161 protein-coding genes, 4 tRNA genes and 1 rRNA gene are annotated in these 170,140 nt (G+C 55.5%); 81 read left to right on the top strand and 85 right to left on the bottom strand.

All coding sequences use genetic code 11. The annotated features are described in order from the left end of the window. The 4 genes from F8A88_RS14205 to F8A88_RS14190 all read right to left on the bottom strand — a co-directional run. Positions 1-259: ribosomal RNA gene (locus tag F8A88_RS14205) — 16S ribosomal RNA — on the bottom strand; the annotation flags it as partial. A 435-nt stretch (positions 260-694) separates the two neighbouring features. After that, positions 695-3,838, bottom strand: coding sequence for an efflux RND transporter permease subunit (locus tag F8A88_RS14200; protein ID WP_151151833.1), 3,144 nt, complete (start codon positions 3,836-3,838; stop codon positions 695-697). Continuing rightward, positions 3,835-5,232 (bottom strand): efflux RND transporter periplasmic adaptor subunit, encoded by a 1,398-nt coding sequence (locus tag F8A88_RS14195; protein ID WP_151151832.1) that lies wholly within the window; start codon positions 5,230-5,232, stop codon positions 3,835-3,837. The genes F8A88_RS14200 and F8A88_RS14195 overlap by 4 nt, the downstream gene beginning before the upstream one ends. After that, positions 5,217-5,918 carry a CerR family C-terminal domain-containing protein gene (locus tag F8A88_RS14190; protein ID WP_161598432.1) on the bottom strand — a complete coding sequence of 234 codons (702 nt, stop codon included), beginning with the start codon at positions 5,916-5,918 and terminating at the stop codon, positions 5,217-5,219. Before F8A88_RS14190 ends, F8A88_RS14195 begins: the two co-directional genes overlap by 16 nt. Positions 5,919-6,068: 150 nt before the next feature. On the opposite strand from F8A88_RS14190, the gene F8A88_RS14185 reads away from it, so the two are divergent. Further along, positions 6,069-6,956 carry an AraC family transcriptional regulator gene (locus F8A88_RS14185; protein ID WP_161598431.1) on the top strand — a complete coding sequence of 296 codons (888 nt, stop codon included), beginning with the start codon at positions 6,069-6,071 and terminating at the stop codon, positions 6,954-6,956. A 14-nt stretch (positions 6,957-6,970) separates the two neighbouring features. Next, on the top strand, positions 6,971-7,435 hold the full coding sequence (locus F8A88_RS14180; protein WP_151151829.1) for an AraC family transcriptional regulator: 465 nt from the start codon (positions 6,971-6,973) through the stop codon (positions 7,433-7,435). A gap of 123 nt (positions 7,436-7,558) precedes the next feature. Here F8A88_RS14180 and F8A88_RS14175 read toward each other — a convergent pair whose 3' ends face one another. Together F8A88_RS14175 and asnS are read right to left on the bottom strand one after the other, a co-directional pair. After that, a complete protein-coding gene (locus F8A88_RS14175) occupies positions 7,559-7,930 on the bottom strand; it encodes a hypothetical protein (protein ID WP_151151828.1) in 372 nt (123 codons plus the stop codon). Positions 7,931-8,090: 160 nt separating this feature from the next. Further along, entirely contained in the window at positions 8,091-9,458 is a 1,368-nt protein-coding gene (gene asnS, locus F8A88_RS14170; protein ID WP_151151827.1) for an asparagine--tRNA ligase, read from the bottom strand. 140 nt (positions 9,459-9,598) lie between these two features. On the opposite strand from asnS, the gene ftsY reads away from it, so the two are divergent. Then, the gene (gene ftsY, locus F8A88_RS14165) at positions 9,599-10,963 is read left to right on the top strand and encodes a signal recognition particle-docking protein FtsY (RefSeq protein WP_151151826.1); all 1,365 of its coding nucleotides are present in this window, start codon (positions 9,599-9,601) and stop codon (positions 10,961-10,963) included. Between the two features lie 22 nt (positions 10,964-10,985). Continuing rightward, complete coding sequence (locus F8A88_RS14160) at positions 10,986-12,455, top strand: 30S ribosomal protein S1 (protein ID WP_151151825.1); 1,470 nt, start codon at positions 10,986-10,988, stop codon at positions 12,453-12,455. A 66-nt stretch (positions 12,456-12,521) separates the two neighbouring features. On the opposite strand, the gene F8A88_RS14155 is transcribed toward F8A88_RS14160, so the two are convergent. Beyond that, entirely contained in the window at positions 12,522-13,331 is an 810-nt protein-coding gene (locus tag F8A88_RS14155) for an RluA family pseudouridine synthase (RefSeq protein ID WP_241667471.1), read from the bottom strand. A 175-nt stretch (positions 13,332-13,506) separates the two neighbouring features. On the opposite strand from F8A88_RS14155, the gene F8A88_RS14150 reads away from it, so the two are divergent. The 6 genes from F8A88_RS14150 to F8A88_RS14125 all read left to right on the top strand — a co-directional run bounded on the left by F8A88_RS14150 (position 13,507) and on the right by F8A88_RS14125 (position 23,352). Then, positions 13,507-14,400, top strand: coding sequence for a DMT family transporter (locus tag F8A88_RS14150; protein WP_151151824.1), 894 nt, complete (start codon positions 13,507-13,509; stop codon positions 14,398-14,400). Positions 14,401-14,403: 3 nt separating this feature from the next. Next, positions 14,404-17,583: a UvrD-helicase domain-containing protein gene (locus F8A88_RS14145; RefSeq protein WP_151151823.1), complete on the top strand. Its 3,180-nt coding sequence runs from the start codon at positions 14,404-14,406 to the stop codon at positions 17,581-17,583. Between the two features lie 3 nt (positions 17,584-17,586). Beyond that, complete coding sequence (locus tag F8A88_RS14140) at positions 17,587-20,490, top strand: PD-(D/E)XK nuclease family protein (RefSeq protein WP_151151822.1); 2,904 nt, start codon at positions 17,587-17,589, stop codon at positions 20,488-20,490. An 11-nt stretch (positions 20,491-20,501) separates the two neighbouring features. Further along, positions 20,502-20,951 (top strand): PPC domain-containing DNA-binding protein, encoded by a 450-nt coding sequence (locus F8A88_RS14135; RefSeq protein ID WP_151151821.1) that lies wholly within the window; start codon positions 20,502-20,504, stop codon positions 20,949-20,951. Beyond that, positions 20,948-22,135: an L-2-hydroxyglutarate oxidase gene (gene lhgO / locus F8A88_RS14130; protein WP_151151820.1), complete on the top strand. Its 1,188-nt coding sequence runs from the start codon at positions 20,948-20,950 to the stop codon at positions 22,133-22,135. The genes F8A88_RS14135 and lhgO overlap by 4 nt, the downstream gene beginning before the upstream one ends. Positions 22,136-22,230: 95 nt before the next feature. Then, a complete protein-coding gene (locus F8A88_RS14125; protein ID WP_151151819.1) occupies positions 22,231-23,352 on the top strand; it encodes an NAD(P)H-dependent flavin oxidoreductase in 1,122 nt (373 codons plus the stop codon). Positions 23,353-23,440: 88 nt separating this feature from the next. On the opposite strand, the gene F8A88_RS14120 is transcribed toward F8A88_RS14125, so the two are convergent. From F8A88_RS14120 to F8A88_RS14095, 6 genes are all read right to left on the bottom strand, one after another. After that, a complete protein-coding gene (locus F8A88_RS14120; protein WP_151151818.1) occupies positions 23,441-23,947 on the bottom strand; it encodes a peptidylprolyl isomerase in 507 nt (168 codons plus the stop codon). A 12-nt stretch (positions 23,948-23,959) separates the two neighbouring features. Then, on the bottom strand, positions 23,960-24,895 hold the full coding sequence (gene xerC / locus F8A88_RS14115) for a tyrosine recombinase XerC (RefSeq protein WP_151151817.1): 936 nt from the start codon (positions 24,893-24,895) through the stop codon (positions 23,960-23,962). Continuing rightward, positions 24,873-25,832 carry a GGDEF domain-containing protein gene (locus F8A88_RS14110; RefSeq protein ID WP_151151816.1) on the bottom strand — a complete coding sequence of 320 codons (960 nt, stop codon included), beginning with the start codon at positions 25,830-25,832 and terminating at the stop codon, positions 24,873-24,875. The genes xerC and F8A88_RS14110 overlap by 23 nt, the downstream gene beginning before the upstream one ends. A 50-nt stretch (positions 25,833-25,882) precedes the next feature. Then, a complete protein-coding gene (locus F8A88_RS14105) occupies positions 25,883-26,716 on the bottom strand; it encodes an HDOD domain-containing protein (protein ID WP_151151815.1) in 834 nt (277 codons plus the stop codon). Next, positions 26,717-27,139, bottom strand: a complete 423-nt coding sequence (locus F8A88_RS14100) for a hypothetical protein (RefSeq protein WP_194163290.1) — start codon at positions 27,137-27,139, stop codon at positions 26,717-26,719. It lies immediately after the preceding gene. A 76-nt stretch (positions 27,140-27,215) separates the two neighbouring features. Next, positions 27,216-27,488 (bottom strand): TMEM165/GDT1 family protein, encoded by a 273-nt coding sequence (locus F8A88_RS14095; RefSeq protein WP_151151814.1) that lies wholly within the window; start codon positions 27,486-27,488, stop codon positions 27,216-27,218. Positions 27,489-27,612: 124 nt separating this feature from the next. On the opposite strand from F8A88_RS14095, the gene F8A88_RS14090 reads away from it, so the two are divergent. Then, complete coding sequence (locus F8A88_RS14090) at positions 27,613-28,275, top strand: NAD(P)H-dependent oxidoreductase (protein ID WP_151151813.1); 663 nt, start codon at positions 27,613-27,615, stop codon at positions 28,273-28,275. Here F8A88_RS14090 and dprA read toward each other — a convergent pair. Genes dprA through F8A88_RS15885 form a run of 3 tightly spaced genes read right to left on the bottom strand, consistent with a single transcriptional unit; the run spans position 28,268 to position 30,577 of the window. Then, positions 28,268-29,545, bottom strand: a complete 1,278-nt coding sequence (dprA, locus tag F8A88_RS14085) for a DNA-processing protein DprA (protein ID WP_151151812.1) — start codon at positions 29,543-29,545, stop codon at positions 28,268-28,270. The two genes, F8A88_RS14090 and dprA, sit on opposite strands and share 8 nt — an antisense overlap. A 10-nt stretch (positions 29,546-29,555) precedes the next feature. Next, on the bottom strand, positions 29,556-30,308 hold the full coding sequence (gene ybgF / locus F8A88_RS14080) for a tol-pal system protein YbgF (protein WP_241667470.1): 753 nt from the start codon (positions 30,306-30,308) through the stop codon (positions 29,556-29,558). Further along, a complete protein-coding gene (locus F8A88_RS15885; RefSeq protein WP_170283798.1) occupies positions 30,305-30,577 on the bottom strand; it encodes a hypothetical protein in 273 nt (90 codons plus the stop codon). Before F8A88_RS15885 ends, ybgF begins: the two co-directional genes overlap by 4 nt. A gap of 38 nt (positions 30,578-30,615) precedes the next feature. Between F8A88_RS15885 and F8A88_RS14075 the strand changes: the two genes are divergently transcribed. Continuing rightward, positions 30,616-31,557 (top strand): hypothetical protein, encoded by a 942-nt coding sequence (locus tag F8A88_RS14075; RefSeq protein ID WP_151151810.1) that lies wholly within the window; start codon positions 30,616-30,618, stop codon positions 31,555-31,557. Between the two features lie 74 nt (positions 31,558-31,631). On the opposite strand, the gene F8A88_RS14070 is transcribed toward F8A88_RS14075, so the two are convergent. The 5 genes from F8A88_RS14070 to F8A88_RS14050 form a co-directional block, all read right to left on the bottom strand. Then, positions 31,632-34,661, bottom strand: a complete 3,030-nt coding sequence (locus tag F8A88_RS14070) for a chemotaxis protein CheA (RefSeq protein ID WP_151151809.1) — start codon at positions 34,659-34,661, stop codon at positions 31,632-31,634. 54 nt (positions 34,662-34,715) lie between these two features. After that, positions 34,716-35,084, bottom strand: a complete 369-nt coding sequence (locus F8A88_RS14065; protein WP_151151808.1) for a response regulator — start codon at positions 35,082-35,084, stop codon at positions 34,716-34,718. Between the two features lie 71 nt (positions 35,085-35,155). Further along, a complete protein-coding gene (locus F8A88_RS14060; RefSeq protein ID WP_151151807.1) occupies positions 35,156-36,034 on the bottom strand; it encodes a CheR family methyltransferase in 879 nt (292 codons plus the stop codon). Positions 36,035-36,040: 6 nt separating this feature from the next. After that, entirely contained in the window at positions 36,041-37,972 is a 1,932-nt protein-coding gene (locus tag F8A88_RS14055) for a HEAT repeat domain-containing protein (RefSeq protein ID WP_151151806.1), read from the bottom strand. Positions 37,973-38,009: 37 nt separating this feature from the next. Continuing rightward, entirely contained in the window at positions 38,010-39,062 is a 1,053-nt protein-coding gene (locus F8A88_RS14050; protein WP_151151805.1) for a protein-glutamate methylesterase/protein-glutamine glutaminase, read from the bottom strand. Between the two features lie 226 nt (positions 39,063-39,288). On the opposite strand from F8A88_RS14050, the gene F8A88_RS14045 reads away from it, so the two are divergent. Together F8A88_RS14045 and F8A88_RS14040 are read left to right on the top strand one after the other, a co-directional pair. After that, positions 39,289-39,365: transfer RNA gene (locus tag F8A88_RS14045), tRNA-Pro, on the top strand. A 138-nt stretch (positions 39,366-39,503) separates the two neighbouring features. After that, a complete protein-coding gene (locus F8A88_RS14040) occupies positions 39,504-39,983 on the top strand; it encodes a hypothetical protein (RefSeq protein WP_151151804.1) in 480 nt (159 codons plus the stop codon). A gap of 111 nt (positions 39,984-40,094) precedes the next feature. Here F8A88_RS14040 and F8A88_RS14035 read toward each other — a convergent pair whose 3' ends face one another. Next, positions 40,095-40,679: a hypothetical protein gene (locus F8A88_RS14035; RefSeq protein WP_151151803.1), complete on the bottom strand. Its 585-nt coding sequence runs from the start codon at positions 40,677-40,679 to the stop codon at positions 40,095-40,097. A gap of 360 nt (positions 40,680-41,039) precedes the next feature. Between F8A88_RS14035 and F8A88_RS14030 the strand changes: the two genes are divergently transcribed. Genes F8A88_RS14030 through traI form a run of 3 tightly spaced genes read left to right on the top strand, consistent with a single transcriptional unit; the run spans position 41,040 to position 43,631 of the window. Beyond that, on the top strand, positions 41,040-41,852 hold the full coding sequence (locus F8A88_RS14030) for a Rha family transcriptional regulator (protein WP_151151802.1): 813 nt from the start codon (positions 41,040-41,042) through the stop codon (positions 41,850-41,852). After that, positions 41,845-42,144 carry a plasmid mobilization protein gene (locus F8A88_RS14025; protein ID WP_241667469.1) on the top strand — a complete coding sequence of 100 codons (300 nt, stop codon included), beginning with the start codon at positions 41,845-41,847 and terminating at the stop codon, positions 42,142-42,144. The genes F8A88_RS14030 and F8A88_RS14025 overlap by 8 nt, the downstream gene beginning before the upstream one ends. Continuing rightward, complete coding sequence (gene traI / locus F8A88_RS14020) at positions 42,141-43,631, top strand: TraI/MobA(P) family conjugative relaxase (RefSeq protein WP_151151800.1); 1,491 nt, start codon at positions 42,141-42,143, stop codon at positions 43,629-43,631. The genes F8A88_RS14025 and traI overlap by 4 nt, the downstream gene beginning before the upstream one ends. Positions 43,632-43,795: 164 nt before the next feature. Here the strand turns inward: traI and F8A88_RS14015 are convergent, their stop codons facing one another. From F8A88_RS14015 to F8A88_RS14005, 3 genes are read right to left on the bottom strand one after another with little or no spacing between them, the layout of a single operon-like run. Next, positions 43,796-44,143 (bottom strand): Mor transcription activator family protein, encoded by a 348-nt coding sequence (locus F8A88_RS14015; protein WP_151151799.1) that lies wholly within the window; start codon positions 44,141-44,143, stop codon positions 43,796-43,798. Positions 44,144-44,158: 15 nt separating this feature from the next. After that, positions 44,159-44,611: a regulatory protein GemA gene (locus F8A88_RS14010; RefSeq protein ID WP_151151798.1), complete on the bottom strand. Its 453-nt coding sequence runs from the start codon at positions 44,609-44,611 to the stop codon at positions 44,159-44,161. A 28-nt stretch (positions 44,612-44,639) separates the two neighbouring features. Next, complete coding sequence (locus F8A88_RS14005; protein ID WP_151151797.1) at positions 44,640-44,984, bottom strand: FmdB family zinc ribbon protein; 345 nt, start codon at positions 44,982-44,984, stop codon at positions 44,640-44,642. Positions 44,985-45,067: 83 nt separating this feature from the next. On the opposite strand from F8A88_RS14005, the gene F8A88_RS14000 reads away from it, so the two are divergent. Beyond that, a complete protein-coding gene (locus F8A88_RS14000) occupies positions 45,068-45,577 on the top strand; it encodes a hypothetical protein (RefSeq protein ID WP_151151796.1) in 510 nt (169 codons plus the stop codon). Positions 45,578-45,800: 223 nt separating this feature from the next. Here the strand turns inward: F8A88_RS14000 and F8A88_RS13995 are convergent, their stop codons facing one another. After that, positions 45,801-46,058, bottom strand: coding sequence for a hypothetical protein (locus F8A88_RS13995; protein ID WP_151151795.1), 258 nt, complete (start codon positions 46,056-46,058; stop codon positions 45,801-45,803). A 33-nt stretch (positions 46,059-46,091) separates the two neighbouring features. After that, positions 46,092-46,550, bottom strand: a complete 459-nt coding sequence (locus F8A88_RS13990) for an HNH endonuclease signature motif containing protein (RefSeq protein ID WP_151151794.1) — start codon at positions 46,548-46,550, stop codon at positions 46,092-46,094. A 9-nt stretch (positions 46,551-46,559) separates the two neighbouring features. Here F8A88_RS13990 and F8A88_RS13985 point away from each other — a divergent pair, with 9 nt between their 5' ends. From F8A88_RS13985 to F8A88_RS13970, 4 genes are read left to right on the top strand one after another with little or no spacing between them, the layout of a single operon-like run. Then, entirely contained in the window at positions 46,560-47,033 is a 474-nt protein-coding gene (locus tag F8A88_RS13985) for a hypothetical protein (RefSeq protein WP_151151793.1), read from the top strand. Beyond that, on the top strand, positions 47,030-47,587 hold the full coding sequence (locus F8A88_RS13980) for a phage protein Gp37 (RefSeq protein WP_151151792.1): 558 nt from the start codon (positions 47,030-47,032) through the stop codon (positions 47,585-47,587). The genes F8A88_RS13985 and F8A88_RS13980 overlap by 4 nt, the downstream gene beginning before the upstream one ends. An 11-nt stretch (positions 47,588-47,598) precedes the next feature. Further along, positions 47,599-47,829 (top strand): DUF2635 domain-containing protein, encoded by a 231-nt coding sequence (locus tag F8A88_RS13975; protein WP_206666413.1) that lies wholly within the window; start codon positions 47,599-47,601, stop codon positions 47,827-47,829. Then, entirely contained in the window at positions 47,830-48,774 is a 945-nt protein-coding gene (locus F8A88_RS13970; RefSeq protein WP_241667468.1) for a Mom family adenine methylcarbamoylation protein, read from the top strand. It abuts the gene before it with no gap. Between the two features lie 137 nt (positions 48,775-48,911). Here F8A88_RS13970 and F8A88_RS13965 read toward each other — a convergent pair whose 3' ends face one another. The 4 genes from F8A88_RS13965 to F8A88_RS13950 are packed head-to-tail and all read right to left on the bottom strand — an operon-like array spanning position 48,912 to position 50,914. Beyond that, positions 48,912-49,466 (bottom strand): hypothetical protein, encoded by a 555-nt coding sequence (locus tag F8A88_RS13965; RefSeq protein WP_151151791.1) that lies wholly within the window; start codon positions 49,464-49,466, stop codon positions 48,912-48,914. Then, positions 49,441-49,671 (bottom strand): hypothetical protein, encoded by a 231-nt coding sequence (locus F8A88_RS13960; protein WP_151151790.1) that lies wholly within the window; start codon positions 49,669-49,671, stop codon positions 49,441-49,443. Before F8A88_RS13960 ends, F8A88_RS13965 begins: the two co-directional genes overlap by 26 nt. 5 nt (positions 49,672-49,676) lie before the next feature. Beyond that, the gene (locus F8A88_RS13955) at positions 49,677-50,276 is read right to left on the bottom strand and encodes a hypothetical protein (protein WP_151151789.1); all 600 of its coding nucleotides are present in this window, start codon (positions 50,274-50,276) and stop codon (positions 49,677-49,679) included. Between the two features lie 14 nt (positions 50,277-50,290). Then, on the bottom strand, positions 50,291-50,914 hold the full coding sequence (locus F8A88_RS13950) for a toprim domain-containing protein (protein WP_241667467.1): 624 nt from the start codon (positions 50,912-50,914) through the stop codon (positions 50,291-50,293). A 277-nt stretch (positions 50,915-51,191) separates the two neighbouring features. Between F8A88_RS13950 and F8A88_RS13945 the strand changes: the two genes are divergently transcribed. From F8A88_RS13945 to F8A88_RS13915, 6 genes are all read left to right on the top strand, one after another. Next, positions 51,192-51,623 carry a hypothetical protein gene (locus F8A88_RS13945; protein WP_151151787.1) on the top strand — a complete coding sequence of 144 codons (432 nt, stop codon included), beginning with the start codon at positions 51,192-51,194 and terminating at the stop codon, positions 51,621-51,623. Between the two features lie 45 nt (positions 51,624-51,668). Further along, complete coding sequence (locus F8A88_RS13940) at positions 51,669-51,929, top strand: XRE family transcriptional regulator (RefSeq protein WP_151151786.1); 261 nt, start codon at positions 51,669-51,671, stop codon at positions 51,927-51,929. A 201-nt stretch (positions 51,930-52,130) separates the two neighbouring features. After that, positions 52,131-52,760 (top strand): hypothetical protein, encoded by a 630-nt coding sequence (locus F8A88_RS13935; RefSeq protein ID WP_151151785.1) that lies wholly within the window; start codon positions 52,131-52,133, stop codon positions 52,758-52,760. 734 nt (positions 52,761-53,494) lie between these two features. Then, the gene (locus tag F8A88_RS13925) at positions 53,495-54,271 is read left to right on the top strand and encodes a SocA family protein (RefSeq protein WP_151151783.1); all 777 of its coding nucleotides are present in this window, start codon (positions 53,495-53,497) and stop codon (positions 54,269-54,271) included. Continuing rightward, on the top strand, positions 54,252-54,959 hold the full coding sequence (locus F8A88_RS13920) for a hypothetical protein (protein WP_151151782.1): 708 nt from the start codon (positions 54,252-54,254) through the stop codon (positions 54,957-54,959). The genes F8A88_RS13925 and F8A88_RS13920 overlap by 20 nt, the downstream gene beginning before the upstream one ends. Positions 54,960-55,043: 84 nt before the next feature. Continuing rightward, entirely contained in the window at positions 55,044-56,162 is a 1,119-nt protein-coding gene (locus F8A88_RS13915) for a tyrosine-type recombinase/integrase (protein ID WP_151151781.1), read from the top strand. Positions 56,163-56,538: 376 nt separating this feature from the next. Here F8A88_RS13915 and F8A88_RS13910 read toward each other — a convergent pair whose 3' ends face one another. Further along, on the bottom strand, positions 56,539-57,846 hold the full coding sequence (locus F8A88_RS13910; RefSeq protein WP_151151780.1) for a hypothetical protein: 1,308 nt from the start codon (positions 57,844-57,846) through the stop codon (positions 56,539-56,541). 279 nt (positions 57,847-58,125) lie between these two features. On the opposite strand from F8A88_RS13910, the gene F8A88_RS13905 reads away from it, so the two are divergent. The 6 genes from F8A88_RS13905 to F8A88_RS13880 all read left to right on the top strand — a co-directional run bounded on the left by F8A88_RS13905 (position 58,126) and on the right by F8A88_RS13880 (position 64,952). Further along, positions 58,126-58,881: a substrate-binding periplasmic protein gene (locus F8A88_RS13905; protein WP_151151779.1), complete on the top strand. Its 756-nt coding sequence runs from the start codon at positions 58,126-58,128 to the stop codon at positions 58,879-58,881. Between the two features lie 128 nt (positions 58,882-59,009). Continuing rightward, a complete protein-coding gene (locus F8A88_RS13900) occupies positions 59,010-60,374 on the top strand; it encodes an L-serine ammonia-lyase (RefSeq protein ID WP_151151778.1) in 1,365 nt (454 codons plus the stop codon). 300 nt (positions 60,375-60,674) lie between these two features. After that, on the top strand, positions 60,675-61,403 hold the full coding sequence (locus tag F8A88_RS13895; RefSeq protein ID WP_151151777.1) for an amino acid ABC transporter ATP-binding protein: 729 nt from the start codon (positions 60,675-60,677) through the stop codon (positions 61,401-61,403). A gap of 70 nt (positions 61,404-61,473) precedes the next feature. Further along, positions 61,474-62,301 (top strand): ABC transporter substrate-binding protein, encoded by an 828-nt coding sequence (locus F8A88_RS13890; RefSeq protein ID WP_151151776.1) that lies wholly within the window; start codon positions 61,474-61,476, stop codon positions 62,299-62,301. Between the two features lie 238 nt (positions 62,302-62,539). Beyond that, entirely contained in the window at positions 62,540-64,303 is a 1,764-nt protein-coding gene (locus tag F8A88_RS13885) for an amino acid ABC transporter permease (protein ID WP_151151775.1), read from the top strand. Positions 64,304-64,553: 250 nt separating this feature from the next. After that, positions 64,554-64,952 (top strand): cytochrome c3 family protein, encoded by a 399-nt coding sequence (locus F8A88_RS13880; protein WP_151151774.1) that lies wholly within the window; start codon positions 64,554-64,556, stop codon positions 64,950-64,952. A gap of 96 nt (positions 64,953-65,048) precedes the next feature. On the opposite strand, the gene F8A88_RS13875 is transcribed toward F8A88_RS13880, so the two are convergent. Both F8A88_RS13875 and F8A88_RS13870 read right to left on the bottom strand, forming a co-directional pair. Next, on the bottom strand, positions 65,049-67,211 hold the full coding sequence (locus F8A88_RS13875) for a RelA/SpoT family protein (protein WP_151151773.1): 2,163 nt from the start codon (positions 67,209-67,211) through the stop codon (positions 65,049-65,051). A 14-nt stretch (positions 67,212-67,225) separates the two neighbouring features. Next, complete coding sequence (locus tag F8A88_RS13870; protein WP_151151772.1) at positions 67,226-68,866, bottom strand: peptide-binding protein; 1,641 nt, start codon at positions 68,864-68,866, stop codon at positions 67,226-67,228. 189 nt (positions 68,867-69,055) lie between these two features. On the opposite strand from F8A88_RS13870, the gene F8A88_RS13865 reads away from it, so the two are divergent. The 3 genes from F8A88_RS13865 to F8A88_RS13855 all read left to right on the top strand — a co-directional run bounded on the left by F8A88_RS13865 (position 69,056) and on the right by F8A88_RS13855 (position 75,364). Next, a complete protein-coding gene (locus tag F8A88_RS13865) occupies positions 69,056-72,265 on the top strand; it encodes a DEAD/DEAH box helicase (protein ID WP_151151771.1) in 3,210 nt (1,069 codons plus the stop codon). Beyond that, positions 72,266-73,171, top strand: coding sequence for a hypothetical protein (locus tag F8A88_RS13860; protein ID WP_241667466.1), 906 nt, complete (start codon positions 72,266-72,268; stop codon positions 73,169-73,171). A gap of 69 nt (positions 73,172-73,240) precedes the next feature. Then, on the top strand, positions 73,241-75,364 hold the full coding sequence (locus F8A88_RS13855) for an ATP-binding protein (RefSeq protein ID WP_151151770.1): 2,124 nt from the start codon (positions 73,241-73,243) through the stop codon (positions 75,362-75,364). 163 nt (positions 75,365-75,527) lie between these two features. On the opposite strand, the gene F8A88_RS13850 is transcribed toward F8A88_RS13855, so the two are convergent. The 8 genes from F8A88_RS13850 to F8A88_RS13815 all read right to left on the bottom strand — a co-directional run bounded on the left by F8A88_RS13850 (position 75,528) and on the right by F8A88_RS13815 (position 82,790). Beyond that, positions 75,528-76,067, bottom strand: a complete 540-nt coding sequence (locus F8A88_RS13850) for a single-stranded DNA-binding protein (RefSeq protein WP_151151769.1) — start codon at positions 76,065-76,067, stop codon at positions 75,528-75,530. A gap of 39 nt (positions 76,068-76,106) precedes the next feature. Then, the gene (locus F8A88_RS13845) at positions 76,107-76,451 is read right to left on the bottom strand and encodes a hypothetical protein (RefSeq protein WP_151151768.1); all 345 of its coding nucleotides are present in this window, start codon (positions 76,449-76,451) and stop codon (positions 76,107-76,109) included. A gap of 5 nt (positions 76,452-76,456) precedes the next feature. Continuing rightward, entirely contained in the window at positions 76,457-77,107 is a 651-nt protein-coding gene (locus F8A88_RS13840; RefSeq protein WP_151151767.1) for a biotin attachment protein, read from the bottom strand. 43 nt (positions 77,108-77,150) lie between these two features. Continuing rightward, on the bottom strand, positions 77,151-79,427 hold the full coding sequence (locus F8A88_RS13835; protein WP_151151766.1) for an acetyl-CoA carboxylase carboxyl transferase subunit alpha/beta: 2,277 nt from the start codon (positions 79,425-79,427) through the stop codon (positions 77,151-77,153). Continuing rightward, entirely contained in the window at positions 79,427-80,842 is a 1,416-nt protein-coding gene (locus tag F8A88_RS13830) for a biotin carboxylase N-terminal domain-containing protein (protein WP_151151765.1), read from the bottom strand. Before F8A88_RS13830 ends, F8A88_RS13835 begins: the two co-directional genes overlap by 1 nt. Beyond that, complete coding sequence (locus F8A88_RS13825; protein WP_151151764.1) at positions 80,839-81,234, bottom strand: PilZ domain-containing protein; 396 nt, start codon at positions 81,232-81,234, stop codon at positions 80,839-80,841. Before F8A88_RS13825 ends, F8A88_RS13830 begins: the two co-directional genes overlap by 4 nt. A gap of 62 nt (positions 81,235-81,296) precedes the next feature. Continuing rightward, positions 81,297-82,037, bottom strand: a complete 741-nt coding sequence (locus F8A88_RS13820; RefSeq protein WP_151151763.1) for a flagellar motor protein MotB — start codon at positions 82,035-82,037, stop codon at positions 81,297-81,299. Between the two features lie 3 nt (positions 82,038-82,040). After that, positions 82,041-82,790: a motility protein A gene (locus F8A88_RS13815; protein WP_151151762.1), complete on the bottom strand. Its 750-nt coding sequence runs from the start codon at positions 82,788-82,790 to the stop codon at positions 82,041-82,043. 76 nt (positions 82,791-82,866) lie between these two features. Between F8A88_RS13815 and F8A88_RS13810 the strand changes: the two genes are divergently transcribed. The 3 genes from F8A88_RS13810 (at position 82,867) to F8A88_RS13800 (ending at position 84,826) form a co-directional block, all read left to right on the top strand. Continuing rightward, entirely contained in the window at positions 82,867-83,697 is an 831-nt protein-coding gene (locus F8A88_RS13810; protein ID WP_151151761.1) for a purine-nucleoside phosphorylase, read from the top strand. 70 nt (positions 83,698-83,767) lie between these two features. After that, positions 83,768-84,397, top strand: coding sequence for a hypothetical protein (locus F8A88_RS13805; RefSeq protein WP_151151760.1), 630 nt, complete (start codon positions 83,768-83,770; stop codon positions 84,395-84,397). A 144-nt stretch (positions 84,398-84,541) separates the two neighbouring features. Continuing rightward, positions 84,542-84,826, top strand: coding sequence for a tetratricopeptide repeat protein (locus F8A88_RS13800; protein WP_161598430.1), 285 nt, complete (start codon positions 84,542-84,544; stop codon positions 84,824-84,826). A gap of 192 nt (positions 84,827-85,018) precedes the next feature. Here the strand turns inward: F8A88_RS13800 and F8A88_RS13795 are convergent, their stop codons facing one another. The 13 genes from F8A88_RS13795 to F8A88_RS13735 all read right to left on the bottom strand — a co-directional run bounded on the left by F8A88_RS13795 (position 85,019) and on the right by F8A88_RS13735 (position 96,437). Beyond that, positions 85,019-85,666 (bottom strand): 2-oxoacid:acceptor oxidoreductase family protein, encoded by a 648-nt coding sequence (locus tag F8A88_RS13795; protein WP_151151758.1) that lies wholly within the window; start codon positions 85,664-85,666, stop codon positions 85,019-85,021. Further along, a complete protein-coding gene (locus tag F8A88_RS13790; RefSeq protein WP_151151757.1) occupies positions 85,667-86,506 on the bottom strand; it encodes a 2-oxoacid:ferredoxin oxidoreductase subunit beta in 840 nt (279 codons plus the stop codon). Between the two features lie 2 nt (positions 86,507-86,508). After that, entirely contained in the window at positions 86,509-87,654 is a 1,146-nt protein-coding gene (locus F8A88_RS13785; protein ID WP_151151756.1) for a 2-oxoacid:acceptor oxidoreductase subunit alpha, read from the bottom strand. 21 nt (positions 87,655-87,675) lie between these two features. Beyond that, positions 87,676-87,906 (bottom strand): 4Fe-4S dicluster domain-containing protein, encoded by a 231-nt coding sequence (locus F8A88_RS13780; RefSeq protein WP_151151755.1) that lies wholly within the window; start codon positions 87,904-87,906, stop codon positions 87,676-87,678. A 113-nt stretch (positions 87,907-88,019) separates the two neighbouring features. Beyond that, the gene (locus F8A88_RS13775) at positions 88,020-88,664 is read right to left on the bottom strand and encodes a precorrin-8X methylmutase (protein ID WP_151151754.1); all 645 of its coding nucleotides are present in this window, start codon (positions 88,662-88,664) and stop codon (positions 88,020-88,022) included. A 7-nt stretch (positions 88,665-88,671) separates the two neighbouring features. Beyond that, complete coding sequence (deoC, locus tag F8A88_RS13770) at positions 88,672-89,331, bottom strand: deoxyribose-phosphate aldolase (protein WP_151151753.1); 660 nt, start codon at positions 89,329-89,331, stop codon at positions 88,672-88,674. Beyond that, positions 89,332-90,027 (bottom strand): amino acid ABC transporter permease, encoded by a 696-nt coding sequence (locus tag F8A88_RS13765; protein ID WP_151151752.1) that lies wholly within the window; start codon positions 90,025-90,027, stop codon positions 89,332-89,334. It abuts the gene before it with no gap. Between the two features lie 12 nt (positions 90,028-90,039). Then, positions 90,040-90,741 carry an amino acid ABC transporter permease gene (locus F8A88_RS13760; RefSeq protein WP_151151751.1) on the bottom strand — a complete coding sequence of 234 codons (702 nt, stop codon included), beginning with the start codon at positions 90,739-90,741 and terminating at the stop codon, positions 90,040-90,042. Between the two features lie 79 nt (positions 90,742-90,820). After that, a complete protein-coding gene (locus F8A88_RS13755; protein ID WP_241667465.1) occupies positions 90,821-91,714 on the bottom strand; it encodes an ABC transporter substrate-binding protein in 894 nt (297 codons plus the stop codon). A 51-nt stretch (positions 91,715-91,765) separates the two neighbouring features. Continuing rightward, positions 91,766-92,494 (bottom strand): amino acid ABC transporter ATP-binding protein, encoded by a 729-nt coding sequence (locus F8A88_RS13750; RefSeq protein WP_151151750.1) that lies wholly within the window; start codon positions 92,492-92,494, stop codon positions 91,766-91,768. Positions 92,495-92,901: 407 nt separating this feature from the next. Beyond that, positions 92,902-95,079 (bottom strand): MFS transporter, encoded by a 2,178-nt coding sequence (locus F8A88_RS13745; protein ID WP_161598429.1) that lies wholly within the window; start codon positions 95,077-95,079, stop codon positions 92,902-92,904. 16 nt (positions 95,080-95,095) lie between these two features. Further along, entirely contained in the window at positions 95,096-95,668 is a 573-nt protein-coding gene (locus tag F8A88_RS13740; RefSeq protein ID WP_151151748.1) for a TetR/AcrR family transcriptional regulator, read from the bottom strand. 163 nt (positions 95,669-95,831) lie between these two features. After that, positions 95,832-96,437: a hypothetical protein gene (locus tag F8A88_RS13735; RefSeq protein ID WP_151151747.1), complete on the bottom strand. Its 606-nt coding sequence runs from the start codon at positions 96,435-96,437 to the stop codon at positions 95,832-95,834. 461 nt (positions 96,438-96,898) lie between these two features. Here F8A88_RS13735 and F8A88_RS13730 point away from each other — a divergent pair, with 461 nt between their 5' ends. From F8A88_RS13730 to nifJ, 17 genes are all read left to right on the top strand, one after another. Next, positions 96,899-97,546 carry a succinate dehydrogenase/fumarate reductase transmembrane subunit gene (locus F8A88_RS13730; protein WP_151151746.1) on the top strand — a complete coding sequence of 216 codons (648 nt, stop codon included), beginning with the start codon at positions 96,899-96,901 and terminating at the stop codon, positions 97,544-97,546. Between the two features lie 13 nt (positions 97,547-97,559). Further along, positions 97,560-99,419 (top strand): fumarate reductase flavoprotein subunit, encoded by a 1,860-nt coding sequence (locus tag F8A88_RS13725; protein ID WP_151151745.1) that lies wholly within the window; start codon positions 97,560-97,562, stop codon positions 99,417-99,419. A 13-nt stretch (positions 99,420-99,432) separates the two neighbouring features. Next, positions 99,433-100,170, top strand: a complete 738-nt coding sequence (locus F8A88_RS13720) for a fumarate reductase iron-sulfur subunit (RefSeq protein WP_151151744.1) — start codon at positions 99,433-99,435, stop codon at positions 100,168-100,170. Between the two features lie 2 nt (positions 100,171-100,172). Beyond that, positions 100,173-101,012 carry a fumarate hydratase gene (locus F8A88_RS13715; protein WP_151151743.1) on the top strand — a complete coding sequence of 280 codons (840 nt, stop codon included), beginning with the start codon at positions 100,173-100,175 and terminating at the stop codon, positions 101,010-101,012. Further along, on the top strand, positions 101,012-101,566 hold the full coding sequence (locus F8A88_RS13710) for a Fe-S-containing hydro-lyase (RefSeq protein WP_151151742.1): 555 nt from the start codon (positions 101,012-101,014) through the stop codon (positions 101,564-101,566). The genes F8A88_RS13715 and F8A88_RS13710 overlap by 1 nt, the downstream gene beginning before the upstream one ends. 33 nt (positions 101,567-101,599) lie before the next feature. Then, positions 101,600-102,919: a malic enzyme-like NAD(P)-binding protein gene (locus tag F8A88_RS13705; protein WP_151151741.1), complete on the top strand. Its 1,320-nt coding sequence runs from the start codon at positions 101,600-101,602 to the stop codon at positions 102,917-102,919. A 137-nt stretch (positions 102,920-103,056) separates the two neighbouring features. Then, positions 103,057-104,601: an SLC13 family permease gene (locus F8A88_RS13700; RefSeq protein WP_151151740.1), complete on the top strand. Its 1,545-nt coding sequence runs from the start codon at positions 103,057-103,059 to the stop codon at positions 104,599-104,601. 112 nt (positions 104,602-104,713) lie between these two features. Further along, positions 104,714-105,463: a cytochrome c3 family protein gene (locus tag F8A88_RS13695; protein ID WP_151151739.1), complete on the top strand. Its 750-nt coding sequence runs from the start codon at positions 104,714-104,716 to the stop codon at positions 105,461-105,463. A gap of 13 nt (positions 105,464-105,476) precedes the next feature. After that, the gene (locus tag F8A88_RS13690; protein ID WP_161598428.1) at positions 105,477-106,595 is read left to right on the top strand and encodes a 4Fe-4S dicluster domain-containing protein; all 1,119 of its coding nucleotides are present in this window, start codon (positions 105,477-105,479) and stop codon (positions 106,593-106,595) included. Position 106,596: 1 nt separating this feature from the next. After that, positions 106,597-107,544, top strand: a complete 948-nt coding sequence (locus tag F8A88_RS13685; protein ID WP_151151737.1) for an RnfABCDGE type electron transport complex subunit D — start codon at positions 106,597-106,599, stop codon at positions 107,542-107,544. 3 nt (positions 107,545-107,547) lie between these two features. After that, entirely contained in the window at positions 107,548-108,123 is a 576-nt protein-coding gene (gene rnfG, locus F8A88_RS13680; protein ID WP_151151736.1) for an RnfABCDGE type electron transport complex subunit G, read from the top strand. Positions 108,124-108,135: 12 nt separating this feature from the next. Continuing rightward, complete coding sequence (gene rsxE, locus F8A88_RS13675; protein WP_151151735.1) at positions 108,136-108,804, top strand: electron transport complex subunit RsxE; 669 nt, start codon at positions 108,136-108,138, stop codon at positions 108,802-108,804. Positions 108,805-108,818: 14 nt separating this feature from the next. Beyond that, positions 108,819-109,394: an electron transport complex protein RnfA gene (locus tag F8A88_RS13670; RefSeq protein WP_151151734.1), complete on the top strand. Its 576-nt coding sequence runs from the start codon at positions 108,819-108,821 to the stop codon at positions 109,392-109,394. Between the two features lie 14 nt (positions 109,395-109,408). Next, positions 109,409-111,508, top strand: coding sequence for an FAD-dependent oxidoreductase (locus F8A88_RS13665; RefSeq protein WP_151151733.1), 2,100 nt, complete (start codon positions 109,409-109,411; stop codon positions 111,506-111,508). A 206-nt stretch (positions 111,509-111,714) separates the two neighbouring features. After that, positions 111,715-113,826, top strand: a complete 2,112-nt coding sequence (gene pta / locus F8A88_RS13660; protein ID WP_151151732.1) for a phosphate acetyltransferase — start codon at positions 111,715-111,717, stop codon at positions 113,824-113,826. Beyond that, positions 113,826-115,022: an acetate/propionate family kinase gene (locus F8A88_RS13655; protein WP_151151837.1), complete on the top strand. Its 1,197-nt coding sequence runs from the start codon at positions 113,826-113,828 to the stop codon at positions 115,020-115,022. The genes pta and F8A88_RS13655 overlap by 1 nt, the downstream gene beginning before the upstream one ends. Before the next feature lie 93 nt (positions 115,023-115,115). After that, positions 115,116-118,652, top strand: a complete 3,537-nt coding sequence (gene nifJ, locus F8A88_RS13650; RefSeq protein ID WP_151151731.1) for a pyruvate:ferredoxin (flavodoxin) oxidoreductase — start codon at positions 115,116-115,118, stop codon at positions 118,650-118,652. Positions 118,653-119,103: 451 nt separating this feature from the next. On the opposite strand, the gene qrcD is transcribed toward nifJ, so the two are convergent. From qrcD to rfbC, 6 genes are all read right to left on the bottom strand, one after another. Continuing rightward, the gene (qrcD, locus tag F8A88_RS13645) at positions 119,104-120,336 is read right to left on the bottom strand and encodes a menaquinone reductase integral membrane subunit QrcD (RefSeq protein WP_151151730.1); all 1,233 of its coding nucleotides are present in this window, start codon (positions 120,334-120,336) and stop codon (positions 119,104-119,106) included. A gap of 12 nt (positions 120,337-120,348) precedes the next feature. After that, the gene (qrcC, locus tag F8A88_RS13640) at positions 120,349-121,155 is read right to left on the bottom strand and encodes a menaquinone reductase iron-sulfur cluster-binding subunit QrcC (protein WP_151151729.1); all 807 of its coding nucleotides are present in this window, start codon (positions 121,153-121,155) and stop codon (positions 120,349-120,351) included. 11 nt (positions 121,156-121,166) lie between these two features. Continuing rightward, positions 121,167-123,167: a menaquinone reductase molybdopterin-binding-like subunit QrcB gene (qrcB, locus tag F8A88_RS13635; protein WP_151151728.1), complete on the bottom strand. Its 2,001-nt coding sequence runs from the start codon at positions 123,165-123,167 to the stop codon at positions 121,167-121,169. Positions 123,168-123,180: 13 nt separating this feature from the next. Next, positions 123,181-123,942 (bottom strand): cytochrome c3 family protein, encoded by a 762-nt coding sequence (locus F8A88_RS13630; RefSeq protein WP_151151727.1) that lies wholly within the window; start codon positions 123,940-123,942, stop codon positions 123,181-123,183. 175 nt (positions 123,943-124,117) lie between these two features. Then, positions 124,118-125,557 carry a mannose-1-phosphate guanylyltransferase/mannose-6-phosphate isomerase gene (locus tag F8A88_RS13625; RefSeq protein ID WP_151151726.1) on the bottom strand — a complete coding sequence of 480 codons (1,440 nt, stop codon included), beginning with the start codon at positions 125,555-125,557 and terminating at the stop codon, positions 124,118-124,120. Positions 125,558-125,560: 3 nt separating this feature from the next. Further along, on the bottom strand, positions 125,561-126,133 hold the full coding sequence (gene rfbC, locus F8A88_RS13620) for a dTDP-4-dehydrorhamnose 3,5-epimerase (RefSeq protein WP_151151725.1): 573 nt from the start codon (positions 126,131-126,133) through the stop codon (positions 125,561-125,563). Positions 126,134-126,448: 315 nt separating this feature from the next. On the opposite strand from rfbC, the gene F8A88_RS13615 reads away from it, so the two are divergent. From F8A88_RS13615 to F8A88_RS13600, 4 genes are all read left to right on the top strand, one after another. Further along, the gene (locus tag F8A88_RS13615; protein ID WP_151151724.1) at positions 126,449-127,030 is read left to right on the top strand and encodes a CvpA family protein; all 582 of its coding nucleotides are present in this window, start codon (positions 126,449-126,451) and stop codon (positions 127,028-127,030) included. 40 nt (positions 127,031-127,070) lie between these two features. Continuing rightward, entirely contained in the window at positions 127,071-127,865 is a 795-nt protein-coding gene (gene mazG, locus F8A88_RS13610; RefSeq protein WP_151151723.1) for a nucleoside triphosphate pyrophosphohydrolase, read from the top strand. Positions 127,866-128,018: 153 nt separating this feature from the next. Beyond that, positions 128,019-128,306 (top strand): hypothetical protein, encoded by a 288-nt coding sequence (locus tag F8A88_RS13605; protein WP_151151722.1) that lies wholly within the window; start codon positions 128,019-128,021, stop codon positions 128,304-128,306. A gap of 196 nt (positions 128,307-128,502) precedes the next feature. After that, positions 128,503-128,820, top strand: a complete 318-nt coding sequence (locus tag F8A88_RS13600; RefSeq protein WP_151151721.1) for a hypothetical protein — start codon at positions 128,503-128,505, stop codon at positions 128,818-128,820. Between the two features lie 45 nt (positions 128,821-128,865). Here F8A88_RS13600 and F8A88_RS13595 read toward each other — a convergent pair. Beyond that, positions 128,866-128,957 (bottom strand) — tRNA-Ser (locus F8A88_RS13595). Between the two features lie 241 nt (positions 128,958-129,198). Between F8A88_RS13595 and F8A88_RS13590 the strand changes: the two genes are divergently transcribed. Beyond that, a complete protein-coding gene (locus F8A88_RS13590; RefSeq protein ID WP_151151720.1) occupies positions 129,199-129,636 on the top strand; it encodes a Fur family transcriptional regulator in 438 nt (145 codons plus the stop codon). Positions 129,637-129,667: 31 nt separating this feature from the next. On the opposite strand, the gene F8A88_RS13585 is transcribed toward F8A88_RS13590, so the two are convergent. The 3 genes from F8A88_RS13585 to thiM form a co-directional block, all read right to left on the bottom strand. After that, the gene (locus F8A88_RS13585; RefSeq protein ID WP_151151719.1) at positions 129,668-130,666 is read right to left on the bottom strand and encodes a hypothetical protein; all 999 of its coding nucleotides are present in this window, start codon (positions 130,664-130,666) and stop codon (positions 129,668-129,670) included. A 115-nt stretch (positions 130,667-130,781) separates the two neighbouring features. Then, entirely contained in the window at positions 130,782-131,411 is a 630-nt protein-coding gene (gene thiE, locus F8A88_RS13580; protein ID WP_151151718.1) for a thiamine phosphate synthase, read from the bottom strand. After that, positions 131,411-132,211: a hydroxyethylthiazole kinase gene (gene thiM, locus F8A88_RS13575; protein WP_151151717.1), complete on the bottom strand. Its 801-nt coding sequence runs from the start codon at positions 132,209-132,211 to the stop codon at positions 131,411-131,413. The genes thiE and thiM overlap by 1 nt, the downstream gene beginning before the upstream one ends. 189 nt (positions 132,212-132,400) lie before the next feature. Between thiM and F8A88_RS13570 the strand changes: the two genes are divergently transcribed. The 12 genes from F8A88_RS13570 (at position 132,401) to F8A88_RS13515 (ending at position 144,917) form a co-directional block, all read left to right on the top strand. Continuing rightward, positions 132,401-133,066 carry a CPBP family intramembrane glutamic endopeptidase gene (locus tag F8A88_RS13570; RefSeq protein ID WP_151151716.1) on the top strand — a complete coding sequence of 222 codons (666 nt, stop codon included), beginning with the start codon at positions 132,401-132,403 and terminating at the stop codon, positions 133,064-133,066. A gap of 192 nt (positions 133,067-133,258) precedes the next feature. Then, positions 133,259-134,539: a diguanylate cyclase gene (locus tag F8A88_RS13565; protein WP_151151715.1), complete on the top strand. Its 1,281-nt coding sequence runs from the start codon at positions 133,259-133,261 to the stop codon at positions 134,537-134,539. Positions 134,540-134,823: 284 nt separating this feature from the next. Continuing rightward, the gene (locus tag F8A88_RS13560; RefSeq protein ID WP_151151714.1) at positions 134,824-135,498 is read left to right on the top strand and encodes a FadR/GntR family transcriptional regulator; all 675 of its coding nucleotides are present in this window, start codon (positions 134,824-134,826) and stop codon (positions 135,496-135,498) included. Between the two features lie 25 nt (positions 135,499-135,523). Further along, positions 135,524-135,772, top strand: a complete 249-nt coding sequence (locus F8A88_RS13555) for a hypothetical protein (RefSeq protein WP_151151713.1) — start codon at positions 135,524-135,526, stop codon at positions 135,770-135,772. A gap of 40 nt (positions 135,773-135,812) precedes the next feature. Next, positions 135,813-137,216 carry a hypothetical protein gene (locus F8A88_RS13550; protein ID WP_151151712.1) on the top strand — a complete coding sequence of 468 codons (1,404 nt, stop codon included), beginning with the start codon at positions 135,813-135,815 and terminating at the stop codon, positions 137,214-137,216. Between the two features lie 24 nt (positions 137,217-137,240). Beyond that, entirely contained in the window at positions 137,241-138,410 is a 1,170-nt protein-coding gene (locus F8A88_RS13545) for a twin-arginine translocation signal domain-containing protein (RefSeq protein ID WP_151151711.1), read from the top strand. 70 nt (positions 138,411-138,480) lie between these two features. Further along, a complete protein-coding gene (locus F8A88_RS13540; RefSeq protein ID WP_151151710.1) occupies positions 138,481-140,310 on the top strand; it encodes a CobW family GTP-binding protein in 1,830 nt (609 codons plus the stop codon). Continuing rightward, complete coding sequence (locus F8A88_RS13535; RefSeq protein ID WP_151151709.1) at positions 140,307-140,912, top strand: MotA/TolQ/ExbB proton channel family protein; 606 nt, start codon at positions 140,307-140,309, stop codon at positions 140,910-140,912. The genes F8A88_RS13540 and F8A88_RS13535 overlap by 4 nt, the downstream gene beginning before the upstream one ends. Further along, a complete protein-coding gene (locus F8A88_RS13530) occupies positions 140,909-141,346 on the top strand; it encodes an ExbD/TolR family protein (protein ID WP_151151708.1) in 438 nt (145 codons plus the stop codon). The genes F8A88_RS13535 and F8A88_RS13530 overlap by 4 nt, the downstream gene beginning before the upstream one ends. 2 nt (positions 141,347-141,348) lie before the next feature. Continuing rightward, positions 141,349-141,870 carry an energy transducer TonB family protein gene (locus F8A88_RS13525; RefSeq protein WP_151151707.1) on the top strand — a complete coding sequence of 174 codons (522 nt, stop codon included), beginning with the start codon at positions 141,349-141,351 and terminating at the stop codon, positions 141,868-141,870. A 79-nt stretch (positions 141,871-141,949) separates the two neighbouring features. After that, on the top strand, positions 141,950-144,358 hold the full coding sequence (locus F8A88_RS13520) for a methyl-accepting chemotaxis protein (protein WP_151151706.1): 2,409 nt from the start codon (positions 141,950-141,952) through the stop codon (positions 144,356-144,358). Between the two features lie 268 nt (positions 144,359-144,626). After that, entirely contained in the window at positions 144,627-144,917 is a 291-nt protein-coding gene (locus F8A88_RS13515; RefSeq protein ID WP_151151705.1) for a ScoMcrA-related endonuclease, read from the top strand. Between the two features lie 259 nt (positions 144,918-145,176). Here F8A88_RS13515 and F8A88_RS13510 read toward each other — a convergent pair whose 3' ends face one another. The 9 genes from F8A88_RS13510 to F8A88_RS13470 all read right to left on the bottom strand — a co-directional run bounded on the left by F8A88_RS13510 (position 145,177) and on the right by F8A88_RS13470 (position 155,396). Next, complete coding sequence (locus tag F8A88_RS13510) at positions 145,177-146,058, bottom strand: LAPAL motif-containing putative phage structural protein (protein WP_151151704.1); 882 nt, start codon at positions 146,056-146,058, stop codon at positions 145,177-145,179. 240 nt (positions 146,059-146,298) lie between these two features. Beyond that, positions 146,299-146,389: transfer RNA gene (locus tag F8A88_RS13505), tRNA-Ser, on the bottom strand. Between the two features lie 82 nt (positions 146,390-146,471). Next, a complete protein-coding gene (der, locus tag F8A88_RS13500) occupies positions 146,472-147,974 on the bottom strand; it encodes a ribosome biogenesis GTPase Der (protein ID WP_151151703.1) in 1,503 nt (500 codons plus the stop codon). Positions 147,975-148,229: 255 nt separating this feature from the next. Continuing rightward, positions 148,230-149,267, bottom strand: a complete 1,038-nt coding sequence (mtnA, locus tag F8A88_RS13495; protein ID WP_151151702.1) for an S-methyl-5-thioribose-1-phosphate isomerase — start codon at positions 149,265-149,267, stop codon at positions 148,230-148,232. An 89-nt stretch (positions 149,268-149,356) separates the two neighbouring features. Then, positions 149,357-150,790 carry an Asp-tRNA(Asn)/Glu-tRNA(Gln) amidotransferase subunit GatB gene (gene gatB, locus F8A88_RS13490; protein ID WP_151151701.1) on the bottom strand — a complete coding sequence of 478 codons (1,434 nt, stop codon included), beginning with the start codon at positions 150,788-150,790 and terminating at the stop codon, positions 149,357-149,359. A 7-nt stretch (positions 150,791-150,797) separates the two neighbouring features. Next, the gene (locus F8A88_RS13485) at positions 150,798-151,400 is read right to left on the bottom strand and encodes a DUF4254 domain-containing protein (protein ID WP_241667464.1); all 603 of its coding nucleotides are present in this window, start codon (positions 151,398-151,400) and stop codon (positions 150,798-150,800) included. A 43-nt stretch (positions 151,401-151,443) separates the two neighbouring features. Next, positions 151,444-152,685, bottom strand: a complete 1,242-nt coding sequence (locus tag F8A88_RS13480) for an MltA domain-containing protein (protein ID WP_241667463.1) — start codon at positions 152,683-152,685, stop codon at positions 151,444-151,446. A gap of 93 nt (positions 152,686-152,778) precedes the next feature. Continuing rightward, positions 152,779-154,545, bottom strand: a complete 1,767-nt coding sequence (locus F8A88_RS13475; RefSeq protein ID WP_151151699.1) for an ARMT1-like domain-containing protein — start codon at positions 154,543-154,545, stop codon at positions 152,779-152,781. Positions 154,546-154,547: 2 nt separating this feature from the next. Continuing rightward, positions 154,548-155,396, bottom strand: coding sequence for an NAD(+)/NADH kinase (locus tag F8A88_RS13470; protein ID WP_151151698.1), 849 nt, complete (start codon positions 155,394-155,396; stop codon positions 154,548-154,550). A 161-nt stretch (positions 155,397-155,557) separates the two neighbouring features. On the opposite strand from F8A88_RS13470, the gene F8A88_RS13465 reads away from it, so the two are divergent. Continuing rightward, complete coding sequence (locus tag F8A88_RS13465; protein WP_338325294.1) at positions 155,558-155,971, top strand: DVU0524 family FlgM-associated protein; 414 nt, start codon at positions 155,558-155,560, stop codon at positions 155,969-155,971. 30 nt (positions 155,972-156,001) lie between these two features. Further along, entirely contained in the window at positions 156,002-156,313 is a 312-nt protein-coding gene (locus F8A88_RS13460; protein WP_241667462.1) for a flagellar biosynthesis anti-sigma factor FlgM, read from the top strand. 11 nt (positions 156,314-156,324) lie between these two features. Here the strand turns inward: F8A88_RS13460 and fliW are convergent, their stop codons facing one another. The 11 genes from fliW to flgF all read right to left on the bottom strand — a co-directional run bounded on the left by fliW (position 156,325) and on the right by flgF (position 166,713). Then, on the bottom strand, positions 156,325-156,774 hold the full coding sequence (gene fliW, locus F8A88_RS13455) for a flagellar assembly protein FliW (RefSeq protein WP_151151696.1): 450 nt from the start codon (positions 156,772-156,774) through the stop codon (positions 156,325-156,327). Next, complete coding sequence (gene csrA, locus F8A88_RS13450; RefSeq protein WP_151151695.1) at positions 156,750-156,989, bottom strand: carbon storage regulator CsrA; 240 nt, start codon at positions 156,987-156,989, stop codon at positions 156,750-156,752. Before csrA ends, fliW begins: the two co-directional genes overlap by 25 nt. Positions 156,990-157,084: 95 nt before the next feature. Continuing rightward, positions 157,085-158,749, bottom strand: coding sequence for a flagellar hook-associated protein FlgL (flgL, locus tag F8A88_RS13445; RefSeq protein ID WP_151151694.1), 1,665 nt, complete (start codon positions 158,747-158,749; stop codon positions 157,085-157,087). A 10-nt stretch (positions 158,750-158,759) separates the two neighbouring features. Then, positions 158,760-160,907 (bottom strand): flagellar hook-associated protein FlgK, encoded by a 2,148-nt coding sequence (gene flgK, locus F8A88_RS13440; RefSeq protein WP_151151693.1) that lies wholly within the window; start codon positions 160,905-160,907, stop codon positions 158,760-158,762. Positions 160,908-160,909: 2 nt separating this feature from the next. Then, entirely contained in the window at positions 160,910-161,344 is a 435-nt protein-coding gene (flgN, locus tag F8A88_RS13435) for a flagellar export chaperone FlgN (RefSeq protein WP_241667461.1), read from the bottom strand. A gap of 125 nt (positions 161,345-161,469) precedes the next feature. Further along, complete coding sequence (locus tag F8A88_RS13430) at positions 161,470-162,183, bottom strand: rod-binding protein (protein WP_151151691.1); 714 nt, start codon at positions 162,181-162,183, stop codon at positions 161,470-161,472. 1 nt (position 162,184) lies between these two features. Continuing rightward, entirely contained in the window at positions 162,185-163,327 is a 1,143-nt protein-coding gene (locus F8A88_RS13425; RefSeq protein ID WP_151151690.1) for a flagellar basal body P-ring protein FlgI, read from the bottom strand. Positions 163,328-163,365: 38 nt separating this feature from the next. Beyond that, positions 163,366-164,031, bottom strand: a complete 666-nt coding sequence (locus F8A88_RS13420; protein WP_241667460.1) for a flagellar basal body L-ring protein FlgH — start codon at positions 164,029-164,031, stop codon at positions 163,366-163,368. 57 nt (positions 164,032-164,088) lie between these two features. Next, positions 164,089-165,102: a flagellar basal body P-ring formation chaperone FlgA gene (flgA, locus tag F8A88_RS13415; protein ID WP_161598427.1), complete on the bottom strand. Its 1,014-nt coding sequence runs from the start codon at positions 165,100-165,102 to the stop codon at positions 164,089-164,091. 31 nt (positions 165,103-165,133) lie between these two features. Further along, on the bottom strand, positions 165,134-165,916 hold the full coding sequence (gene flgG / locus F8A88_RS13410; RefSeq protein ID WP_151151687.1) for a flagellar basal-body rod protein FlgG: 783 nt from the start codon (positions 165,914-165,916) through the stop codon (positions 165,134-165,136). Between the two features lie 17 nt (positions 165,917-165,933). Beyond that, a complete protein-coding gene (gene flgF / locus F8A88_RS13405) occupies positions 165,934-166,713 on the bottom strand; it encodes a flagellar basal-body rod protein FlgF (RefSeq protein ID WP_151151686.1) in 780 nt (259 codons plus the stop codon). A 130-nt stretch (positions 166,714-166,843) separates the two neighbouring features. Here flgF and F8A88_RS13400 point away from each other — a divergent pair. The 5 genes from F8A88_RS13400 to F8A88_RS13380 all read left to right on the top strand — a co-directional run. Beyond that, positions 166,844-166,919 (top strand) — tRNA-Gly (locus F8A88_RS13400). Positions 166,920-167,013: 94 nt separating this feature from the next. Continuing rightward, positions 167,014-167,475: a ribosome maturation factor RimP gene (locus F8A88_RS13395; RefSeq protein WP_151151685.1), complete on the top strand. Its 462-nt coding sequence runs from the start codon at positions 167,014-167,016 to the stop codon at positions 167,473-167,475. 54 nt (positions 167,476-167,529) lie between these two features. Beyond that, positions 167,530-168,858 (top strand): transcription termination factor NusA, encoded by a 1,329-nt coding sequence (gene nusA / locus F8A88_RS13390; RefSeq protein ID WP_151151684.1) that lies wholly within the window; start codon positions 167,530-167,532, stop codon positions 168,856-168,858. Between the two features lie 6 nt (positions 168,859-168,864). Then, complete coding sequence (locus F8A88_RS13385; protein ID WP_241667459.1) at positions 168,865-169,140, top strand: YlxR family protein; 276 nt, start codon at positions 168,865-168,867, stop codon at positions 169,138-169,140. Next, positions 169,137-170,140: translation initiation factor IF-2 N-terminal domain-containing protein (locus F8A88_RS13380; protein WP_194163289.1), on the top strand; the 1,004-nt coding region annotated here is incomplete at its 3' end. The genes F8A88_RS13385 and F8A88_RS13380, both read left to right, overlap by 4 nt.

The raw sequence follows: 170,140 nt of genomic DNA, 5'->3' as shown, positions 1-170,140 counted from the left end.
AGCTAATGAAACGCGGGCCCATCCAAAAGTGGTAGCTTATAAATAGAGGCCACCTTTCCTCCATAAAGTTAAATATGAAGCGTATCCGGTATTAGCAGACGTTTCCATCTGTTATCCCAGTCATTTGGGTAGGTTACCCACGCGTTACTCACCCGTGCGCCGCTCTACTCACTTCCCGAAGGAAGCTTTCTCGCTCGACTTGCATGTGTTAGGCACGCCGCCAGCGTTCAATCTGAGCCAGGATCAAACTCTCCAGTTAAAAACTTGGAGATGATGTTTGATCACTTAGTCACAAATCTGACCCGGGATGGGGTCATGTGATACTAGCGATCTTAATTTGCTCAACTCGCTATTTAATTGTCAAAGACCGAAGTCCTTCTGGAAAGAACGGCCCGGCTCGTCGCCGGGAAAGGGAAGCTACTGAATCAGCGTTTCCCTGTCAACACCTTTTTTCAACTTTTTTCAGCGGCCCGTTCGGGCCTCTTCAAAAAACTCTCGGTGCCAACCGTCCGATTTCGCTTAGAAAGATCAAGCCGCCGTTCCCGCGCCCCGAGGCGTTTTCCCGTGCGGCGAAGAGGAGTTCTACGGAAACACCCCCTACCCGTCAAGCACTTTTTCAAAAAAAAAGCAGGCATTTTTGCTCAAAAACGATAAGCTGTTGTTTTTGTTGTTTATCTTTCTGAAGACTTTTTCCTCATTTTTCATTCGGTTCAACAAAATTTCCATCCCGGCATGCGCGAGACGTCAAACCAAAGTCATCCAATATGGAATACAAGGCCGGCAAAACAACCAAAACCAACACGGTAGACGTCAACAGGCCGAACACGATGCTGGTACATAATGGTATTAACACCTGCGCCTGCAGGCTTCGTTCGCTCAAGAGCGGCACCAGCCCCACGATGGTCGTGAGAGACGTGAGCAACACAGCCCGAAACCGTTGGCGACTGGCCTTCATGGAAGCATCATGAGCGCTCATCCCCCGGCACATATGCCTTTTCACGAATTCCACCAAGAGGATGGAGTCATTGACCACGATACCAGCCAAGGAGGCAAATCCCATGATACTGACCATGGAAAGATCCAAACCCATGAGCAGGTGCCCCCAAACAACGCCGATGAAAGCCAGGGGGATGGCGCCGATAACCACCAACGGCTCGATGTAGCTGCGGAACTGGAAGCTGAGCAGCACAAAAATGCCAAGCACACCTAACAGAATTGCCTTACGCAACGATGCCCCCGTCCTGCCTCCCTGCTTGGCTTGCCCTTCCAGCGTATACTCGATGCCCGGATACTTTTGCAGCAACCGGGGCATGAATCGTTCAACAGTATCGGCTACGACCTCGTTGGCATTGGCAGTTGCCGTATCCACATCTCCCTGCACAGTGGCCGTACGAACGGAATTCACTCGCGAAATCGTCGCAAAACCTCGCCCCTGTTCCAAGAATGCCACAGAACTGAGCGGAACGTTCTTTCCTCCGGGTGTTCTTACGTAAAACAGCTCCACATCACCCAATGAATCACGGTCCTCACGGGCAAGACGCACATTGATTTCATAGGCCTCAGGACCATCCTGAACTTCAGTAGCATCCCGCCCATAAAACGCATTGCGCAACTGGGAGGCGATTTTCTGTGCGTCCAACCCCAAAGCCGTTGCACCGGGTTTGAGACGCAGTTGCAGCTCGGGCTTTCCCGGCCGAAGGTTATCGCTCACGTCATACACGCCTTCGTAGCGTCGCAACCACCGCACAAGTTCATTGGAAGCTTTTTCAAGGACATCCAGATCCTGCCCCTGCAAACGAATTTCGAGAGGAATCCCTGCCGGGCCGATGGCGGGTTCCTTATATGTTATGGACGAGACATCCGGCACATTGCCAACCAACTCTCGCCAGCGCTTGGTCAAATCATCGATACTGGTTGTCCGCGTTTCCGCATTGAGCAAATCAACGGAAATTGTGGCAACGTGCGGCCCGGCCTCTTCCGTGTCCTGATTCTGATTATATTGAATGGTCACATTCTGAACCAAGGGTTGGCCCTCCGGCTGTTGCGGAGCATATTCCTTGTTCACGGTCCCAAGCGCATCCACAAGGCGCCCGACAATGCTCTCGGTACGCTCCAACGGAGTCCCTTGCGGCAAAAGAATGCGCGCCTGAACAATATCACCCTCAATATCGGGAAAAGCCTTGGTCTTGAGTACCCCGCCGGCCAGCATGCCTACGGATATGAAAAGAAGAGCAAAAACACCGCCAACCACCAGATAACGCCATTGGACAGCCCAATCCACGGCTCTGCCGAGAACGGACTCCCGAACCTTTTCAAACCGCGCCTCGAAACTACGACGAAAACCGGACGCAACGGACGGCATCGAGCGCAAAGAGTGCTCCAGATGGTTGGGCAAAATGCAAAAAGCCTCCACCAGGCTCACGGCCAGGGTCATGATCAGCACAACGGGCATGACCCAAAGCACTTTCCCTATATTGCCCTCAATAAGGACAGCGATGGTGCCGAAAATCAGGACCGTTGTGGCAAAGGAAGACACAACACCGACAGCCACCTCGGATGTGCCATCAACGGCAGCCTGCAACGCCGACTTGCCCTTCTGCAGATGGGAACTGATGTTTTCCGCGATGACGATGGCGTCATCCATGATCAGGCCCAGTGCCAGCAACAATCCGACCATGGTCAGCATGTTCAGGGTCAGCCCGCCCATATCCATAAGGAAGAACGTGCCCATGAACGAAACGGGCAGCCCGAGAGAAACCCAGAATGAAAGACGGATATTGAAAAAAAGCCACATGACCGCAAAAACAAGAAGCAACCCCTGAATCCCGTTTTCCACCAGCATGTTCAAACGGTCGCGCACAATCTTGGTGGAGTTCTGAGTCAATACCAGAGATACCCCGGGAGAAGCCTTGGCGCTTTCCTGTTGAACAAAATCCCTGACCGCATCCAGAATGCGCAGGGAATCCTCGGAGCCGGTCTTTTCCACGACGATCTTTCCGGCCCGTTTGCCGTCGAAAATAAACTTGTCCTCATCAAGTTCAAAGGTATCCTGTACACTGGCAATGTCGCCCAGACGGACCTCGGCTCCGGTCCTGCCGGAAACAACAACCAGATCACGGTACCCCTCCACGCTCCGCCGCTGGTCTGCAAAACGGACAAGAATATCGGCATCACGAGTCAAAACCGTTCCGGCCGGAAGGTCCACATTCTGCCGACCGATAACATCAGTAATCTCGGACATGGACAGTCCGTACTGCATGAGCTTTTCGGCGGGCACTTCAATACGAATCTGGTGATCGGAAAATCCCTCGATACGAACCAGGGAAATGCGAGGATCGCGAAGCATGCGGTCCTTGAGTTGTTCGCAATACAATTTGAGGTGCGGCAACGACATGGGGCCGCTTACCGCCACGGCCACAACAGCATCCTTGCGCCCCAGTTGCCGGATAACCGGAATCTCGGCCTGGTCAGGGAAATCATCAATAGCCTCGACCTCGGTCTTCACGTCGTCCAGGAACTGGCGCATGTCGCCGCCTTCGACCATTTCGGCAACCACCCGCCCCCGGTTTTCCCGGGCCGTGCTGCGCACCTCTTCCAGATAGGTAACTCCGTCAATAGCATCCTCGATGCGCTGACATATGGATTCTTCCACATCCTCGGCGGTCGCACCGGGATAGGGAACGACGATCTCGACTTCAGTGGGGTCAAAATCCGGAAAGGTCTCGCGAACCAATTTGGGCAACGACAATACGCCAAGCACCAAAAAAATAAGCATGAGCAGGTTCGCGGCGGTGGGATGCCCGGCAAAAAACGCCAGGAAAGAACGCTTTCCCTTCATTGGACCGCTCCCCGGCCCAAGGCTTCGTCCACCAGTCGCTGCAAGGCTTCCTCATCGGCAACCGGCTTGAGCTTCATGCCCTTTATGGCCGGAATAACATCGCTGAGCACCACACGTTCGCCCGCGTCAAGCCCTTCGCTCACGGTCACGAAACCGGATTGGGGGGCGTAGGTCTTCACGGGACGAAACGCAAGGCGGTCTTCCTTGTCCGCCACATAGACGACGCCCTCGTGCACCGCAGACCGGGGCACCACCACGGCGGGCTTTCTCGGCCGCCCGCGCAGTTCCACCTCGGCGTACATATTCTTAAGCAATGGAGGACGAACCCCGCCCTCGACCTTCAGATACGGATCGTCCACCGCAACGTAAATGCCGATGGTCCGTGTATCCGGGTCCACGGACTCGCTGATTCGGGCCACGCGCCCGTCCCACTCCACGGTACCGTCCGGAAGCCGCAAACGGATGACTGCTGTCAATCCCAGCAGGTCCCTGACCTGCTGCATGTCCGGCACGCCACCGGAAAACGAAGGACGAAAGCCGCGCGGCAGGATATTCTTGAATGAATAAAGTGGCATCTGGGCAAAGGCCTCGGACACGCCGATGCTGTCCAGCGTGGCCAAAACGTCGCCAATCTTGACCGCCTGCCCCGGCTCCACGCTCTCTGCGGCCACACGGCAATCAAACGGAGCTTGAATGACTGTTTTCGCCTCGTCAAGACGGGCATCCGCCAGTTGCGAACGCGCGGAGGCCAGCCGCGCCATGAGTTGCTGGCGTTCTGCCGGAATGGTATTCAGCGTGGATTGAAAATTCTGCACAGCATTGCTCTGGGTCAGGTAATTCTGCTCGGCCCGATCCAGTTCAGACTTCGATATGACCTTCTCCGCATGAAGCTTCTTGTTGCGTTCGAACTCCTTTTGAGAAAGAGCCAACTTGCCCTTCTCTATTCTCAGCTGTCGTCTGGCGTTGTTTTCTGCCTGGTCCAGGCGCTGAATCTGGGCCAGGATATCCTGCACATCAGCCTCGGTCCGCTCCCGGGCGAGGCCCGGTTCGGCCGGATCAATGCCAATGATCTCTTCTCCCGCACCAATGACATTACCTTTCTTGAGGTTGCGATGAACGAATACGACCTTGCCCCCTACTTCCGCCACGGCATCCCACACCTGACCCGGCTGGACGTACCCGTATCCGACAACACGGGGAACAACGGCCAGCTCGGGCGCGGCCAACACGCGGACAGCAACCACCCGCTCAGTGGGTGTTTGCTGCTGCGGCCCGCCACGAAGCTTTACCATCACGACCAACACGAGAACGCCGAACGCAACGGCCGGGAACAGGACAAGCCGACGATGACTAGCGCAAAAGTCCACAATACGGGCAATCATCCTCTGCAACATGTTCCCTCCCCTGCCGGCAACCCAAGGGCCGACAATGCCATATCCGAAACAACCCGAACAACATCCCGCACCCGCTCAGGAGTATAGCCGTCCCACGGCATGCGGGCAAAAACAACCGGACGCCCCATGGCAAACCCGATGACCATGCCCACCAGCGTGTGCGCGCGCAGCTTGGCCTCGTCCGATTCCTCGGGAAGGCCCGATATCACGGCCACCATATGCGTTATCATCACATGCACCTCTCGCACCAGCCGTTCATATATGATATCAAAGCCTATCCCCGCTTCAGCGTATTCGCGCATGATGAACGCCGCACGCTCCCGCAGCGATTCCGAGCCCAGAATATTTCCGGCAAGAAATGAAATCATGGAACGCACGACAGCGGCCTGCCGCACAGGATTTCCGTTCGCCTCGGCCAGACGGGCGGGGAACTGCGACACATGGGCACGGTCTTCGCCCAAAATAGTCTCCACAACCCATTCGACCACGGCCCGATACAACCCTTCCTTGCCGCCAAAATGATACGGGATGGCCGCCTGATTCACTCCGGCATCTCTGGCGAGCGCGCGCGTGGTCGTTCCTTCGAAACCGTATTGCCCAAACAGCCGAAGCCCGGACCCAATCAACTGTTCCCGTGTTTTTTCCGGGCCATGCGCCCGGTTTTCCGAATTATTCTGTTGCGTCATGCGCTCTCCATTCATTTGATTTATTCAAATGAATAAACCATGCGCACGGCGCGGTCAACAACCTTCCGAAAAATCGAAAACGTGATAAAAACCGTCAGGCAAAAGCGCACGCCCGGGGCTAAAAAGGCGCACAAGCAAACAGGAGCAACCGTGCAACAGCAACTCACACTGCATCAACGCATGAGCGACGCGCTCTGCTATATTCAGGCCTCACTGGATCAGGCCATCGACCCGGAACAGGTTGCAGCGCGCGCCTGCTTTTCGCTCTCGCACTTTCACCGCATATTCAAAGGCATGGTCGGAGAAACACTGGGCGAGCACATCCGCCGCCTTCGTCTGGAGCGGGCCGCCGTGCAACTTGCCTATGGCGATGCGCAGGTGACGGGCATAGCCTTTGACGCAGGCTATGAAACGCTCGAATCATTCAGCCGCGCCTTCAGAAAGATGTTCGGTCAGGCTCCCTCGAAATTCAGGAAAACGAATCAACGCTTTCTTTTCCCGGAAACCCCGTCCGGCATCCACTACAGTCCCGGGACCCAACTTTCCATTGAGGATCCAGTCCGTAACGAAAAACCCCTGAAATTGGGCACGACGGATTTCGGTCCCCAACGGGTCGCCTACATACGGCACACCGGGCCCTACTTCGAATGCACGGCCGCGTGGGAACGACTCTGCGCATGGGCGCAGGGCAATAACGTTCTGCGAGAGGACACCTTGTTTCTGGGTATCTGCTACGATGATCCGACCATCACACCCGAAAACAAAATCCGCTATGACGCCTGCATCACCATACCGAAAGGCATTGGTCCGGAAAACGACGTGACCATAAAAGAACTGCCGGCCTGCGAATATCTGACGGCAACCCACTATGGCCCATACGAAAAGATGGAAGAAACCTACACCCAAATGATGTGGCAGTGGCTGCCCGCATCCGGGCGGGACGTGCCGGATCAACCGAGCCTTGAAATATACCGCAACACCCTAGAACAGGTAAGTGCGGAAGAACTTGTGACCGACATATACGTTCCCCTCGCTTAAACAAAGGAGATACCATGAATGTGGACATCAAAATGACCGGCACCCATTCAATCGCATACGTGCGCCACACCGGCCCGTACATGGACTGCAAAACGGCCTGGGATGAGTTGTGTGCATGGGCCATGCCCAAAGGGCTGCTGACCCCGGAAACGCTATTTTTCGGCATCGGCCACGACGACCCGGAACAGACACCGGAACAGGACCTGCGCTACGACGCCTGCATCACGCTGCGGGAAACACCCGAAACCGAAGGCAATGTGCAACTTGGAACAATACCGGCCGGGCAATGCGCGGTTGCGCTGCATGTCGGCCCATATGAAACCCTCGGGGATAGTTGGCGGGAAATCCTGAAGACATGGCTGCCGCACAGCGGACATCAGTACGACTGCGCGCGTGCCTCCTTCGAACAATACATGAATGACCCGGAAACCACGCCGCCGCAGGAGCTGCGGACCATGCTCTTCGTGCCCATCAAATAAAAAAGGCCCGGTTCTCTCCATAAGTGTTGACGAAAACGCCTAAAACAGAACAGAACCCCCTGTTTGCTATGCAGACAGGGGTTCTTCATTTTCCTAGGTTGTTTGATTGCGACTTGATCACATCTACTGTTTCCTGATCCACGCCATCGCACCCAGAATAGCTTTGTCGTCCCCAGCAATGAAGTCTTTGTGTTTCAGCATCCGGACGAAGTTCACAAAGGTCTCGTCAGCAAAGTGTGCGGGATTATTGTTGAGATAATCCATTAGCAGGTCTGCATAGGTACCGTAAGACAATTGAATATTATTGGGAATAACACCAAGCCGAATCACTGAATCGCACATCGCAGTTATGTAACCGACGGCTGCAGCCTGCTCCCAAACGACCGTTGACTTGTTCATACGGTACCATTCTTCAGAATTACTGATCTCTGCGGCAATGGATGTGCCGCACGTCATGCACAATAAGAACAGTGCCAAAACCAATTTCTTCTTCATCGATACTCCCTCCAAGGATACAGTTTGGGGACAACATGCCTATTAAACCACCCTTGGTCGATTATCAAAAAAAGTGGGTCCAACAAATAGTACCCACTTTTTTCAACATGTATAAAAAAGGCCCGGTTTGTCCGGGCCTTTCCTTTCTCTTTTCGGAAGACTAAAAATCCAGATTGTTGGGCGTCCTCGGAAACGGCATGGCGTCGCGGATGTTGCTCACCCCGGTCACCAGCATGAGCAGACGCTCGAACCCGAGCCCGAACCCGGAATGCGGCACCGAACCGAACCGCCGCGAATCCACATACCACCAGTAATGGTCTTCGGGCAGATCCATTTCCTTCATGCGCGCCAGCAGCACGTCCATGCGTTCCTCGCGCTGGGAACCGCCGATGATCTCGCCGATGCGCGGCACAAGGCAATCCATGGCGGCCACGGTCCTGTCGTCGTCATTGACCCGCATGTAGAACGGCTTGATGCTCTTGGGATAATCGTACACATACAGGGGCTGCTTGAATTTTTCCTCGCACAGGAACCGCTCGTGCTCGGTCTGCAAATCAATGCCCCATTCCACGGGATAATCGAACTTCTTGTTGCTCTTGATCAGGATGTCCACGGCCTCGGTATACGGCAGGCGCACGAACTCCCTGTTCAACACGGTTTCCAGCGTGGGCATGAGGGATTTGTCTACCCACTTGGCAAAAAGCTCCACGTCCGAGGCACAGGTATCCAGCACATGGGCCACCAGATACTTGATCATCTCCTCACCGAAATCCATGTCCCCGGCCAGATCAACGAAGGCCATTTCCGGCTCGATCATCCAGAACTCGGCCACGTGGCGCGGGGTATTGGAGTTCTCGGCCCGGAACGTGGGACCAAAGGTATATACGTCGCCGAGAGCCAACGAGAACATCTCGGCCTCAAGCTGGCCGGAAACGGTCAGATGCGCGGGGCGGCCGAAAAAATCCTGCTCAACGGGAGCCTGACTGCCGTGTTCAAGGCTGGTGACCCGGAACATTTCGCCCGCGCCTTCGCAGTCCGAGCCGGTCAGGATGGGTGTGTGCACATAGAAAAATCCGCGCTCGGCAAAAAACTTGTGCACGCCCTGCGCCAATGCGGAGCGGATGCGGAACATGGCTCCGTACTTGTTGGTGCGCGGGCGAAGGTGCGCGATGCCGCGCAAAAATTCATCAGTATGCCGCTTTTTCTGCAACGGAAAAGTTTCCTGATCCGCAGTGCCGATCAGTTCAATGGCAGTTCCGCGAACCTCCCACTTCTGTCCCTTGCCCGGCGACTCCACCAATGAGCCGGTAATACCCACGGCCGCGCCCGTGCCCACGTCGGCCAGGGTCGCCTCGATTTCCGGGGTATGATCCACGATCGCCTGAATATTCTGCAGGCAGGAGCCGTCATTGATCTCCACAAAGGAAAATCCCTTGGAATCCCTCTTGGTTCGGACCCATCCCTTGATGACAATCTCGTCCATGGCCTGTGTTGCGGCCAAGGCGTCCTTTATTTTGGTGCGTTGCATAAAAAGCCCCTTTAAGGTTTTTTTGGCTCTTCTAGCCACTTCGAAACAAAATGGCAACGCCGTCGCAACTGTTGCGTCGCGCGAGCGCGTGATATATACCCTCCGGGCGAGAGTTAAGCAGCAACGAGGTAAATACACCCATGGGATTCTTTTCCAAAGTCAAGAAATTCTGGCAAAGCCCGGAAGACGCGGCCCAGCAGGCCGTGGACCAATACCTGAAAGATACGGGCGCAACGCCGCCTCCTTCCGCAGAACCGGAACAGCGGGAACAACCGTCCGAAGCGCAACCTGCGACGCAACCAGGTCAGGACTGGCAAAAGGAACTGACTCTGGCCCTGCGTCAGGCGGAACCCAGGTTGTCCGAATGGCTGAACGCGGTTCTGGACGGCGTGGACACGGCCGGAGACCAACTCTGGGAACGCCTTGCCTTTCTCTTTTCCGCGCTTGACGCGCCCGAAACGGAATCCAAGGATTTCATCGACCGCTTTGCCAAATGGCTGGATGAAATGGGCTACGAAAACGTGCCCGAATTCCGCTCGGAACTGCAATACCGCCTCACGCTGGCTTTGGACCTCGAGGACGAAGAAGACGAGCGGGACCGCCTGTTCCTCAAGCTCTCCGAAGGCATATCCAAAACCAAGGAACAGATCACCAAACGCATCGACGGCCTTCTGGCCTCGCACAGTTCCATGGATGAGGATTTCTGGGAGGAATTCGAGGAAATCCTGATCATGGCGGACGTGGGCATGGAAGCGGCCTCGCGCCTGATGGACAACCTCAAGGAACGCGCGCGCAAGGCAGACACGGACAACCCTGAAGACTTCAAGGACATCCTGCGCGACGAACTGGAAGAAATCTTCAAGATCGGCCCGAGAATTCAGGCCGTCAACCCGCCGGAAGTGGTCATGATGGTGGGCGTGAACGGCGTGGGCAAGACCACGACCATCGCCAAGCTGGCGCACCGCGCACAGATGCAGGGCAAAAAAGTGCTCATTGCCGCGGGCGACACGTTTCGGGCCGCGGCCATCGACCAACTGGCCGTGTGGGCCAAACGTCTGGACTGCGGATTCTTTTCCAAGGACGAAGGCTCCGACCCGGCGGCCGTGGCCTACGAGGCCATGGAAAAATGCGTGGCCGAAGGCTACGACCTGCTGCTGCTCGACACGGCAGGCCGTCTGCACACCAAGGTCAATCTCATGGAAGAACTCAAAAAAATACGCCGGGTTCTGGGCAAGAAGCATGAGGGCGCACCGCACCGTTCCCTGCTGGTCATCGACGCCACCACCGGCCAGAACGCGCTTTCGCAAACCAAGCTCTTCCACGAAGCCGTGGGAGTGGATGAAATAGTGCTCACCAAGCTGGACGGAACCGCCAAGGGCGGAGTCGTCGTGGCCGTGAGCCTGCAATATCAGGTGCCCATCACCTATGTTGGGCTGGGAGAGAAAATGGAAGACCTTCGCCCGTTCAACGGCAAGGACTTTGCCAAGGCGCTGCTCGCCTCCTAACCATTTACCCGGAAACGAGATCATGTCCGAAGACATCAACAAGACCAACGGCCAGGGCGAAGGCGAAGAGAGCTTTGCAGAACTCTTCGAACAGTACAGCGAAGGCGGAAACGACAACCTTCAGGTTGGCGACAAAGTCTCCGGCGCGGTAATCTCCATAGGAGAAACATCCGTGTTCGTGGACGCAGGCTCCAAGCTGGACGGCATCGTGGAGCGCGCCGAACTGCTCGACGACGAAGGCAACATCACCGTGGCCGAAGGCGACACCGTCGAACTCTACGTCGTGGGCATCGATTCGAGCGGCATCAAGCTTTCCCGCGCCCTTTCGGGCATCGGCGGCCTCAAGATGCTGGAAGAAGCCAAGGCCAGCAGCCTGCCCGTGGAAGGCAAAGTCAGCGGCACCTGCAAGGGTGGCTTCAACGTCATGGTCATGCAGCGCCGGGCATTCTGTCCGGTCAGCCAGATCGACAACCGTTTCGTGGAAGATACCGAACCCTATGTCGGGCAGACCTTCGAATTTTTGATCACCAAACTGGAACAGAACGGCCGCAACATCGTTGTCTCGCGCCGGGCCATTATGGAGCGCGAAGCACAGGCCGCCACCGAGGAATTCCTCAAGGATGTCAACGTGGGCGACACCGTGGAAGGCACCATCTGCAAGCTGGCCCCGTTCGGCGCGTTCGTGGAGCTCCGTCCCGGCGTCGAAGGACTGGTGCATATCTCCGCTCTGGGCTATGCCCGCGTGCAGCACCCGGAAGAAGCCGTTTCCGTGGGCCAGAAGGTGCAGGCCAAGGTGCTGGGCATCGAAACCCATGAAAAATCCGGCAACCTCAAAATATCCCTGTCCATGAAGGAACTGGCTCAGGACCCGTGGGACACGGTGGCCGCCACCTTTGCCGAAGGCGACAAGGTCACCGGAAAAGTGGTCCGGCTCGCGGACTTCGGCGCCTTCGTGCAGATAGCCCCGGGTGTGGACGGTCTGGTCCATGTTTCGGAGATGAGCTACACCAAACGCGTGCACAAGCCGTCCGACATGGTGGCCGAAGGTGACACCGTATCCGTGCAGATCAAAGGCATTGATCTGGACAAGCGCCGCATTTCCCTGTCCATGAAGGATGCGGAAGGCGACCCGTGGATGGACGTTGAAGAAAAATACGCGACCGGACAGACGGTTCAGGGAACCGTGGAAAAACGCGAACAGTTCGGCATCTTCATCAATCTGGAGCCGGGCATCACCGGCCTGTTGCCCAAGTCCGTGCTGGCACGTTCGGAAAAAGCCAAGGAATTCGACAAGCTGAATCCCGGCGACACCGTGACCGTGACCATCGGACAGGTCAAGGCGGGCGAGCGCAAGATTTCCCTAAGCACCGGCGACGAACGCGACGGCGACGAGTGGAAGCAGTTCCAGCCCAAAAAGCAGGACACCGCCTCTTCCGGCGGATTCGGCCTGCTGGGTGACAAGATTCAGGAAGCGCTCAACAAAAAGAAATAGCGCGCCGCAACGACAAAAAATCCCCCGCCATCCACCGATGACGGGGGCTTTTGCATGGCAATCCATCTAGGAAAAATCGTCGTCGACCACAAAGGAAAACCCCGGTCCCTCCACAAAATAATGATGCAGAAACAGACGCGATGCCTCCGGCCCGCCATACAGGACATCCCCCACGATGGGGTGACCGGTCCCGGACAGATGCGCACGGATCTGATGGCGCGCACCCCGACGAATCAGACACCGCACCAAAGTACTGTCCGCCTCCATGCCGCATTCAATGGGCTCCACCTCAGTCCAGCGGGCACTGTCCGGATCAACGTCATCCGTCAGACGCGTCTTCTTGCGGTTGGCCATGTCCAGCCGGTCCCTGACCACGGTGGATTGCATCATGCGCCCCTGAACCCGGGCATAGTAATATTTACGCAACTCTCCTGCCTCTTGCGCCCGCTCGTATTGTAACCGCGCGTCCCGATTCAGGGCCACCAGCACAATACCCGACGTGGGACCGTCCAGACGATTCAGCAACACGGGGTTTTCCGCAGGAAACAGATCGGGAAGCATCGCTTCGACCGTGCCGTCTTCACGTCCGGCAATCACCGCAGAATGCATGCCGTGCGGTTTAAAGACTGCGGCGAATCCATCACAACGGCCAACAATGCGCACATCGTGGTTCTGCGCACCGGAATCATGATCCATAAGTTCCACATCCTGACCGGGACGCACCTTGAACGACGGACCACGCACGATTCCGTTCACGAGCACACGGCCATCCTCGCACAGCCTGCGACGGTGCCGCAGTCCGGCTTCCGGCAAAAGCACTCTCAGGAACCGATCCAGCCGCGCGGCATCGTATTCCGGCAAAACAGTTTGCGTCATGTCGCTCATGAGCAGACCATAACGAGCCACCAAGACCAACCGCAAGCACTTAATGGTTTTGACGCAGGAATGAAAAACTCCTACATCTACCGGACACAATTGAAACAACTATCCAGGAGCCCGCATGCCCTGTTCATTCTCCGTACCCACACTCTCCACGAAAAAGGACAACTAGATGGACGTTCGCGGTCTGTGCTACGTTCTGGCGGCAGCCTTCATGTGGGGCATCATCGGTATCTTCACGAAATACATTCTGAAAGACGGTGTCTCGGCTCTTGAAATAGCTTTCTGGCGAGCTGCATTCGCCTGGGTTCTTTTTCTCATTCACGCAACAGCCAAAAAACAGTTGAAAGTGAAAACCGTCGACCTGACCATCCTGGTCGGCTTCGGATTCATCTGCGTGACGCTGTTCTACGCATCCTACCAGCTGGCCATCCGCGATGTGGGCGTGGCCCTTGCCGCCGTGCTGCTGTACACGGCTCCGGCATGGGTGGCCTTCCTTTCCCGGCTTGTTCTGGGTGAAGCATTGACTCCATCCAAAATCGCCTGCGTGGCCATGACCATCGGCGGCGTGGCCTGCATCAGCCTCGGGCCAAGCCTGTTTGACGACGGCCCCGCCGTGCGACTCGACAAATTCGGCCTTGCCGCCGGCCTTGTCGCTGGTCTGACCTACGCACTCTACTACATCTTCGGCAAAAAAATTCTGCACCGCTATGCAACGCCCACCATCTTTGTATACGCCCTGCCTTTCGGTGCCCTCTTCCTGTTGCCCTTCGTACACTTCGCCCCCAAAACGCCACAAACATGGATGTTGCTTGCGAGTATGGCGGCCGTGACCTCCTACGGCGCATTTTCAGCCTATTACGCAGGGCTCAAACGCCTGGACGCCACACACGCGGCCGTAATCGCCACACTTGAACCCGTGGTGGCCTCAATCATGGCCTTCACGCTTTTCGGTGAAAGCTTCGGCGTCTGGGGATACGGCGGTAGCACGCTGATCATCGCGGCAGTGCTGATCGTGGTCATGGGCGGGGGCAGGCCCGCAACCCGAAAAACCCAAATGGATTGATCCATGTCCGAACTCAAGCAAGTCAAGGCCTCGGCAGGCTCGGGAAAAACCTACCAGCTCACACGACGTTTTCTCTCGCTGTTGGACGGCTCCGGTAGCGACCAACACAGCTTTTCCTGCGCAGGTCGCAGCCCGCAGGGCTATTCATGGCCGGAAATACTGGCCGCAACCTTCACCAACAAAGCCGCTGCGGAAATGAAGGAACGCGTGGTCGGCTCCCTGAAATCGGGCGCACTGGGCAAAGGGGACAGGGCCGGGATTCCGGGACACTCCATCCGCAACGACGAAAAGAAACTGCAGGCCATACTGCGCCGCTACCAACGCCTGAACATCCGCACCATCGATAGCCTGTTGAATATGCTCATGCGCCTGTTCGCCCTGGAGTTAGGGATCCGCCCGGACTTCGACATCGCTCTTGACGAACAGGAACTCTTCGATGCCGCCTATGACCGCTTCATTGCACTCTGCGAATCCGGAGGCCCGGAGCAAGACCAGCTCGCCACAGCAATCATCACGTTGCTCAGGGCCGAATCGAAAAAGGGATTTCAACTGGTGCTGCCCATCAGGGAACGGCTCAAGGCCATCATGACCTTTTTGCGCGGACTGCCCGAAGCCGAACAGCAACGGATTGAAACGGACCAGCAGAAACTGCTGGACATGCTCGCCGCTGCCAACGCAGCCATGAAGGTGCACGTCACGGCAATGCAAAAACACCTTGAAACAACAGGGCTTCCGGCCAGCAAGAATTTCATCAATGCGTTGGAAAAGCTTGCGGTCCTCGACCTGTTCGACACAATTCCCGAATCAAAACTCCTGTGCAAGGACTCCCTGTGCGACTGCATAAACAAAGCGGGCAAGGACAAGGTGGACGGCGCAGGCGAGGCTCTCTATGCCGCGCTCAAACAGGGAGTGCAAAACTACAGGCAGGAAGGAGCGCTCATCCGGGGAGCGCACAATCTGGCTCCGGCCGTGGTCATGGCCAAAACCGTGCTGGGCATGCTTGAAAAAATCGAGCGGCTAAAAGGCATCATCCCCAATTCGGCCCTGCCCGGCTACGTGAACAGGCTGCTGGACGGCCCCATGGTGCCGGAAGCATTCTGCCGTCTGGGCGGCCGCCTGCACCACCTGCTCATTGACGAATTTCAGGACACCAGCCGCGCCCAATGGCAGGCCATGCAACCACTTGCCGAGGAATGCCTGGCCAAGGGCGGCAGCCTCTTCTACGTGGGGGACGTCAAGCAGGCCATTTACGGCTGGCGCGGCGGGGACGCCGATCTTTTTGACGAACTGCCGAAAATCCCCGAACTTTCGGCCATTGCCAGCGACATCCGGCTCGAAACCCTGCCCGACAACTGGCGCAGCCACCGTGCCATCGTGGAATTCAACAACACTTTTTTCCGCAACTTCGAAGCGGATGAACCGCCCGTTGAATTGGCTAACAATCTCTTCCCCGAAGTCTCCGTGGACTTTACCGACTCGTTTGCGTCCCAGTTGCGCCGGGACTTCAGTTCCAGTGCGCAGGGCATTGCTCCGCCCCACGCCGAAACGCACGGTTATGTCCGCTTCGAACGAATCCACGGCGAAAAAAAAGACGAAATCGAAGAGGCAACCCTGAATGCCCTGAAAAAAACCATGCAGGAAATTTTGAGCCGAAGGTCATACGGCGACGTGGCCGTACTGGTTCGTTCCGGCAACCACGGCGCATTGGTCTGTGACCTGCTGGTAGACATGGGCGTGCCTGTCATCACTGAAAGCAGCTTGCGGCTGGACAGACATCCCATCATCCGGCAGGCAACCGCGCTGCTCGAATTTCTGGATTATCCCCGCAATGAACTTGCTCTGGCCGAATTCGTCATGGGCGAGGAACTGTTCCTTGCGGAAAGCGGTCTGGACCGCGACGAAATCCATGCATGGCTGGCGCGTCCGGACAAACGCCCGCTGGACGTGCGGCTGGCGCAGGACTACCCGCGCCAATGGGAACTGTGCATCAAGCCGTTCTACAACAAGGCCGGTGTCATGACGCCCTACGACCTCATGCAGGACATCAATGCCGCCTACCATGTTGAAGAGCGGCATCCCGGCGACCAGCTGTATCTGAAGCGTTTCCTTGAAGTCATTCATCTGGCCGAGGAAAACGGACATGGGTCCCTGTCCACGTTTCTTGATTTCTGGAACGAAAACTCGGAACAGGAAAAGGTCCCCCTGCCGGAAAACGTGGATGCCGTGCGCATCATGACCATCCACAAATCCAAGGGGCTGGAATTCCCGGTGGTGGTGGTTCCCTTCCATCACTGGGAGGTGCAGAAAAACGCAGACTACCTTGTACGCAACCACCACGGAACGCACATGCTCGCACCGCTGGTGAAGGACGTGGGCAAGCCTTACCACGCCAACATGGCCCAGGCCGTGCGCGAACAGCTCAACACCCTATACGTGGCCTGGACCCGCGCGGGCGAGGAACTTTACGGCATCTACCCGGAAGAAATGAGCAAAATGCGAGCGGCCCTTGAGGCCATGAACCTTTTCCTTTCCCCGGACAAGAACGGCATCACCGAATACGGACAGCGCCCCGGCACCAAAGTGCAGACAAAAAAAGACCAACCCGAAACAGGCCACACAACCATACCACCGCGCAAGAAGCCGCCCGAACTCATGAGCTGGCTGCCCAGACTGCGGGTCTATCGCCACACCATTGAAGAATGCCTGTTTTCCGAACGGTTGCGTGGCGAGGTGGCGCACCGGGCCATGGAACACCTGCGTGTGACCGGCAACGACGAAACGGACACGAACCGGGCGCTGAAAATGGCCATGCACGACTTTCCGGCCCTTGCCGGATTGCCACGGGAAACGCTCGACGACCTTGAACGAGACATCTCGACCATGCTGCGCTGGGCGTTGGATAATGCGCAATTGCGCACATGGCTGGCCCGAGGGAACAGCGAACCCGAAATAATGGACAACGACGGCAAATTCCACCGTGTGGACCACCTGTACATGGATGAAGACATGGCCGTGGTCGTGGAATTCAAGACCGGGCACAAATACCCCGAGCACCATGATCAGGTCATACGCTATCTGGACCTGCTGGCGAACATGGACAGCGTGCCGCAAAAACGGTCCGGGGTACTGGTCTATCTGGACCTGCACGAAGTCGAACCGGTCGCCGACGCAAGGGGGGAGTGATCGATGAACCCGATCCACATGATACCGTGGCAAAACGACTTCATCACCGCGCTTGGGGACTGGCTGGTCCAACGCGAAGACTTTCAGCAGGCGACGGTCATCTTCACGCACCGCCGCCCGCGCCAATATCTCAAGCGATACCTGAGCGAGCACCCGGACCTGCCGCGCCCCTGCTTCATGCCCACCATGACCTCGGTGGCGGACTTCATCGGCGGCCTGCGGTCAGAACTGGGCCATGCGCCGCTGATGCAGGCCAAGCGGCTGGACCAGGCCGAACTGCTGTACGGCATCGTCCGGGGACTGCGCCAACAAGGACACGGGCTTCTCGCCACCCTGCCGCAAATGGAACGCGAAACATTTCTGCCGTGGGGCCTTGAGCTGGCAAAACTCATGGAAGAATTGCTCCGCCACAACATGGAGCCTGCGGACCTTGCCTACATGGAGCACGAGGTGGCTGACTACGCCGCGGCCCTGCTCGAGCAACTGCGTTCCATATTCAACGCCTACGTCGAAGCCCTGCACGCACATGGCTGGACCACACCGGGGGTGGACTGCTGTTTCGCAGCCGAACATACCAATGATATTATCAGCGCACATCAGAACAAACCGCTGATCGCTGCGGGATTCTACGCTCTGAGTGGAGCCGAAGACGCACTTTTCAGAGCATTATGGCAACATAACATTCTCGACGTGTGTTGGCACACGGACCCGGACCTTGCCCACGGCGGCCATGGCCATTGGGCGGCCACCGAACACCGCCACTGGCTTCGCAACTGGCAGGCGCAGACGCGACTACTGGCAGAACCGGTTTCCCGTCCGCTCATCAAAGGCGTTCGCTTCCGAGAAGGTTTTGACCGCCACTCCCAGCTGGCTGCCCTCAAGGAAGAGCTCGTCTCGACAAAAGACGCCAACAAAACCCATGAAAATACGGCCATCGTCCTACCGGATGCCGGGGCGCTCATGCCTGTACTGCACCATCTGCCGGACGAGGACGTGAACATATCCATGGGCTATCCGCTGGAGCGAACCTCTCTGGCCCGTCTGGTGGAGACCATTGTCACCCTGCGAGAAAACCGGCTTGATGACGGCCGCTACCATTGGAAGGACATGGTCAACCTCATACGGCATCCATACATAAAAATGCTGGGGGACCAAACCAGCCCGGATTACCGTCGAGTGCTGTTCGTGTGGGAAGCCTCCATGCGGCAGGGAGAACCCTATGTTCGTCCTGAAGACTGGGTGCCAGCATACGGCATCAAGCCGCTGGAAAACATTGCCGAGGAACGCTGCGAACCGTTGCGCCGGGAAGTGATGCGCACCTGTCTGGAAAATTTCGAGAACATCTCGACACTTTCGGAACTTGCGGACGCTCTCAACGACCTTGTGACCATGCTGCACGCCAACGGTCCGAACATATGGAAGAATTTCCTCATCGATGCCGAATGTCTCTACCGCCTGGCAAGCTCCGTGATTCCCGAACTCAAGGCCCCGCTCAGCAGCAACGCCGAGTTTTCGCTGCCGGTGCTGACGTCCATATTGCGCAAACTCATGCAACAGGAACGGGTTTCCTTTGAACCGGACCCCATTACCGGCCTGCAAGTGCTCGGCGTGCTGGAAACACGCCTTCTGCATTTCAAGCGGCTGTTCCTGCTGGATGCCGTGGAGGAACGCCTGCCCGGAACCAATGCGGCGGACCCGCTGCTGCCCGACCCCATGCGCGGGCTGTTGGGTCTGCCCGACTCGCGCGAGCGGGACAATGTGGCCGCCTACAACTTCTACCGGCTGGTCATGGGCGCGGACCAGACCGTGATCTTCTACCAGAGCGGCATCCAACCCGGCCTGCTGGACGGCAAAAGCATCCGATCCCGGTTCGTGGAGCAACTGCTTTGGGAAATGGAGAAGGCCAAAGGTGACGTCATCAATACCGGCGACCCGGAAATCCTGCCGGTCAACATCAAATCCGGCCCGGTGCCACACAATCCCGGTGACATTGCCGTGACCGAAGACATCCGTGCTGCACTGCACGATCATCTTGAAAACAAGGGGCTGACCCCTTCCAAAATCGACACTTACCTGCACTGCCCCAAACGCTTCTTTCTGGGCACGCTTGCCCGGTTGCGCCCCATCACGGAAATCACGGAAGAAGCCGATCCGGCCGAACTCGGAACGCTGGTGCACGAGGTGCTCCGGGAATTCTTTTCCGGCCACATGAACCGCCGGATCATTCCTGCGGAACTGGACGCAACGTCCCTGCTTGCCCTGTATGAAAAACGGCTCAAGGAAAGCGAACTATACCAAACCCTGCCCTACGACGGCAAAACCGCACTTGCGCATACCGGACGTTATCGCCTGGAACGCCATCTGCAAGCCCAGCAGGAGCCAACCACCATCCTCGGGTTGGAAACCGAACTCACGGCCGAAATCACCGTGCAAAAAACCGTAATCCCCCTGCGGGGAACGGTAGACAGGGTCGACCAGCGCGACCTGGACATCCGCATTTTGGACTACAAGACCGGAAATCTCAAAAAGCCCGGAGAAAAGTTCTGGTCCGACGATGAGTTGTGGCAACGCATGAACGACAGTGACCCGGCTGACACCGCTCTTTTGCCCGATCTGGCAAAATCGATGCAAAGCGTACAGCTTCCTGCCTACCTCCACCTCTATGAACACGGGAAACAGGCCGACCGGGCTGTGAACGCCGCATTGGTGGACCTCAAGGACACGGGCAGGGAAAAAACGCTTTTCCCGGACAAATGGGAACGAGAGGAAATGCGGGAGATCATCGAAGACCAGATTCCCCAACTGATATATTTTCTGGTCACACACATCCATGACGCAACGGTCTTTCCCGCCACACCCAGCAGCCTGTGCGATTGGTGTGATTTCAAACGAATCTGCGGACGATAAGGAGCACGATCATGCAATACAGCGAAGGCCGGATGGGCCGCATTTTCACCCTGCGTCTTGAAGACGGCGACAGACTGCCCGAATGCGTGGAGGATTTCGCCAGCCAGCAGAACATCGAATCCGCATTCTGCCTGTTGCTTGGCGGCATCGGGAGCGGCTCCATTGTGGTTGGCCCCGAAGACCCGCACGGAAAAACCATCACCCCCGTCCTGCAAAAAATTACCGGAGCGCACGAAGCCGCCGCCGTGGGAACCCTTTTTCGCGACGAGAAGGGCGCCCCAGTCCTGCACATGCACGCCACAATGGGACGCGGACAGAAGTGCCGGACAGGCTGCATCCGCCCGGGCGTGGACACATGGCTTGTGGGTGAATTCGTGATCGTGGAAATCCTTGATTCCGGCATGATGCGCGCCACCGACCCCACAAGCGGATTCAAGCTGCTGACCCGGAGGCGGTCATGAGCAATGCGGATTTCGTCATCTGCGGCGCGGGCATCGTGGGGCTGAGCATTGCCCGCGAACTGGTTTCCCGCGGGCATAAAAACATCCTGATTTTCGACAAGGAGGCGGCCCCCGGCAAACACGCCTCGGGCCGTAACAGCGGTGTGTTGCACGCGGGCATCTATTATGACCCGGGCACGCTCAAGGCACGCATGTGCTTTGAGGGCAACCTACTCATGCGGGAATACTGCAGGCAACGCCAACTTCCCCTGCTGGAAACAGGTAAGGTCGTGGTGGCCCGGGACGAATCCGAAATCCCCACCCTGCTGGAACTGAAACGCCGTGCAACAGCCAACGGCGCACAGGTAAGCGTGGTGGACGAACAGACTCTGCGCGAGCTGGAACCGGAGGCAAAAACCGCCGGCAAGGCGCTGCATTCTCCACTAACCGCCGTGGTGGACCCCAAGGCAATTCTGCTGGCCCTGCGCAAAGAACTCGAAGACACGGGGGTGCGCTTCATGTTCGGCACCCGGTTCACCGATGCGGGTGACGGATTCGTGTTCACGGACAATGGCAGTCTGGAATACGGCCTGTTCATCAACGCTGCCGGGGCTTACAGCGACACTGTTGCCCATGCCTTCGGCATTGGCCGCAACTACCGTCTCATTCCATTCAAGGGCATTTACAAAACGCTCAAAAAACACGCGGCCGACCGTATTCGCGGCAGCATCTACCCGGTCCCCAACATCAAGAACCCGTTTTTGGGCATCCATTTCACGCGCAGCGTTCACGGCGACGTATACCTCGGCCCCACCGCCATCCCGGCGCTGGGGCGCGAGAACTACGGAATCCTCAAGGGAATGGACAAAGAACTCCCGGCCATCCTGATGCGTGATGCGCAAATGTTTTTGCGCAACCCAAAATTCCGGGGAGTGGCCCTGGAAGAACCACGCAAATACATGTTCAAATACTTTTTTGAAGATGCCCGGAAATTGGTGCGCCACCTTGACCCCGATGATATCGAAGCAAGCCCCAAATCCGGCATCCGTCCACAACTGGTGGACATGCGCAACCACGAACTGGTCATGGACTTTCTTGTGGAGCAAGGCCGAACCAGCCTGCATGTTCTCAACTCCATCTCCCCGGCCTTTACCAGCGCCATGAGCTTTGCCCGAATGGTCGTGAATGAACATATGAACATTTAAACGATCGTTTGACACGCTTTCCGGTCTGAGGGTATTGACTTTCGTTGCACCTGGAGTATCGTCCCTGCACATTTCTCAGGAGTGAGGTTATAATAATGAAATTACCCAGTTTGAAATTCGGTGACCTGGCTGCCCGGGTCCCCATAATCCAAGGCGGCATGGGCGTGGGTATTTCCCTGTCCGGTCTGGCTTCCGCCGTTGCCAACGAAGGCGGCGTGGGCGTCATCGCCACTTCCATGATCGGCATGCGCGACCCCAAGCGCGCCAAGGACCCCAATGGTGCCGACATCCGCGCACTGACCGAAGAAATCCGCAAGGCGCGCGAAAAAATGGTGGACGGCCTGCTGGGCGTCAACATCATGTGCGCCCTGACCAACTTCAAGGATCTCGTTTCCACCTCGGTCAAGGAAAAAGTGGACGTGATTTTCTCGGGCGCGGGCCTGCCGCTAGACCTGCCCAAGTACCTCAGGGAAGCATCCGAGGACCTCAAGCAGGACCTCAAGACCAAGCTCGTGCCTATCGTGTCTTCAGGCCGGGCCTCCAACATCCTTTGCCGCAAATGGCTCTCCCGGTTCGACTACCTTCCGGACGGATTCGTTGTGGAAGGTCCCAAGGCCGGCGGCCATCTCGGCTTCAAGCCCGAGGAAATAGAAGACCCGGACCACCAGCTCGAAAAGATCGTCGGCGACGTGATTGAAAGCGTGAAGCCCTTTGAGGACAAGCATGGAAGAAAAATTCCGGTCATTGCCGCTGGCGGCGTCTACACCGGAAGCGACATCGGACGTTTTCTGAACATGGGAGCCGCGGGTGTACAGATGGGAACCCGCTTTGTGGCCACCGAGGAATGCGATGCGGACATCGCCTTCAAGGAGGCTTACATCAACGCCAAGAAAGAAGACGTGACCATCATCAAAAGCCCTGTGGGCATGCCGGGCCGCGCCATCATGAACAGCTTCCTTGAAGCGGTTTCCGACGGCATGAAAAAACCCAAGAAGTGCATCCACAAATGCCTGCACAGTTGCGCCGAGGAAAACTCGCCCTACTGCATTGCGCAGGCGTTGGTGAACGCTTACAGAGGCAAGCTGAAACACGGCTTCGCCTTTGCCGGAGCCAATGCCTACCTTGTGGACAAGATCGTCACGGTCAAGGAGCTCATGAACTCCCTCAGGGAGGAATTTGACGCCTTCCGCGACTCGGAAGAAAAGCAAAACAAATAATCAGACCACGGAAAAGCCCCGGACTGCCAAAAACAGTCCGGGGCTTTTTGCTTGCCTTTACATGCGTTGCGGCAATGTTGCGAGAACTCTATTCAAAACGATAAGCCGCAATGATGGAAACGGGATCAACGGGCACATCGTCGAATCCCTGATAACTTCTGGTCTTGGACTTGGCGATCTTCTCAACCACGTCCATGCCGTCGCTGACTTCGCCGAAAACGCAATATCCCCACCCATCATCGGTCTTTTCCGTGTGGTCAAGGTCGGCATTGTCGGCCACGTTGATGAAAAACTGTGCGGCTCCGCTGTGCGGATCAGCCGTACGCGCAACAGCCAGAGTGCCCTTCAGGTTCTTCAGACCGTTGTCGGCCTCGTTCTCGATGGCGGGTCCGGTTTCCTTCTCGGCCATGGAAAACTCAAGGCCACCGCCTTGAATCATGAAGCCCTTGATGACCCGGTGAAACAAGGTTCCTTCATAAAATCCGTCATCAACGTAAGAAAGAAAATTCTCAACGGTCTTCGGTGCCTTGTCCGCATACAATTCCACGAGGATTTCGCCCATGGGGGTTTCCATGAGCACGAGGGGATTGTCCATTCCTGTCTCCATTTACCTGTTCTTATGATCCGCGTCCTCGGCACGAGGATGCGCCTTGTCGTAAATTTCCATTATCTTCTGCAAATCCAAGTGCGTATACCGCTGCGTAGTGGTAAGCCGCTCATGGCCGAGCAATTCCTGCACACTCCGCAAATCCGCTCCTGCTTCCAACATGTGGGTGGCAAAACTATGCCGCAACATGTGGGGATGCACGTCACGGGGAAGACCTGCTGCACTGGCCAGACGCGCCAATGCCCGATTGGCCTCCCGCCGGTTCAGGCGCTTGCCCCGCACGCCGATGAACAAGGCCTGTTCTTGCGGAGCCGGTTCAAACGCATGACGCTGGCCCAGCCACGCGCGCACCCGCGCCTCGCATTTGGAGCTGACCGGAACGATTCGTTCCTTGTTGCCCTTGCCCAATACGCGGACCATCCCCGAATCGATGTCGTACACGTTCACAGAAACGGCCTCGGATATACGCAGCCCCGAGCCATAAAGCAACTCGGCCAGGGCAAGGTCACGCAGCCCTTCCGGGTCCGGAGTGACCGCCGCCTCCATGAGTGAAAGAGCCTGGTCCACATTCAAAGCCTTGGGGTGATGCTTTTCCTGTTTGGGGTTGCGCACTCCGGTGGTGGGATCGGTTTGCAGCAGATCATTCTTGAGCAGAAAGCGAAAGAACGAACGCAGACTGGAGAGCTTGCGGGCCATGGTACTCTTGGCCACGCCCCGCCGATGCAGGTTCGCCAGAAAGGCGCGTATCAGGTCCTTGCTCACGCGATCAGGCCGCTCAAGTGAACGCCGTCGTGTTCTGAGAAAGGTATCGAACTGGTCGAGATCGGTCCCATAGGAACGAACCGTGGCCGCAGAATACCCCTTTTCAACATCCAGATAGGCCAGAAATGCCTGCACCAATTCCGGTATCCGCTCAGTTCCGACGGTCGAGGACATAGCAGCTCTCGGGGTTTTCCTTGGCTTTTTTCTTCAGACTCATGGCAATTGCGGACGCTTCACCAAAATGCTTCAGACGGCCATCAATATTGAAAACCACGGCAATGGAAACGGCCATGATCGGAAATTCGCGAACAAGCCCCTGCCGGTCCTTGGAAACGATCTTGCCCAGCTTGCGGTCCGAGGCATCGTAGAAATTGGGCACGATGGCATCGAACGTGGCAATGATGCGCTGACACGCCTGCTCCACCTCGTCGGGGGACATGATGAACACATAGTCGTCACCGCCCACATGCCCAACAAAATTCCCCGACCCGCCGAAGCTCTTGATGGTATTGACGATGACCCGGGCAGTCATCATCAGAATTTCATCGCCACGGGAAAAGCCATACTTGTCATTGAAAGACTTGAAATAGTCGAGGTCACAATATGCCAGAGCAAAATCCTGCTCCTTGTCGATGAGCGACTGGATGCGCTGGATAATGGACGTATTGCCCGGCAATTTGGTCAACGGATTGGCATCCATGGCACGGGTTGCCCGGCACAATGTCAGATTGATCCTGTCCCGGGCCTCGGAATCGGAAAAAGGACGAACAAGAAAGTCGTCCACTTCCACAGAAGCCCAATCCCACGGAGAGCCCATGTCGTCGTGGTCGAGCACCAGAACCACTGGCAACTGGCGATACACGTTTTCGCTCTTGACCAGATTGGCGATCTCCGCTCCCGAAATGTCCGACAGACGATTATCCACGACAAGCAAATCCGGAGGATCATTGAATAAATACTCAATCGCTCCGCGACCCCGTTCAAAAACAGTAAATTCGATCCAGTCGCTGCTCCACATGGACAACAGCATGTCACGAAGCGCGGAATCGTCTGAGAGAAGAAAGGCGCGCTGCTTGCGGACGAAACAGGGGGCCGGATCAGTGGTATTCATGCACGATTTCTATCACCGGGCATGCAATACGTCAAAGCAGGAAGGCGCTATCAAAAGCTCATGTCGGATACATCGAGAAGCTGATCGGCCAGCTCATCCATACATCGCTCAAGGTCGCTCATCTTGAACCCCAACTCTTTCATGGCCTCGGGCCGCAGATACGCGGTCTGATCGTCACCGGAGTTGCCGAACTCGAACAGCCGGACCATGAAATCTCCCAGATGCACGACACAGGCTGTAGATTTGTACAACTCGGCCATATGTGGACTGTGATGGCGGCTCATGGCCTCCCGGATATTGCCCGGCAGATGCCAATGGCGTGCGAGCCATGCATTGATTCTGTCGTGGGCAAATCCAAGGACGTGCTTTTCCGCCTTGTAATAACTGAGATTCTTTTCCTTGGCTGTGTTCAATATGCTTTCGTGCAGTTCAGGCAGCTGTACGGCGGTGACCACCTTGCCCAAATCGTGCAACAATCCGGCCACGGCATATTCCTCGGGATCATCAAATCCGGCACGCCGGGCAACGATGTTGGAAGCCGTTGCAACGCCGATGCTGTGTTCCCAAAGCCCCTGCATTGCCTGAACCATCATGTCGAAGACCGAAGTGGAAATGATGATGCCGCGAATAACATTGAACCCAAGCAGCACAAGACCGTGCTGGATGGAGCTGATCCGACCGGGAAAACCATAAATGGGTGAATTGACCATCTTGAGGACCTTGGCCGAAAGGACCTGATCCTTGCCGATGACGTTGGCGATTTCTTCGGTGGACGTCTCAGGGTTCTCCACGAGCTTGGTGACTTCGTCGAGCACCCCCGGCAATGTAGGCAAATCCTGAATAGCCAGCACCTGACCCTTGACACTGGTCTTGAGGTCTTCCATCTATGCCTCGTCTCCGTTTGGGTGGGCCGCGTCACCATTGACACTGGCTGCCTCGATCTCGTCATCGCTCTGGCCAGCCTTTGCAAGGGCCTTTTCACGAGCTGCCTGAGCTGCAGCCTTGATCCTGAAATAGCTCTGCAACCGGTTTAAAACCATCATCATCCACTTGTCATTGTCATAGACGCGAAAAAGATGCGGCAAACGATCAAGACGCTCGGAAAACTTGGTACCGCCCAAGGCCCCGCCCATGTCCACAGGATGCCCTTGCACGACAATCCTCTCGATCTTCATACTCTGCAAACGATCAATGAGAGCCTGAGACAGCTCCATGCCCTCGGCCATGACGGTAATGCCGTTTTCACGAGCCACCGGCTTGGCCAGCATCATGCCCGGACGGGCGAGATCAATAGGAATTTTTTGCATGAAACCGTATCCGGTTGTGGTTTGTACGGTGTGAAACCATACATGGTTGGGGCCCCGGATTCAAGACACGGCTTTGTCATATTTTATCAAAAAAGATTAATGCCCCCATGACCATGAAACCGGCCGCCGCAACCTTTTTGATGATGGCCGGAGAAATGTACTGACAAATAAAATTGGCCAGTACCACCCCGAGAAAACTGACTGTAACCAAGGCCAGAGACGACCCGAGAAAAACCGTCCATGGCTTACGGCTTTCAGCAGTCATGAGCATGCAGGCCAGTTGGGTCTTGTCCCCCAATTCGGCGACAAACAAAGTTGCAAACGTGGTAACGAACAACTTCCAGTCCACAATTCCTCCAAATCGAAAATATGTTCATACAGCGTCAGGCAGTATAAAAAACCACTGACAAAACTTGCCAAATCGCCCGACCCTGTTAAAATCGGCACACAACAATAAAGCAAAGGAGACAATAATGAATATGCAATCCATTATCAACGCCTATCAATTCCGCCATGCGTGCAAAGATTTCAATCCCGAAAAGAAAATACCCGAAGAACAATTCGAGGCAATAATCGAAATGGCCCGGCTTTCCCCCAGCTCGTTCGGATTCGAACAATGGGACATGCTGGTGATCATGAACCCCGAAATTCGTGAAGCTATCAGGGAAATCGCCCCGGGCGGACAACTGCAAATCCCCAACTGCAGCCACCTTGCCGTGCTCCTGGGCAAAAAAATGCCCATCATGCGCTTTGACTCTTCCTATATTGACTACATGCTCAAGGATGTCCAAAAGGTTCCCGACGAAGTATACACCTTCATGAAGGAATTCGTGGAACGCTTCCAACGCGAGACCTTCAGGCTTCTGGACAGTGACCGGGCCATGTTCGACTGGTCGTGCAAACAGGCATATATCGCGCTCGGCAACATGCTCACCGGCGCCGCACTCATGGGCATCGACTCCTGCCCCATGGAAGGGTTCGACCCAAAGGCCCTGAACAACATTCTGGAAACACGCTGCGGCATGGACCAGTCAACCCACGGCGCTGCTGTCCTGTGCGCGTTCGGCTACAGGGTCAAGGAACCGAGGGCAAAGACACGACGCCCGGTGGAGAAAGTTGTCCGCTGGATCAGATAGGCTCCGACTCCCGGGCCAAATACCACATGCCGGGCAATTGACGCACCGCCCCGCGCATTTCAAGCATCAGCAACATGCGGCTGGTCTTGCCGCTGGGCCACCCCAGGGAACGGCACAGGCTGTCGACCTGCTGTTTGCCGGATTCCTCAAGCACATCCATGAGTTCCTGCTCTTCGGCATCGAGAACCACGGCTGCGCGAATCGGCACTTGGCGCGATTTCCGGGGTACGGAGTCTATGGGCTCGGCCTTGGCAGTCTTCAAAGGCCTTGATGATTTCCTGCGATTTGCGGACGCAGTCCGGATCACGCCTCCGGGCAATGCATCCGGGTCTTCCGCGCCCCTTGGGGGAGCATCAGGAAGCATGTCCAGCTCCCCGGCGAACTCATATCGCAACACTTCCACGATGTCTGCAGCGCACTCCACAAGGGCTGCCCCCTGCTTGATGAGCCCGTGGCAGCCCGTGAAGGTAGGCTGACCCAACGGACCGGGCAGGGCAAACACCTCGCGCCCCTCTTCCGAGGCGAGCCGGGCCGTGATCAGGCTGCCGCTGCGATTGGCGGCTTCGGCCACCACCACACCAAGGGAAAGCCCGCTGATGATTCGATTCCGAAAAGGAAAATTGGCAGGGTCCGCACGCATTCCCGGCGGATATTCGGTGACCACGCAACCACGCCGTTCCAGCACCTCGCGCACGTCCGCGTTGTCCGAGGGGTAATCCTGATCCATCCCGGCGCCGAGCACGGCCACGGAACGCCCCAACCCACGCAGGCCAGCCAGATGCGCTTGCCTGTCTATACCCAAAGCAAGCCCGGATACCACGGTGATACCGAGCGAGGACAGTTCGTAACTGATTCGTTCTGCGGATTCCAAACCGAAATGCGTGCACTTGCGCGCCCCGACAACGGCGACCGAGGGATTCCGCAACAGGGAAACGTCTCCACGACAATACAGCAAGGCCGGAGGTTCCATGATGTTCCTGAGGCGATCCGGGTATGCGTTGTCATGCCAACAGACAACCTGCATGTCGGCATCGCGAACAGCAAGGTATTCGGCCCGGGCCTTTTCGCGCCAGCCTTCGTTCAGGACGGCGTTTGCCCTGCGTCGGTCGGCCAACCCTTTATCAGGCCAGGCATCGGCATCCAGCAAGGCTTCGTAGGCAGAATCATAGGCATTGAAAATGGTGCGCCAGGTTTTGTGCCCCACCCCCTTGGCATGTCGAAACGCCAGACACGCAAAAAATTCCTTGTCCGGATCCCGACGAGCGCTCATGACCGCCCCGTTAGCGTCCGAGGGCAGCGAGACGCTTGCGGGCCAAACCGGCCGGAGCGGATTTGGGATAATCCTCCACGAGCGCACGCAGGTAGAAGGCTGCGTTATCAACGTCGCCAGACATCTCGTACGCCATTCCGGTCTTCAGCATGGCTGCAGGCACCTTGGAATGTTTGGGGTACTTCTGGGCCACGTCCTTGAAGGTCATGATGGCTTGGGGGTAATTCTTTTGCGAATAATAGGTTTCACCCTTCCAATACAGGGCATTTGCCGCAAGATCGGTTTGAGGAAACCGCTTCAGGTAGGTGTCAAACGCCTTTCTCGCATCGACAAATCTTTCCGCACGGTACAGGGAAAGCGCATAATCGTATGCAGCCTTTGGCGTGACAGGTTGCGGCTTGGCCTTCTGGACTTTTTTCGCCGGCGCCTTTGGTTGGGGTTTCGGAGTGGGCAACTCCGCCCATGGTTTCGGCTCCTTGCTGCTGGCTACCTTGTGGCGGGGCTGTGCCGGTGTCGCCTTGGAAGGATCAACCTCCTGCCAGCCACTCTGTTCTTCCTTGAGATCGCTGACCCACCCCGAATCGTCCGGCTTGGCCTTGCGCGGCCCTTCGGTTACGGTTTCCATGGCCGGGTCGGCCAAAGCCACACGCTGCTCCAATGCCGCCAGACGCTTGTTCAACCGGGCATTCTCCGCAGCTTCGGCTTCCATCTGCGTTTTCTGCTGCTCACGAAAATTGAGGAAATTCTCCTCCAGGCTTTTCATGCGCCATTCCATGCTCGCATCATGGGTTTTGGACCCTGACCCGGTGCTGACACACCCAACAAGGCAAAAAGCAAAAAGGCCGAGGCTCGCCAATGCATACCGCATAAATAATCTCCGATTGACAAATCATTGCAATGTTCCCACAGGTAATAGGCGATACAGCGTTTTTTTTCAAGAAACCAATTTATGCGTTTCCGAAAACCAACCCCGCGCAACCTTGCCACGCTTGCTTTTTTCAGGCACAAAACCAACGAATTAATAATCTTCAAAACGCTTCCGTTCAATCACCCTTCGGAGACACGAAAAGATGGATATCACTGAAAGCCTGACACTGGTCGCCCAAATGGCAGCACCGGCATTTTTCGACCTGATGGGTCTTGCCGCACTTGGTGCCGCCTTTGTCGCCACCCTGAATCAACTTGCAGCACAAAACAGTTCCAAAGCCTTTTACGACAAATACGCGCAGCAGACAGCAATCATGGGCCTGGGTCTTCTCGGCATCAGCATGGCTGCCGTGGCAATAGCAGGGACCGTCGCCATCAACCGTATGCCGTGGCTCGGACAATGGCTTTCAGACACATCCTCTCCATTCATGCCATTTTATGCTTCCGTGGGTCTCGGAATTATCCTCTATATCCCTTACGCCCTGCTCTGGAAACGATTCCGCAAACACAAAATGCTCCACACCATGCTCGGAGCAATCACCAGCGGTTCCCTGCTGGCAGGGCTCGCATTGTTCGTGGCGGCACTGTATATTTTCGGTATTACCACCACCGGAGCCTCTTCCACATTCGAAGTTGCCGAACTCCCCCTGCACAGCGGCTCGTTTTTCTGGCCCCTGACCGTTCAGTACACGCTTTTTGCCATAAGCGCTGCGGCCGGTTTGAGTCTGGTATACCTTGTCTTGCGACGCAACAAGGACGATTTCGGACGGGACTACTACAAATTCTCACTGCCCCTCGCCGCCCGCTGGGCTCTTGGGGCCATGCTGCTGGAAATGGCTTCGCAGGCATGGCTCTTTGCTCTGCTTTCCCCGGAAGCCCGTACACTGGTACTGCAAACCGGTATGGGCGCACTCTGGGGAGGGCTGTTGGGGTTTTCCCTCATCTGTTGTCTGCTTTGGCTTCTGCTGGCCAGAAGCGCCCACCCCATGCGCATGAAATGGTTGGCCTTTGTCGGCGCACTGTTGCTGTGGACAATCCACAGCCTGAACTGTGCCGTATGTCTGGGCCTTGTTTCCATGATCTAGACTTTTCGCAGACACACAAAAAGGCCGGTCTCCCTCAGGAGGCCGGCCTTTATTATCGACTACAACGCCTTTTTCTATTGCGGCAGGGCAGCTTTCTGCTGTTGTTCCACAGCCGATTTCTTGCCCAACGACTTATGCGTAGGCTTCTGCAGGGTGGTAGACAGGCTGTATATTTCGTGCGGATCCAAAATCAGCACCACAGAACCGTCGCCCATGATGGTTGCGCCGGACAGGCCTTTCAGGCTGAAGTTGTTCAGGTACTGTCCAAGAGGCTTGATAACGATCTCCTGACGTTCCAACAACCTGTCCACAACCAATCCGAGCCTGCGGTCGTTGTCATGAATCACGACCACCGGCACAATTTCCCGCTCGTTCTCATTGGGCGGCAATTCCAGCAGTTCGGAAAGTTCGACAATGCCAAGGACCTCGCCGCGAAGCTTGACGGCCTTGCGGTTGTTCACGTCGGATAACTTGTCGACTTCGATTTTGGTGGTTTCGGAAACGGCATCCAGCGGAATGGCAAAGGTCTCGCCGGCGATCTGAACCATCAACGCATCGATGATGGCCAGTGTCAGCGGCAGGGTAAGCGTAAACTTGGTTCCCTTGCCCAATTCAGAGGTGGTATGCACACTGCCCTTGAGATTCTTGATGTTGTTCTTGACCACGTCCATGCCCACGCCGCGCCCGGATATGTCCGTGACCTTTTCGGCCGAGGAAAATCCCGGAGCGAAAATCAGCTCAAGAGCTTCGCGGTCATCCAACACGTTGGCTTCATCCTGAGAAATGACGCCCTTGCGCACGGCGATCTGGCGCATCTTTTCAGGATCGATGCCCTTGCCGTCGTCCTCGACTTCAATGGCTACGGAATTTCCCTTGTGATACGCGCGCAACCAGACGTGGCCCTTCGGGCTTTTGCCCTCGGCGACTCGCTCGTTTTCATCCTCAAGTCCGTGGTCCACGGCGTTGCGGACAAGGTGGACCAGCGGATCACCGATTTCCTCAACAACGCTCTTGTCGAGTTCGGTTTCTTCGCCTTCCATGATCAATTCGACCTGCTTGCCACTCTTCCGGCTCAGGTCGCGCACCAAACGCGGGAACCGTGAAAAAACCGTCTGGACCGGCACCATGCGGACCTTCATGATGGTATCCTGAAGATCGTCGGAAATACGCGCCATTGCATAGGTGGTTTCGGTCAGCTGCTGCGCCACGACATGAACCTCTTCCTGACCGTCCTCAAGGGCGCGGGCAAGCATGGAGTATCTATTGCGGTTAATGATCAACTCACCAATGAGGTTCATGAGATGATCCAGCTTGTGATGATCCACGCGAATGGTGGTAGAGGCCTTTTGTTTGGTGGAAGCGGCAGTATCGGGCTTTGCCATTTCCTTGGCCACGGCAGCCTTTGCCTTCTGCAAGGAACTCTTTCCGCCAGTCTTGGGGGCCGCAGGCTTGGGCTTTGCGGGAGTTGCTGGCTTGGGCGCTGCAGAATCAGCAGACTTGGCGGCAGCCTTGGGTGCCTCGGTTTCAGCCTTGGGTGCCGGCTTGGGGGCTGCAGGCTTGGGAGCTGCAGCAGCCGGTTTGGGCTGAGCCGGGGCAGCCGGCTTTTCGGGTGCGTCTTCAGGGGCTCCACCCTTGAGCCCTCCCATGGCCTTGGTAAGCATATCGTTCAAAATACCGAATTCCTGATCAAGCAAATCCACCATCAGCCCGAAATCCATATCGGTCTTGCGCCCTTGATCGACAAGGCCTGTAGTCCGTTCCGCATAGGTCTTGATCTCGTCAAATCCCATGTATCCGGCAGAATTCTGAATGGTCTGCAAGCTGCGGAACAACCCGTCCACAAGGTCGGACTTATTCGGATCTGCCCGTAACTCCTTGAGAGCAAAAAGGACATTATCAACCTGCTGGCTGATGGTCTGCTCAAACAAGGCCACATCTTCAGGATCAAAGTCTGCACCGTCCGCAACCGGAGTTTCGTCGGAATTTCCGCCACTGGCAGCAGGGGCGGCCTCTTTTGGAGTCGACGAGGCTTCATTGCTTCCCTTGCCCGGTCCGTCCGTCAACACACGGGCAAAATCGCTATTTTCCTCTTCGGTCACTTTCTGGAGAACCTGCGCAAAGACAGTGATATCCATAGGTTCGACCTTGCCGGATTCGACATCCACCTTGGCCACAAGCGCTTCGATCTGGTCCACAACGGTAAGCAGAAGGTCTACCAACCCCTGGCTGCAAGGCATGACCCCTTTCCGCACCTTGTTCAGCAAGGTCTCGGCTTCATGGGTCAACCCGTTGAGTTCCTTGAAACCGATGATGCCGCTGTTGCCCTTGAGGTTGTGAAAATACCGGAACGTATCGTTAATCAGTTCATCGTTGCCGCCAGCATCCCCTTCCAGGGCCAACAGGGAACGATTGAGATTATCGATGATCTCTTGGGCCTCTTCCAAAAAGTCGGAAAGATGGCCTTCGCCGACCGTCGTCAAGGCATAGGGCGTTCCGTCAAAATCAGGATCAGGTACAGGAGAAAAATCAGTCATGATGGTACTCCCCGTATCGACAGCCTGTCCGGCCGGCTCGGGTTCAATGATGGCTTCTTGTTCGGTCGTTGCCAATGCATCAGCATCTTCCGGTTCCAGCACTTCGGGCGTCAGTATATCTGCTTCCTGTTCCCCGACATCCTGAGTTTCAGCGTTTTCTTCCAAAACCACGTCTCCACTCTCGAGCACATGCTCTATCTGGGCGATGATGGGCGCCGTGTCCACATCGCCTTCAACGCCGTGCTCTTCCAGGTTGTCCACCATGGTCCGCAGGGCATCCGTGGCCGAAAGGATCAAATCCATAATCCCGGACGTGACCTGAATGGCCCCCTGCCTCAACTCGTCCAGGATATTCTCAGCCTTGTGGGCAAGACCATTGATCTTGTTGAGTCCCAGAAAGCCGGAAGCCCCCTTGAGTGAGTGCATCGGGCGAAATATTTCGTTGAGCAGGCCAAGGTTCTCGGGAGATTGCTCAAGTTCAAGAAGATTCGGCTCAATTGTTTCAAGGTGCTCTTTGGCCTCCATGAAAAAATCGGCTAATATTTCCGGATCAAGAAAGTCCTGACTCATGCAGGCACCTCGTGTTGTTGCAGTACAAATTCACCGTTGGGGGCATGCCAGCCCTCAGCCCAACAACATTTTGACATTGCGAACCAATTTTTCAGGTTGCGCCGGTTTGACCATGTAAAGATTGGCCCCCACAGTCAACCCGGTCTGAATATCCCTATCCTGTCCCTCGGTGGAAAGCACGACAATGGGAATATCGCGATACGTCTCTTGCTCGCGCAAGGTCTTGATAAATGTCAGTCCGTCCATACGCGGCATGTTGATGTCGGAAACGATAAGATCGACCTCTCCCGCTCCATAGAGCTTTTCGAGGCCGTCAAGACCGTCTTCCGCAGTGGTAACTTTGAAGCCTTCCTTCTTCATGATGAAGGCCACAAGGTTTCGCACTGTTTTGGAGTCGTCCACAATCAAAACATGCTTCGGCATTTGTTCCCCCTTGTACTCCACACCGATAGGCTATGATTATATGACAAACCAATGCAACGCAAACGCATACGTCAAGCTTCCTTCTGATAAATGATCGCGCCCGGATAATGTATGGGCTTGAAGGCCCGACTGATGTTGTGAAGCGACTCGGAATGTCCGATAACCAGATACCCTCCGGGAACGAGATTGTCATAATAAGCGTTGATGACCTGTTTTTTCATTTCGTCATCAAAATAAATGATCACGTTGCGGCAAAAAACGATCTCAGACCGTTCTACCGACTTGAGATGCTGCCGATCCTTGAGATTTAACGGGCCGAAGGAGACAAGTTTCTTGATTTCCGGACGCACAGCATAGGCCCCCCCTTCCGGCTCGAAATATCTTTCCACTATCTCTTTGGGAGTAGTTCGCAGACTGTACTCGGAATACACACCTTTTCTGGCCGAATCCAAAACCCGCGGCGAAAGATCGTTGGCCGTTATACGAATGTCCCAGGAACGGACCTCGGCACGCATCACCTCGCTGATGATCATGGCCAGCGTATACGGTTCCTCACCTGTGGAACAGCCGGCAGACCATATGCGCAGGGACTTGAGACCCTTCTTTCTTTGCGCGTCGATGACAGCCGGAAGAATGTTCTCCTGAAAAACCTTGAGTTGCGGCGGGTTGCGATAAAAACTCGTCTCATTGGTCGTAATGACTTCAAACAACCGCTTTTGTTCATGAACCCGGTTGCTGTCGTACTGAAGATAATAGTAGTACTCGCCGAAATCCTTGAGGCTCAACTTCTTGAGCCTGTTGGCCAGGCGATTCTCGAGCAAGTACTTCCTGTTGTCCGCAATATAGATACCGCACTGCTCGTATATGTAATCCCGCAGGCTGGCGAACTCGGAATCCGTGATCTTGAGTTCCTTGCCCAGGGATATGGTCTTGGAAAAAAGCGATGACATCTGAACCTAGTTCTCCTGTCCTTCCTGAATCATCGTGATGGCGTCTTCGGCTGCGCGAACCAGTTCATATTCATCACTGTCGGAGATTTCAAGTAAAGAACGGAAGGCTACCGTGCCGCCGATCCTTCCCAGAGCTTCGATCACCTTCATGACAACAAAGCGGTTGGAACTTTCCAGCAACTCCAAAAGCTCGGGAACAGCTTCTTCCTCTCGCTGTGTTCCAAGGGCATCAATCGCGCGAATTTGGACCCAGTCGTCATCGTCCTTCAAAGCCTTGAGCAAATGGGGCAAGTATTCCTTTTCATAACAATTGCCCAAAATTTCCACGGCAGTCAGACGCACGTCCTTGTTTTCATCTTCAAGGCGACCCAATACGTGGGGAGCCCAGCCGCAGGTCCCTTCACACAACTGGGCGATGGCCTCGACCGCCACCTTGCGAATGTCAGGCAATTCGTCTTCCAGCGCCATCTCAAGCTGCACGATGTTTTCGGGCTCACCGATCTTGCCCAACGCATACACCGCCATCAGGCGCTGTATGGGCTCCTGACTGGAAGCCATGGCCACGAAACGCTCACGAACTTCGGAACCGTTGATGGATATCAGCGCCTCAAGCGCGGCTTCCTTGACGTCGTCATACTGGTGATCGAGCAGCGGGAAAATTCTGTCAACGACATCGGCCTTGCGCATTTTGACACCGAGAAAACCGACCGCGCCCTTGAGCACGGTCCCGTCATCATGCCTTTCAAGCACGTCGACAAAAAAGTCCGTGGCGCCGTCCCCGGCCACATCAGCCAAAACACTGATCAGTTGCCGCTGCACATACAATCCCAGATCCCAGAAGACATCCATGAAAATCGAACAGACTTCATCTGCGCTGTCCTCGGCCACCAAAGCCAGGGCCTGTACGGCAACCTGCGCCAAGTCCTTGTCGTCGCTTGCCACGGCATCCTTGAGGGCTTCGGTCAGGCCAATCTTGGACAAATTTGCAATGATCTGGGCCAGCCTATCCTGATCGCGATCCTGATCCAGTTTCGCGGCAATGGACAGAATCCCCCTCGCGGCCTGCTCTCCGCCCACATAAGCAAGCCCCTGAATGGCCGCATCCTGAATTTCCTCGTCTTCATCCTTGAGAGCCACCAGAAGGTATTGCCGAAACTTCTCGCGTTCGTCGTTGGTCAGCAACGTCAGGGACTTGCCGCCAAGAATGTTCACCACGGCCTTGACGATCTTGTTGCGAAGCGCGGTAGGGGAATCCTCCATGCGTCGCAGCAGCATGGTCACGGCCTTCACATTGCCCATTTCGCCAAGGGCATCGATGATCATGGACGCAACAAGGTCAGAAGCCTTGTCCAAAGCCTTGACCAACGCATCAACAGAACTGGCATGCTTGATCTTGGTCAGGGCCTCGATTACCGCATATTGTACCCATTCGTCGTCTTCCATGGCCTTGTTCAGGCTTACAGCCGCCTCTTCCCTGCCGAGGTCGCCAAGGCTGACAGCAGCCTGATACCGGACATTGACCTCGGGGTCCTTGAGCAGGGCCTCGCACAAGGCTTCCACACCCATCAGGCTTTGGGAAGACCCCAGAATGTCGGAGGCAAAAATACGTATGTCGGCATCATCATCGTGCAACAACTCGATAAGAGAGTTTACATCCTGATGGCCGACCTCTCGAAGTATATCCATGGAAAGGTTGCGAACCGGAGCAGAGTCCGAACGCAGCATGGGGATGACCGCCTGCACCACAGCCTTGCCGCCGATTCGGCGCAAGGAACTCTCTGCAGCTTCCTGAATACCGAGGTGGTCTGCGGTCAGCAAACGGGCAAGTTCGGGAACGGCTTCAACGCATCCGGCCTCGCCGGCCTTGAAAGCGCCCTCCCGAACGATTTCCATGTCTTCACTTTTCAACAGAACCAGATATTCGTTGCATTCCGTCATAACCGCTTGCTCCCAAAGGTGACGATAATGGTCTAAATCACTTGTACAAATTGGACATGATGGCTTCTGCCATTCCGTCGATGTCCACAATCTCGTCATCAAGCCCGGCATCCACTATTGCCTTGGGCATTCCGTAAACAACACACGTTGCATCGCTTTGCGCCAAAGCGCGTCCGCCCTTTTCCTTGAGCTCGCGAATGCCTTCCATGCCGTCATTGCCCATGCCGGTAAGTATGACGCCGAGGCCCCGTCTCCCCACAGCCTGGGCAACCGAGCTGATGAGCACGTTGGCTGAGGGCTTGTACAAGGCCTCTTTCGGTTCCGGGGTAACGACCACATCGATGCGGCTCACCTTCTGGTCCAGAACAATATGTTTTCCTCCGGGCGCAACAAAGGCATGCCCCGGCTTGAGCACGTCTCCAGGCTCGGCTTCCTTCACGGAAATATTGCTCACATTGTCCAAACGCTTGGCAAAGGGGCCAGTAAAAGCTGCAGGCATGTGCTGGGCAATGACAATACTTGCGGGAAAATCGGCCGGAAGCGCGGAAAGAACTTTCTGAACGGCGGGCGGGCCGCCGGTGGAGACTCCGATGGCAACCACATCCCGCTTGACGCTGCCTTTGCGCACGGCTGGCCGCGCCGAAACCGGGGCAACCTTTGCCCGGGCAACGGACCGAGTCGGGGCATGACGCATCTTGCGCCTTGCAACGGTTTTCACACGGTCAATCAGATCCTGTTCGATCTTGATAATATCCAGCGACACCTTGGACAGCTGCTTGGGAATGAAATCCACAGCCCCGAGTTCCATGGCCTTGAGGGTGGCTTCCGCGCCTTCCGTGGTCAGGGAACTAACCATGAGAACGGGCCGGGGCATCTCCATCATGACGTGACGCAAGGCCGTAAGTCCGTCCATCACAGGCATCTCGATGTCCATGGTAACGACATCGGGATCGTGGGTACGGATGGCTTCAAGCCCCTCCTGCCCGTTACGGGCCGTGGCCACGACTTCAATATCAGAATCCTTGCCGAGCATCGTGCTGATGGCCTTGCGCATGAAAGCCGAATCATCCACGACAACAACTTTAATCACTCGCAGCTCCTTTTCAGGTCCAATTCGAGATTACCCAAGTATGTTCGCCTTTTTCAACAGCAAACACTGTACGGGAATTATTGGTATTGGGAAATGATTTCATGACAGTTCGTCCTCAGGAATTAAAAGTATGCTTATTTACTTAGATTGTCCAACTTGCAAGAAAAATGATTTTTTATCTTGCCATTCGAATCCAGGTCAGCTAAAAGCTCGATTCGCACCACGTCGGGATGTGGCTCAGTTTGGTAGAGCGCTGCGTTCGGGACGCAGAGATCGGAGGTTCAAATCCTCTCATCCCGACCAAGGAAATCAAGGGTTTACAGCATTAGCTGTAAACCCTTTTCTTTTCGGTAATACAAAATGGTAATACAGACCTCGTCTATTAATTACTTTTTGCAGTCATTTTTCAAAGTATTTGCTCATTTTTTGCGCAAATGCTAAATGACAAATAGCAAAACAACTTCAACAGGCAGTCAAAGCATGGCCGAATCCCGTCCCAAACTCGGAACCATCACTCTGAAGCTGGATAAAAAAACAGAACGAATCAACATCTTCAGCGCCGAAGAATGGGTAGACACGACCGGTGGCAAGGCTGGCCGCTTCAGGCTCCGGATCAATGGGAAATGGTATTCCCCTGAAGGCGAAAAGTATCATTTCCTCACATCAAACGGTCTCATACATTTTCTTGAAACCAAATTGCAGCAAGCGGAGATTGTCGCGGCTCAAGAAATCCCATCCTCTGCGCAACTCAATCTAAAGCAAGGCGATCCTGTCCGCTTTACGACCTACTATGACGGCTGGCCACAAATCCAACGAACACGTCTGGCAGGAAATCCATTCCAAGATGATTCCGAAGATTGGCGAGTATGTCTTGCAGGCATTACCCATCCAGTTCTTCTTATAGATGTAATCTTGGACTAAACACTTTTTTCTTTTCCACCTTATGTCATTCAATATTTTTCTCTCCTCCCATAATCAACACTTATTTACTGACCAGCAGCCTTTTCTCAATTTTATTATGATTAGAGGATACTACTTAATCGTCGCAGAAAGGACGACCATATTCCAATACAACAACTCCCATTGAGCCAATGAAAGACCATAAGCTTTAGCAACCCGTTTACAGCGTTCAATGACAGCAACATACGCATCAAGCGAGTCGTTTTTTGTCCAAGCATAATTTTCACCTACATTCTTAGCGACATAACTATCAATTGGCGCATGAAGAGGTTCAACGATCTCGCCTTTCACCCAAAGTAATTTTAGTGTGAGATTAAAAAGCTTCTGAGCTGATCCAAAACGAAAATGACCTTCTTTCAACGAATCTGAATGAACCGAAGTCATAAATTCCACCAATTCACTAAGGTTATTCAAATGTTCAGATTCAGAAATTGTCCCTACGACATAGTCCCCGATCTTCTTTTCAACGAAACTCCTATAATCTCTCCACATTTTCTCTTTTGCTTCCCCACCGATTTGCGAGTGGTAAACATAACCTCGTTGAGTGGTGGCGTTCCGAACACTCGAATAAACTTCATCAGTAGCAATAGCACCGCCCCAGTACTTCATATACATTTTTTTTGCATCCTCTACCTTGAAACCTGAAACTAAATTCATGTTATCTCTCCGGTATATTTTTCCAATGATATAATTGCTAGACTTTTCTTATCTCTTCTCATGTCATTAAATTTCTTTCAACGTCCTTTAATGTCTTTTTACGTCCTGAATCTCCCCTCTTTATGTCCTTTTGTGTCATTCAACGTCTTCTTATGTCTTTTAATGTCCGCCTATAGACGTAGGACGCTCACGGACGCATACTGTCATGGAGTCCGAAGGCAGGATAGGTAAGGTAGGCCCACTTCGTGGAGACTACCTTACGTCCTGCCACAGCCTTGCTGGCTGTGGTTGACTTATTCGCCTTCGGCTCAACGTATATGCTCCGCAGGGAGTGACACCATTTACGCAAAGGAGAACATCATGACTAAAAAGAAAAATAAAATTAGTGCATTAAAAGAGCTTATCGTTCAAAATAAAGCTAGCGGGCAGCCCATGGTTTCCTCACTCGTTGTAGCAGAACATTTTAAAAAGCAGCATAAAGATGTGCTCAAAGCCATAAATAATTTGGATTGTCCCAAGGAGTTTAACGGGCGCAATTTTGCGCCCGTTGAATACTTGGACTCCAAAGGAGAAGCGCGGCCCGCAGTCAACATGACTCGTGACGGCTTTTCGATCTTGGCCATGGGATTTACCGGCAAGAAGGCCATGGAATGGAAGGTGAAGTTTCTGGAAGCGTTTAACGCTATGGAGAAGCAGCTTACACCGCACATAGTTCCGACCAAATTCAGCTATGTGCCGCTAAAACCGGAGGAACTGAGGGGAATCAAAGGCCTCATGAAATATTGGTGCTATCTGGACGGTATCACTTTCAACGAAGCCGTTGCCCAAGTGCAAACGATTACCCGCTGTCCCAACATGGACGAAATGGATTACGGTGCTGCAAAGATGGCATGGGATTTCGTTTTGGCCTGCATAAGCAGGGTTCCCTCAAAGTCGGCTACCCCCAAATGCACTGAAGACGATCTGGCACCGGTTTATGGATTACTAGATTACTGGGAGCACTGGCAAAAAGGCGCTTACGCTCAACGTATGGAAGAGATGTGCAAATGCATGCGGATAGATAGCGTACAGCAGTTGCCCGAATCTTGCCTCCCTCATGCTGTCAGTGGGTTGTGGATGAAAATCAACATAGAGATTGGCCGAAACGATGCCCTCCAAGAAGCACGTGCTTAAATCATACGTATCCGACGAGGAATACGCGGCTATCATCGCCAAGGCCGACATGACAGGACTGTCCGTGTCTACATTCGTCAAGCGCGTATCTCTGGGACACCAAATTGTCAGCCGGGAAGACCGCCAAGCCCGGCGGGAACTGCTGCGGATCAATGCAGATATAGGCCGCCTAGGTGGACTGCTGAAAATGTGGCTGACCAACGAAGATGACTTTGAGGATGATGTACGAATCCTGCTGAAGGAAATCGAACAACGACAAGCCGAGCTCAAAAAAGCCGTGGGGCGCATATGATCAGCCGACATATCACCTGCAAGCAAGCCAACGACGATTACGGGCGTTTAGCCCGTTACGTGGCAGACGCCAGCCACGAGGGGGAGAAATGCCTAGCTGCATGGGCTGCTGGATGCTGGGCCGGTGATGACTATGAACTGGCCATAACGGAAGTTGAGGACACGCAAGCGCTCAACCTCCGCACCGGCAAGGAAAAGACCTACCATTTGATTGTCTCGTTTCGTCCGGAGGACGAAGCATTGCTCACGATTGAGAAGTACAAGGAGATCGAGAAGGAATTTGCCAAAACGCTGGGCTATGAGGAACACCAGCGCCATTGCGGTGTCCATAAGAACACGGCCAACGTCCACATGCACGTTGCCTACAATATGATTCATCCTGAAAAGTTGACCAGGCATGAGCCGTACCGGGATTTTCACAAACGAGACAAGCTATGCCGGCAGCTTGAACAAAAATACAGTCTGAAGGTCGACAATGGGAGGAATCCTGCCCGAAACAACACACGCGAGAATGAAAAGGCACGGACATATGAAGCACACTCCGGCCAGCAGTCCTTTGACGGCTATGTAAAGGACCAGAAAACACATTTGCTCAAAATGGCCGAGGTGGCCAAAAGTTGGCAGGAGCTACATACGATATTTGCCGAACAGGGGTTGGCCATCACTCCACGAGGCAACGGTTGTGTCATAAAAAATCGTTTCGGCAAACAACGAATCAAAGCCAGTTCACTGGACAGATCCTTTTCACTCCACAAGTTGGAAGCGCGTTTTGGGAAATTCCGGCCAGCTAAAAGCCTTGAACATGTGGTTGAACGAGACAGATACACAGGAAAGCCAGTCCACCGAAATCCGGAACGCGGCAACCTGTATCGGGAATACCAGAAGGCCATCAAGAACAAGAAGCACGGCTATGAGCAATGCAAAGAGCAAGAGAAAGAAGACCTTGAAGCCGTCCGAAAGAAATGGAAGCTCAAACAGCGGGAAATCCGCAACCGGACGGACTTGGTTTGGAAAGACAAGAAAGCTCTAATCTCCCTAGCCAAATTGCACGGCCTGAAGCACGAGGAAACAATTCGTGCAGACATGGCCAAGCGTAGAAGAATCTTACGAAAAGAAACACCATTTCACAACTGGTCCGGATTCCTAAAACTCAAGGCCGAACAGGGCAACCAGGTCGCATTGGCCATTTTGCGATCAAGAAAAGAAACGGCACAAGCTCAAGACGTTGCCATTCCAAAACGACTCATGACCAACATCAGCTATCGCGTCGATAATCAGGGCAACGTGCTCTACTCGCTCGCGGGTGGTGGCATGATCAAAGACACGGGCAGTCGCCTGTTCTTCAGCAAACACGACAAGGCTGCACAAAAGATCGCCAAGCAGCTGGCTTGGCGAAAATTCGGCAAACAATTCACGCTGGGCAACGGAGTAATCCGGAGAGTAGGAGAGAAACTTGAGGCTCAGATTCGAAACGAAATGAGCCGGTAGTAAGAACGACAAAATCCCCATGCCCATACAGCATGGGGATTTTGGTTGATGAGAACCCCCGTGATAACTAGATAGTGTGTGTAAGATTATCGGGATGTGCCGGGATCATCCGGGATTTATCGGGACGGAATTTTTGTAATTCCATTACACATACTGAAACCATCTCAAGAGAGCGGGAGACCATGTTGCTTAACGCTACGCTTCTCCCGCTCTTTTTTTATGATACGGTGGATGTGCTGGTAAGACAACCCGTACTTGCGGGCCAGCTCGTCGGCATTAGCGCCGTTGAAATCAGAATAGATGCGGGCGTCTCTGGAGCAAATTCTCCCGGCCATGTCTTTGGGGATGTAGACGTTCTGTCCTCCCCAATGATCGGCCAGGAATGCGGCCGCATCTTGGGCGAACTCTTTTGATTTGGAGGGAGAGAGGCCCAGCTGACCTGTTGCAAAACTTGCAAGGTTATCTATCAAATCCGTCAAAAGGGCGGCGGCTGGAATTCTGCTTTCGTTCATGCTGGGCCTCACCTGCTAGACTGCGGTCTTTTCCTTTATGATCCGTTTTTGCCAATTTTTCAATGATTCTATTATGGTGCTTGCCTGATGTCTGTTGAGCCAACGGTATGATCCCACGCCAGGTTTGCCTCCTTTTTTTGTCTGGCCTTTCACAAAGGCATTCAGCGCCTGTTCGTTAGGATCGCGGACCTCTCCCGCCTTGTGCAACTCCTGCCAGAGCGTCCAAATTTTACGCGCCTGGGCATCTGGCAATGCGGGGATTTTCGTTTGCCCTGCAAGTTTCTGGAGGTGTGCGCACAAATCTTTCAGGGCATCAATAGAGAGGTCTGCTGTTGAGCTCTTGTCGTAACGTACCAGCAGCATGGTTTCATAGTCCTCTGCCGACATATGGAGAACTTGGTTCTGGATGGTCTTGGCTTTTTTGATCAGACCGGTTCTCCATCGCTTACCTTTGGTTGTCATAGCCATGGTTCGCTCCTATCTCATGTAGTACGCGCTAAACAAACGCGACGATGTAAAGGTCGTGGGCAGCAACGTATTCCTCGACAAGAGCCGAGTAAAAACGGCCATTCCACATCACCTGTATTTTGTCGCCGGGATTCGGCTTCTTGGTGCAATTCGTTTCTCTGCTGGCCGTGCTGTGAGTACCGAGCTTCATGCGGAGCGAAAGCCCCTTTTTGGCTTTTAACTCTTGGCGCATCTGCCACCTATAAGCTGCTTGGGAATATGAGACTGCTTCTTTGCCGCACTGAGGACAACGCGTGAGAACGCCTTCGCCACGAGGCTCAATAAACTCTTTGCGGCATTTACATTTTTTACAATAGGGCCATTTCGGGGGCATTCTTCCATCCTTATGCTGAGTTCTTTGTTGATATTCTATGGATTTACTGCGACATTAAACAAAATCATAACGTAGGAGTTTTTATGAAAAATCGTATTGTTGTGTTTAGTATCCTGGCACTGCTGCTCTCTTTGTGCAGCGTTTCATCCGTAGCCGCCTTTGAAACTCGAGGAAGTGCATTTGTTCCCTGCATGAGTGCGTCCTATTCCAATTCTAGTGTGCTTGTCAGAAGCTACATCTACTTGACCAACATCACAGGAAGTGACGTAACTTGTCGGGTTACATTTCGTGATCATGCAGGGGATGACGTTACATCGTATAGCTCCGTCTACTCCGGCAACGCCTCAGGAAATAGTGCTGTCACAATAGCAACGGTAAACGGCACATTTACGCTTCCCGCTGGTGAAACTCGTTATCTACGTTTATCTATCTCAGATACAAGTCGGCTCATTATTGGCCAGGCTACAATCGAATGGGCTTCCGATGATCCCAATCTCAGAAAAGCGATTATTGCTTACGGAAAACGGCACGGAGTTCACAATGACAGAGGAACATTAGCCAGTATTCCGATCAATAACGGTCAGCCGTTCTAGCTTCAGCAGAGTTGCGGGAGAGAGGGAATACCTTTCTCCTGCTTTTCATTTTGTCGTTCATGGTAAATTCTCCTTGGTAAACGTATTGCGGATTAGTTGACCGCTCTTTCTCGTACAGATTCCAAAGCGTTGTTGAGTTCCTGTTCAAATTCGGACGGGTCGATTTCTTCCCAATCGTCTTCAAAGCGGTATCTGAATTGATCGAACTGAAATTCCACTTTGTTCAGGGCGCAGCTTTGGAACTGAAAGCACTGGAAATTTGGTTCATGGCTGCCATCGGTGAGAAATTCAATTGGTCAACGCTGGTAACTTTGGCGTACAGCCACCAATCGGGATAGCTTTCACCATATGAGTTCGGAGCCTTGAAGCATCTGCCTATCCACTCTTTGCGATATCCAGGGAGAAGTTCTTTCGCCAAATTTTCCCTTTCCTCGTTTCTCTTCCGGTTCAATTCTCGGATTTGTTCGTCGTAATTTTCCATGTCGTCTCCTTTGTGTCGTGTCACTGCTGATTCTCAGCGATTTGCTGTTTCCAGCTTTATGCACTTCGCTTGTAACCGGGCCGTGGCAATTGCAGTTGCCCGAAGATCGGGGTGCAACTCTTTCAAATTCAACTTGTTCAGAATTGCGTGCTCGGCCATAGAAACCATGACAAGGTTATCCAATGAGCAATTGGTCTTGTCGCCGTCGAGGAAGCGGATATACATACCATCCGGCACCGGCCCGTTTGCCTCTTCCCACACCACGAGGTGCTTGTAGCGATAGTTCCGCTTTGTCTTCATGTTAGGGGCTGGAGAATCAGTCTTGACGGTGATGTATCCAGTCGCAGGGCAAAGAGTTTCATCTCCGGTCTTGAGTGTGCGGCGATGGTATTTGACAAACCCACGCCTCTTGAGCTGCCCTTCAATGGCCCAAAAGGTTCGCTTGGGTTCAAACCGTTCATTGAAAGCATCCGTCAATTCTTGCGTTGTCATTGTCTAAAAATGATTCTTGAGGAATTGAACCTGCTCACTATTGTAAATGACAAACGACTTGTTCACTTTCTTCCGACCACTCCGAAATCCATAATTGTTCAATGTAGAACGAATTTGTTGGAAGGTTCTGTTTCTGCCGAAACGCTCATTGAAAGCAGGAACCAGTTCGTACAAATCCATGCATTTGGTGTTCTTTCGCTGCCAAGCCAGCTCTTCGTCGTTATATCGCCTCCAACGTGCTTCCATGCTTTACTCCCCGGTGGACAGCATTACCGGAGCCAGGCCAACACCGAACAGATCGCGCTCAACAGCAACTCTGGCCTTGAGCACCAGATTGCCAGTGGAAATGATCTCTTGAGATATACGGGCGATTGCCTTGGAGCGTTCAATCTCTTCCAGCAGGGCATCTCCATGGAGAACGAAGCCGACCTGGTCGCCCTGGTGGATGACTGGATGGACCGCCAACTGGAGGTGCTGCAATGAGTCTGGCCAGCTTGCGCGACGCCGTTGTTGCCAAGATCGATCAGGCCACCTCAAGGAAGGTGCATTGTGCGTCCCACGGCGGCCGGTTCGACCTGCACGAGCTCAAACGCATTTCAACTAAGGCTCCGGCCGTGTTCGTGGCCGTGCTGGGCTTTAGTGATCTGACAGAGTCCTGCGGCGACTATGAGGCCTGGGTGACCTGGGGCGCGTTCGTGGTGACCAGGGATCGTCCTGGCCAGCCGCGTGATCTGGCGGCCCTGTCCATTGTGGATATGTTGAGCCTGCTGATTCCCGGCAACACCTGGGACCTGAAGGAATCTATCAGCACGGCCGAGCGGACCCGCGCCGACAATCTTTTTTCTACCGTCATCGACAAGGCCGGTATGGCCATGTGGGCCATCTCCTGGCGGCAAAACATGACCCTCGGCCAGGCCATGACCGAGAGCGATCTGGCCTCCCTTGATCCATTTGCAACCTTAAGTGCCAAGTATCCCCTCGCGGGCGACGCTCCCGAGGCGGAAGACCTGGTGAACCTGCCCCAAGACGGGGAGTAGGAGGAACCGACGTGGCTAATTTGTATCTCAAACCCCGAGACGGCTTGATCGTGCGTGATCCGCGTACCAAGAAGCCGCTCCCCGAATACGGCAAGGAAGTTCCGGCAACCGGCTACTGGCGTCGCCGCCTCAAGGATGGCGACCTAAAAAAAACCACAGCCGAAGCCATCAAGAAAGGGGCTGAGGCGGCCGCCAAAGCCGAAGCCAAGGCCGCCAGCGCCGTAACCACCGAGGAGGGCTAAATGTCCATCAGCTTCAACGACATTCCCAGCAATATCAGGGTTCCCCTGTGTTATATTGAGTTTGACAACTCCAATGCGGTCCAGGGACTGGCCGAAGTGGAATACAAGGTGCTGGTGCTGGAGCAGATGCTCTCCACCGGCACGGCCACGGCTGCCGTACCTGTCCGTGTCCTGAGTGCCGACCACGCCAAGTCCCTGTTCGGACAGGGTTCCATGCTGGCCGAGATGTTCGACTACGAGAAGGACGCCAACAAATACATGGAGACCTGGGCCATTCCCCTGGAGGATGCCGAGGCCGGTGTTGCCGCGTCCGGCCAGCGTGATTTCTACGTCGCCTGGATACCGTCGCAATTCTCTCGGGAATTGGTGCTGAAACACCACTACTCCCACCGAATAGTAAACAACAGCTATTGTCACCTCGGCGTATTCTACCGCCAAAATCTGGCCGGTGTGCTCGTGTTTGGATATGCGCTCAATCCCCGTGCTGTGGGCAAAATCGTCCCGGACACCAGCGTCGGGGAATACATGGAACTAAACCGCATGTGGTTAAGCGACGTAGCCCCCCGGAATAGCGAGAGCCGGGCTATTTCATATAGTATAAAATACATCAAGCGGGCTTGTCCCACCGTGGCTTGGATACAATCCTTCGCAGACGAACGATGCGGCCGCCTGGGTGTGGTCTACCAAGCCTCCAACTTCCTGTATTGCGGGAGCCATTGGACAAGCTTCTACTATCTGGACGGGGAGTACTTTCATGAAATGCTGTTGACCACGAGCAAAAAAGGGCGAAGCAAAATCCTTATTGATAACAAGGACCGCGCTATTCCGCTCCGTTTCCGCCAATTTCGCTATGTATACTTCATTAAAAAGCACTGGCAAAAGCGGCTGGCCCTAAAAACACACCTTACCCCAAGCCGGAGAGCTTGGTCTAGAATGAAGGAATAAATAAAGGGCCGTGTCCAAACTGGACGCGACCCTTTATTTTTGCAACACTGTTGCCGTATTTGAAACAAAGGACAATAATGAATTATCGCGCATATCGCCGCGATTTTTCGCAGGCGGCTTTAGGTTGAGTTAAGAATCTATCTTTCCAGCCCTTGCCCCTGCTCCATCCCCAGCGCCTGGCGCTGCATGGCCATATACTTCTGGTTGGCAACCTTCAAATTATCCTTGCGCTGCCGCAGGATGTTCTTTTCCGGAACCGAAGACGTGGCTTTAAGACGGTTAGTAAGACGGGCGGTATGGGACTTGATGAATTCCCGAAAGGCATCCAGAGGAAGGCCGCCCTGTTTACGTTTGGAGGAGTATGTACGAGCAGCCTTTTCATACGCATCGTGATCCTGAACCAACTTCAACGTTTCGTTGGCATCAGACAACTGCTCCAGCGCTGGCTTGATACTGTTCACCATCTCCGGTGCGTTTGAATAATTGACTAGCTCATGATGCAAGGTCACTTCTTCGACCATCAAGATGGTATAAGGATTCCCAGATTGTCCAACCCCCTGAAAAAGAGAAACAGATTCTTTCAAGCTTTGACTAAAAAGTTCGGCTTCTGGAGTGCTTTCCTTGAGTTGATATGCGCCCCAATCTGCATTGAGCTTTGCTACCAGTTTATCCGTCAAGCCATTCCGATCCATACTCGGCCTCCGCTTCTGAAAGATCAAATCCACTTTCGATCAAAGCTTCCTTTCCAAGCGTGTCTTTGTAGGCCATGGCAAGATGCGGAGCCAAAGGAATTCTGAGTCTTATCCGGAAGGCTTCCTCATGGTCACCTCGTTTATCAGCTTCAAGAGCCAGCTTGATATTTTCAAACATCTCAGATCTGGACAGTTGTGCCATCATACCTCCTAAGTATTTATCCGGGGAGGATCATACCTCCCCGGTGCATCATTGTGAAGTCTTACAATCCCAACCCAGCGCTCAGGGCGTGCCCTTTCTCCAGTTCCTGAAAACGTTCCAGAAATTGTCCTTTGACCTGCTGCCATTCCATGGGCTTGATCACCATACCCGGCGGAGACGGCGGCAAATCCGGACGCTGGGCCAACCGGCCATTTGACGACCTGCTGCATTTCAGCAGCCATTACTGCCTGATCTGCCTTCTTGATAATCTGAGGTCGGGGAAACGTAATCTGGAAACGATTGCAAATCGCCCTCATGACCTGTCCCTCGATGCGTCGATATTCTGGCAGCATGGCCTTCAGCGGAGATACGACATCTCCCAGATAAGCCTCGGTAGCATCATGCAAAAGCCCTTGAAGCTTGTATTCCTTGGGCAAAGCATCAGCCACCAGCAGACTATGCTGGCCAACCGAGTACGAGTAATGGCCAGCACCGTTGTACCTATCCAGCTTGGCCAAATGGTGCGCGATGTCCTCAATGCATATTTCCTTGGAATTCGGATTGGCTAAATCCAGATTCTTACCCGTATGTGTCCTAACAATGCTCATTACAACCTCGTAAGTTAAAGGCTCATGGCCAATCCGTCTTCCTGCTGTTCAAGCCCTTTCCCTCGGACCTTTTGCAAAACCGGTTCAAGCTGCTTGCGAACGGCCTCCAGCCCTCGCGTAGCATGCAGATCATTGAAATCCGTCAATCCCTTGGCCTTTTCGGCATCGGAAAACAATGGAACAACAAACTGCCCGCCAACGGCCCGAGCTGCGGCTTGAGCTTTAGTCACTCCCGGATTACCTGACTGCTGGTGATCGTTGTCGGACAAAATAACAACACTCCGATCGGGATATTTGCCGTGCAAAGCTTCGGCCACATGCTTCAGATTGCCTGCATCAAACGCGGCATGGACCGGCTCACCGATGGCCATGTGTACGCTTGCCGCCGTAGCATATCCTTCAGCAATAAGAATGGGTGTCTGCGGGTTACCCATTGTTCGATCCGGATCAATAGTATGGAAGGTTCCCGTTTTTCTTGAACCAGCAACAAAGAATTTCCCATCTTGATTCACCGTTTGCAAAGTGTGAATGAACCCCTCCACGTCTCTGCCCGGAACCAAAAGTTCGTTGCGATCGTTGACCTTTACGCCATAACCGTAGACGCCCGGGTCAGCCAGAACCGTGCTGGAACGGCTCAAGGTGCGTCCTGTAAACCTCGGCCAAGGCCGAGGACTCGGACTGCGGTGGTATAAAAGCGAAATTCTGGAGGCTCTGGACAACTCCAGAAAGCCAAAAGGAAAGCGCCGGACAACTCCAAAACAAAAATCCTTTTTCGCCGGCAAGACTACTTCTGAGCTCGTGGCCGAACTCTCACGACCAAATCAAAAGCAATAAATCCGATACGAAAACCTTGGCTCAACCCCATGCCCTAACTCTGGAAGGTATAGGGGCGGTAGTCCAAAAGGAGGTAAATCTATGGCCAAAACGAAGATAACCTTTGAAATGAATGGGAAGGAAATATGCTCCTTCGATTGGCTCGACGAAAATTTGTACATCAAAGATGGTAAGATGGGCTTCATGTCAGAACTGGAGCCGCCAAGAAATTACCTGACCGATGATGAAAAACGAATCGTTTCTGTCGTTATCGAACATGCTGACGAAGAAGGCTACTATCTGGGAAGCAGGGAAGAGTTCAGGCGCTTGGTGAGCCCGCAGCCGGTTGACTACGATATTCTCGAAGCAATCTATAACGTAGAAATATCTTTTGAAAACATTGACGAACCCGTTCGGCCATTAACCGGTTTCCAGTGGTACAAAGTTTCCGAAGCTTCCGAAAAAGATCCAGAGGTTATTCTTTCCGTCGATGAAAGATTTGTGGGCCTTCTGAAGGGCTATTGCTCAAAATGAGATGAGGCCTGAACTGCAATCAAAGCACGAAACACGGAGATAACGATGGACCACAACACAATTCTTGGCAACCGGGCCGAGCAGGATGGAGATTGTAAAAAGACGGACTGCACACGTTGCAGCGAAGAATTGGTGTTCGCCATGCAGGACAAGCACCATGATTTTTCCATCGGCCTACGAACAATCCTACAATGCCTTCGCCTTGCAGAACAGGAGGGAAATGTGCCACCTTTGCCAACAGACTGGTGGAACAAGATCGCATGCAGACATGGGACGTATTTTACGACCGAATACGAAAGAGAATAGACAATGAACGTCTACAAGTTGACAACTGAAAACACACGTTGGCGAAAGATATCTAAGGAAGACTTTGCTGCCGCAACCCATAGAATGCCTCCCTACTACCAGACAAACAGGCTTGGCGAAAACATCGCCGACCTGCTCGACGATCTAGGAGTGCCGTACCACCATGTTGGAATGGTGATTAGGTAAACAGATAAAACCACTATGTCCCATCTCATCATTATCAGCTCCCTGTTTGTCGCGTTCATTATCATTTTCCACATAGCCATGTTCAAGCTAGGACCACGGCCATCACTATGGAAGTGTGTTGATTACATATGGCTTTCGGTTGCCTCCTTCGGGTTAATCGTTTCAGGCGCTAGCATCTACCTCACGGAAACGGAGCAGGAGTTGGAACGGGAGCGCGGCTCCCTGTCTTCAACCCCCTTTTGGGCTTCCCCCGCACTTGCTGTAACGATCGATCACTACAGCAACCCACCAGAATATCTTTCAAAAGAAATGCGCTGGGAGTATGAATTGGCAGTTGGATGGTTCAAACAGGCAAAAGCCCTGATTTTCGATGAAGAGCCTTGCTACAAGCTGTACTTCGATCAGACATTCAACCGCTCCAAGTCAAACCATAGAATTCCAGAAATTAGAAAAGATCAGGATATCATCCTAAACATCATCAATGGCCTAAGGGATAAATGTAGCCGAGTCGCTCAGCTGGAAGCGGATGCCATGTCCCTTTACAGCTTCAAACATTCTGCAAAGTACCTTGGCCCAATACTTCTTGCCTTTGCCATCGCCTTGAGGTTCACCAAAACGACCGCCTCGCTTAAAGGCTACACATAGACTCCCACTATCCACCATCTCAAAAGGTATATTCATGTTTTTTGAATGGCCCCTCATCGCATTTTTAGGCTTCTTCCTTCTTTTTCATTTGATGGACCGATGCAACATCTTCCCAGTCATCTGGAGATATGTGGATTACATTTGGCTTTACATTGCCTTTCTAGGATTATTAGGGGGGATTACCGTAGCAGATTCTCTCGTAAGGCAGCTTGCGGCATATCTGGAGGAATAAGCAGAGAAGAACGCCACAAAAAAAGGAAGGCTCACTGAAAAGCCTTCCTCAAATAACAAGCAAAAAAGATTTAATCATGAGGTATGACATTCTCGGCTGCAATAATAACAGCCATTTGACTGAGGATAAATCTTTTTCGCCTCACGAACAGCATCCTGACAATTGGTGAACGTTCCAAGATACGTACGATTCTCAGGAAGCGGCATATAACTGCAACCATCCTTGTGAACCTCGTGATCTCCATTGGATTGGGCGTTTTGATTGACATAGTATCTGGACATAAATCCTCCTTAAGATTTTTATCCTTAATACCACACACCTTGCGACAGTCAATGCATAAAATCCACCCTCCTCGATAACTGATATTGAATTAAACTAGCAAGAGATTCCTTTGCCCAAGAGCTTGCTTGTAGCCATGTGCCAGTTCGTGATAAGAATGTATAGCTTGCTTCTTTTGTTTTGAGTGAGTATTCGGCATGTCCATTCAAAATAATTAGTCATTATGAATACTGAACGCGTTGACACATTGCTTCAAATCGCACTGACGGCCGCCAAGGACAACGACGACTGGCAAGACCGTGAGTTGGGCGATATTCATTTGATCAAGTACCTATACTTGGCTGATCTTGAGTACGCGAAGCACAATAATGGCGAAACATACACAGGCATCCCTTGGAAATTTCACCACTTCGGCCCATGGGCAGTTCCTCTCTGGGAACGAATCGAGCCTGCCCTTTTGGCCATGGGTGCCGAGAAAAAAGAAATTTCTGCCGAACATGACTTTGTCCGCTGGCGAGACGCTGGACAAGGCCGCAGTGCTCTGTTGGATAAACAGGGGGTCATAGCCAAGATAGTTATTGAACAGGCTGTCAAAGAATACGGAAGCAACACTGAAGAGCTGTTGCATCATATCTACCTGACCAAGCCAATGCTGAGCGCGGCGCCGGGAGAGATGCTCGACTTCTCACTTGTAGTGGAACCCGATCTTCCCAAAATTTCTCCGCCAGAAAAAAAGACTTTAAGTCAAGGCCAGCTGAAACGCCAAAAGGAACGTCAAGCGAGAATGCAAAGCCGATTTAAAGAGCGTTTCAAAGCCGTTCGAGCCTCCAAGCAAAAGCAAAGGGTCAAGGTGGAACCCCGATATGACGAAGTCTTCTCAGAAGGGGTAGCCTTTCTCGATTCATTGAACGGCCAACAGATCGATAACCAAACACTGACTTGCTCCATTTCTCCTGAACTGTGGAAGTCAAAGGCTCGCCATGACCCAGATCTGCCCTGAAGACTGTATGCATTCACACGTCGATCCTTGGTGGGTCGAAGCCGACAGCAACGTTCCTGAACCGGGACGCCTGCTCTGGGTGTACGTACCACACGTTGGACAAGAACCGATGGCTTTAGTCCCAACAGGCAGAGCAGACGACGCCCGCCAGCACGCTTTAGCGGACTGCAAAATTATGCCCGCAAACCACGAAGAAGTTTTTCAACGGTCCAAACTCCCCGTTGCAGGGTTACCTTGCTATGATAGAGAGATGTTGTCCGTCTACAGAGCAAAACGTAGGCCAGCCTTGGTGCTGGCCGCCCCACATGTGCCGCTGGATCGTGAAGAATTCAAGGGCAAGCCTTCCTATATGACAGCCGCCACCTACATGATAGCTCCGTACTATGGTGTCGAAGAGGGAACTGGAAAGCGGGCGGGATACCCTGCGACCTTTATGGAAAGAGTTCGTCATGGCGAGTATCCTCAATTCTTTTGGGACTCTCTGCCGGTAGGAAACGAAGACGAGTCAATCCTTCGACTGGACCAAATTTATCCACTAAGCACCATGTTCAGGGCATTCGAACTGACCGACTTCAAGTTGAGTGAAGCGGCCCTTGCTGTCATACAGGAATGGATGGAATGGCACTTCTTCACAGAGGTGCGGGTGGATGGACTTGTCCAATATTTCCATGAGACCTTCGCGGAATAAAACCCGCTCTATTTCTCTTACCCAAAATCAGGGGTTCCCCCCAAAAAATTGACAACCTTCCCCTATCACCAGTAAACGCTAGGCATGGCCATCAAAGAACTGAAGGGCCGCGCCAAGCCGTTTCGTGTTTACTGGCGCAATCCCTACACAAAAAAAATACAAACCGCCCATTTTACGGAGTTGCGGGACGCCCGGGAACACGACAGCCAAATAAAGCATTGGCTGGAGTTCGAGCCGGAGCGCTTCGCTCCGGAAGAAGAGGTTCAAGCTTCTGGCCAAGACCTCACTGTGGAGGGCATTGTCTGGGCATACCTCAAAGACAGACAACTGAAGCCGAAGTCACTCCGTGACACCATCTACCACCTGAAAAAAGTGCTGCCTATCGTTGGCATGGTTCAGGTTTCGGATCTAAAAAAAGCCCACATGAGAACGCTCGTTTCTGAACTACGTGACCAAGGGCTGAAACAAAACGGCATCAACCGCAAAGTGAGCATAATAAAGGCTGCATTGAATTGGGCTGAAGCCCAAGAACTCATAGAACTGAACCCTGTCCGAAACTTCTCCTGTCCCAGAGGGGTTGACGAAAAAATCCCCCCACCTAGCCCAGAAGAACTACAAACAATGATTTCGGTAGCCTCCCCTCATATCCAACGTGTAATTGTTCTAGGCCTATCTTTTGGCTTAAGGATTGGCAGCTCCGAATTATTGCAGTTGACCTGGGAAGACGTCGATATGGTGCGGTGGCGATTGCGTGTCTGGTCTGCCGATAAAAACCTTGCAAAGCCGTGGCGAGATCTGGACATAAAAACAAACCTACAAACGGTCATATCAGAATGGCATGAGCAAGATAAAAAAATTGGAGCTCAACACGTAATTCATTGGAAAGGTAAACCTGTTTCAGCCATCAAATCGGCTTGGAAAGCCACCCTTCGCCGTGCGGGCATAACTCGCCGCATCCGTCCCTATGATTTGCGGCATGCTCATGCAACCGAGGTCCTTGCAGCTGGGGCTGATACCAAAGCCGTAGCGGAAAATATGGGGCATAACGATACAACCATGATCCTAAAACACTATCAGCATGTTTTGGTCAAACAGCGCAAGGAAGCCTTGGCCGTCACTCCGGATTTGGTAATACAACATGGTAATACTGGACAAGGGGTTTCAGGGTCTTTTTGTATTACTAACCAAAAAAAGATTCAATAAATTCGAGGTATAAAACATAAGGCGCTGCATTCGGGACGCAGAGATCGGAGGTTCAAATCCTCTCATCCCGACCAGAAAAATCAAGGGTTTACGGAAAAATTCCGTAAACCCTTTTTTGTTTTTAAATGGACCCTGTTATTACGCACGCTTTCTTGATTTGTGCCTCATTTTCTCTCTCCCCCGCTTCAGCTGCAACATTCCCGCTACAATCTTCCTGAAAAACAGTGAGCTTGTTGGCCCACTGCGCGGCATTTGTATACAGCCACATCAAAAACATGCGAAACGTATATTCTCAACGGCCAATCCACATTCTGCACACAGATATTGCCACCGCGCGAAGCTTCATATGCCAAGTTGAACCATCGCCTCCTCCCGCTTACTCTGCGGGGATGCCGAAAATTGTCACCCCCAAACAGGACAGGCCAAGGAAGCCGAAAAGAATAACACGCGACCAAAACGAGTAACTGGGCGCAACCCGGCGCAGGATCAAGACCGCAACCGCGCATTGCAACACGTAAAAAAGCGCGAATGCACGCGAAGCATAACTGATAATCTGATAAACGTCCGTAAGCCAGGTTATGACGATGGCGGCAACGGACACCACCAGATAGTTGAACTTCACAGGAATCAATCCCTTAAGAATTGCTTCAAGCAGACCGGAACACCCCGCGTCGTCCGCCGTTGCCGCGGAAAACTGGCTCCCTACTGCCGTCAGTGTCAGCAACAGGGGCAATATTGGAGCCACCACACCGGAATAATTAACAATGGCTGTAATGCCTGCACTATTGTCCAGCCCTGTACGTCCGATAACCAAAGCCATGAGCCCCACAAAGGCAACGTAGATGGCTGTGGACACGAGCTGCGCCGTACGCATGGTCCGGATGCGTTCCTCTGCCGAATGTTCGGCCCCCAGGAACCGGGAAGTCTCGAACCCCTGGACCACGATGAGCATTCCCATGACCATCCGGACGACATGCCCGGCGTCTCCGGAAGAGGCCAAAGCATGAAGCTGCCATGTACCGTCGATCAGGGCAGCGGTAGCGTTGTAATGGATAAGCCCGGCTACCAGAGCCGCGATCATGGCCAAATTAATACCCACCACCACGCGCTCCACCCGTTCAATGCCCTTGAGGCCGCGAACCGTGCCCACCGCGCCGACGCCAACCAAAATCAGAGTCACCAACCCCTTTCCGTACCAGCCCGACTCCAGAGAGAAATACTTCAGCCCGAACCCTGCCAACAGCTGCAGGTAGTAAGACACGGAAATACAATATGCCCCGGCCAGCACGATATGGGACACCTTTTCCAGCAAACCCGCAGCACCGGCTGGACCGCAACGCTGGGCCCCATGGCAGTGGCCCATATGCTGAGGGTGCTGGTCCGTGGCTCCCTTCCCGGCACTGCAGTGCTGGGCAAGGACGGGCTCACCATAACGAATATTGAAGCGGATGACCGCCCCCACGCCGTAAGCCAAAACAAGGAGCCCCCCCATTGCACAGACCGCATAGTTGCCCACGTTGGCGTACAGCAAGGGAGCACAAACAAGAAATCCGGACCCCATAATTGAGGCCAGAGGAGTGATGGTTGCCCGCCAAGCTGAAGATTGGGCCAAGGGACGGTAAAAAAGCAGAAAACCACCCACGAGGAGGGCGGTGACAATGACAACGAGATCTGATAGCGGCATGATTGAAATTTCCTAGTCCTTCTGTTGTGGGGGCAATAGTAATCACTATTCCGACAGGGGGCAAACCTGACAAGAAGGAAGCCAAACAAACGCATATGCGTATTGCCCTCCCCAACAGTTATCAAGTGATCCATATGCTTGGAATAATTTTTGGGATAACGGATAAAATGGCCTAGGATACTGACCATACGCTTACTCTATGAAGTTGATTAAAATAATACCGTCATATCCAGTAGTGTGCAATAAGGTTAATCTTTACCTGTATGGAGTAACACATCGATGACTCGCTGGCTCACGCTGCTGGTTGCAGCCCTTATTCTGACCTCGTCGCCCGCCATGGGCGAAACAGGCATCAAAAACGTCACAATAGCCGGACCATCGTGGGCGGATTTCACCAACCAGGACGGAACCGGCCTGTACCATGACATTTTCCATGCGGTGTTTTCTCCCCTGAACATCACGGTAACCCACCGTTACATGCCCTCGGCACGGGCTTACGAAATGATAAGGCTGGGCAAGGCGGACATGATGGCATGCTCCGCACATGAAGTTGCGGAACTACAGCTTGCCAACTGTCCCATGTTTGTAAACAACTACCATGCGTTTTTCTCTCCCAAACGAATTTCCCCATGGCTGGGCCGGGAATCACTGAACGGGCGTTCTCTTGTCTGGCGTCGCGGGTATTATCATCCCCGAGAATTCGAGGATCTGAAAAACGTCGAGTTCACGGAACACTCCAGCGGATCAACGGCATTGGGCATGGTTATACTCGGACGCAAGGATGCCTACATCGACGACATCAACCTGATACGCGAGAGCCTTGAACGCTGTTCCCTTGAATTCGCCCTGGAAGATTTTGCCATCCGCCCGGTCGGCAAAAGAAGCTACTATCCTCTTTTTGCCAAGACAGAACACGGCAACACACTCAAGGCCTTGTTTGAATCCCGCATGAACAAGCTCCACCAAGACGGAACGCTTAAGAAAATTTTCCGCAAGTGGAACTTCGACTATCCCGATTATAGCCAGTGCAAATAACCCTCCCTCTTGCAAAAACGAATTCCCCCCACCCTTCCTTCCGGTAATGCAAATTTTACCATTGCCTTATTACGCGTTGTGAATCATAAATGAATATCAACCGTTGTGCTGCAACCCGAGGGAAAACCATGGCATACATCACCACATCACTTTTTGAATTATTCAAGGTCGGACCGGGTCCGTCCAGTTCACATACCATCGGCCCCATGAAAGCTGCATGCCAATTCATGGAGACAACTCGTGAACTGGATACAAAAATCCTCAACAAAGCCGACATGGTAGAAGTAAGATTATTCGGATCACTCAGCGCCACAGGCATGGGGCATGGCACCCGACGGGCCGTTATATCCGGCTTGCTCGGCAACCATCCCGAATCGTGTCATCCCGACGTGCTGGACGAACTGGACCACGATCCGGACCAGGAATACCAGCTGGATTTGGGACCAAGGAAGCTGACCTTTATCGGCAACGAAGTGATCTTTGACGCGGTGCAACATGATTACCCATACAGCAACACCATGATTTTCCGTCTCATGGGCAACGGGGAAACACTTTTCGAACAGGAATACTATTCCATCGGCGGAGGATTCATCCGATGGAAAGGCTGGAAAGAGACGCAACGAGGCGAACCAGAATTCAAATACGCCAACATGGCCGAGCTGAAAAAACATCTGGTCATGTCCGGCCTGCGGCTGCATGAACTGATGCTCAGAAACGAAATGGCCATCACCGGACTCAGCGAAGAGGAAATCAACGAGAAACTCGACAATATCATAATGGTCATGGAGCGGTCCGTGGAAAAAGGCATTCAGACAGAAGGAGTTCTTCCCGGCCCCATCGGGCTGCGCCGCAAGGCCAAAACCCTCTACGACAAGGCCAAAAAGGCGCATTTTCAGGGCCCGGGTTTTCTCAAGGGGCTCAACGCATACGCCATGGGCGCCTCGGAAGAAAACGCCGCGGGACATTGCATCGTAACCGCGCCCACGGCCGGAGCCGCAGGCGTGATCCCCGGCCTGGTGTTCATTCTCAAACGACACATGAGCGCCTTGAGTCATGAGATCCGAGAGGGGCTGATGGCCTCAGCGGCCATAGGCTTTCTGGCCAAAAACAATGCCAGCATTTCCGGCGCAGAGGTCGGATGCCAGGGTGAAGTGGGAGTGGCATCCTCCATGGGTGCGGCCATGATGGCATATGCCCGGGGGTATCGCTTTCAGGTAACGGAAAACGCCGCCGAAATAGCACTCGAGCACCATCTGGGCCTTACCTGCGATCCGGTGGGCGGCTATGTGCAGATACCCTGCATCGAACGAAACGCCATGGGTGCGGTCAAAGCGTACAACGCATACCTGATAGCCAGTTCGGTCGATGCGGCCTACCAAATGGTCGATCTCGACAAAGTCATCAAAGCCATGGCCGAAACAGGCCGGGACATGTCCCAAAAATACAAGGAAACCTCGCAGGGAGGACTGGCGCTCAGCGTCACCGAGTGTTGATTCCGCCAACATCTTCTTTACCGAGAGGACGCGTCGCAAAACATGGGGACGCGTCCTTTTTTCTTTTTTTCAAACCAACACGTGCTTTACAAAAAAATTAAATAACACTCTTATTTTTGCGCAAAAATCAACAAAGCATGAACACTGTTACGCATTGCAATGTCAAAGACATCAAAAACAGGCAGCTACCATATTGCCGATATAGCCGGAATAATACCCTGAAACTGTTGCCCGGACTTGATAATTCTGCTACTTGCCGACTTGCCTAATGTACGAGCAATCTCGGGGAGAAAAGAATTCGTGATATCTTTCAAAAATGTAAACAAATGGTTTGGCGACCTTCACGTCCTGCAAAACGTATCGCTGGAGATCGAAAAGGGAGAGGTCGTTGTCATCTGTGGTCCGTCCGGTTCGGGAAAAAGTACGCTCATCCGCTGCATCAATCGATTGGAGCCCATCCAGAAGGGAAGCATCTCGGTAGACGGCATGGACGTCAACGACCCCAGAACCAACATGACGCAACTCCGTGCAGAAGTCGGGTTCGTTTTCCAACAATTCAATCTCTATCCGCACATGTCCGTACTGGAAAACGTTGTATTGGCTCCCACCATGGTTCGGCATATGCCCAAGGCCGAGGCCGGAGCCATTGCCATGAAACTGCTGGAAAAGGTAAATATTCCTGACAAAGCACACGCATATCCGTCCCAACTGTCCGGCGGACAGCAACAACGTGTGGCCATCGCCCGCGGGTTGGCCATGCAGCCCAAAATCATGCTTTTCGACGAGCCGACATCCGCGCTCGACCCGGAAATGATCAACGAAGTGCTGGACGTCATGAAATCCTTGGCCCGCGAAGGCATGACCATGGTCTGCGTAACGCACGAAATGGGATTTGCCCGCGAGGTGGCCGACAGGGTCATCTTCATGGATGGCGGCTTGCTCATCGAGCAGAACACTCCCGAGGAATTCTTCCACAATCCGCAAAGTGATCGTACCAAGGATTTTCTGAGCAAAATTCTGTCGCATTAATCTGGTGTATGGCCCGGGGCGGCTATCCGCGGGCTTTTGGGTGATAACTCATAACGGAGAGAGGTTCTTTATGCGTTCTTTCAAAATCATGGTTCTCGTGGCGGCCATGCTGACCATGGCTGCGGCCAGTGCCGTTGCCGGTCCCACCTATGACCGCGTCATGCAAAACAAGGTCATTCGCGCCGGCATCACCAACCAGGGCATCCCCTTCGGCTTCATCAACGACAGCAACGAATGGGTCGGCTTCGACATGGACATGGCCAAGGAAATCGCCAAGCGCCTTGGTTGCAAGCTCGAGCCCACCGTGGTCAACAACAACACCCGCATTTCCTTCCTGCAGACCGATCCGCCCAAGGTGGATATGGTCCTTTCCAACATGACCCACAAACGCATCCGTGACGAAAAGATCGACTTCTCCATCACATACTTCTTTGATGGACAAAAATTCCTGGCCCCCAAAGGCAAGGTCACGGACCCGAAGCAGTTCGCCAACATGAAGATCGGCTCCATGCAGGGAACCACCTCCATCATCAACGTGGAGAACTATCTGAAGAAACTGGGCAACCCCAACCCCAAGGTCATCGGCTACGAAGGTGAAGTGGCCATGTTTGAAGCCCTGCGCTCCGGTCGCGTGCAGGCCATCTCCACCGACTCCACCCTGTTGCTGGGCTATGCCGCCAAGGTCCCCGGCAAGTACGAACTGGTGGGTGACTTCATTTCCGACGAGCCTTACGGCATCGGCCTGCCGCAGGACGATTCCGCGTGGCGCGACGCCGTGAACTTCGCGGTGCAGGACATCTGGAAAGACGGAACCTACAAGACCATCTACAACAAGTGGTTCGGCCCGGATTCCGACTACCCCTTCCCGCTCACCGAAAAGATCGAAATGTGGCCCTAGGGTCCACGCGACACCGTAATGAACACGGCTCCGGGCCTTGCCCGGAGCCGCAAATTATAAACTTCAACATGCCAGACTGTTGAGAAAGGTTTGCGTGCGAGGCGCAAGAAAAAAGCAAGGACGAGCCGTACTTCAGGTACGTGATGATTTGAGCTTTTTGCAGTAACGCAGCAATCGAACCTTTACCAACAGCCCAAGGTTCCGGGCTTTGCCCGAAGCCGTTACGCGATGGAAAACGATGTTCAAACATTATTTTGAAAAAATATGGGTCCAGAACGTGGCCCTGTTCTGCCTGCTCGCGCTGGTCGTATATTATTTCGGCTTTGTCTTTGAATTCAAATACGACTTCCACTGGGCCATTCTTTTTGAAAAGACCCAATACGGCTTCATGAGCGAATTGCTGCTCAATGGCCTGAACCTGACCATCACCATTTCCATCTATTCGGCACTGATCGCTCTCGGGCTGGGCACGGTGTTCGGGCTGGCGCGCCTTTCGAATTTCAAGCCCGTATACTGGTTTGCCACGTGCTATGTGGAAATTTTCCGCAACACGCCGCTTTTGGTGCAGTTGTTTTTCTGGAACTTTGCACTGCCATATGCATTCCCCGAAGACATCCGCATGCAGCTTTTCGAGCTGGATTTCGAATTCTGGATCGCGGTGGTGGGCCTCGGCGTATTCACCAGCGCGTTCATGGCTGAAATCATCCGCTCGGGCATCCAATCCATTCCCAAAGGATTGCTTGAGGCATCCTATTCCTCAGGGCTGACCTTCGGGCAAACCCTGCGCAGGATCATCCTCCCGCTGGCCTTTCGGGAGATCATCCCGCCTCTGGGCAGTGAATTCCTGAACAACATGAAAAACTCGTCACTGGCCCAAACCATCGGCGTCATGGAAATCTTCTGGGCCATGACGGAAGTCACCTCCCTGACCTACCACTGGTTCGAGGCCCTGACCGCAGCGACCATCATCTACACGCTGCTTTCGCTGCTCATTGCCGGAATCATGAACCTGGTCAACGCCAAGCTCAAAATCGTGCCCAAAGGGCAGGAAACGTTCATCCGCAAAATTTCGGACGCTCTTTTCTGGATATTCGGAGCCATCTACTCCCGGTGCTCACGCACCAAGCGCAGGATGGCGCGCAAACGGGCAGCCTCCAAGACTCTGTCGCCCACGGAACGCGCGCTCAAGGTAGCATGGAAAGGCATGACCATTGCCGGTCGGGGCCTATTCGTCCTGTTCCTTTGCTACCTGCTGTTCATGGTCGCCAAGGCGCTCTTGGGCTTCAACTGGGAAATCATCGCCAAAAACCTGAGAACGCTCGTATTGTGGCGATTCCCCAACGGCGGCGATACCGAGTTCTTCATGGGGCTCGGTGGTCTTTCCAGTTCCATCATAATGGCCGTATTCGCCATCTCCTGCAGTTTCATCATCGGGCTGTTCGCAGGCATGGGACGCACCTCCAAGTACCGTTTCTTCAGGATTCCCTGCACCATCTATATTGAATTGATCCGCGCCAACCCGCTGGTCATCGTGCTTTCGTGGATGTTCTTCACCATCCCGGTCATCCTGAAAATCGAATTGCAGGCATTCTGGGCCGCAACATGGGCCATGACCATATTCTTCGGCGCATACATTGCGGAAATCGTGCGTGCAGGCATCGAAAACATCCCGCCCGGACAGGTGGAAGCAGCCCAATCCACTGGGCTGACCTACTTCCAGACAATGCGCAAAATCATCCTGCCGCAAGCACTCAAGCAAATGCTTCCGGGGCTCGTAGGCCTGTTCATTGCCGCATTCAAGGACACCTCGCTGGCCTACATCATCGGCGTGATGGAACTGACCCGTGCCGGTTTTGCCCTGAACAACCGCCTGATGGTCTATCCCTTCGAGATCTACACCGCGGTCGCCGCGCTGTATTTCATATGCTGCTTCTGCATGAGCAAATACGCCGCCCATCTGGAACGGCGCCTGAGTCCGGAAAAAGTCCGGCTGGACATGTAAACAACAGGGAGGGCGTTTGCCCTCCCTTTTTTATCTGCATCAGTTCCCCGAGGTCACAGCTTTTCCCCGCCCTTCTCTCCGCATACGCCCCAGTGAACCAACCGTGCGCAGAGCGTGCACCTTTGGTACGCCCATAAACGCCCTTGGCCCGCCATGGTTCAATTTTACCCTTCATTATCAGACACTTACTCTTATGGCACGGCCATTGCTTATCTTCATAACAAAGACAACCTCCAACCAAGGAGACGCCATGAGACTCAACACTTACCAACTCCTTGTGCTGGCTGCGTTCCTGCTCTGTGTAAGCAATGCCTACGCCGCCCCTTCGGCTCCGGACGACATGCTCCTCGCCGCCCCGGAATCGATACAGGCCAAGAAGACACCGGTTCAGTTCTCGCACCAAAAGCACATGGCAAAGGGACTGGAATGTACGACGTGCCATCACACTTGGGACGGGACAAGCGAAATTCGCAGCTGTTCGAACGCAGGATGTCATGATCAGCCCAGCAAGAAGGAAAAGATGAGTTTCTACAAGGCGTTTCATGCCTCCAAGGCACCGCAAAGCTGTCTTGGATGTCACAAGGCTGCCATAAAGCAGGGCAACAAGGTTGCTCCCAAGTCCTGCAAGCAGTGCCATCCGAAGAAGTAAAGAACCTCCTCCCCCCTCGTCTCCGGGTCTCCCCACCGGAGTTACAAAAAGCCCGCCACTCCTCCCGGCGGGCTTTTTTCATAGCCGAAGACTGAATCAGGAAACGCGAAGCGCCTCGTATACCGCATCCAGATTCTTGACCTTGGACAAGGCGGAATACAACTGGGCAAGGTCCTTCACCTCGACGGTGAATTCCAATTGGGAAGTGCCGTCAACCATGGACTCGAAGGTTCCGGAATCAATATTCACGTCCGCCTCGCTGAGCATGATGCATATCTTGCCGAGCATGCCCTTCCGGTTACGACACTTGATACGAATTTTGGCGGGATACGAACGCTCTTCCTCGCCCTCCCATGAAACGGGAAGCAGGCGTTCCGTCTCGAAATTCTTGACGTTGTGACAGTCCACTCTATGAATGGTAACGCCACGGCCCCGGGTAATGTAGCCGACAATGGGATCCCCGGGTAACGGGTTGCAGCAAACCGCAAACCGTACCAGCATCTTGTCCACACCGCTGATGCTCAGGCCATCGCTCTTGGCCTTGGGCTGGGCTGGCTGGGCCGCCTTTTCCGGTATTTTCTGGCGACGTTCTTCCCCGTGCAACACGGTGTACAGACGCTTGAGCACCTTTTTCGGCGTAAAATTGGAATATCCCACCTGAGCGATGAGATCGTCGGCACTGCTGCAGTTGAACTCCTGCGCCAGCTTCTGAAATTCGCCGTCCTTGAGATGCTTCTGGAAATTGATGCCGACGCGGCGCCCTTCCTTTTCCAGCAGTTCCTTGCCCAACGCAATGCTGCGCTCACGCTCCACCGTGCGGATGTGCTGCTTGATGCGGGTTCTGGCCTTGGCCGTTTTCACAAACTTGAGCCAATCCCTGCTGGGACTGCGATTCTTGTCCGTGATGATCTCGACGGAATCGCCGTTCTTCAATTCGGTATGCAGGGGAACGAGACGTCCGTTGACCTTGGCACCGGCACAATGATCACCCACTTCCGTATGAATCATATATGCGAAATCCACAGGCGTGGCCCCGTCCGGCATTTCCTTGATATCGCCGTTGGGAGTGAAGACGTATACTTCGTCCTGAAACAGGTCGAAACGCAACGAAGCCATGAACTCGCGCGGATCGTTGAGTTCCCGCTGCCAGTCCAGAATCTGGCGCAACCAGGTGAAACGTTCGGCATCACGCTGGCCGGTTGTCTTGTTCCTTTTCGCCCCCTTGCCGACTTCCTTGTATTGCCAATGTGCGGCAACACCGTATTCGGCCACCCGGTTCATTTCCTCCGTGCGAATCTGTATCTCGATGCGCTCGCCGTCCGGCCCGATGACCGTGGAGTGAAGGCTCTGGTACATGTTGGCCTTGGGAATGGAAATATAATCCTTGAATCGACCGGGAATCGGCTTCCATGCGGCGTGAATCAGCCCCAACACGGCATAACAATCCTTGACCGAGGGCACGATGACGCGAAAGGCGATCAGGTCGTAGATTTCCTCGAAACTCAGATCCTGCTGGATCATTTTTTGATGCGTGCTGTGCAGGTGCTTGGTGCGGCCGTAGACATGCCCCTTGATCTTGTTCTTGGACAACATGCCCTGAATCAGGGAAATGACCTTGTCGATATATTCCTGGCCGGCAGAACGGTGCTTTGCAACGGCCTCGCTCAACTGGCTGTATACGTCGGGCTTGAGAAAACGAAGACACATGTCCTCAAGCTCGGTCTTGATGCGGTGCAAACCAAGCCGGTTGGCAAGCGGTGCATAAATGTCCACGGTCTCCTGGGCGATCATGCGCTGCTTGATGGGCTTCATGTGATCAAGGGTGCGCATGTTGTGCAGACGGTCCGCCAATTTGACCATGAGCACACGGATATCCTCGGCCATGGCCAGTATCATCTTGCGGATATTCTCCGCCTGGGCCACGGCTTTGGATTCGAATTGCATCTTGCTGATCTTCGTGACCCCGTCAACGATGTCGGCCACGTCCGAACCGAAAAGATCTTCGATTTCATCGATGGTGGTATCCGTATCCTCCACGGTGTCATGAAGCAGGCCAGCCGCCACCGAAGCCTCGTCCAGCTGCATTACCGCCAGTTGGTAAGCCACGGACATGGGGTGGGAAATATACGGCTCCCCGGACAGGCGCACCACGCCCTCGTGGGCCTGGGCAGCAAAAATATACGCTTTCTGTATGAGCGCGAGATCAGGATTTTCAATATATCCTGAAACCTTGTCGGTTATGTCAGTAATTCGAATCATTCAGCGCCAGTCTTTTATTGTTGCATTTGCATTTTTTTGGGAATCCACCACTTGGTGTAATTGTAACCAATACCGGCCGGAGCGGCCTTGATTCCCTGTACACGGGCATTCACGATGGGCAGGGAGTATGGAATGTAAAGAAACACGTACGGCTGGTCTTCGAACAGGATTTCCTGAACGCGGTCATATATCTTTTTCCGATCAGCCTTATTCACAAGCCTGCGCCCGCGCTCCAGCAAGCTGTCCAATTCGTCATTTGCATAGCTGATAAAATTCAATCCGTCGGGAATGACCTTGGACGAATGCCACACGTCGTAGAGATCAGGGTCCTGTAAAATATTCCAACTCAAAATCACGGCGTCGAACCGCCCCTTGTCCACGAACTCGTGCAAGAATGCCGCCCACTCGACAATACGAATATCCACACGTATTCCAATGTCGCGCAGCCTCTCCTGAATGATAACTCCGGCCTTGCTTCGTTGGGAATTGCCCTGATTGGTCAAAATGGTAAAGTAGAACGGCTTGCCGTCCTTGTCCAGAAGCCCGTCCCCATCCGTATCACGCCATCCGGCCTGGGCCAGCAGCTTGCGGGCCTGTTCGGGGTGATAGCCACGGTCCCGGATATCCTCATCGAACTGCCATGTCCCGGGCTTGTACGGTCCCACCGCAGGCACGCCCATGCCCATGAGCACGCCCTTGACGATCTCCTGTTTGTCGATGGCCATATCGATGGCACGCCGAACGCGAACATCTTGAAAGAACGGATGCCTGAAGTTGAAGCCCAGATAGGTGTACCCGAACGAAAGGTACTTGAACTTCCTGTAGCGATCCCATTTGCTGCCCCGGGTCTGACGCAGGTATTGCAGGGGGGTGAGGCCCATCATATCGATGTTTCTGGCTTCAAGCTCCAGAAACTGGGTGGAAAGATCGGGAATCTCCCGGTAGATGATCCGTTCAATATACGGCCTGCCCTGAAAAAAATCATCATTGGCTTCCAACACGAGTCGCCGTCCCGGAATCCATTCCTTGAGCTTGTAGGGACCTGCTCCGAGCGGTTCGCGGCTGTACCGCGTATTGGACAGGTCCTCCCCGGCCAGAGCATGTTCGGGCAGGATGTCATGGGCCCAGGTCACAAGGCCTCGCGCAAAAGGCTGGTCGTAAAAGACCTCAAAGGAATACGGCCCGGTCAGACGAAATTCGCTGATGGCCTTCCAGTCCGCGGCATAGGCCGTAGGCGTTTTGGGATCAATCATCAGCCGATAAGTGAACTCCACATCTCTGGCCGTGAGCGGCTCGCCGTCAAACCAGCGAATATCCTTGCGCAGGACGAACTTCAGATGTTTGCCGCCGTCCAGAACCTCAAACGATTTCGCAGCATAGGGAACAAGGTTGATGTTCTTGTCGTACTTGAGCGCAGACACGTAAATCTTGGATTGCACCTCGGAAGACCCCGCGTCCGTCGACAAGCCGGGAATAAGACGGGTAAAGCCGCCGAGCGATGCTTCGATGATACGTCCGCCGTATTCGGGAATTCCGACAATCGGTTCGGTTGCGGCATGCGCATCAGAGTCGTCCTGACCCTGGTCGGCAGATTCGGAACAGCCCCCGAAGGCCAATGACATTATAAACAGCAGAACAACCAAGGCTACTTTCATTTTTTCTTGCCAAAAGTGGGTATTTGGATCATATACAATTAGTTCTTGGGGGGCGCATGCCAACACGTGTTTCTTCACGCCCTGTTCCGTGCCGCAGTCCCAAGTATTACATAGATTTTCCGCCCCCGCCATAGCCCTGAACCAGGCCACCTTGGTGCGGATTTGATGATACAAGGAGCTCACTACAACATGACGAACGGCGAAGAAGCGGTTGTCAAAAAAATACTTCAGGACTTTGTCAACGATACCATCCCCGACTACATTCTGGAAATGGGGCAAAATATCGTTGCCATGGGTAACGTTCGCAAAATGGACCTGAAAAAACGCGAACAGTACTGGGACATCGAAGGGCAGGTCGAGGGCGACGACTTTCAGAACTACGCCTCGGAAGTTGGTATAAACCTCGGCGACAACACAATAAACTACTACTGCAACTGCCCGGATTCCTTTTCCGGCGTATGCCGCCACATTGCAGCCACGGCCGTCAAGCTACTCAAATCCCTTGACGACGACTCCGGAGAATCGGTTCCCACCCCACGCACGGACTGGCACCAGACCTTTCGCCCCTTTTTCGCCACGGAACTGGAACCCGAAGCAGGCAAGCACTACCTGATCTACCGGCTCTACCCTGAACCGGGACGCCTGCAGGTAGCTTTTTTCCGCGCACGCCAGAACAAGTCCGGCATTTCGCAGGTGCAAAACGAGGTCACCCTGCATCAGATCACGGAAAACCCGGACTGGTGCGAAACGTCCCCTTCCCTGCCGCGCGTGGCGGAAATGATCGGCTACTACCTCGATTATTGGGGGCACCGCGTGGAAATACCGGCTGGTCTCCATTCCTGGTTTTTTCGGGCCATCAAAAACGAATACTATCTCTACCTGCGAGAAACCGACCAGCCCGTGCGCGTGGAAAACAAAACCATGCAGCTCAAACTCTCGCCGCATCTTTCGGAAGACGGCCTGAATTTCGATATCATGCTGGCCCGCGAAGACAAACTGCCGTTCCCCATCACAGCCGAAGACGAAGTTTTCTTTTACGGCAGGCTCCCGCTCTGGGTATACCGCAAGCAGGGATTCTATCCGGTGCAGACAGGTCTTGATCCGCAGCTCATTCAGGAGATGGTGGAGCAGCAGCCCATCATCCCCCACTCGGACATCTCCGAGTTTCTCGACCGTGTCTGGACCAAGATTCCGCAATCCGACCTCCATGGACAGGAAGATTTCATCGAGCGTGTCGGTCCCATCTTCCAGTCGGCCAAATACAACCCCAAGCTGTATCTGGACGAGGAAGGCAGCCTGCTGACCCTCAAGGTTCAGAACATCTATGAAAACGAACACGGCGAATTCTCGCTGCCAGGCCCCAACCCGGACCTGCAGACCGGAAGCTACCACTATGAAGGCAAAAGTTTCCTGATCCTGCGCGAACAGCAGGAAGAAGCCATGTTGCTCGCCGAGTTGGCAGACATGGGATTCCAGCCCCGGAGCAACCATATCTGGTTCATGGAACAGGAAGAAGCCATCAATTTCCTGTTGGACTACTACCCCATGCTGGTCGAGGCTTACCGAGTGTTCGGCGAAAAGAACCTGACCCGCTACAAGGTCCGAAACTCCAAGCCGGAAATCGTCGCCGAAGTGGAATCGGACGAGGAAAACAAGTGGTTCACCCTTGATCTGGCCGTTGAATACGAAGACCAGCGCGTTCCCATCGACAAGATATGGAAGGCCTGGACCAGCGGCAAACGCTACGTGCAGCTCAAGGACGGCTCCTATACCAGCCTACCGGAAAGCTGGCTCAAACGCATCGGTTACAAGCTCAAGGCGCTGGGCTATGACCCGGACAAGCCGCCGCAACAGACCTTCCAGCAATTCGAAGCTCCGGTTCTGGACAAGATTCTGGATGATATTCCGCACGCCCAGACCGATGAATTCTTCGTACAGTTGCGCGAGAAAATACATAATTTCCAGGAAATTCAGGAAATCGCCCCCCCCAAGGACCTCAACGCCACACTCCGGCCCTATCAGGTTCAGGGACTCAGTTACCTCAACTTTCTGCGTGAATACGGGTTCGGCGGCATCCTTGCCGATGAAATGGGACTGGGAAAAACCATCCAGACCCTGTCGTTCATCCAGTCGCTCAAAGAGCGCAACATGCAGTACCCGAACCTGATCATCGTGCCGACGTCGGTTTTGCCCAACTGGGAACGGGAAGCCCAGAAATTCGTTCCCGACCTCAAACGCCTGACCATTTACGGTGCCAAGCGCGAAGACCTGTTCCAGCACATCAAGGATTCGGACCTGATCATCACCACCTACGCCCTCCTCAGGCGCGATCTGGATGAATTACTGAAATACAGGTATGGCAGCATCATCCTTGATGAGGCCCAGAACATCAAAAACCCGAACACCATCACGGCCCGCTCGGTCCGCAAGCTGGATTCGGACATGAAGCTCTGTCTTTCGGGCACGCCCATTGAAAACAACCTTTTCGAACTCTGGTCCCTGTTCGAATTCCTCATGCCCGGCTTTCTGGGATCACAGCACTCGTTTCAACGCGGCATCGTCAAACCCATCAAGGACGGAGACGAGGAAACCCTCGACTTCCTGCGTTCGCGGGTCAAACCGTTTATCCTACGCCGTACCAAGGCCGAAGTTGCCAAGGACCTGCCGCCCAAGATCGAAACAACCCACTATTGCGAACTCATCGACGAGCAGCGCGAACTCTATACCGCCCTTGCCAAGCGACTCAAAGATCAAGTGCTCAAGGATGTAGACGAAAAAGGACTGGCCAAAAGCCAGATGTCCATTCTGGACGCCCTGCTCAAGTTGCGCCAGATATGTTGCCATCCGCGACTGCTCAAGCTGGACATCCCGGGGGTCGAAACCAACCTTCCTTCGGGCAAGTTCGATGCGTTCAAGGATCTGGTGACCGACATCATCGAAGGCGGGCACAAGGTGCTCGTTTTTTCGCAGTTCGTATCCATGCTCAAAATCATTCGTTCATGGGCACAGATAAAAGACATGCCTTTCTGCTATCTTGACGGCTCGTCCAAGGACCGTTTTGAGCAGGTAGACCGCTTCAACGATTCGCCGGATATCCCCATGTTCCTCATCTCGCTCAAGGCAGGCGGAACCGGCCTCAACCTGACTTCAGCCGACTACGTCATCCATTACGATCCGTGGTGGAACCCGGCAGTGGAAAATCAGGCAACAGACCGGACCCACCGCATCGGACAAAAACGGCAGGTTTTTGCCTACAAAATGATCTGCCAAAACACCGTGGAAGAAAAAATCCTCAAACTTCAGGAACAGAAAAAAGACGTTGCCGAAGCAATCATCCCCGGTCAGTCGGCGCTCAAGAGTCTGACGCGCGATGATCTGGAGATGCTCTTTGAGGTATAAATGACACGGCCGACATGCCAGCATGACGGAAAATGCGGCCCCATGTACGCCATGTACAGGGGGGCCACATACCTGTTCGATCCATTGCACCACTGGTGGGAAAGCGATGCCACGCAACGCAAGGTCGCGGGCATGCTGGTGCTTTTTTTCCTCGGAGCCATGGCGACTATCGAAATGAACCGCCAGGGCCTGCTGCCTTCACAACTGGCCGCCATGACGCCCACAAGCCACTATATGGCCATCAACCTTGCATTCACTCTGGTGCTTGTGCTGGAGGTCGTAAGCCTCATATTCACCCTGCCCTGCTCCATATCCAAGGCCGTGGGCAAACAGTTCGAGATACTTGCCCTGATCATGGTGCGCAGCTCGTTCAAGGAACTCGTGAATTTCCCGGAGCCCATCCGGATCACGGGTCAGGAACAGGCGCTCTTCCACATCGTTTCCGACGGCACGGCAGCACTGATCATCTTTGCCTTGCTGGGCCTGTATATGCGCATCCGGCGCGATGCTGACGAAGAAAACACCAAGGGACTGATACTGTTCAAATTCGTGGCCGCCAAAAAAATAGTGGCGCTGCTTTTGTTGGTTGCCTTCTTCGGCATGGGCGCCTTGAGCATATGGCAGACCCTCAATGGACACCATGACTTCGATTTCTTTCAGGCCTTTTATACCATCCTCATTTTCAGCGACATCCTGCTTGTGCTCATAGCTCAACGCTATCTCCCCGCATTCAATGCAGTATTCCGCAACTCAGGCTTTGCCTTGGCCACGCTTCTCATCCGCCTGGCTCTGACCGCACCACCGTACTACAATGCAGCCCTCGGCATTGGAGCCGCCCTGTTCGCCGTGCTGCTGGCATGGACGTACAACTGTTTCTTCACCCCCTCTTCACGAAAAAACAGTTAATAATATACACCTCCTCCCGGGTGGCTATCCTTGCTTCATTCCCGCACTACCGACAAGGCATAGAAATACATGGCACAACGCAAAAACACGGCAACAGACAAGGCTGCAGCAGAAATGGAAAGGCAACGCCTTTTCACCATACTCAACAGTCTGGACGCCGTGGTTTATGCCGCCGACATCCATACCCACGAAATCCTTTTCCTGAACACCAAGGCACTGGACGACATTGACGGCGACCAGAGCATCATTGGCCGCAAATGCTGGACCGTCATGCAAAAAGAACAAACCGGTCCATGCCCATTCTGCACCAACGACAAGCTGCTCGACGAAAATGGTGAACCCAACGGGGTGCATACATGGGAATTCCAGAACACGGGAAACCAGCGGTGGTACCTCATAAGGGACCGCGCAATATACTGGCCGGACGGTCGGCTGGCCAGACTGGAAATCGCCACGGACATCACCGAACGCAAACAAAGCGAAAACGCCATCCGCCATCGCGAGGCCATCCTCCGGGCCGTGAGTTGGGCTTCCGAACGTTTCCTTGAAGGCAGCGACCTGCATAGACACACGGCAACTCTGCTCCAAAAGCTGGGCAAAGGAACCGATGTGAGCCGTGTATACATTTTCAAAAACTCCACGGCTCCGGACGGGACCACGCTCATGAACTACAGACATGAATGGGTTGCCTCGGACACCAAAAGCGAAATCGACAACGAATCCCTGCAAGCGGTCAGCTACGAAAAAGCTGGCGCCGCACGCTGGAAGCAAGCGTTCCTCAACCACGAATACATCGCCGGGCATGTACAGGACATGCCCGAAAAAGAGCGGCACGCCCTCGGCTCGCAGGGCATCAAGTCCATTGTGGCCTTTCCCATTTACGCAGGAAATCTCTGGTGGGGGTTTATCGGCTTTGACGAATGTCGAAAAGAACGCCAGTGGACGCACGCGGAACTGGACGCACTGCAAGCCGCCGCTTCCATCATCGGTGCAGGGCTGCTCAAAAACAAGACAGAGCAGGAACTGCGACACACAAAGAACATTGCCGAGCAGGCCAACAACGTCAAATCGCAATTTCTGGCCAACATGAGCCATGAAATCCGCACGCCGCTCAACGGCGTTCTTTCCATGCTGCAACTGCTGGACTGCTCCGAGCCCCGTGCCGATCAACGGGAGTACATCCGTAACGCGCTCAGTGCAGGACGCAGCCTGTTGCAAATCATCAACGACATTCTCGATCTTTCGAAAATCGAAGCCGGGCACATGGAAATCGACACGCACAACTTCCATCTCCCTTCAATGCTCGCCTCGACAACAGCCCTTTTCAACGAACAGCTCGCCGGGGCCGATGTGCAACTGAGCTGGAACATGAATGTGGGCGTCCCGGAATGGATCGTGGGAGACGAGGGAAAAATTCGCCAGATACTCTACAACCTCGTTGGCAATGCCGTTAAATTCACTCGCAAGGGACATGTGACCATTGAAGTATTACCAGTTCGACCATTGGGGGACACGCCCAAGGAAGGCTTGCGTTTCAAGATAACCGACACGGGGATCGGCATTCCGGAGCATGTGCAGCAATCCATCTTTGAGCCGTTCACACAGGGTATCCAGCCAACAGAGCAACGCATGGCCGGCACAGGCCTTGGCCTGAATATCGTGAAACGGCTGATAGCCCTACTGGACGGCACGATATCCCTTGAAAGCTCTCCGGGAAAAGGCACAACAGTCACCTTTGTCATTGCTGTAGAACCGGGCAGCAAGACAATCCAGACACTTCGGGTCAGCCCCGGCAATCAGGGCTCACACCATTTTTCCGTCCTGCTGGCCGACGACAATGCCATCAACCGACTGTCGTCCGGAAAATTCCTTGAAAAGGCAGGGCATACGGTAACCGCAGTACAGGACGGGTACGAAGTGCTCGAACAACTGGCCGCCAACCATTTTGACTGCGTGGTCATGGACATCCAGATGCCGTCCATGAACGGATTGGACACGACACGCGCCATTCGCAACGGAACCAACGGCATAGACCCGGACATTCCGGTAGTGGCGCTGACGGCCCACGCCATGCGTGGCGACAGGGAAAAAATACTTGAATGCGGCGCCGACGATTACCTGGCAAAACCGGTGGACATGGATTCACTGGTCATGGCCGTGGAAAATGTGGTCCGCTCCCGGCGGGGGCAATAAAGCAGCTGCCCCGGCAGGCTCCAACAGGCACTCTCCACCACAAAACAGAATGGCAAAAAAAGAGGATGGCGAACCATCCTCTCTACTCATCGTAAGTCTTGCCAGTTAAGGATTAAAGGCTCATTACCATCTCTCCAACTGGACAGTCACTACACACAACTCATCAGAACGGCACGTCGTCCATGCCGCTGGCTTCGGACGGGAATGCCGGACCAAGATCCTCTTCCTGCTGCTGCGGCTGTCCATTCTGTTGCGGCTGACCACCCTGCTGTGGCTGGCCACCCTGTTGCTGGTAGCCGCCTTGTTGCTGCTGGTAGCCACCCTGTTGCTGCTGGTAGCCGCCCTGCTGCGCTCCGGCTCCATCAGGGGCACGGTCCAAGCCCTGCACGCGGTCGGCCACGATTTCCGTGGTGTAACGATCCTGGCCATTCTGGTCCTGCCATTTCCTGGTCTGCAACTTGCCCTCGACCAGAATCAGACGTCCCTTGCCCATGTAGTTGCCGACAAACTCCGCAGTCTGCCGCCATGCCACGACACGGTGCCATTCGGTGCGTTCCACGCGCTGACCCGTATTCTTGTCGCGATATCCTTCATCAGTGGCCACGCTGAAATTCGTAACCGCCTGTCCGGAACCGGTGTAGGAAAGCTTGGGATCCTGTCCGATTCTTCCAACCAAAATGACCTTGTTCATACTTCCAGCCATATCGTTTCCTCCTGCGCGAATAACAAACCGCTTGTGCGATCAGAATCCCTTCGCGATAGTTTCCATTTCATCAAGCGCATCCTCGAGCTGATAGCTCAAGCTGTCCGCCTCTGCGGCATTCCTTGCAGCAAGGGCAGATTCCATGCGCCGCCGAAGCGATTCGCCCTCCCGGGCCTTTTCTCCCAACGCTTCAGCCTGCTTTTTGTCGATAAGTCCTGCGACGACGGCAGTATACGCGGCCTGCGCCAATTCCGCAGCACCGCGAACCGGGTTCATGAATTCTCCCCGGGTCCAAACGAGCTTATCCAGTACGGGCCATTCCCGTTCCACGTCCTTCTCATCGGGCGTGGAGGCACTTACTCGTATCTGGATTATTCTGCCCATGTCGATTACTCGTCCTCTTCCCACTCACTCTGAACGCGGGCTACCACATCCTGAATGGCGGAGAGCTGATCTTCGGGACAAACGCCGATAAGGGGTTCACCTTCATCAACATTGTCTCCGCGATGAAAATACACGGAATAAATAAGTCCTTCCGGCCCGCTATAGGCCAAAGGCGTTTCCCGCTTCATGCGGGAAACAATCAGCATATCCATACCATCGGCAACCTTGACCGAACGTTTTCCCGAAACCTTGAGCTTCTGATCAACTTCGGGAATGAAGTAATACTTGGCCCGTTCGGGTGCCCGAAACAAGAACAGCGCCTTTTTGAGGATCAGTTCGATAACTTCCTTGCGCGTAAGGAAATGCCGAAATGTCAACAATTCCTCGCCAGCCTCCACAAACGAACCCTCAAGTTCATTGCGCACATTGACGATTTCGCCTTTTTCCGGTGCGCAAATCGGCTTCTTGTTCTTCTCCCGAGTGAGATGGGCCAACAAGGTTCCGGGCTTCTCGCCCCAGGTTCCGGAACAGCCGCGAACCGTATCACCGGGTTTTATCCCGGCAAATTCGACCGTGCCGGTATGCGGCGCACGAACAATGATTTCCTTGTACGGATTTGATTTTATATCTTCAAGTAATTCCTTGATGTTAAGCAATGATATTCCCCTGATGCGTTATTGTAAGAATGCCGTTGGACAGTTAGCGATAATAGAGGTTTCGACCACCAACGGTCAAGAGTGCGCGGTGCAGGTTTTTTCTGACCTCACGCCTGTCCCATATACCGTGAATATGTCCGCGCGAAAGAGCTTGATATGCCTTATGATAATTGGGCGGCACAGCCATTCCCGTAGTTTCCTCGATCACGCCGGGACCGGCAAAACCAATGTTGGAGGAACGTACGGCAAACTGATACGGCGAACAACCGAGAAAACTGGCCACTGGCCCGGCGTAGGAATTGGTGTCATACACCACGAGATACAGCCCCCCGGCATCAATGTAACGGCGAACCGCCAATGTGCATCGGGGCATCTGAATCACACCGTTCACGCCTTCCTGTATACGAATTCCAGCGGTTCCATGGACATAGGCAATAAACGGAAAATGCTTCTTGCGTGCCCGTTCAGCTGCCAGGATGAATTTTTCACCTTCGGCCGCCCCCACGGTTCCGCCGCGAAACGGCGCAATCAGGCTGGCAACCACCACCTGCACATCATCAATGGCGGTCTCGAAAGTAACGCAGGCACTCTTGCGCCCGGTTCGCTTTCTGGCCTGCTCGACCTTAACGTCAAAACCTTCATAATTCAGCGGGTTGCCGCTTTCAATGTCGGCGTTAAATTCCTGGGCCTCGGCATAATTGAAAACATTGTAAAAATACCATTCGTATTCCATGGGAAAATGATGGCCGCAGCTTGGACACACACCCGCAAACTCGGAAAAAAGATCCGGTGCCCAAAGGTCGGGGCAGCCATGGGATCGGGCATTGGGACAGGAAACAGCCCTATCTTCCCGGGCCCGGTCGCTCACCCATACCCATGAATCATCGTTTATGCAGGCCCCTTCTTCCGGGCACGAAAGCCGGGTCAGCGCTTCCCGTGCCTTTTGCTGGGCAACCTCGCGGGGTTGCCTGTTCCCGCTGAAACGAACAATGGCCTTCCGGGCAGGCCGCACCACTCGTTCGCTGATCAAAAAGGCCTCGGCGCTCACCTCTTCGGCCAAGTCCTGCACACGCTTGCGCATGGTCTTGGCAAGTCCGTAACTCACAAAGGAATGCAGGGACCAGCACAGCGGCTCAATTCCGGACCGAATCCTGTCCGCAAAAGAACGGTTGTCCCGGTATGCGTGGTGACTCATGTCACGGAATCGTTGGTATCGCTTGCACAAAAGCCTTTCACGGGCCGCGTTGCTCAGGTCCCAGCGAACATAGATACTTTCCGGATCAAGGGAGGCCTTGCGGCGAGTCCGGCTACTCAGAGCCATGGCCCGAAAAAGTTTCATGGACTTCACGCCGGATACGACCTCGTTGGTGGCCTGAATGACCTCGCTCCGCAAGGTCTTGAAAAAATCAAAATGCCCGGGACGCGCTCCAAGCGGCGGCTCCTGCACCACTCGGTCCACATAACCGTTCTGCACGTTGTCCCGTGCGGTTATGGCCAGTTGCCGGGCACACTTGTCCACCAGTTTCGGGTCTGCCCGTTTTCCGCCGCGCAGCCGTCCCTCAATAGCAGCAGCCCCTTCCGGGGAAATAACCGAATAATAGCCGTGTGAAAGCATGATTCGACGGTCGGCCAGCCCCACGGCCTCGGCACCGCCCGAGCCGCCTTCGGAAAACACGGCCACCACCGGAACGCGCAAAGCGCTCATTTCATAAAGATTGCGGGCAATCTGCTGGGCCGCACCGGGGTAATCCTCCACAGGATAGGAACCGGGCGTAAACACATAGGTATGGATGGGAATGTTTTCGGTCTCAGCGACCTTCATGTAATGCAGGGCCTTGGCGTTACCCCAGGGCTTGACTGACCCGCCGTTGCGAAACTCCTCGCCGTGCCCCTTTTCCTGACCAATGACCATGACCGGCTGATTCACGACCTTGCGGCCGACACGCCGGGAAATGATGGCCCGGGCAATCAGCATGCTCGGATCAATGTTGTACTCCCCCTGCCCGCCAATCTCGCTGTAATTATCGTAAACGTTTTCCAGAATATCCTTGAGGCAGATCCGCTGGGGATGCCGGACAATGCGCACCCGGTCCATGGGGGTCAGCTCTTTTTCCAATTTTTGTTCGGAAAAAGCCAACAACTCCTCCATACGCCGAAACTCGCGTTGGGCATCGGAACGGGCAAGACCGGGGACACGCTCAAAAAATTCCTCGGCACGCGCCTTGATTACCCGCACCGTATCATTGCCCTGAGGGCCGAAAACGTCCTCTATGTAGGTCAACCTGTTGCGAAGGGCCACAAGCCGCTTTTCCCTGTCCATCAAAACTCCAGAAGCCCTTGTGTCCGTTCACGCAGAAATGCCACATTGGAATGAAAGCCACCACCGGATGCCTTGCCTTCCAAAACCAGCGAATCCAGGAACAAATTGCCGCGCTCGCGTGCCTGTTCAAGACTTTCTCCCCAGACTATCGCCAACGCAAGGTTGGGATCATACTCCATGGGAATTTCATAAGCCTGCTCGCGAGGCACCTGCGTGTGCACTTCCAGCCATGGAGCATCCTGCCACGAGAAGCGGCTGACTTGGCCACCGCAGGGTGCAAATTCCTTTTCCGGATCTTCCGCCACAAGACGGTACTCTATGCCCACGCCGCAAAGCCAGACATCGGACTGGCCGTACCCCATGGGGTCCCCAAGGGCCAGCCGAATCTGTTCCGAAATGATATTCACGGGGTCCTGTCCGTCAATACGGGCAATGGCCGCCGACACACCGTTTTCGACCTGAATACGGGTATTGACCTCCATGAGAAACGGCTCACCCCGGGGTGTCACGATCCACTCCCACGTACCAACATTGTCGTAACCGACCTCCCCGGCCATGGCCAGAGAGTGATGGGTTATCTCCTCAAGCACCCGTTCGGCGTCAAAGGCATATGGTATTTCCGCCGGGGCAAACCCCGGAGCCACTTCAATGCGTTTCTGCTTGCCGGAACTCTGGACCGAACAGTTGCGCGTGCCGAAGTGCACGTGCCGCTGGCCGCCTCGTTCTGAAACTATCTGCACTTCAAGATGGTTGAAATCAAAAACACGCTGCTCGATGAGCACGCCTTCGTCATTGAAATTCCGCTTGGCATAGTTGCGCACACGACGAAAAACGGATCGAAACTGGTCGGGATCCTGCACTTCCTCGATGCCCATACCGCCGCCGCCGGCGGAAGCCTTTACCAGCACCATGCCGCCGCGAATCCCTTGCGACTTCTGAAACTCGAACAAATTGCCTGCAATGGACTCGGCTTCCATCTCGTCGTAAATGGGCCGGTCCGAACCGGGAATAGTCGGCACGCCAAGGGTCCGGGCGATGCGTTTGGTGTTAATCTTGTCGCCAAGGTCCCGAATAATCCACCAGGACGGCCCAATAAAACACATGGCCCTGTCTCGCCGCACGACGCGCCGGGCAAAGCGATAATCCTCGGCAAAAAAACCATACCCCGGATGAACGGCCGTGGCGCGGGCCTGATCGGCTACGGAAAAGATTTCGTTGGCATCCAGATAGGAAGACACCCGATACACACACCGGTCCCCGCCGAGCTCCCGAGCAAGGGCCACGTGTCCGGAAAACTCGTCCACATCAGTGTACAAGCACACAAAATCGTGGCCGAGTTCACAGCATGCGCGCATGATGCGCATGGCGATCTCGCCACGATTCGCTACAAGAATGGTATGACGTTCGCTCACTATTCAGCCTGATCGTCTTCCTGTTCGCGCTTTGCCTTCTTGTAGGCAATCAACCGTTTTTGCACTTCCAATACCAACTTATCGAGCTTGATCTGCTTTCTGCGGTCCAGCTCCTGAAAATTGAATCCGACCAACCCGTTGTTCAGGACGCGCATGGCCTTCACCTTCAGTTCATCAAGAAAAACCTTATCCTTGATTTTAAGCAGCACTTCATACTGGCGACCTTCAACAAACCGCTTCTGGTCATCAACAATGGCAAACCCGGTTGCGCTCAGGTCCTTGACCGGACAGCTGGCCTCAGGACTCTCAAAACAGGCAAGAAAACCGGGTACCCGGGTACGATAGGCCTGACGCATCCGTTCATCATCGCTGGGAATGCTTATCTTGAAGTCCATTTGCTCCCCCAAAGTCCTCATGAAAAACAACCTCCCCGAAACGCCATCCGGGGAAAAAACATCTACTTGCCAGTAACACGTTTTTCAAGAACAAACTCGACTCGCCTGTTCTTGGCCCGGAACTCATCAGAAGTGTTGGGAAACAGCGGATTGATGTCGGCCAGTCCCGTGGCGGTCAGCCGATTCGACTTGATGCCCATCTTCAACAAATCACGCAGGACATTGACCGCACGCATGGCCGAAATCTCCCAGTTGTCCTTGAACCGGCCTTGCCCACTGGGCTGGGTATCGTCCGTATAACCAATAATCTTGATCTGTTGGTCCGGATGCTGAATGAAAAAATTACGCAAAACGAGAATGACCCGCCTTCCCTCTTCTGTCAACCGGACCTTGCCAGGCCGGAAAAGCACGTCTCCCGGCACACGCAGGGTTATGACGCCATCTTCAAAGTTGGCGCTCACCAATCCCTCTACGCCCTTCTTGGACTGCAAGGTCTTGACCTCGGCAAACACCTTCCGTTGCGACTCCACGATCTGCCGCCGCATGAGGGCCTGATCGATCAAGACACCGGCCTCGTCACGGCTTATGCGGCTGGTGGACAATTTTTGCATCTTGCCGGAAAGGGCCTGAGTCACCGATGAAAACGTCTTGGAAAATTTTTCCGTATCCAGCGTGGACATGGAATACAACAACACAAAAAACACCAGCAACAGCATGGAAAGATCCGCAAACGTGGTCATCCATTCATTGCTGTTTTCATCCTCATCCGGCGGAGGCCGAAACAAGCTTCGATCATCATCCATGGCCTATTCTCCCCGCTCCGAAGGCGAAAGGAATGACGACAACTTTTCGTACACCAATCTCGGGTTGTTGTTCTCGAGTATGGACTTTGCGCCTTCAAAAATAATTTCGAGATTCAGCTGCTCCTGGAGGGTTCGAGCCTTGAGCTTGGCCGCTATGGGAATGAATATGAGCGTTGCCATGGCCGAACCGTAAAACGTCGTGAGCAGGGCCACGGCCATGGCCGGACCGATGGCCTTGGGGTCGTCCAGACGGGTGAGCATCTGGACCAGACCGATAAGAGTACCCATCATCCCGAACGAAGGGGCCAGGGCGGCAAGGCGCTTGAAAACGTCCTGCGCCACCTGATGTCTGCGGCGCAGCCCGTTGATTTCAATGGCCAGCGTAGCATGGATCAACTGCGAATCCGCGTTGTCCGCAATAAGCTGGCAGGATTTCTTGAGCACCATGTTCTCGGTCTGCACGTTTTCCAGAGCCAGCAAACCCTCCCGGCGACTGATCTCCGCCACCTTGACCATGATATTGACCACGTCGCGGGCTTTGGTCTTGCGTTGCTGGAACATCTTGAAAGCAGCGACAAAGGCCTGTATGACCTCTTCAAATGGAAAAGCGACCATAATGGCCGCCAAAGTTCCGCCAATGACGATCATCATGCCGGGCACGTTGATAAAGACATCAACCGCGCCACCGAGTATGATCGCGCCGATAACGAGCGAAAGGCCGACAACCAAGCCAAGTAATGTCGCAATATCCATAAATAACAATCCCTTCGGATGATTCCTGATAGCATTTGCCAGCCTTCAAAAGGAAAGCCGACCAAAGGAGTATCCATTGAATTACATCGAATCAGTACAACATGCTGCGTCTTATATACAGGAAAAGTTAGACAAAATTCAAGCAGGAACCATAGCCATCGTTACCGGGAGCGGACTCGGGGGGCTTGTGGACGGCATTGCCGCCCCCGAAAAACTGCCTTATACGCAGATTCCCGGCTTTCCGGTCTCCACGGTACAAGGCCATGCAGGAACCCTTGTGCAAGGCCACATCGAGGGCACACCGGTCATTGCCATGGACGGACGCGTTCACCTGTACGAAGGCTTTTCGCCCCGCGAAGTCACCTTTGGCGTGCGGGCGCTCCACGAGGCCGGGGTGCGCACCATCATCCTGACCAATGCGGCCGGAGCGCTCAACCCAGGCTTTGAAGTGGGAACGCCCATGCTTATCAGCGACCACATCAATTTCATGGTGGGCATGAACCCGTTGCGCGGCACAAATAACGATGCGTGGGGACCAAGATTCCCGGACATGAGTTGCGTGTATGACGTCAAACTCAGAACCCTGGCCATGCAATGTGCCCTGAAACAGGGAATGCGCCTTGAGACAGGAACATACATGGGCGTGATGGGACCTACATTGGAAACGCCTGCAGAAACACGCATGTATCGCATCATGGGCGCGGACGCCATCGGCATGTCCACCGTACCCGAAGCCATTGCCGCCCATCACATGGGCATGCGAGTTCTCGGGCTTTCCTGCCTGACCAATAAAAATCTTCCGGACTGCATCGAAGAGGTCACGCATGAACAAGTGCTTGAGCAGGCGGCCCGCTCCTCCAAGGCCATGACGAGGCTTGTTCTGGAAATCCTAAAGAATTTGGACTGATCAGCCGATTGAATATGCAATGGAATTACCCCCGTTGCCCAGCAACGCAACGACAGCTACAGGAAATCTCATGAATGTGCGCATGTCCATGCTGATCTGTCTTTTGGCGGCCACCCTCGCTTCGGGCGGCTGTTCGGTGTTCAACTCCGCCAAGGAAGGCGTTGGCGACATGTTCGACGCCAACCCCAAATCCGGCCCCATTGCCACGGAAAACAACACCCCCATCATCGATTTGAACTGTGACGCCGCAGACAGCCTCTACTATTACACGGGCAGGGAGTCTGAGCTTCCCGAAGGCTCACCCATCTATGTGCGCAACTTCACCAACGAGGTCGACCCTGACGACACTTCACATTTCGGCCGCATAGTCGCCAATCAGGTGGCCGGGCGTCTTGCCCAGCACGAAATGCTCATCACGGACGGCCCGCCCCCGGCCCAAGGATTGGACCACAACGCGACCTCCGTTGACGGCGAACCCTTGCCGCCGGAAGAACAACCCCGCGCGGCCATGCTCATCGGCTCCTATTTCATTGGAGACACCGTCATCTACATGCACGCCAAACTTATCCGCCTCGACGACAATGCCGTGGTTTCCGGCAAAAGCTGGACCCTGCCGGTAAACGACAACACGCGTGAACTCCTGCCGCAACTCAAACGACACGGCATCGGCCTCAAGCCCTCTGTACAGGACACGTTCTGATCCCTGTCGATTCCTTTGCGAAAAAAATGAATTTGCGCGTTGACATTGATCTTGAATCTCATTATCAATATCTCAGCATTCAACATGACAAGGGGGTTGCAAATGAGACCGGCAATGGAATTGGGCATTTTGAACAGGGAAGGAATGAAGGCATTGGCCAAGGGGCAGCACGCCAACGCCCTCTTCATTCTGGAACAGGCGCTGACTCGCGCCGGTTGCTTCAAAACCAGACTCAACGAGGCAAAAGTGCGCAACAACATCGGCCTTGCCACCCTTCTGGGAGGCGATACGGAAAAAGCCAGAAAGCAGTTTGAACTGGCACTGCAGATCGTCGATGATTTTTTAGGAACGGACAATCATCTGTACAAAAGAATTGCCGGAAACCTCGGTGCCGTGTCGCCCAACAGCAAGGAGGCGAAAGCCGCATGACCAGAAACAGTCTTTCCATTTCCTCGAAATCACCGGAAAATTTCGCAAAAAAAGCCTTTTCATCGTTTATGGGATCTCGCTATCCCAACCCGGTTTCACCTCCTCCCGTTCCTGCTCCTCCGCGAGAAAAGGCTTAAAAAAAAGGCCGCCGGATCACCCCGGCGGCCTTTTCGTTTCAATTATTCGATCTTCTCATTTTTTGGCGGCGCTTCGTTTTTTTGAAGGCGCACGCTTTTCAGCACCCTTGTCTTCCACCACCATTCCTTCCCACGCCACAGGCACATCACCGAACCGTTTCTTTGCTTCCCGATTTCCCAGATTGAATGCTTTCACATTCACTGCTCGAATCTTTTCGGGCAATGTTTCCTCCATATTCCTGCGCATGATTCTGGGAATGGCAAACGGCAACAAATGACTCAACGCGCCGAGAACAATGGTGTTCATGGCTTGGGGAATGCCGATTTTGTCCTTGGCCATGGCCGTGAACGGCAGGCCCAGATACTGATTTGTCGGCGGTTGGGCGACCATGTCCGTTTCAATGATCAATACTCCGCCGGGTTTGAGATACGGATAATAGGCATTGCAGGCCTCCTGGGACAAAGCAACCAGCAAATCCAGATTTTCCGCCTTGGGAAAACTGATGCGCTGCGAACTGACCACAAGATCGCACCGGCTGGAACCGCCGCGAGCCTCGGGACCGTAGCTCTGGGTCTGGGTGACGTTGTATCCGTGGCCAAGCGACAGCCCGGCCCCCATTACCTTGCCCAACGTAAGAATCCCCTGTCCGCCGAGGCCGGAAAAACGAATTTCAAACCGTTCGAGATCAACCTGACCTTTCATTTATCCATTCCTCCCTGCCGCAAACCGGGCCTTGAGTTCATGGTAACGCTCCTCGAGGCCGGGCTCGTCCCGTTCGACAAAAACGCCGATGGGAAACTTGTCACCGCGCTTGTCTTCATCCAATGCTTCAAACCGTTCACGTTCCATGGCGTTGGATTTGAGCCAGCGGTACATTTCCACAGGATTCTTGTACTTATTCTTGCGCCCGTACTGCGTATGACACGGCGTGATGACTTCCAACATGTTGAAACCGGGACGTTCAATGGCCTTGACCATCAATTTTTCCAGCTTGTGAACATGAAAAACCGTCCCACGGGCCACGAAATTGGCGCCTGCGCCACAGGCAAGCTGCACCGTGTCAAAGCTCTCTTCCAGCTGGCCGAAGGGCGCGGTCATGGAAACGGAACCCTGCGGTGTGGCCGGAGAGCTTTGGCCGCCGGTCATGCCGTATATATTGTTGTTGAGAATGAGCGCGGTAATGCCGATATTGCGACGGGCCGCATGTATCATGTGGTTGCCGCCAATGGACAGGGCATCGCCGTCCCCCATGATGCAGATGACGTTCAGCTTGGGATTGGCCATCTTGATGCCCGTGGCAAAGGTCAATGCCCGGCCATGCGTGGTGTGCACGGTGTTGAAGTCCACGTACACGGCCAAACGGCCGGAACAGCCGATGCCCGCAACAATGACCACGTCGTCTTTGGGAAGGCCGAGCTGATGCACGCTGCGGATCAGAGAGCCAAGCACAATCCCGTGGCCGCATCCGGCACAGAGGACATGCGGGAACTTCTTGTTGTGCCGCAGATACTGATGAATGATTTCATTGCCTGTTATGTTCATGGCTACCCCTGCATGATGACCTTGAGAATTTCGGAGGGCGTGATGATCTGCCCGTCCACGCGGTTGATGGTGCGCACGGACGCACGGCCGCTGTTGACCCGTTTTACCTCGCGGGACATCTGACCCATATTCATTTCGGGCACGATGATGCTCCGGGCATTGGCAAGGGCCTTTTCCGTTGCACGGCGGGGATACGGGAACAGCGTCTTGAGCTTGAGCAGCCCGGCCTTGACCCCGGACGCCCGCGCCTGCTCGATGGCGTATTCCGCGGAACGCGCCACGCAGCCGTAGGCAATGACCACCACATCGGCATCGTCAACCATCAGTTCGTCATGCATCTGGATGTCATAAAAGAATTGGTCGATCTTGCGATGCATGCGCTCCATGAGGTCCACGACTTCGTCGGGCCGGGAAGTAGGGAATCCGTTTTCGTCGTGAGTCAGGCCCGTGACGTGAAAACGGTAGCCCGACCCGATGGGAGGCATGGGAGCCACACCCCGCACAGTCTCTTCATAGGGCTTGTACCACTCGGGCGGAATGGACGGCACGATGCGAGAGACCACCTCGTATTCATCGGGCTGGGGAATCCTGATCTTTTCACGCGTATGGGCCGTGATTTCGTCAAGCAACAGCACAACCGGTGTACGGTATTTTTCGGCCATATTGAAAGCCGTAATGGTCATTTCCAGACATTCCTGAACATCAGAGGCGGAAAGCACAATGATGGGATGGTCCCCGTGCGTGCCCCAACGGGCCTGCTGCACGTCACTCTGTGCCGGGCTGGTGGGCAAGCCGGTACTCGGTCCGCCACGCATCACGTTGACGACAACCAGCGGTGTCTCGGTCATGCAGGCATACCCGAGATTCTCCTGCATCAGGGAAAAACCGGGGCCGGACGTGGCGGTCATGGCCTTACGTCCTGCCATGGAGCCACCGACGATCGCCCCCATGGAAGCAATTTCGTCCTCAAGTTGAATGAAAACGCCATCCTCGGTCATGGGCAGGCGCTGGGCCATGATTTCCATGATTTCCGATGATGGCGTGATGGGATACCCTCCGTAAAAAGAGCAACCGGCTATCAAAGCACCCTCGACAACTGCCTCGTTGCCCAGGGCGAAAATTTCCTTGTGTTTTTTTCGTCGCGCCATGAATTTGCAATCCCCCGCTTGCTAGGAAGCTTTTTCCCTGGATTTCTTTTCAGTAACCACGATGGCAAAATCCGGACAATGCAACTCGCAAAACCCGCAATGAATGCAGTCGTCCTCGCGGGCCACGGAACATTTGCCCTGCGCATCGAATTCCAACACCTTCTTCGGGCAGAACTCGATACAGATGCCGCACCCCTTGCACCAGTCCGGATAAACCGTAACCTTGCTTTTTCCCATGCTTTTCTTAGCCATAACCTCATTCCGGCCAAAAAGTTGAACACCAATGCAACCAAACCGTTACACATGTCCCGGCCCTAGCACTCAAAAAAAGGCAAAGCAAGTACTTATGGAATATTAATGATGAATTATGTTCGGAGGATGATATCTGCCAACGCATTAATCACGCAGGCAGCCAGAGGAGAACCGCCCTTGCGGCCCTGAATGGTGATGTAGGGAATTTCCACCTGTTGCAACAGTTCCTTGGACTCGCGGGCATTGACAAAACCGACAGGCATGCCAACCACCAGAGCGGGGTCGGCACGTCCGCCGCGCATATGTTCGACCAACCGAATCAATGCGGTGGGCGCGTTGCCAATCACGTAAATGGAAGGGGCAATATCACTGACAGCCACATCCACCGCTGCAAAGGCTCTGGTTGTACCGTAAATATGAGCACGACGAGCAACGCGCTCGTCGTTCATGAGACACTGCACGGAACAGCCCAGCGGAGTCATGCGGCGCATGGGAATTCCCCTGCGCGCCATTTCCGTATCCGTGACGATTGTTGCCTGATTGCGCAGGGCCTGCAACCCCGCTTCCACGGCACCATTGCCGAAGCGCACGATGTTGAGCATATCAAAATCGGCCGTGGTATGAATCATGCGCCGCACGATCTCCCACTCGAAACCGGCATACGGGCGAGGTTCAGGCACCTCGGAATCAATGATGCGAAAGGATTCCGCCTCAATTTCACCGGGGGCGATGTTGCGGATGACAGTATCGGAAGACATGATCAATTCAGGAAGAACTACCGAGAATCTCGGAAACCGTGGATGAACAGATACGGTCGGCCCCGGCTTCCACAAGGGCCATGGCCCGTTTGAAGCCTCGGACCCCACCAGCGGCAATGACTTCGAGCGAACAGTCGCACGCCTTGCGAAGAGCACGAATCCCGGATTCGCGCACCGGCGACGTTCCATACCCCGAACCGCTGATCACAGCCTTGGCCCCGGCCTCCATGCACAAGGAACAGGCCTGCGTCAACTGGTCCGCCGCAAGCAGGGTCGTCTCGACGATCACCTTGACCGGCACGCCCGCCGCAGTGATGACACCCTGAATATCCTGCACCACGGCACGATGATCCGATGCCTTGAACGCCGCGAGGTTCATGACCATGTTCACTTCACGGGCACCAAGACGCACAGCCTCGGCGGCCTCCGCGGACTTGATGCTTCCCAGGGTCGCGCCCGTGGGATATCCCACGCTGCATACGGGAAGCGGAGCCTCGTCCTTGAGCAGCCAGTTGGCCAGCTTGATATGAACCGGATTGACACAGACACTTTTGACACCGAGACGGACGGCATCGAGGCAGACGTTGTCCACATCCGCTGCCGTGGCGTCGGGCTTGAGCAACGTGTACTCGAAATATCCGGCCAATTCGGATCGTGTAGCGGTCATCTATCTATCCCTTGCCTGATAGCGGGATAATTGTTTCTCCAATCGACGGCTGTAGGAAGTCAGACAATAACAGATGACAAAATACATGACCAGAATGGTGACGTAAATCTCCATGGGAGCATTCAAGGTCCTGTTGCTGACCTGTTCGGCACAACGGGTCAGTTCAAGCACGCCGATGGTGGAAGCCAGCGAGGTGTCCTTGGTCAGCGACACGAACTGGTTGACAAAAGAAGGGATCATGTTGCGCAGCGACTGCGGCAGAATCACGTAGCGCATGGCCTGAAAGTGGGAAAGCCCGGTGCCGCGCGCCGCCTCCATCTGTCCGCCAGGAAGAGCCATGATGCCCGCACGCACGATCTCGGCGATGTACGCACCAGTGAAGACCACCAATGCGACCACTGTGGTCTGCAGTTCGGGCACGGAATAACCGAGAATGACCGGAGCCAGGAAATAAAACCAGAAAATGAGCAGCAGCAGTGGCGTGCCGCGGACCAGCTCGATATAGGCCATGGCCGGATACCTGAGCCAGAATTTCTTGCTGTTGCGCATGAGTCCGAAAGCAAGCCCGACCCAGAAAGCCATGAAGATGGACACGGCAGCCAGAATCACGGTCATGGCCAGACCGCCCAGCGGTCCTTCCGGGAACGCGCCCCACAGGAAATAATCGAAGTTTTCGTATACTACGTCAAAACGCATGGCGAGCTCCCGCTAGTATGAGATTTGTCTCAGGAAGTGCTTGTCGTAGAGATTGATGCACAGTGACACCACAAGCGAGATGGACAGATAGATCAGCGTGGCCACGGTGAACGCCTCGAACCCGTGGAAGCTGTATGACTCTATCTGCTTTGCCATGTAGAAAATGTCCATGACGCCGATGACCATGACCAGGGACGAGTTCTTGATCAGGTTCAACGCCTGGGAAATAAGCGGCGGAATGATAATTCGAAACGCCTGCGGCAGAATCACGTAGCGGTAGGCCTGAACAAACGAAAGCCCTACGGCTCGGGACGCTTCGAGCTGGTTCTTGGGGATGCTGAAAATGCCGGAACGAATCTCCTCGGCGATGAAGGCCGAGGTATACACGGTCAGGGAGATGACGCCGGCGGCAAATTCAAAATCGCGGGCATAGAGCCATTTGTTGACGACGTCAGGAAGCACCTGACTGGAACCGAAATACCAGAAGTAGATTTGCACGAGCAACGGCGTGTTGCGGAAAAATTCCGTGTATGCAAGGCCAAGCCACTCCAAAGGCTTGAACTTGGTCATGCGCATCACAGCCACGATCGTGCCCAGCAGCATGGAAAACAAAAGGGAAACCGCAGAAATCTTGAGGGTGACGATTACGCCGTCCACAAGCCACTGCGAATATTCCCCGGACAAAACGAGTTGCCAATCAAACTGATAATTCAAAGCCGGTTCCGTTTCGTTTGAGGGGCGCGCACAAGGCGCGCCCCGATTCATTTCTCAGAGCGGTCAACAAGCCGAGGGCCTAGGGCCACAGCTCCATCTGCCAGGTCAAGGGCAGATAGTAGTTGGTGTCCTTGCCGAACCACTTGTTGTAGATTTTCTGATAGTCGCCGGAGCGCCACATCTTCATGAGGGCACCGTTGACGAAATCACGGAAGTTGGACTCGTTTTCGGGCAGACCCAGACCATACGGCTCGGCGGAGATGTAGTCACCGGCGATGACCCAATTGTCCGGATTTTCATCTGAGTTCTTGAGGCCCAGCAGGATGGTGGAGTCCGTGGTCACAGCAGAGACCTTGCCCTGCTTCAGAGCCAGGAAAGCCTGCGGGTAGCCTTCAAAGGAAAGCACTGTGCACTCGGGCTGAGCGGCCTTGATGTTTTTCTCGGAGGTGGAACCCTTGGCGGTACCGACCTTCTTGCCGGCCAGATCGGCAACGGAGTTGATGCCGCCGTCCTTGGCAACCAGAATCTTCTGACCATCCATGAAATAGGTGATGGAGAAGTCGATGACGTCGTCGCGGGAGAGCTTGTGGGTCATGGTTGCAGCTGCAATATCAATGGAACCCTGGGCCACCATGGGAATACGCGTGGCGGAAGTCACGGCCTTGGTTTCCATTTTCACGCCCAGTTCGTCCGCGAGATACTTGCAGACATCGACATCAAAGCCGATAATCTGGTTGGTCTTTTCGTCAACATAACCAAAAGGCACGACAGCGTCCTTGACGCCGCACACCAGTACGCCACGTTCCTTGATAGCTTCAATACGATCCTTGGCCGGGGCTTTTTCCGCAGGAGCGGCGGCTTTTTCGCCCGTGGTTTCCGCAGCCTTTTCCGGAGCCTGGGAACAACCCATGAACGCCATCAGGGCAACTACGGCCACCAGAATGACCAACGGCTTGGTGAAGAACTTCTGCATGTGTCAACCTCCTCAATTAACAATGTTATGCATGTCGTAACAACCGATCTATTACAGGATTTCCTTGAGGAAAGCCTTGGTTCTCTCGTGTTTGGGATTTTTGAAAAATTCATCCGGCGGAGCCTGTTCGACAACAACGCCCCCATCCATGAAGATCACCCTGTCTGCCACTTCGCGGGCAAAGCCCATCTCATGGGTAACGCACAGCATGGTCATGCCTTCGCGCGCCAGATCTTTCATGACGTTGAGAACTTCGTTGATCATTTCCGGGTCAAGGGCCGAGGTGGGTTCGTCAAACAGCATGACCTTGGGCTTCATGGCCAACGAACGGGCAATGGCCACTCGCTGCTGCTGTCCGCCCGATAGTTCTGCAGGATATTTGTGGGCCTGGTCATGGATGCCCACACGTTCAAGCAGACTCAAAGCCAATTTTTCGGCTTCTTCCTTGGCTGCGTTCTTGACCTTGAGGGGAGCGAGCGTGACGTTTTTGAGCACGGTCAGATGCGGGTACAGGTTGAACTGCTGAAAAACGATGCCGATCTCGGCCCGCAGCTTGTTGATGTCCACACCCTTGTCCTGAATATCCCTTCCGTCAAAAAGCACCGTGCCCTTCTGATATTCCTCAAGCCGGTTTATGCAACGGATGAATGTGCTTTTCCCGGACCCGGACGGTCCGCAAATAACCAGCACTTCTCCCTTTTCGACATTTTCCGAAATCCCCTGCAGTACGTGAAAATCACCGTACCACTTGTGAAGCTTGCTCACTTCGATCATTGCCATAAATTAAACTCCCAAAGAAAGATATGTGACAGCCCTGACCAAAAAACCGCATGGCATAATGCGGTGCGATTACCCGTGGCAGGGAAGTATCCATTGTAGCCCAACTCTTATGCTTTGTACTTGCAAAAAAGTCAAGGTAACAAGCAAATTGCAATACCACCTTTCAAAGTGTTGCCATAAATGTCATCCGCCAAAACAGAGCATAAAAGAAGGGAAAAGAGACCGAAAGCCATAAGAGACTGGAACTGCCTGCATTTTTGCGACAAGCCTCTGGAGCCATCTCTCATGAACAAAAATGCACTCCTGTGTACCATTTTGCAAAAAAACGCCACAAACGTTGCGCCAAACGCAAAAACCATACAGCAAAAACGCGCTCAACACATAAAAAATGATGTTTTTCTCGGGAATCAGCGTTCAAATGCGGGAAATTCCTTGGAAACCTGGATGGAAAGATCGGGAAGGACCCATAAGGCAGATGCGTGGGGGAAATTCTTTCGCAACAAACTCCGACCCAGATCCGGCCCGGCGATGAGCATGGTGGTGGCCAATGCGTCAGCACGTTCGGCACTTTCCGCCACCACGGTTACCCCCACGCTCCGGGTGGCGGAACGCATTGTGGCGATATCCAGAATGTGATGACGACGCCGAGGTCGCCCATTGTGGACATCAACCACATATTGATAATAGTCGCCCGAACCGCAGACCCCCTTTTCCCGGACCTGGATATGACCGAGCAAGCGGTCTTGGCGAGGATGACGGATGCCCACTGTCCACAACCGCTCGCCGAAGCAATAGAAATCCCCGCCCGCTTCAACGATCCCAGCGGTTACACCGTTATTGCGCAACACCTCCACGGCCCCGTCAATGACGGCCCCTTTGGCAATGCCGCCCACGTCGATGGCCATGCCGCTCTTGGGGAGCATCACGGTCCGCGAGGCCGGGTCCATGCGCACCAGGCGGTAGTCGATCAATTCACGTTTGGCTTCTGCCACGGCTTCACTCCGGGCAAAATACAACGGTGTCACTGTTACAGCCCCGATGGTTACATCGAATATGCCATTGGTTTTTTCCCCCATGTCCAGCGCATGCTGCAACAGGGCGTATGCCCGGGCAGAAACGCGCGCGCCGCGGCCTCCTGCGTGGAGATTGATCCTGCCGATCGAACCATGGCGGTTGCGAAAATCATAATCACGCTGCAGCGCGGCAATGACCTCCCGGGCCTTTTCCGCCGCCGAGTCGGCAACCGCCTCGCTCGGCGCTTCCAGTGTAAGATGAAACATGGTGCCCATGGCGGCTCCGCCATAGGTGTACAGATTCTCCTGCCCTTCCGGAGTTTCAGGCTGCAGCAAAAGACCGGTCCCGAGCAATGCGATCATCAGCATCCCCCCGACACCAAGGCCAACCTTCCGTGAATAAATCTTTGGGGTCAGGGAGACTGCCGCCAATGGCAGACACAAGGCTGCCCCGACAAGTCCGAAAACACGAAAAACATACCCGGGATCGACAGTCTTGGCCGCCAAGAATCCCGCCAACAGCGGCCCTAGCACAAAACCGGCAGAAGCCACGCCGTTGGCAAGACCAAAAACCTTTCCCTGAGCCGCACCGGACAGGGCTGCCAATTCCATGGACACGGGCACGGAAACCACACGCCCGATACCCACTCCGGCACCCAGCGCCACAAACAGCCATATTTCCGGGCTATCGCCCATGAAAAACATACATGCGGCACTGACAAACATGCCGAGGCTTGCCTGCACCCCGCGGTTGCCAAAAACAAAACGCCCGGAAAAAAGCCCCAACCCAGCGCAGGCCACCAGACTGGGCACGGAGGTGACCAGCCCCACGGCCAGCGGGTTTTCAAAAAAATTCCGGGCAAGCAGTATGGGCAGAAACGCAAGCAGTACGGCAACGCCCGCCGTTCTTCCACCAATGGCCAACAGCAGTTCGAAAAGTCCTGTTCCCGCGATCCCATTCGAGGCCTCGGCCACAGGTTTGTCCATACTGCGTTGGACATGCGTAATCAGGCCTTCGGGAACAAGCCAAAAGAACAACGCCGCGGCAACGGCCATGGTCAGACAGAGAAATATCATTACCGGGGAAAAGGAGCGCTGAAAATACAAGATGCCCCCGGCTATGGGGCCCAGAAAAAAAGCCGCGTTCATGAGCGCTGCGTGATGCCCGAACGTACGGGCCATGGAATCGCCATGACCCAGCGCACCGATAACCGCCATGCTTACCGGCCGGATCAGACCTCCTGAAATGCCGAGAAGAAACTGTATGAGCAGAAGCCAGGCGGGATCGGGAAAAAGAAAAAAGAGAAGAGGCAGCAGCACCCCGCTCAACGAGGCCCAGACCAGAACCGGGCGGGCACCAAAACGGTCCGCCCACATGCCTGCCAACGGCGCAAGCACCAAGCGGGCCAGGAAATAACCGGAAAATGCGGAACCGATCCAGATATCACCGAGGCTGGCATCAACGCCGAAAAGCGGGAGCACAAAGGAAAGCGCTCCCAAACCGAGCGAAGAGGCGAACCCGCCCCCCATGATTGCGGTGACCACACGACGGCGTGAACCCATTCGGTCCATTCGGTTCTCCAGTGATTCAGTCCGTCGCAAGACTGCGCATGACGAACTGGCAGGCCTCTTCATACAGGCCGGGAACATCGTACGGTGTCAAAAAGACAGTACGGACAGCACCAATCATGCTGCCGTAAATCATGAAAGCGGTTTCCTCCACCGGCACGTCACGAATCGATCCGTCTTCAATGCCCCGCTGCAGAAGATCCGCCAACTCATGTATCAATTCCGAAAATTTGTTGCCGATCTTTTCGCGATCCAAATCAGGATTGTCGTCGCTGAAGGGGGAGCAGCGAATCAATGTGGGGAACGTCTCCTGATGCTGCAGGGTGAAATCGAGGTATGCTTTCACGAAAAGCCCGACAGCCTGCCGCCCGGTCTCGGCATCGCGAATCTTGGCCCGCATGACCTTGAGCATGGTGTCGACCATTTCCTGACCGGCCACCATGAACAGGTGTTCCTTGCTGCCGTAGTAATGCGATACCAATCCGGAAGCCACACCAGCCATCTCCGCGATCATTTTCATGGTCGTGCCTGCATAGCCATATCGGGCAAAAGCTGCCTGTGCAGCCACAAGGATTCTTTCTTTCTTTGTCATGAACCACGCTCGCTTTCCCATTTCTTTTGGGCAGGGAAAAATTGTCATCGTTTCATGCGTCCGAAACATTCAGTCAGCCGTCAGAAACGTTCCTCCTGATGCGGCACCAAATGTCACACCAATCATGACGACATTGCTTCAGTAGTATGGCTCTACAATTAATTCAAGTACTAATGCTGAAATTGGCCATACAACCGAAATGGATACGACCGATATTCCAGACTATTTTGGAATGAAGCAAGCGAGATTCAGGTACAAGATTCAAAAAATATGAATTTATTTTGCGGAAAAAAAGAGTGCAATCCAAAATGGATAGATAACAGCAAGGCCGGGTAAAAAGACAAAAAAAGAAAAAGTTGTCAAGTATTTTCCCAGAATTGATTGACCGTTCAATTAGGGCGTGGTACAAGAGCCACAAGTTTACATTCTTGCAAAATGTTGGTTTTATTTTTTCCAAAAATGTAAACAGCTTACTGGGTCCATTGGGTATCTCATACTGTAAAAATCGGGCCATCCCGAAAAGGCGGACAGTAATGAATCCTTCGCATACCTGCACCCGAACCTTGGTAGCAAGAACCTCGGCACGGCTTGGAAACGCTGCTGGCAGAAACGGCCAGCCCCTGCCCCGATGGAATAATCGGGGCGCACGAAACGATTGCGCCCCTGCTCCCGCCACCCTTTCCAGAAAACCCGGCACCTTCCGTTTTGAAGCGGCCAACAGCGCCAACCGTTTTTCGGTGCGCCGTCGCCAGCCCGCTTCGCAAAGCATGCGCTTGGCTCTTCAAAGGCCAAGAAAACTCGCAGCATCAAATATAGCACACTGTAGCCGGGCCCTGTTGCGCGCCGCGCAGGGCCGGTTGAACCGCTTATCATCGCGAGCACTGACCACGTCCATTCCCGGACGCGCAGACATCCTTAAACGGCGTAAATCCGAAAATGCCCTCTGCACTGTCCTCATTGTTGCACAGCGGCTCGCACCTACCAACTCCACAAGGCACAAGAACATACGCCTCAACCGATCCCGGAAGGCTCTTCCGGGACTCAAGACCGGCAACTAAATCGGCATCCGGCGCTCACTTCAAGCCCGCGCCGGATGTTGAATGATGGCCACTGGTTCTGTTGACAGCGCTGTAACTGAGCTGCATGAGCATTCATGCGGAAATCTACAGGTATGCCCTGACAACACCCCACTCAACTGCGGGAGGGGTTCCCGCAAAAAAGGAGATTGCTATGTCCGTGGATGCAACATTGCACGTCGTGCGACCGTCCAAACGCGATGCGGTGCTGGACTGGATGCAGATGCTTACAGGAGCAGGGCTCATCCTGTTCATGTGGTGTCACATGCTTCTGGTCTCGTCTGTAATCATCTCGCCCAAAATCATGAACGCCATCGCCTACTTCTTTGAAGTCACCTACATGGCACAGGTGGGCGGTCCCTTGATTTTCCTGACATTTCTTTTCCACTTCGTCCTCGCGGCACGCAAAATCCCCTTCCGGGCCGAGGGACAGGACGCCATCTGGAAACACGCCAAGATGATGCGGCACAAGGATACGTGGCTGTGGGTCGTTCAGGCCGTCACCGCCATGATCATTCTCATCATGGGATCCGTCCACATGTGGGTGGTGCTCACCGACCTGCCCATCACCGCGGCCAAGTCCGCGGCGCGCATTCAGGGCGGTTTCTGGTTCGTATTCTATATGATCCTGCTCCCCTGTGTTGAACTGCACGTCAGCATCGGATTCTACAGAATCGGCGTCAAGTGGGGCATCATCAAATCCGAAGGGCGGGCCGCGTCCAAGAAGCTCGAGGGCGTTCTGTTCACGATCTTCATGGTTATCGGTCTCATCACCCTCATCCGTTTCATGACTTTGGCTTAGGGAGGAATCTTTCATGCAAACGTATTACTCCGATCTGCTTGTCATCGGCGCAGGCCTTGCCGGTGAACGCGTGGCGGTCGACTCGGCGGAAAAAGGCTTCAACGTCACATGCCTGTCCATCGTCCCGGCGCGTCGTTCCCACTCCTCGGCCGCACAGGGCGGCATGCAGGCCGCTCTGGGCAACTGCGCCAAGGGTGAGGGCGACTGCCCGGACGTCCACTTCGGCGACACAGTCAAAGGCTCCGACTGGGGCTGTGACCAGGAAGTGGCCCGGCTTTTCGCGGATGCCGCACCCATTGAAATGCGCCGTCTGGCCCATTGGGGCGTGCCCTGGAACCGCGTTGTCCCCGGCCAGTCCTTCTACTTCAAGGGCGGCCAAAAATTCGAAAAATATGAAAAGCCGGAAAACGAAGGCCTGATCACGGCCCGTGCATTCGGCGGAACCGCAAAATGGCGCACCTGCTATACCTCGGACGGAACCGGGCACGCGGTCATGTGTACCATGGACAACCGCTGTGCACAGCTGGGCATCAACGTGCTTGACCGCAAGGAAGCCATTGCCCTGCTCCACGACGGCGAAACCTGCATGGGCGCGGTGGTCCGCTGCCTGCGCACCGGCCAGCTCGAAGCATTCATCTCCAAGGCCACGGCAATCTGCACCGGCGGTTTCGGACGCATCTACAAGGCCACCACCAACGCGGTCATCTGTGACGGCGGCGGCCACATCATCGCCATGGACACGGGGCTGGTTCCCATCGGCAACCCCGAGGCCATCCAGTTCCACCCCACCGGCATCGTGCCCACGGACATACTGGTCACCGAGGGCTGTCGCGGCGATGGCGGCACCCTGCTGGACGTCAACGAAGAACGGTTCATGAACATCTATGAACCGGAAAAGGCCGAACTGGCTTCACGCGACGTGGTATCCCGCTGGATGACCCACCACATGCGCGAAGGCAAGGGCGTAAAAAGCGCCTACGGCGAGCACCTCTGGCTGGACATCCGCCACCTCGGCGACAAGCACATCTCCACCAAGCTCCGCGAAGTGGACGAAATCTGCCACCACTTCCTGGGCGTGGATCCGCGCACCGAACTCATTCCGGTTCGCCCCACCCAGCACTACACCATGGCCGGTATCCGCACCAACAAGGACGGCGCGGCCTACGGACTCAAGGGCCTGTTCTCGGCCGGTGAAGTGGCCTGCTGGGACATGCACGGTTTCAACCGCCTTGGCGGCAACTCGCTTGCGGAAACCGTTGTTGCCGGCGGCATCATCGGTGCCAAGATCGTGGAATTCCTCGAAGGCTATGAAACCAAGCTCAAGACCGAAATCGTTACCCAGGAATGCAAGAAGCAGGAACAGCGCATCAAGGATCTGATCTCCGGCCGCAACGGCTCGGAAAACGTCTACGACGTGCGCAACGACATGCAGGAAGCCCTCATGAAGGGCTGCTTCGTATTCCGCAACGGACCGGATCTGGAAGAGACAGTGGAAACCCTGCAAAAGGTGCTGGAACGTGCCGGACGCGTGGGACTCCAGTCCGACGGAACGGGCGTCAACCACGAACTGGCCGCGGCCCTCAAGATCAAGGGCCAGGTCAAGCTGGCGCTGATGATCGCCAAGGCTGCGCTGGACCGCACGGAATCCCGCGGCTCCCACAACAGGGTCGACTTCCCCGAACGCAACGATGCCGAATGGCTGACCAGAACGCTGGCCTACTGGAAGGAAGGCGAAACCCTGCCCGAACTCCAGTACGAAGACGCGTCCCAGGTGTTCGAGATTCCTCCGGGAGAACGCGGCTACGGCGGCGGCACAATCATTCCGGCCGATGAGCAATTCGTCAAGGAACGCACGATCAAGAAGGACAAGTAGAGAGGAACGCATCATGGGTAGAGAACTTCAATTCGAAATATTCCGGTACAATCCCCAGAAAGAAGGGGACCAGCCCCGGATGCAGACGTTCAAACTTGAGGAAACCCAGAACATGACCCTGTTCATCGCATTGAACAGGATTCGTGAGGAACAGGACCCGAGCCTCATCTTTGATTTCTGTTGCCGGGCTGGCATCTGCGGCGCATGCGCCATGGTCATCAACGGCCGCCCGGGCCTTGCCTGCCAGACCAAAACCAAGGACCAGCCCAACAAAATCGTGCTGCATCCGTTGCCGGTATACAAACTCATCGGCGATTTGGCCGTTGACACCGGCGTCTGGTTCCGCGAAATGTATGAAAAAACAGAATCTTGGGTTCACACATCCAAGACATTCGATCCCACCAAGGAAGAAGAGCGCATGGACAATGAAGTGGCCGAGCAGATTTACGAGCTCGAACGCTGCATTGAATGCGGCTGTTGTGTCGCGGCATGCGGCACGGCCCGCCTGCGCGACGACTTCATGGGGGCCGCTGCTCTGAACCGCATCGCCCGCTTCGTGGTCGACCCGCGGGACGAGCGTACGGACAAGCAGTACTTCGAGATTATCGGCAATGACAACGGCGTGTTCGGCTGCATGGGCCTTCTGGCCTGCGAAGACGTCTGCCCCAAGGGCCTGCCCCTGCAAAACCAGCTCGGGTTCCTGCGCCGCAAGATGGGCATTACTGCAATCAAGGAAATCTTCAGGAAGTAGCCATGCGTACAATCCAAGCAAAAGACATCATCGATGCGGTTGCCACCATGTGCATTCGGGCCAACACCGAACTTCCGGACGACGTCCGGACCAAGTTCGAAAAGGCCATGGCCGAAGAGGACTCCCCTTCTGCCAAGGAAGTGCTTCGGCAACTGCTGGAAAACGCGGATCTGGCAATGAAAACCAAGCTGCCGCTGTGTCAGGACACGGGGCTTGCGGTCTTCTTTGTTGAAATAGGCGAAGACGTGGCCGTCGAGGGCGGCAACATCAAGGAAGCCATCAACGAAGGCGTGCGCAAAGGATACGGCGAAGGGTTCCTGCGCAAGTCTGCCTGCGATCCGCTGACCCGCAAGAATACCGGCGACAACACCCCGGCCATCATCCACTTCGACATCGTGCCCGGCGACAAGCTCAAGATAGCTTACATGGCCAAGGGCGGCGGTGCGGAAAACATGAGCCGCGTGACCATGCTCGCTCCGGCCCAGGGCTGGGAAGGCATCAAGAAATTCGTCATCGAACGCGTTGCCGAAGCCGGTCCCAACCCCTGTCCTCCCACCATCATCGGCATCGGCGTGGGCGGCACCTTCGACCATGCCGCGCGCATCTCCAAAAAAGCCCTGCTTCGTCGTCTGGACGACACGCATCCGGACCCGGAAATCGCGGCCATGGAAAAGGAAATGGAAGACGCCCTCAACAAGCTGGGCATCGGCCCCATGGGGCTGGGAGGAAAAACCACGGTTCTGGGCGTGAAGATCGCGCTTGAGCCTTGCCATCTCGCCAGCCTGCCGCTGGCGGTCAACGTCCAGTGCCACTCGCAGAGGCACGAGGAGGTGGAATTGTAATGGCCGAATATTCACTGAATACACCGCTTACGGATGAAGACCTGAAGCCGCTCAAGGCCGGGGACGTGGTCAAACTGACCGGCCACATCTACACGGCCCGCGACGCTGCGCACAAGCGTCTCTTCGACCTGCTGGACGAGGGCAAGGACCTGCCCTTCGAGCTGCAAGGCTCCGTGATCTACTATGTCGGTCCCAGCCCGGCCCCTCCGGGCCGCCCCATCGGCTCGGCCGGGCCCACCACCAGCTACCGCATGGACACATACGCCCCGCGCCTGCACAAGCTCGGCCAGAAGGCCAGCGTGGGCAAAGGCAAGCGCAACGACGAAGTGAAGCAGGCCCTCAAGGACAACATCGCCGTGTACTTCGGTGCAACCGGCGGCGCCGGGGCACTGCTGTCCAAATGCATCGACGAGGCCGAAGTCATCGCCTTTGACGACCTCGGCCCCGAGGCCATTCGCAAACTGACCGTAAAGGATTTTCCCCTGCTGGTGATCAACGATTCCCACGGCGGGGAACTGTATGCAAAGCCGGACCGCAAGGCGGCCGGTCTCTGATAACCACTGAAACTGATTCCATTGGAGGATCAAATGGCTCTGTTTACCAAGCAAGAAGCATTGGATTACCACTCCGAAGGCCGCCCGGGCAAAGTCGAAGTCGTCCCGGTCAAGCCCTGCTCCACCCAAAAACACCTGTCCATGGCCTACAGCCCCGGCGTTGCCGAATCCTGCATGGCCATTCATGAGGACAAGGAACTCTCATACAAATACACAGGCCGCGGCAACCTGGTCGGCGTGGTCTCCAACGGCACCGCCGTTCTGGGGCTGGGCAACATCGGCGCTGCAGCGGGCAAGCCGGTCATGGAAGGAAAAGGCGTGCTCTTCAAGGTCTTCGGCGACGTGGATGTCTATGACATCAACCTCGACGCTTCCGACCCGGACAAGATCATCGAGATCGTCAAGGCCCTTGAACCGACCTTCGGCGGCATCAATCTCGAAGACATCAAGGCCCCCGAGTGCTTCTACATAGAAGAAACCCTGAAAAAGGAAATGAACATCCCGGTCTTCCATGACGACCAGCACGGAACCGCCATCGTCACGGCCGCCGGTATGATGAACGCTCTGGAAATCTCCGGCAAGAAAGTCGAAGACATGCGCGTTGTGGTTTCCGGCGCGGGCGCGGGCGCAATCGCCTGCACCAACCTGTACAAGGGCATGGGCGTCAAACCTGAAAACATCGCCATGTTCGACTCCCGCGGCCACATCAACAAAAGCCGCGAGAACCTGACCCCGACCAAACTGGCATACGCCACGGACAAGGAATATGGTTCCCTGGCCGAGGCATTGGTCGGCGCCGACTGCTTCCTGGGCCTCTCGGTCAAGGACATCGTCTCCAAGGAAATGGTCAAATCCATGGCTGACAATCCGATCATCTTCGCCTGCGCGAACCCTGATCCGGAGATCACATACAACGACGCCAAGGAAGCCCGCCCGGACGCCATCATGGGCACCGGCCGTTCCGACTACCCCAACCAGGTCAACAACGTCCTCGGCTTCCCCTTCATCTTCCGCGGTGCGCTGGACTGCAGAGCCACCGCCATCAACGAGGAAATGAAACTGGCAGCCGCAAAGGCCCTGGCCGCCCTGGCCAAGGAGCCGGCACCGGAATACGTCTGCAAGGCTTACGGTGTGGACAAGCTGGAATTCGGCATTGACTACATCATACCCAAGGCCCTCGACCTGCGCCTGATCGAATTCGTTTCCGTGGCAGTGGCCAAGGCCGCCATGGATACGGGCGTGGCTCGCAAGAAACTGGATCTGGACGCATACCGCGTGGAGCTGCGGGAACGTCTGGGTGCCTCCAAAAAACGCGTGAGCGACTTCATCGCCACGTACAACCTCGACTTCTAGGTCGTTTTCCGGCGGAGGAGGTCTAAATTTGCGGGGCCTCCTCCGCACAAAAACGGGAAAGGACCGGAAACCATGACGGTAGGGTTACAGGTTCTAGGATGCAGCATCTGCTGCGCAAGCTCAAAGAGAGAGGAATTATGAGCTCAAACGCCAACGCCGGAAACGGCAAGAAAATCGGCTTCTTCTTGGGGCCGGCACTCTTCATCCTCATGCTTCTGCTCCCGGTTCCCGAGGGCATGAAACCTGCAGCATGGAAAGTCGCCGCAGTCACTGTGCTGATGGCTACCTGGTGGATCACGGAGGCAATTCCCATCCCGGCCACCTCCCTTCTGCCCATCGCCTTGTTCCCGCTTCTGGGAGTCATGAAGTCCAATGCGGCCACGGCGCCGTATGCAAACCACCTCATTTATCTGTTCATGGGCGGCTTCTTCATTGCCGTAACCATGGAACGGTGGAACCTGCATCGCCGCGTGGCCATCCACACGATCAAAGCTGTTGGGACAAGCCCGGCAAAAATGACCCTCGGCTTCATGATCGCAACCGCATTTCTGTCCATGTGGGTCTCCAACACTGCAACCACGATGATGATGGTTCCCATCGGGCTCGCCGTGGTGCAGCAGGCAACCGGCTTTGATGCCGAGGCCCTGCGCGCCCACTCCTCGGACAAGGGAAGCCAGAGCATCAACTTCGGCAAGGGCTTGATGCTCGGTATTGCCTATGCAGCCTCCATGGGCGGTGTGGCCACCATCATCGGCACGCCTCCGAACACGGTCATGGTCGGCATGGTCGAAAAAATGTTCGGCGTGCAGATCGGGTTCGCGCAGTGGATGATGTTCGGCGTGCCCCTGTCCGTGATCATGATCGCCATATGCTGGGTCCTGCTCACCAAAATTCTGTTCTCCACCGGAGACATGGAACTGGCAGGCGGAGCGGCCATCATCGATCAGGAACTGGAAAAACTCGGACCCATGAAAAAAGAAGAAAAGCGCATCGTGCTTACGGGCTGTTTCGTGGCCGCGTTCTGGCTGGCTCGCGGCTTTTTGAAAAAGGCCGTATTCGTCAAGGCCGTCATGCCGCATTTCGGCATGGTCGCGGACGCAACCATCGGCATTCTGGGCGCCCTTCTGCTCTTCTGCATTCCGTCCAACTTCAAGAAAGGTGAATTCCTGCTGGACTGGAAGACCGCTGTCAAGATACCCTGGGATGTGATTCTGCTGTTCGGCGGTGGCCTCGCCATTGCCAACGGCTTTGCCAAGACCGGGCTGGCCGCTTACATCGCGAGCCAGTTGGGCGCGCTGGAAGGCGCCAGCATTCTGGTCTTCGTGGGCGCGGTGGTGCTGATCACCATCTTCCTCACGGAAATCACCTCGAACACTGCAACCGCAACACTGCTGGTGCCCATCATGGGAGCCGCCGCAATCGCCATGGGCGTGCATCCCTTTGCCACCATCATCGGAGCCTGCGTGGCAGCATCCTTCGCATTCATGCTCCCGGTTGCAACGCCACCGAACGCGGTCATATTCGGGTCCGGATGCGTGACCATCAAACAGATGGCCAGTGCCGGACTTTGGTTGAACATCATTGGTGCGGTCCTGATCACCGCCTTCACAACGTACCTGTTGCCGGTACTGTGGGGCATTGATCTGAACGTGCTGCCTTCCTGGGCTGTCATGCCGCAGTAACCACTGAACGTGCTGCGGCGGCTTTTCGCACCCTGGAAGCCGCCGCAGCACGCATAAAAGCCCTGCTCACGGGCAAAAAAAATGCGCTCCACTCGCACGGAGAACCAGTACAATGCTCAACAAGCGATACGCCCCGATCACGGCCGCTGTCGTCATTCTGCTCGTCATAGCCGCGGTGGGATACACCCGGACAAAGGCCAAAACAGACATGCCCGTCCGCATTCTGTTCAAGAACAATGGGGGAAACGTGATCTTCTCTCACCTCGTGCACCACAGAAATTACCAGATCGCCTGCGCCAAATGTCACCACGAGATGACCAGCGAACAAGACAAGGCTCTGGCATGCGGTTCATGTCACCCGGTCTCTTTTGACGAACAATATGTGGAAAACCACAAATCATCATTCCCGGAAAAAAAGTACTGTATACAATGTCACCACATTGAATATGAACACCTCATATTCGATCATGACGAACACATCGAATTTGCCGACGACAACTGTCAGGCCTGCCACCATGGCGAAGACATCGAACCCGAACCCGGCCAATGCAGTGAATGTCACGAAGACATGGAAAGCGACGAAATCCCGAGTCTGGCCATGGCCGCACACAAGCGTTGCCAAAGCTGCCATGAAGACATGTTCGACCAGGGACTGACCAGTTGCACAACGTGCCACCAGGCTGTGGACATGACCCAATACAGCGGGGATTTCTCGTCCTGCGGACAATGTCATGATGTCAAGACCAAAGACCTCGTACTGGAACGCATGAACGCATTCCACGAACAGTGCATGGATTGCCATGAACGGGAAGGCAAGGGCCCCTACGGAGAAAACTCCTGTTTCAAATGCCATATACGCTGATGGAGACCAAGCCATGAAACTCTTTGAATCCATTGTGCGCCAGGGACCGTTGACCACACTTCCCGAACCGGAAACCGTACGGATCCCACTTTCCTGTCACCGCCCGGACATCAAATGCGGTCAGAAAATGGCGCGAGGAATACATATCGGAGGCGGATATTACGCACCGATCTCGGGCACTGTCACCGAAGTGCATCCCACGTATATATGCATCAAGGCCGAGGCCGTTGACGAACCTTCGCCCCGGGACATGGGCGCACTCTCCGGCAATGAACTACGCACAGCCCTCAACGACATGGGGGCCGGACTTCCGGAGGGTCCGGCGCAGACGCTGATCATCAACGGCGTGGAACCGGAACCCGGAGTAACGGCCTTTGCCCACATGCTCGACGAACTCTCCCGCATCGTCCAATTGGGCCTTTCGACCGCCCAATCCGTATTTTCGCCGAACCGCACTGTGTTGGCTGTGGAGGCTGGAGCGTCCCAAAGCCTTGATGGCTGTGAAAAAGCAGCCATTGAAAACGGCTATCCCAACGGAATCGACCCGTTAGTGGCAAAAGCCATCACGGGCATGGAAAATCCGGACAACGTGGCCGTCCTTTCCGTGGGCCGCCTGTTCGAATTGGGAATGATCATGGACACGGGCCTCCCCTGCGACAAAACAGTCGTTACCTGCGGAGAAACCGACTTCGTGACCACTGTGGGCACACCGGTGGATCTGATACTCACGACAGCACACCAGACTGTCCGGCACGGCGACACCGTGGTGCTCGGAGGACTCATGCGCGGCGAAGCGGCCCACTCCCTGCAACAGGGCATCAGCAAGGATACCTACGGACTCTTTGTCGTGCCCAAGGGCCAGTATCCTCCCGTGGAAGACTCGCCCTGCATCGGTTGCGGCGAATGCATTCCGGTATGTCCGGCACGCATCGACCCGGCCACCATTTCCGGATACGCGGAATTCCGCATGTATGACAAATGTCGCGAGCACGACATCGACGCCTGCATGGAGTGCGGCATGTGCGGATTCTTCTGCATTGCGCGCCGCCCCCTGCTTCAATACATCAGGCTGGCCAAACAGCATCTCGCTCAGGCAGACACCTGTAAACTGAACGACCAAGGGGAGGGATAAAATGGAACCGTTGACCCCAACCCTGACCGTTTCCACACCGCCCTTTGCCCATTGCGGCAAAACCGTGAACAAACGCATGCGCGCCATACTGCTGGCCATGCTCCCGGCGGCAGCTCTTGCCGTATATCACTTCGGCATGGACGCCGTGCGCGTCATGTCACTGGCCACCGCCACCGCGGTCATTGCGGAATTCGTGTCCGATATGGTCATGGGGCGCACCTCGCAGGTGGATGACCTGCACGGATTCACCGTGGGCCTCGGGTTCGCTTTCCTGCTCCCGGCATCGGCCCCGTGGTGGCTGGTTGTTTTCGGAAGCACCACCAGCATCGTACTGGGCAAGATGATGTTCGGCGGATTGGGGGGCTCCCCGCTCTGTGCCCCGCTCGTGGGCTGGGCCGTATGCAGCCTCTCGTGGGCCAACCACATGGACATCGACGCGGCCATGCTGACTTCTGAACTGACCTACCCATTGTCGCAGCTCAAGCACTTCGGGCCGCAGGCAGTGGCTGGATTCTCACTGAACGACCTGCTCGTAGGCCGCCAACTCGGCGGGCTGGGTGCTGTACAGACCGGCGCCCTGTTCATCGGGGGAATATTCCTGAGCATGCGCAAACACATCAAGGTGGCTGTTCCCGTAGGCATGCTCGCGGGCGTGCTCGTCACCGCAGGCATCTTCCACGCCTCAAACCCGCAGGCGAACGCGCCCGCCATGTTCCACCTGCTGACAGGCAGTGTGATCTTCGGCGCGTTCTTTCTGGCAACGGACAGCTCCAGCTCTCCCATGCGCAAGATACCGGCCCTGCTCTACGGCCTGCTGGCCGGTGTGCTGGTGGTCATTATCCGCGTATATGGCGTGTACCCGGACGGCGTCCCCTATGCCATCCTCCTGGCCAACCTGACTTCGCCTCTGCTGGACAGAATCAAGCCCAAACCGTTCGGGAGGAACTAAGCCATGCGGGAAATGATCAAAATGATTGTCGTACTTTCGCTCATCTGCGGCATATCGGGCCTGAGCCTTGCCGCCCTGAAGATAGCCACGGCTCCACGCATAGAGGAACAGGTTCTGACCTACGTGCAGGCCCCCGCCATCGAACAGGTGCTCGCCGAACACGACAACAACCCCATCAAAGACCGTAAGTCGTTTCAAATAGAAGGGAACAAGGTCACCGTATTTCCTGCCATCAGGCAAGGTTCGCTGGTGGGCCTGGCCTTTGAGACATTCGGTCAGGGATATGGTGGCGACATCGGTGTCATGGTCGGTTTCTCCCCTGATTCCGGCAACCTGACCGGTGTGGGCATCACCACCCTGAAAGAAACACCGGGCGTGGGCAGCAAGGTGACCAAACACGGATTCACCTCACAGTTCAACGACATGGCGCCACAAAAGGCAAAACTCAAGGCGGACGGCGGCGAAATCAATGCGGTGGCCGGAGCCACGATCTCCTCCACCGGCACAGTGGTAGCCGTACAGAAAGCCGTCAAAATATTCGACGAACTCAGGCCGGAACTCACAACCGCCTGGAAATAACGGAGGCAGACCATGAACAGACTCTGGAAAGAATTCTCCAAAGGGCTTTGGAAAGATCTGCCGCCATTCAAGTTGGTACTCGGACTGTGTCCGGTGCTGGCCGTGACCTCCACTGCGGAGAACGGATTCGGCATGGGCATGGCGGTCATCTTCGTGCTCACGCTTTCGAACCTGCTGGTATCGCTGGTCCGAAAACTCATTCCGGCCAAGGTACGCATAGCCTGCTTCATCGTCATTGCCGCTTCGCTGGTGGTGGCCGTGGAGCTGCTCATGCAGGCATATGCCTTCCCTCTGTACCAGCAGCTCGGCATCTTCGTACCGCTCATCGTGGTCAACTGCATCATCCTCGGACGGGCCGAAGCCTTTGCTTCCAAGAACCCGCCCCTGCTTGCCGTTGCCGACGGACTGGGCATGGGGCTCGGCTTCACCATGTCACTGACCTTTCTCGGTGGCCTGCGGGAACTGCTCGGACACGGGCAACTCTTCGGGCACACCGTGGTATGGCAAGGGTTCGAACCCTTGTCCTTCATGGCCGAAGCCCCGGGGGCCTTCGTCTCCCTCGGTATTCTGCTGGCGCTGATGAATTTCTTCACCAACCTGCAACGCAAGCGCAAGGGACTGGCTCCCGTGGACGGCCCCACCCATGACTGCGGCTCATGCGGCGCGTGCGGCGGACGATAGGGAGAAAAACGACAATGCAAGAATACTTCCTGCTGTTCATAGCGGCCATATTCGTCAACAACATCGTCCTGGCCCAATATCTGGGCAACTGCCCGTTCATCGGCACTTCCAAGAATACCGGAGTGGCCATCGGCATGGGCGCCGCCGTGGTTTTCGTGGCGGTCATGGCCACGGCCATCACATGGCTGGTGCAAACGTACCTGCTGGAACCTCTCGGACTCGGATTCCTTCAGACACTGGCCTTCATTCTGGTCATCGCCTCGTTGGTTCAGTTCGTGGAAATGTTCCTTAAGAAAATGGTGCCGCCGCTGTATAAATCGCTGGGCATATTCCTGCCGCTCATCACCACCAACTGCGCGGTCATGGGTATTGCGCTCATCTGCCAGCGCAAGGAATTCACTCTGGTCAAATCCGTAGCGTTTGCCGCGGCATCGGGTGTGGGTTTCATGATCGCCCTCGTGGTACTGGCAGGCATTCGTGAAAGACTCGAAATTCGCCGTGTCCCCAGGGCCATGCGCGGCACGCCCGTCGGGCTGGTCATGGCCGGGCTCATGTCGCTGGCATTTTTCGCCTTCAAAGGGATGATCTAGGGAGATTACCCGATATGATTACAACATCAGCACTTACCCTCTTCGGGCTTGGTTTCGGTTCTGCTGCAATTCTCTCCGTTGCCTCCAAGTTACTCTATGTCAAGGAAGACCCGCGCATAGCGCAGGTCGAAGACCTTCTGCCCGGCGCAAACTGCGGCGGTTGCGGCTACCCCGGTTGTTCCGGAGCTGCCGCGGCCATCGTATCGGGCAAGGCCAACGCGGGCGTCTGCGTGGTGGCGGAAACCGAAGCCATGGTGGCCATTGCCGCACTCATGGGACAAACAATAGAAGAACGCGAACCGGAAATAGCATTTCGCGACTGCACGGGCGGAACGCGGGCAGAGGAACGCTTTGCCTACGCCGGTATCATGGACTGTCAGGCCGCGGCCATGTTGCACGGCGGCTCCAAGTCCTGCCCCGAAGGCTGTCTTGGACTCGGCACATGTGTAGCCGTCTGTCCTTTTGACGCTATCCACATGGGGCCTGAAGGCCTCCCTGTGGTGGACCCGGACGAATGCCGCGCCTGCGGGAAATGCGCCGAGGCGTGTCCGCGTGGCGTCATTTCAATCGTAGGCATGACCAGCAGGCTGCTGCATCTCAACGAAGTCACGGACTGCCTGGCGCCATGCCGGCAAAAATGCCCGGGGCAGATCGATATCCCGCGCTACATTCAACAAATCAAAGCAGGCGACTACGATGGCGCGGTCAACACCATCAAGGAACGCAATCCCCTGCTCATGGTTTGTGGCCGGGTCTGCCCCCGCCCCTGTGAAACGGTCTGCCGCCGCAACAACGTTGACTCCCCTGTGGGCATCAACATGCTCAAACGCTTTGTGGCCGACAGGGAACTGCACGGGGGAACACACCTGCCCGTCCCCTGCGCCAAAGACACGGGACGCAAGGTTGCCGTCATCGGCGGCGGTCCGGCCGGACTCTCCTGCGCATATTTTTTGCGCAGGCTTGGTCACAGCCCAACCATCTTCGAAGCCATGCCCGCGCTGGGCGGCCAGTTGCGATACGGCATCCCGGAATACAGGCTGCCCAAGGCGGATCTGGATTGGGAAATCCAGGGAATTCTGGACCTGGGCGTCGATGTGCACCTCAACAAACGTTTCGGCAAGGACTATGACATAGAATCCCTGAAACAGGACGGATTTGAGGCTGTTTTTCTGGGTATCGGCGCATGGCAGGCCAGCGGCATGTATGCCGAAGGCGAAGACCTTGAAGGCGTCTGGGGCGGCATTGAATTCCTGACGGCCCATGCACTGGGCCAATCCATCGACATCGGCAAGAAAGTCATCGTGGTCGGCGGCGGCAACACGGCCATCGACTGCGCCCGCACCTGCGTGCGCCTCGGCGCGGAGGTGATCATGCTCTATCGCCGCACACGGGCAGAAATGCCTGCCAACCCCGAGGAAATCGTCGGGGCCGAGGAAGAAGGCGTGCAGTTCAAGTTTCTGGCCGCACCCACGCGTGTGGTGGGCGATGAGAACGGCAGGGCCACGCATTTGGAATACAAGATGATGGAACTGGGCGAACCCGACGCTTCGGGCCGCCGCCGTCCCGAACCCGTGGAAGGCTCGGAGACCCTCATGGAAGCGGATTTGATCATTCCGGCCATCGGCCAGAAGCCCGACCTGACCTGCCTGTACGACGATGACGCGGAATCCTGTCCGGTGGAAACCACACGCTGGCAAACCATCGTGGCCGATCCCGACACGTTCCAGACAATCGTCCCGGGCGTATTCACGGCAGGCGACGTATTCACAGGTCCGGACCTGGTCATCTCCGCAGTGGGTGGCGGCCGCAAGGCTGCACGCTCCATCCATTACCATTTGCAGCAGGACGGCGACATCCCCATCCCGGACACCCTGCAACGGGACCTCATTCCGTACACCATGTTCAAGGAAGTGACCGGCGTACGACAGTCGGAACGTGCGCAAATGCCACACCTGTGCCACGGAGACGAACGCAATTGCACCTTTTCCGAGGTGGAAGGCGCGCTCTCCGAAACCGAAGCACTGGCCGAAGCCGACCGCTGCCTGCATTGCGGGCTCACCTGTTATGACAGGGATATGGAGCAACCGGAAGAAAAGGAACAGCAGATTCTCTAGCCCCTGGCCACAGCAGCCCCTGTGGACCGAAGCGGCGCCGGAAATGCCTCCCATTCCCGACGCCTCCCCCGGCAGGGCTTGCACCCCGTAAAAGCGCAAGCCAGGTTCACCCGGCAACACCGAGTCGGGTGAAGCAACCCAACCCCACGCCTCCATGACGAGGCACGGCCCTGCCGGGGGTTTTCAAAAACAAGGAGCATGAACTCATGTCCAAAAGTCTATACATATCGGCAACCGAAGCCCGCAGCGGCAAATCTGCTGTGGTGCTGGGAATCATGCAATTGCTCATGGCCCATATCCGCAAGGTCGCCGTCTTCCGTCCCATCATCAGCGACAACGATGCCCGGGACCATGATATAGACCTTATCCTCAGGCAATTCAAACTGAACATGCCCTATGAACGCACCTATGCCTACAAACTGGGCGAGGCCAAGCGCATGCTCAATGAAGGCAAACAGGCACTGCTGCTCGAAAACACGCTCAACAAATTCAAAGAACTGGAGGCAGAGTACGATTTCGTGCTCTGCGAAGGCACCGATTACCTCGGCGGCGAGGCTGCTCTGGAATTTGAAATGAACTCATCCATCGTGAGCAATCTCGGTTGCCCGGTGCTGGCCGTTGTCAACGGCCAGAAAAAAGACGCCGAGGAAATCCTCGAATCCACCTTGAGCACTATTGAGACTTTCGAGGAAAAGGGACTCGAAGTCATGGCCGTGATCATCAACCGCACAGGCCCGGACGTTCCGACCTCGCTGGAAGACGACATTCGCAACAGGATAGGGTCAAAACATTCGCTGCTTGTGTATGCCATCCCCGACGAAAAAAGCCTTGGCAACCCCACGATCAACGACGTGGTCAAATGGCTGGACGCCCAGGTGCTCTATGGCCATGGCAGGCTGGACACGCAGGTGGAGGACATTCTGGTTGCGGCCATGCACATCAGCAATTACCTTGAATACCTTGGGGAAGGCAGTCTCATCGTCACGCCCGGCGACCGCTCGGACATCGTTCTTGCCAGCCTGGCATCGCGCCTGTCCTCTTCCTATCCTGACATTTCCGGCATCGTACTCACCGGCGGACTGCAACCGCCAGCCAACGTACACAGGCTCATCGAAGGCTGGACCGGGGTTCCCGTACCCATCCTTTCTGTTCCGGGGCATACATACAAAAGCGCCCAGATACTCAACGGCCTGCACGGCACCATCGACCCGGAAAACCCCATGAAGATCGCCTCGGCCCTGGGGTTATTCGAATCCTGCGTCAATACCGAGGAGCTTCGCTCACGCATGGTTTCCACGGAATCACGGCGAATCACACCCCTCATGTTCGAATACACACTCATCGAAAAGGCCAAGATCAAACGCCAGCGCATCGTACTGCCCGAAGGTTCCAGCAACCGCATTCTGGAAGCCACGGACATCCTTACCCGACGCGGCGTCGCGCAAATCATCCTGCTGGGCGATCCCGATGCAGTGCGCAAACAGGCCTCGGACATCGGTGCCAACCTCGGCGACGCTCAGATCATAGACCCCGCAAAATCCGAACACTTCGACGATTATGTCAGAACATACATGGAGGCCAGAAAACACAAGGGAGTTACCCGCGACACGGCCCATGACCGCATGAGCGATCCCACCTATTTCGCCACCATGATGGTTCACAAGGGACATGCGGACGGCATGGTCTCCGGCTCCATCACCACCACGGCCCAGACAATCCGTCCGGCCTTCGAATTCGTCAAGACCAAGCCCGGAGCAAGCATTGTCTCCTCGGTTTTCCTCATGTGCCAGAACGACCGGGTACTGGTGTACGGCGACTGCGCCGTAAATCCCAATCCCGGCGCGGAACAGCTGGCTGAAATTGCCATCAACTCTGCGGAAACTGCATCCATTTTCGGCATTGATCCGAAGGTGGCCATGCTCTCCTATTCCACAGGAGATTCCGGCACAGGCGCTGATGTGGAAAAAGTCATCGAAGCCACACGGATGGCCCGTGAAAAGGCACCGCAACTCGCGATTGAAGGCCCCCTGCAATACGATGCGGCCATCGACCCGGAAGTGGCCAGCACCAAACTTCCGGGCAGCACGGTGGCCGGCCACGCGACCGTGTTCATCTTCCCGGACCTCAACACCGGCAACAACACGTACAAGGCCGTACAGCGCTCGGTTCCCGGCTCCGTGGCCATCGGCCCGGTTCTGCAGGGCCTGAACAAGCCGGTCAACGACCTCTCCAGGGGCTGCACCGTGCGCGACATCGTCAACACGGTCGCCATCACGGCCATCCAGTCTCAGGCAGAGGCCGCAAACAAGGATGCATGATGAAAATACTTGTGGTCAATTGCGGCAGCTCATCGCTGAAATACAGCCTGCTGGACATGAAAACCAAAACACCCCTTGCGTCGGGCGTGGTGGAGCGGATCGGCGATACGACCGGAACCATCACACACAAGATCCGCGGCACGAAAAGCAAGATGGAAGAATCCCTGCCAATTCCCGACCATGCCGTGGCTCTCAGGCTGGCGGTGAAACGGTTATGCAGCACTGAATACGGCGTTGTCTCGGACGTGACGGAAATCGACGCCGTGGGACACCGAGTGGTTCAGGGCGGGGAAACGTTCAAAGGCCCGGCTGTGATCACTGATGCGGTCATCGACACCATACGCCAAAACACCCCCCTGGCCCCTTTGCACGGCCCGGCCAATCTGACCGGCATCGAGGTAGCACGGGAAATCTTTGACAAGACCCCGCATGTAGCTGTATTCGATACCGAATTTCATCAGACAATGCCGCCGAAATCCTTTATGTACGCCCTGCCGTACCACATGTACGAAGATCTGAAGATCCGTCGCTACGGATTTCACGGAACATCGCACCGCTATGTGGCCCGAACCGCAGCCGAACACATGGGGATGCCGCCGGACAAGGCCCGAATCATCACCGCGCACCTCGGCAACGGCAGCTCCATGGCGGCGGTGGACAGGGGAAAATGCGTGGACACCAGCATGGGCCTCACCCCGCTGGCCGGACTGATGATGGGCACGCGCTGCGGCGATGTGGACCCGGCTCTGCACGCATACCTTGCCGACAACACGGACATGTCCATCCGGGACATTGACGCCACGCTCAATAAGCAGAGCGGATTCAAAGGCATTTGCGGCATGAGCGACATGCGCGACATCCACGCGGCACGCGACAAGGGAGACGCCAGGGCGCAACTGGCCTTCGAGATGTTCTGCCATCAGGTGAAAAAATACATCGGAGCGTATCTTGCCGTTCTGGGCGGGGCCGACGCCGTGGTTTTCACTGCGGGCATAGGCGAAAACGACGACCTCGTCAGGCAAGAAGTATGTTCTGGCCTGGAAACACTGGGTATCCAGTTGGATCCGGCCGCCAACAAAGGGAGAAAAACGGAGCCGGGCTCCGTTCACCGGGACGAAAGCCCCGTTCAAATATGGGTAATCCCCACTGACGAAGAACTTGAAATCGCACTGGCATCTTCTGCTGCACTACGCTAATCTGACGAGACTGCCGCTCAATTGACGGCAGCCGAGAGGGATTGCGGAATTATTGTCCAGTGTCCAACCTTTGCAACGTTACGGAGTTTTACAATGGCTAAGAAAATGAAGACAATGGACGGCAACCAAGCCGCTGCCTATGTCGCCTATGCCATGAGCGAAACCGCTGCGATCTATCCGATCACACCTTCGTCGCCCATGGCCGAACTGGCCGACGAATGGGCTGTTCAGGGAATGAAGAACATCTTCGGAACCACCATGGAAGTCCGTCAGCTCCAGTCCGAGGCAGGTGCAGCCGGTGCCGTGCATGGCTCGCTGGCAGCAGGTTCCCTGACATCCACCTTTACGGCATCGCAGGGGCTGTTGCTGATGATCCCGAACATGTACAAGATTGCCGGCGAACTGTTGCCCGGCGTCTTTCATGTCTCGGCACGCGCCGTGGCAGGGCACGCCCTGTCCATCTTCGGCGACCACCAGGACGTCATGGCCTGCCGGCAGACCGGGTTCGCCATGCTCGCATCCGGTTCGGTGCAGGAAGTCATGGACATGGCCCTTGTGTCCCATCTGGCCTCCATCGAATCCAGCCTGCCGTTTGTGCACTTCTTCGACGGTTTCCGGACCTCACATGAAATCCAGAAAGTCGAAGTCATCGACTACGAGGACATGAAGTCCCTGACCAACTTCGAAAAAATCCTCGAGTTCCGCCAGCGCTCCATGAACCCCGAGCATCCGCACATTCGCGGCACGGCGCAGAACCCGGACATCTACTTCCAGAACCTTGAGCGGGCCAACCCGTACCGCGAGACACTGCCCGAAGTGGTTCAGGACGTCATGAACAAAGTGGCCACCATCACCGGGCGCCAATACAAACTCTTCGACTATGTCGGCGCACCGGATGCGGAAAACATCATCGTGGCCATGGGATCCGGCTGTGAGACCATCGAAGAGGTCATCAACCACTACGCGGACGCAGGACTCAAGATCGGTCTGATCAAGGTCCGCATGTACCGCCCGTTCTCCGTGGACCATCTGCTGGAGGCCCTGCCCGAAACCACCAAGGTGGTTACGGTACTGGACCGTACCAAGGAACCCGGTTCGCTGGGCGACCCTCTGTATCTGGACATCTGCACGGCCTTCAAGGAACGCGGCATCGACCTGCCCGTGCTGGCTGGACGCTACGGCCTCGGTTCCAAGGAATTCTCTCCGTGCATGGCCAAATCCATTTTCGACAACGCGGACGAAGACAATCCGCGCACCCACTTTACCGTGGGCATCGTTGACGATGTGACCAACACTTCCCTGCCCATTCCCGCCTGTCTTGACTCCACCCCCGAGGGCACGGTCCAGTGCAAATTCTGGGGACTCGGTTCGGACGGCACGGTTGGCGCCAACAAACAGGCCATCAAGATCATCGGTGACAACACCGATCTGTATGCACAGGGCTACTTCGCATACGACTCCAAAAAATCCGGCGGCATCACGGTTTCGCACCTGCGTTTTGGCGAAAAACCGATCCAGTCCACGTACCTGGTCGAAATTGCAGACTACATCGCCTGCCATAATCCCAGCTACGTGAACCAGTACGACCTCTTGGACGGCATCCGTCCGGGCGGCACATTCGTGTTGAACAGCCCGTGGTCGCTGGCGGACATGGAAAAGATGCTTCCGGCTCGACTGCGCAGGCAGATCGCCGAAAACAAGCTCAAGTTCTACACCATCGACGCGGTCAAGCTGGCCGGAGAGGTGGGACTGGGCAACCGCATCAACATGGTCATGCAGACCGCCTTCTTCAAACTGGCGGATGTCATTCCCTTTGATCAGGCCGTCGACCTGCTCAAGGCCTCCATCAAGAAGACTTACGGCAAGAAGGGCGACAAGATCGTCAACATGAACATTGCCGCCGTTGAAAGCGCCATTGAAAACCTTGTGGAAATCAACTATCCGGCAAGCTGGGCCAAGGCCGAAGACGCACCCGCCGCAAAGCGCGACGAGCCCGAATTCGTCACCAAGGTCATGCGTCCCATGCTGGAACAGAAAGGCGACGAACTGCCGGTTTCCGCGTTCGAGGCCGATGGACGTTTCCCGGTGGGAACCACCAAGTACGAAAAACGCGGCGTTGCCATCATGGTCCCCGAATGGATCGCGGACAACTGCATCCAGTGCAACCAATGTGCGTTTGTCTGTCCGCACAGTGCGCTTCGCCCGATCCTGGCGGAGGACTACGAGCTCAAAAACAGCCCGGAAACCTTCACCACGGTGGACGCCAAGGGCAAGGGACTGGACAATCTCAAATACCGCATGCAGGTCAACACGATGGACTGTCAAGGCTGCGGCAACTGCGCAGACATATGCCCGGCCAAGGACAAGGCCCTTGTCATGAAGCCGTTGCACACCCAGACGGAAACGGAAGTCCCCAACTTCGAATTCAGCGAGACCGTCTCCTACAAGGATGCCGTCATGACGCGCACCACGGTCAAGGGCAGCCAGTTCCAGCAGGCGCTCATGGAATTCTCGGGCGCTTGCGCGGGCTGTGGCGAAACCCCGTACGTCAAGGTGCTTACCCAGCTCTTCGGCGAACGCATGGTGGTGGCCAACGCAACGGGCTGCTCCTCCATCTGGGGCGCATCCGCACCCTCGGCCCCTTACTGCACCAACAAGGAAGGACACGGTCCCGCCTGGGGTAACTCCCTGTTCGAAGATGCCGCTGAATATGGCTTCGGCATGGAAATGGCACTGTCAAATCGCCGGGAACGCCTTGCTCTGCGCATGCGTGAGGCCATGGAATCCGGCGAGACCACTCCGGCCTTGGCAAAGGCCATGGAAGCCTGGATCGAGAACAGGCACGACGCGGAAAAATCACGCGAATTCGGCGAAGACATCCGTCGTGAACTGGCCAAAATAGATGAAAAGGGCAACCTGCTCCTGAGCATCCGCGAAGACGCGGACCTGTACACCAAAAAATCCGTATGGGTCTTCGGTGGTGACGGTTGGGCCTATGACATCGGTTACGGCGGTCTGGACCATGTGCTTGCCTCGGGCAAGGATATCAACGTTCTGGTGCTGGACACCGAAGTCTACTCCAACACCGGTGGTCAGGCCTCCAAGGCCACGCCCACCGGCTCGGTGGCCAAGTTCACGGCCGGCGGCAAGCGCACCGGCAAAAAGGATCTTGGCCGCATGGCCATGAGCTACGGCTATGTCTACGTTGCCTCCGTGAGCATGGGTGCCAACAAAAACCAGATGATGAAGGCGTTCCTTGAGGCCGAAAGCTATCCCGGACCGTCCCTGATCATCGCCTACGCTCCCTGTATCAACCAGGGACTGCGCAAAGGCATGGGCAAGTCCCAGCTCGAATCCAAGCTGGCCGTGGATTCCGGCTACTGGCCGCTCTATCGTTTCGATCCGCGACTGCAGGACGAATGCAAAAACCCGTTCATTCTGGAGTCCAAGGCTCCGGACGGAACCCTGCAGGACTTCCTGTCCGGCGAAAACCGCTACGCCATGCTCGAACGCCTCATGCCCGAGGCTTCCAAAGAGCTGCGTTCGGAAATCGAAACCCAGTACAACGACCGGTACGCTACGCTCAAGGCGATCGCGGACATGCCTCCGGTAGGCGACTGCGACGAATGATAAAAAAACTTGGGGAGGGCCCTTTTGTAAAAGGGCCCTCCCCAAACCCCTCCCCCAAAACTTTCTGGCGCTACGGCCCGGCCTGCAAAAGCAGGCCGGGCCGTAGTATTTTTGGCTGTCTATAGATGCAAAAATGTGAGGACAATGCAGAGGGGAGACAATTGGTCTACAAAAAAACTAGCCCCCTGTTTCGCATTCAAAAAAAACAGACAGGCCTTGCGGGTGCGGGTCAAGGTAAGTCGGTGTCAACTGCGGCAAAGTGAAGGCAAAGAAAGGTGAAAGGACAAGACGCGAGAACAAGACAGGGACGAAGCGTATTTCAATATACGCGAAGATCTGACTTGTGCGCAGCAACGCTGACATTCCTCCTTGATCTGCCTTTGAAAAAAGACAAAAGAGCCCCGGCCAAAAAAGGCCGGGGCTCTGATTGCTTCAGAAGTGACAGTTCGTTCTACTTGTAGTTCAGTCCGCGCTCCTGCGGGAACACCGGCAGATAGCGGTACGACAGGGACAGCACCAGGAAGCCGTAGGCCACGATCATGATGGAAGAAGCCCATTCAACCCAGTTCGGGTAGTAAACGAACCACTTGTCAAACGGCATGGCCGGGAAGGCGATGGTCTGAACCGTGAACACGTAACGGTTGATGGTGATGCCAACGCAGTCCAACAGGCCTGCAGTATACAGCAGGGCCGGTTTGTTGCGAATGGACGGCGTGATGAGCATGATGGCCGGGAGCACGCCGCAAAGCACGATCTCGGTGAACATCATCCACTTGCCGTAGGCAACGCCATAGAACATGTCGTCGAAGGTCAGGCCTACAGACGGCAGGTACCCGGTGGCCCAGGCCCACGTGTCCAGAATCTTCAGGAAGATATAGACGGTGAGCATGGTTCCGGCAATCTTGCCCATGAGCGCCTTGACCTTGTATTCCACCAGCTTCTTGCCGGTCAGTTTTTCCATGAACGTGCAAACCAGAACCGTGAATATCGGACCGGAGCCCACGGCGGAGAGCACAAACAGGAAGAACGTCCACGGCCAGATGAAGAAACCTTCACGGAAGGCATACGGACGGCCGATGAGCACGCCGTACATGCCACCGAGCGATCCCTGGTGGAAAGTGGACAGGAACGTGCCCAGACCCGCAAAGAGAGCCATGTTCACGTGCATGTTGTGCGCGAGCGCATGAATGAACGGCACCTTGTTCAGCTGCTTCTGCTCGAGGATCAGCGGGACGTACTCGATGATCAGCACGGTGCAGTAGCAGGTGATGCAGAAGATAACTTCCGTGAGCATGGAGTGCACGTTCGGATGCCAGTAGCCGAACCACGCGCGGCCGGGCTGGCCGATGTCCAGCGTCAGCACCAGCATGGCGCCGGAGTAGCAGATGAAGCCCACGATGACCGTCAGATTGATGATCTTCTCGAGCTGTTTGATTTTGAGGATGTACTTCAGGAAGCCGGTAAAGAACGCGCCTGCTCCCAATGCGATGACCGCAAGGTCGAAGGTGATCCACAGACCGAACCCGAAGTAGTTGTCCAGACCGGTGGTGCCGATTCCGTTGTAGAGCACCAGAACAGCCGCATACAGCCCCCAGAGGAAGAAGGCCAGGATGAAGCCGGTCCAGAGCATGAACTTGCCGAAAGAACAGCGCTGTACGCCTTCCGGGAAGAGTTTGCTATCCATTGTGACTTCCTCCTAGTGCTTGTCGCCAGCGTTGTAGTTGTCGCCCTGCTTGCGGACCCACTCACGCTTGCTCATGTAGTAAACCTGCGGATCCAGTCCGAGCTTTTCGAGCAGGCGGAATGCATGCGGGCTCTTGGCCAGCTGATGCACCTTGTGTTCGGGATTGTTCAGATCGCCGAACGTGATGGCTCCGGTGGGGCAAATCTCGGCACAAGCCGGGACGTATGCGCCCTCGGGCAGGTTCATGGGATCTTCGCCGTTCTCGCGGGCCTGATCCTTGGCCTTGGCATAGCGGGTGTGGCAGAAGTTGCACTTTTCCACAACGCCGCGCGGACGAGGCGAAACAGCGGGGCTGAGTTGCTTGTCCATGCCTTCGGGCCAGAGGGGGTCCCACCAGTTGAAGTAGCGTGCGTGGTAGGGGCAGGCAGCCATGCAGTACCGGCAACCGATACAACGCGGATAAATCTGGCTGACGATGCCGCCCTCTTCGTTCTTGTCCGTGGCCACTACCGGGCAGACCGGCACGCAGGCGGGATTGCCACACTGCATGCAGGGCCGAGGCAGATAAGCGACCTCGTGCTCGGGGAAGCTTTTGCCGTTGGACATTTCATAGACATTCATCCAGGTCAGGGTACGCAGCTTGTTGTCTGCGTCGTCCCTTTCCGAGGTCAATGCCTGCACGTAGTTATACGGGTCCTTTTTGGTCATGGGAGCAATGTTGTTCTCCACCTGGCAACCGACCATGCACGCGCCGCAGCCCGTGCACTTGTCGATGTCAATGACCATGCCCCATTTGATTTTGAATTCTTTCATATGCATGACGGTTCCCCCTACATTTTGGCGACATTCACGGTGGAACCGGTCCAGACGGTCGCGCCAGTGGCGGCCTCGGAACGTACCGTGAGAATCTTGTAAACATTATCGCCCACGCCTTTGGAGAACTCGTCGCCAACGGTATGGCCAAGGCCCAAAGGCACAGCCACGGCACCCGGGAGGACGCCTTCGTTGATCTTCACCAAGGCAGCAGCCTCGCCGTTTCCGCCGGAAAGCTTGATTTTGCTTCCGTCGGCCACGCCGAGTTTCTTGGCGGTCACGCCGCACATCATGGCCACTATGGTCTTGTCCATAAGCACGCTGTTGCTGATGACGCAGGGTGCGTTGGGCGTTGTGGCAACCTTCTGGCTGCCCACGATCAACTGACTGTAGGGAGCCAGGACAACCGCACCCGCTCCGCGGGCCGGTGCAGCAGCACGAGCCAGAACGGAAGCACCCAGTGCCGAAACATCGGCCCCGACAGCGTCGCCCTCGAACAGGCCACCGGCCTCTTCGTCAAAGTCTGCACCAACCACTTCGGCCTTGGCTGCAATAACCTCGGCAAAACTCTCGAACCCGAGTTCGATGCCCATGGAGGCGGCAAGATCAAGGATGAAGTCCGTGCTGGCCATGACGTCCAGAGACGGACGACAGACCGGGACGCCGGCGGTGTAGGTCTGCCTGCCGAAACCATAAGGATTCTGCATGTCGTCAAAACGCTCATAGGTGAATGCGTTGGGCAACACCAGATCGGCTTTGGCAGCGGTTTCGTTCCATTCGGTGGCAAAGCTCACCAAAAAGCCCGTCTTGAAATCGTCGGGCAAGGAATATACGGGGTTGGCTTCGTAAACCATGGTAACGGCCGGGGCCGCACCCTTGTTTACCCAACCCAGCAGGTCATTGCTCATGCGCTCGGCAACGGTCATGCCGGATTCCACAGCCTTGGGGAACTCGGACACGCTCTTCAGCGAACCAAGCAGCATGTTCACGGCAAAAGCTGCGGTAGCCGTGGCAACCGAGGTGCCACCGGGAACAACAACCGGAGTGGAAGCAGCCATCAGCTGCTTGGCCAAGGCTGCAGTCTGAGCGCCCTTGACGCCGGTTGCGGCTTCCACCTTGGCCGGAGCAAAGGCATCCATGACCATGGAACTGAACGCGCCGAAATCAGCGGCATTCACGGTCTTGCCAGCGCGAATCAGATGATAGGCGATTCCCAGCAGGAAAGCAGGCATGCTTTCTTCACCGACAGGAACCCAAGCGTCCACCACCGAAGCGGTGTGGGTTTGCACCGGGCTGGCAAACACATATTTTGCGCTAGCCTTTTCTCCCACCGGATGAGAAGCGGCAAAGGCCTTCTTGGTGGCCACGGTGGGCCCCCACGATTCCATGGCGTCGGCACCGGCCAACAGCACGAAATCGGCATTTTCCAGATCATATGCGACCTGTCCCTCGCCCCCCATCACGCCGTTGAAGGCGCGGCTGGCGGCCTGCATGTCGCAGGGCATCTGAAGGTAGTCCTCGCTGCCCAGTCCAGCCAGAAAGCCGGAAAAGACCTCGTTGGCAGTACCGGTCTGGTCGCCGGAAATAAAAGCGACCTTGCCGCTGGCAGCAGCGAGTTTGTCGGCCAGCATGGCCTTGGCGTCTTCCCATGTGATCGGCTCAAACGAATCGCCAACTTTCTTCATGGGCCCCTTGACGCGGTTGGGGCTGCGCATCACCTGTACGCCGTTGGCGCAGATAGGACAAATGCCGCCCTTGCTCAAAGGGTTGTCTTCATTGCCCTCGGTGCCGAATGCCGAACCGGCCGCCTTGCGGACCTTGACCGCGCAACCGGAGTCGCACAGTTTGGACACGGCAGGCTGGTCAACCAAAGCACCGTATTTCAGCTTGGGAATCCACGGCCAGTTCTGCGTCCAGATGGACACATCATCAAGAGCTTTCCAAAGCACCGGAGTAAAAAGGATACCAACGGTGCCGCCAACAGATAACTGTATGAACGTTCTACGATCAAAACCCATTGAAGCACCCCTTTTACTTATGACAGACGTAGCACGCGTTGTTCTGGCCCATCTGGGCATGACAACGTTCGCACTGCCACATCTTCATGGTCATCTTGCTGTAGCCGGACAGAATGTTGCGCTCGAACGGCGGCGGGGTATCATTTGTCTCAATGCCCTTCAGGTGACAGAGATTGCAATTGTAATCACCGCCCTCCTCAAGAACCGCATGATCCACCACACCGTCAAGATCCACATGCTTCTCGGCCAGAGCCTCGAAGGTCACATCCTGGTGCGCCTTGTGGGAAAAATACACGTTGTCGGGCTGATACTGGTAGTTCAACCAAGGAACTTCCTTGCCCTGAAGAGCATACTTGACCAGATACTCAAGCTCCGCCTTGACATTAGCGTCATCACCGCTCAGCACCAGATCAGTCAGGTCACCGGGCATTTCATCAATGGAAATCTCAAGGATATCCTCGATCTTGCCCGTGTCACCCACCACCTCGGCGATGGCTTCGACAACAGTCTCGGCGTCGTCAACGGCATGACAGTCTGCACACTGCTCATTGGTGGGAAAACCGGCATACGAGCCGTCCTCCCTGAAAAAGTGGCAGCTGTCACAGTCCATTTCCTGTCCTTCCACGTGAACCTTGTGGCTGAACCTCACAGGCTGCTCTACCTTTGTATAAAACAAAGGCGGAATCACGGCCCATCCAAGGATACAGCTAAGCAGGAATCCGATGAAGAACGGGAGAACGCCTCCACACCTTCCGGAAGATTTCTTTTCCTCCATAACCTCGCCCCGTCACTCCTAAAGTTAATGAAATAAATCAAACCATAGTAGAACTAAGCATGCATACGGCACACTTCTTTTCCATGTCAAGCGCATATGAAAATTTTCACGAAGTGCATTGTCCACAAAAAAACAATGATATCAAAGTGAAACATACACGCAAAACCGGGAAAAACTATTTCGGACTCTTTGCCCGTCCATAGATATCATCGAAACGGACGATATCATCTTCCTCAAGGTATGGTCCACTCTGAATCTCGATAATCTCCAAAAGCACCTTGCCCGGGTTGGCGAGCCTGTGTTGCGAGGCCTGCGGAATGTCCACGGACTGATTCTCCGTCAAAACGGATTCCACCCCGTCGATCTCGACTTCGGCTGTTCCGCTGACCACCACCCAATGCTCACTGCGATGGTGATGCATCTGCAGGCTGAGGCGTGCCCCGGGATGCACGGCTATTCGTTTGATCTTATAGTTGTGGTCTTCCTCAAGCACCACGTAGTTGCCCCACGGCCGGTCGACCTTGGGATGGCATTCGGCCAGCTTGCTGCCCTCGGCCCGCAACATGTCAACGATCTCGCGGACCCTCTGCACGTGCGGCATGGGACAGGCGAGCGTTGCGTCGCGCGTCTGCACCATGATCATGTTCTGCAAGCCGACTGCGGCAAGACGGCCGCCGCGTGAAATAAGCAGGCTGTTGCGACAGTCCACGGCCATGACATCGCCCTGAATCACGTTGCCGTCCTTGTCGCGCTTGCCCAGGCGGTACATGGCTTCCCAACTGCCCAAATCCTCCCAGTCGAATTCCGCTCGCACCACGGCAATGTTGTCGATGCGTTCTGCAATGCCGTAGTCAATGGAAATATCCGCAATGCGCCCGTAGTTGTCGATCATGGGCGCGTCTTCGCGGGCCAGCCACCACGCCCATAACTCGGGCTGGTGCACGGCCACGGCCTTGAGAAAATCCTTGCACCCGAACACGAAAATGCCGCTGTTCCACAGGTGGCCGCCGTCCCGGTGATACCGCTTGGCCATGGAGTAATCGGGCTTTTCAATGAATCCTGCGCATTCATACACTCCCACATCCAACTCACGGCCGAGCGAGACATACCCGTACCCGGTTTCCGGCTGACTGGCCTCCACGCCCATGGTCACGAAATACCCCTTGGCCGCGGTCTCGCCCGCCTTTTGCAGATTTCTGCGCAAGGTGACCTCGTCCCGGATAAGATGGTCCGAAGGAAAGACCGCGGTCAGTCCGCCCTCGGGCAGTCTTTTTGATATCTGCTCGACGGCCAGCAATGTGGCGGGCAGCGTATTGCGCGCAAGCGGCTCGGAAATCACCTGATCAAGCAGGCGTTTATCAACGGACTGAACCTGATTCCGAACCTCGAAAACATGTTCTTCGTTGGTTACAACCCATACGCATTCCGGATCAAACGCGCCCAAGACGCGCTTCACGGTCTGCTGCAACAAGGTGTCTTCTCCGTCCAGCGCCAAAAGCTGCTTGGGCAACATATTGCGGGAAAGCGGCCAAAGGCGGGTTCCGGATCCTCCGGCAAGAATGACGGCATGGCACTGGGGTATCAGTGTTTTTCCGGGGGAGGACTTGCGCGGCATGGGCTACTCCTTGCTGAAATCAAACGGGGAATCGAACTCGGCCAACGAGCCGAGCTGTTTGTCCTTGTCCGAAAGAATCGGGGACATCCCATGAAGGTGGGGTGCCCAGTCAAACCCTACGGCGGGATCGTCAAAACGAATTCCCGTATCAAACTCCGGCGCATAGTACGCATCCACCTTGTACATGAATTCCGTATCGGGTTCGAGGGTAAGATACGCATGAGCAAAACCGCGCGGCACGAACAGCCGCTTTCGGCTTTTAGCGTCCACTTCCATATGAAAGGTGCTCCCATACATGGGCGAGCCCTTGCGCAGATCAATCACCACATCCAACACGCGCCCCCTCGTCACCCACACCAGCTTGGCCTGCGTGGCCGGGGGCAGCTGAAAATGAAATCCTCGCAACACCCCCGCGCTTCGGGAGTAGGCATGATTGTCCTGCACGAAGTCCACATCTATGCCGGACTCGGCAAAAGTCCGCCGATTGAAACTTTCAAGAAAAAAACCGCGTTCGTCCTCGAACACGGCGGGTTCGATAACAACAAGTCCGGGAAACCCGGTTTCCGTGACACGCATCCTCACACTCTCCTCAATTAACGCAACATACCGATGAATCAATCAATTATCCAAATTCCACACTTCACACAAGCACCGTTTGCCACAAAACCGGCATCCTGCAAAAAAATACCGCATCCTGTTCACTTTTAGCTTCCGCTCTGATAGTCCTTTACCCCAAGGACAGTACCGAGCAGGGTGAACCCGGCAACAACGTACCAAACGAAGTTTCGCCAAAGATATGCACGCCCTGTGCCAGCAGGACCAAGCCAGCGTCTTGCTGCTTTGCCGCGTCCAGTGATATTTGCAGCACGCAACTCCATTGAAGGATACCATATGAATTTTCTTGATATCACCCTCATTATCATCACGGTCATCTTCCTTGCCCGCGGCTTTTTCCGCGGACTGGTCAAGGAAATCATATCCCTTGTCTCCATCGGCCTGGCCTACTTCATGGCCTCTCGCTATCATGAGGTCCTTTCCCCGCACCTGAAAGTATACCTGTCGAGCGAAACCACCATCCGCGCACTCAGCTACGTACTCATCTTTTTCGGCGTCCTGCTCATCTGCTGGGTGCTGGCCAAAATCATACGCCAATTCCTGGAACTGGCCCTGCTCGGCTGGCTGGACCGTTCAGCAGGGGCGGTATTCGGCGCGGCCGAAGGGGCATTGCTGTGCCTGCTCCTGCTGCTCCTGTTGCAATCCTTCATGCCGGACGCCCAGTTCCTCCGCGATTCCCAGATCGTACCCCACGTGCAACCTGCCGTGGACAAACTGGCCGACTTCACGCCGTCTGACGTCCGTTCCACGCTTCGGGGGAAAGGCATAAACCTGCCGACTCCGGAAAGCATACGGGAAAAGGCCGACGCAGCTGTCGGCGTAATCGAGGAAACAGTCACCAACAACGGGGACCAGTAAACGGTCCCCTTTTCATTGCAATACCATTCGGAGAAAATACATGCCCAAAGAAAAGACCCACACCGCCTCTGCCGCACTGGCGGAACTGCAGGAAGTCATCGACACGCTCATCGGCCCGAACGGCTGCCCATGGGACAAGGAGCAGACCCCCACAAGCCTGTGTGATTATCTTGCCGAAGAAACCTTTGAGCTCATAGAAGGAATCCGCGCGAACGACACCCACGAGGCCATGGAGGAAATGGGCGATGTTCTTTTCCTGCTGCTGTTCATGGCAACGCTGTACAACAGGGACAAGGCCTTCTCCCTTGAGGAAAGCCTGCGTTACAGCGCGGCCAAGATGATCCGCCGCCACCCCCACGTGTTCGGCGACAAGCAGATCGAGGACATCAACCAGCTGTGGGATACCTGGGAAAGCATCAAGCGCGAAGAAAACAAGAACAAAGAAAAACAGGGCGTATTCGACTCCCTGCCCAAGGGCCTCCCTCCGCTGCTGCGCGCCTACCGCATCAACTCCAAGGCCGCGCGCAATAAGTTCACCTGGGAATCCGACGAGGCCGTTGAAGCCAAGCTGCGCGAGGAATGGGACGAATGGCAGCAGGCCATGGCCCAAGGCGATGAGGCTGCTTCCGAACAGGAATTCGGCGACTATCTGTTTACCCTTGTGGAACTGGGACGGCGCAAAGGCATCAAGGCCAACGCGGCCATCGACTTTGCCAACCAGAAATTCCTGAACCGGTTCACGGCCATGGAAGAACTGGCAGAAAAACGCGGCCAGAACATCAGCGACATGGACCTCGACCAGATGAACGCGCTCTGGGACGAAATCAAGGACTGAGTCCTTTAAACATCCGCAACACCACCTCACGAATACGGCCCGCCCGACATCATGACCGCGCGGGCCTTTTCTCTGTCGGGGATAAAGTTTTTCAAGAATCTGCCGATAGGACGGATAGGCGTTATTTCCGGCCTGCGACCGGGAGGGAAGACCATGAACGAACTCTCTATAGGGGCGAGTTCTCTGGGCAACGCCATGGATCAGCAGACCTTTGGCGCCCAGGTCGTCACCAAAACACTGGATTACATGAATAACAGCGGCAGCAGTCCTGCTCCGGTGGACAAGGCGTCCGCAGAGGGAGCACTGGTCAGCAAGACCCTGGATTACATGAACTCGGGCAGCGGGTCGGACAAGACCGGCATGGCCCAAAGCTACCAGTTTCAGAAAGACGTCCTCGGCTCGTATGCGGGCATGGGCGTCATCAACAACCTGACTATCTAGCAACGCCGGAAATAGCGCCATCACCTAGGTCTGCCCCGCTCCAAATTTGGAGCGGGGTTGCCCTCCCCGGCATCGCACCCCGCATTGTATCCCACACTTCCGGTTACGTGTTGACATGCGTCAATGTATCGATCCCTTTCTTGAAATAGCCTGACTCCATCGATACTCACCACGCTCATTCACAAGGAGAAACATCATGCAGTCACGCGGAAACACGAAACAGGAACAGAAAATCGATACGCTGGCAGACATCGTCGTTGCAGCCTGCCCGGAGCTGAGCAAACTTTCGGTCAAGGGTTCGTTCCGCTTCGGCATAACCGAGGCGCTCAAGGTCACCGGATTCGGCAAGTGGGAAGAAGTGGCGACACAATCGGCCGCCGGAAAGCAGCGCTTTTTCGATTCGCTGCTCGACAATGCAATGGCCCACATGCTCCGCATGGGATTTCCGACCGACCAACAGGACATTGTCCGAAAACGCCTCGTTAAAGAGAATCAGCGCTTCCTGAAACAATAAGAAAAGCCGCACGACCATATGGTCGTGCGGCCTTGAATCGTCAAATGGCGGCGGGAGTAGGATTCGAACCCACGGACCCCGTGAAGGGTCAACGGTTTTCAAGACCGCCTCCTTAAGCCGGACTCGGACATCCCGCCGCAATGCAGGGTGAAATACTTTGTACAGAAAGCCGCCCCTGTCAACCCTGCACCGGATTATTCTGCCCAAAACGGGCATCAACAGAAAAATCAATTGAAAATCAAACGCAACTAATAGCTCGACAACCTGTTCCTTCCTCGTCCCGCCAAGCAAATGAAAATGATACTGCAATTCATTGACACAGAAAAACACATACCGTATCTGTAAAAAATCGACACACATAAACCGGGAACATGCCATATGAAAATGCCACAGGACGTATTCATTGACTATCTGGCCGACAACAACCTCAAGATCACACCGCAACGCAGGCTGATTCTGGAAACGATTCTCAACCAAAAAGAACATCTGTCTTCGGAAGAGCTCTACGCCAAGGTCAAAAAAAAGGATGCCTCAGTCGGTCAGGCCACCATCTATCGCACACTGAAATTGCTGGTGGATGCAGACATTGTTGAGCCCCTCGACTTTGCCGACGGCGTGACACGCTATGAAGCATCATACGGAAAGGAACACCATGATCACCTGATCTGCACGGTTTGCAGCAAAAACATCGAAATCATGGATCCGCTCATTGAAAGACGCCAGGAAGAAATCGCCGAGAAGCACGGTTTCAAACTCTGCAGCCACAAAATGTACCTGTACGGCATCTGTGAGGAATGCAGGAACAAAAAGCTCTAGTATGAAAAGGCAGTACCCGGACTGCCTTGCACTACTTGCTGAACTTTGCCAGAAACCGCTCCAAAGCGGGAACACCGTCGACAACCCGCTTCCACTGTATGCGCCCTGAACCGTCGCCCATGCTTTCTCCCTGCGACGTGAATTGAATCCCCAAACCAAGCACGCCCTTCTCCTTGGAGTTGCGGCTTCGAATCGTGCCGATCACGGTCACGAAAAAAAACTGACGCGTGGCCGGGTCTTTTATGCTGACACGCATGACCAGCGGTTCATTGATGGCCAGCAACGGCAATCTCTTGGCCGGGTTATGCACAAACAGCCGAATGCCACCGGGTGAAATGTTGCCCACGGTCAAAAAAGGCCGGCCCTGATAGCGTGAAGGATCACTTACCGTGTAGATGTCCGGCCGCCGGGAAGTAAAATTCCGCCGCTTTGCGATATCCCACACCTTGACGCGTACCACGTCGGGCCGGTTGATCTTCTTGCGCACATGCTTGCGCCGAATGGTAAAACGGTAGCGCATGGGCGTGAGCAAATGCACACCCTTGAGCACGGTTCCCTTGCGCTCGAAATCCCGGACATAGGTGACAAAAGAATTAAACTTCTTGCCGGACAGACTGAACTGTTTGACAAAACAGATCACCCGCCTTCCCTTGAGATCAAGCCGGGTGGGGTCTGCCTTAACCACCTGCAACTCCATGCGGCCACCGAATACGGATTCAATTCGGGCATAGCATAGCTGCCGGCCAAGACGGCCTTCTTCCAACAAAATAACCTCGACCACCACCCCGCGTGAGACCAGGTAATTCTCAATGACTCCCTGCCGGCGGAAAAACACGAGCCGAGTAAAGGAACGAACCAGAAGAAACCACAGGAAACGTCGGTAGTACCAAAGCGCGGAAAGAATGACGACAGGTGCAACCACAAGAAGGATAAGCCCAAAGACCTGCACCACATCCAGCCTGCCGCTGCCGTGTGCAAACGTGTTCTGTACATTGAACAAAAAATCCGTCTTGGGATGAAATCCGGTCATGCCTCCACCAGGGGGAAAAAGTTGCAGCATTTTCTCAACACGAAAATATCATGCAAGAAAATATCCATTTACCCACATACCGCAAACCGCGAAACCGACGCAAGCAACACACGAATCATGAGGCGGCACTAACGGCCCGGCGCAGCTCGGCCGCGGCAGCAACCGGGTCGCATGCTCCGCAAATGGCCGAAACCACGGCAATGCCGTCCGCTCCGGCCCGAAGCACATCTTCTGCATTGCTTGGCCCCAACCCGCCAATACCCACAAGCGGCTTGGTGCTGGCCCTGCGCAGGCAACGCAGCCCCTCAAGCCCCCACGGATCACCCGTGTCCGTCTTGGTGCCGGTGGCAAATACCGGGCTGACTCCGAAATAATCCACATCCCACTGCTCGGCCTCGCGCGCCTGTTCCAAACTCTCCACGCTCAGGCCGATAATGGCCTCGGAACCGAGCATGCGCCGGGCATCCGCATACGGCATGTCTCGCTGGCCCACATGCACGCCGTCCGCGCCCACGGCCATGGCAACGTCAATGCGGTCGTTGATCAGCAAGGGAACGCCGACGGGCCGCACCACACGCAGCAGGGCTTGTGCCAATTCCACGAATTCACGCGTATCCGCATGCTTTTCGCGCAACTGAACCATGGTCACGCCTCCCTGCACGGCCTGCGCCACGACCTCCATGAGAGCACGGCCGCCGCACAAGGGACGGTCCGTCACCAGATAAACGGAATAATCGGGACGCATCAGGACTCCAGACGCATGTTCTTTTCGATCATTCCCGCGTCAAGAACGTACAGGGTGTCATACAAATGCAGTTGCAGCGTGCCCGGCCCCTGCGCCTTGGAAGCGGCAACGGCACCGGCCGCGTTCATAACGGCCATGGCATGCGCCGCAGCTTCGAATCCGTCCGGATTCACGCCCGCAAACGCCCCGCACAGTGCGCTGCACGTGCATCCAAGTCCTGTAACCAGCGGCATCATATCGCTGCCGCCATGGATGCGCACCAGCCGCTCTCCGTCCGTGACGATATCCACTTCGCCGCTGACCACAACCGTACATTTATTGGCTGCGGCGAGATTCCGGGCAGCCATCTCCGCGGCATCCGCTCCGTGTGTACTGTCCACCCCCTTGGCCCCGCCGGACTCACCGGCCAGGGTCATGATCTCGGAGGCGTTGCCGCGAATGATGGCGGGCTGGTATTTTTCCAGCATCATGACCGGCTGCTCGGTGCGCACCCGTGAAGCCCCGGCACCAACCGGGTCCAGCACCACGGGAACGCCGTTTTTATTGGCAGCGGCCCAAGCCACGGGCATGGCCTCAAGGTATGTGCGGGCCACGGTGCCGAGGTTGATGACCAACGCGTTGCTGAAACCCATAAGGTCTTCGACCTCCTCGACCGCATGGGTCATTATGGGCGAAGCACCCACAGCCAACAGAGCATTGGCCGTGGAATTGGTGACAACGTAGTTGGTGATGTTGGTCACAAGGGGCTTGGCCGCGCGAAGCCTGTCCAGATCAGTGACGACGCTTTCAAGGGTTATCATGGTTCTCCCGAATATACTTGATTGAATGAAAAGAATTTGCCGTGGTGTATAGAATAAAACTACCTGTTTGCCGAACAAGAATCAATTCATGCCGTCCGCGAAAAAAACAGGCAGCATGTTCGCAACAGAACAGACATGGACCGGTAACACACTGGAGAATATACTGGTGATACAAGCACGGAAACAATCATGACAAACAAAGGCTCTCCTCCCCACGGCGATACGGCCGCAAACAACTTTCTTTGGCTTGAATTCCTTTCCCTTTTCGGACTCGTTCCGGTCGCCTATGCCACAGGAATCATCCCGCTGCCCAGAATCCCCCTGCTTCTGGCCATCTTTCTCGGCTGCCTCGGCTACCTGCTAAAAAACAAACACTACGACAAAACAGAGCTGCTGAACGGCATCTCCGGCAACAGACAGGAAATCCGGGCGATGCTCCTGCGAGCCTGCCTCGTGGCCCTTGGCGCAGGGCTGCTGGTCATGGCCATGGAACCGGCTCAACTCTTCGGCTTTCCCCGGCAAAAGCCACTGTTATGGCTGGCCGTCATGATCCTGTATCCGCTTGTTTCCGCCTATCCCCAGGAACTCATCTACCGAGCCTTTCTGTTCCACCGCTACCGACCCATTTTGAAATCCGAAACAGCCACCATGTGGGCCAGCATCCTCGCCTTCGCCTTCCTGCACATCATCTTCGGCAATTGGCTGGCTGTGGCGCTGACCATCCCGGCAGGCTATCTTTTTGCACGCGTATACGTGAAAACCGGCTCGCTGCTCATGGCCTCCATCGAACATGCCCTGTACGGATGCATCATCTTCACGGTGGGCCTCGGCAAATATTTCTACTCACCCTCATGACAACAGCCTGAACAGGAAAAACCAAAACAGTTGCAAGTCCATCGCGATGGACCTACAAGGTCCGCCTGTTCCAAAACAATCCCATAACCGTACCATCCCGGCGCAACGCCCTGGCCGACATTTGCCATTACAACAGATCGGAGGCTATCATTCACGGGTTCGGCAACAAAAAAAGCGAAAAAGGAATCATGAATGCCCGACAAAGGCAACGAACATACCATCAAATCCATTGACGAATACCTGTCCGGCTACCTTGCCCTGCTGCCCGGACTGGTCTGGCGTATCGACATCGTGGGCAATGAAATCACCTTTCTGAACACACACGCCATCCCCTCTCTCGGGGAGCGGGCAAAGGCCGTGCTGCAAAACCCGCAGCAGGCACGCCACATGATCCAGGCCGAAGACAGGGCCGACTTCGAGTCCTGCTACCGGCAAATCAGAAACCGCAAAGCCTGCGCCTGCATGTTCCGCATGCGCCTTGAAAACGACTCCTATGGATGGTTCAAAATGATGGCCATGCCGGACCCGGAGTGTCCCACCTGTTCCATCGGCCTGCTCATGGACATATCCCACCAGGTTTCCAGCATCCTTTCCTCGGAAGGACGCCCACCGCTCTGCGACAGGCTTGAAATCCAGGAAGATCCGGCCCTGCTGATCAGCTTTGACGACCGAACCGTCTTCATGGCCAACGCGGCTGCGCGCAAGCTTCTTCAATACGACAAAACACAGATAACCAAACTGGATACCCGGCAATTATTCGGCGACAATGCCGAAAACAAAATGTTCGAGATATACGAGAATCTGATTTTCTCGGACAACTGGACTGGCGAACTCAACGTGCGGGACAAAATAGGCAGGGCCCACCAATGTACGGCACGAATCAAGGCTGTTTCCCGCAATGAACAGAAACTGCTCTGGGTGACGCTGGTGCATCGCAACAACTGCACGGCCTGCAAGGGAGTTCCGGTACGCGGCAACGAGAGCGTGCCGAGCAAAACAGTACGGACGGCCATGAAAAAAAGCAAAACCGTCAAGGAACTGCTGGCCGCAATGCTCGACGCGCTCCCGGAATCGTCACCCACCAGCGGCATCATGCTCTCGCATATATCCATCGACAAAAACGAAGTGGCCGTCACCGGCATCGGTGAACCCTTTGAAACCGTCCCCGAAAACCGTACTCACCCTTACGAAGGCTCCATTGCCGAAAATATCGTACGCTTCAACCTGGACAGACACGTGGTCATGGAGACCTCCAAAAGCATCAAGCCCATCGACTGGGCGCTGTTCATCCCCCGCGGCATTCAATCCTATTATGCGCATCCCTTCTTCACGGACGGCGTTCTGACCGACGTGCTCATATTCTGTTCCAGCTCCGGCGGCAGCTATGATCCTGATGCGGATGCTCCGCTCAAGGGCCTGTACCCGGATTTTCTGTCCAACCTGACCCGCTGCAGGAAGAAACCAGGCGCATAGCTGGTCCAACCACTACGAAAACTCGCCAAAGGCACGCATCCCTAGCGGGAACGTGCCTTTTTTTCGTTCTCCGTCCGCAAACAGGACCATCCAGCACTACAACATTTTGTTTTTATTAGTAATTATTACAAACAGGCTCAACAACCCCATCCACACCACCCCATTCTGGTTGGACCAGTTTATGTTCTTTTTTTCTCGAAAGACTTGCCCACCCCCTTTCAACTCCATAAAAACAGAAAAAATCAACCTGAACAAAAAACCATGCAAATCTGGTTGGACCAGCTATGAGACACACGCAACGACCCATCCTGTGTCAGAAAATGACCACCATGTTCAAACAGGCATCCTTTTCCGTGGGTGACAGACTTCCCGGAGAACGTCGACTTGCAACCATGTTCGACACCAGCCGAAACACCATCCGCGAAGTGCTGTGCAACCTCGAGACCATGGGCTATGTGGAAATCCGCCAAAAAAGCGGATGCTACCTGAAAAGCAAGGAAGGCCGGGTCAACTGGGAAATGCTGCGCAACAGGCACTCGTCCGCCGCAACGCGCCAATTGCTGGAAACCCTCTCCTTTGTTGCCCCAAAACTCGCCCGAACCGAGTCGGTGCACCTGAGCCTTGCGGACATTGCCAAGCTGGAGGCATCCACGGCCAAACTCGGCGAGGCTATCGTCAACTTCGATATCAGCGCGGTCAGCTGTGAATACGTTTCCTTTTTCCGGATTCTGGCCGAAGTTTCCGGCAACGACTATCTCATCCTGCTGCTCAAGGAACTCTTTGCGGCAGCCAAAAATCTGGAACATGCCGGGACCGGCCTTTCCGAAGTGCAGGCCGATTCCCTGTTCGCCTATCATGTGGAGCTGTTCAACGCCCTGAAGGCCGGCCATTCCCGGGAGGCGGAACAGCTGACAGAGCAATGCATGCAGGCATTTTCACAACTGGTACTGCCGGACTGACCTCAAGCCGGAACAACAAGACAGAATGGAACGAAGAGCATTTTTCCGCCGGTTCATCCCCGGTTCGGACAGGCCTGCCCACGCCCGAAAAGCGTGTGACGCAACAGGGGAACCTGAACAGGAACCCCTGACTGAAAACGAGCTTTTCATGCGGGCAATGGCCATGGGAATCGATCCGGCAACGGTTACGCCCGGGCAATTGGAAGCACTGGTTTCGGACGCGAAGCCGACCTCGACAACACTCAAGAAAGAGCATGTGGACGCCGAGGACTGATCATCCTCGTCGCTGCAAACGTGTGGAAGGAGCAACAACTATGGACACCAGTAGCTTCAGCTACCTAGAGAGCCGAAAGCTGGTCAAACGCTGGAACGGCCCCATTCCGGCCCTGATCAACACTTTCCTGATCCTGGCGTTTTTCTATGTGACCTGGTGGATATTCCAGGATCCGCGCGGCCTGATGCGCATGTACACCCCCTATGTGGGGTACATGGTCTGCCGTTGGCTGCTGATCATCTTCATCTGGCTTGCCTACATTTTCGATTACTGGCCATTCAAACGGACATGGCTGAACAAGACACACCCGCTCATCAAGGGCGCGGTACTGACGCTTGTCAGCGTTGCGGCCATGGTCCTGCTGATCAAGGGCTTCTTTGTCGAAATCCTCGGCAACTACGGCATTGCCTACTTCAACCCCGACCGCCTCATAGAAATGGGAATCACCGATTTCTATTCCATCGAGTATGCGGCCGAGGCCATCATGATGTTCGCGGCAATCGCCTCATGGCTCGCCCCCAGCTGGGTGGTGGCCTGCGAAAACGCCCCGTGGCAGAAACTCGGGCAGCCCGCCCGCGGCATCACCATTGTGGTGGTCACCTTCTTCATCAGCATGATCGTGTATTTCGTGACCATGCATTCGCACATGGCCATTCTCTTCTACCCCTGGCAGAAGTACACGGCCATTTGCCCGCCCTATTGGGAACAATTCGCCAACACGGTTTCCGGCAACTTCCACATTGCGTGGATCATGTGCTGCACGGTCGTTGTCTGGCAGTTTGAAACCATCTGGGAACGCTATCCCTTCAACCTCATCAAAAACGACACCCTGCGCCGCGTGGCCTCCTTCTTCGGCATCATCGGCATTGCGCTGGCCCTGTGCTTCTTCCTGTTCTATGCACAGGATCTGGTCTGGGGTGAGACAATCCGCGGTACACGCCGCCTGATGGCTCCGGACTGGCGCTGGCTGCACGTGGGCGAAATGGCCATCTTCTGGCTGCTGCCCACCCTGTACCTGAACTTCTACTGCGGCAACTGGCCCACCAAGTTCAGCAGGCCCGTCAACGTGTGCATCCGCACCATACTGACCGCAGCCATGGCTGTGGTGGTCTACGTGATCTACTACAAGACCTCCCACCTGTTCCTGGGTACCCAGAAGGGATTCTCGCATCCCCAGCAGTTCCCCATGATTCCCATGATCTGGCTCATCAACATCTTCCTGATCAACGTCTGGTTCATGGACGGCTGGCCGGGATGGAAAGCCATTCCCAAAACCGAAGAGGAACTGGCCGAAGTGCATGAGGAAATCGTGGCCTCGGACGTCAAATGGACCCCGGGCATTGCCAAGGGACTGGCCGTGGGCGTCGTGGCAGGGCTGATACTCTATCTGGTGGTCATCAACGTTCTGCCCTGGATTGGCGCAAACGTGAACATCATCAAGTAACTGCCCGGAACAAGGAGATAAAAAATGAGCAACGATACAAAAAACGTAAGCAGGCGCGACTTCGTCAAGGGCGCTGCCACCGGTCTGGTTGCGGGCGCCTTTGCCGGCATGGGCATGTACTCGTACAGCCCGTGGGCATATGACCGCATGCCCGATGTCGAACGCAAGCAACATGACTTCGGCTCCTGCCGCAGCGTGCGCATCACCAACATCTCGGAAACGAGCTGGTTCAACAACGCGCACCTGATCGGCGATATCCACGAAGCCGGCGGGCTGCTGGTCAACCAGTACACCCTGAACTGGGCCCCCTTCGGCAACGGCAAGGGATCGGCACAGGGGGCCTATGAAGAAGGCATCGGAAGCATCAAGGACCTGTTGCCCCACGACATTGAAAAGGCATGGGAAATCCAGAAGAAGCTGTCCCTGCACCCGGAGAACCCGGGCGGCTATTCCTGCCTCATCGAGGTGGAAGCACTGGACGGCACCATCCACAAGTACCTGCTGGACACCGGCTGGTCATACTCCTGGATGAACGACTGCTTCAAGCGCGAAGGCATCGACCAGATGCTGCGCGATCAGGAAATCGAGGCGCTGTTCATCTCCCATGAGCACTGGGACCACTTCTGGGGCCTGCCCGTTACCGTGAAATACGACAACCGCATTCCCCTGTATGTGCACGACGGCTTCTATGACGAAGGACTGCAATACATCAAGGACTGCGGCTACAAGGGCGACCTGACCATCGTGGACAAGCCGGTCACGCCGATCATCCCCGGCATGGCCCTGCTCAAGTTCGACGTGCCCATCATCAACCGCGTGTTCGGTGAAACCTCGCTGGCATTCAACATCAAGGACAAGGGCCTCGTGCTCATTTCCGGTTGCTGCCATCAGGGCATCCTGAAATTCGCGGACTTCGCCTTCGCGAACCTGAAGTACGACAACGACAAGTTCTACGGCATCTACGGCGGTCTGCACATCTCGCCTTTCGAGGACTGGGACCCCAAGTACGACGACCTTGTCATCTCGCTGGGCCAGTGGGGCTTCGAACGCATCGGCTGCAACCACTGCACCGGGCACCTCACCGCAAAGAAGTTCATCGAGGCTGGCTACCCCGTGGTGCGCGGCACTGCGCGGTTCCGTTCCGCCTCCAAGGACTATCTCGGCAACGGAGACAAGATCAACTTCGGCTGCTAGCCGCCTGATCACTCTGAATACCCCGGCCCGCCTTCGGGCGGGCCGGGCAAACAAACCGGAAGCACGAACAATGAATCTTTCAGCGATCCTCCCCGTCCAACGCCGCAAGGACCATCCGGTCAACATGCCGGACCTGCTCATGAACTGCGTTCTGGCCGCATCCCAGCACGACACCTTCAAACGCCTCGTAGGCTGGAAAGGCATGTCCGTATGCGCCCGTGGCCTTCAGGGGTGGACCGCAAAACTCAAAACCCGTCCCGGCGTGTACGGCCTGTGCACGGCACAAAACCACAAAGACGAATCCGGGCACCACGCCGACATCGGTCTGTACTACTTTCCCTCGCCGGACGAGGAACTGCTGGAAACCATGTCGCTTGCCGCAAACCACGCGGCCGTGCAGGACGACTATCTGGACAGCGTGCGCACATTCTCCGGCAACCGCGGCTGGGCCGCCCCGTTTCGCATGGGCACACTGAAATTTACGCTGGCTGCTGACGAATCTGCCCTGACCCTGACCCTTGTGGCCGACGACAGAAGGCTGAGCATCGCACAAGACGGCGTCGCCACCCAAGACGGCCAATGGGTCATCCAGCCCGGTCAAGCCGAAGAGGACATCCCTGCCCGCGCAATCGCCATGGAGCTGACAAAGGCTCTGGCCGCCGCCGTGGCCAACAGCGTTGAAGCACCGACCATCCGCTATGACCAGTGGCAGGCCGCGGGGCAGGCCGTCTGCTACAACGCACAGGGCAAACAATCTTTCATCGACCGGGGAATCACTACCGTCACCGATTCCTTTGCCTGGGGGGAAGGCAATGCCGCTCGCGGCCTTGTCTCCCCCCCCTCCTCCTTTGCCGCGCACCTTTCCTGCGGCCCGGAAGACACGGCCCACATGCCCGGGGACATTGCCGAAGCCATGCTCTGGAAAACCCATGACCTCATGGCGCTGAACAACGACGACACATACGCATACGCTTTTGACGACCGCCCCGGACTGATCGTGCTGAGCGGCTTTCTCGGCTCGGGCAAGACCACCTTCCTCAACCAGTTGCTGGAATACCACGCGTCCCGCGACGAGCTGGTGGCCATCATCCAGAACGAAGTCGGACAGACCGGCGTGGACGGCAAGCTGCTGGAAGGCGACGAATCCATCGTGGAGCTGGACGAAGGCTGCGTCTGCTGCACGCTGGCAGGCAGCATCTCCCGCGGGGTGGAACAACTGCGGGCGCGCTTCAACCCCAAAGTCATCGTGCTGGAAACAACCGGGCTGGCCAACCCCTTCAACATTCTGGGCGAGCTGGACAAGCTGCGTCCGCTCGCGCGGTTGGACTCCATCACCACATTGGTGGATGCGGCCAACGCCCTCGATCTTCTTTCCGAAAGCGACATCGCCCGCAACCAAATCGAGGCTGCTGACATCGTGCTGCTCAACAAGTGCGACCTCGTCTCCGAAGACCACCTCGAAACCCTTGGCAAAACCCTTCGTTCCCTGAATAAACGGGCCGCGCTGGTGCAGACCGAACACGGGGCCGTCAACCCCGGCATTCTTTACGACACCGACACCCTCAAGCAAAGCATTCCCGGACTCCTTCCATCCGTTCCGCAAAAACCCCACCATGACCACACCATGGAAGGATACACGTCCCGACGCTTTGCGTTTTCCAATCCCTTGAGCCGCGAAGACCTCATCCGGACATTGAAACACCTCCCCCCGGAGGTCTTCCGGCTCAAGGGCATTGTGGGAATCAGCGACACAAACGAGGCCGAGGTGGTGCAATACGTTGCCGGCCGATACGAATTCTCCCGGCTGGGCAACGACTTTGACGACGACTACTTTCTGGTGGCCATCGGTCGGGACATGAACCTCTCCACGCTGGAAAATCTGGCCGGAGCCCAATCATGAACCTCATACATCAGGGCGGGTTCATGATGTGGCCGTTGCTGGCCCTTTCCATTGCCGCCCTCGCGGTCATGGTCGAACGCTTCATAACCCTGACCACCACGCGTTTCCCGGACGAGGACACGCTGAGGCAGGCGTTCAAACTGGCACACATCGGCAAAACCGATGAAGCAGCGTCCATGGCTGCAGATGCGGCCCCGGCGTACAGGAAATTCTTTGCGGCCCTGTTCGACAACATTACGCCCGAACTCCACGAACAGCATATCACGCAGGCCGGGGAAGAAGCACTGTTCTCGCTTTCGCGGCGTCTGGATTTTCTGGCCACGGTGGCCGCTGCCGCCCCGCTCATGGGCCTGCTGGGAACGGTCATCGGCATGATCAACGCATTTTCGCGCCTGGCATCGTCCGGTTCCGTGGACATCACCATGCTTTCGGGCGGCATCTGGCAGGCCCTGCTGACCACGGCAGCCGGGCTGTCCATAGCCATTCCCGCCCTGCTGGCACATCGGCTTTTCTGCCGTATGCACGCCAAGGCCGCGTTCACGCTCCAGAAAGCCGCCGTGGATTACCTGACCACGACCGGAACGCAGGAACCGAAACCATGATTTCCCTGCACAAAAACACCCCGGCTCCGGCCACTCCGGACATAACTCCCCTGCTGGACGTGGTCTTCATCCTGCTCATCTTTTTCGTTGTTTCGGCCGTGTTCACGGCCCGGGGCCTGACCATGGACCTGCCCGAGGCACAGACCGCCAAGCCCATCGCCCAGAAATCCCTGCGCATCGAACTGCTGCCCGACGGCAAACTCCTCTACGACGGCCAGCCCGCTACTCTTCTGGACATTTCCCACAAGCTCACCGACGCAGCAGCACTACCCGTTTCCCGTCAACCGGAATGCATCATGCTCAAATCCGCACCCAACGTACGCGTGAAGCGGTTCGTGGGCATGGTGGACATGGTGCGTCGGCACGGATTCAACAATCTGGTCATAGCAACGGCCGCCAGGCAACCGGAGCCCGCACACAAAGCAGCGCAATAGTCATGAAAAACCTTCTGGCCGCCAGCATCGCGTTCTCCCTGTTCGCGCATTTCATCCTTCTCGAAGCCCACTGGACTCCGTCGACCTCGCCCGGCACCGGGCAAACCGTCATCCCCATTTCGCTTGAATCGCCGGGCAGCCCGCAATCGGACCCCTCGTCCATGCACAGCGCCCCAACGCCGGAGCAGGAAGCAGGACAAGGTGCTGACGCCTTCAAGCGCAAACAGCAGGCCGCCCTGAAACGATTCCTGAAGGCCGTTCGCAAAGCCATAGAATCAAAGAAATTTGATTCCGCTACGGGCATCTCATCATCCATGATCGGCAATGCGGTCTGCGCATTCACCATTCTCGAAAACGATAGCTTTGCCGGAGTGCGGCTGGTGCGCACGTCCGGCAATGCAAAACTGGATCGGGCCGCGCTCACGGCCATACGGCTGGCAAGCGGCGCGACACACAGACCAAAGATCATCGGAACGGGTCACATCCCGCTGACCCTGACCGTCAAATATCAATACGGCATGTGACGCTTCCGGTGGGGGGAGAAGAAAATGCCGCCTTTTATGCAAACCGGAAACACCACCGGACAATCGGGAGGATAACCACATGAAAAGCAAGCTGTTTCAAAAACTGGCGGCACGGTACATCGCCTGTGTCTTTGTCCTGCTCTTTACGGTCATGACCGCTTTCGGGTTCTACCTGCACGGCACGCAGGTGCAAAACGAAAAAAGCAAAAGCGCGGCCAGCACCCAAACAACCCTCAAAAACATTTCCCTCGCGCTGGAGGAATGGATCGACGGGCAAACCAAGCTGGCACGACAGCTGGCCCACAACGCGGACGTCATTGCGGCCTGTGCACACCCCACGGATACGGCGGTTGTGGCGACGGCGCAGCAATACCTGCAAAAAATCCACGATATATACGGCTATTATGAAAACATCCCGCTGGCCGTGCACACGCCGGACGGAAATGCCGTCACCCTTTTTTCCGGCGGGAAAATGAAAACCGTGAAAGACGGCACATTCTTCTCGGACACGGTGAATGGTAAAACCATCGGCAAGGGCGGCATCCAACTGAGCTACATCAAGGCCTCGCGTGAAGGAAAAGCGTATTTCATCAGCCAGGTCTACCCCAGCCTTCTGCGCGGTAATCCCATATTCGTGATCGCGGCTCCGGTATATGACGCGGGCAGGCATGTGGGCACGGTCATTCTTGCACCGCAGATGGACTACTTTACCGACATGTTCATCAAGAAGACCCGCATCGGCAAAACCGGCCACATCTTTTTCGTGGACGACCGGGGCATGTTCATAGCCCACAAGGACAAAAGAAACATCCTGAACACCAATGCTGGGCAAGGTGATTACCTCAAACGCATCGTCAACAAGGACACGCAATTCACCGAAACGGACAGCAAAGGCCACACGATTCGGTATCTTTGCCGCAACGTGAACATCCCGGCCCAAAACATCATGCACGACTGGACGCTCTGCGCCGCGCAGGACCAAAAGGAAATCATTGCCGAAGCCGACGATTTCGCCCGGCTCCTCGGCTACGGCGGTGGCGTTCTGTTGCTGGTTCTGGCCGGAGCGCTCTATCTGCTGACCCGCTATCTGGTGACCCGGCCGCTGGCTCAGGTGGTACGCTACGCCCGTGATATCGAACAGGGCAACACGGACTCGGAACTCACCCTGCGCCGCAAGGATGAAATCGGCGTGCTTGCCGAAACCCTGCGCAACATGACCGTGCACATGATCGGACGGCTGCGGGAGGAAAAAGCCTTTACCCAAGGCATTCTTGACGGCATCCGCAATCCCTTTGCCGTGGTGGACACCGAACTTAAGATGCACACGTGCAGCCAGAGCATGCTGGCAACAACGGGCCGTTCCGGAAAACCGGACGATTACAAGGGCATGGGCGTGGCCGAATTTCTATTCTCAGACAAGACCCGCCACGTGGTGCTGGAAGACGTTCTTGCGGACGGCCAGCCCCGCCACAATCTGCCCCTCGACTACACCAACTCCAAGGGCGAAGCCTTTGAAATGCTCATCGACGTGGACATTGTTCGCGATGTCGGCGGCAACATCCTCGGCGGCATCACCTTCTGGAACGACGTCACCGAGCTGAAAAAACGCCAAAGGGCCATCGAGGGACAAAAGAACCGCATCGAAGAGGCCGCGTATCAGGCCAAACAGGTCTCGTCCGGCACCGAAACCATCGTGCGCACGCTGACCAATGATCTGGCAACCTCCAGCCAGCGAACCGAGCAGCAAAAGGGACGTCTGCTGGAAACCGTGACCGCCGTGGACGAACTCAGCGCCACCATTCAGGAGATCGCGCGCAACACCGCAGAAACGGCCCGCAACGCGCAGGATACGCGCCAAAAGGCCGACGACGGCGTAAACGTTGTGCGCAACTCCATGCAGTCCATACTGGCGTTGCAGGAACAGGTGGCGGTGATGCAAAACGATCTGGACCAACTGAACAAACAGGCCGAAGGCATCGGCAGCGTCATCGAGATCATCAACGACATCGCGGACCAGACCAACCTGCTGGCCCTGAACGCGGCCATTGAAGCGGCCCGTGCAGGAGAAGCCGGACGCGGTTTCTCTGTTGTGGCGGACGAAGTACGCAAACTCGCGGAAAAAACCATGACCGCCACCAGTGAAGTGGAACAGGCCATAGCCGCCATCCAGCGCGGAACCCACAAGTGCACGGATTCCATTGCCAATATCGACGCCGAGGCCACCCAAAGCGTGACCAGCTCAAAACAAACCGACGCGGCTCTTGCGGAAATCGCAACCATGGCCGAAACCACCAGCGCCATGATCGACAGCATTGCCACGGCGGCCGAACAGCAATCCGCAGCCACTGAGCAGATAGCCCAGACAGCCGCCGAAGTGGGAGCCATTGCCGAGGAAACGCATCTGGCCATGCAGCAATCCGAAAAAAACGTACAGGACGTGGAAGACTCCTTCCACCAGCTGCACGGGTTGATCACCAGTATGCACTAAAACCCATGCCCGACATATGTCATGACAAAGGCCCCGAAAGGGGCCTTTTTTTATTGGGAAAAAGAGGATTCCGCCTGCAGCGGAATGGGATGGATGATTTCGCCTCCGGCGGCTCAAGGCCATGGGCCTTGAGAATCCTTTCTCCGCGCCTATCGGCGCGGGGTGGGGAAACAAAAAATAAACAAAGCATACAATAAAGACTTATTTCATCATTTAATATATATTCTGATTTAATCAATAAATACGGCCAACATAAAGGAGAATTAGCATGTCATTACGGGACCTTACAGACTCAAAAGCTGTAGAAAAAGCCATTGAGGAATACGATAAAATCGGCAGAAAAGAATTTCTTAAAAAATACGGCTTTGGAAAAACAAAAGAATACTTCTTGATCTACAAGAACAAACGTTATGATTCAAAAGCCATCGTAGGTGCTGCTTACAAATATCAATTTCCCCACAAACCGCTTTTAACATGGAAAGAATTTTCCGGCGGTAAAACAGGAGCTGCTAAAAGACTCCGAGACTTAGGGTTTAACTGTCCATTTCCTTCAAAATAGCTCAGCATATGCGGTCCCAAAAAAGGGCTTGCGATCTTCATCGCAAGCCCTTTTGAAATATATGGCGGAGAAGGGGGGGATTTGAACCCCCGAATGAGTTTCCCCATTACACGCTTAGCAGGAATAACCTACAACACTGAGAATGTATAAATAGCGTGATTTTAGATCATTACAAGATTCAAAATGCGCAGAGCTGAGCTCAAAGACCTACTTCTGAGAGGCTTAGCACGCATGAAGCACGCATCCTAAAAATTCCGCTCTAGTGCTCATCGAACAATGACCCCTGTTGCTGGGGCGGAGTATGGCGCTTAACTCTAAGTACTTCATAATCAGTCTTAAGAGTCCCTTTTTCTATTCGCTGGATGACCCTCAACCGAACGGCAAGAATGCTCCCTTTTCCAAAAAGTTCCTTGCTCTCCGAAATCCTTTTTTGGAACACACCATCTTTAACCGTTGCGTTGAAAGTTGTTCTCCCATCAGAAAACCTCCACTTATACTTCTCTTCAAACTGGGGGGTAACAACAGTTAAAAATTCCTCCCTCTCATCTTCTAAAATATCCTCATCACTAGGTGGTGGCGGATAATAATACTCTGCTTCTTTCTTGGTAACGGTTATGGGCTCCTCACCTTCGCCCGAAATAGATGAGGTATCAATCCCATCACTTTCCAAGGGGCGACCAATTATTTTGTAAAGCAAGGCTCTAATCTTAAAATTTTTGAGCAAAACAACAACGCTAGAATCAACTGTCCTTTCATCTCCATCAGGTGTTCGAATTACAACTTCATTGCCCTTTTTTTCAGTTTGATACCTTCGCCCTTTAAGCCACTTAAGAGCTTTTGTAGCTCCCTTAATACTCTTCCACAGCATTTTAGCGGTAAACCCTGGATCATCTACCGCCAAATCAATTAATGGTTGTGCCTTTTCGATAATTTCAGCGATAAACCCCAAGTCAATTGACTTTTTTTTAATCGCACTCCTGATCCGAATTGAAGAGGAAACTTGATTATCTGTCAGCACCTTACTTGCTTCAGCGAAAACTGCCCCGATAGCATCAATAGCTGGGGCCACATCTTTTGCCTCCATCTCACCATTTACAATGGCAGTGCCAGCGTACCTAAGAGAGAATAACTGCGTGCTCATCGAATCTCCTTATGCGAAGCGTGCTCCAATATTTACAATACCCTATACAATAAGATCTACAACACCGCAAACAGCCTTTGATATTGTCTGCAATAACAGGACAAAAAGGTAGGAAATACTAGGGCTACACACGCTAATTTCACGCATTAGCACGCATGAGGGCACGCATGACAAGGCAAAAAGGGCGTACCACAAATACCAAAAGGGCTTGCGATTTTCATCGCAAGCCCTTTCGAAATATGGCGGAGAAGGGGGGATTTGAACCCCCGAATGAGTTTCCCCATTACACGCTTAGCAGGCGTGCGCCTTCAGCCAGCTCGGCCACTTCTCCGCTTGTCGGCGTTTGTTACGCGCCAAGGAAAAAGCGTCTACATCGTCACACCTTGGATGTCAAGGTGGTCCGTGCTTCCGCCCTATTTTTTCCGTGTTTTTTCCTGCTGCTGTCGCTTTTCCCAATGGTCGCGACGAACTTTTTCCTGAATCTTCACGTGGGACCGTTTCTTGGCCGATCCAAGGTCCTTGCCCGGCCCGGCCTTGCCGATGGCCGAGATGCCCCTGCGCTTCTCCCATTCCTTCTTGTCGTGGCTGGAACGGAAGATCAGGTTGATGGGCGCGCCCGCAATGGAAAACATCTTGCGCAACTGGTTTTCCAGATACCGCTCGTAGGACGACTTGATCAGGGTATGGTCGTTGACGAAAAACACGAAGGTCAGCACGTTCTCGTCCCCGGCCTGCGTCATGTAGAAGAATTTGGCGCGGCGGCGTTTGACCACCGGGGGCTGGTGCTTCTGGATGGCCAGATGCATGGCCCGGTTCAGTTCGCCGGTGCCCACGCGGGTCTTGCCTTCCTGCACGATCTTCTCGGCAGCGGGAAGCAGCTTTTTCAGACCCACGCCCTTGAGCGTGGAGGTCTTGATGACCGGCACATGCGGCACGATGCGCAATTCATGCTCGAACCCGCGCATGACAAAATCGGTTTCGTCGCGGTCCACGAGGTCGATCTTGTTCACGGCCACAAGGAAAGGCACCTTTTCGCGGGCCAAAAATTCGATGAGCCGCTTGTCCTGACGCCCCACGCCCAGCGTGGCGTCGATGACCAGAATGGTCACCTCGGAACGGCGGCTGTTCTTGAGCGCACGCAACACGCTGAGACGCTCCAGCGAGTCGGTGATGTTGGCCCGCCTGCGTACCCCGGCCGTGTCCACGAACGTATAGCGTTTGCCGCGAATTTCCGCGGTCACGTCGATGCTGTCACGGGTGGTCCCGGCCACATCGCTGACGATGAGTCTGTCCTTGCCCATGAGCGCGTTGACCATGCTGGACTTGCCCGCGTTGGGCCTGCCGAGCATGGAGACCCGCAGGCCCCGGTCAATGCCGTCGTCCTGCTCTTCGGGCAGGTTCAGGTCGCGGACCATGCGCCGCACCGTGTCGCGCACCTCGGGCAGGTTGTAGCCGTGCGCCGCGGAAACAGGCATCATCTCCAGTCCGAGCCGGTAGAAATCGCCAAGGGCTTCGGCCTCGGTCTCGTAACCGTCCACCTTGTTGACCAGCATGAGCACGGGCTTGTCGCTTCTGCGAATGTATTCGGCGGCCTGCATGTCCAGCGGAGTCAGGCCGGACTTGCCGTCCACCACGAAGATGATGGCGTGCGCTTCTTCAAGGGCCTCACGGGCCTGCTCGAAAATCTCGTCCTCGAAATCCTTGGAAAGCTCGGGAATGGCCTCGCTTTCCAGCACCATACCGCCGGTATCCACCAACGAAAACTGCACATCCTTGAGCGTGCATTCGCCGTAGATGCGGTCGCGGGTAACGCCGGGCATGTCGTGGGTAATGGCCTGCGAACGTCGCAACAGGCGATTGAACAATGTTGATTTGCCCACATTGGGGCGGCCGATCAGGGCAACGATGGGGAGCATGAAGCCTCCGTTTGCGAAAAACAATGAAAAGACACCCGTGGAAATGATGTCCAATCACCCTTCCCCGCACCTTCCCCGCACCATCACGGCAAGGCCGTGACCGAACAAAAGAAGGCGGTATGTCGTACAACTGTTGTAAGAAAATTCTCACCGCGCCAACCATGGGCGGAAGGCGCGGTGATTATCGTAATTGCTTTCGGTTGTCGAGTCCATTGCCGTGTTCCGGCCCGAATATGAACGCGAAGGCCCGATTTTCTACCGGAACAGCTCGGCAATGGCCTCGTCGTAAGGCGCGGTGAGCACGCCCTTTTCCGTAATGATTCCGGCAATGAGTTCGTTGGGCGTGGGGTCAAAGGCCAGATTGTAAACCTCCACGCCGTCCGGGGTGATCTGGTGATCGCCCACGTGCGTGACTTCGCGCGGATCGCGGTCCTCAATGGGCACATCGTCGCCGGTGGGCGTTTCCGGGTCGATGGTATAGACCGGAGCGGCCACGTAAAAGGGAATGCCGAATTCACGGGCCAGCAGGGCCACGCCATAAGTTCCGATCTTGTTCACGGCATCGCCGTTGGCCGCAATGCGGTCCGCGCCCACAACCACCTTGTCCACCAGCCCCTTTTTCATGAGCAGGGCGCAGGCGTTGTCGCAGGCCACTTTGACCTCGATGCCGTCGCGGTGCAGCTCATAGGCTGTCAGCCGCGCTCCCTGCAGGAACGGGCGTGTCTCGTTGGCAATGACCTTGATCTTCTTGCCCTGATCCACAGCCCCGCGAATCACGCCCAGCGCCGTGCCGTACCCGGCCGTGGCCAAAGCTCCGGCATTGCAGTGGGTCATGACCGTGTCGCCGTCGTCCATGAGCTCGCCGCCGAACTTGCCGATCAGTTCGCACATCCTGATGTCGCCCGCGTGGATTTCCTTGGCGCGCGCCAGCCATGTGGAGCACAGATCCTCAAGGGAAACGTCTCCGGCGGCATCCCAGATGCCACGCATTTCGCGCACGGCCCAACGCAGGTTCACGGCCGTGGGGCGGGCGTTCTCAATCTTGTCCAGCAGACCGCGCAGGTTCTCTTTCCAGTCCCCGTCCATGCCTTGGGCCTCGCGGGCGGCCAGATAGCAGCCGTAGGCGGCGGTCACGCCGATGGCGGGCGCACCGCGCACCACCATGACCACCAGCGCAAAGCAGATGTCTTCGGTGGTCTTGCAGTCGAACCAGTCCTCGCGGCCCGGCAGGTAACGCTGGTCCAGCAGGACAAGGGCGTCCTTTTCCGATGAAAATTGAATATGTTCGGTCATGTATGCTCTCCCCTGAAGCGGCGCACCACCGAAGCGGGGCCGCGTTGAAAAAAAGTCGGGGAAGAACCGCTTGATTCTTCCCCGCCCTGTCAGGACAATTTTTTCTGGATAAGCTGGGTGACCACGCCGGGGTTGGCCTGCCCCTTGGTCTTGCGCATGATCTGGCCCATGAAGAAACTCATGAGCTTCTTCTTGCCACCCTTGAAGGCTTCCACCTCGCCCGGGTTCTCGGCCAGTACCTCGTCCACCACGGATTCCAGCGCAGAAGTGTCGGAAACCTGCACCAATCCCTTGGCCTTGACGTGCTCCTCCGGGTCGTCGCCGGATTCGCACAGGTCGCGGAAAACGTTCTTGCCGATCTTGTTGGAAATGGTGCCGTCGTCCACAAGGCGCACCAGCGAGGCAAGGGATTCGGGCGTCAGTTTGCAGTCGGCCACGGCAACGCCGTCGTCGTGCAGATACGGCAGCAGTTCGCCGATGATCCAGTTGCCCACCTTTTTTGCCTCGCCCGCGTAGGCCTTGGCAGCGGCCTCGAAATACTCGGCAACGGCCAGTTCCGAGGCGATAAGCGCGGCATCGTCTTCGGACAGATTGAAATCGTTCAAAAAACGGGCCTTTTTGGCGGCCGGGAGTTCCGGCAGTTCGGATTCCCACTTTTCCAGCCACGCCTCTTCCAGCACCAGCGGCACAAGGTCCGGGTCCGGAAAGTAGCGGTAATCGTGCGCCTCTTCCTTGCCGCGCATGGACGCGGTGATGTTCTTGTCCGGATTGTACAGGCGGGTTTCCTGCACCACTTCCTCGCCATCTTCCACAAGGTCGGTCTGGCGACCCACTTCGTATTCAATGGCCCGCTGCACGTTGCGGAACGAGTTCAGGTTCTTGAGCTCGGCGCGTGTGCCGAACTCTTCCTGGCCCACGGGACGGATGGAAATGTTGGCATCGCAACGGAAGCTGCCCTCTTCAAGGTTGCCATCGCAGATGCCCAGATACAACAGGATGGCGCGCAGCTCCTTGAGATAGGCCACGGCCTCGGCCGCGCTGCGCATATCCGGCTCGGAAACGATCTCGATGAGCGGCACGCCCGTGCGGTTCAGGTCCACGAAGCTGGCGTTCTCGGCAGCGGAATGGATATTCTTGCCCGCGTCCTCTTCCATGTGGATACGGGTCAGGCCGATCCGCTTGGCAACGCCGTCCACCTCGATATCCACATGCCCGTGCTCGCAGATGGGCAGCTCGAACTGGGAGATCTGATAGCCCTTGGGCAGGTCCGGATAAAAATAGTTCTTGCGCGCGAACACGGACTTGCGATTGATCTCGCAATTGGTGGCCATGCCCATTTTCGCGGCATATTCCGCCACTTTGGCATTCATCACCGGCAGCACGCCGGGCATGCCCGAACACACGGGGCAAACGTTCTCGTTGGGATCGTTGCCGAAGGTGGTCGAACAGTTGCAGAAAATCTTGGTCTTGGTCTTCAACTGGGCGTGGACTTCAAGCCCGATGACGGTCTCGTAGCGGGACATGCTCGGATTACTCCTGCTTGTTCTTGTATAATTCCGGATTCAGGTCCGGGTCGTTGTACATCTTGAAAAATCTGTGCACGGCCGGCCTCAGGGTTCCGGCCTCATACTGGTCGATCAACCCGAGCACAGCTCTGCCCACGGCCTCGCGCTGGGCCTCCACATCGGCGCACATGCCGGTGCAGGCATTCACATGGCCGTGGTCAACGTCCCTGCGGCGGGCCTGCTCTTTCAAATGATAAATGCGCAAAGCTTCCACGGACAGTCGTCCCAACACGCAGCCTACGGTTTCAGTAGCCATGTTCGACCCGGCCTGTTCCGGCAGCAGCGGTTCCATCATGGACCAAAGGCATTCGTCCAGACGTTCGGTCAAAGCGTTGCGCACCTGATTCAGGCGGTCGTAGGCATACTTGCACTCGGCAATGACCGAGGCATCCAGATCACGCCTGCGGGCGCGGTCCTCAAGGTGCCACATGCGAAAATTCACCCAGTGCAGCCGCGCGGAAAGCTCGCGCAGGCCCGAAATGCCTTCCAGCTCCGGGGCCTCGTCCGGGTCGTCATACACGGGTTCGCCAAAATGCCAGTCCATGACCGAGCGCATCTGATGCGCCATGCAATCTCCAAGGGCCGTGCGAATGCGATCGAATGTCATTTGATCAGCCATTTTTCAATGCATCCTTGCTTACCAACAAATAAAGAGCCACTTTCGTGCGAATGCGGGAGGCCACAGGCTCCACCTTGTACCCCTCGCCAACATAGAAATCCACATGCGCGCCGCGGATGGCCGTGCCTGTATCCTGCGCAAGTCCGATGCCCGTCACGCGGCGTTTGCCGCGCACGCCGTTGCGCACTTTCTGGTCCGGTATTTCCGCATCAAAGGCCAGCACACTGCCCAGCGGCAGCACGTGGCGGTCCGTGGCAATGGAAACCATGGGCGTGAGGGGCTTGCCCATGGCGCCCTCGGGCGGCGCATCCGCAAGGCGGAAAAAAACGTAGCTGCGATTCTCTGCCATGAACTCGAACATCTTGTCCGGGTGCTTGCGCAGGCAGACCCGCACGTCCTCCTTGCCCAGCCGATGGGCCGGAAGATATCCCTTCTCGTGCAGGATACGCCCGAGGCTCTTGAACGGATGCCCGTTCTTGGCTCCGTAGAGCACGTTGCGGACACTGCCGTCCGGCAGGCGCAAACGGCCACAGCCCTCCACCTGCAAATAAAAAACATCAACGGGATCGCGCGCCCAGGCGATCTCGCATCCGCGCCCTTTGAGCACATGTTCCACATCCACGGCGCGGCGGTCATAGTAGGGAAGAACGCGTCCGTTTTCAACGCGATAATACCGGGTCCGCGACGAGCCCTGGAGCTTGCCCCATTTCAGGTCTCCGGGAACCCCGTAAATAGGATATTCATAACCGGGCCTGCGCGTCAGGCTGGCTTCGATCTCCGGGGTAAAATATCCGGTCATCATTGGCCCGGGGTTGAGACCAAACCACATGAAGCGGCGGCCCAGCAACTCGGGCTCGCGATCCAGCCGGGGCAAAAGGCTCAACAATTCCTCAATGCTGCGTCGCACCTGCTCCCAACTCAGACTCACGCCGTTGGCGGTCAGGGCCGCCTTTTTGGGAGGCTGTCTGGACACGTACTCCAGACTGCGGCGAAGCGGAGTCTCCAGCGAGGTCCATGAATGCAACCCCTGACTGCTCAGGTTCAGCCGGATGCTCTGCAAAAGACGCTCATTGCCCTTGAGCGGCAGAAACGCGCTCTTTGCCACCGGGGAGGTCATGGGTGGCACGGATTCGGGAAACAGGGCGGACTGCCGGGGGGAAACCCTTTCCAGCGGCGGACACACAATGTCCTGCTCCGGCTCGGGAGCACGGTACAGGGCGCACCCGGCAATCACGAGGTACCCCGCACAAACAAGGCAGGGCAAAAGAAAATGTAAGCGTTTCAAAAACACGGATCGTCTCTTTTCATCAACGGATTTCGGCAAAGCTCAGTCGCACTTGTCAATGGCCACGTCACAGAATTTTCCGACTCCGTATTCCCTGCGCCGGAAAAACTTTTCCGGGCTGGGACCGATAATCTGCAACTCCGGTTGCCTGCGCTGAACGTCCAGGGCGATATGCATCTCCTTGGTGCACCCGGTGGAATAGGTGGCATCCTTGCCCGCCCAGACCGGCGGCACCTTGGCCCCCATGAGGTCGAAGGACCTTTCAATATCCGAATGACTCTGGAACCGCCAGATGTTTATGTACCCGCTGCGCTGCACCATTTCCCACATGAACATGAGGTCGTCCGCATCCATGCCTTCTTCAAAATGTTCCGCCGGATTGATGATGAAAACGGAATCCAGCCACGTGCGCAGGTCGGCCACGAAGGTGGTCATGACCTTGATGGCCATATCCACCTGCCCGGGAACGCTGCCAATGATGCCGGAATAGAAGATCACGGTCCTGCCGTCGTTTCGGGCCTGGCGCATTTTGGAAATGATGGACTCGGCCTTGCCGCGTATGTAGTTCTCGCTGAACTTGCTGACCCATTCGGCCTTGGGCTTGAAGTGCAGGTGAAAAGAACCCTGTTCATCCCGGAAATAGCAGATGATGTCGCGGGTGAAGGTGTGACTGGTCTGAATGAAACGTCGGTACTTGCCTTCGCCCTTGGCCAGGATCAAATCGCACTCCTTCCAGGCCCGGGCAAAAGTCACGCTGGTGCGATAGGGATTTATGCGTTCGCGCGTACCGTCGGAAATGACCACGAACGGATATTCCCGCATGATGGACAGCAGTTCGTTTTTCGAAAGACGGTCCTCGGCTACGAAATGGGCATCGTGCAAGGCTTTGTCCAGCACAGGATCGCCGTCCCGATCCCAGAATGTGGGATGGTCGAAATAAAAGCCCTCCTTGAGAGCCAGCACCACCTTGTGCCCCATGCGCAACAGCGAGCGTATGAGCCTGATGTCGAACATGAGACCGCCGGAACGTTTGGGCAGCATGAGAATCTTGAGCGGCCCGTCACCCTGACCTCGCAAAGCCTCGGCCACCCCGTCGAACTCGCGTGGCGTCGCATCCATTTCCTGTTCGATGCCGCAGGCCCTGAGTTCACTTTCACAGAACTGGCTCTCCTCCCAGGCGTCAGTAGCCGTGGAAATGCGCATGAGTCGTTCGATCTCAAGCATATTGATGCTGAAACGCAGATCGTCGATACGCGTACAACCCGGATGCGATTCCCGGCAGGCGTTGATGGCCGCGTCAAAGGCCTGCCCTTCCACAACCTCGCCGGCCCTGCGGTTCAGGCCGCGCCGAATCTCGGCATACGGGTCGTCTATACCGCTCTGGGTCATGAGAATGGTGATCATACGCTTCATGAGCCTGGAAGGTATAACTATGGGCGAAGCCAGCGCCATGCGGAACTTATGGCGACAAAGCCCCACGAAACGGCGGCGGATATACCGGTCCGTGCAATGCTCGCGGGCCAGGCGTATGAACATCTTCCATTGCTGAATGTATTCGGCAAGCAACTGGTCCGGAAGCCCGGGCTTGAGCAATTGCAGGAACATCCAGTCCGAGCACGGGGCATAGAACTCATTGTTCTCCATGGCGACCATGAACCGGATCTGTTCCCTGGAAGCGTTCTTGCCGGGATCAATGCTGTATTCCAGATGATTCTCGGTCATCAGATGCAACAGCAGGGCATCAAGTTCCGGGTCGATCCCATAGTTGATGTCCAGCACGGAATCGAACGATGAAGCGTCTGTGACCACGGCTACCTCTCAGCGATGAAACCCTTGTTCTTCAATTTATCAAAATACCGCGTTGCCGGTTCGGAAACCATGAGAAACCCGTCCCGGGATCGAACGATTTCCACCACGTCGCCCGTGCACAGGGAAAAACCCTTTTGTCCGTCCTCGGTAAGCTTGACATCGCCCCCCTCTTCCACGCGGATGGCCAGCCGATGTTCGGTGGGCAGCACCAGGGGGCTGAAACGGTTCAAAAAAGGGCAAATGGCCGTAATGCAATAGGCGGAAAGGTCCGGGTGAACCAACGGTCCGCCCGCGGAAACACAGTAGGCGGTGGAACCGAACGGCGTGGACACGATCAGGCCGTCAGACCGCAACTGCGCAACTTCGCTGCCCTCATACAATACACTCAGGCGCACCAAACGGGCCAAGGACCCGCGCCCCATGACCAGATCGTTGATGACCGTGCCGGAATGCACGTAACGCCCGGAACGCAAGACACGAAAATCAAGGGCCATGCGTGAAGCCACAGCATAGTTTCCAGCCAGAATGTCGGCAAGCCCCGGTCGCCAGTCGTCCGGCGAATGATGGGTGAGAAAACCCACACGGCCAAGATTGATTCCCAGCAACGGAATACCGAGACGGTGCATTCGCCGGGCAACGCCGATAAGCGTTCCGTCTCCGCCGAGAACAATCACGAGCTGGAAGCTGCCATCCCGTTCAAACGGATAGCCGTCACGGCCTTTGCGGTTTTCGCAAACAACGGTTTTGACATTCTTTTCGCTTAAGAATTCGACAAGTTCCGCGCACAGCGAATGCGCTGCCGGTGTTTCCGGTTTGGTGACCACCAACACTTTTTCTACGGGTCTGGACATGAATTCACTGAGTAGTTAAATTCAAAGATATATTCAACCTTTTCTCTGCATATGCCGAAAATTGACGACCCGTTTTACTTTTTTTTAACTTTTTTTAGAAAACACCCTAAAGTTTTTCAGGGCCAGCGTCGATCTTTCTTTTAAGGTAAGGAGAATAAGATTTGACAAATCCTGCGAATGTTCAAAAAATGCTGCAGACTTACGGGAAGCAGCTCACCAGTGCCAAGCGGCTTGCCCGCTTTCGAAGAGCACTGAAACTTTCGCGTTCGCAGGATGAAGTAACCATTTCGCGAGAAGCCAAAAGGCGGGAACTTGTGGAACGGATAGCACGAGAAATCATAGAGAACCTGATCGTCAGCAACACGGAAAACCCGGTTGTGGGAAGCATTCTGCAACAACTTGAACATGAGACCGGAAAACAGTACGTGTTCGAATATCCTTTGGACGGCATGGACGTTCAGATTCTGCATGACGCTCAAGGCGGGCCGAACGAAGTCACCGGCCCGGAACGACAGGAAGTCATGCAACGCCTTTGGAAGATAACACTGGCCAGAGTTGATGCAACAATGCTCTAGCCTCACCCCCACCCGTGGGAGGGAAGACAAATGGCTATGGAAATCAAAAACCTGCTTGGGGAAATCAATCCCTATGACAAGAAGAAGGTCAACGGAAACACCCGAGGCGCAGCCGACAAGGCTTCTCAGGCTTCAACGTCTGAAGGAAAGTCCGACACCATCGCCTTTTCCTCGGAAGCCAAGCTGCGCAGCACTGCGCTGCATACGGCATCCGAAGCCTCGGACATTCGTCGCCAGAAGGTGAACGAGCTCAAGGAACAGGTCCGCAACAACAGCTACCAGCCGGACATAAAAAAGGCCGCCGCGAATCTCATCCGTGACGACCTTGACCTTCTTGTGTAAGCCGCTAGGCCCTACTCTTTCTTGTCCGACAACCGATACCAGGCGGGGTATCCGGATTCGATCTGCGGAGCCTGAAGACCAACCCTCTCTTCCGTGTTCACCAAAATGGGGCCGGAAAGATTGAGCGTTGTGTCTTCGGGCTTGTCTTGTGGGATGGTCACGGTGACCAGGACGGCCAACTGCCGGATATTGGACAATTTCAGAATTTTCTTTTCCGCCTTGTCCAGCTTCACATCATAGTCCTTGATGAACACGTACGGATCGGCAACGAGCAGCCCCAAACCGGGATCTGTCACACATTGCAGCAGCATGAACGGCGAATCATCGCGAACCTGAAGCAGCACATACTCGCGCTTGTCCTCAAGGCCCACCAGCCCACGGGGAAAATATACGATCGCGTCGGTGCTGATTTCGCGTTCACCGAGACGCGTCTGGATTACTTGCTTTCTTTCTCTAGCCATAATGTCGCCGCCGCGAGCAGGTCCTGCTGGGAACTTTCCAGTGCCTGCCGGTTCTGTTCCTTGATCTTCAAATACACCTCTTCCCGATAGACAGTCATGTCATCGGGTACGTCCAGGCCGATCTTGATCTGCTTCCCCTGAATATTCAGGATCTTCAGCTTGATATTATCGCCCAGATAAAGGCTTTCTCCCGGTTTCCGGGTCAGAATCAGCATACGATAAGAACCTTGTTGTACGCCGTGCCGACAATCGGGCACGGTATGGCCCGGTTTACCCCAGGCCGAATGGTATGTCCAGTATCATTCAGATGTTAGATAAACTTGGTCAGGTTCATCTGCATGATCATGGACGACGAACGCAACACGGATTCGTAAATGATCTGCTTTTGCGCCAGATCCGTCATTAACTCGGTGACGTCCGCATCCTCCACGTTGCTGAGCAACTCCTTCTCGTTCAACTCAAGACCGGAAAGAATATTATCCGCAACCGAGAGCCTGTTCTCACGGCCGCCCACGCTGGCGGCCCGGTTCATCAGATGTTCATGCGCCACCTCCAGACTGGCCAGCATTTGCTGTACGCCGGTCTGGTTGTTGGTTTCCGTAAAAGCGATGAGGTTGCCCATGACTTCAAAAATATTCTCGGTGGTCGAGGCATTGGACGCAGCCAGGAACATCCCGGCCTGCCCGTCGTTGTCATAAAACATGGGCATGGCGTTGGAACTGCCCAGCAGGGTTGCGTTGCCGCCATTGGATATGGTCACGTCCGGATCCTGATAGATACCGCCGAAAAGATCCTTGCCAATATCGTTGACGCGCACGCTTTCGGTTTCGGAAATGTCCAGATTGATATCCGCGGTGCGGGGATGAATCACGAACTGGGTTCCGGGCTGCAACGTATTGCCGCCGTTTGAATTCAGGGTCAGCACGCCGCCGGGCTGGATGCTCAGTACCGCATTGCTGGCCGTGGCGTCCGCATAGGCCCGGTTGCCGGTTTTCCAGGTCAGTCCACCATCGATACTGAAGGAATATTCAATTTCCTCGTCGAAATCCACGGCAGAATCATTGTCGATGCGAACCATGACGTTGCCGTGAGGAAACGAACCGCTGGCTTCGGCCTCGTAGACTCCGGTCCCAGAGCCCATCTTGTCCACGTCCACGGAGTCCACATCGTCGCCAAGATAGCGGGCGGAAGGACGGAGCCAGAGCCATGTGCCCCGCCCGTCGTTTTCATCATCATGACTATTGATACGCACATCGGAATTGTTGTTGAAAACAACGGACGTGCCGCTTCCCGGCATCTGCAATCGGGCTTCGCCGCCTGCAAAGGCCACTGTTCCGTCTTTCCAAGAATCGCCGCCGTCCGAACTGTAACGAATCCCGAGGTTGGGATCGTTCAGGGCCATGGTATCGCCGGGGGCAGCCGTGTCGCTCGTATCGTAAAACTGGACCAGCACCGTGGTTTCCGAGGTGCCTTCCACGCGGAATGTATTGTTGTTGTTCAGATTCTTGTCGTTGGTGGTCATCCACATGATCTTTTCAAAGGCGTTGCCATCGGTCTTGTGTCCCGAATAAATGCTTTTGCCCTCGAATTCCGTGTTGGAAAGACCGATCATCTGATCGAAAAGACTGCGCAATTCGTAACTGATCTCCTCGCGGTTGTCCGCGCTGAGCGTGCCGGTGGCAGCCTGGGTTGCCAATTCCTTGGCACGAGTCAACAGCGTGGAGGCCTGCTGCAAGGTGTCGTCCGAACGCCCCAGCCATCCCTTGGCCGTGTCCACGTTTTCCTGATACTGGTCAAGGGAACGAATCACATCGCGATGGTCCAGAATACGCATCATGCCCGTGGGATCGTCCGAGGGCTTGTTGACACGCTTCATGGTCTGCGACTTGATGTTCAGATCCATGAGATCTGTCAGGGACGTGTTCATGTTGTTCACGTACCTGGAAAAAAGCATCTGCTGGGAAACCCTGTACATATCGTCCCCCTTACGGCTTGAGCGAAAGCACGGTCTGGAGCATCTGGTCCGCCGTGGTAATAAGCTTGGCTGCAGCCGTGTAGGAATGCTGGAACTTGATGAGATTGCTCATTTCCTCATCAAGGTTGACTCCGGAAACCTGCTGCTGCCGGTCGTCCAGATCCGTTGCCAGCGAATTAGTAAAATCGTAACTGAACTTGACGTTGTTGGTATCGGCACCCACGTTGCCCACCAACCCGTTGTAGTATTCCATCAACGTCTGCTTGGTGGACCCTTCCATGGGCGTGTACATCTCGACATCCTGCTCGCGCAGGCCATACAGGGCCAGAGCCACGTAGTTGTCGCCCGAATTGACTTCCCCGGCGCCGTTCACATGCCCGGCAGCCAAAAAATCAAGGTCCGTGGCAATGGTGTCGTTGACAGAAATGGTTCCGGCATCGTCCCCTTCAAAATACGTATTCAAGCCGAGCGCAGCATTCAGCCCCGCGGAATCCGCGCCGAACGTGAATTCGTACCCGTCCTTGGCCTGAAGGTGAATGCGGTTGTTGACGATACCTGCGGTCATGAACGAACCAAAGGTGTTGTTATAGGCATCAACCACATCCTGCATGGAATGTTGATTCGGATCAAACATCTGGGTACCGGGCGTGGCCGGGTCGAAATCCAATGCGGCGTTGGAAAGCATCGCACCGGTATCCGGATCGTAAATGTAGACGAAGCTGCTGCCGGACTGAAGCTTGTCACCAAAGGCAAGCCCCGTGGAATCGCTGGCAAGCGGCCGGTCAATGGCATCCACGCTGTAGGTACCATCCAGGCTGGTGTAATTTTGCAATCCCGCGCCCTGGCTGTGCGTGCGGTTCACTTCCCAAATCAGGTTGTGGGCGAGCGTATCCAACTTTTCGCGATAACGCCCCACATACTGATCCCGCAAAGAAAAATACGCGCCGAGCTTGCCGCCGGTCAGGCGTTCGGGGTTTTCCTGCCCCGTGAAATCCGCCTGTGGGGTGATGTTTTGCTTGTGAGAGGTGTTTTCCACCCAGAAAAGCGTGCGGCTGGGTCGGATGGTAAAGGTATCGCCTTTCTTAAGCGTTCCGGTGGGGTCGCCCTTGGGATCTGTGGCGGAACCGAACCATATGGAAACGCCCTCGACATTGACCTTGCCCTCATCCGGACGGGCCGCAAAATAGCGCGTGCTGCCATCCGGGTTGGTCAGCCAGGTGTTGCCACCGTCCAACGAAACCCTGAACTGGGCGGCATTCCCGGAATTGCTGACAATGCCCGCATCCGTGGTTCCCGAGTTGGAAGCCATGAACTCGATGGTATACTCAAAGTTCGAATCACCCTCGAAATAGACCTGCCCCTCGAACGTGGAATCCAGCTCAAGATCCTGCTCCGCATAGGGCGCCCCGAACTCGAGATAAAAATGTTCTTCACCGTCCACCAGGGTCTGGCCAGCCTTGGTGGTGATGGTCACGTTGCCCAGACCGTTGTCGATGTAATTGATGTCCACGATCTCGCCCAGCTCGCGGACCAGGCGCGCCCGTTCGTCATACAGGGCGTTGGCGTTGTTGCTGCCCGGAATATCATGCACGTTGATGCGCCGGTTCACATCGGCGATCTGACCCATGATGTTGTTGGCGTTCATGACCTCCTGATCGATCATGGCGTCAATGCGTTCCTGCATGTCGTTCAGGGAGCTGTCTGCCTGGGAAATGGTCGAGGCAAGGGTCGTGCCCTGGTTGACCACGTCCTGACGCGTTCCGTAGTTTTCCGGACGCTGGCTGAGATCGTTCCAGGAATTGAAATATGTTGAAAGCGAATCGCTCACGCCGATGCCCGAAGACTCGTTGAACAGGCTCTCCACGCTCTGCAGCTGTTCGTACAGGGCGCCCCACTTGTCCCTCAGGGAAGCCTGATCATAATACAGCCGCTCGACCAGCTCGTCGAAATGACGCTGGATTTCCTTGACCTGAACGCCCGTGCCCATCTGGCCGGGCTTGTAGTCGATGTTGATGCCTTCTTCGAGAACTGCGGAACGTCGGCTGTAGCCCTCGGTATCAACATTGGCAATGTTGTTACCGGTGACAGAAAGCTGCACCTGCGAGGCGAAAAGGGCCCAGCGCCCGACATCAAGTATGGAATTGGCCCCGAACGCCATGGCTACAGCCTCCCTCTCAAAATGGTCGCCTGCGACGAACCCGCCCCCACGAAGCGACCTCTGGCCGAATAGGCGTCACGCTTCTTGGGCTGGATTTCCTTGTGCATGAAATTCAAAAGCGAAGAGCTCTGGTCCAGCAGCGCCTGCGCCAGCTCCTGATTCTTTGCGGCCTGCAGACCACACTTCTGTTCCATCTTGTCAAGCATCGCCAGCATGGAACCAAAGGCCTGCTGGGTCGTCTCGTCCATGGACGAATACAGCATGTGCACCTGTTCGGCCTCAGGATCAATGGCCTGACACATTCTTTTCAGGGAAAACCGCTCAGCCGCGATCTGGCGCAGAAGTTCCTGAATAGAAAGCTCTATGCGGGATACGCCACGGGGATTACGCTTTTGCAAGCGGGCAAATTCTTCCTCCAACAAGGCACTCAACAACATGATTGCCTTGTTTTGCCGGACCAAATTTTCCTCAAGCAATGTAAACATCCTCATCCCCTTTCGCTACCATTCTATTGAAATACATATCTTTATTAAGATTTCAGCCGATAACGGCCCCTTGTCTGCTACCCTATTCGAGCAAGTTTCCTGCCAATGTTCTCATCGTCTGCGGAAGCCGAGCTTTCTCCATAGGCGGAGGAAGCGGCGCGGGACGCACTGCGGCGACCTTCGATACGGCGTGTCAACGCATCCAGACGGGCCTTGACCTCCGTATCGCTGAGGGCGGCATCGACAACGGATTCATTGTGTTCAGCCAAACCCTCTTTCCCCTGAACGCTTGCGGATTCATTGCCCAACCACTGATCGATGGTACGATTGCCAAGGCCTTGTCCGGGCGTAACCCCTCCCCTGTCCGCGGGACTGAGGGCTATGCCCGCACTGCCGTTTTCAAGCGGCTTGATGGCCACCTTGCCGGCCAGAGCGTCCCGGCTACTCTGCTTGAGCTTGTCCTTGAGCTGGTCGTACAGCATGTCGCCAAGACCAATGCCGCCGGAATCTGCCATTTTCTCGGCAAAATCGCGGTCGAACATGGACATGTACATTTCGCTCTGCTTGCTGCCGAACACCCCGCCCTTGGGCACGGTGTTCTTCATTTCCTTCCACATCTTGGAAATGAATACGGCTTCAAAATCCTTGCATGCCTCGCGAAGCTTGCCTTCCTTGTCCGGAGCGGCCGCCAGCCGCTCCTTGAGACCGTCCATCTGCGTCTTGAACTTGATGAGTTCCTTTTGAGCGGCACTGCTTACCGCGGCTTCTGCACCAAATGAGGATTCGACCATCTTAAATGACCTCCACTTCTGCGTGCAGCGATCCCGCAACCTTGAGTGTTCTGATGATTGAAATCAGGTCACGCGGAGACGCTCCTATGGAATTCAAACCGTCCACCAGCTCCTGAAGCGTTGCCCCTTCCATGAGCATGAGCCGGTTATTCTGCTCACTAACCTGCACGTCGGTCTGCGGGGTAACAACGGTTTCTCCCTCGGAGAAAGGACCGGGCTGGCTCACTTCCTCGTCCTCGGCGATGACCACCTGCAGGTTGCCGTGTGCCACGGCCACCTTGGAAAGACGCACATCCTGCCCGAGAACAACGGTTCCGGTTTTTTCGTCAACCACAACCTTTGCCTTGCCGTCCGGAGTAATATTCAGGTTCTCCAGCGAAGCCATGAGCGGAACCATGTTGCCCCGGAATTTGTCGGGGATGGAAAGCTTCACCGTGGAAATGTCTTCGGCACGGGCGAATTCACCGCCCAACGTGGCGTTGATGCGCCGAACCACCTGCATGGTGGTATTGAAGTCCTGAATAGTGAGATTGACAGTCATGCCGTCCTGACGGTTGAACTTGAAAGGCACAGCGCGTTCCACCACGGCCCCGTTGGGAATCCTGCCCACGGTGGGAATGTTCTTCTGTGCACTCGCGGCCTCACCGCTGAGGGCAAATCCCCCGATGGTCAGCGCGCCCTGCCCGACCGCATAAACCCTGCCGTCCAACCCCTTGAGCGGCGTAACCAGCAAAACCCCACCGAGCAGGCTTTCGGCATCACCCAGCGAGGATACAGTCACATCGATGGTAGAACCGGGCTTGACCGATACGGGCATCTTGGCCGTGACCATGACAGCAGCCACGTTCTTGGGCTTGAGGTTGCTCGGGTCGACCTGAACACCCATCTTGTCAAGCATGTTGGACATGGATGTCATGGTGAAATCCGAAGATGTGCCGTCACCGGTTCCCGCAAGACCGACCACCAAGCCGTAGCCGACCAATTCGTTGGTACGGACGCCGCTGAAGCTGGAAATGTCCTTGAGCCGAACCGCATAAACCTGGCCCGACGTCCAGACCGCGGCACAGGCGCCCAAAATCAATATCAGGACGATACGCAGCACCAATCTCTTGAATTCCGCGTCCGCCTTGGTGGCGACTTTCATGACCGACTCCTTATGCATGCCAATATCCATGAGAATTCCTAGAAGGGATAAATGTTGTCCAACAGCCGGGAGAGCCAACCGGGCTTCTGTTTGTCTGCCAGCACGCCTTCGCCGTAGACTTCGATCTGCGCCTCGGCCAGGTTGTTGGAGGAAACAGCGTTGCTCGACTGGATGTCACGTTCCCGAATAAGCCCACGAACCACGAGTATCTGTGTTTCGTTGTACACACGGATGCGACGCGCACCCTCGACCTGCAGCACACCGCCCGGCATCCTGCGCACGATGCGTGTGGCAACCGTGGCCGTAAACGAGGCTTCCTGCGTGGCTTCACCGCTGCCCGTGAAATCGTTCTTTGCTCCGGCCGCAATATCAAAGCCGGCCTTGGCGCCCAGCGTTCCCAAAGGCAGTTCGCCCAGCAAGCCGGTATTGGGCATGGCCGTAATTCCCATATCCGTCTGGGTGTCGCGTTTGGCAGTGGTATCCGCCTTCAGCGTGGAGCTTGATGATTCGGAAACATTGACCATGACAATGTCACCCACACGGCGGGCGCGATTGTCCTCGAAAAGGTATTCGGCCCGGTTTTCGTCAAACAGGGAACCGGGATTATCCGCAGGATCCTGTTCCACGATCTGCGGAGGCGTCAGCACCGGCATGGGCGTGGGCTCCTGGCGTGCGGCACAACCCGCAAGCAGAACCACTGCCATGATCAAAATGCATGTTTGTGTTCCAGTGATGATCTTCATGATTGTCCTACCTCGCATCTAACGGACCTTGGCCACACCGTTGTCCACAACCGTGGCCGCTATGATTCTCTTGCTTTGCAAGTTGCGCACCGTAATGTTCTGTCCCAGATGGCCGTCCCCGAGCGCCTCGACCTTGGTGGTCAGCTGTATGCGCTTGTTTTTGTAAACCAGGGTGATGACATCGCCCTTGGTGACCATGGGCATGGGTTCGATGTTCGTCATCAAAAACGGCTGCCCGGTGCCCACCGGACGCTTGACCCGCCATGCGCCTTTCTCTCCGTCCCACACGTTGGCCATATAGGCGACATTCTTTTTGATAAATGTAATTTTATCAGAGGTTAACCGCTCATTCCGATTCACGGGGCGCGATGCGCAGGGCACGGTTTTCCAGACACTCACAAACACGCTGCCGGTCTTGGTTCTGGTGATTTTTCCGTCCGGGGTCTTTGCGCGCAGCACAAACCGATTTGTGCCGGGAGACATGGCCTCGTCCGAAAGCGCCAATTCGATTTTGTCGTATGTGTTGGGCAAGAAAAACTCATCCGGCATGGCGAAATTCTTGAATTCGACATCCTCGCCCATTCCCCGGGAATGAATCGTCAAAAATTCGACAACCCTGTTCCTGAGATCCTGTCCGGCAACGACTCGGCCACCGGTCTGGATAGCCATTTTGAGAGGCAACACACAGCGCGCAGCCTCTTCCTTGAGGTAATACTTGAGAATATTTTCCAGCTTGGCACGGGGGACCACGACCGGACGCCCCTTGCGTGTGGATGCCTTCCACAGCCGGGTGCTGGCCAGACGCTTCCACGCGTCGCGATCATAATCGCCCACGGGATGGGCAATATGCCCCAGCTGGACAACAGGCTCGTGCACGCAGACCGCTCCCTTGACCTTGATGCGCCACTCATCCGCAGCCGAGACCACTCCCGAAGCCATGAAAACGGCAACAAGAGCCAGGAGGCTCGCCAAAGCGAAGAGGCAGGGCTTTTGGGCCTTGAAAAACATGTCTTTATGCAATGAGATACTCATGACAATCCCTTCCCGTTCAGACATCTCGCGTCTAGCGCTTCACGTTGATGGCTGTCTGGAGCATGGAGTCCGAAGTGGTGATGACCTTGGAGTTGAGCTCATAGCCCCGCTGCCCCACGATCAGACCGACCATTTCATCGACCATTTCCACATTGGAACCTTCAATGAAACCCTGTGCCAACGTGCCGAAGTTATCGTCGCCCGGCGTACCTTCCACGGCATCGCCGGAAGCCTCGGTCTCGAAGTACAAATTGTTGCCAACGGCATTGAGCCCGGCCGGGTTGATGAACGTATAGATGGGGATGTCGCCGGAAGCCAACGCCTGCCCCTGTTTGTCCTGTGCCTCGATGTCCCCGTTTTCGGTGATGACCAGATTCACGGTCTCCGCAGGGACGATGAATTCGGGCTGCAGGGGATAGCCATTTGCGGTGACGATTCGGCCCTCGTTGTCCAGCTTGAATGAACCGGCACGCGTGTAAGCGTCCTCGCCGTTCTGCTGCACCCTGAAGAAACCGTCGCCCTCGATGGCCACGTCCAGACTGTTGCCCGTGTTCTCGAAATCACCCTGTGTAAAGAACTTGTGAACGGTCACGGTTCTTACACCCATGCCGACCTGCATGCCCGTGGGGATGCGGTTGCCGCCCTCGTTGAGCGTGCCCGCGATCTTCTGGGTCTGGTACATGAGGTCCTCGAATTCGGCCCGGCTCTTCTTGAAACCGGTAGTATTGACGTTGGCCAGGTTGTTGGACAGCACGTCGATGTGCTTTTGCTGGGCCACCATGCCCGTGGCCGCAGTCCACAAGGAACGCATCATGGTTCATATCCTCCTGTTTATGTTGCCCTGCCCACCTGGGTGAGCAACTTGGTGTCGAGCTCGCTATCGCCCTTGATGACCTTGGAATAGGCTTCGAACGAACGCTGGGTCTCGATCATGGCCACCATTTCGGTCACAACCTCGACATTTCCTTTTTCCAGATATCCCTGCTCCACGGTACAGTCCTCAGCCGGAATCTCATCGGCTGTGGATCCGGAGCGCAGGCGGTAACAGTTTTTGCCGACCTTCTCGAGTTCGTTGAGGTCGGAAACCGTGACGACATCCATTCTGGCGACCAGTGCACCATCCACGATGATGCCACCCGAACCGTCCACGACGACTCGCGAAGTGGGCGGAATATTGACGGGACCGCCGCCACCGATGACCGGATTGCCCTCGGGCGTCATGAGCGTTCCCTCCGCGTCCACCACGAAATTGCCGGCACGGGTCAGGAGCTGCTCGTCGCCGATCTGGACCTTGAAAAAGCCATCGCCGCTAATGGCCATGTCCAGCTGGTTTCCGGTCTGCTGAAGACTGCCCTGCGTAAAATCTATCTGCTGGTCGGAAAGGCGCGGCCTGGCCATGACATTGGCACGGGGCCACAAATCCTTGTCGCGCAGGTACGGTTTGGCGTCGCCCAGATAATCGTGGGCAAAACGCTGAAACGTGTCGTGAAAGGCTATCTTGTCCTTCTTGTAGGCGGTCGTATTGGCGTTCGCCAAATTATTGGCAACCGTCGACATCCTCAATTCATTGGACAAAGCCCCGAATAATGCGCTGAATGAGCTGTCTCTCATCAGAATTCCTCCTGTTCGGGAGCCATTGTTGCAACATGCGGGCCAAAGAAACAAAGCTTGAAAATAGGCTGTTTGCCGCCCCGTAATGTTGACTTCCAATATGAATATGTATAAATGGACACGTTTCCGAGCGGGTGTAGCTCAGCTGGCAGAGTACAAGCTTCCCAAGCTTGGTGTCGCGGGTTCGACTCCCGTCACCCGCTCCAGACCTTAGGCAGGAAACCGTTGTTTTCTGCTTGGTTCGTCCGAAGACGGTGGGCCCTAGGGTCCGCCTTTGTTATTTTTTGAGGCAGGAGATTCATGCGGCACAACGCATTTGAAAGAAAGCTTGCGGAGCTTGTGGAAACCGAAGTGAAATCCCTCGGGTTCACCTTCTGGGGGTTGAGCATGGCCTCTTCCGGAAAGAAGCGCGTCATCCGCATATTCATAGACGGCCCTGAAGGCGTGAACATTGACGACTGCGCAAAAGTAAGCCGCCAAGTGGACATTGTCCTCGAAGCCGAAGACATCATTCCCGGCGCATTCACGCTCGAGGTATCCTCGCCGGGCCTGGAAAGAAGATTTTTTACCCTGGACCAGCTGGGCGACTACGTGAACCGCACACTGGACGTGCATCTGGCCGAACCGATCGACGGACGCCGACACTTCAAGGGAAAGCTCGTGGCCGTTACGGACACCGGGCTTGAAATCGAGTGTGACGGCGAACCCCATCGGCTGGACTGGGACGACGTCAGGGAAGCGACACTGGTTCACGAATTCTAGCAAACTGGCCTGCGGCCACGGGAATCATCCCGGGGTACGGGCGGAGGTTTCAGCATGTCGGAACTGAAAAAGGCAATTGATCAAATCAGCAAAGACAGGGGCATTGACCGCGATCTGCTGATCGACACCCTTGAAGAGGCTGTTCGCTCCGCGGTGCATCGCAAATATGGCGACACCATGGACATCGAAGTCACCTTCAACGAGGAACTGGGCGAAATCGAAGTATACCAGTTCAAGGTGGTCGTGGAGGACGTTCACGACGAGATCAGCGAGATCACCCTTGAAGAAGCCAAAGAGCACGATCCGAACGTGCAGCTCGACGACGAGATGGGCTTCAAGCTCGCCATCGAAGATCTGGGACGCATTGCCGCACAAAGTGCCAAGCAGGTCATCATACAGCGCATGCGCGATGCCGAGCAGGAAATCATCTACGAGGAATTCAAGGATCGCACTTCGGAAATCGTCAGCGGCATCATCCAACGGCGCGACCGCACCGGCTGGATCATCAACCTCGGACGCACCGAGGCCCTGCTGCCCAAGGACGAGCAGATCCCGCGCGAGCGCTACAAGCGCGGCGACCGTGTGCAGGCGTATATCATTGATGTACTCAAGGAATCCCGCGGACCGCAGGTTATCGTATCCCGGTCCCATCCGGACTACATGGCCGAGTTGTTCAAGCGCGAAGTACCGGAAGTGGCGGACGGAACCGTCAAGATCATGGGTGTGGCCCGTGATCCGGGACTGCGTGCCAAGGTGGCCGTGTCCTCGCGTGACCGCGACGTTGATCCGGTCGGCGCCTGCGTGGGCATCCGCGGTTCCCGTATCCAGAACGTGGTGCAGGAGCTCAAGGGCGAACGCATCGACATCGTGGTCTGGAGCCCGGACATCGCACGCTACGCGCAGCATGCCCTGTCTCCGGCGGTCATCACCCGCATCATGGTGGACGACGAAGAAGAAACCCTGGAAGTGGTCGTTCCCGACGATCAGCTCACGCTGGCCATCGGCCGCAAGGGGCAGAACGTCAAGCTGGCGGCCCGTCTGCTGGGTTGGAAGGTCGACATCTTCACCGAAACCCGCCATGCGGAAATGAACGCAGCGCTCAAGGGCATGGACCAGATCGCCAGTGTTGCCGAAGTAAGCATCGACAGCTTCATCCGTGCCGGATTTGATTCCACGGAAGCCGTGGCCACGGCCAGCGACGAAGCCCTGCTTGCAGTGGAAGGACTGGACGAGGAGCGCATCGGTGAAATCCGCGTGGCCATGAACATGCTGGGCCTGACGGCCCCTGCTGCGTTCGAAACGGATGAAGCCGAAGAAACGGTGGTTGAAGAACCGGCCGACGCGGAAGAGAATGAACAAGAGGCCGAAGAGCCCAAGGAATAGACAGCTATGCACGACAACGGACCGGGGCCGCTCGGCCCCATCCGCATGTGCGTTATCTGCCGCCAGCGCTTTTTGAAAAGTGAGCTGAAGCGGTATGTTTGTCCGAAATCAGGACGCGGGGGCGCGTCCGAACGGGATACGGCCACGATTGGCCTGATTCCCGATCCCGACCAGGTTCTGCCGGGGCGGGGGTTTTACATCTGCGGCAAGGCCGATTGCCGCCAACGATTCCAAAAGGCGCAATTCGGCCTGATGAAGAAATGCAAGGGGGAAAATACATGACGGCAAAACTGAGGGTTAAGGATCTGGCTGCTGAGCTGGGTCTTGGAAACAAAGACATACTTCAACGACTCCGCGAAATCGGGGTACAGGCCAAAAGTCTCATGAGCTCCGTGAGCGAAGAGGACGTGGCCGCGCTCAAGGACGCCATGAAAACCGGGCAGCCCAAAGCCGAAGTGGTGCGCAGGGAAGTCCAGCCCGGCGTTATCGTCCGCCGCAGGCGCAAATCCAAAGCGGCCAAAAAGAAAGAAAAGGCTCCGGAACCGGCAGAAGAACCGGTTGAAGCCGTTGCTGAAGATTCGGCTCCTGCCGATGACACCGCACAGCCCGAAGCCGTGGCCGAAGAGCCGAACGAGGAAAAGCCTGCCAAAACAGCCAACAAGAAAAAGGCTACCAAGGCAAAGTCCTCCGGGAAAAAAGCCCAAGGCAAGCAGGAATTTCAGGCCGCACGCATAGTCAAGCCCGCACCGACCGAAGAAGAGCCCTCCCCCGAGGCTCAGGAAACGGCAACGCAGGATGCCCCCCCTGCCGCCGAAGAAGACACCGCCGTCACGGCCGAGGAGCACAAGCAGGAGCAGCCCGAGAGCACGCCGTCTGACTCTGCCCCCGAGAAAGCGGCCGAACAGGAAGAAGCCGCTGCAACGGAAGAGCAAACACCTGCAAAGGCCGAAAAGAAGAAAAAGGCCGACAGCAAGAAGCCTGCGGATGAAAAGAAAATTTCTGCAAAGCAGGCCAAGGACGCCAAGTCCGAAGCTGGCGAGCCCAAGAAAAAGAAAAAGAAAAAAAAGGAAGCCGAGAGTCCCAAGGTTCGCATCATTTCCATGCCCGACCCTGCCGACGTAGCCCGCAGGGAAGCGCAAAAGGAAGTAAACCGCAGCGAAGCGCAGCGGCGCGGCAATGGCCGTCCTGCCCGTCCGGGCAGCCGCCCCGCCGATGCCGACTCCGCCGACGCTGATGGTTCGTGTTTTCCTGCGTTCCATAAGGTTGGGGATGGTACTGCATT

The organism is Pseudodesulfovibrio senegalensis (genome assembly GCF_008830225.1).
GTDB classification, from domain to species: domain Bacteria; phylum Desulfobacterota; class Desulfovibrionia; order Desulfovibrionales; family Desulfovibrionaceae; genus Pseudodesulfovibrio; species Pseudodesulfovibrio senegalensis.
The sequence above is the reverse complement of the archived record's forward strand: the minus strand, read 5'-3'. Positions and strand labels throughout refer to the sequence as shown.

Bases quoted from the DNA above. Each gene is read 5' to 3' on its own strand.
- F8A88_RS13745 (WP_161598429.1), bottom strand. From the start codon at position 95,079: ATGGACCGAATGGGTTCACGCCGTCGTGTGGTCACCGCAATCATGGGG.
- fliW (WP_151151696.1), bottom strand. From the start codon at position 156,774: ATGGCTAGAGAAAGAAAGCAAGTAATCCAGACGCGTCTCGGTGAACGC.
- F8A88_RS13420 (WP_241667460.1), bottom strand. From the start codon at position 164,031: ATGGCAGTGGTTCTGCTTGCGGGTTGTGCCGCACGCCAGGAGCCCACG.
- F8A88_RS14075 (WP_151151810.1), top strand. From the start codon at position 30,616: ATGGATATCACTGAAAGCCTGACACTGGTCGCCCAAATGGCAGCACCG.
- mtnA (WP_151151702.1), bottom strand. From the start codon at position 149,267: ATGACCGAACATATTCAATTTTCATCGGAAAAGGACGCCCTTGTCCTG.
- F8A88_RS13750 (WP_151151750.1), bottom strand. From the start codon at position 92,494: ATGGCAATGATCGAAGTGAGCAAGCTTCACAAGTGGTACGGTGATTTT.
- F8A88_RS13915 (WP_151151781.1), top strand. From the start codon at position 55,044: ATGGCCATCAAAGAACTGAAGGGCCGCGCCAAGCCGTTTCGTGTTTAC.
- F8A88_RS13615 (WP_151151724.1), top strand. From the start codon at position 126,449: ATGAATTTTCTTGATATCACCCTCATTATCATCACGGTCATCTTCCTT.
- F8A88_RS13940 (WP_151151786.1), top strand. From the start codon at position 51,669: ATGGACCACAACACAATTCTTGGCAACCGGGCCGAGCAGGATGGAGAT.
- F8A88_RS13605 (WP_151151722.1), top strand. From the start codon at position 128,019: ATGAACGAACTCTCTATAGGGGCGAGTTCTCTGGGCAACGCCATGGAT.
- F8A88_RS13520 (WP_151151706.1), top strand. From the start codon at position 141,950: ATGAAAAGCAAGCTGTTTCAAAAACTGGCGGCACGGTACATCGCCTGT.
- F8A88_RS13670 (WP_151151734.1), top strand. From the start codon at position 108,819: ATGCAAGAATACTTCCTGCTGTTCATAGCGGCCATATTCGTCAACAAC.
- ybgF (WP_241667470.1), bottom strand. From the start codon at position 30,308: ATGAAAAGCCTGGAGGAGAATTTCCTCAATTTTCGTGAGCAGCAGAAA.
- F8A88_RS13545 (WP_151151711.1), top strand. From the start codon at position 137,241: ATGAGCAACGATACAAAAAACGTAAGCAGGCGCGACTTCGTCAAGGGC.
- F8A88_RS13740 (WP_151151748.1), bottom strand. From the start codon at position 95,668: ATGACAAAGAAAGAAAGAATCCTTGTGGCTGCACAGGCAGCTTTTGCC.
- F8A88_RS13550 (WP_151151712.1), top strand. From the start codon at position 135,813: ATGGACACCAGTAGCTTCAGCTACCTAGAGAGCCGAAAGCTGGTCAAA.
- F8A88_RS13485 (WP_241667464.1), bottom strand. From the start codon at position 151,400: ATGGCGCATCAGATGCGCTCGGTCATGGACTGGCATTTTGGCGAACCC.
- gatB (WP_151151701.1), bottom strand. From the start codon at position 150,790: ATGTCCCGCTACGAGACCGTCATCGGGCTTGAAGTCCACGCCCAGTTG.
- F8A88_RS13995 (WP_151151795.1), bottom strand. From the start codon at position 46,058: ATGGAAAATTACGACGAACAAATCCGAGAATTGAACCGGAAGAGAAAC.
- F8A88_RS13710 (WP_151151742.1), top strand. From the start codon at position 101,012: ATGGCCGAATATTCACTGAATACACCGCTTACGGATGAAGACCTGAAG.
- F8A88_RS14070 (WP_151151809.1), bottom strand. From the start codon at position 34,661: ATGAGTCAGGACTTTCTTGATCCGGAAATATTAGCCGATTTTTTCATG.
- F8A88_RS13460 (WP_241667462.1), top strand. From the start codon at position 156,002: ATGGCTATGGAAATCAAAAACCTGCTTGGGGAAATCAATCCCTATGAC.
- lhgO (WP_151151820.1), top strand. From the start codon at position 20,948: ATGAGCAATGCGGATTTCGTCATCTGCGGCGCGGGCATCGTGGGGCTG.
- mazG (WP_151151723.1), top strand. From the start codon at position 127,071: ATGCCCAAAGAAAAGACCCACACCGCCTCTGCCGCACTGGCGGAACTG.
- traI (WP_151151800.1), top strand. From the start codon at position 42,141: ATGATCAGCCGACATATCACCTGCAAGCAAGCCAACGACGATTACGGG.
- F8A88_RS14030 (WP_151151802.1), top strand. From the start codon at position 41,040: ATGACTAAAAAGAAAAATAAAATTAGTGCATTAAAAGAGCTTATCGTT.
- F8A88_RS13715 (WP_151151743.1), top strand. From the start codon at position 100,173: ATGCGTACAATCCAAGCAAAAGACATCATCGATGCGGTTGCCACCATG.
- F8A88_RS13665 (WP_151151733.1), top strand. From the start codon at position 109,409: ATGATTACAACATCAGCACTTACCCTCTTCGGGCTTGGTTTCGGTTCT.
- F8A88_RS13790 (WP_151151757.1), bottom strand. From the start codon at position 86,506: ATGAACATAACAGGCAATGAAATCATTCATCAGTATCTGCGGCACAAC.
- flgA (WP_161598427.1), bottom strand. From the start codon at position 165,102: ATGAGTATCTCATTGCATAAAGACATGTTTTTCAAGGCCCAAAAGCCC.
- F8A88_RS13775 (WP_151151754.1), bottom strand. From the start codon at position 88,664: ATGTCTTCCGATACTGTCATCCGCAACATCGCCCCCGGTGAAATTGAG.
- nusA (WP_151151684.1), top strand. From the start codon at position 167,530: ATGTCGGAACTGAAAAAGGCAATTGATCAAATCAGCAAAGACAGGGGC.
- F8A88_RS13890 (WP_151151776.1), top strand. From the start codon at position 61,474: ATGCGTTCTTTCAAAATCATGGTTCTCGTGGCGGCCATGCTGACCATG.
- F8A88_RS13565 (WP_151151715.1), top strand. From the start codon at position 133,259: ATGCCCGACAAAGGCAACGAACATACCATCAAATCCATTGACGAATAC.
- F8A88_RS14100 (WP_194163290.1), bottom strand. From the start codon at position 27,139: ATGCAAAAAATTCCTATTGATCTCGCCCGTCCGGGCATGATGCTGGCC.
- F8A88_RS14125 (WP_151151819.1), top strand. From the start codon at position 22,231: ATGAAATTACCCAGTTTGAAATTCGGTGACCTGGCTGCCCGGGTCCCC.
- F8A88_RS13825 (WP_151151764.1), bottom strand. From the start codon at position 81,234: ATGGACTTCAAGATAAGCATTCCCAGCGATGATGAACGGATGCGTCAG.
- F8A88_RS13805 (WP_151151760.1), top strand. From the start codon at position 83,768: ATGAATGTGCGCATGTCCATGCTGATCTGTCTTTTGGCGGCCACCCTC.
- deoC (WP_151151753.1), bottom strand. From the start codon at position 89,331: ATGACCGCTACACGATCCGAATTGGCCGGATATTTCGAGTACACGTTG.
- F8A88_RS13870 (WP_151151772.1), bottom strand. From the start codon at position 68,866: ATGAAAGTAGCCTTGGTTGTTCTGCTGTTTATAATGTCATTGGCCTTC.
- F8A88_RS13875 (WP_151151773.1), bottom strand. From the start codon at position 67,211: ATGATTCGAATTACTGACATAACCGACAAGGTTTCAGGATATATTGAA.
- F8A88_RS13540 (WP_151151710.1), top strand. From the start codon at position 138,481: ATGAATCTTTCAGCGATCCTCCCCGTCCAACGCCGCAAGGACCATCCG.
- F8A88_RS13905 (WP_151151779.1), top strand. From the start codon at position 58,126: ATGACTCGCTGGCTCACGCTGCTGGTTGCAGCCCTTATTCTGACCTCG.
- nifJ (WP_151151731.1), top strand. From the start codon at position 115,116: ATGGCTAAGAAAATGAAGACAATGGACGGCAACCAAGCCGCTGCCTAT.
- F8A88_RS14065 (WP_151151808.1), bottom strand. From the start codon at position 35,084: ATGCCGAAGCATGTTTTGATTGTGGACGACTCCAAAACAGTGCGAAAC.
- F8A88_RS13535 (WP_151151709.1), top strand. From the start codon at position 140,307: ATGAACCTCATACATCAGGGCGGGTTCATGATGTGGCCGTTGCTGGCC.
- F8A88_RS14035 (WP_151151803.1), bottom strand. From the start codon at position 40,679: ATGAATTTAGTTTCAGGTTTCAAGGTAGAGGATGCAAAAAAAATGTAT.
- F8A88_RS13780 (WP_151151755.1), bottom strand. From the start codon at position 87,906: ATGGCTAAGAAAAGCATGGGAAAAAGCAAGGTTACGGTTTATCCGGAC.
- F8A88_RS13755 (WP_241667465.1), bottom strand. From the start codon at position 91,714: ATGCAGAAGTTCTTCACCAAGCCGTTGGTCATTCTGGTGGCCGTAGTT.
- F8A88_RS13530 (WP_151151708.1), top strand. From the start codon at position 140,909: ATGATTTCCCTGCACAAAAACACCCCGGCTCCGGCCACTCCGGACATA.
- F8A88_RS13765 (WP_151151752.1), bottom strand. From the start codon at position 90,027: ATGCGTTTTGACGTAGTATACGAAAACTTCGATTATTTCCTGTGGGGC.
- F8A88_RS14195 (WP_151151832.1), bottom strand. From the start codon at position 5,232: ATGTTGCAGAGGATGATTGCCCGTATTGTGGACTTTTGCGCTAGTCAT.
- F8A88_RS14090 (WP_151151813.1), top strand. From the start codon at position 27,613: ATGAATATGCAATCCATTATCAACGCCTATCAATTCCGCCATGCGTGC.
- F8A88_RS14190 (WP_161598432.1), bottom strand. From the start codon at position 5,918: ATGACGCAACAGAATAATTCGGAAAACCGGGCGCATGGCCCGGAAAAA.
- F8A88_RS13700 (WP_151151740.1), top strand. From the start codon at position 103,057: ATGAGCTCAAACGCCAACGCCGGAAACGGCAAGAAAATCGGCTTCTTC.
- F8A88_RS13735 (WP_151151747.1), bottom strand. From the start codon at position 96,437: ATGCTTTGCGAAGCGGGCTGGCGACGGCGCACCGAAAAACGGTTGGCG.
- F8A88_RS14135 (WP_151151821.1), top strand. From the start codon at position 20,502: ATGCAATACAGCGAAGGCCGGATGGGCCGCATTTTCACCCTGCGTCTT.
- F8A88_RS13585 (WP_151151719.1), bottom strand. From the start codon at position 130,666: ATGACCGGATTTCATCCCAAGACGGATTTTTTGTTCAATGTACAGAAC.
- F8A88_RS14110 (WP_151151816.1), bottom strand. From the start codon at position 25,832: ATGAATACCACTGATCCGGCCCCCTGTTTCGTCCGCAAGCAGCGCGCC.
- F8A88_RS13730 (WP_151151746.1), top strand. From the start codon at position 96,899: ATGTCCGTGGATGCAACATTGCACGTCGTGCGACCGTCCAAACGCGAT.
- F8A88_RS14155 (WP_241667471.1), bottom strand. From the start codon at position 13,331: ATGACGCAAACTGTTTTGCCGGAATACGATGCCGCGCGGCTGGATCGG.
- F8A88_RS14120 (WP_151151818.1), bottom strand. From the start codon at position 23,947: ATGGACAATCCCCTCGTGCTCATGGAAACCCCCATGGGCGAAATCCTC.
- F8A88_RS13385 (WP_241667459.1), top strand. From the start codon at position 168,865: ATGCACGACAACGGACCGGGGCCGCTCGGCCCCATCCGCATGTGCGTT.
- flgF (WP_151151686.1), bottom strand. From the start codon at position 166,713: ATGAGAGACAGCTCATTCAGCGCATTATTCGGGGCTTTGTCCAATGAA.
- F8A88_RS14105 (WP_151151815.1), bottom strand. From the start codon at position 26,716: ATGGAAGACCTCAAGACCAGTGTCAAGGGTCAGGTGCTGGCTATTCAG.
- der (WP_151151703.1), bottom strand. From the start codon at position 147,974: ATGCTCCCCATCGTTGCCCTGATCGGCCGCCCCAATGTGGGCAAATCA.
- F8A88_RS13510 (WP_151151704.1), bottom strand. From the start codon at position 146,058: ATGAGCACGCAGTTATTCTCTCTTAGGTACGCTGGCACTGCCATTGTA.
- F8A88_RS13470 (WP_151151698.1), bottom strand. From the start codon at position 155,396: ATGTCCAGACCCGTAGAAAAAGTGTTGGTGGTCACCAAACCGGAAACA.
- F8A88_RS13795 (WP_151151758.1), bottom strand. From the start codon at position 85,666: ATGAAAGGTCAGGTTGATCTCGAACGGTTTGAAATTCGTTTTTCCGGC.
- qrcD (WP_151151730.1), bottom strand. From the start codon at position 120,336: ATGGATAGCAAACTCTTCCCGGAAGGCGTACAGCGCTGTTCTTTCGGC.
- asnS (WP_151151827.1), bottom strand. From the start codon at position 9,458: ATGCAACGCACCAAAATAAAGGACGCCTTGGCCGCAACACAGGCCATG.
- F8A88_RS14145 (WP_151151823.1), top strand. From the start codon at position 14,404: ATGTCCGAACTCAAGCAAGTCAAGGCCTCGGCAGGCTCGGGAAAAACC.
- F8A88_RS13945 (WP_151151787.1), top strand. From the start codon at position 51,192: ATGGCCAAAACGAAGATAACCTTTGAAATGAATGGGAAGGAAATATGC.
- F8A88_RS13625 (WP_151151726.1), bottom strand. From the start codon at position 125,557: ATGCCGCGCAAGTCCTCCCCCGGAAAAACACTGATACCCCAGTGCCAT.
- F8A88_RS14015 (WP_151151799.1), bottom strand. From the start codon at position 44,143: ATGAACGAAAGCAGAATTCCAGCCGCCGCCCTTTTGACGGATTTGATA.
- F8A88_RS13820 (WP_151151763.1), bottom strand. From the start codon at position 82,037: ATGGATGATGATCGAAGCTTGTTTCGGCCTCCGCCGGATGAGGATGAA.
- F8A88_RS13685 (WP_151151737.1), top strand. From the start codon at position 106,597: ATGGAACCGTTGACCCCAACCCTGACCGTTTCCACACCGCCCTTTGCC.
- F8A88_RS13925 (WP_151151783.1), top strand. From the start codon at position 53,495: ATGAATACTGAACGCGTTGACACATTGCTTCAAATCGCACTGACGGCC.
- F8A88_RS14005 (WP_151151797.1), bottom strand. From the start codon at position 44,984: ATGCCCCCGAAATGGCCCTATTGTAAAAAATGTAAATGCCGCAAAGAG.
- F8A88_RS13600 (WP_151151721.1), top strand. From the start codon at position 128,503: ATGCAGTCACGCGGAAACACGAAACAGGAACAGAAAATCGATACGCTG.
- F8A88_RS13845 (WP_151151768.1), bottom strand. From the start codon at position 76,451: ATGGGCAGAATAATCCAGATACGAGTAAGTGCCTCCACGCCCGATGAG.
- rfbC (WP_151151725.1), bottom strand. From the start codon at position 126,133: ATGCGTGTCACGGAAACCGGGTTTCCCGGACTTGTTGTTATCGAACCC.
- F8A88_RS14150 (WP_151151824.1), top strand. From the start codon at position 13,507: ATGGACGTTCGCGGTCTGTGCTACGTTCTGGCGGCAGCCTTCATGTGG.
- qrcB (WP_151151728.1), bottom strand. From the start codon at position 123,167: ATGGGTTTTGATCGTAGAACGTTCATACAGTTATCTGTTGGCGGCACC.
- pta (WP_151151732.1), top strand. From the start codon at position 111,715: ATGTCCAAAAGTCTATACATATCGGCAACCGAAGCCCGCAGCGGCAAA.
- F8A88_RS13705 (WP_151151741.1), top strand. From the start codon at position 101,600: ATGGCTCTGTTTACCAAGCAAGAAGCATTGGATTACCACTCCGAAGGC.
- F8A88_RS13900 (WP_151151778.1), top strand. From the start codon at position 59,010: ATGGCATACATCACCACATCACTTTTTGAATTATTCAAGGTCGGACCG.
- F8A88_RS13690 (WP_161598428.1), top strand. From the start codon at position 105,477: ATGAAACTCTTTGAATCCATTGTGCGCCAGGGACCGTTGACCACACTT.
- flgL (WP_151151694.1), bottom strand. From the start codon at position 158,749: ATGTACAGGGTTTCCCAGCAGATGCTTTTTTCCAGGTACGTGAACAAC.
- F8A88_RS14175 (WP_151151828.1), bottom strand. From the start codon at position 7,930: ATGAAGAAGAAATTGGTTTTGGCACTGTTCTTATTGTGCATGACGTGC.
- csrA (WP_151151695.1), bottom strand. From the start codon at position 156,989: ATGCTGATTCTGACCCGGAAACCGGGAGAAAGCCTTTATCTGGGCGAT.
- F8A88_RS13835 (WP_151151766.1), bottom strand. From the start codon at position 79,427: ATGGACAGGGAAAAGCGGCTTGTGGCCCTTCGCAACAGGTTGACCTAC.
- F8A88_RS13430 (WP_151151691.1), bottom strand. From the start codon at position 162,183: ATGGTCGAATCCTCATTTGGTGCAGAAGCCGCGGTAAGCAGTGCCGCT.
- ftsY (WP_151151826.1), top strand. From the start codon at position 9,599: ATGGGATTCTTTTCCAAAGTCAAGAAATTCTGGCAAAGCCCGGAAGAC.
- F8A88_RS13865 (WP_151151771.1), top strand. From the start codon at position 69,056: ATGACGAACGGCGAAGAAGCGGTTGTCAAAAAAATACTTCAGGACTTT.
- F8A88_RS13965 (WP_151151791.1), bottom strand. From the start codon at position 49,466: ATGGATCGGAATGGCTTGACGGATAAACTGGTAGCAAAGCTCAATGCA.
- F8A88_RS13630 (WP_151151727.1), bottom strand. From the start codon at position 123,942: ATGGAGGAAAAGAAATCTTCCGGAAGGTGTGGAGGCGTTCTCCCGTTC.
- F8A88_RS13570 (WP_151151716.1), top strand. From the start codon at position 132,401: ATGACAAACAAAGGCTCTCCTCCCCACGGCGATACGGCCGCAAACAAC.
- qrcC (WP_151151729.1), bottom strand. From the start codon at position 121,155: ATGCATATGAAAGAATTCAAAATCAAATGGGGCATGGTCATTGACATC.
- F8A88_RS14000 (WP_151151796.1), top strand. From the start codon at position 45,068: ATGAAAAATCGTATTGTTGTGTTTAGTATCCTGGCACTGCTGCTCTCT.
- F8A88_RS14060 (WP_151151807.1), bottom strand. From the start codon at position 36,034: ATGTCATCGCTTTTTTCCAAGACCATATCCCTGGGCAAGGAACTCAAG.
- F8A88_RS13725 (WP_151151745.1), top strand. From the start codon at position 97,560: ATGCAAACGTATTACTCCGATCTGCTTGTCATCGGCGCAGGCCTTGCC.
- F8A88_RS13880 (WP_151151774.1), top strand. From the start codon at position 64,554: ATGAGACTCAACACTTACCAACTCCTTGTGCTGGCTGCGTTCCTGCTC.
- F8A88_RS13555 (WP_151151713.1), top strand. From the start codon at position 135,524: ATGGAACGAAGAGCATTTTTCCGCCGGTTCATCCCCGGTTCGGACAGG.
- F8A88_RS13515 (WP_151151705.1), top strand. From the start codon at position 144,627: ATGTCATTACGGGACCTTACAGACTCAAAAGCTGTAGAAAAAGCCATT.
- rnfG (WP_151151736.1), top strand. From the start codon at position 107,548: ATGCGGGAAATGATCAAAATGATTGTCGTACTTTCGCTCATCTGCGGC.
- F8A88_RS13960 (WP_151151790.1), bottom strand. From the start codon at position 49,671: ATGATGGCACAACTGTCCAGATCTGAGATGTTTGAAAATATCAAGCTG.
- F8A88_RS13395 (WP_151151685.1), top strand. From the start codon at position 167,014: ATGCGGCACAACGCATTTGAAAGAAAGCTTGCGGAGCTTGTGGAAACC.
- F8A88_RS13560 (WP_151151714.1), top strand. From the start codon at position 134,824: ATGAGACACACGCAACGACCCATCCTGTGTCAGAAAATGACCACCATG.
- F8A88_RS14010 (WP_151151798.1), bottom strand. From the start codon at position 44,611: ATGGCTATGACAACCAAAGGTAAGCGATGGAGAACCGGTCTGATCAAA.
- rsxE (WP_151151735.1), top strand. From the start codon at position 108,136: ATGAACAGACTCTGGAAAGAATTCTCCAAAGGGCTTTGGAAAGATCTG.
- F8A88_RS13525 (WP_151151707.1), top strand. From the start codon at position 141,349: ATGAAAAACCTTCTGGCCGCCAGCATCGCGTTCTCCCTGTTCGCGCAT.
- F8A88_RS13720 (WP_151151744.1), top strand. From the start codon at position 99,433: ATGGGTAGAGAACTTCAATTCGAAATATTCCGGTACAATCCCCAGAAA.
- F8A88_RS13955 (WP_151151789.1), bottom strand. From the start codon at position 50,276: ATGAGCATTGTTAGGACACATACGGGTAAGAATCTGGATTTAGCCAAT.
- thiM (WP_151151717.1), bottom strand. From the start codon at position 132,211: ATGATAACCCTTGAAAGCGTCGTCACTGATCTGGACAGGCTTCGCGCG.
- F8A88_RS14160 (WP_151151825.1), top strand. From the start codon at position 10,986: ATGTCCGAAGACATCAACAAGACCAACGGCCAGGGCGAAGGCGAAGAG.
- F8A88_RS13980 (WP_151151792.1), top strand. From the start codon at position 47,030: ATGAGTCTGGCCAGCTTGCGCGACGCCGTTGTTGCCAAGATCGATCAG.
- F8A88_RS14140 (WP_151151822.1), top strand. From the start codon at position 17,587: ATGAACCCGATCCACATGATACCGTGGCAAAACGACTTCATCACCGCG.
- flgG (WP_151151687.1), bottom strand. From the start codon at position 165,916: ATGATGCGTTCCTTGTGGACTGCGGCCACGGGCATGGTGGCCCAGCAA.
- F8A88_RS13910 (WP_151151780.1), bottom strand. From the start codon at position 57,846: ATGCCGCTATCAGATCTCGTTGTCATTGTCACCGCCCTCCTCGTGGGT.
- F8A88_RS13990 (WP_151151794.1), bottom strand. From the start codon at position 46,550: ATGACAACGCAAGAATTGACGGATGCTTTCAATGAACGGTTTGAACCC.
- dprA (WP_151151812.1), bottom strand. From the start codon at position 29,545: ATGAGCGCTCGTCGGGATCCGGACAAGGAATTTTTTGCGTGTCTGGCG.
- F8A88_RS14180 (WP_151151829.1), top strand. From the start codon at position 6,971: ATGAATGTGGACATCAAAATGACCGGCACCCATTCAATCGCATACGTG.
- F8A88_RS14200 (WP_151151833.1), bottom strand. From the start codon at position 3,838: ATGAAGGGAAAGCGTTCTTTCCTGGCGTTTTTTGCCGGGCATCCCACC.
- F8A88_RS13970 (WP_241667468.1), top strand. From the start codon at position 47,830: ATGTCCATCAGCTTCAACGACATTCCCAGCAATATCAGGGTTCCCCTG.
- F8A88_RS13695 (WP_151151739.1), top strand. From the start codon at position 104,714: ATGCTCAACAAGCGATACGCCCCGATCACGGCCGCTGTCGTCATTCTG.
- flgK (WP_151151693.1), bottom strand. From the start codon at position 160,907: ATGGCGTTCGGGGCCAATTCCATACTTGATGTCGGGCGCTGGGCCCTT.
- F8A88_RS13855 (WP_151151770.1), top strand. From the start codon at position 73,241: ATGGCACAACGCAAAAACACGGCAACAGACAAGGCTGCAGCAGAAATG.
- F8A88_RS13885 (WP_151151775.1), top strand. From the start codon at position 62,540: ATGTTCAAACATTATTTTGAAAAAATATGGGTCCAGAACGTGGCCCTG.
- F8A88_RS13800 (WP_161598430.1), top strand. From the start codon at position 84,542: ATGAAGGCATTGGCCAAGGGGCAGCACGCCAACGCCCTCTTCATTCTG.
- F8A88_RS13815 (WP_151151762.1), bottom strand. From the start codon at position 82,790: ATGGATATTGCGACATTACTTGGCTTGGTTGTCGGCCTTTCGCTCGTT.
- flgN (WP_241667461.1), bottom strand. From the start codon at position 161,344: ATGTTGTTGAGTGCCTTGTTGGAGGAAGAATTTGCCCGCTTGCAAAAG.
- thiE (WP_151151718.1), bottom strand. From the start codon at position 131,411: ATGCGTCCCGATTATTCCGTTTATCTGGTGACGGACCGTCCCTTGTGC.
- F8A88_RS13935 (WP_151151785.1), top strand. From the start codon at position 52,131: ATGTCCCATCTCATCATTATCAGCTCCCTGTTTGTCGCGTTCATTATC.
- F8A88_RS13920 (WP_151151782.1), top strand. From the start codon at position 54,252: ATGACCCAGATCTGCCCTGAAGACTGTATGCATTCACACGTCGATCCT.
- F8A88_RS14040 (WP_151151804.1), top strand. From the start codon at position 39,504: ATGACAAATAGCAAAACAACTTCAACAGGCAGTCAAAGCATGGCCGAA.
- F8A88_RS14055 (WP_151151806.1), bottom strand. From the start codon at position 37,972: ATGACGGAATGCAACGAATATCTGGTTCTGTTGAAAAGTGAAGACATG.
- F8A88_RS13860 (WP_241667466.1), top strand. From the start codon at position 72,266: ATGACACGGCCGACATGCCAGCATGACGGAAAATGCGGCCCCATGTAC.
- F8A88_RS13850 (WP_151151769.1), bottom strand. From the start codon at position 76,067: ATGGCTGGAAGTATGAACAAGGTCATTTTGGTTGGAAGAATCGGACAG.
- F8A88_RS13985 (WP_151151793.1), top strand. From the start codon at position 46,560: ATGATTCTTGAGGAATTGAACCTGCTCACTATTGTAAATGACAAACGA.
- xerC (WP_151151817.1), bottom strand. From the start codon at position 24,895: ATGTCCTCGACCGTCGGAACTGAGCGGATACCGGAATTGGTGCAGGCA.
- F8A88_RS13785 (WP_151151756.1), bottom strand. From the start codon at position 87,654: ATGGCGCGACGAAAAAAACACAAGGAAATTTTCGCCCTGGGCAACGAG.
- F8A88_RS13425 (WP_151151690.1), bottom strand. From the start codon at position 163,327: ATGAAAGTCGCCACCAAGGCGGACGCGGAATTCAAGAGATTGGTGCTG.
- F8A88_RS13655 (WP_151151837.1), top strand. From the start codon at position 113,826: ATGAAAATACTTGTGGTCAATTGCGGCAGCTCATCGCTGAAATACAGC.
- F8A88_RS13590 (WP_151151720.1), top strand. From the start codon at position 129,199: ATGAAAATGCCACAGGACGTATTCATTGACTATCTGGCCGACAACAAC.